General features: G+C 40.8%; 217 protein-coding genes, 1 tRNA gene, 1 pseudogene and 1 riboswitch (1 of these 220 cut by a window edge). Of the genes and pseudogenes, 137 read left to right on the top strand and 82 right to left on the bottom strand.

The features are described from left to right. The 3 genes and pseudogenes from L0951_RS02680 to L0951_RS02670 form a co-directional block, all read right to left on the bottom strand. Nucleotides 1-93: the start of a type II toxin-antitoxin system ParD family antitoxin gene (locus tag L0951_RS02680; RefSeq protein ID WP_234109306.1), read on the bottom strand. The gene continues 156 nt to the left of window position 1, outside the view; the window shows 93 of its 249 coding nt (coding positions 1-93); the start codon lies at nucleotides 91-93; the stop codon falls past the left edge of the window. Nucleotides 94-397: 304 nt separating this feature from the next. Beyond that, nucleotides 398-754: a type II toxin-antitoxin system HigA family antitoxin gene (locus L0951_RS02675; RefSeq protein WP_234109305.1), complete on the bottom strand. Its 357-nt coding sequence runs from the start codon at nucleotides 752-754 to the stop codon at nucleotides 398-400. Between the two features lie 4 nt (nucleotides 755-758). Then, a pseudogene (locus L0951_RS02670) lies at nucleotides 759-1,025 on the bottom strand (type II toxin-antitoxin system HigB family toxin); the annotation flags it as partial. 716 nt (nucleotides 1,026-1,741) lie between these two features. Between L0951_RS02670 and L0951_RS02665 the strand changes: the two are divergent. The 8 genes from L0951_RS02665 (at nucleotide 1,742) to L0951_RS02630 (ending at nucleotide 7,982) form a co-directional block, all read left to right on the top strand. Next, a complete protein-coding gene (locus tag L0951_RS02665; RefSeq protein WP_234109304.1) occupies nucleotides 1,742-2,875 on the top strand; it encodes an NAD(P)/FAD-dependent oxidoreductase in 1,134 nt (377 codons plus the stop codon). Nucleotides 2,876-2,880: 5 nt separating this feature from the next. Beyond that, complete coding sequence (locus tag L0951_RS02660) at nucleotides 2,881-3,591, top strand: methyltransferase domain-containing protein (protein ID WP_234109303.1); 711 nt, start codon at nucleotides 2,881-2,883, stop codon at nucleotides 3,589-3,591. Nucleotides 3,592-3,627: 36 nt separating this feature from the next. Continuing rightward, nucleotides 3,628-4,680 (top strand): type III polyketide synthase, encoded by a 1,053-nt coding sequence (locus L0951_RS02655; protein ID WP_234109302.1) that lies wholly within the window; start codon nucleotides 3,628-3,630, stop codon nucleotides 4,678-4,680. Then, entirely contained in the window at nucleotides 4,674-5,471 is a 798-nt protein-coding gene (locus L0951_RS02650) for an SDR family oxidoreductase (RefSeq protein ID WP_234109301.1), read from the top strand. Before L0951_RS02655 ends, L0951_RS02650 begins: the two co-directional genes overlap by 7 nt. Continuing rightward, nucleotides 5,471-5,905: a 3-hydroxyacyl-ACP dehydratase FabZ family protein gene (locus L0951_RS02645; protein ID WP_234109300.1), complete on the top strand. Its 435-nt coding sequence runs from the start codon at nucleotides 5,471-5,473 to the stop codon at nucleotides 5,903-5,905. The genes L0951_RS02650 and L0951_RS02645 overlap by 1 nt, the downstream gene beginning before the upstream one ends. A 1-nt stretch (nucleotide 5,906) precedes the next feature. Continuing rightward, on the top strand, nucleotides 5,907-7,181 hold the full coding sequence (locus L0951_RS02640; protein ID WP_234109299.1) for a beta-ketoacyl-[acyl-carrier-protein] synthase family protein: 1,275 nt from the start codon (nucleotides 5,907-5,909) through the stop codon (nucleotides 7,179-7,181). A gap of 18 nt (nucleotides 7,182-7,199) precedes the next feature. Next, nucleotides 7,200-7,454, top strand: coding sequence for an acyl carrier protein (locus tag L0951_RS02635; protein ID WP_234109298.1), 255 nt, complete (start codon nucleotides 7,200-7,202; stop codon nucleotides 7,452-7,454). A gap of 231 nt (nucleotides 7,455-7,685) precedes the next feature. Beyond that, on the top strand, nucleotides 7,686-7,982 hold the full coding sequence (locus L0951_RS02630; RefSeq protein ID WP_234109297.1) for a glycosyltransferase: 297 nt from the start codon (nucleotides 7,686-7,688) through the stop codon (nucleotides 7,980-7,982). A 405-nt stretch (nucleotides 7,983-8,387) separates the two neighbouring features. On the opposite strand, the gene L0951_RS02625 is transcribed toward L0951_RS02630, so the two are convergent. Beyond that, nucleotides 8,388-9,371, bottom strand: a complete 984-nt coding sequence (locus L0951_RS02625) for a lipoate--protein ligase (RefSeq protein WP_234109296.1) — start codon at nucleotides 9,369-9,371, stop codon at nucleotides 8,388-8,390. 418 nt (nucleotides 9,372-9,789) lie between these two features. On the opposite strand from L0951_RS02625, the gene L0951_RS02620 reads away from it, so the two are divergent. The 6 genes from L0951_RS02620 to L0951_RS02595 all read left to right on the top strand — a co-directional run bounded on the left by L0951_RS02620 (nucleotide 9,790) and on the right by L0951_RS02595 (nucleotide 13,637). Next, a complete protein-coding gene (locus tag L0951_RS02620; RefSeq protein ID WP_234109295.1) occupies nucleotides 9,790-10,422 on the top strand; it encodes a Crp/Fnr family transcriptional regulator in 633 nt (210 codons plus the stop codon). A gap of 137 nt (nucleotides 10,423-10,559) precedes the next feature. Further along, nucleotides 10,560-11,408, top strand: coding sequence for a DUF5777 family beta-barrel protein (locus L0951_RS02615; RefSeq protein WP_234109294.1), 849 nt, complete (start codon nucleotides 10,560-10,562; stop codon nucleotides 11,406-11,408). A 17-nt stretch (nucleotides 11,409-11,425) separates the two neighbouring features. Further along, nucleotides 11,426-11,782: a c-type cytochrome gene (locus L0951_RS02610; protein WP_234109293.1), complete on the top strand. Its 357-nt coding sequence runs from the start codon at nucleotides 11,426-11,428 to the stop codon at nucleotides 11,780-11,782. A 31-nt stretch (nucleotides 11,783-11,813) separates the two neighbouring features. Next, on the top strand, nucleotides 11,814-12,359 hold the full coding sequence (locus L0951_RS02605) for a YceI family protein (RefSeq protein WP_234109292.1): 546 nt from the start codon (nucleotides 11,814-11,816) through the stop codon (nucleotides 12,357-12,359). After that, a complete protein-coding gene (locus L0951_RS02600) occupies nucleotides 12,359-12,880 on the top strand; it encodes an ankyrin repeat domain-containing protein (RefSeq protein ID WP_234109291.1) in 522 nt (173 codons plus the stop codon). Before L0951_RS02605 ends, L0951_RS02600 begins: the two co-directional genes overlap by 1 nt. Nucleotide 12,881: 1 nt before the next feature. Continuing rightward, nucleotides 12,882-13,637, top strand: a complete 756-nt coding sequence (locus tag L0951_RS02595) for a T9SS type A sorting domain-containing protein (RefSeq protein ID WP_234109290.1) — start codon at nucleotides 12,882-12,884, stop codon at nucleotides 13,635-13,637. A gap of 865 nt (nucleotides 13,638-14,502) precedes the next feature. Here L0951_RS02595 and L0951_RS02590 read toward each other — a convergent pair. Further along, nucleotides 14,503-15,318: a purine-nucleoside phosphorylase gene (locus L0951_RS02590; RefSeq protein ID WP_234109289.1), complete on the bottom strand. Its 816-nt coding sequence runs from the start codon at nucleotides 15,316-15,318 to the stop codon at nucleotides 14,503-14,505. After that, complete coding sequence (lpxK, locus tag L0951_RS02585) at nucleotides 15,302-16,327, bottom strand: tetraacyldisaccharide 4'-kinase (protein ID WP_234109288.1); 1,026 nt, start codon at nucleotides 16,325-16,327, stop codon at nucleotides 15,302-15,304. The genes L0951_RS02590 and lpxK overlap by 17 nt, the downstream gene beginning before the upstream one ends. 175 nt (nucleotides 16,328-16,502) lie before the next feature. Between lpxK and L0951_RS02580 the strand changes: the two genes are divergently transcribed. The 3 genes from L0951_RS02580 (at nucleotide 16,503) to L0951_RS02570 (ending at nucleotide 18,675) form a co-directional block, all read left to right on the top strand. Next, nucleotides 16,503-17,486 (top strand): D-alanine--D-alanine ligase, encoded by a 984-nt coding sequence (locus L0951_RS02580; RefSeq protein WP_234109287.1) that lies wholly within the window; start codon nucleotides 16,503-16,505, stop codon nucleotides 17,484-17,486. Between the two features lie 84 nt (nucleotides 17,487-17,570). Continuing rightward, nucleotides 17,571-18,032: a pantetheine-phosphate adenylyltransferase gene (gene coaD, locus L0951_RS02575; protein ID WP_234109286.1), complete on the top strand. Its 462-nt coding sequence runs from the start codon at nucleotides 17,571-17,573 to the stop codon at nucleotides 18,030-18,032. Nucleotides 18,033-18,042: 10 nt separating this feature from the next. Further along, entirely contained in the window at nucleotides 18,043-18,675 is a 633-nt protein-coding gene (locus L0951_RS02570; RefSeq protein WP_234109338.1) for a trimeric intracellular cation channel family protein, read from the top strand. Between the two features lie 67 nt (nucleotides 18,676-18,742). Here the strand turns inward: L0951_RS02570 and L0951_RS02565 are convergent, their stop codons facing one another. Both L0951_RS02565 and L0951_RS02560 read right to left on the bottom strand, forming a co-directional pair. Continuing rightward, complete coding sequence (locus L0951_RS02565; RefSeq protein WP_234109285.1) at nucleotides 18,743-19,309, bottom strand: DUF2892 domain-containing protein; 567 nt, start codon at nucleotides 19,307-19,309, stop codon at nucleotides 18,743-18,745. A 192-nt stretch (nucleotides 19,310-19,501) separates the two neighbouring features. Next, on the bottom strand, nucleotides 19,502-19,990 hold the full coding sequence (locus L0951_RS02560) for a dihydrofolate reductase (protein ID WP_234109284.1): 489 nt from the start codon (nucleotides 19,988-19,990) through the stop codon (nucleotides 19,502-19,504). Nucleotides 19,991-20,068: 78 nt separating this feature from the next. Here L0951_RS02560 and L0951_RS02555 point away from each other — a divergent pair, with 78 nt between their 5' ends. From L0951_RS02555 to L0951_RS02545, 3 genes are all read left to right on the top strand, one after another. Then, a complete protein-coding gene (locus tag L0951_RS02555) occupies nucleotides 20,069-20,677 on the top strand; it encodes a LemA family protein (protein ID WP_234109283.1) in 609 nt (202 codons plus the stop codon). Next, a complete protein-coding gene (locus L0951_RS02550) occupies nucleotides 20,677-21,105 on the top strand; it encodes a TPM domain-containing protein (protein WP_234109282.1) in 429 nt (142 codons plus the stop codon). The genes L0951_RS02555 and L0951_RS02550 overlap by 1 nt, the downstream gene beginning before the upstream one ends. A gap of 72 nt (nucleotides 21,106-21,177) precedes the next feature. Then, nucleotides 21,178-21,981, top strand: coding sequence for a TPM domain-containing protein (locus tag L0951_RS02545; protein WP_262908423.1), 804 nt, complete (start codon nucleotides 21,178-21,180; stop codon nucleotides 21,979-21,981). Nucleotides 21,982-22,099: 118 nt separating this feature from the next. Here the strand turns inward: L0951_RS02545 and L0951_RS02540 are convergent, their stop codons facing one another. Continuing rightward, nucleotides 22,100-22,894 (bottom strand): head GIN domain-containing protein, encoded by a 795-nt coding sequence (locus L0951_RS02540; RefSeq protein ID WP_234109281.1) that lies wholly within the window; start codon nucleotides 22,892-22,894, stop codon nucleotides 22,100-22,102. 59 nt (nucleotides 22,895-22,953) lie between these two features. Here L0951_RS02540 and L0951_RS02535 point away from each other — a divergent pair, with 59 nt between their 5' ends. The 8 genes from L0951_RS02535 to L0951_RS02500 all read left to right on the top strand — a co-directional run bounded on the left by L0951_RS02535 (nucleotide 22,954) and on the right by L0951_RS02500 (nucleotide 30,343). Then, the gene (locus L0951_RS02535) at nucleotides 22,954-25,098 is read left to right on the top strand and encodes a M3 family metallopeptidase (protein ID WP_234109280.1); all 2,145 of its coding nucleotides are present in this window, start codon (nucleotides 22,954-22,956) and stop codon (nucleotides 25,096-25,098) included. 491 nt (nucleotides 25,099-25,589) lie between these two features. After that, nucleotides 25,590-26,795 (top strand): pyridoxal phosphate-dependent aminotransferase, encoded by a 1,206-nt coding sequence (locus tag L0951_RS02530; protein ID WP_234109279.1) that lies wholly within the window; start codon nucleotides 25,590-25,592, stop codon nucleotides 26,793-26,795. 122 nt (nucleotides 26,796-26,917) lie between these two features. After that, a complete protein-coding gene (murB, locus tag L0951_RS02525; protein WP_234109278.1) occupies nucleotides 26,918-27,967 on the top strand; it encodes a UDP-N-acetylmuramate dehydrogenase in 1,050 nt (349 codons plus the stop codon). 203 nt (nucleotides 27,968-28,170) lie between these two features. Beyond that, on the top strand, nucleotides 28,171-28,407 hold the full coding sequence (gene rpmB, locus L0951_RS02520; protein WP_048499659.1) for a 50S ribosomal protein L28: 237 nt from the start codon (nucleotides 28,171-28,173) through the stop codon (nucleotides 28,405-28,407). 6 nt (nucleotides 28,408-28,413) lie between these two features. Then, nucleotides 28,414-28,596: a 50S ribosomal protein L33 gene (gene rpmG, locus L0951_RS02515; RefSeq protein ID WP_048499660.1), complete on the top strand. Its 183-nt coding sequence runs from the start codon at nucleotides 28,414-28,416 to the stop codon at nucleotides 28,594-28,596. Nucleotides 28,597-28,615: 19 nt separating this feature from the next. Next, nucleotides 28,616-28,768, top strand: coding sequence for a DUF4295 domain-containing protein (locus tag L0951_RS02510; protein ID WP_234109277.1), 153 nt, complete (start codon nucleotides 28,616-28,618; stop codon nucleotides 28,766-28,768). Between the two features lie 183 nt (nucleotides 28,769-28,951). Then, on the top strand, nucleotides 28,952-29,908 hold the full coding sequence (gene ftsY / locus L0951_RS02505) for a signal recognition particle-docking protein FtsY (protein ID WP_234109276.1): 957 nt from the start codon (nucleotides 28,952-28,954) through the stop codon (nucleotides 29,906-29,908). A gap of 168 nt (nucleotides 29,909-30,076) precedes the next feature. Beyond that, nucleotides 30,077-30,343: a GlsB/YeaQ/YmgE family stress response membrane protein gene (locus L0951_RS02500; protein WP_234109275.1), complete on the top strand. Its 267-nt coding sequence runs from the start codon at nucleotides 30,077-30,079 to the stop codon at nucleotides 30,341-30,343. Nucleotides 30,344-30,417: 74 nt separating this feature from the next. On the opposite strand, the gene sppA is transcribed toward L0951_RS02500, so the two are convergent. After that, complete coding sequence (gene sppA, locus L0951_RS02495) at nucleotides 30,418-32,175, bottom strand: signal peptide peptidase SppA (protein ID WP_234109274.1); 1,758 nt, start codon at nucleotides 32,173-32,175, stop codon at nucleotides 30,418-30,420. Nucleotides 32,176-32,199: 24 nt separating this feature from the next. On the opposite strand from sppA, the gene folK reads away from it, so the two are divergent. The 5 genes from folK to fmt all read left to right on the top strand — a co-directional run bounded on the left by folK (nucleotide 32,200) and on the right by fmt (nucleotide 38,578). Next, nucleotides 32,200-32,622, top strand: coding sequence for a 2-amino-4-hydroxy-6-hydroxymethyldihydropteridine diphosphokinase (gene folK, locus L0951_RS02490; protein WP_234109273.1), 423 nt, complete (start codon nucleotides 32,200-32,202; stop codon nucleotides 32,620-32,622). Between the two features lie 10 nt (nucleotides 32,623-32,632). Then, entirely contained in the window at nucleotides 32,633-34,117 is a 1,485-nt protein-coding gene (locus L0951_RS02485; RefSeq protein ID WP_234109272.1) for an OmpA family protein, read from the top strand. 38 nt (nucleotides 34,118-34,155) lie between these two features. Then, on the top strand, nucleotides 34,156-35,619 hold the full coding sequence (locus L0951_RS02480; protein ID WP_234109271.1) for an OmpA family protein: 1,464 nt from the start codon (nucleotides 34,156-34,158) through the stop codon (nucleotides 35,617-35,619). Nucleotides 35,620-35,701: 82 nt separating this feature from the next. Further along, on the top strand, nucleotides 35,702-37,603 hold the full coding sequence (locus L0951_RS02475) for an ATP-dependent DNA helicase RecQ (RefSeq protein ID WP_234109336.1): 1,902 nt from the start codon (nucleotides 35,702-35,704) through the stop codon (nucleotides 37,601-37,603). A gap of 27 nt (nucleotides 37,604-37,630) precedes the next feature. Next, nucleotides 37,631-38,578, top strand: coding sequence for a methionyl-tRNA formyltransferase (gene fmt, locus L0951_RS02470; RefSeq protein ID WP_234109270.1), 948 nt, complete (start codon nucleotides 37,631-37,633; stop codon nucleotides 38,576-38,578). 9 nt (nucleotides 38,579-38,587) lie between these two features. Here fmt and L0951_RS02465 read toward each other — a convergent pair whose 3' ends face one another. Further along, a complete protein-coding gene (locus L0951_RS02465; protein WP_234109269.1) occupies nucleotides 38,588-40,924 on the bottom strand; it encodes a choice-of-anchor L domain-containing protein in 2,337 nt (778 codons plus the stop codon). 96 nt (nucleotides 40,925-41,020) lie between these two features. Continuing rightward, nucleotides 41,021-41,845, bottom strand: a complete 825-nt coding sequence (gene tsf / locus L0951_RS02460) for a translation elongation factor Ts (RefSeq protein WP_234109268.1) — start codon at nucleotides 41,843-41,845, stop codon at nucleotides 41,021-41,023. Between the two features lie 137 nt (nucleotides 41,846-41,982). Between tsf and L0951_RS02455 the strand changes: the two genes are divergently transcribed. Beyond that, nucleotides 41,983-42,564 (top strand): DUF6759 domain-containing protein, encoded by a 582-nt coding sequence (locus L0951_RS02455; RefSeq protein ID WP_234109267.1) that lies wholly within the window; start codon nucleotides 41,983-41,985, stop codon nucleotides 42,562-42,564. A gap of 23 nt (nucleotides 42,565-42,587) precedes the next feature. Here the strand turns inward: L0951_RS02455 and L0951_RS02450 are convergent, their stop codons facing one another. Genes L0951_RS02450 through L0951_RS02440 form a run of 3 tightly spaced genes read right to left on the bottom strand, consistent with a single transcriptional unit; the run spans nucleotide 42,588 to nucleotide 45,326 of the window. Further along, entirely contained in the window at nucleotides 42,588-43,289 is a 702-nt protein-coding gene (locus L0951_RS02450) for a tRNA1(Val) (adenine(37)-N6)-methyltransferase (RefSeq protein ID WP_234109266.1), read from the bottom strand. Continuing rightward, entirely contained in the window at nucleotides 43,286-44,743 is a 1,458-nt protein-coding gene (locus L0951_RS02445) for a sensor histidine kinase (protein ID WP_234109265.1), read from the bottom strand. The genes L0951_RS02450 and L0951_RS02445 overlap by 4 nt, the downstream gene beginning before the upstream one ends. Continuing rightward, nucleotides 44,730-45,326, bottom strand: a complete 597-nt coding sequence (locus tag L0951_RS02440; protein WP_234109264.1) for a riboflavin synthase — start codon at nucleotides 45,324-45,326, stop codon at nucleotides 44,730-44,732. Before L0951_RS02440 ends, L0951_RS02445 begins: the two co-directional genes overlap by 14 nt. Before the next feature lie 222 nt (nucleotides 45,327-45,548). Here L0951_RS02440 and pdxA point away from each other — a divergent pair, with 222 nt between their 5' ends. The 10 genes from pdxA (at nucleotide 45,549) to L0951_RS02390 (ending at nucleotide 55,859) form a co-directional block, all read left to right on the top strand. Then, entirely contained in the window at nucleotides 45,549-46,640 is a 1,092-nt protein-coding gene (gene pdxA, locus L0951_RS02435; protein WP_234109263.1) for a 4-hydroxythreonine-4-phosphate dehydrogenase PdxA, read from the top strand. A gap of 87 nt (nucleotides 46,641-46,727) precedes the next feature. Continuing rightward, a complete protein-coding gene (locus L0951_RS02430) occupies nucleotides 46,728-47,249 on the top strand; it encodes a YceD family protein (protein WP_234109262.1) in 522 nt (173 codons plus the stop codon). An 88-nt stretch (nucleotides 47,250-47,337) separates the two neighbouring features. Beyond that, complete coding sequence (rpmF, locus tag L0951_RS02425) at nucleotides 47,338-47,541, top strand: 50S ribosomal protein L32 (protein WP_048499676.1); 204 nt, start codon at nucleotides 47,338-47,340, stop codon at nucleotides 47,539-47,541. A gap of 125 nt (nucleotides 47,542-47,666) precedes the next feature. Then, nucleotides 47,667-48,149, top strand: a complete 483-nt coding sequence (accB, locus tag L0951_RS02420) for an acetyl-CoA carboxylase biotin carboxyl carrier protein (RefSeq protein WP_234109261.1) — start codon at nucleotides 47,667-47,669, stop codon at nucleotides 48,147-48,149. A 293-nt stretch (nucleotides 48,150-48,442) separates the two neighbouring features. Continuing rightward, nucleotides 48,443-49,795, top strand: coding sequence for an acetyl-CoA carboxylase biotin carboxylase subunit (accC, locus tag L0951_RS02415; protein WP_234109335.1), 1,353 nt, complete (start codon nucleotides 48,443-48,445; stop codon nucleotides 49,793-49,795). A 96-nt stretch (nucleotides 49,796-49,891) separates the two neighbouring features. Next, nucleotides 49,892-51,145 carry an ornithine--oxo-acid transaminase gene (rocD, locus tag L0951_RS02410; RefSeq protein WP_234109260.1) on the top strand — a complete coding sequence of 418 codons (1,254 nt, stop codon included), beginning with the start codon at nucleotides 49,892-49,894 and terminating at the stop codon, nucleotides 51,143-51,145. Further along, entirely contained in the window at nucleotides 51,146-51,913 is a 768-nt protein-coding gene (locus L0951_RS02405; protein ID WP_234109334.1) for a glycosyltransferase family 2 protein, read from the top strand. A gap of 99 nt (nucleotides 51,914-52,012) precedes the next feature. Next, nucleotides 52,013-52,966 (top strand): hypothetical protein, encoded by a 954-nt coding sequence (locus tag L0951_RS02400; RefSeq protein WP_234109259.1) that lies wholly within the window; start codon nucleotides 52,013-52,015, stop codon nucleotides 52,964-52,966. 2 nt (nucleotides 52,967-52,968) lie between these two features. Beyond that, nucleotides 52,969-54,996, top strand: coding sequence for a glycosyltransferase (locus L0951_RS02395; protein ID WP_234109258.1), 2,028 nt, complete (start codon nucleotides 52,969-52,971; stop codon nucleotides 54,994-54,996). Beyond that, nucleotides 54,993-55,859 carry a hypothetical protein gene (locus tag L0951_RS02390; RefSeq protein WP_234109257.1) on the top strand — a complete coding sequence of 289 codons (867 nt, stop codon included), beginning with the start codon at nucleotides 54,993-54,995 and terminating at the stop codon, nucleotides 55,857-55,859. The genes L0951_RS02395 and L0951_RS02390 overlap by 4 nt, the downstream gene beginning before the upstream one ends. Nucleotides 55,860-55,955: 96 nt before the next feature. On the opposite strand, the gene L0951_RS02385 is transcribed toward L0951_RS02390, so the two are convergent. Next, the gene (locus L0951_RS02385) at nucleotides 55,956-56,297 is read right to left on the bottom strand and encodes a phosphomannose isomerase type II C-terminal cupin domain (protein WP_234109256.1); all 342 of its coding nucleotides are present in this window, start codon (nucleotides 56,295-56,297) and stop codon (nucleotides 55,956-55,958) included. Nucleotides 56,298-56,493: 196 nt separating this feature from the next. Between L0951_RS02385 and gltX the strand changes: the two genes are divergently transcribed. Together gltX and L0951_RS02375 are read left to right on the top strand one after the other, a co-directional pair. Continuing rightward, nucleotides 56,494-58,005, top strand: coding sequence for a glutamate--tRNA ligase (gltX, locus tag L0951_RS02380; RefSeq protein ID WP_234109255.1), 1,512 nt, complete (start codon nucleotides 56,494-56,496; stop codon nucleotides 58,003-58,005). Nucleotides 58,006-58,052: 47 nt separating this feature from the next. After that, a complete protein-coding gene (locus tag L0951_RS02375) occupies nucleotides 58,053-59,009 on the top strand; it encodes an acetyl-CoA carboxylase carboxyltransferase subunit alpha (RefSeq protein ID WP_234109254.1) in 957 nt (318 codons plus the stop codon). A 229-nt stretch (nucleotides 59,010-59,238) separates the two neighbouring features. Here L0951_RS02375 and L0951_RS02370 read toward each other — a convergent pair whose 3' ends face one another. Further along, nucleotides 59,239-59,949, bottom strand: a complete 711-nt coding sequence (locus L0951_RS02370; RefSeq protein WP_234109253.1) for a cell division ATP-binding protein FtsE — start codon at nucleotides 59,947-59,949, stop codon at nucleotides 59,239-59,241. Between the two features lie 173 nt (nucleotides 59,950-60,122). Further along, nucleotides 60,123-60,281: a 50S ribosomal protein L34 gene (rpmH, locus tag L0951_RS02365; RefSeq protein WP_039365072.1), complete on the bottom strand. Its 159-nt coding sequence runs from the start codon at nucleotides 60,279-60,281 to the stop codon at nucleotides 60,123-60,125. 506 nt (nucleotides 60,282-60,787) lie between these two features. Here rpmH and L0951_RS02360 point away from each other — a divergent pair. After that, nucleotides 60,788-61,795: a DHH family phosphoesterase gene (locus L0951_RS02360; RefSeq protein WP_234109252.1), complete on the top strand. Its 1,008-nt coding sequence runs from the start codon at nucleotides 60,788-60,790 to the stop codon at nucleotides 61,793-61,795. A 7-nt stretch (nucleotides 61,796-61,802) separates the two neighbouring features. Here L0951_RS02360 and L0951_RS02355 read toward each other — a convergent pair whose 3' ends face one another. The 4 genes from L0951_RS02355 to L0951_RS02340 form a co-directional block, all read right to left on the bottom strand. Next, entirely contained in the window at nucleotides 61,803-62,585 is a 783-nt protein-coding gene (locus tag L0951_RS02355) for an alpha/beta fold hydrolase (RefSeq protein WP_234109251.1), read from the bottom strand. Nucleotides 62,586-62,603: 18 nt separating this feature from the next. Further along, complete coding sequence (locus L0951_RS02350; RefSeq protein WP_234109250.1) at nucleotides 62,604-63,107, bottom strand: hypothetical protein; 504 nt, start codon at nucleotides 63,105-63,107, stop codon at nucleotides 62,604-62,606. A gap of 81 nt (nucleotides 63,108-63,188) precedes the next feature. Beyond that, nucleotides 63,189-63,638, bottom strand: coding sequence for a D-aminoacyl-tRNA deacylase (dtd, locus tag L0951_RS02345; protein WP_234109249.1), 450 nt, complete (start codon nucleotides 63,636-63,638; stop codon nucleotides 63,189-63,191). 11 nt (nucleotides 63,639-63,649) lie between these two features. Next, entirely contained in the window at nucleotides 63,650-64,099 is a 450-nt protein-coding gene (locus tag L0951_RS02340; protein ID WP_234109248.1) for a hypothetical protein, read from the bottom strand. Between the two features lie 100 nt (nucleotides 64,100-64,199). Here L0951_RS02340 and greA point away from each other — a divergent pair, with 100 nt between their 5' ends. The 6 genes from greA to L0951_RS02310 all read left to right on the top strand — a co-directional run bounded on the left by greA (nucleotide 64,200) and on the right by L0951_RS02310 (nucleotide 70,176). Beyond that, nucleotides 64,200-64,670, top strand: a complete 471-nt coding sequence (greA, locus tag L0951_RS02335; protein WP_234109247.1) for a transcription elongation factor GreA — start codon at nucleotides 64,200-64,202, stop codon at nucleotides 64,668-64,670. Nucleotides 64,671-64,755: 85 nt separating this feature from the next. Beyond that, a complete protein-coding gene (locus L0951_RS02330) occupies nucleotides 64,756-65,145 on the top strand; it encodes an HIT family protein (RefSeq protein ID WP_234109246.1) in 390 nt (129 codons plus the stop codon). Between the two features lie 90 nt (nucleotides 65,146-65,235). Then, nucleotides 65,236-66,417 carry an ATP-dependent Clp protease ATP-binding subunit ClpX gene (gene clpX, locus L0951_RS02325; protein WP_234109245.1) on the top strand — a complete coding sequence of 394 codons (1,182 nt, stop codon included), beginning with the start codon at nucleotides 65,236-65,238 and terminating at the stop codon, nucleotides 66,415-66,417. Between the two features lie 88 nt (nucleotides 66,418-66,505). Then, nucleotides 66,506-68,488 (top strand): T9SS type A sorting domain-containing protein, encoded by a 1,983-nt coding sequence (locus L0951_RS02320; RefSeq protein ID WP_234109244.1) that lies wholly within the window; start codon nucleotides 66,506-66,508, stop codon nucleotides 68,486-68,488. Nucleotides 68,489-68,770: 282 nt separating this feature from the next. Next, entirely contained in the window at nucleotides 68,771-70,054 is a 1,284-nt protein-coding gene (locus tag L0951_RS02315; RefSeq protein WP_234109243.1) for a TlpA family protein disulfide reductase, read from the top strand. Nucleotides 70,055-70,102: 48 nt separating this feature from the next. Beyond that, nucleotides 70,103-70,176 (top strand) — tRNA-Met (locus L0951_RS02310). 279 nt (nucleotides 70,177-70,455) lie between these two features. Here L0951_RS02310 and L0951_RS02305 read toward each other — a convergent pair. The 4 genes from L0951_RS02305 to L0951_RS02290 form a co-directional block, all read right to left on the bottom strand. Then, nucleotides 70,456-71,445: a DUF3810 domain-containing protein gene (locus L0951_RS02305; protein ID WP_234109242.1), complete on the bottom strand. Its 990-nt coding sequence runs from the start codon at nucleotides 71,443-71,445 to the stop codon at nucleotides 70,456-70,458. A gap of 67 nt (nucleotides 71,446-71,512) precedes the next feature. Continuing rightward, nucleotides 71,513-72,961, bottom strand: coding sequence for an MFS transporter (locus tag L0951_RS02300; RefSeq protein WP_234109241.1), 1,449 nt, complete (start codon nucleotides 72,959-72,961; stop codon nucleotides 71,513-71,515). A 42-nt stretch (nucleotides 72,962-73,003) separates the two neighbouring features. Then, nucleotides 73,004-73,729: a lysophospholipid acyltransferase family protein gene (locus L0951_RS02295; RefSeq protein ID WP_234109240.1), complete on the bottom strand. Its 726-nt coding sequence runs from the start codon at nucleotides 73,727-73,729 to the stop codon at nucleotides 73,004-73,006. Nucleotides 73,730-73,800: 71 nt separating this feature from the next. Then, nucleotides 73,801-74,259 (bottom strand): GtrA family protein, encoded by a 459-nt coding sequence (locus L0951_RS02290; RefSeq protein WP_234109239.1) that lies wholly within the window; start codon nucleotides 74,257-74,259, stop codon nucleotides 73,801-73,803. 217 nt (nucleotides 74,260-74,476) lie between these two features. Between L0951_RS02290 and L0951_RS02285 the strand changes: the two genes are divergently transcribed. Both L0951_RS02285 and L0951_RS02280 read left to right on the top strand, forming a co-directional pair. Then, a complete protein-coding gene (locus L0951_RS02285; RefSeq protein WP_234109238.1) occupies nucleotides 74,477-74,728 on the top strand; it encodes a hypothetical protein in 252 nt (83 codons plus the stop codon). A gap of 91 nt (nucleotides 74,729-74,819) precedes the next feature. Then, nucleotides 74,820-76,244: a CCA tRNA nucleotidyltransferase gene (locus tag L0951_RS02280; RefSeq protein ID WP_234109237.1), complete on the top strand. Its 1,425-nt coding sequence runs from the start codon at nucleotides 74,820-74,822 to the stop codon at nucleotides 76,242-76,244. Between the two features lie 92 nt (nucleotides 76,245-76,336). Here the strand turns inward: L0951_RS02280 and L0951_RS02275 are convergent, their stop codons facing one another. The 3 genes from L0951_RS02275 to ppk1 all read right to left on the bottom strand — a co-directional run bounded on the left by L0951_RS02275 (nucleotide 76,337) and on the right by ppk1 (nucleotide 81,749). Continuing rightward, on the bottom strand, nucleotides 76,337-77,386 hold the full coding sequence (locus L0951_RS02275) for a hypothetical protein (RefSeq protein WP_234109236.1): 1,050 nt from the start codon (nucleotides 77,384-77,386) through the stop codon (nucleotides 76,337-76,339). Between the two features lie 9 nt (nucleotides 77,387-77,395). After that, nucleotides 77,396-79,225, bottom strand: coding sequence for a TonB-dependent receptor plug domain-containing protein (locus tag L0951_RS02270; RefSeq protein WP_234109235.1), 1,830 nt, complete (start codon nucleotides 79,223-79,225; stop codon nucleotides 77,396-77,398). Between the two features lie 49 nt (nucleotides 79,226-79,274). After that, nucleotides 79,275-79,436, bottom strand: a riboswitch (cobalamin riboswitch). A 255-nt stretch (nucleotides 79,437-79,691) separates the two neighbouring features. Further along, the gene (gene ppk1 / locus L0951_RS02265) at nucleotides 79,692-81,749 is read right to left on the bottom strand and encodes a polyphosphate kinase 1 (RefSeq protein WP_234109234.1); all 2,058 of its coding nucleotides are present in this window, start codon (nucleotides 81,747-81,749) and stop codon (nucleotides 79,692-79,694) included. A 206-nt stretch (nucleotides 81,750-81,955) separates the two neighbouring features. Between ppk1 and L0951_RS02260 the strand changes: the two genes are divergently transcribed. Then, on the top strand, nucleotides 81,956-82,513 hold the full coding sequence (locus L0951_RS02260) for a fasciclin domain-containing protein (protein ID WP_234109233.1): 558 nt from the start codon (nucleotides 81,956-81,958) through the stop codon (nucleotides 82,511-82,513). Nucleotides 82,514-82,638: 125 nt separating this feature from the next. On the opposite strand, the gene L0951_RS02255 is transcribed toward L0951_RS02260, so the two are convergent. The 9 genes from L0951_RS02255 to L0951_RS02215 all read right to left on the bottom strand — a co-directional run bounded on the left by L0951_RS02255 (nucleotide 82,639) and on the right by L0951_RS02215 (nucleotide 91,208). Further along, the gene (locus tag L0951_RS02255) at nucleotides 82,639-83,859 is read right to left on the bottom strand and encodes a hypothetical protein (protein ID WP_234109232.1); all 1,221 of its coding nucleotides are present in this window, start codon (nucleotides 83,857-83,859) and stop codon (nucleotides 82,639-82,641) included. Further along, entirely contained in the window at nucleotides 83,859-84,413 is a 555-nt protein-coding gene (locus tag L0951_RS02250) for a Crp/Fnr family transcriptional regulator (RefSeq protein ID WP_234109231.1), read from the bottom strand. Before L0951_RS02250 ends, L0951_RS02255 begins: the two co-directional genes overlap by 1 nt. 164 nt (nucleotides 84,414-84,577) lie before the next feature. Next, nucleotides 84,578-85,345, bottom strand: coding sequence for an ABC transporter permease subunit (locus tag L0951_RS02245; RefSeq protein ID WP_234109230.1), 768 nt, complete (start codon nucleotides 85,343-85,345; stop codon nucleotides 84,578-84,580). Continuing rightward, on the bottom strand, nucleotides 85,342-86,055 hold the full coding sequence (locus L0951_RS02240) for an ABC transporter ATP-binding protein (RefSeq protein ID WP_234109229.1): 714 nt from the start codon (nucleotides 86,053-86,055) through the stop codon (nucleotides 85,342-85,344). Before L0951_RS02240 ends, L0951_RS02245 begins: the two co-directional genes overlap by 4 nt. Nucleotides 86,056-86,234: 179 nt before the next feature. After that, nucleotides 86,235-87,461, bottom strand: coding sequence for a nitrous oxide reductase family maturation protein NosD (locus tag L0951_RS02235; protein ID WP_234109228.1), 1,227 nt, complete (start codon nucleotides 87,459-87,461; stop codon nucleotides 86,235-86,237). A gap of 6 nt (nucleotides 87,462-87,467) precedes the next feature. After that, the gene (locus L0951_RS02230; RefSeq protein ID WP_234109227.1) at nucleotides 87,468-87,878 is read right to left on the bottom strand and encodes a nitrous oxide reductase accessory protein NosL; all 411 of its coding nucleotides are present in this window, start codon (nucleotides 87,876-87,878) and stop codon (nucleotides 87,468-87,470) included. 61 nt (nucleotides 87,879-87,939) lie between these two features. After that, the gene (locus L0951_RS02225; RefSeq protein WP_234109226.1) at nucleotides 87,940-88,524 is read right to left on the bottom strand and encodes a hypothetical protein; all 585 of its coding nucleotides are present in this window, start codon (nucleotides 88,522-88,524) and stop codon (nucleotides 87,940-87,942) included. A gap of 134 nt (nucleotides 88,525-88,658) precedes the next feature. Further along, on the bottom strand, nucleotides 88,659-90,659 hold the full coding sequence (gene nosZ / locus L0951_RS02220) for a Sec-dependent nitrous-oxide reductase (protein WP_234109225.1): 2,001 nt from the start codon (nucleotides 90,657-90,659) through the stop codon (nucleotides 88,659-88,661). Nucleotides 90,660-90,707: 48 nt separating this feature from the next. Then, the gene (locus L0951_RS02215) at nucleotides 90,708-91,208 is read right to left on the bottom strand and encodes a c-type cytochrome (RefSeq protein WP_234109224.1); all 501 of its coding nucleotides are present in this window, start codon (nucleotides 91,206-91,208) and stop codon (nucleotides 90,708-90,710) included. A gap of 144 nt (nucleotides 91,209-91,352) precedes the next feature. Between L0951_RS02215 and L0951_RS02210 the strand changes: the two genes are divergently transcribed. The 21 genes from L0951_RS02210 to L0951_RS02110 all read left to right on the top strand — a co-directional run bounded on the left by L0951_RS02210 (nucleotide 91,353) and on the right by L0951_RS02110 (nucleotide 106,882). Continuing rightward, a complete protein-coding gene (locus L0951_RS02210; protein WP_410685772.1) occupies nucleotides 91,353-91,733 on the top strand; it encodes a c-type cytochrome in 381 nt (126 codons plus the stop codon). Between the two features lie 144 nt (nucleotides 91,734-91,877). Beyond that, complete coding sequence (dnaK, locus tag L0951_RS02205; RefSeq protein ID WP_234109223.1) at nucleotides 91,878-93,773, top strand: molecular chaperone DnaK; 1,896 nt, start codon at nucleotides 91,878-91,880, stop codon at nucleotides 93,771-93,773. A 225-nt stretch (nucleotides 93,774-93,998) separates the two neighbouring features. After that, the gene (locus L0951_RS02200; protein WP_234109222.1) at nucleotides 93,999-94,802 is read left to right on the top strand and encodes a helix-turn-helix domain-containing protein; all 804 of its coding nucleotides are present in this window, start codon (nucleotides 93,999-94,001) and stop codon (nucleotides 94,800-94,802) included. Nucleotides 94,803-95,139: 337 nt separating this feature from the next. Next, on the top strand, nucleotides 95,140-95,289 hold the full coding sequence (locus L0951_RS02195; RefSeq protein WP_234109221.1) for a hypothetical protein: 150 nt from the start codon (nucleotides 95,140-95,142) through the stop codon (nucleotides 95,287-95,289). 25 nt (nucleotides 95,290-95,314) lie between these two features. Next, a complete protein-coding gene (locus L0951_RS02190) occupies nucleotides 95,315-96,049 on the top strand; it encodes a hypothetical protein (RefSeq protein WP_234109220.1) in 735 nt (244 codons plus the stop codon). A 17-nt stretch (nucleotides 96,050-96,066) separates the two neighbouring features. Beyond that, nucleotides 96,067-96,303, top strand: a complete 237-nt coding sequence (locus L0951_RS02185; RefSeq protein WP_234109219.1) for a hypothetical protein — start codon at nucleotides 96,067-96,069, stop codon at nucleotides 96,301-96,303. 36 nt (nucleotides 96,304-96,339) lie between these two features. Further along, nucleotides 96,340-96,966, top strand: coding sequence for a hypothetical protein (locus L0951_RS02180; RefSeq protein ID WP_234109218.1), 627 nt, complete (start codon nucleotides 96,340-96,342; stop codon nucleotides 96,964-96,966). Between the two features lie 26 nt (nucleotides 96,967-96,992). Then, the gene (locus L0951_RS02175; protein ID WP_234109217.1) at nucleotides 96,993-97,532 is read left to right on the top strand and encodes a hypothetical protein; all 540 of its coding nucleotides are present in this window, start codon (nucleotides 96,993-96,995) and stop codon (nucleotides 97,530-97,532) included. Nucleotides 97,533-97,542: 10 nt separating this feature from the next. Next, nucleotides 97,543-98,262 (top strand): hypothetical protein, encoded by a 720-nt coding sequence (locus L0951_RS02170; RefSeq protein ID WP_234109216.1) that lies wholly within the window; start codon nucleotides 97,543-97,545, stop codon nucleotides 98,260-98,262. A 28-nt stretch (nucleotides 98,263-98,290) separates the two neighbouring features. Further along, the gene (locus L0951_RS02165; RefSeq protein ID WP_234109215.1) at nucleotides 98,291-98,830 is read left to right on the top strand and encodes a hypothetical protein; all 540 of its coding nucleotides are present in this window, start codon (nucleotides 98,291-98,293) and stop codon (nucleotides 98,828-98,830) included. Between the two features lie 12 nt (nucleotides 98,831-98,842). Next, complete coding sequence (locus tag L0951_RS02160) at nucleotides 98,843-99,382, top strand: hypothetical protein (protein ID WP_234109214.1); 540 nt, start codon at nucleotides 98,843-98,845, stop codon at nucleotides 99,380-99,382. Nucleotides 99,383-99,399: 17 nt separating this feature from the next. Then, entirely contained in the window at nucleotides 99,400-99,960 is a 561-nt protein-coding gene (locus L0951_RS02155; RefSeq protein ID WP_234109213.1) for a hypothetical protein, read from the top strand. A 34-nt stretch (nucleotides 99,961-99,994) separates the two neighbouring features. Then, complete coding sequence (locus L0951_RS02150) at nucleotides 99,995-100,861, top strand: tetratricopeptide repeat protein (RefSeq protein ID WP_234109212.1); 867 nt, start codon at nucleotides 99,995-99,997, stop codon at nucleotides 100,859-100,861. 11 nt (nucleotides 100,862-100,872) lie between these two features. Beyond that, complete coding sequence (locus tag L0951_RS02145) at nucleotides 100,873-101,517, top strand: hypothetical protein (RefSeq protein ID WP_234109211.1); 645 nt, start codon at nucleotides 100,873-100,875, stop codon at nucleotides 101,515-101,517. Nucleotides 101,518-101,524: 7 nt separating this feature from the next. Further along, nucleotides 101,525-101,938 (top strand): SMI1/KNR4 family protein, encoded by a 414-nt coding sequence (locus L0951_RS02140; protein WP_234109210.1) that lies wholly within the window; start codon nucleotides 101,525-101,527, stop codon nucleotides 101,936-101,938. 26 nt (nucleotides 101,939-101,964) lie between these two features. Then, nucleotides 101,965-102,660, top strand: a complete 696-nt coding sequence (locus L0951_RS02135; protein ID WP_234109209.1) for a hypothetical protein — start codon at nucleotides 101,965-101,967, stop codon at nucleotides 102,658-102,660. 40 nt (nucleotides 102,661-102,700) lie between these two features. Beyond that, a complete protein-coding gene (locus L0951_RS02130) occupies nucleotides 102,701-103,192 on the top strand; it encodes an ankyrin repeat domain-containing protein (protein WP_234109208.1) in 492 nt (163 codons plus the stop codon). A 66-nt stretch (nucleotides 103,193-103,258) separates the two neighbouring features. Continuing rightward, entirely contained in the window at nucleotides 103,259-104,089 is an 831-nt protein-coding gene (locus L0951_RS02125) for a hypothetical protein (RefSeq protein ID WP_234109207.1), read from the top strand. 3 nt (nucleotides 104,090-104,092) lie between these two features. Next, nucleotides 104,093-104,926 carry a hypothetical protein gene (locus L0951_RS02120; RefSeq protein WP_234109206.1) on the top strand — a complete coding sequence of 278 codons (834 nt, stop codon included), beginning with the start codon at nucleotides 104,093-104,095 and terminating at the stop codon, nucleotides 104,924-104,926. 17 nt (nucleotides 104,927-104,943) lie between these two features. Continuing rightward, entirely contained in the window at nucleotides 104,944-106,080 is a 1,137-nt protein-coding gene (locus L0951_RS02115) for a hypothetical protein (RefSeq protein WP_234109205.1), read from the top strand. Nucleotides 106,081-106,147: 67 nt separating this feature from the next. Continuing rightward, nucleotides 106,148-106,882, top strand: a complete 735-nt coding sequence (locus tag L0951_RS02110; RefSeq protein WP_234109204.1) for a hypothetical protein — start codon at nucleotides 106,148-106,150, stop codon at nucleotides 106,880-106,882. 433 nt (nucleotides 106,883-107,315) lie between these two features. On the opposite strand, the gene L0951_RS02105 is transcribed toward L0951_RS02110, so the two are convergent. The 13 genes from L0951_RS02105 to L0951_RS13675 form a co-directional block, all read right to left on the bottom strand. Then, nucleotides 107,316-107,840 carry a DUF4252 domain-containing protein gene (locus L0951_RS02105; RefSeq protein WP_234109203.1) on the bottom strand — a complete coding sequence of 175 codons (525 nt, stop codon included), beginning with the start codon at nucleotides 107,838-107,840 and terminating at the stop codon, nucleotides 107,316-107,318. Nucleotides 107,841-108,005: 165 nt separating this feature from the next. Then, on the bottom strand, nucleotides 108,006-109,268 hold the full coding sequence (locus L0951_RS02100) for a DUF4252 domain-containing protein (protein WP_234109202.1): 1,263 nt from the start codon (nucleotides 109,266-109,268) through the stop codon (nucleotides 108,006-108,008). 80 nt (nucleotides 109,269-109,348) lie between these two features. Continuing rightward, entirely contained in the window at nucleotides 109,349-109,999 is a 651-nt protein-coding gene (locus L0951_RS02095; RefSeq protein ID WP_234109201.1) for a hypothetical protein, read from the bottom strand. Between the two features lie 10 nt (nucleotides 110,000-110,009). Beyond that, nucleotides 110,010-110,522 (bottom strand): RNA polymerase sigma factor, encoded by a 513-nt coding sequence (locus tag L0951_RS02090; protein WP_234109200.1) that lies wholly within the window; start codon nucleotides 110,520-110,522, stop codon nucleotides 110,010-110,012. A gap of 116 nt (nucleotides 110,523-110,638) precedes the next feature. Beyond that, nucleotides 110,639-111,610, bottom strand: a complete 972-nt coding sequence (locus L0951_RS02085) for a tetratricopeptide repeat protein (RefSeq protein ID WP_234109199.1) — start codon at nucleotides 111,608-111,610, stop codon at nucleotides 110,639-110,641. 140 nt (nucleotides 111,611-111,750) lie between these two features. Beyond that, on the bottom strand, nucleotides 111,751-112,167 hold the full coding sequence (locus L0951_RS02080) for a PaaI family thioesterase (protein WP_234109198.1): 417 nt from the start codon (nucleotides 112,165-112,167) through the stop codon (nucleotides 111,751-111,753). Nucleotides 112,168-112,229: 62 nt separating this feature from the next. Further along, nucleotides 112,230-113,366: a 3-hydroxyacyl-CoA dehydrogenase NAD-binding domain-containing protein gene (locus L0951_RS02075; RefSeq protein WP_234109197.1), complete on the bottom strand. Its 1,137-nt coding sequence runs from the start codon at nucleotides 113,364-113,366 to the stop codon at nucleotides 112,230-112,232. Nucleotides 113,367-113,454: 88 nt separating this feature from the next. Continuing rightward, nucleotides 113,455-114,252, bottom strand: a complete 798-nt coding sequence (locus L0951_RS02070; RefSeq protein WP_234109196.1) for an enoyl-CoA hydratase-related protein — start codon at nucleotides 114,250-114,252, stop codon at nucleotides 113,455-113,457. 130 nt (nucleotides 114,253-114,382) lie between these two features. Continuing rightward, a complete protein-coding gene (gene paaD, locus L0951_RS02065; protein ID WP_262908420.1) occupies nucleotides 114,383-114,847 on the bottom strand; it encodes a 1,2-phenylacetyl-CoA epoxidase subunit PaaD in 465 nt (154 codons plus the stop codon). A gap of 107 nt (nucleotides 114,848-114,954) precedes the next feature. Beyond that, entirely contained in the window at nucleotides 114,955-115,704 is a 750-nt protein-coding gene (gene paaC, locus L0951_RS02060; protein WP_234109195.1) for a 1,2-phenylacetyl-CoA epoxidase subunit PaaC, read from the bottom strand. A gap of 77 nt (nucleotides 115,705-115,781) precedes the next feature. Then, nucleotides 115,782-116,063 (bottom strand): 1,2-phenylacetyl-CoA epoxidase subunit PaaB, encoded by a 282-nt coding sequence (gene paaB / locus L0951_RS02055; protein ID WP_234109194.1) that lies wholly within the window; start codon nucleotides 116,061-116,063, stop codon nucleotides 115,782-115,784. 38 nt (nucleotides 116,064-116,101) lie between these two features. Further along, on the bottom strand, nucleotides 116,102-117,349 hold the full coding sequence (gene hutI / locus L0951_RS02050; RefSeq protein WP_234109193.1) for an imidazolonepropionase: 1,248 nt from the start codon (nucleotides 117,347-117,349) through the stop codon (nucleotides 116,102-116,104). 18 nt (nucleotides 117,350-117,367) lie between these two features. Continuing rightward, nucleotides 117,368-117,496 carry a hypothetical protein gene (locus L0951_RS13675; protein WP_262908419.1) on the bottom strand — a complete coding sequence of 43 codons (129 nt, stop codon included), beginning with the start codon at nucleotides 117,494-117,496 and terminating at the stop codon, nucleotides 117,368-117,370. Nucleotides 117,497-117,650: 154 nt separating this feature from the next. Here L0951_RS13675 and ruvB point away from each other — a divergent pair, with 154 nt between their 5' ends. From ruvB to coaE, 4 genes are all read left to right on the top strand, one after another. Continuing rightward, nucleotides 117,651-118,673, top strand: a complete 1,023-nt coding sequence (gene ruvB / locus L0951_RS02045; protein ID WP_234109192.1) for a Holliday junction branch migration DNA helicase RuvB — start codon at nucleotides 117,651-117,653, stop codon at nucleotides 118,671-118,673. A gap of 51 nt (nucleotides 118,674-118,724) precedes the next feature. After that, on the top strand, nucleotides 118,725-119,333 hold the full coding sequence (locus tag L0951_RS02040; RefSeq protein WP_234109191.1) for an FMN-binding negative transcriptional regulator: 609 nt from the start codon (nucleotides 118,725-118,727) through the stop codon (nucleotides 119,331-119,333). A gap of 67 nt (nucleotides 119,334-119,400) precedes the next feature. Further along, nucleotides 119,401-120,267 (top strand): MBL fold metallo-hydrolase, encoded by an 867-nt coding sequence (locus tag L0951_RS02035; RefSeq protein ID WP_234109190.1) that lies wholly within the window; start codon nucleotides 119,401-119,403, stop codon nucleotides 120,265-120,267. Next, nucleotides 120,251-120,901, top strand: a complete 651-nt coding sequence (gene coaE, locus L0951_RS02030; RefSeq protein ID WP_234109189.1) for a dephospho-CoA kinase — start codon at nucleotides 120,251-120,253, stop codon at nucleotides 120,899-120,901. Before L0951_RS02035 ends, coaE begins: the two co-directional genes overlap by 17 nt. Before the next feature lie 66 nt (nucleotides 120,902-120,967). Here the strand turns inward: coaE and L0951_RS02025 are convergent, their stop codons facing one another. Then, nucleotides 120,968-126,700, bottom strand: a complete 5,733-nt coding sequence (locus L0951_RS02025) for a T9SS type B sorting domain-containing protein (RefSeq protein WP_234109188.1) — start codon at nucleotides 126,698-126,700, stop codon at nucleotides 120,968-120,970. Between the two features lie 433 nt (nucleotides 126,701-127,133). Here L0951_RS02025 and L0951_RS02020 point away from each other — a divergent pair, with 433 nt between their 5' ends. The 6 genes from L0951_RS02020 (at nucleotide 127,134) to L0951_RS01995 (ending at nucleotide 131,396) form a co-directional block, all read left to right on the top strand. Beyond that, complete coding sequence (locus L0951_RS02020; RefSeq protein ID WP_234109179.1) at nucleotides 127,134-127,706, top strand: 1-acyl-sn-glycerol-3-phosphate acyltransferase; 573 nt, start codon at nucleotides 127,134-127,136, stop codon at nucleotides 127,704-127,706. Nucleotides 127,707-127,824: 118 nt separating this feature from the next. Continuing rightward, a complete protein-coding gene (locus L0951_RS02015; protein ID WP_234109175.1) occupies nucleotides 127,825-128,253 on the top strand; it encodes a PaaI family thioesterase in 429 nt (142 codons plus the stop codon). A 60-nt stretch (nucleotides 128,254-128,313) separates the two neighbouring features. Continuing rightward, the gene (locus L0951_RS02010; protein WP_234109172.1) at nucleotides 128,314-129,297 is read left to right on the top strand and encodes a chorismate-binding protein; all 984 of its coding nucleotides are present in this window, start codon (nucleotides 128,314-128,316) and stop codon (nucleotides 129,295-129,297) included. Nucleotides 129,298-129,357: 60 nt separating this feature from the next. Then, complete coding sequence (locus L0951_RS02005; RefSeq protein WP_410685762.1) at nucleotides 129,358-129,741, top strand: VOC family protein; 384 nt, start codon at nucleotides 129,358-129,360, stop codon at nucleotides 129,739-129,741. Between the two features lie 53 nt (nucleotides 129,742-129,794). Further along, on the top strand, nucleotides 129,795-130,901 hold the full coding sequence (locus tag L0951_RS02000) for a 5-(carboxyamino)imidazole ribonucleotide synthase (RefSeq protein ID WP_234109170.1): 1,107 nt from the start codon (nucleotides 129,795-129,797) through the stop codon (nucleotides 130,899-130,901). A 63-nt stretch (nucleotides 130,902-130,964) separates the two neighbouring features. Next, nucleotides 130,965-131,396 carry a CBS domain-containing protein gene (locus L0951_RS01995; RefSeq protein ID WP_234109168.1) on the top strand — a complete coding sequence of 144 codons (432 nt, stop codon included), beginning with the start codon at nucleotides 130,965-130,967 and terminating at the stop codon, nucleotides 131,394-131,396. Nucleotides 131,397-131,438: 42 nt separating this feature from the next. On the opposite strand, the gene L0951_RS01990 is transcribed toward L0951_RS01995, so the two are convergent. Continuing rightward, nucleotides 131,439-132,338: a DMT family transporter gene (locus tag L0951_RS01990; RefSeq protein WP_234109165.1), complete on the bottom strand. Its 900-nt coding sequence runs from the start codon at nucleotides 132,336-132,338 to the stop codon at nucleotides 131,439-131,441. Between the two features lies 1 nt (nucleotide 132,339). Beyond that, nucleotides 132,340-133,551, bottom strand: coding sequence for an MFS transporter (locus tag L0951_RS01985; protein ID WP_234109164.1), 1,212 nt, complete (start codon nucleotides 133,549-133,551; stop codon nucleotides 132,340-132,342). A gap of 193 nt (nucleotides 133,552-133,744) precedes the next feature. On the opposite strand from L0951_RS01985, the gene purE reads away from it, so the two are divergent. Further along, complete coding sequence (gene purE, locus L0951_RS01980) at nucleotides 133,745-134,245, top strand: 5-(carboxyamino)imidazole ribonucleotide mutase (RefSeq protein ID WP_234109163.1); 501 nt, start codon at nucleotides 133,745-133,747, stop codon at nucleotides 134,243-134,245. Between the two features lie 53 nt (nucleotides 134,246-134,298). Here the strand turns inward: purE and fahA are convergent, their stop codons facing one another. From fahA to L0951_RS01955, 5 genes are all read right to left on the bottom strand, one after another. Then, nucleotides 134,299-135,546: a fumarylacetoacetase gene (gene fahA, locus L0951_RS01975; RefSeq protein ID WP_234109162.1), complete on the bottom strand. Its 1,248-nt coding sequence runs from the start codon at nucleotides 135,544-135,546 to the stop codon at nucleotides 134,299-134,301. 63 nt (nucleotides 135,547-135,609) lie between these two features. Continuing rightward, nucleotides 135,610-136,074 (bottom strand): hypothetical protein, encoded by a 465-nt coding sequence (locus L0951_RS01970; protein ID WP_317207187.1) that lies wholly within the window; start codon nucleotides 136,072-136,074, stop codon nucleotides 135,610-135,612. A gap of 72 nt (nucleotides 136,075-136,146) precedes the next feature. After that, nucleotides 136,147-137,277, bottom strand: a complete 1,131-nt coding sequence (gene hppD / locus L0951_RS01965; protein WP_234109161.1) for a 4-hydroxyphenylpyruvate dioxygenase — start codon at nucleotides 137,275-137,277, stop codon at nucleotides 136,147-136,149. A 116-nt stretch (nucleotides 137,278-137,393) separates the two neighbouring features. Continuing rightward, a complete protein-coding gene (locus L0951_RS01960; protein ID WP_234109160.1) occupies nucleotides 137,394-137,975 on the bottom strand; it encodes a Crp/Fnr family transcriptional regulator in 582 nt (193 codons plus the stop codon). 44 nt (nucleotides 137,976-138,019) lie between these two features. Beyond that, complete coding sequence (locus tag L0951_RS01955) at nucleotides 138,020-138,412, bottom strand: hypothetical protein (RefSeq protein WP_234109159.1); 393 nt, start codon at nucleotides 138,410-138,412, stop codon at nucleotides 138,020-138,022. A gap of 465 nt (nucleotides 138,413-138,877) precedes the next feature. Here L0951_RS01955 and L0951_RS01950 point away from each other — a divergent pair, with 465 nt between their 5' ends. Continuing rightward, the gene (locus tag L0951_RS01950) at nucleotides 138,878-139,018 is read left to right on the top strand and encodes a hypothetical protein (RefSeq protein WP_234109157.1); all 141 of its coding nucleotides are present in this window, start codon (nucleotides 138,878-138,880) and stop codon (nucleotides 139,016-139,018) included. A 52-nt stretch (nucleotides 139,019-139,070) separates the two neighbouring features. Here L0951_RS01950 and L0951_RS01945 read toward each other — a convergent pair whose 3' ends face one another. The 13 genes from L0951_RS01945 to L0951_RS01885 all read right to left on the bottom strand — a co-directional run bounded on the left by L0951_RS01945 (nucleotide 139,071) and on the right by L0951_RS01885 (nucleotide 151,436). Further along, nucleotides 139,071-139,514: a hypothetical protein gene (locus tag L0951_RS01945; protein WP_234109155.1), complete on the bottom strand. Its 444-nt coding sequence runs from the start codon at nucleotides 139,512-139,514 to the stop codon at nucleotides 139,071-139,073. A gap of 584 nt (nucleotides 139,515-140,098) precedes the next feature. Beyond that, nucleotides 140,099-140,524 (bottom strand): PIN domain-containing protein, encoded by a 426-nt coding sequence (locus L0951_RS01940; RefSeq protein WP_234109152.1) that lies wholly within the window; start codon nucleotides 140,522-140,524, stop codon nucleotides 140,099-140,101. A gap of 3 nt (nucleotides 140,525-140,527) precedes the next feature. Continuing rightward, nucleotides 140,528-140,776, bottom strand: coding sequence for a DUF6364 family protein (locus L0951_RS01935; RefSeq protein ID WP_234109150.1), 249 nt, complete (start codon nucleotides 140,774-140,776; stop codon nucleotides 140,528-140,530). A 478-nt stretch (nucleotides 140,777-141,254) separates the two neighbouring features. After that, nucleotides 141,255-142,535: an acetyl-CoA hydrolase/transferase family protein gene (locus L0951_RS01930; RefSeq protein WP_234109148.1), complete on the bottom strand. Its 1,281-nt coding sequence runs from the start codon at nucleotides 142,533-142,535 to the stop codon at nucleotides 141,255-141,257. 260 nt (nucleotides 142,536-142,795) lie between these two features. Further along, nucleotides 142,796-143,983, bottom strand: coding sequence for a homogentisate 1,2-dioxygenase (locus L0951_RS01925; RefSeq protein ID WP_234109146.1), 1,188 nt, complete (start codon nucleotides 143,981-143,983; stop codon nucleotides 142,796-142,798). 235 nt (nucleotides 143,984-144,218) lie between these two features. Next, entirely contained in the window at nucleotides 144,219-144,767 is a 549-nt protein-coding gene (locus L0951_RS01920) for a hypothetical protein (RefSeq protein WP_234109143.1), read from the bottom strand. Nucleotides 144,768-144,773: 6 nt separating this feature from the next. Further along, nucleotides 144,774-145,229 carry a hypothetical protein gene (locus L0951_RS01915; RefSeq protein WP_234109142.1) on the bottom strand — a complete coding sequence of 152 codons (456 nt, stop codon included), beginning with the start codon at nucleotides 145,227-145,229 and terminating at the stop codon, nucleotides 144,774-144,776. A gap of 19 nt (nucleotides 145,230-145,248) precedes the next feature. Further along, nucleotides 145,249-146,049 (bottom strand): lysophospholipid acyltransferase family protein, encoded by an 801-nt coding sequence (locus L0951_RS01910; RefSeq protein WP_234109141.1) that lies wholly within the window; start codon nucleotides 146,047-146,049, stop codon nucleotides 145,249-145,251. A 25-nt stretch (nucleotides 146,050-146,074) separates the two neighbouring features. Beyond that, nucleotides 146,075-146,704 (bottom strand): NUDIX hydrolase, encoded by a 630-nt coding sequence (locus L0951_RS01905; RefSeq protein ID WP_234109140.1) that lies wholly within the window; start codon nucleotides 146,702-146,704, stop codon nucleotides 146,075-146,077. A 216-nt stretch (nucleotides 146,705-146,920) separates the two neighbouring features. After that, on the bottom strand, nucleotides 146,921-148,393 hold the full coding sequence (locus tag L0951_RS01900; protein WP_234109139.1) for an alpha-amylase: 1,473 nt from the start codon (nucleotides 148,391-148,393) through the stop codon (nucleotides 146,921-146,923). Nucleotides 148,394-148,638: 245 nt separating this feature from the next. After that, nucleotides 148,639-149,316 carry a YceI family protein gene (locus tag L0951_RS01895; RefSeq protein ID WP_234109138.1) on the bottom strand — a complete coding sequence of 226 codons (678 nt, stop codon included), beginning with the start codon at nucleotides 149,314-149,316 and terminating at the stop codon, nucleotides 148,639-148,641. Between the two features lie 390 nt (nucleotides 149,317-149,706). Beyond that, nucleotides 149,707-150,789 (bottom strand): DNA polymerase IV, encoded by a 1,083-nt coding sequence (gene dinB / locus L0951_RS01890; protein WP_234109137.1) that lies wholly within the window; start codon nucleotides 150,787-150,789, stop codon nucleotides 149,707-149,709. 398 nt (nucleotides 150,790-151,187) lie between these two features. Then, on the bottom strand, nucleotides 151,188-151,436 hold the full coding sequence (locus L0951_RS01885) for a hypothetical protein (RefSeq protein WP_234109131.1): 249 nt from the start codon (nucleotides 151,434-151,436) through the stop codon (nucleotides 151,188-151,190). 611 nt (nucleotides 151,437-152,047) lie between these two features. Between L0951_RS01885 and L0951_RS01880 the strand changes: the two genes are divergently transcribed. Continuing rightward, nucleotides 152,048-158,377 carry a GEVED domain-containing protein gene (locus L0951_RS01880; RefSeq protein ID WP_234109130.1) on the top strand — a complete coding sequence of 2,110 codons (6,330 nt, stop codon included), beginning with the start codon at nucleotides 152,048-152,050 and terminating at the stop codon, nucleotides 158,375-158,377. A gap of 227 nt (nucleotides 158,378-158,604) precedes the next feature. Here the strand turns inward: L0951_RS01880 and L0951_RS01875 are convergent, their stop codons facing one another. After that, entirely contained in the window at nucleotides 158,605-160,203 is a 1,599-nt protein-coding gene (locus L0951_RS01875; protein WP_234109129.1) for a helix-turn-helix domain-containing protein, read from the bottom strand. A 556-nt stretch (nucleotides 160,204-160,759) separates the two neighbouring features. Here L0951_RS01875 and L0951_RS01870 point away from each other — a divergent pair. The 3 genes from L0951_RS01870 (at nucleotide 160,760) to L0951_RS01860 (ending at nucleotide 173,322) form a co-directional block, all read left to right on the top strand. Next, nucleotides 160,760-161,758 carry a T9SS type A sorting domain-containing protein gene (locus L0951_RS01870; protein ID WP_234109128.1) on the top strand — a complete coding sequence of 333 codons (999 nt, stop codon included), beginning with the start codon at nucleotides 160,760-160,762 and terminating at the stop codon, nucleotides 161,756-161,758. Nucleotides 161,759-161,921: 163 nt separating this feature from the next. Beyond that, nucleotides 161,922-166,760 (top strand): GEVED domain-containing protein, encoded by a 4,839-nt coding sequence (locus L0951_RS01865; RefSeq protein WP_234109127.1) that lies wholly within the window; start codon nucleotides 161,922-161,924, stop codon nucleotides 166,758-166,760. A 1,789-nt stretch (nucleotides 166,761-168,549) separates the two neighbouring features. Beyond that, nucleotides 168,550-173,322, top strand: a complete 4,773-nt coding sequence (locus tag L0951_RS01860; RefSeq protein WP_234109126.1) for a GEVED domain-containing protein — start codon at nucleotides 168,550-168,552, stop codon at nucleotides 173,320-173,322. 19 nt (nucleotides 173,323-173,341) lie between these two features. Here L0951_RS01860 and L0951_RS01855 read toward each other — a convergent pair whose 3' ends face one another. Then, nucleotides 173,342-173,542, bottom strand: coding sequence for a hypothetical protein (locus L0951_RS01855; RefSeq protein WP_234109122.1), 201 nt, complete (start codon nucleotides 173,540-173,542; stop codon nucleotides 173,342-173,344). A 1,272-nt stretch (nucleotides 173,543-174,814) separates the two neighbouring features. On the opposite strand from L0951_RS01855, the gene L0951_RS01850 reads away from it, so the two are divergent. The 34 genes from L0951_RS01850 to L0951_RS01685 all read left to right on the top strand — a co-directional run bounded on the left by L0951_RS01850 (nucleotide 174,815) and on the right by L0951_RS01685 (nucleotide 213,650). Next, complete coding sequence (locus tag L0951_RS01850) at nucleotides 174,815-177,331, top strand: T9SS type A sorting domain-containing protein (protein WP_234109121.1); 2,517 nt, start codon at nucleotides 174,815-174,817, stop codon at nucleotides 177,329-177,331. 408 nt (nucleotides 177,332-177,739) lie between these two features. Next, nucleotides 177,740-177,934: a hypothetical protein gene (locus tag L0951_RS01845; protein ID WP_234109119.1), complete on the top strand. Its 195-nt coding sequence runs from the start codon at nucleotides 177,740-177,742 to the stop codon at nucleotides 177,932-177,934. Nucleotides 177,935-177,984: 50 nt separating this feature from the next. Continuing rightward, on the top strand, nucleotides 177,985-182,808 hold the full coding sequence (locus L0951_RS01840) for a T9SS type A sorting domain-containing protein (RefSeq protein ID WP_234109117.1): 4,824 nt from the start codon (nucleotides 177,985-177,987) through the stop codon (nucleotides 182,806-182,808). Nucleotides 182,809-183,151: 343 nt separating this feature from the next. After that, nucleotides 183,152-183,442, top strand: a complete 291-nt coding sequence (locus L0951_RS01835; RefSeq protein ID WP_234109113.1) for a hypothetical protein — start codon at nucleotides 183,152-183,154, stop codon at nucleotides 183,440-183,442. Nucleotides 183,443-183,458: 16 nt separating this feature from the next. Beyond that, nucleotides 183,459-184,067, top strand: a complete 609-nt coding sequence (locus tag L0951_RS01830; protein ID WP_048499521.1) for a sugar transferase — start codon at nucleotides 183,459-183,461, stop codon at nucleotides 184,065-184,067. After that, entirely contained in the window at nucleotides 184,064-184,678 is a 615-nt protein-coding gene (locus L0951_RS01825; protein ID WP_234109110.1) for an acetyltransferase, read from the top strand. Before L0951_RS01830 ends, L0951_RS01825 begins: the two co-directional genes overlap by 4 nt. Continuing rightward, entirely contained in the window at nucleotides 184,659-185,807 is a 1,149-nt protein-coding gene (locus L0951_RS01820) for a DegT/DnrJ/EryC1/StrS family aminotransferase (protein ID WP_410685751.1), read from the top strand. The genes L0951_RS01825 and L0951_RS01820 overlap by 20 nt, the downstream gene beginning before the upstream one ends. A 111-nt stretch (nucleotides 185,808-185,918) precedes the next feature. Continuing rightward, nucleotides 185,919-187,856 carry a polysaccharide biosynthesis protein gene (locus tag L0951_RS01815; protein WP_234109108.1) on the top strand — a complete coding sequence of 646 codons (1,938 nt, stop codon included), beginning with the start codon at nucleotides 185,919-185,921 and terminating at the stop codon, nucleotides 187,854-187,856. 44 nt (nucleotides 187,857-187,900) lie between these two features. Beyond that, nucleotides 187,901-188,719: a polysaccharide biosynthesis/export family protein gene (locus L0951_RS01810; RefSeq protein WP_234109106.1), complete on the top strand. Its 819-nt coding sequence runs from the start codon at nucleotides 187,901-187,903 to the stop codon at nucleotides 188,717-188,719. 12 nt (nucleotides 188,720-188,731) lie between these two features. Further along, nucleotides 188,732-191,107, top strand: a complete 2,376-nt coding sequence (locus tag L0951_RS01805) for a GumC family protein (RefSeq protein WP_234109104.1) — start codon at nucleotides 188,732-188,734, stop codon at nucleotides 191,105-191,107. Between the two features lie 34 nt (nucleotides 191,108-191,141). After that, entirely contained in the window at nucleotides 191,142-191,312 is a 171-nt protein-coding gene (locus L0951_RS01800) for a hypothetical protein (RefSeq protein ID WP_234109100.1), read from the top strand. Nucleotides 191,313-191,350: 38 nt separating this feature from the next. Continuing rightward, a complete protein-coding gene (locus L0951_RS01795) occupies nucleotides 191,351-192,835 on the top strand; it encodes a lipid II flippase MurJ (RefSeq protein ID WP_234109099.1) in 1,485 nt (494 codons plus the stop codon). Between the two features lie 18 nt (nucleotides 192,836-192,853). After that, complete coding sequence (locus L0951_RS01790) at nucleotides 192,854-193,534, top strand: class I SAM-dependent methyltransferase (protein ID WP_234109091.1); 681 nt, start codon at nucleotides 192,854-192,856, stop codon at nucleotides 193,532-193,534. Further along, nucleotides 193,535-194,419, top strand: a complete 885-nt coding sequence (locus tag L0951_RS01785; protein ID WP_234109089.1) for a glycosyltransferase family 2 protein — start codon at nucleotides 193,535-193,537, stop codon at nucleotides 194,417-194,419. Nucleotides 194,420-194,450: 31 nt separating this feature from the next. Beyond that, complete coding sequence (locus L0951_RS01780; protein WP_234109087.1) at nucleotides 194,451-195,890, top strand: hypothetical protein; 1,440 nt, start codon at nucleotides 194,451-194,453, stop codon at nucleotides 195,888-195,890. Nucleotides 195,891-195,894: 4 nt separating this feature from the next. Then, nucleotides 195,895-197,295 carry a glycoside hydrolase family 55 protein gene (locus L0951_RS01775; RefSeq protein ID WP_234109085.1) on the top strand — a complete coding sequence of 467 codons (1,401 nt, stop codon included), beginning with the start codon at nucleotides 195,895-195,897 and terminating at the stop codon, nucleotides 197,293-197,295. After that, nucleotides 197,295-198,356, top strand: a complete 1,062-nt coding sequence (locus L0951_RS01770) for an EpsG family protein (RefSeq protein ID WP_234109084.1) — start codon at nucleotides 197,295-197,297, stop codon at nucleotides 198,354-198,356. The genes L0951_RS01775 and L0951_RS01770 overlap by 1 nt, the downstream gene beginning before the upstream one ends. Further along, nucleotides 198,356-199,357: a glycosyltransferase family 4 protein gene (locus L0951_RS01765; RefSeq protein ID WP_234109082.1), complete on the top strand. Its 1,002-nt coding sequence runs from the start codon at nucleotides 198,356-198,358 to the stop codon at nucleotides 199,355-199,357. The genes L0951_RS01770 and L0951_RS01765 overlap by 1 nt, the downstream gene beginning before the upstream one ends. Continuing rightward, nucleotides 199,344-200,345: a glycosyltransferase gene (locus tag L0951_RS01760; RefSeq protein ID WP_234109080.1), complete on the top strand. Its 1,002-nt coding sequence runs from the start codon at nucleotides 199,344-199,346 to the stop codon at nucleotides 200,343-200,345. Before L0951_RS01765 ends, L0951_RS01760 begins: the two co-directional genes overlap by 14 nt. Before the next feature lies 1 nt (nucleotide 200,346). Next, nucleotides 200,347-201,381, top strand: coding sequence for a polysaccharide biosynthesis protein (locus tag L0951_RS01755; protein ID WP_234109077.1), 1,035 nt, complete (start codon nucleotides 200,347-200,349; stop codon nucleotides 201,379-201,381). 26 nt (nucleotides 201,382-201,407) lie between these two features. Beyond that, nucleotides 201,408-201,821 carry a WxcM-like domain-containing protein gene (locus L0951_RS01750; RefSeq protein WP_234109075.1) on the top strand — a complete coding sequence of 138 codons (414 nt, stop codon included), beginning with the start codon at nucleotides 201,408-201,410 and terminating at the stop codon, nucleotides 201,819-201,821. Next, entirely contained in the window at nucleotides 201,818-202,936 is a 1,119-nt protein-coding gene (locus L0951_RS01745; RefSeq protein WP_234109073.1) for an NAD-dependent epimerase/dehydratase family protein, read from the top strand. The genes L0951_RS01750 and L0951_RS01745 overlap by 4 nt, the downstream gene beginning before the upstream one ends. 14 nt (nucleotides 202,937-202,950) lie before the next feature. After that, nucleotides 202,951-204,090 carry a non-hydrolyzing UDP-N-acetylglucosamine 2-epimerase gene (gene wecB / locus L0951_RS01740; protein WP_234109069.1) on the top strand — a complete coding sequence of 380 codons (1,140 nt, stop codon included), beginning with the start codon at nucleotides 202,951-202,953 and terminating at the stop codon, nucleotides 204,088-204,090. Continuing rightward, complete coding sequence (locus L0951_RS01735; RefSeq protein ID WP_234109068.1) at nucleotides 204,087-205,298, top strand: glycosyltransferase family 4 protein; 1,212 nt, start codon at nucleotides 204,087-204,089, stop codon at nucleotides 205,296-205,298. The genes wecB and L0951_RS01735 overlap by 4 nt, the downstream gene beginning before the upstream one ends. Next, on the top strand, nucleotides 205,298-205,654 hold the full coding sequence (locus L0951_RS01730) for a hypothetical protein (protein WP_234109067.1): 357 nt from the start codon (nucleotides 205,298-205,300) through the stop codon (nucleotides 205,652-205,654). The genes L0951_RS01735 and L0951_RS01730 overlap by 1 nt, the downstream gene beginning before the upstream one ends. A gap of 112 nt (nucleotides 205,655-205,766) precedes the next feature. After that, the gene (locus tag L0951_RS01725; RefSeq protein WP_234109066.1) at nucleotides 205,767-206,552 is read left to right on the top strand and encodes a formyltransferase family protein; all 786 of its coding nucleotides are present in this window, start codon (nucleotides 205,767-205,769) and stop codon (nucleotides 206,550-206,552) included. Between the two features lie 3 nt (nucleotides 206,553-206,555). Further along, nucleotides 206,556-207,791 (top strand): DegT/DnrJ/EryC1/StrS family aminotransferase, encoded by a 1,236-nt coding sequence (locus L0951_RS01720; RefSeq protein ID WP_234109065.1) that lies wholly within the window; start codon nucleotides 206,556-206,558, stop codon nucleotides 207,789-207,791. Continuing rightward, nucleotides 207,775-208,365: a sugar transferase gene (locus L0951_RS01715; RefSeq protein WP_234109064.1), complete on the top strand. Its 591-nt coding sequence runs from the start codon at nucleotides 207,775-207,777 to the stop codon at nucleotides 208,363-208,365. The genes L0951_RS01720 and L0951_RS01715 overlap by 17 nt, the downstream gene beginning before the upstream one ends. Nucleotides 208,366-208,367: 2 nt before the next feature. Beyond that, nucleotides 208,368-208,913 (top strand): dTDP-4-dehydrorhamnose 3,5-epimerase, encoded by a 546-nt coding sequence (gene rfbC / locus L0951_RS01710; protein ID WP_234109062.1) that lies wholly within the window; start codon nucleotides 208,368-208,370, stop codon nucleotides 208,911-208,913. Between the two features lie 49 nt (nucleotides 208,914-208,962). Then, nucleotides 208,963-210,042: a dTDP-glucose 4,6-dehydratase gene (gene rfbB, locus L0951_RS01705; protein ID WP_234109061.1), complete on the top strand. Its 1,080-nt coding sequence runs from the start codon at nucleotides 208,963-208,965 to the stop codon at nucleotides 210,040-210,042. Nucleotides 210,043-210,163: 121 nt separating this feature from the next. Next, nucleotides 210,164-210,550, top strand: a complete 387-nt coding sequence (locus tag L0951_RS01700) for a four helix bundle protein (protein WP_234109060.1) — start codon at nucleotides 210,164-210,166, stop codon at nucleotides 210,548-210,550. 92 nt (nucleotides 210,551-210,642) lie between these two features. Continuing rightward, nucleotides 210,643-211,500, top strand: a complete 858-nt coding sequence (gene rfbA, locus L0951_RS01695) for a glucose-1-phosphate thymidylyltransferase RfbA (protein WP_234109059.1) — start codon at nucleotides 210,643-210,645, stop codon at nucleotides 211,498-211,500. A 128-nt stretch (nucleotides 211,501-211,628) separates the two neighbouring features. After that, entirely contained in the window at nucleotides 211,629-212,930 is a 1,302-nt protein-coding gene (rimO, locus tag L0951_RS01690) for a 30S ribosomal protein S12 methylthiotransferase RimO (RefSeq protein WP_234109058.1), read from the top strand. Nucleotides 212,931-213,272: 342 nt separating this feature from the next. Then, nucleotides 213,273-213,650 carry a septal ring lytic transglycosylase RlpA family protein gene (locus L0951_RS01685; RefSeq protein ID WP_234109052.1) on the top strand — a complete coding sequence of 126 codons (378 nt, stop codon included), beginning with the start codon at nucleotides 213,273-213,275 and terminating at the stop codon, nucleotides 213,648-213,650. 73 nt (nucleotides 213,651-213,723) lie between these two features. Here the strand turns inward: L0951_RS01685 and L0951_RS01680 are convergent, their stop codons facing one another. Together L0951_RS01680 and L0951_RS01675 are read right to left on the bottom strand one after the other, a co-directional pair. Continuing rightward, nucleotides 213,724-214,308, bottom strand: coding sequence for a DUF3109 family protein (locus tag L0951_RS01680; protein ID WP_234109051.1), 585 nt, complete (start codon nucleotides 214,306-214,308; stop codon nucleotides 213,724-213,726). A 19-nt stretch (nucleotides 214,309-214,327) separates the two neighbouring features. Further along, entirely contained in the window at nucleotides 214,328-215,224 is an 897-nt protein-coding gene (locus tag L0951_RS01675; RefSeq protein WP_234109050.1) for a DUF6427 family protein, read from the bottom strand. Between the two features lie 42 nt (nucleotides 215,225-215,266). Here L0951_RS01675 and L0951_RS01670 point away from each other — a divergent pair, with 42 nt between their 5' ends. Next, on the top strand, nucleotides 215,267-215,500 hold the full coding sequence (locus L0951_RS01670; protein ID WP_234109048.1) for a hypothetical protein: 234 nt from the start codon (nucleotides 215,267-215,269) through the stop codon (nucleotides 215,498-215,500). A 105-nt stretch (nucleotides 215,501-215,605) separates the two neighbouring features. Here L0951_RS01670 and L0951_RS01665 read toward each other — a convergent pair whose 3' ends face one another. From L0951_RS01665 to L0951_RS01650, 4 genes are all read right to left on the bottom strand, one after another. Next, nucleotides 215,606-216,040, bottom strand: coding sequence for a universal stress protein (locus L0951_RS01665; protein WP_234109046.1), 435 nt, complete (start codon nucleotides 216,038-216,040; stop codon nucleotides 215,606-215,608). 61 nt (nucleotides 216,041-216,101) lie between these two features. Further along, the gene (locus tag L0951_RS01660; protein WP_234109044.1) at nucleotides 216,102-216,710 is read right to left on the bottom strand and encodes a fumarylacetoacetate hydrolase family protein; all 609 of its coding nucleotides are present in this window, start codon (nucleotides 216,708-216,710) and stop codon (nucleotides 216,102-216,104) included. Nucleotides 216,711-216,811: 101 nt separating this feature from the next. Continuing rightward, the gene (locus tag L0951_RS01655; protein ID WP_234109042.1) at nucleotides 216,812-217,576 is read right to left on the bottom strand and encodes a 3'-5' exonuclease; all 765 of its coding nucleotides are present in this window, start codon (nucleotides 217,574-217,576) and stop codon (nucleotides 216,812-216,814) included. A gap of 30 nt (nucleotides 217,577-217,606) precedes the next feature. Further along, the gene (locus L0951_RS01650) at nucleotides 217,607-218,320 is read right to left on the bottom strand and encodes a CDP-alcohol phosphatidyltransferase family protein (protein WP_234109328.1); all 714 of its coding nucleotides are present in this window, start codon (nucleotides 218,318-218,320) and stop codon (nucleotides 217,607-217,609) included. 184 nt (nucleotides 218,321-218,504) lie between these two features. On the opposite strand from L0951_RS01650, the gene L0951_RS01645 reads away from it, so the two are divergent. The 8 genes from L0951_RS01645 (at nucleotide 218,505) to L0951_RS01610 (ending at nucleotide 228,220) form a co-directional block, all read left to right on the top strand. Next, nucleotides 218,505-220,427 (top strand): LTA synthase family protein, encoded by a 1,923-nt coding sequence (locus tag L0951_RS01645; RefSeq protein ID WP_234109040.1) that lies wholly within the window; start codon nucleotides 218,505-218,507, stop codon nucleotides 220,425-220,427. 142 nt (nucleotides 220,428-220,569) lie between these two features. Continuing rightward, nucleotides 220,570-220,989, top strand: a complete 420-nt coding sequence (locus L0951_RS01640; RefSeq protein WP_234109038.1) for a DUF2147 domain-containing protein — start codon at nucleotides 220,570-220,572, stop codon at nucleotides 220,987-220,989. A 116-nt stretch (nucleotides 220,990-221,105) separates the two neighbouring features. Further along, nucleotides 221,106-222,089, top strand: coding sequence for a pyruvate dehydrogenase complex E1 component subunit beta (locus tag L0951_RS01635; protein ID WP_234109036.1), 984 nt, complete (start codon nucleotides 221,106-221,108; stop codon nucleotides 222,087-222,089). A 114-nt stretch (nucleotides 222,090-222,203) separates the two neighbouring features. Continuing rightward, nucleotides 222,204-224,195 carry a KUP/HAK/KT family potassium transporter gene (locus tag L0951_RS01630; protein WP_234109034.1) on the top strand — a complete coding sequence of 664 codons (1,992 nt, stop codon included), beginning with the start codon at nucleotides 222,204-222,206 and terminating at the stop codon, nucleotides 224,193-224,195. 130 nt (nucleotides 224,196-224,325) lie between these two features. After that, the gene (locus L0951_RS01625; RefSeq protein WP_234109031.1) at nucleotides 224,326-224,799 is read left to right on the top strand and encodes a Fur family transcriptional regulator; all 474 of its coding nucleotides are present in this window, start codon (nucleotides 224,326-224,328) and stop codon (nucleotides 224,797-224,799) included. Beyond that, nucleotides 224,799-226,535, top strand: a complete 1,737-nt coding sequence (locus L0951_RS01620; protein ID WP_234109029.1) for an OstA-like protein — start codon at nucleotides 224,799-224,801, stop codon at nucleotides 226,533-226,535. Before L0951_RS01625 ends, L0951_RS01620 begins: the two co-directional genes overlap by 1 nt. A gap of 159 nt (nucleotides 226,536-226,694) precedes the next feature. Further along, nucleotides 226,695-227,876, top strand: coding sequence for an aspartate aminotransferase family protein (locus L0951_RS01615; protein WP_234109028.1), 1,182 nt, complete (start codon nucleotides 226,695-226,697; stop codon nucleotides 227,874-227,876). Beyond that, complete coding sequence (locus L0951_RS01610) at nucleotides 227,873-228,220, top strand: arsenate reductase family protein (protein WP_234109026.1); 348 nt, start codon at nucleotides 227,873-227,875, stop codon at nucleotides 228,218-228,220. Before L0951_RS01615 ends, L0951_RS01610 begins: the two co-directional genes overlap by 4 nt. A gap of 129 nt (nucleotides 228,221-228,349) precedes the next feature. Here the strand turns inward: L0951_RS01610 and L0951_RS01605 are convergent, their stop codons facing one another. Further along, nucleotides 228,350-229,378, bottom strand: coding sequence for an asparaginase (locus L0951_RS01605; protein ID WP_234109024.1), 1,029 nt, complete (start codon nucleotides 229,376-229,378; stop codon nucleotides 228,350-228,352). A gap of 172 nt (nucleotides 229,379-229,550) precedes the next feature. Here L0951_RS01605 and L0951_RS01600 point away from each other — a divergent pair, with 172 nt between their 5' ends. Then, a complete protein-coding gene (locus L0951_RS01600) occupies nucleotides 229,551-230,213 on the top strand; it encodes a TrmH family RNA methyltransferase (RefSeq protein ID WP_234109022.1) in 663 nt (220 codons plus the stop codon). On the opposite strand, the gene L0951_RS01595 is transcribed toward L0951_RS01600, so the two are convergent. Then, nucleotides 230,210-230,551, bottom strand: coding sequence for a DUF488 domain-containing protein (locus L0951_RS01595; RefSeq protein ID WP_317207186.1), 342 nt, complete (start codon nucleotides 230,549-230,551; stop codon nucleotides 230,210-230,212). The genes L0951_RS01600 and L0951_RS01595 overlap by 4 nt on opposite strands. Nucleotides 230,552-230,686: the final 135 nt, after the last annotated feature.

Below are 230,686 nucleotides of genomic sequence, written 5' to 3'. Positions count from 1 at the left end.
TTCACTTGCAGAAGAAAATTTACCGCTTTTTATTTGAGAACTGATAAAATTATCAAAATAATCGCCTAATAATATTGATGTGTTTTTTGCCATGACAATTTGGTTTAATTTCTCAATTCAAAGGTACCAAGTTTTGGTATTTAATCCAAATTTATTCACACAATATTTTTAAATCAAGCTCTGCTAACGCTTCCAATTAATTTTGATAATCAGCTTGTTATGAAATAAGAATACTCATTAGTCCAACCAAATTAAGTGATTTGTTTTTGAGTGCTTTTTACCATTCCATATAAGAACCAATATTGGAGAAAAGCCACCGGAGCTTCCGTTCAAAGGGCTTTCATCTCGTGTCCAGCGGACAATGCAAAAGCTGAGTTATTGTAGTAGAAGTCCTGATTTAATAAGCTTGAATCAAAACTTCAGACGGAATATGTAGTTTTTCAGTTAACTTGCGGATCATTTCAAGCGATAATTTTCTCTTTCGATTTAAAATTTCACTCGCTCTACTTTTTAAACCAATTACTTCGGCTAAATCATTTTGAGAATAATTGAGCTGTTCCATCCTGAATTTTATTGCCTCAATTGGATCAGGAAGTTCAATGGAATAGTGTTCATTTTCATAATTCTCAATTAAAATTCCTAAAATTTCCAATTCATCTCCATCTTTCGTTCCTGGAGTTGCATCAAAAATCTTTTCAAGTCTTTCCAAAGCTTGATTGTAATCCTGTTCTGTTTTTATAGGTTTTAATTTCATCTTTTTAAATTCTATTTGCGTCTATTTTATCATATTCAGCATGGGTTGCAATAAATCTAATCCACATCATTTGATAATGAAAATTAATCTTTACAATTAATCTATAATTATTCCCTTTTATGTTAAAACAAACTCTGTTATCTTGTAAAATACTTGCGCTCGGATATTCAGTTTTCAGTTCATTCAGATTTTTCCACTTCGCATGATCCGCTTCTTGATACCACGATTTTAGTTGTTGTTCACAATCTGAATGTTTTTCCCAAAACTCACGCTATATGTTCTTTACAATAACTATCAATTCATAAGTATTTTTATAAATATAATAATTAATTCTTAATTTGGGAAAAATGAAATAATTTAATAAAGTTCTGTTGGTGAAGGATTTCTGCTCACTCCAAATATACGCAACTAATAAATTCCCCAAAATCTTGGTTTTCATTGATTGCCAAGCTTTTAATGAAAAACTATATTCGCGCATGATATATATCCTAATCTCTGGGTTATAAAAAATACGCAACTTACTTTCACCTCCGACTTATAAAATATTTCACCCGGAGAACATCATGCGAAAGAATTGATCCGGCTCGGTTTTCCCAATGAGTCCCCGCCGCGCATGGTCTTCCGGCTTTGCGTCACACTGGAGCAGGTCCCGGTTTCTAATGACATATCCTTCTTTCATGGCTTAGTTTTCATCATAGATAAAGTTTTTTTCGGATGGACACAAAGTCAGGAGATTTTGCGCCACCGGGTATTATAATTTTTGTTAAAATAAACGAAATGCAACTGTTGATGTTAAAAAAAGCCTATAATAAATAGTAGTTTTAGATGATTTTAATTTGGATATAAAGTCTGTTGGTTTTCAATCCAAAGTACAATCTTCAGCAATTAAAATACTGAACACGATCTTCCAATTTCGGCTAAGCAGGTTGAAAAAATGCAAAAAAAAAAAGAATTATCACCAAATTTTCAGTACTTTTAATTAAAAAAGTGAAAGATTCTGACCTGAATGCGGAACTCATCATAATTGGCGGAGGTTTAGCCGGTTTAACGAGCGCAATCCATCTATCTAAACTTGGGTTTCGCGTTCTCGTCATTGAAAAGAATGCTTATCCAAAACATAAAGTCTGCGGCGAATATGTTTCGAATGAAGTTCTGCCCTATCTGAACTGGCTGGATTTTGACCCGGAAAACTTAAGTCCTGCGCATATTGACTTCCTGCATTTTTCAACACAGTCAGGTGAATCGCTCAGGATTCAGCTGCCGCTTGGTGGTTTTGGAGTAAGCCGTTATGCACTGGATTATTCGCTGTATTTGAAGGCGATCTCTCAAAATTGTACTGTCCTGAAAGATCAGGTGAAAGAGGCTTGTTTCAAAGATGATATTTTCAGCGTTCATCTGGCTTCCGGAAAGACAGTTACTTCGTCCGTTGTTCTGGGTGCTTTCGGAAAGAGATCCACTTTAGATCAAAAAATGGAAAGAAAATTTTTCCATCAAAAGTCGCCCTGGCTGGCTGTGAAATCTCATTATAAAGGCGATTTCCCAAGCGATTTGGTTGGGCTGCATCATTTTAAAGGAGGTTACTGCGGCGTGTCAAAAGTAGAGCATGACCTCATCAATATTTGTTATCTTACTAATTTTGAATCATTTAAGGAATTTAAAAACATTGCAGAGTTTCAGGAAAAAGTGGTGTCGCAAAACCCTCATTTAAAAGCTATTCTGAACCATGCAGAAGCAGTCTCAGAAAAACCTTTGACGATCAGTCAAATTTCTTTTGCAGGCAAGAATACTGTTGAGAACCATGTGCTCATGATTGGCGATACGGCGGGACTGATTCATCCGCTCTGCGGAAACGGAATGGCCATGGCCATTCATAGTGCGAAATTGGCCTCAGAAGCCGTTTCTGATTTTCTGCGTAAGAAAACCTCCAGGGCAGTGATGGAAAGAACCTACCAGATACTTTGGGATCAGAACTTCAGGAAAAGGATGCTGTATGGCCGGTATTTGGGAAAGATCTTAGAACATGCCTCTTTGTCGGAAATTCTAACCAAAATGATTAAATTTATTCCTTCTATTTTGCCTTTCATCATCAAAAAAACACACGGGAAAGAAATTTTAATGTAATAACAATGGCTCCGGACACCACCTACAGAACAGATACCCCAGAAACCATGGATGATTTTTCGATGGATAACGCTGAACTGACGAAGGCACTGGATGATATTTCCCGGGTCAATCAGTTTTTGGGCGGAAACTCCGTCACTTTAAACGGGGTAAAATATTTACTGAAAAAGGTTCCAAAAGATGCTGAAATCACCATCATGGATTTTGGCTGCGGAAATGGTGAGATTCTTAGAATACTTTCGGAATATGGTGTTGCGAACGGCCTGAATTTTAAACTGATCGGCATGGATGCCAACCCAGCGACCATCCGATATGCGGAAATGTGTTCTGCCGGTTATGAGAATATCAGCTATCTGCCGGAAGATATTTTTCAGCACGGCTTCTTGAAATACAATGTTGATATAGCCCTGATAACGCTTACTTTGCATCACTTTAAAGATGATGAAATCATAAAAATACTGCGCGCCATATTTAATTGGACAACGAAAGGAATTGTTGTCAATGATCTGCAGCGCAGCTGGCTCCCCTACAGGCTTTTTCAGGCGATCATCTATGTATGCAGGCTGGATAAAATGACGGCAGAAGATGGACTGGTCTCAATTTTAAGAGGATTTAAAAAATCAGAACTTGTAAAATATTCTGCAGCATTAAATTTTAAAAAGTACCGGATTACCTGGAAATGGGCCTTCCGTTACCAGTGGATTATCGAAAAATAAAATCAAAACCGGGCGCTTCGTGCCCTGCCATATCCTATGAGTGTGAAAATAGTTTCAGTTGCCCGGCAAATTCCGAAATATTCCCGTACAACTGCAGAAATCTTACCGTTTTTGGATCAGTGGCTTTGCGGACAAGACCGCCGTTTTGTCCGTAAAGTGAAAAAGATTTTTGAAGGAGCCCAAGTGGATGAGCGGTATTCCATTATGGATCCGGAAGAAGTTTTCACTGCCACTTCGTTTGAAGATAAAAATGAGGTGTATGCCCGCGAAGTGGTCCTTCTTGGCGCACAGGTTTTGCAGAAAGCTCTGGACCAGGCCGGTTGGAATCCGCAATCTCTGGATTATATCATCACTGTCAGCTGCACAGGCATCATGATTCCTTCGCTCGATGCCTATCTGATCAATGAATTGAATCTGCGGCAGGATATCGTCCGTTTACCGGTAACCGAAATGGGCTGTGCTGCAGGCGTTTCCGCGATCATTTATGCCGGGAATTTCCTCCGGTCCTATCGGGGAAAGCGCGCTGCCGTCATCGCAGTAGAAAGCCCGACCGCTACCTTTCAACTGGAAGATTTTTCCATGGCGAATGTAGTAAGTGCCGCTATTTTCGGCGATGGTGCGGCCTGCGTGCTTCTGTCGTCTGATGAAGATGCGGATGGCCCAGAAATTCTTGCCGGAGAAATGTATCACTTCTATAACAACGAACACATGATGGGTTTTAAACTCACCAATTCAGGACTTCAAATGATCCTGGATATCGAAGTTCCGGATCTTATTGCAGAACATTTCCCTGCGGTGGTTCATTCTTTTTTGGCCAGACAAAATTTGGAAATCAAGGATATCAATCATTTTATTTTTCACCCCGGTGGGAAAAAGATTGTGCAGATGGTGGAGTCGCTCTTCGCCGAGGCCGGCAAAAATATCGATGCTACAAAAGAAATTTTGCGCCTTTACGGGAATATGTCAAGTGCCACCGTACTTTATGTTCTGGAAGAAATAATGAATCAAAAACCGCTGAAAGGCGAGAAAGGACTGATGCTGAGTTTCGGTCCCGGCTTTTCTGCACAAAGAGTTTTATTGCAATGGTAAGAAGGTTTGAAAATAAAAATCACTGGGCGCTGATTTTGGGCGGAAGTTCGGGTTTAGGCCTTGCGTCTGCAAAGAAGCTGGCATCCGAAGGGATGAATATCTGTGTGATTCACCGTAATTCCCGCACAGAAATGGAAACGATCAACAAAGAATTTTCTTTCATTAAGAATGAAAAGGTGGAGTTTTTAAGTCTGAATAAAGATGTCTTAAATCCTCAACATCAGCAGGAAATCATCACGGAGTTGAGAACAGCTTTAGGTTCTGTTGGAAAAATCCGGTGTCTGCTGCACAGCATTGCCAAGGGAAATTTAAAACCCATGACCGGACCTGAAACCGAAAGTCTGTCGGCAGATGATTTCAGTATTACGATTCACGCCATGGCAACCAGTTTATATGTCTGGACGAAACTGATCTTTAATGAAGATCTTTTTGCTGACGATGCACGAGTTCTTGCTTTTACGAGTGAAGGAAGCACAAAACCCATGATTCATTATGCCGCTGTTTCTGCTGCCAAAGCAGCTCTGGAAGTCATTTCGCGAAATATAGCGCTGGAATTTGCCCCTTTTGGGTTAAGATCGAACTGCATTCAGGCTGGAGTTACAGATACGAGATCATTACAGATGATTCCGGGCAGTGAAAGGCTTAAAGAATTTACCGTAAAACGCAATCCTTTCAAAAGATTAACTCAGGCTGAAGAAGTGGCGAATGTAGTGAGTTTATTGTGTCAGGATGAGGCTTCCTGGATTAATGGCTGTATCATTCCTGTGGATGGCGGCGAACATTTAAGGTGATGACTGCGGCAGAGATCATACAAAAATTACCCTATGACCGTCCATTTCTATTTGTGGATGAATTGATCAGGGTAGATGAAAATGGTGCGGCGGGCACTTTTACTTTTTCAGAAAATTTAGATTTTTATGAAGGACATTTTAAGCATCACCCGTTAACTCCAGGTGTTATTTTGACAGAGGTGATGGCGCAGATTGGATTGGTCTGTCTGGGAATTTATTTGAGTGGAGACCAACTTACTCCGGAGACATCATTTGGGTTAACGTCAACTGCCATTGAATTTCTGAAGCCGGTTTTTCCAAATGAAAAAGTCACCGTGATTTCTGAGAAAATCTACTTTCGCTTTCACAAACTGAAATGTAAAGTTAAGATGCTGAATGAGAAGGGCGAAACTGTTTGTGAAGGTACTATTGCCGGAATCATTAAAGCGAATTAAGATGTCAAGAAGAGTCGTAATCACTGGTTTAGGTGTCGTTGCTCCCAACGGAATCGGGCAGGACGAATTCCAAAGTGCATTAAAAGAAGGCCGCTCCGGAATCCGTTTTGATCAACAATTGGCTGACCTGCAATTTTCGTGTCAGGTCTCGGGAACTCCGCCCATTGTGACAGGAAACCTGGAACACTACTTTACGGATTTAGAACTGCGTAATTTCAAATCCACAGGAATTATGTATGGGGTGATTGCAGGTTTGGATGCCTGGAACGATGCCGGTTTAGAAATCACAGAAGGTCAGGATCCCGATTGGGACAGCGGCACTGTATTTGGCGCCGGAACTTCCGGAATCGAAAAATTCAGGGAGAGTATTTACAAGATTGACGCTTTGCAAACGCGCAAATTAGGAAGCACAGCGGTATCGCAAACCATGAACAGTGGCATCAGTGCTTATTTAGGAGGAAAACTGGGTTTGGGAAATCAGGTCACCACCAATTCGTCTGCATGTACCACGGGAACAGAAAGTATTTTAATGGCTTTCGACCGCATCAAATCGGGAAAAGCAAAACGCATGCTTGCCGGAAGTACGAGTGATTCGGGCGCTTATATCTGGGCGGGCTTCGATGCGATAAAAGTCTGTAATTTTAAAAGCAATGAGCGTCCTGAAGCAGCTTCCCGACCCATGAGTACATCTGCTGCAGGTTTCGTACCAGGTAGCGGCGCCGGAGCTTTGGTGCTGGAAGATCTGGAATCTGCACTTTCCCGAAATGCAAAAATCTATGCAGAGGTTCTGGGCGGAAACCTGAACAGCGGCGGCCAACGCGGCGGCGGAAGCATGACGGCACCCAATTCTGCAGCGGTTCAGAGATGTGTGCAGGATGCGATTGCGGAGGCACAGATTATGGCAGAAGAGATAGACTACATCAGCGGACATTTGACTGCAACTTCCAAAGACGGCACAGAAATCAAAAATTTAGCAGAGGCCCTGAACCGTTTCGGAAAAGATTTTCCTTTTATCAATTCCCTAAAAGCTTTAACCGGACACTGCCTTTCGGCCGCGGGAAGTATTGAGTCCGTTGCCACTGTTTTGCAGTTGGCTGGGCATTTTGTGGCGCCCAATATCAATTGCGAAGATTTGCACCCGGAAATTGTGGAGGTAATTGATTCTGCATGTGTTCCGCAAAGTCTTTTAGAGAAAAACATCAAAATTGCCGCTAAAGTAAGTTTTGGTTTTGGCGATGTGAACGGATGTATTATTTTTAAGAAATTCACTGAGTAAATATTTTATCTGACCCTTATGAACAGAGAAGCAAATCTTGCAAAACTGGCCGAGATTGTAAAACCTTACGTTAAAGATGCGCCGGCTTTAGAACAATTGACAGAAGACACGGATTTCATCAATGACTTAAATATCAATTCGGCCAATCTGGTTGACGTGATTCTGGATGTGGAAGAAGTTTTTGATATTGAAATCGATAACGAATCCATGGAGAAAATGCGTGACGTGAAATCTGCATTAGCGGTGATTGAACAAAAACTGGCTGAAAAATAAACTTAAGGATTTGTGGGATGGGTATCTTACTTCCACTGCGGATACTGGCGGGCGCAAAGGCGAGTCGCTACGGAAAACAATTCAATATCAATGCCAATATTTGAATCCTGTCTCATTGGTTGGTCGGATAAAGCGGTGAATTGAAAGTGCCATAAAAAACCCTGTCGGGGAATTGATAGAGAAAAGCCCATCCACAAGTATAAAATGGCAGCCTTGTGCAACTGAGAAAACATGAAATGCGACTGGAGATATCGAGGTGTTTTAGTATGTAATGCTCTGGTTTTCCCGAGCTACCGCGAAGGTTTCCCGAAAATGGTTTTGCAGGCAGGTGCCATGGGACTTCCTTCCATTGTCATCAATATCAATGGCTGCAGTGAAATCGTTACCGACGGAAAAAACGGTCTGATCATTCCACCAAAAGATGTGGAACAGCTGAAAGTTGCCATGGTAAAGATGATGGATGGTGAAATCTGGAAGGAACTTCAGCGGCATGCGCGTCCGGAAATCGCTGACAAATTCGCCCAGTAAAATGTCTGGCAAGCACTGTTGGAGGAATACAGAAGTTTTGGCAAGTAAGGGCTGTTTTTTACAATTATTTTGTGATTGCAGCAAAGTCAGAGGTAGTGAACAAACGGTTGAGCTTTTTACCACTGTGAAAAAAATGAGTTGACAGTCTTGGGCTTTATTTCCATTCATTGCACAAAACTTCGACAAGGGGATAAAGTTAAGTTGAATCTTTGGCGGTCAGATTACTAAGGAAATAAGGTCTCTTCGCGGATCCTTTGCAAGTTAAGAAAAACGTCTTTAAAAAGGTCAGTCGTCCATTCACTGTGCAGCAATTTGACAGCGCAATGATGCAAAGCTTCCTGAATTGAATTAACACGGTTTCGGCGGATTTCTATGACGATCGTTTTCCGGACGGATTGCCGAAAGCTACTTAAACACCTCTATCACTTCATCCACAGTCACCTTCCCGAAATATCCGGTGAGGTCCATGGTGGAGAGGAGGTTTCTCAGGTCTTCGATTTCGTGTTTTTGGCCGATCAGTTTGGATTCCAGTTCTTCCAAGGCTTTTTCGGCAAAGAAGTCGCCATAGATTTTTGCCTTCTCGATGAATCCCTTGTGCACATCCAGGTGTACTTCGATGTATCCGGCAGGAATCTTAATGGCTTTCTGGAAATTGTAGTTGGGTGAGAATCCGAAATTCCATTCCCAGGTTTGGTATTTTTCCGCTGCCAGTTTTTCGATTTCCACGATGTCTTCTTCGGTGAGGGTATATCGTTCAGAACCCGGATTGTTTTGGTGGATTTCTGCAGTCAGGTAATTTTTCAGATCTTCTGTGGAGGTCGTTTCTGGCAGGTAGTTGATGAGGTTGGTTACCCTCGATCGGTTGGATTTGGTGGCTTTATCGATGAATTTCAGGGGATTGGGGATCAGAGCTTCGGCCAAAACTTCCATTTCTGAATTCAGAAGGATGGTTCCGTGTTGGATCATTTTCCCTTTTCGGGCGAGTTTCGCATTGCCGCTGAATTTTTTATCCTCCACGAGCAGGTCGTTTCTGCCTTTCAAAACGGCCGGAACGCCGAGCCGGTTGAGCACGTTCAGCACGGGTTGGGTAAATTGTCTGAAATCTCCGAAATCATCATCACCCAGCACTTTGTGGAAAGAGAAGTTCAGATTCCCCAAATCATGATACACGGCACCGCCTCCAGACATTCTGCGCACCACTTTGATGTCTTTTTCCTTCACGTAATCCAGATTGATTTCGGCGAGGGTATTCTGGAATTTCCCGACTATGATGGAAGGCGCGTTCACATACAGCAAAAAGATCTCTTCGGTTGGGAATCTGCTGAGCAAATATTCTTCGGAAGCGATATTGAAATAGGCGTTGTTTGAAGGGGAATCTATTATCAGCATGCGTAATTTTTTGCAAATTTAGGGAAAAAGGTCATATGGAGGAACGCGAGGTCGGCTTCTTTAAAGGATACGCCGCCCAGGAATTAGGATGAAAACGCATCCTGTTCCGCAAGTAACAAAGTGGCAGCGCAAGAATCACCCTAATTTCCTCATTCCCGTTCATGCTGCAAAATTCGGATCAGGGAATAGTGTTACGCTGAGCCGGTGTTTACGATATGCCCTGAATTTCCGGAAACTAAGTTCCCATGTGAATTTATCATCGGAATAGGCATCAACAGCAGATTGGATTCTTCAAAATTGATTTTTTGGATTATTTCAATGATTTGGATAAAATGTTGCTGAATTTGTCCGAATATTTAGTTTGCTTTAACAGTATTTTATTGTATTTATAAAATTCTTATTTTTACAGGAAAATTATATGGACGGTTTTGCACAAATTTCTGAGAAGCTTGCATTCATAGGAGCTGATTTCTTATCAGAATTCGGAATTCATGCTGTGCAGAAGTCAGTCGATGCCAAGACTGAACTCATGCGGGTGGGGCAAAATGTGAAGTATATTCCGATTGTGGCAAGCGGACTCATTAAAGTTTACGGACTCGTTGATGAGAAGGAGTTTCTTTATTATTATGTGCGTGCAGGACAAAGCTGCATTATGACTTTTTCAAGTATTTTCGATGATCAGCAAAGCAAGGTCTTTGCGGTTTCCGAGGAGGCGTCGGAAATTATCTTATTACCTGTGACTTCGGTTCGAAAATGGCTGAATCAATATCCGGAATTCAACCATTTCTTTTACCGGCAGTATGAACTAAGATACAGTGCCCTGATTGAAATGCTGAACCAGGCCATTTTTCACCGGCTCGACAAAAGAATTCTGGAATATCTGAACAACAGGATGACTCTTTTGGCAAAAGATGAACTGAGAATTTCGCATAAGGAAATTGCAAATGATGTGGGTACCGCCCGGGAAGTGGTAAGCAGAATCCTGAAAAAATTTGAGAATGAGGGCGTCATTACCCAAACGTCTTCTGTGATCAAATTCAGGAGGTTGTGACTTTAGTCACCGGTTATTTGGTTCCAAGATGTTATTTTTGATTCGCCACATGCGTAAATCACCCGGTTTTTGAAGGAGGAAATGACGTAATGTTCTTCTTTCCGTTAATGATGGTGGTTTTATAAAAGTCACAACTTATGATTTTCAAAAGCAGCATCTTGTTTTTTTCTTTTTGCTTCGGTCATTTTTTGACGGCGCAGAACAATGACCTGTTAAAAGAGATTGATACCGTCAAAGCCGCTGAAATTTACCAGCCAAGTTTCAAAGCGCTGCAAATCGTGACCGGTCAGTCCACCAAAATGCCTTCCAGGAAAGAGTTTTATCTTGATATTTCTCACCGTTTCGGTGACGTGAGCGAAGGATTCAAAAATTTTTTCGGGTTAGATCATGCCACCACGAAGTTGGGTGTGGTTTATGGTTTGACAGATGGGATCTCGTTCAGCGCCTCGCGGCATACTTATCAAAAAACCTTTGAGTTTGGGGTGAAGTACCGGATTCTGAAACAACTGGGGAACTCGCCTTTTGATGTGGTGGGATACCACGTGGGCGCCATTAATTCAGAACTCAGCACCGATCAGTATCCTGACCTTCGTTTTAACGACCGGCTTGCCTATTTTTCGCAATTGCTTATTTCGCGGAGGTTCTCCGAGAATTTCAGCTTGCAGCTTTCGCCGAGTTTTGTGCATAAAAACCTTATTGATCCGGTGATTGAGAATAAAAATCTGTTTTCTACGGGAATTGGTGGCAGGTACAAAGTTTCCAGGAGAATTTCCCTGAATGCAGAATATTTTCTGAATTTTGATGACAAAAAATTCTATAAAAATCCGCTGTCGGTAGGAATGGATATCGATACGGGAGGTCATGTATTTCAACTGGTTTTTACTAATTCACAACCCAATACGGAAACAGGATACCTCACCAATGCGACAGGTGATTGGGCTAAAGGACATTTCTTTTTTGGGTTTAATCTCTATAGGGTCTTCTAAAAAACTTTGCTAGTAAAATGAGAAATGCCGTAAAAATAATATTCGTTACCATCATTTTTTCAGTGACCAGCTGTGACACGAGGACTTATGATGAAATCTCACCAAAGGTGGTCATCCCACCGAAAGTCACCTATAATCAGGATGTGAAACAAATCATAATAAGCAACTGTGTAACTTGCCATTCTGCGGTGGGTGCTGCAAATTTCTACCCGCTCACCGATTACAGCCTGGTGAAAAATGCCATTGACAATATTTTGGATCGGGTTCAAAAACCTGCCGGAGATCCTGGGAAAATGCCTCAGGGAGGAAGTTTGTCCACAACCAATATCGATATCCTGAAAAAGTGGAAAGCAGATGGCCTCCTGGAACAGTAGCGATAAAAAAACATGATAAAAGAGCAATAAAATGAAACAGAAAATCATCACCCTATTGTGCATTTTGATGGCAGGTTCTGCTTTTTCGCAGAAATATCTGACTAAGTCCGGGACGGTGCATTTTGAAGCGAATGTTCCTCTTTTTGAAGACGTGGACGCCAAACATGGATCCACAGTAGCGGTCTTGAATTCCGACAGCGGTGATCTGGCGGTGATTTCCACGGTAAAGGATTTCCGGTTCAAAGTGGCTTTAATGGAAGAACATTTTAATGAGAATTACGCCGAATCGGCAAAATTCCCGAAGACCACCTTTGTGGGAAAGATTTTAAATTTCAATAAAGAAGATTTGTCGGCGACGCCAAAAAGCTATACCATCAGCGGTGTGCACCATTTTCATGGAGCCGATAGGAATGTAACGTCAGTGGCTTCTATTTTCACCAAAGATGGAAAAATCATTATTTCCGGAAAATTTATTGCAAGACCGGCTGATTATCAGGTGAAAATACCGAAAATGGTCATGAGAAAAATCGCTGAGCAAGTCAATGTGGATTATCAATTTGAACTCGCTAAACAATAATGAAGACGTTTGCACTACTTTTTTGCTTGGTTTTTACCACACTGATTTTCGCACAGCAGAAAACCGTATTTGAGATTGCCAGAACTGGAACTGTGGAAGAAATGAATACACTTTTTCAGCAAGATCCCAAGGTCATCAATTCAGTGGATGCGATGTCTTTTTCGCCGTTAATTTTAGCGTGTTACCGCGGCAATTCCGAGGTTGCCCGATTTTTAATGGATAATGGGGCAGACGTCAATTATTTAAGTGATGAAGGCACGGCACTGGCCGCGATATGCATTAATTTCAACCAAGACTTGCTAAAGCTTCTGCTGAAGCACGGTGCTGATCCCAACATCGCAGATGCCAACGGAACCACTCCATTGATCTGGGCCGTAAAGCGTGGAAATGAATCGCTGACCAAAACTTTGCTGCAAGCCAAGGCAGATAAAAATCACAAAGATCAATTGGGAATGACGGCTTTTGAATACGCCATCCAATCACAAAAAGAAAATATCATCAACCTATTTAAAATTTATTAATATGAAATTGAAAACTTTATTTCTTGGAGCGGTCCTGATGGTTGCCATCTCGCTTAAGGGCCAATTTTCTTCTGGAACGGTTTCATTGGGAACCACCGGAATGACCGTAAAGATTGACACAGATCCTACATTCCTAACGCTCACACTCAATGGTGCAAGCGGCAGTTTTATGGGGATAGGTGCGGGCGCAGATGGAATGGCGCTGGGTGCTGATGGATTTATCTACAACTCTTCAGCGAGCAGAGATTATACCTTTCAGGGAGTTGGGGTGACGCCGGTAGCAGATGCCCAACAGGATTGGACAATCATGTCTGACGTGGTGACTGGTTCAGTGAGAACTGTGGTTGCCAAAAGAACGCTTGCAGGCGGTCCCGGCGATGTGTTGGTGCCTAATGCCGCTGGAATATTGGAAATTTTCTACGCAAAAGGAAGTACTTTGACCCTTGCCCAACACACCAGCAACAACCGGGGTTATGCCACGTTGGTCATGAGTCCTATTTTGGCAGTGGGAGAATCAGGAAATGTGGAAAAATCGTTTAGTATTTTTCCAGTACCTGCCAAAGATGTGATTAACTTTAAGAACGGGGAACAAATCAAATCGGTTACCATTTTGGATCAGTCTGGTAAGATTGTGATTTCAGAAGCTGCAATGGTGAATGGTCAGGTGGCTATTTCTAAACTTCAGCCGGGTATTTACTTTGTGGAAGTGAAAGATAAATCAGGTAATACTTCTTACCAGAAAATGATCAAGAACTAGACTTTCTATTTGATAGATTATGCGAACACCCCGGAGAATTCCTGGGTGTTTTTCTTAATGGGAAGCTCTAGTGCGTTGGGCGAATATACACCTGTGTAAAACAAAACATTCCGCAACCTTTTAAGGTTTTGATAAGGGAATAAGGTTGAAATACATCTGGGTCTGCGAAATTACTAAGGGAATAAGGTTTTTGGTTTTTGGGAAATTCGTCAACCTTCCACCAGCATTGGTAATGTCAACCTTATTCCCTTAGTAACCATCCATTAGCAAAGTGAAAGTCAACCTTTTTCCTTTTAGTATGTGGCGATGCAAGAATCGACCTTATTCCGTTAGTAACTAAACGCATTCAGAAAGCGCACAAAACCTTATTTCCTTAGTAACCATCCATTAGCAAAGTGAAAGTCAATCTTTTTCCTTTTAGTGAGTGGCGATGCAAGAATCGACCTTATTCCGTTAGTAACTAAACGCATTCAGAAAGCGCACAAAACCTTATTTCCTTAGTAACCATCCACTAGCATGGCGAAATTCAACCTTATTCCCTTAGTAACCATCTGTCAACATAGCGAAAGTGAACCTTATTCCCTTATTCCAGCATTTCGATAAGGGAATAAGGTTAAGATGAGTCTGGGTATGCTAAATTACTAATGGAATAAGGTTCTTTATCAGCTCATTTAAATCTTTTCTCCATGAGCTAAAGGCAAAACTAATATTGAAAAATCTGATGGTGAATTTTGAAAAGACACCGATGAAATTTAGATAAAACTCTTAAAATTAAGAATGGATTTTTGTTGCGAATTTGCGACTGTCCTGCTCAAGGAAAATGAAGTTCCGAAGTTTAAACTGCGAACCGCGTATCCCGAAAATCCTAAGAATAATTCTTCACCAAACCTTTCACCACACGAATTACATTCGGCATTGCTTTATTGGCTGCCTCCAGAACTTCGTCATGAGAAACGGTGAATGCGATGTCGGGCCCGCCAACATCGGTGATGATGGAGATTCCGAAACAGTTCATTCCCTGGTGTTTTGCCACGATGACTTCCGGAACGGTGCTCATTCCCACCGCATCGCCCCCAATTGCACGAATCATGCCGTATTCGGCAGGGGTTTCGAAAGTAGGTCCCTGTAATGCGACATAGACGCCTTTGTGAACGGAAATATTGTTTTCTTTGGCGAAATTTTCGGCAACTTCCAGCATTTTTTTGTGATAAGGTTCGCTCATATCTACAAATCTCGGTCCGAACTCGTCGATGTTTTTGCCCCGAAGCGGATGTTCCGGCATCATATTGATATGGTCGGAAATCAGCATGATATCGGCAACCCGGAAGTTTGGATTCACGCCGCCGGATGCATTAGAAACAATGAGGTTTTTGATGCCCAAAAGATGAAATACCCGGAATGGAAAAACCACAGTCTGGATATCGTGTCCTTCATAATAGTGGAATCTTCCGCTCAGCATCAAAACTTTTTTGCCTTCCAAGATTCCGTAAATCAGTTTTCCGCCGTGTCCCACAACAGTAGTTTGCGGAAAGTTAGGGATTTCGGTGTAGTCCAAAATACAGAGGGGTTCCACTTCGTCCTTCAGTTTTCCCAATCCGGAACCTAAAACAATGGCGAAATCGGGGGTTTCTTTGATGATATTTTTGATGAAACTGGCGGTTTCCTTAATGCTTTCTAACATAATCCAAAACGATTTGGTTGAACTCTTCCCTTTTGTCTATGTTTACATTGATCGGCCAATAATAAACAAGATCACGAAGGTAGTCAAAAGTTTTCAGTCGAACATAGTCTTTTTCGGTCGTCAAAATCAATCTGTATTCGCCCAATTTTTTGTATTCCTTCAAAATATTCTGGATATCCTGATCGCTGAAATTATGATGGTCTTTGAATTTCAAATGTTTCACCCGCTGAGAAAACCTGGAAAGATGATCTATCAGCGGTTTCGGATTGGCAATTCCGGTGATGAGCAAAATATCGTAATACCCGAGATTATTATCGGGCAAAGATTTGTCATGGGAGTACACATTCTCGTCATAACCAATGCTGGAGAAGAAGACCTTTTGATCATGTTGTGGCTTAATCCTCGATATATAGTATTGTTTTTTTTCGTCGGTCAAGTTATCTGGACATTTTGAAACCATGATGATTTGTGCGCGCTTTTTGCCGGAACGGCTTTCCCTTAAATCTCCGGCAGGAAGCAGGAAATCCCTAAAATAGGGATCGTTGTAATCGGTCATTAGAATATTGAAACCGGGATTGATGGCGCGGTGCTGGTAGGCATCATCCAAAATCAGGACATCCAGATCCATATCGGCGATGATTTTTTTTGCTCCCGGAACTCTTTCCTCGGAAACGCCGATGACGAAACGGTTTCTGAATCTTTCAAAGAGCTGCATTGCTTCGTCGCCCACGGTTTTGTAGTTGCTGTCGTAATTCGTGATTCCGTAACCTTTCGTGACTCTTCCGTAACCTCTGGAAAGCACGCCGGTTCGGAAATGTCTGGATAGAAGGTCGGCGAGGTACATCACCATAGGGGATTTACCGCTTCCGCCCACGGAAAGATTCCCGACATTGATGATCGGCGTCTTGAATTTTGTAGAACTAAAAATTCCCCAGCTATAAAAGGTGTTCCGGATTGCCGTCACCAAATGATAAACAAGAGAAAAAGGGTAGAGATACCATCTTTTCATCAGAAAATGTGCATTTTATGAGGTCACATTCAACCTTGTGGTTTCATGGGGTGCAAAAATAAGCATTTTTGGGTGGATATTAAAAGTTGATTTCAACGTATTTGGATAAATTAAATCTGCAACGGACTGTTGTTTCACAACAAATTGTTTAATTTTGCTCTATATAGAAAAAACAATGAACAAGAAAAACGTAGCCGTGGTGATGGGCGGTTATTCCGATGAATACAAGGTTTCCCTGAAAAGCGGGCAACTCATTTATGATTCACTCGACCGGGATTTGTACCATGTCTATAAAGTGGTGATCCTGAAGGATGAGTGGTATTTTTTGGATGACCGGGGTGAAAAATCACCCATCAACAAAGCCGATTTCTCTGTCCATCTGAGTAGCGGATTTGATGTGAAGTTTGATGTTTGTTTCAACATCATCCACGGAAAACCGGGTGAGAATGGCGAGCTTCAGGCATATTGGGATACGATCGGCCAAAAGTACACCGGCTGCAATTTTTATCAAAGTGCTTTGACTTTCAACAAAAAAGATACCCTTGCTGTTTTGGCGAAATATGGAATTCCTTCCGCAAAGAGCATTTATTTAAGGAAAGGAGAAAATATTGACGAAGATCAAATCATACAGGAATTAGGTTTGCCACTGTTTGTAAAACCCAATCAGAGCGGATCTTCATTGGGAATTTCTAAAGTTAAGGAGCAAGCTGAACTAAGCAAAGCCCTGGATTTCGCTTTTGCAGAAGATGACCAGATCCTGATCGAAAGCTTCCTGAACGGAATGGAAGTTTCAGTGGGAGTGGTTGATTTTAATGGCGAAACCATTGTTTTGGGAATCACCGAAATCGTTCCTCATAAAGAATTCTTCGATTACGAGGCAAAATACGAAGGTGCTTCCGAAGAAATTACTCCGGCAAGAATCGATGAGGAAACCCGAATCAAAGTGGAAGAAATGGCTAAAAGAGCTTATGATTCCTTAGGGATGAGTGGCTTTTCACGAAGTGAGTTCATTATTATGAATGGCGTTCCTTTCATGCTGGAAATGAACACCAATCCTGGATTTTCACCGGCATCCATCCTTCCTCAGCAAGCAAAAATCTATGGGATTTCCATCAAGGATTTGTGCGGAAATGAAGTGGAGAAAGCCCTTCGGAAATAATTAACAGTAAATGATTTCAGGAACCCAACCTGAAGCTTCAGACTTTAAACCCACCTGTCGGCAGACAGACCTGAAACAGAATTTATGAGAATCGCCGTTTTTCCAGGATCATTTGATCCGATCACTTTAGGACATTATGATATCGTGGAGAGAGCCTATCCGCTCTTTGATAAAATCATCATTGCCATCGGGCAAAATTCGCAGAAGAAGTACATGTTTTCTCTGGCGCAAAGAATGGAGTTCATCAGAAAAACTTTTAAGGATTTCCCGAATATCGAAGTGGACCATTTCGAGGGATTGACCATCGATTATTGCCGGAGCAAAAATGTGAATTTCATTCTGCGGGGTCTAAGAAATCCGGCAGATTTCGAGTTTGAGAAAGCTATTGCGCAGACCAATCGTGAGCTGACCAGGGAAAACAAGATTGAAACGATATTCCTTCTTACTTCGTCCGGAAAATCATTTATCAGCAGCAGTATTGTTAGGGAAATCATCAGTTTCAGAGGTAATTATGAACTTTTAGTACCAGACGCGGTTCGCGTTTAATAATTTGGATATTCATCAAAACTTCAACCTTCTTATAGAAATACTCGGAACGATTTCGTTTGCGATGTCTGGCGCTTTTGCCGCAATGCAAAAACGTTTTGACCCGTTTGGAGTTTTGATTATTTCATTTGTCACTGCAGTGGGCGGCGGAACGGTAAGAGATTTACTGCTCGATGTTCCCGTTTTCTGGATGCGCGATATGGTAATGTGTTCGGTAATCTTTATTACCTGCATCATCGCGATGATTTTTAAGTCGCTGGAAAGCAGATTCCGAGTAACGTTATTTCTGTTCGACAGTTTCGGTTTGGGACTTTTCACCATTGTAGGAATCCAAAAGGGGATGAATGCCGATTTACACCCGGTTATCTGCATTACTTTGGGAACGATCACGGGTTGTTTCGGGGGCATTATCCGGGATATCTTGCTGAACAGGATTCCGTTGATTTTCAGGAAAGAAATTTATGCCACCGCGAGCATTATTGGTGGAACCATATTTCTGTTTTTGGTGTACAATACCCGTCTTTCGTACACTTTTGTGCAGATTTCAACTATTTTGCTGATTGTGCTGATCAGAACATTAGCCGTAAAATACCATTGGCAGATGCCTAAGTTTTATGGGGTTGACAACAGCTCGGAAATGTAAAGCATTTGATTTCTTTGCAAACATCCAATTTGTCCTATGATCCATAGGATTCATTAATTACATCGCTCTAAAAGAATTTTCCTCTCTGCCGCATATTCGGATTGTGCATGTGTTTCTGCATGGATGGCATTTTCAGCTGGTCTCTCAGCATTTTGATCTGGTCGGTCATCATTCCGGCGGTGTCTAATCTTTTGGCTTCTTCCAAAAGTTTTTGGGCCTCCTGCTTTCTTCCTTTCTGCAAAGCTCCTGCTGCGATGTTCAAAGTGGCCATTGCGCGGTCATGCTTCATGTTGAGTCCGTAATCCAGAGCTTTTCGCATTAAGGGTTCCACCTGGTGCGGATGTTCCTGTGCCAATGTAAGACCCTGCAGATAATGGAAATATCCGTATTGCGATTTATGGAGTTGGGATTCAAAATTGGTGATTTTTGAAAGCCATTTTGATGTTTTTGGGACATTCTGTTTCCTTAAAAACCAAAACGCCAAAAGGATAAATTCATTCTTAAAAAACAGCAAGACCGGAATTGCGGAAAGGATGACCACCACGATTCCCCAGCCAATATTTCTGTTAGACATCAGGTAAATTCCTGCAGCAATCATGAGCGCTGCAATCACGAATTTTATGTATTTGTTCATTGTTGAAAATTAATGGTGCAAAAGTAAGGAAATTGTGGATTTGGTGCAATCCCGTATTCTCCTGATGAAAGTATTGCGGTTGGTGCAATGGTTGCAATTGGTTCCGGGTGCCTTTTAACGAATGAAATTGTCTTTTATGTATTGAACTTCGGTGCCTTTACAGTATTCAAAAATTGCAGATGGTTTTGTCTTTTACTTTACTTTTTCATAAGTCTGAAAACAAAAATCAAAATTATTCTTCTCATCCTTTTCGTGGCAAACTTCACCGGTTTTTTTCCAGATTTTTTCGTCAATTTCGGGGAAAAAGGTATCTGCGTCGATGGTGGTCTTTATTTCGGTGACTTCCAGTTTGTCTGCGATGTCCATGGTTTGTTCAAAAATGTTTCCGCCCCCAATGATGAAGATGTCCTCGTCAATTTTTTGGGCGAATTTCAGAGCTTCCTTCAAGCTTCCCACGATCAGGATTCCTTCCTCGAACCAGTCCTTTTTTCTGGAGACCACGATGTTTGTCCGGTTGGGAAGCGGTTTTCCGATGCTTTCAAATGTTTTTCTTCCCATGATGATCGGGTGGTTTGAAGTAATTTCCTTGAAATGTTTTAAGTCTTTTGGGAGATGCCACGGTAACAGATTATCAATACCAATCTCACGATTCAGCCCCATTGCCACCACTAATGTTATCATTTTTTAAGAAATTTTTACAAATTTAGCACATAATTTGTATATTTGGGTGTCGAATAATTAACATTAAAGATAAAAACTATGAGAAACAGAGGTTGCATGAGCGCCGGAACGATTGGGATTGCTCTTCTCGTGATTGCCGCTATATTATTTTTCTGGGGTAAAAATGGGTACAATAATTTCGTGACCAAGGATCAAAATGTGAACACGAAATGGTCTAATGTGGAAACCGTTTACCAAAAGCGTGCGAACCTGATTCCAAACTTGGAAAGAACCGTCAAGGCTTATTCCCAATTCGAGCAGGAAACATTAACCAAAGTGATTGAAGCTAGGTCTAAAGCTACTTCGATTACTGTGGATCCCACCAATATGACCGAAGCAGATTTGGCAAAATTCCAGGCTGCACAAGGTGAGTTAAGTGGTGCATTAAGCCGATTGATGGCAGTGGTGGAACAATACCCAAACCTGAAGGCGGATCAGCAATACATCAATTTCCAGAGGGAATATACCGCGATTGAAAACAGCATCCGAAGCGAAACCGTTTATTACAATGAGGCCGCACAGGATTATAATACTGCGATCAAGACTTTCCCAAACAATATTCTGGCGAATTTCACCAACTTTAAAGAAAAACCCTATTTCAAAGCAGACGCAGGTGCACAGAAAGCGCCCGAAGTTTTCACCAATTAATGAATGCATTCCTCACAGATACTGAAATGGCTTCCCTGGTGGAAGCCATTCAAACAGCAGAAGATTGCTCCACTGGAGAAATCCGGATCCATATTGATTCCAATACCGAAGGAAATAATGCGGAAATAGCTTTTGCGGTTTTCAAAAGACTTTGTAAAGATCAGACTGCCGAAAAAAATGCAGTGCTCTTCCACGTGAATTTTGAAAGACAGTATCTTACCATCATAGGTGACGAGGGGATCCACAAAAAAGTCCACCAAAACTTCTGGGACAGAATGCATGACGAAGTTACTTCTCAGTTTTCAAAAAAGAAATATTTCGAAGGCCTGAAAAATGCGGTTCTGCAAACCGGCGAAGAACTCAAAAAACATTTCCCGATTACCGGTGAAAACCCAAACGAATTGCCTAATGAAATTACGTTCTCCTGATTTAGATGATAGAGGAAAGTTCATGGAGGATAGACTTGCGAGCGTTTACTAACTGAAATATTTCGACCAAAATTGAAACAAATCCTTACCTATAAAAATTTTTTCGCCTTACTGTTTCTTGGTCTGAACCTCATTGTTTCTGCCCAGAAAATTCCTGCGAAACCTGCAGTTCTTTATCCCGTTTACGATGAGGTCGGACTTTTATCCCAAACAGAAAAAGCCGCTCTTAACCAGAAGCTTATTAAGTTTTCGGATTCCACTTCCACTGAAATCGAGGTGATCATCATTCCCACCACCGGCGGCGAAGATGTGAATTACCTCGCTACCATGTACGGTCAAAAGTGGGGAATCGGGCAAAAAGGTGTGGACAATGGAATCGTTTTCCTGATCGCAACAGAAGACCACACCATGTCCATCCAGCAGGGAAGAGCGGTGGAGCAATATCTTACCGCATCAGTTGCCGGACAAATTCTGGACTATATCGTAACGCCCAATTTCAAGCAGGGACTTTGGTATGAAGGAATCAACCGCGGAACTTCGGCATTGATGGACGCGGTACAGGGAAAATTCAAACCGATTGTCAAAGACACTAATTCTGATGAGGGTTTAAGTGCGTTTCAAATATTGATTATTTGCTTTTTTGTCTTTCTCCTTATCAGTATATTTTTCAGGAATCACGGTGGTGGCGGTGGAAATAATGATGATGACGATGAAATGCTTTCCCGACGGGGACGAAGAACCTATCCAGGCGGATTCTTTCCATTCCCGGGAAGTTTTGGCGGTGGTGGATTTGGTGGCGGTTCCGGCGGTGGCGGATTTGGCGGATTCGGTGGCGGCGGAAGTTTTGGCGGGGGCGGTGCTTCTGGAGGTTGGTGATGTGTGCAGTAATTGGTGAAAAGTACGATTTTTATAAATAAAGACGCTGATTCAAGCCGAATCAGCGTCTTTATGATCAATGTTATTACGGAAAAAAAGTGGATCAAAAATCCTCCAACTAATTAATTCTCACACTTCCGCCGCTGCTCTCGCTTTTACTCAAAACATTCACCGCACCCTTTCTCAAAATCACGATATCTCCCGATGAACTTGCCGCAGCTTTTAAGCTGTTGGAAACAGACAAACTCACATCACCACTGCTTGATGCCTGAGTATCCGCATTTTCAGCAATGAGGTTTTTCGCATTGATTGTTCCGGAAGAAGATGCACGAAGATTGGCGCTTTTAGCCTTACCCGAAATAATCACCTCGCCTGAAGAACTCACCCCCGATTTCAGATTTACGGCCCAGATTTTACCGGAGAAAGTTCCCGAACTTGAAACATCGATGGACATTTCGTTGGCTTCCAGATCACCTTTCACGGTTCCGGAACTGGAAACTTCAATATCGGTTCTGTCTTGGGTAAATTTATCTTTAACGATGATGTCTGCGGAAGAACTCGCCTTTAAAACAGAAAAATCTTTGGCATAAATTCTGGCAGTCACATTTCTGCTTGAAATATTGATTCCCTGCTTGAAATGAATGTAGAGTTTTCCGCCATTATTTTCAACAAGAATATCCTCCATAAGGTCTGATGGTGCAGAAATGACGACTTTCTCCTGATTTGCTTTGAAGACTTCCGCACGGATGGACTGGGCGACTTTGATCTCATCGAAATCCATTTTATATTCCTTTTCGGTCAATGGTCCTTTTCCTTCTTTTGGAACAATGTTTAAAGGAAATCCGCCATCAGACTTGATGTTGCAGGAAAAGAGTGAGAGCGTGCAAATAGCAATTAGAGGTAGTGTTTTCATTGGGTTCATTTTTTAATTTGGTTAAAATTAATACCTTTACATTCAATAACAATCCAAAAATGAAAAATATTACATCCGTTTTATTAATTTCTTCGCTGGCTTTCAATTCCAGTTGTACCACAATGACCAAACCAGAAACTTCAAACACAGAAATCCCGGTTCCGGATGCATCTTTAGCGAATAATCCGTTTATGAAGAAAAGCACGCTTCAATACCAGGCGCCGGAATTTGACAAAATTAGGGACGAACATTTCAAACCCGCTTTCGACTTCGGTTTAAAACAGCAAATCGCTGAGCTGGAGCAGATTGCGAACAGCAAATCGATGGCTACATTCGAAAATACGATTGTTGCCATTGAAAACAGCGGCGAAGTCCTAAAAAGGGCACAAATAGTGTTTTTTAATTTGACCGGTTCCAATACTAATCCTACATTGCAGAAACTGGAAGAGGAATATGCCCCGATTTTTGCCGCGCAATCCGATAAGATTTATCTGAATGACAAAATCTATCAGCGCGTAAAAGCTATCGACTTCAGTAAACTGCAAGGTGAAGACAAACGCCTCGCCGAATATTATCTGCAAAATTTTGAAATTGCGGGAGCTAACCTTTCTGCTGAGGATAAAGAAAAAGTGAAGAAGCTGAATGAGGAATTGGCAACTTTGGCTACTCAATATTCTGCTAAGCTTTTGGAAGCCAGAAAAAATGGCGCTTTAATTGTGAATAATGCGACTGAGCTCGACGGACTTTCTGCGGATGAAATCGCTGCCGCCGCCGCCGATGCGGAGAAAGCGGGACATCAGGGAAAATATCTTCTCGCACTGCAGAACACCACCCAGCAACCATTGCTTCAAAACCTGAAAAACCGAGCCACGAGGGAAAAACTTTTTAAGGCATCTTGGTACCGTGCGGAAAAAGGTAATGCAGACGATACCAGAAGCATCCTGGAAAAGCAGGCAAAATTGAGAATGGAAAAAGCCCACGTTCAGGGAAAAAAATCTTTCGCTGAGTGGAAACTTCAAGACCAAATGGCGAAAAATCCCGAAAATGCAATGAACCTTTTGGCGCAATTGGCTAAACCGGGAGTGGAAGCCGCAACTAAAGAAAGAGATGAAATTCAGGCACTTATTGACCAACAAAAAGGAGGTTTCACCGTGGAACCTTGGGACTGGAATTTCTACGCGGAACAGGTGAGAAAGGCAAAATATGATTTGGACGAAAACCAGATCAAGCCGTATTTTGAAGTGAAAACCGTTTTAGAGAAAGGCGTTTTCTATGCGGCTGAAAAATTTTATGGAATCACATTTAAAGAAAGAAAAGACCTGCCTGTTTACCATCCGGATGTGATGACTTACGAAGTTTTTGATCGTGATGGAAAATCTTTGGCGATTTACTACCTGGATTTCTATACCCGAAGCAACAAAAGCGGTGGAGCGTGGATGAGCAATTTTGTGGAGCAGTCTCATCTTTTGGGTCAAAAACCGGTGATTGTGAATGTGTTTAATTACCAAAAGCCGGCTGAAGGAAAACCTTCACTGATTTCCTATGATGATGTTTCCACGATGTTCCACGAATTCGGGCATACTTTGCACGGTCTTTTTGCCAACCAAAAATATATTTCCATTTCAGGAACCAATACGCCGAGGGATTTCGTGGAGTTCCCTTCCCAGATCAACGAGTTCTTTGCCTTAGAACCTGCAGTTTTGAAAAATTACGCACTCCATTACCAAACCAAACAACCGATGCCGCAAACTTTGGTGGACAAGATCAAAAAGGCGGCGACTTTCAACCAAGGTTATTCTACCACGGAACTTGTTTCTGCGGCAACTTTGGATATGAACTGGCATTCGGTAACCGACGCATCGCAGTTTAAGCCGACTCTGGAATTCGAGAAAAATGTACTGAATAAGTATGGTTTCACTTTAGGTGCGGTTCCGCCGAGATACCATTCGCCGTACTTCGCGCACATTTGGGGCGGAGGTTATTCCGCAGGTTATTACGCTTATATGTGGAGCGACATGTTGAACGCAGATGCATGGGACTGGATTTCCAAAAATGGTGGAATGACCAGAGAAAACGGTGACCGTTTCAGAAAATATATTTTGTCCGTTGGGAATTCTGTGGATTTGAACCAGGCGTTTAGGGATTTCACGGGGAGAACGCCGAGTATTGATCCGCTTCTGAAGATTAAAGGATTTATCAAATAATTGTATGTGTTTGGTTAGTGGGATCGTTTAAGGACGGCTTTTTACAAAATTCTCCCATATTTCATCAGTAAAAAGTTCACTCACTGAATCTTTAAAATAACATACTTTTATTGACGCCGCGCAGGAAACTGTGCGGTGTTTTATTTGCATGATGCTGCAGAATCATATTCCCTTGTTGTCCTTTTTTATGAATGGTTATGGATTTTTGGTGATCAGGAGATCATGGATGTAGAGGTGATGAAACTCTATTTTCATGACTTTTTTAGTTGAGTCACACTTAGCGAATATTTTCCTGTTACTGAGGGGATAAGGAGGCTTTTTTCTTTCAGAATAAGCGGCTCAGAACTTTTAGCCCGGATTGAGCGGGTCTGTTTGAGCTCTCCCGATCGAAGATCGGGAAGCGAGCCGTGAAAGCCGGTTGGAATTTTCGGAGAAGCGGAAATGGTGATGCTCCATAAAAAAAGTAGTATTTTTGTGAAAATTTTAAATTCATGCCGAAAATATCCAAACGTGCCCAAAATATGCCGGCTTCTCCGGTTCGAAAATTAGTTCCGTATGCCATTCAGGCAAAGCAGAAAGGGATCAAAGTATATCACCTGAATATTGGTCAACCCGACATTGAAACGCCGAAAACCGCTCTGGATGCCGTGAAAAACAATCATTTAAAGATTTACGAATACGCGCTTTCTGAAGGAAATCTGGAGTACCGCGAAGCGTTGCAGGATTACTACCACCGTTTGGGATTCACGGATTTGACGACCAAAGATTTTATTGTGACCAACGGAGGTTCGGAAGCGCTTAATTTTGCGATTTCTACTTTGTGCGATGATGGTGACGAGGTGATTATTCCGGAACCCTATTATGCGAACTACAATGGTTTTGCGCATACTTTCAATGTGAATGTGGTGGCAGTTCCGTCCTCAATCGACACGGGATTTGCACTTCCGCCAATGGAAGAGTTCGAGAAAAAAATCACTGATAAAACCAGGGCGATCATCATCTGTAATCCGGGAAATCCGACCGGCTACCTTTACACGAGGGAAGAGCTGGGAAAACTGGCGCAGATCGCTTTGAAACACGATATTGTGATTATCTCAGATGAAGTGTACCGCGAATATGTGTACGACGGAAAACATCAGATTTCGATGCTTGAATTTAGCGAGTTGAAAGACCACTGCATCATCATTGATTCTGAATCTAAAAGGTATTCGATGTGTGGTGCAAGAATCGGTTTCATGATCACGCGCTCGAAAGAAATCCACGATGCGGCGATGCTTTTTGCACAGGCGAGACTGAGTCCGGTTTTGTTAGGACAAATTGCGGCGGCTGCAGCACACCACAACGATACCGAATATATTTTAAAAGTTCGTGAGGAATATACGAAGCGGAGAAACCTCCTGGTGGACTTGCTGAACGGAATTCCGGGCGTGATTTGCCCGAAACCGAAAGGAGCTTTTTATTGCGGTGTGGAACTTCCGATCGACGATTCGGATAAGTTTGCGCAATGGCTTCTGGAAAGTTATTCAAATAAGGGTGAAACGATTATGGTGGCACCGATGAGTGGATTTTACAGCAATCCGGAATTGGGCAAAAAACAAGTCCGTATCGCATATGTTTTAAAGGAAGACGATTTGAGACGAAGTGCGGAATTGCTGGAAGATGCGCTGAAAAAATATAAGGTGGAGTTTAATCTCTAGCCAGTTTTATAGGGCTGTAAATAGCTAATTAATTTTGTATTCGTAGCAGTTTTTTGACCCTCATGAATGTGTGTTTAAAAAAAATAATGATTGCACGTCTTTCCTCTCTTTTCTCATTTTAGATGACCATCCAAGAAAACTATTCTCTAAAAAGCCACAACACTTTCGGCGTTGATGTTACTGCAAAATATTTTGTGGAAGTTAACTCCAATGATGAACTTGTTGAGGTTTTGAAATATTATAATACGCTCCACCCGATATCGGTCGGGACGTCGAACTCTGCAATTTCCAAGCTTTTCCTCGGTGGAGGAAGCAATGTTCTTTTCACGAAAGATTTCGATGGTTTGGTGATCCAATTGAATGTAAAGGGGATTTCGGAAAAAGTTTTAAACGAAAACGAAGTTTTGGTCACTGCACATGCAGGAGAAAACTGGCATGAATTTGTTCAGTTTTGCCTAAATAAAGACTATGGCGGATTGGAGAACTTATCACTGATTCCGGGAAATGTGGGGACTTCGCCGATGCAGAATATCGGTGCGTACGGAACTGAAATTAAAGACACTTTTGTGTCATGCAAAGTTTTGAATCTGGAAACGTTGGAGAACGAGGAATTTGACCATGAAAAATGCAGCTTCGGATACAGGGACTCCATTTTTAAGCAGGAAGGAAGAGGGAAATATGTGATTTTGGACGTAACTTTTAAACTCACCACAAAAAACCACGCCATCAAGACCGAATACGGCGCCATCAAAAATGAACTGGAAAAGATGGGAATTGTGAATCCCACGATTCAGGATGTTTCGCAAGCCGTCATCCATATTCGTGAAAGCAAATTGCCCGACCCGAAAGTCATCGGAAATGCGGGAAGTTTCTTTAAAAACCCTACGATTCCTTTGATTCAATTTTTGGAAGTGCAGAAAATATATCCAGAAATGCCGCATTATCCAAGTGGCGATTTGGTAAAAGTTCCGGCAGGTTGGCTCATCGAGCAGTGTGGGTGGAAGGGAAGACGGATCGGGAACGTGGCTTCGCATGAGCTTCAGGCACTGGTGATTGTGAATAAGACCGGGAATGCAACCGGGAAAGAGATTTTTGATTTTTCTTCGATGATTATTGAATCAGTGAAAGAAAAATTCGGGATCGAATTAGAAAGAGAGGTGAATATAATTTAGGACGGATGAGATTCACAGTCTTTTACGTTGAAAATCTAAATTGATTAGTGATAACCGGGTTTTTGGCCTTGATTTTCTTGCGCTTTCGGACCTCGGTTGTGCCACTTTTAGAAAAAAAAATTTCAAAAAGATTTGTCTATGCAAAATTTTCTAACTACTTTTGCACTCTCAAATATTTAGTAGTAATAATAGAACATCGGGATATGTCAAGAATTTGCCAAATAACAGGAAAGCGTGCAATGGTAGGAAACAATGTTTCTCACGCTAATAACAAGACGAAGCGTCGTTTTGAGATTAACCTATTGGAGAAGAAATTTTACCTTCCAGAGCAGGAAAAATCTGTAACTTTGAAAGTTTCTGCACACGGATTGAGAATCATCAATAGAATTGGGATTGAGGAAGCGTTGGAAAGAGCAACAAGAAACGGATTTATTAAATAAGAAATCATGGCAAAAAAAGGAAATAGAGTTCAGGTGATCCTGGAGTGCACAGAGCACAAGGAATCCGGTATGGCAGGAATGTCCAGATACATCACTACAAAAAATAAGAAGAACACTACTGAGAGATTGGAGTTGAAAAAATTCAACCCTGTTTTGAAGAAATATACTGTTCATAAAGAAATCAAGTAATTTTTTAAAGTTATAAGAAATGGCAAAGAAAGTAGTAGCGTCACTAAAGGACGGGTCTTCTAAGAAAATGACCAAAGTGATCAAAATGGTGAAGTCACAGAAATCTGGGGCCTACGTTTTTGAAGAAAAAGTAATGAACGCAGACGAAGTGGATGCTTATTTGAAGAAATAATTTCCATTCGCTGACAGATATAAAACTATCCTTTTGGGATAGTTTTTTTTATGGCAATCGCATACCCCTATATGTTTTTAGTTTTTTATACGGGTGCCTTTTTATTACCTTTGATGAAAATTTACAGTTTTGGAGACGAAACTGACATTATATTTTCTGAAAATTTTTAACTGTAATTAATATATGTCCTGGTTCAAAAAAATATTTAACAAAGAGGAAAAAGAAACGCTTGACCAAGGTTTGGAAAAATCCAGGCAGGGTTTTTTCGAGAAAATTTCTAAGGCCGTAGTCGGTAAATCAAAAGTTGATGAAGATGTGCTGGATGATTTGGAAGAGATCCTTATAGCTTCTGATGTAGGTGCTTCCACGACGATCAAGATCATCGAAAGGATTGAAAACCGGGTTGCGAGGGACAAATTCGTGGGAACTGACGAACTGGACCAAATCTTGCGCGAAGAAATTTCAGGTCTTCTTTTGGAAAATCCACATGCAGGAACCGGAAATATAGATGAAAGCAAAAAGCCTTATGTCATCATGGTGGTCGGTGTAAATGGTGTTGGAAAAACCACTACGATCGGTAAACTGGCACACCAATTTAAATCTGAGGGAAAATCAGTTGTTTTAGGCGCTGCCGATACCTTCCGAGCCGCTGCAGTGGATCAGCTCGTGATTTGGAGCGAAAGGGTAGGCGTTCCAATTGTGAAGCAGAATATGGGGAGCGATCCCGCTTCTGTAGCGTTTGACACTGTTCAAAGTGCGGTGGCCAATCATGCAGATGTGGTGATCATCGATACCGCTGGAAGACTGCACAACAAAGTGAATCTGATGAACGAGCTCACCAAAATCAAAAGAGTGATGCAGAAAGTGATTCCAGACGCACCACACGAAATTCTTTTGGTTCTGGATGGAAGTACCGGACAAAACGCATTCGAACAAGCGAAACAGTTTACGGCTGCCACCGAAGTGAATGCTTTGGCGGTGACTAAACTAGACGGAACCGCAAAAGGAGGAGTGGTGATCGGGATTTCAGACCAGTTCCAGATTCCGGTCAAATACATCGGTGTTGGTGAAAAAATGACTGACCTGCAACTCTTCAATGGAGCCGAGTTCGTGGATTCTTTTTTCAAGAAGAGAAATTAATTGCTTGACCATTAAATATTTAATTGTACTTTTACCATGATGAAAGTTTGCGATCCGTGGGAAAAATAATGCATTGGTAAGAAATTGATTCCCGCTTTGGTCTTATGTTTGATGAAAATATTAAAGAGATACCAAATTCACTAAATATTAACATTAAAATTTAAAACTATGTGGGACATTATTGTATGGGTTGTTTTCGGAGTTGTTGCCGGCGCAATCGCTAAATGGATTATGCCGGGTACGCAAGGCGGCGGTTTTCTAATCACTTCCATCCTCGGAATCATTGGTGCGATGATTGGCGGTTTTATTGGGAATGCTCTTTTTGGAAAGGGAGTGTCCAACCAAATCTTCAGTTTTTATTCGATGGGAATGGCTGTTTTAGGGGCATTAATTGTCCTGTGGATTTACGGAAAGGCAACCGCCAAACGTGATTAATTAAAAATCTTAACAAATCAATAATCCCGGCTCATATGGAGTCGGGATTATTTTTGCTCTTAAAGTATATCCTGTCAGAATTTCACTTGGTACGGCATTTCCATCATCACTCCATTCTGCATTTTGGGATCGGTGAGCTGCTGGAAAACCTTGTAATTCTGGGTGCCGATTTTACTCTTAATCAGCCTTGCAGAGAGGTCTTCGCCTTCCATATTTTTGAAAATCTGCTCCCACGCACTTATTTTTTTAGGATAAGTAGCTACATTATAGTCCTTTAGGTTTGCTTTTTGTGCTGCAAAACGGATCGCATCATTTAAACTGCCAAGCTCGTCCACCAAACCGATTTGTTTTGCCCGGGTTCCGCTCCATACTCTTCCGCCACCGATTTCATCAATCTGTTCAAAGGATTTTTTCCGGTTTTTGGTCACGAAGTATACAAATCTTTTATAGGTTTCTTCTACGCTTTTGGTCATGATGTTTACTGTTCCCGGGGACATTCCGTTTAGCACCGAAACCATGTTGGAATTGGCGTTGGTGGAGACTTCATCTGCCCGGATTCCATTTCTGGCTGCAAGTTCTTTTACATGGGCAAAAACTCCGAAAACACCAATCGATCCGGTGATGGTATTCGGCTCTGAGTAAATTTTATCTGCGCCCATCGCGACATAATAACCTCCTGAAGCTGCATAATCCCCGAAAGAAATAATCAGAGGCTTTTTCTTTTTCAGCTGTTCGAGTTCAAATAATATTTCATCGGATGCATTTGCGCTTCCTCCCGGAGAATTGACGCGGAAAACCACGGCTTTCACCTTGTCGTTTTCCGCAAGTTTCTTGATATCTCTCACGAATTTTTCCGCGTGCACATCTTCATAGCCATCTCCATTATAAATTGCACCAGATGCATATAAGACAGCGACTTGATTGTCTTTTTTCGTCAGGTCTTCGTGGTAAGAATCAATGTATTTCGAAAAGGTGATTTTGTGGAGTTTATCTTTTTCTGATAATTTTAATTTGGATTTGATCAAATTGTCATATTCAGTTTTCTGCAAGAGCTTGTCAACCAGTTTGTTTTTCAGGCTTAAATCAGGGATGATTGCATAGAGACTATCCACCGCGATGCGAAATTGTGCAGAATCAATTTTTCTGGACCGGTATATTTTTGTGGAAGTCTGTCCCCAGATGTCGTTCAGCAAAGTAGAGAGTTGCTCCCTGTTCTCTGGTGAGATTTCGTTTCTCATGTAGGGTTCCACTGCCGCCTTGAATTTTCCGTGTCGAATGACCTGAATGCCAATGCCATATTTATCTGCAAAATTTTTGAAGAACGGAACTTCTGTTGACATGCCACGCAGCTCAATTCCTCCGGAAGGATTCAGGAAATATTGATCGGCTACAGAGCCCAAATAATAGGCTCCCTGTGACACCACATTTCCGTATGCATATACAAATTTCCCACTTTTCTTAAAGTCTTCCAAAGCAGCACGCACATCGTCAAGCTGGGTGATTCCTGCCTTGATTCCATCGGTTTCAATGCTGATTCCCATGATTTTATCGTCGGTTTTCGCTTTTTTTATGGCTTCTAACATATCGTAAATCAACACATTGCTTTGCTGTTTTTGATTGAGTGAAAACATGCCGTCCTGGTCTTCAGTTGGGCTATCGATGATGTTGGTGTTAAAGTCCAGCGTAAGTACTGAGTTTTTCCTCACCGAGGATTTACTGCTATCGCCGATGGCGCTGGAAACCACCATAAAAGCAATAAAAATAAAAAACAGAGCAATTACCACCATAATTGCCACTATATTTGCCAGTACGTATTTAAGAAAATTTTTCATAAATTTAATTGGTTTTTAATCAATATGTCGCAACATTTGGTAACTTTGTTACTGGGGAGCAACCTCGGTGACCGAAAAAAGAACTTAGAGACTGCCATTCAATTAATTGAGAAGGAAATCGGTCCCATTGAGAAGAGAACGGAATTTCTAAGTACTGAGCCTGTTGGATTTGTTAGTAACAATATTTTTTGTAATATTGCATTACATATAAAAACACAATTTTCACCGGTCGAGCTCTTGAATCTTCTGAAAAATATTGAACATTTAATGGGAAGGAAAGAGGACACATTAATTTCTAAAGAATACTCAGACAGGGTGATTGATATAGATATTGTTCTTTTTGGTAATTTCCATTTTTATTCGGAGAGATTGCAGATACCGCATACGAGGCATTTTCATGAACGTGAGTTTTCAAGAAGGTTGTTAGATGAGTTGACACAACATTAAAAACAATAATATGAAATTAAATTTATTAATAGCTCTAGTTTTGCCCATTGCTTTCTTTGCGCAAAGTAATAGGAACGCTGCTAATAACTCGGATTATCCGAATGCCTTTACTTCAGGTTCTGCAAAAGTACATCCCTTTAATAATTCATCCAGATTTTTTCGTGATTGGGCGATTTCTCTTGGTGGAGGTGGAGCATTCTTGCAATCCGCTGATGTGAATTCTTTCTACGATGGCAAAGTCAATTTCGGTTGGAATGGCTATATCAGTCTGGACAAGCAAATCAGCCATACTTTCGGTATGAGCTTGCAGTATCAAATGGGAAAAACAAATCAAAAGGCACTTCTTCCTGGCGAAGCAGGAGTGAAGGCCGGTGTTGCTACTGCGTGGACAAAATATCACCAGATTTCTTTACTTGGTGATATTAATTTTTCTAACCTCCTTAGAAGAGTAGATAATCACTCCCCTTACCGATGGGCATTGCACGGATATGCGGGGGTCGGTTTTCAGGGATTTAATACGTTATTGCTTGATAATGATATGTCCAGATGGAATGATAACCCCAGAAGAATTCCTATTGAAATAGACCAAAAGTTGGGACTTGACAGTTTCTTTTATCAGGTGGGAACGGGTGTGAAGTATAATGCATCTAAATTAGTAGACATTGAAGCGCGTGCCATGTATATCATCACAGGAGATGATTCATTTGACGGAGGTGGTCACGGCTTTGATGCAATACCAAGATATAATCAGCTTACCACTGGTCATTCAGATAATTTTTTCACGGTAAACTTAGGGGTAACCTTCAAATTAGGGAAACAGGAAACCCATTTAACATGGTGGGATCCATTGCAAAATGCAAATAGCAGGATAAAATTGCTTGAGGATACACAAACAGATTTTGTGGTTTGTGAAAAAGGTGATCAAGATAATGACGGGGTTTGCGATGATTGGGACAGGCAGCTAGATACACCTTTGGGAGCCAGAGTTGATGGAGCAGGTGTAGCATTGGACATGGATTTAGATGGTGTAATTGACCTTTATGATAAGTGTGTAACCGTTCCGGGACCTGTAGAAAACAATGGCTGCCCAGTCGTTTCCGCAGCGGCTCCTGCTTCTAATCAGTCAGCGATTGACCAGATCAACAAACATTTTGAAGGGATCCGGTTTGAGTTGAACAGTGACAAAATTAGAACCAAGTCACTCAGTAACTTAGATCAAGCCGCAGAAATTATCAAAGGTTTAGGCAGCAATAATCAATTCATGGTGATTGGAGCTACCGATGCAAGAGGTTCTGCTGAGATCAATCAAAGACTTTCTCAGAGAAGAGCTGATGCGGTAGTTAAATATCTTGAATCAAAAGGAGTGAGCCCATCAGTTTTAACTGCTGAAGGGCGGGGTAAGACGGATCTAAAATATCCTGAATGTGATCCAGCTACAAAATGTCCTGAGTGGAAAAATGAAGCGAATAGGAGGGTTTATTTCACTCAAAAATGAAGACTTCATCATTAATTAACAAATAAAACATAAATAATATGAAACTAGATTTAAAAATGATAGCATTGGCACTGGTCATTCCTGTCGCCGCTTTTGCACAAGACTCTGTTTCAGTTCCTTCTGGCAAATATCCGAATGCCTATACTTCTGGTTCGGCAAATGTGTCACCATTTACCCAGGAATCCAAGAGGTTTAATGATTGGGCAATTTCCGCCGGAGTTGGAGTTCCACTGATGCAGTCGTCTGACCTTACTTCCATTAAAGGATTTGGAGCAGGAAAAAATTTGTTTGGTTGGTCTGCCTATTTAAGTGTAGACAAAGCCATCACCCATGCTTTTGGTTTGAAACTTCAATATGATAAAGGGGAGAGCAGACAAGGTTTTGTGAATACAAAAGACCATGTTGCCACCACGGAAGGTGCGGGTGCAAGAACTCAATATGATGCCATCTCATTGTTAGGAGATATCAACTTCTCCAATCTATTGAGAAGAGTTGATAATCATTCCCCATTCCGCTGGGCGCTGCATGGTTATGCAGGTGTGGGTTCACTTGCTTATAGAGCGTACAGACAAGATCCCGGTCCGGTTTACAACCAGTCTCTCATCACCGAAGTCAAACCGTTTAAGCTCGGAAGTTTATTTGCCCAAGCCGGTGCAGGTTTGAAGTACCGTGCAACCAAATCATTAGATATTGAAACCAGAATGATGTATTTGGTTTCTGGCGATGATACTTTTGACGGAGCAGGCGGCGCTACTTACAATGGAAAAGTTAATGACAACCCCTCTGATAATTTGATTAATATTACCCTCGGAGCAACATTAAATTTGGGCAAACACGAGTCTCACCTGTTCTGGCATGACCCGTTGCAAGAGATCTACTATAAATTAGATGTGCTGGCCGACAAAAATGTGGATGTGGAGGTATGCAAAAAAGGAGATGCCGATAATGATGGTGTTTGCGATGACTGGGACAGACAGCTCGACACGCCAGCTGGAGCAAGAGTTGACGGTGCCGGTGTTGCACTGGACACAGATTTGGATGGTGTCATTGACCTTTATGACAAATGCGTTACTGTTCCCGGACCGGTAGAAAATAACGGTTGTCCTTACTCCAACGCCAATTCTGGAAATACTTCCTCCACAGTTACGGACAACACCTCAGTGCTGCAAGGAATTGAGTTTGATTTAGATTCAGACAAAATTCTTCCATCCAATACACCTATCCTAAATAATGCTGTAAATTATATCAATTCCAGCGCAGGATCCTACCGGGTAATTGGTGCTACGGACACCAGAGCTTCTGAAGCATATAACCAAAAGCTTTCCGAAAGAAGAGCAAACAGCGTTAAAAACTACTTGATTCAAAATGGTGTGAACTCCGATAAATTGGAGGCCATTGGTCACGGTAAAAAAGATCTTAAATATCCGGAATGTAACCCTGCAACCAAATGCCCTGAATGGAAAAACAGAGCAAACCGCAGAGTTTATTTCGAGGCCAAATAATTTTCAGGCCATCTCAATTCAAAAGTCACGCTTGCCGTGGCTTTTTTTTGTATCTGGAAATTTCTTTTCCTATTTTTACCTGATGATTTCGACTGAAGATTTTGCCCATTTGAAATACGATACCCTGAAACATTTTTGGGGTTATGATTCTTTTCGGGATATGCAGGAACAGATCATAGATTCCGTGATCTTGCAGAAAGATGCACTCGCATTGCTTCCCACAGGTGGTGGGAAATCTCTTTGCTACCAATTGCCGGCGCTCATCCAGGAAGGAACCTGCCTCGTAATTTCACCACTTTTAGCTTTGATGAAAGATCAGGTTGCACAACTCAAAATGCGCGGAATCGAAGCAGAGTATCTCTCTTCCGAACTGGATGAGTTTGATGCGGAAATCATTTTCAACCGATGCAAGGATGGGCTTACCAAATTACTTTATGTATCGCCCGAAAGGCTAAACAACCGTTTTTTCCTGGAAAACATAGAAGAGATCCAACTCTCCTTCATCGCCGTGGATGAGGCACACTGCATTTCGGAATGGGGGCAGGATTTTCGTCCCAGTTACCAGAAAATCAAAAACTTCAGGGAGCGGTTTAAAAATATCCAGTGTCTTGCATTGACTGCCACTGCTACCCGCAAAGTTCTGAAGGAAATCACTGACAAACTCAATCTCCGAAACCCCGGAATTTTCCAGAAAAGTTTTGAAAGATCAAATATCCATATCATCTGCGAGAAAATCGCGGATAAATATGAAAGGGTTTTGCAACTGATGAGGTACAACCGCTCATCGGGAATCATCTATGTTAGAACCCGGAAAGATGCAGAAGAACTGACTAAATTCCTGCAGCGAAACCAAATCCAAAACGTAGACTATTTTCATGCTGGTTTAGCATTCAAAGAGAAAAACGCCAGGCAAAACAATTGGCTGCAAAGAAATGACCATGTACTGATTTGCACTAATGCATTCGGAATGGGAATCGACAAAGAAAATGTTCGTTTGATTGTTCATTTCTCTCCACCGCAATCCGTGGAAAATTATTATCAGGAAATCGGAAGAGCCGGCCGAGATGGCGGGGAATCCTATGCATTTCTTTTTTGGAATGACCAGGAGCTGATGAATTTTGATGAACAACTGAAAAATCTAATTCCTTCGAAATCTGAATTTGTAAAGATCGTTTCCTTCATTTATTCCACATTTCAAATTGCGGATCACGAACTTCCGGAAAAGACGTTTCAGCTTCACATTCAGCATATCCAGAATTTCACGAAATCCTCTTTGGGAAAAATTCGGAATGTGCTGAACTTTATGCATCAGCAAGAGCTGATTTTCTATAATAATAATAAGGCGCTTTCTTCGCTGGAAATAAAGGTGAAAGCGGAAGAATTAGATTTACTTTCAAAAAACGATGGGTATTTCACTGAGCTGCTCTTTCGAAACTTGCCGGGACTGACCTCGCATAAGGTCATGTTTAGCGAACTGGGTTTGAGCAGAAAAATTGGGACCGATCCTTTTTTGTTGAAAGAAAAAATCAAGGAATTACAAAAAAAGGATTACCTGGAATACATTGACGGCGCATTGTCAAGCATCAAATTCCTTCAAGGTCGTGATGAACGTGCAATCACCGGAAAATATTGGAACCTCTTTCACCAAATTCAAAAAAACAAGCTCACGAAATGGGAGGAAATGAAATTTTTTGTAACCAATTCGGACCACTGCAAAATGAAGATGATCCTTTCCTATTTTGGTGAAAAAAATCCAAAGAATTGCGGAAAATGTTCCTATTGCGAAAAACAAAAAGATAGTATTTTTGGGCGGAATATTTCCAGTGAAATCTTGAACGCACTTCAGGAAAAACCATACAATGTTGATGAGCTCACCATTAAACTTAATTATTTCGAAAGAGATAATATTCTGGAAAATTTGATTTACCTGCTGGATTCTGGAAAGGTAAAAATGCTCAATTTCAGAACTTATTCTTTGGCTTAAATAATTAGCACTTATTAATTTTTTTACATGAAACCTTTAAGAGTTATATTTTTCGGAACCCCCGAGTTTGCAAAAACTTCACTTCGTGCAATTCATGAATCACAACATCAGGTAGTGGGAGTGGTCACCGTGGCAGACAAAGCAAGTGGTCGCGGACAAAAAATTCACGAATCGCCGGTAAAGGTTTTCGCCGCGGAGCATCACCTTCCCGTTTTGCAGCCGGAGAAATTAAGAAATCCAGAGTTTCTGGAACAAATCCGCAATTTGAACGCAGATGTTTTTGTGGTAGTTGCTTTTAGGATGATGCCTAAAGTACTTTTTGAAATGCCGAAACTGGGAACTTTCAATCTTCACGCCTCTTTGCTTCCGGATTATCGCGGTGCGGCACCGATCAATTATGCGGTGATTAATGGCGAAAAGAAATCCGGCGCCACCACTTTCTTCATTAATGAAAAAATAGATGAAGGAAATATTTTGCTTCAGGAAGAGATTGAAATTTACCCCAATGAAAATGCAGGCGAGCTCCATGACCGATTGATGGAAATGGGTGCGAAACTCGTGGTGAAAACCTTGGATGGACTCGCAGAAAACTCCATTCAGGAAAAACCGCAGCCCATCTCGGAACATCCAAAGAACGCTTTCAAAATATTTAAAGAAGACACCAAAATTGACTGGAATCAAAATTCGGAAAACATTCACAATTTTATCCGTGGAATGGCGCCATATCCATGTTCTTTCACGGTGCTAAACATAGGGAATGAAGTGAAGTCTTTGAAGATATATCGCGGAAATTTTGAAAAATCAGTTCATGAACATACTCCGGGAACTTTAGAAATCAATAAAAATCAGTTCAAAATTTTCACCAGGGATGGATTCTATTTGCCGACCGAAGTGCAATTGGAAGGAAAGAAAAGGATGAATATAAAAGATTTCCTAAATGGTTTCCGCGATTTTGAGAATATTTCAATCGCATAATACAATTAATTAATCCCGATTTTTCACCAGGATCCAACCTTGATAAGTGACCGGTGCATTGGTGTCTGGTTCTATCCAACTCAGAATATACCAGTAAGTTCCGGTAGAAACTGCTCTTCCATTGGTTTTTCCATCCCAAATGAATTGGTTGGCGTCAGAGGAAAAAACCGTTGTCCCAAATCGGTTGTAAATTTGGATTTTCACCTCTTTTTTTAAACTTAGATCTGAATAATCCAGAACATCATTGAAGCCATCAGCATTGGGTGTGATGACATTGATTAGGTTGATCACCAGAAATTCCTTCGTTACACTTCCGCAGTTTTGCGAGTCTTTTACATAAACTGTATGTTTTCCGCGCGGAACATTATAAAAAGTATTGGATGACGTGAAATCCACATTGTTCAAAGAATAAGAATAAGGCGGAACTCCTCCTACGACATACACTGTTGCGGTACTTCCCAAAACATCAATGTGGGTAATTTGCGGAAGTTCAGATGCGGTGACTTTTACATTTTGGCGATAAACGCAGCCATTGAAATAAAGATCCACCCAATAATCACCCATTCCTACATTATTGATACTTGAAGCATTGGTTCCGCTGATTCCGGTGCTCCAACTGTAGAAGTCAAAACCTGTTCCTGCATCAAGCGTCGTCGTAGAACTGGGACAAACGGATTTATCCTCAAGCACAGTTGATTTTTTTGGTTTCTTGATGTTGATGGTAATTTCTGCCACATTTGGACAATCCGTTCCTTCAAATCTAATCCCAAAAGTGGTGGTAGAGCTTAAAGTTTGATTTGCAGAAATGGAAGTTCCGGGAACTCCAGCTTTTGCTTCCGCCAGAGAATGGTAGTACGTGATGTTTAATGAAGAATCCGCTGTAAATTCGCTTTTGTAATTATTCAAATTAATGGAAACGCCCTGAAAATTATCATCGCAGATTGGCGCTGTGGAATAAATTGGTTTCAGCAATGGGATTTTGTTCCCCAATTTCAGTGTGAAATTCCCAACCGATGCCGGACAACCATAAGTGGTTTCCACAAAAAGATAAACTGTGGTGGTTCCTGTCAAAAGCCAACCATCTGCCAATGGAGTTCCGGTTCCGGCCGCATTGAGATAATATTTTGGGATAAATGCGCTGTTGAAATTTGAAATCAATTGCGGCGAAAGTTGCGAAAAATTAATTGGCGCACCGCCCGTCAATTGGTTGTCGCAAAATGTGAATACTTTGTTCGGAACGATTACCGGTTTTTGTGAAATTTCTACTTTTATGGAACCTTTCAATTCGCAACCACCCAAATCGATTTCCACCTGATATGTTCCTGCGTTTGCTGCAGCCCCAAAAACGTTTAGTTTGGCGTTGGTTGCTCCGGGAATGATGGCTCCATCTTTAAACCATTTGTAGGAAGTAGCTGCAGCTGTGGTTGCATCCAGCGTTTTGGTGGTTCCCTCGCAGATCGGATTATTGGTGGAGATCAGCAAATCTGGTCCCAAATCTTTTTTCCCCACGAAGCTTCCGGCTTTCAGAAATACTGCGGAATCGTGACTGGTGTTGATGTTGTCGGCAATAACCAGTTTAATGTGATAAGTTTTGCCGGGAATGACATCTGCTTTTGCAGTGAGCACTTTGGTTTGCCCATCGAAAATCGTGGGCGACATATTCGCCGGCACCATAGGTGGCAAATTGTATTGGCCGAAATATTCCGCATTACTTGGCGAACAATAGGTGTTGTCGCGGACGGTTCGTGATGAAACGGGATCCAGATTTCCGGTGGTTTTATTTAAAACGGTAGCAATATTTTGGTAGGTAGAAGTTCCAGCTTCTTTAATCAAAAATGCAAAGGCATCCGAATAATTACATCCACTTTTTTGGTATTCCTCCGAAAGAAACATGTATTCAAAGCTGATTCCTGTGGAATTCAGGGATACAAAATCAAACTCCAGTGCAGTGGCGTTCCAGGAAGGTTTAGCAACCGGAACCGCGATTTCCAGATCCTGATCACCCAACCAGGAACTGTTTCCGTCAGAGAGTACTCCATTATTTGGACCCACTGAATTAAATGCGCCACCTGTGCTCAGAATTACCCCTTCATCAATATCAAAAGGCAAAGTTCCTTTTTTAAAATAGCCATAACTGAAGGGATTGGTTCCGTAATCCTGCCATCCGCTCACCGTGACATTGGAAACCGAAATACAGCCTGCGTTTTGCGGGCCAATCAGCACGTTGCGAACCAGATCATCTGCAGTTTTTGAACTTACCGTAATATATTGTTGCGCTTTTCCATGAAAAATAGAAAGAAATACGATGAGAATCGAGGTAAGCCGAAAAGGTAATTTTGCGTACATGCTTTTTTTGCGGACTGCAAATTTACTTTAAAATATAGACACAAAAAAAATCTCCCCCAATAAATAGAAGAGATTTTAATCATATTTTAAAGTGAATTAAGCCAGACTTGTTCTCACAAATCCTACCACTTTCAATTCGCTGTTCACTGATTTCACATAGTCTGCTACAGAGATGTTGTGGTCTTTGATGAACTGTTGGTGAACCAAAGTGTTGTCTTTGTAGAATCGCTGCATTTTTCCTTTCAAGATGTTCTCGATGATGTTTGCAGGTTTTCCTTCTTTGGTCAACAATTCTCTTTCGATATCCAATTCTCTGTCAATGGTTTCTTGGGAAACTTGAGTTTCATCCAAAGCGATTGGGTTCATAGCGGCAATCTGCATTGCTACTGCGTGTGCAGCATCAGAAGCTCCCTCCACGTTTGCAGATAAAGAAGCGATGGCAGCAATTTTGTTTCCAGCGTGGATGTAAGCTCCTAAGAAAGGTCCTTCGATTCTTTCGAAAGAACCGATTTCAATTTTCTCACCGATTACTCCGGTTTGCTCGATCAATTTGTCAGCAACAGTCATTCCGTGGAAATCAGAAGCCAGGAATTCGTCTTTTGATGCATACATCATAGCTTGTTCTGCAAGTTCGTGTGCCAATTCCACAAAAGCGTCATTTTTCGCCACAAAGTCAGTTTCACAGTTCAAGGCGATGATTCCACCGATGGTTCTGTCTTCGTTCACTTTCGCGATTACTGCGCCTTCGTGAGATTCTCTGTCTGCTCTGTTTGCGGCAACTTTCTGACCTTTTTTTCTAAGGATTTCGATGGCTTTGTCGAAGTCTCCTTCAGCTTCAACCAATGCTTTTTTGCAGTCCATCATTCCAGCTCCGGTAATGTTTCTTAATTTAGCTACATCTGCAGCAACCACTGTATACATATTGTTCCTTTTTTTTTAAAAAAATTGTTTATTTTAGTGACGAATTTCGAGTTGCAAAGATAATAAAATTCATGCAAACTAAAAAGAAGAAATCTCCGTTATTATTAAAATTTAAAATCCTATAAATCATATCCTTAATGAAGAAAATTGTTTATCTATTGCTGTGTTTTATGTCTTTTTTCGTGTATTCGCAGTCGAAATATACCGAAGCGCAGGTAGAAAAAAGCAGTGATCCACAGGTAATTGCCAATTTCATTAAATACAATCCCGATCATCCAAGAACTCCGGCATTTAAGCAGAAACTTTTTGCATTGATCAACAATGAAAAAACGCCCACCCAAGCTTCAAATGCGGCAAAACCCACGGTGGCGCCGATTAACACGAAAAAATTGGAAAACGTTGTAAACCGTGATGTTGCGAAAACCGGCGAGGTGAGCGCGAAACACAAAAAAACTGCCGAATTGCTGAACCACCTCTTCAATTCTGATCCGAATAGTAAAACGGCCTATGTTTCGATCACCAATAAATCAAACTGCAACCTGATTGTAAAGATCAGCGGGAAGCAATTCTACAACCTTGATGTTCCGGCCAATAATCAAAATTATATTCTGGTCGATAAAGGGAATTACACCATCACCACCATGGTTTGTGACGCGAAATACACCTCTGTTAAAAATATTTCTAAAGATGTGGTAATCACTTTGAATGCTCCGAAGTAAAATAAATAATAACTTGGTTTCTGTTAATCGGTCGTTTTGAAAAGATGAAATGCTCTGGTGAGTTCCAGGTATTCTTCGCTATAAACTCTCGGAAATTTTTCAATAATAAAGTCTGTTTCAATCACTTTAACTGGAACAAGGGCAAATTCCAGTATCACCCTTTTAGGTGGAGCGTCCTTTATTCCTGCAATGTTTATTTTTCGCTGAAGAAAGAGGTTGTTTTCATGACAAATCTTCTGAAAATGTGCAGATTCTTGAAATGGAATAATCACGCTTAAAATGCCATTCTTTGAAAGTAAATTTTTCGATTTTTCAATCAGACTGTTGAAATCGAGTGTTTTCTTTTGTCTCGCCAAAATATCTTTTACTGAATCATTTTCAGCAAAATAGGGCGGATTTGAAACAATTAAATCAAATTTTTGTTCAGTTTGCCATTCCTTAAAATTTTCATGAAAAACTTCAAGTCGTTTGGAAAATGGACAGTTCTGAAAATTCTCTCCCGCAAGTCTTGCCGCATTTTCATCGATATCGATCGCTGAAATTTTTGCGGTGGGATTTCTTTGCGCCATCATCATCGAAATCAGTCCGGTTCCTGTCCCTACTTCCAAAACAGAATCTGCATTTCCCACAGCACAAAATGCGCCCAGCAAAACGCCGTCTGTTCCCACCCTGAAAACGGCCTTGCTTTGGTTTACAGTAAATTTTTGGAAACGAAAAGGTTTCATGGAAGGTTGTTTGGCAAAGAAATCGTGAAATACGAGCCTTTTCCAATTTCGGAATTCACCGTAATGACTCCTTTGTAATCTTCCACCATTTTCCTCACCATGGTCAAACCGAGTCCGGTACCGCTGGATTTCGAGGTGAAATTCGGTTCGAAAATCCGGTCGTACATATCTTCTGGGATTCCTTTTCCTTTATCCTGCACGGTGATGAAAACCCGTTTCTGTCTTTGCTCCACATCCACATTGATGATGTTTTCCCGGTGATCATCCTTCGCCTGACTTGCGTTTGCGACAAGGTTTGTGATGATTCTTGAAAGGTAGATTTTGTCCATTTCAACCAAGATTGATTCTTTGTTGGTGTGAAAGTAGATTTTTTCATCACTAAAAATATTCAGATTTCTCTTGATTTCTTCGTTGATGTCGAAGATTTCATTGTGTTTCTGCGGCAGTTGTGCAAATTGTGAAAAGGCGTTTGCCACTGTAGCTACCAAATCAATTTGTTCCACGATGGTTTTGCTCATTTTTTTCACTTTTTCCTGAATGTTCGGATCTGTGGGGTCAAATTTTCTTTCGAAGTTTTGGATCGTGAGTTTCATTGGGGTTAGCGGATTTTTCACTTCATGCGCAACCTGTTTTGCCATTTCGCGCCATGCTTCCTCTTTTTCCTTGAAACTCAGCCGTTCTTTTTGCTCCTTGATTTGCAGAATCAGTTTGTTATAAGCTTTTACCAATTGGTTCAGCTCGTCGTTTTGGTAATATCTTATCGGTGGTGTATCATCTTCCAAAAGATTTACCCGGTTCAGCATTTCTGAAAACTTGGTGATCGCCTTTGTCAAGTTGTTTGAAATGATCCAACTGAGCCAAATCCCAAAAGCCACGATGAAAAGATTCACCAATATAATGTAGTTCAAATACTTGTTGAACACCGTGGAGTAAACTCCTTCATTGTGGTAATAGGGGAAATAGACAATGGCAATGGGTTCCAGCATATTGTTTTTCAGGATCATGTAGGATGAAGTAACATTGGCCTCGGTTTTTGGGTCATAATGCTGAAAATCTACGCGTTTATCGTTTTTCAACACCATATTCACGATATTCAGGTTGATCTTTTTTTGTTGGATCAGGTTGATATCTTTGTTTGAAATAAGAAAATTTCCGTTGAGATCGTAAATGATGATGTCTTGATTATTGATATCCGCAATCTCAAAAATGGCGCTGGATAAAATCTTTGGCAAATCATTGGTTCCCACAGAAGTGTGAGAGACTGCGTAATCCAGAGCCGACATTAGTGATTCTGCTTTTTTTTGCAGATCTGTTCTGCTTTGTTCCGCAGTGTTACTTTTAATAATATAGTAGGACAATAATGAAGACCCGGTGATGCTCATCACGCAGATTAACAGAAATCCCCAGAAAACCTTGTTCCTTAAACTGTATCCTTTGTATTTAGTGAACGGCATTTATTTTCATCAGTTTTGATACGTATTTACCAATAATGTCGAATTCCAGATTCACCGTGTCCCCTTTTTTCAGCGTTTTCATATTGGTGAATTCCCAGGTGTAGGGAATGATCGCCACCGAAAAACGTCCCGAACTGCTTTCGGCAACGGTCAGAGAAATTCCATTCACCGTAATCGAACCTTGGGGAACGGTCACAAATTCATCGGTTTCATCATATTTAATGGTGATGAAAAAACTTCCATCCAAATTTTTAATGTTTTCTACAGTTCCCGTTTTATCCACATGTCCCTGAACAATGTGGCCATCAAGTCTTCCATCAAATTTCAAACATCGTTCCAAATTCACTTCGGTTCCCAATTCCCATTTTCCCAGATTCGTTTTTTCTAAAGTTTCATTGATGGCGGTGACTTTGTACTGGTCGCCGGAAACTTCCACCACAGTGAGGCAACATCCATTGTGGGCCAGACTTTGGTCAATTTTCAGTTCGTGGGTAAATCCACAAGACAAAATGAAATCGATATTGGATTCATTTCGCACAATTTTTTCAACAGTTCCGGTAGATTCTATAATTCCTGTAAACATATTTTTCAAAAGCCAAATTAAAGGTTAACAGTGCCAAATTTTAAAAGTGGGGGTAAAGAACGAAAATAAAGTACGTTTCACGAAATGGTTTCCCGAATCAATAAATCCCCCAATCACCACATCGCCAAATCACAACATCATCAAATTCCTTAATTTCCTAATTCCTTATCCCTTAATTTTTTCTACATTTGTAAAATTCAATTAATGATCAAAGATACAATAATGAGCGCAAAGCAACATAAAATAAAAGTCGGAATTTCGGTAGGTGACTTCAATGGAATTGGTCCTGAAATCATTATGAAAGCCTTAAAAGAAAAGTCCGTCACCGATTTTTTTACTCCGGTTATTTTTGGTTCTGGGAAGTTGTTTACCTACCAAAAAAATATTTTCAAATTTCAGCACACGTTTAATTATATCACCGAACCGTCTTTTGCGCAAGGCGATAAAATCAACATGGTGAATCTGTGGAAAGATAATGTGAACGTGGACTTGGGAAAACCCACGGAGGAATCTACCAAAATGGCAATCGACTCCCTGGAAGCAGCAACCGATGCATTGATGAAAGGCGAGGTGGATGTTCTGGTCACCGCACCGATCAATAAGGAAGAAATGATGAAGCAGGGTTTCAGACATGCCGGTCACACCGGATTTCTTGAAGAAAAATTCGGCAAAAAAGGGTTGATGTTTTTGGTGACCAATGATTTGAAAGTGGCTGTTTCCACGCACCATATCCCTGTTTCTCAAATTTCAGAAAATATTTCTAAAGAGAAAATCAAGAAGCAGATCAAATTATTGAATCAAACCCTCATTGAAGATTTTTGTATTCAAAGACCGAAAATCGCAGTTCTCGGATTAAATCCGCATGCCGGAGACGGTGGCGCAATCGGAAATGAGGAAATAGAGATCATCGAACCCGCAATCCGCGAACTCTTTGATAACGGAATTTTGGCTTTCGGGCCGTTTCCTGCGGATAGTTTTTTTCAACCAGAAAAATACAAAAATTTCGATGCGGTTTTGGCGATGTACCACGACCAGGGATTGGCGCCGTTTAAAACTTTGGCTTATGAAGAAGGCGTGAATTACACGGCGGGACTTCCGTTCATCAGAACTTCTCCCGATCATGGTGTTGCCTATGATATTGCGGGACAGGGAATTGCAGACGAGCGGAGTTTCTCCGAAGCCATTTTTGCGGCCATAAAAATCTTTAAAAACCGATCAGAGTACCGAGATTTAATGGAAAACCGCATGAAACCAAGAAAGTCGGTTGCCGGAAACGGAGTCGATGAGGATTTGCCGCAGGAGGAGAACAGTTGACCCCTTCATTAGCGCAAAGATTCAAAATATTGTTTAATAATATATTTGGAGTTTCAAAAAAAATGCATATTTTTGCACACTCATTTTATGGACAAGTTTAGAAACTACGACGTAGTGTTTTCGGGACTGAAAAACGGGAAACACGAGTTCAGATTTGAGATAGATAAAGAGTTCTTTCAACTTTTCGATACTGAACAGGAATTTACAGAACCCAAAATTACCGCAGATGTTTTGATGGATAAACATAGCACATTTTTGGAATTTTGGATTAAAACTTCCGGAACGGTGAAATTGGTTTGCGATATTTCTAATGAAAATTTTGAGTATCCGTTTGAAAACGAAATCAAGGTTCTGGTCAAATTCGGAGAAGAATATGATGACAGCGAAGAAGATGTGATTACCATTCCAACTTCCGATCATTCATTCAACGTGGCACAGCTGATTTATGAAGATGTAATGTTGAGCATTCCGATGAAGAAAATTTCTCCCAACCTTTCAGAGCAAGATCTGGAAGTCTTGAAAAAGTTCAGCACTCCTGAAAAAAAAGAAGAAGAACCCGAAAGCGATCCGAGATGGGATGCTTTAAAAAAATTGAAAGATAAAAATTAACATAATTTAAAATGATGAGAATTGAGCAATCAAAAACTCATCGCTCCTGTCTGCAGACAGGAAGGCATCAAATTAAAAGTATAAGAAAATGGCACATCCAAAGAGAAGACAATCGTCAACAAGAAGAGATAAGAGAAGAACCCACTACAAAGCGGAGGTTCCTCAATTGGCAAAAGATGCAACTTCTGGCGAAATGCACCTTTATCACAGAGCTCACTGGAGCGAAGGAAAACTATACTACAGAGGAAAAGTAGTAATGGAAAAAGCAGTAGAATCTACAGAAGAGAACTAATCGGAAAACTCCGAAAACCTCTATTTTCATACAAAAACCACTCGATTTTTTCAATTTCGAGTGGTTTTTTGTTGTTTTTTGTTGTTTTTTAGTATCTTTGGCATATAAAATAAACACCCAAAATAATGGACATCAAAGACATCCAAAATCTCATTAAATTTGTTTCTAAAGCAGAAGTTTCAGAAGTAAAGTACAAAACAAAAGATTTTGAAATTACCATCAAAACCCCACTTGCAGGTAGTGAAGTAAGTTACATGCAACAACCGCAAATGTTTCATGCTGCGCCACAGCCAATGCCAGTTGCCGCCGCTCCAGCTGCTGCTCCAGCTGCTGTACCAGCTGCTGAGTCTTCATCTGATGACAGCAAGTTCGTTACCATCAAATCACCAATGATCGGAACTTTCTACAGAAAACCTGCTCCGGACAAAGACGTTTTCGTAAACGTGGGCGATGAAGTTTCTGCAGGAAAAGTGGTCTGCGTCATCGAAGCAATGAAACTTTTCAACCAAATTGAGTCAGAAGTCTCCGGAAAAATCGTGAAAATCCTGGTGGATGACGCGACTCCTGTGGAATATGACCAACCGCTATTTTTAGTGGATCCATCTTAATTATGATTGATGAATGATGATTGATGAGTGATCTGATTTCGCTCACAATCACCAATCAATTTGTATTTGACCATGATTTTCTTCCTTGCAAAGTGAAATGCCTTTGCTTATGAATTAGTCCGAAGGAAAGCAGCATATTTTTCAAAAAAAATTTGCGTATTTGCGTATGAAAATCCAGTCAATTATCTTGCATATAAAGTTTATTAAATATAAGTGTTGAATGTTTTCATCAACTTCAAACCTTAAACGTCAAATCTACCTGTCGGCAGACAGGCTTCAAACAAAAAATGAAGATGTTTAAAAAAATATTAATAGCCAACCGTGGCGAAATTGCAATGCGGATTCTCCGTACCTGCAAGGAAATGGGAATCAAGACCGTTGCAGTTTATTCCACTGCGGACAAAGACAGCCTTCATGTGCGTTTTGCGGATGAAGCGGTTTGCATTGGACCTGCCCCAAGTAAAGATTCCTATCTCAAAATTCCAAACATCATAGCCGCGGCGGAAATTACCAACGCAGACGCGATACATCCTGGTTACGGATTTTTGTCCGAAAATTCCAATTTCTCGCGAATCTGCCAGAAAAATAATATCAAATTCATTGGTGCAACCCCCGAACAAATCGACAGGATGGGTGATAAAGCCAATGCGAAAGCCACGATGAAGGAAGCGGGAGTTCCTTGTGTTCCCGGTTCCGAAGGTCTGATTGATTCCTATGAAGACGCTGTGCGAATTGCGGCTGAAATCGGTTATCCCGTAATGATCAAAGCTACTGCAGGTGGTGGTGGAAAAGGGATGCGCCGAGTCTGGAACGAAACGGAACTCAAGGAGCACTGGGAATCTGCAATTCAGGAAGCGGTTGCCGCATTTGGTAATGGTGGAATGTATATGGAAAAACTCATTTTGGAACCGCGGCATATTGAAATTCAAATTGCCGGTGACCAATATGGAAAAGCTTGCCACCTCTCCGAAAGAGATTGCTCCGTGCAAAGAAGAAATCAAAAGCTTACCGAAGAAACCCCTTCACCGTTTATGACCAACGAACTAAGGGAGAAAATGGGAAATGCTGCAGTGAGAGCCGCTGAATATATCGGTTATGAAGGTGTTGGAACCATAGAGTTTTTAGTGGATAAAAACCGTGATTTTTATTTTATGGAAATGAACACAAGAATCCAGGTGGAGCACCCAATTACAGAGCAAGTAATTGATTATGATCTGATCAGAGAGCAGATTCTTCTGGCAGCAGGAACACCGATTTCGGGAGTAAATCATTATCCGAAACTTCATTCAATTGAATGTAGGATTAATGCCGAGGATCCTTTCAATGATTTCCGCCCAAGTCCGGGGAAAATTACTGAGCTTAATATTCCGGGCGGTCACGGAATCCGTGTGGATACCCATGTGTATTCTGGATACACTATTCCATCCAATTATGACTCGATGATTGCAAAACTCATTACCACTGCGCAAACCAGAGAAGAGGCCATCGCAAAAATGAGACGTGCTCTGGAAGAATTCTATGTAGAGGGTGTGAAAACCACGATTCCGTTTCACCGACAATTGATGGACAATGAGGATTACCTCGCAGGAAACTACACCACGAAATTTATGGATGATTTTGTGATGGATAAGAAATATGAGAATTAAATTTCTTTAAAAGTATCACTGAAACTGCCTATTTTGGGCAGTTTCTTGTTTTAATGGAATTCAATAATTATCTTTAAATTTGTAAAAAGAAAAAATATGTCAACAGCAACTCAAACAAAAAATTCACAATACTTTATTGACCTGGAAAACGAGCACGGTGCCCACAATTATCATCCACTTCCGGTGGTTTTGGATAAAGGTGAAGGTGTTTATGTTTGGGATGTGGAAGGAAAAAAATATTATGATTTTCTTTCGGCTTATTCTGCAGTAAACCAAGGTCATTCACATCCGAAGATTGTGGATGCGTTGATGAATCAGGCCCAAAAATTAGCGCTTACCTCCCGTGCATTTTACAATTCGAAATTAGGGGAGTACGAAAAGAAGGTCACCCAACTTTTCGGTTTCGATAAAGTTTTGCCCATGAACTCCGGAGCAGAAGCTGTGGAAACCGCAGTAAAGCTCGCCAGAAAATGGAGTTACGAAGTAAAAGGAATCAAAGGGGGAAACGCAAAAATCATTGTTTGTGAAAACAACTTCCACGGAAGAACCACCACCATTGTTTCTTTTTCCAACGACCCCGATGCGCACAATAATTACGGACCTTTCACTCCGGGATTTATAAAGATTCCTTATAATGATTTGGCGGCTTTGGAACAGGTTCTGAAAGAAGATGCATCAGATATTGCTGCATTTTTGGTGGAGCCGATCCAGGGAGAAGCCGGAGTTTACGTTCCGGATGAAGGTTTCCTCAAAGGAGCTTCGGAACTGTGCAAAAAATACAATGTTCTTTTCATCGCAGATGAAGTTCAGACTGGGATTGCAAGAACCGGGAAACTCATCGCGTGTCATCATGAAGACGTGCAACCCGATATTTTGATTTTGGGAAAAGCACTTTCCGGAGGAATGTATCCTGTTTCAGCGGTTTTTGCCAATAATCATATCATGAACGTGATTCATCCCGGACAACACGGTTCAACTTTTGGTGGAAATCCTTTAGCTTGTGCCGTTGCAATGGCTGCTTTGGATGTTGTTGAGGAAGAAAATCTTTCGGAAAGAGCCGAAAAATTAGGTCAGATTTTCAGAAATGAAATGAAGAAATTGATTGAAAAGACAGACTTAATAGCAAATGTTCGTGGAAAAGGATTGTTAAACGCAATCATCATCAACGATTCCCAACATTCACCAACTGCATGGAATCTTTGTTTAGATTTAATGAAAAACGGATTGCTCGCCAAACCAACCCACGGAAACATCATTCGTCTTGCGCCGCCTTTGGTGATTACCGAAGAGCAGCTGATGGAATGTGTAGCGATGATCGAGAAAACGGTTTTGGAATTTAAGAAAGGATAAATTTTGGAACTGAAAGAAAAAGTAAGCGGCGCGATCATTACCTTTAATGAAGGAAAAAACATTCAGGAAGTTCTTGGATGTTTTGACTTTTGTGATGAAATAATCGTGGTAGATTCTTTCAGTACGGATCAAACCATTGAGTTGGCATTACAAAATCCTAAAGTGAAAGTCATTCAAAACAAATTTGAAGATTTCACCAAACAGAGAAATCTAGCGATTGATTCCACGAAAAACGACTGGATTCTTTTTTTGGATGGTGATGAACGGATTACCCCCAAACTTCGGGAGGAAATTATTTCCGAGCTCAATTCATCAGACCAGAAAGATGCTTACTATTTTTACCGAAAATTCTTTTTTGCGGGAAAGCCAATTCATTTTTCAGGAACTCAAACCGACAAAAATTTCAGATTGTTTAGAAAAAGCAAATGCAGATACATGGGCGAGAAGAAGGTTCATGAAACCTTGGAGGTAAAGGGAAGTATAGGCATCTTAAAGAACAGACTCCTTCATTACTCGGTTTCAAGTTACGATTCCTATCGGGAGAAAATGCTGCACTATGGCGAGCTGAAAGGAATTGAACTCTTTGAAAAAGGAAAAAAATTCAGTACTTTAACACAATATTTGAAGACCGCTTTTAAGTTTTTGAAGACCTATATTTTGCGGTTGGGGATTTTGGATGGAAAAGAGGGATTTCAACTTGCCATTTTACAGACTTTAAGTGTGTTCGAAACCTATAATTCTTTGAAAAAAGCAGAAAAAAAACTGTAATTTTGCGATATCAATGCAGAAAACCTTGCTTTTTTTGAATAAGGGAAAAGATATGGTTCAAAGGTTGTAGGAAAAAGATCTGAATAATTATATTAGTACATGAAGATTTGCGTCATTAGTTTTGATTTTTGGAATTACGATGAACATATTGTCGCGGAATTGAGGCGGAAAGGTATTGATGCAAATCATATCAACATCGGTGCGTATCAGCACAAGAATTTCCCTGCGAGAGTTCAGAACACGATTTCTAAGATTGTTTTGAAACGCAACCTCAAGAATGAATATCGGCAGGAAATGATTCTGGATCAACTGAAAAAATTAGGAAAACAGGATCAGATTCTGGTGATCAATCCCGAACTCATCGAAAGGAAATACCACGAAGTCATCAAGGAATACAGCAGGAAATACATCGCTTACCTTTATGACAGTCTGGCTCGCTGCCCCGCGGAGCATCTTTTCGATTTATTTGACGAGATTTTCAGCTTTGACAAAAATGATGCGGAACGGTATCATTTTCAGCAGATTACCAATTATAATTATCTTCCGGAAGCCGAGCTGAATAAGAATCCAATGTTCGATATGGTTTATGTTGCATCGTACGACAAAAGGATTCAGACCTTATTCAAACTCACAAAGATTTTGGAAGAATTAGGTTTGAGTTATTATGCCAAAATTGTCGGCAAAAAAGCATGGAAAGAACATTTAAATGTTGATAGCCGGAGAACGGTTTTCTTTACCAGACGACGACTCGCTCATCGCGACGTTCCAGGCTTTTATGAGGGAGGTAAGGTTTTGCTCGACCTCATCCGCGATAATCAATCTGGATTAAGTTTCAGGTTTTTTGAAGCGATGGCTCTTAAGAAAAAAATCATAACAGATAACGAAACGGTGAAAGAATACGATTTTTATAATCCAAACAACATCTTAGTGTTGAATGACGACCTATCCAACGTGGAAAAATCTTTTTTTGAAGGTGATTACGAAGAATTGGATGCCGGTATTTATAAAAAATATACCCTAGAAAATTGGGTAAAAACCGTTTTTGATTTGTAATTATGGAACTTTGGCGGGAAACCAAATATTTTTTTCGAAGATTTGCCCGAATCAAAAAACTGGAAAAATCCTTTGAGATTTCTACTTCAGTGGATTCCGCAAAGAATGAATTGTCATTCCCTGTTTTCAACAATCCTTTGATTAGTATCATTATTCCTTATTTTAATCAGGAGAATTACACATGGAATTGCTTGAAGTCCATTCACGAAAATCTTCCAAACGCAAGTTTCGAGATTATTCTGGTCAATGATAATAGTACGGAACAGCCTGATTTTTCAATGGCGAGCAACGTCAGAATTATCAATAATGAAGAAAATTTGGGTTTTCTGCGAAGCGTTAATGTGGCAATACAGCAGGCAAAAGGTCAATTCGTTTATTTGCTCAATAATGATACCGTTGTACGAAAAGGATTTTTGGATGAACTGCTTTTCGTTTTTGATAACTTTGAAAATGTGGGTGCTGTAGGTTCCATGCTCCTCAATGCGGATGGAAGTTTGCAGGAAGCTGGCTCTGTTTTTATGAAGGACTGCAGAATTTGGCAAGTCGTTGGGAAAAAGAAATCCTACTATCCAGAATTCAATTACATTTATAAGGTAGATTATTGTTCCGGATGCAGTTTGATGTTCCGAAAATACAGCGATAATGGCAAACTTAATCTCTTCGACGAAGAATTTGCACCCGCCTATTTTGAAGAAACGGATCTTTGTTTCCGGTTAAAATATGAGCAAGGAAAGGATGTTTATTTTACTCCATTTTCAAAAGTGATCCATTTCAATGGGGTGTCGTACAATTCAAATATTGCCTTCACAGCGAAAAAACAGGAACTTTTTGAAAGAAATTTGACTATTTTCAAAAGAAAATGGCAAAAGCAGATTGATGCAATTAAAGCTGAGAAAACACAATCCAGAATTCTGGAAATTAATGAAAATAAAAGCATTGTTTTCTATAATGGCGTGGTTCCCGAGCATGACACCAATTCTGGCGAACTGCGTTTAACTGAAATCGTGAAAGCTTACAAAAGAAAAAATTATTTCGTTTGTATTATTGCCCCAAAAAACAAAATCGACAACCCATATAACGAGTATTTTCAGCGATTAGGAGTCTGCGTTTACTATGAACATCAGAAAACCGATGATAGAAAAAAATTCCTAAAAAGACTCCGTCTTCAGAGCCCAATCAGCTGGTTCTATGCGGTAAAAATGTTTTTGAAAAATTATCAAAGGGCACTTTCCGCAAATCCTGATTCAAAGCTTATTTATGACATGGTGGATATTCACCATTTACGATATCAGCGTGCAATTAAATTGGAACCCAAACGCTTTTCTCATAAAAAAAATTATCGGAAGTATCTCCGGCAAGAAAAATTTGCAGCGAAAAAAGCCAACCTTGTTGTAACGATTTCTGATGACGAAAAAGCATATATGCGGAATTTTGTGGGCGGTGACCAAATGATTACGATTTCGAATATTCACTACATCAAGAAGAATTTACAAGAAGTGCCGTCATTTGACGGTAGAAATGGAATTCTTTTCGTGGGCTCTGTTCATCCGCCAAATATAGATGCGGTCAATTTTTTGGTTAATGAAATTATGCCACTGGTTTGGCAGATTGATGATACCATTAAAGTTCATATTGTGGGAAATGTGAATCAGGTTATGTCAGAAATCAGCCATCCAAACGTCTTTTTTCACGGTTTTATTTCGGATATGGATCCTTTTCTTTTAGAAAGTCGATTAATGGTAGCGCCACTTCGATATGGAGCAGGAGTAAAGGGAAAAATTGGACAGGCTTTCGAATATTTTTTGCCTGTGGTTACCACATCGATTGGTGCGGAAGGAATGGGTCTCGAAAATGGAGTGAATGCATTAATTGCAGATGAAAAGCACGATTTTGCGGGTAAGATTATGGAACTTTACCAAAATAGGGAGCTCTGGAAGGAAATCCAGGCAAATTCAGAAAGAAGCCTTTCTCTTTTTTCACTGGAAATGCTTGAACAAAAAATTGAATTAATTGAACATCTAAAGCAATGATTAAAGTCGGTTTCTTGCTATCCTACGATTACCAATATATTTTCACTGCACTCGACGAAATTTATCAAGAAGCAGATTTGATAGTAATGTCTTATGATGTTGACCGTAAAACATGGGCAGGAAATTATGTGGAAATTCCAGAAAGTTTTTTTGATGAGGTAAGGAAATATGATGTTGCAAATAAGATTAAGTTTTATGGCGACCATTTTTTTGTTCCAGGCCATACCGCGATGGAACTGGAAACAAGGCAGAGAAACATGATGGCGAAAGTGATGGGGAAAGGCGGATGGCACATTCAAATCGATAGCGATGAGTATGCTTACGATTTTAAGAAGTTGGTTTATTTTCTTCGTAAAAACTCTTTTTTATTGCGCAACCCCACTAAAACACCTGCAACTTTTCTTGTGAATTTTGTTACACAATTTAAAAGGGACAATGATGGGTTTTACGTGATCACACCCTATCGCGAAGCATGTTACCTCGTGACGAATACTCCTGAGTACGTGAAAGCCAGAGTGACCAATTCTGACAAAAATTACTTTCTCAATTATAATCTCATCCATCAATCGTGGGCTAGAAGCGAAGAGGAAATTTTACAGAAAATCAAAAATTGGGGACATAAAGATGACTTCAAGGTGGATGATTTCTTTGAGAAATGGAAAAATCTAAGTAAGGAGAACTTTCATCTTTATTCCGATTTTCACCCCCTCGATGGAAAAAGTTGGAGTAGAATAGAGTTTGTAGGGTCTAGTAATATTCAAGAATTTATCGAGGTGTTTCAAGAAGAACATCCACAAATGGAAATATTTAATCCATGGAGCAGAACTAAAAGACTCAAATTATTCCTTAAAAGTTTATTTTGAACTTGGCACGCAATGCTGTTCAAATAAATTGAAGATTCCAAAAGAGATCCTAAAATGCAGATGGCATGCGCGTTTTTGCACCGAAAGAATCATATTCTATCTCGAATAATCATCCTCCAACCGCACAATGTCATCCTCGCCAAAATAAGTTCCGGTCTGAACCTCGATGAACACTACCGGTTTTTCTGTGAGATTCATAATCCGGTGTTTCGCTCCCTGTGGAATGAAAATGCTTTCGCCATAGGTCAATGCAATTTCCTCATCATCCAAAACAACGGTGGCGTTTCCTTCAATGATGGTCCACTGCTCCTGCCTTTGGTGGTGATATTGGTAAGAAAGTCGTTGACCGGGATTTACCTCAATCCTCTTTAGCTTGTAATGCGGTTCATCCGCCAAAACAAAGTACTTTCCCCATGGTCTTTCGCCAACTTCTAACATAAAAATGATTATTTTGTGCAAAACTAATGATAATTTTAATATATGCAGTTTCGAAAATAAATTTATTTGTTTTCTGCGATCTTAAACAATGATAATTAAAGAAAAGACGATGGTGCACCAGCGAAGAAACTACACCCATTTGCACCAGAAAAGCAAAGTTTTTCCCTAAATTTGCAGCTTAATATTTACGGAAAAAATGAGCAAAGTAAGAGTGCGTTTTGCACCGAGTCCAACCGGACCACTGCATTTGGGGGGAGTAAGAACAGCCTTGTATGATTACCTTTTCGCCAAGAATCAGGGCGGAGATTTCATACTAAGGATTGAGGATACCGACACGGCGAGATATGTGGAAGGTGCAGAAGATTACATCATGGAAGCATTGGAATGGTGCGGAATCATCCCTGATGAAAGTCCGAAACATGGCGGAAAATACGGTCCTTACCGGCAATCTGAAAGAAGAGCCATCTATGATCAATATTTGGCGGAAATCCTGAAAACCGATTTTGCTTATCTTGCGTTCGATACTCCTGAAGAGTTGGATGAAATCCGAAAAGAGTTTGAACAAAACGGTGACGTTTTCGCCTATAATTATATCACAAGAAACCGGCTGAAAAACTCTTTGACTTTATCTGAAAAAGAAGTTCAAAAGTTGATTGATGACAAAGTTCCCTATGTGGTGCGCTTCAAAATGCCCATTGACCGGATTTTGAACCTGGAAGACATTATCCGCGGAAAATTCTCCGTAAATACGAACACTTTAGACGATAAAGTTCTGGTGAAAAACGACGGGATGCCGACTTACCATTTCGCCAATATCATCGATGACCATGAAATGGAAATCTCGCACGTGATCCGCGGCGAGGAATGGCTGCCTTCGCTTGGTCTCCATTATTTGCTGTATGAAGCGATGGGTTGGGAAAGACCGCAATTTGCCCATTTGTCCTTAATTCTAAAACCGGAAGGGAAAGGAAAACTTTCAAAAAGAGATGGTGACAAATTCGGATTCCCGGTTTTCCCATTAAATTTTAAAGATCCGGAAACGGGTCATATTTCAAAAGGTTATCGTGAAGAAGGATATCTTCCTGATGCATTCATCAACATGGTTGCACTTCTGGGTTGGAGCCCCGCAGATGACCGCGAAATTCTGACATTGGAGGAAATGGCGAAAGAATTTGATTTGCACAAGGTCCACAAAGCCGGTGCAAGATTCAGCAAAGAAAAAGCAGAGTGGTTTAACCATGAATACCTGAAATTGAAATCCAACGAGGAGGTTTTAACATTATTAAAAAATGTGAAAGGAATTAACCTTGGAAATTCAGATGATGCTAAGTTGTTGAAAATCATTTCATTAATGAAAGAACGGGCAACTTTCGTAAAAGACATTTATAACGATGGGAAATTCTTCTTCGAGCAACCAACTTCCTACGATGAAAAGGCAGTGAAGAAAGCGTGGAATGCGGAAATTGCCGAAATATTGAAAGAACTGGCCATCCAAATGCCATCTTGGGATCTGGGACATGAGGTCTTGAAACAGCACATCCAAGATTTCGCCGAATCCAAATCGCTCGGTATGGGAAAGGTGATGATGCCTTTGAGATTAAGTCTAGTCGGAGAACTGAAGGGTCCCGATGTTCCCGATATTCTAGAAATTCTTGGAAAAGAGGAAAGCATCGCGAGAATAAATAATGCGGTAAATAACATCAATTGATTTTCTATTATTTTCACTAAATTTGACAGATTATTTTAAACCAAAATATGGAATATTTAAGTTTTGAACTTCCGATAAAAGAGCTGATGGATCAATACCAAACCTGTTCGCTGGTAGGTGAAGAAAGTGGGGTAGATGTGAAGCTCGCCTGTTCGCAAATTGAGGATAAAATCATTGAGAAAAAGAAAGAAATCTACGGAAATCTTTCGCCTTGGCAAAGGGTGCAGCTCTCGCGTCATCCAGACCGTCCATATGCATTGGATTTCATCAAAGGAATTACAGATAAAGACAGTTTCCTGGAACTCCATGGCGACCGAAATTTTGCTGATGATCCGGCAATGGTCGGAGGTTTGGCAAAGATTGACGGCAAATCCGTGATGATTATCGGGACTCAAAAAGGGAGAACAACCAAGGAAAGACAACTCCGAAGATTTGGGATGAGCAATCCCGAAGGATATAGAAAAGCACTTCGTTTGATGAAGCTTGCTGAGAAATTCGGTATTCCGGTCATCTCATTGATCGATACTCCGGGAGCATATCCTGGATTGGAAGCAGAAGAGAGAGGTCAAGGTGAAGCCATCGCAAGAAATATCTTTGAAATGACGATGCTTAAAACTCCTATTTTTGTGTATATCATTGGTGAAGGTGCGAGTGGAGGTGCATTGGGAATCGGCGTGGGAAACAAAGTTTATATGCTTGAAAACACTTGGTACACTGTAATCGCACCGGAAAGTTGTTCATCAATCCTTTGGAGAAACTGGGATCATAAGGAAGATGCGGCAAACGCATTGAAATTAACTCCACAAGATGCATTAAAGGAAAAATTCATCGATGGAATCATCGAGGAACCACTTGGCGGAGCGCATTATGAACCACAAGTTGCTTATGATCACCTGAAAACTTCTATCCTTCAAAACATCAAGGCGTTCTCTAAATTCACAGGAAAAGAACTGGAAACACAGAGACAGGATAAGTTTATCGCCATGGGTCAATTCAAAGGATAAAATTTACTCGGGGGAATTACCCGATAATTTCCGGATCATGATTAAAAATAAGATCCAACACAATCAATTTCCAAATTTTGTAAACTTAGGTCAACAAAAAAAGAAGTGATGATTTTGTTGGATCTTTTTCAAATAGCGGGTTTTCGTGAAGACGAATCAAAAAATACGGTTGACTAAAAGCTTCAGTTTGGGTGTGATGACCAGTCGGTACGTCCAGTAAACCGAGTAATTATTCAAAGAGTTCAGCGGTATCCAAGACGGAAACTTTTCCATCCTCACAGCGAATGGCTTCGCCCGGGAAATTCTGAATCATGTGGTAATCGTGTGTAGCCATCACTACCGCTGAGTTATTTTCAAAAGCAACTTGTTTCAGCAAGGTCATGATCTCATTGGAGGTTTCAGGATCTAGGTTTCCTGTGGGTTCATCCGCCAAAATTAATTCTGGATGATTGAGAAGAGCCCGTGCAATGGCAACCCTTTGTTGTTCGCCGCCCGAAAGTTCGTGAGGCATTTTATGCTTTTTGGATTTCATTCCTACACTTCCTAGAACCTCGTTGATGCGTTCTTCCATTTTTCCTTTGTCAGTCCAACCTGTTGCAGCCAGGACGAATTTCAGGTTTTTTTCAACGGTGCGGTCAGTCAGAAGTTGAAAATCCTGGAAAACGATTCCCAGTTTCCTTCTTAGATTGGGAATATCTGAGGGTCTCAGTTTTTCCAGATCAAATCCTGCCACATTTCCTTGACCCGCACTGAGCGGAATGTGTCCGTAAAGTGTTTTCAATAGGGAGCTTTTTCCGGAACCGGTTTTTCCGATCAGGTAGCAAAACCTTCCCCGTTTGATGTTGAGATTAACTTCGTTGAGAACCGTGAAATTTTTCTGGGCGATTTTCGCGTTTTTAAGGTGAATGACGTTCAAACCGTCCTGTGAGGAATGTGGCATATCTTTATGAATGATTCCCTAATTCTTGGGATTAATGGTTGATAAGTAATAAGTAAACTTCATTCAAAAGTAGCAAAAACTTTCATTTTTAGCTAAACTTTAGCAAATTTTAACAACAAAAAATGCTTGGAAATGTACTTTCCAAGCATGTTTTTGTATGATAATTCCGGAGATTATCTCTTAGCGCGTGCTGCACTTACAGTTAAACTCTTTCTGCCTTTTGCTCTTCTTGCAGCCAAAACTCTCCTTCCGTTCGGCGTGGACATTCTTTCACGGAAACCGTGCTTGTTTCTTCTTTTTCGTTCTGATGGTTGGAATGTTCTCTTGCTCATTGCTAATATTTTTAGTAAAAACTATTTCTTATTTTTCAGATTGCAAAGATAGTAAAGTTTTTATTTTCTGCAAATTAAATTTTGGAATTTTGTGGTGGAAGTGAATTGAGTCGGTTTAAAAAGATGATGAAAAAGAAATCAGATTTTAAGCCTTTTTCCAAAAGCGGGATTCTTGAAAGTACTTTTGGCCGGTTTGATCAAGAAAGAAGTTGATGCAGCCATTAAGAATGACTCTGGAAGTATTCAGGAAAAAAAGATAAAATAATTCGCTATTGCAAATTTATATTACAAAATTTCAACAGACGCTGAAAGAAGTTCATCATCTTATTCCTTCGAAAAAGTTAAATAACTTTTTCCTGTATATTTAGGTTGAAATTATGCAAAAATTTGAATTATTTCAATCAATTCGGATTGATGCGATCATGAGTTTTTGCGAAGAAGATTATCCTAAGAGAAAGCCTATTGGTATAAAACAAATAGTATATTTGCCATTCAAAATATTTTGCATGTTCCACTCTTCAGAAATTTCAGAAATAAAAAAACTTTTAAGCCCCTCTCACAAAATTGTGATTATCACCCATTATAATCCTGATGGAGATGCGATTGGTTCGAGTTTGGGTCTGAAACATTTCTTAAAACAAAAAGGGCTTGAAGCCGATGTGGTTGTTCCCAATGATTTTCCGAAATTTCTAAAATGGATGCCGGAAGCCAAAAAAATCACCATCGCAGAATATAAGAGAAAACAGGCGGGGGAATTAATTTACTATGCTGATGTTATTTTTATTCTTGATTTTAATGCGTCTCACCGCAGTGGAAATTTGGTTGGACCGTGGATTGAGAAAGCAAAGGCAAAGAAAATACTGATCGACCATCACCAACAACCGGAAGATTTTGATTTTGTTTATTCAGACACGGCGCTTCCGGCAACTTCGCAGATGATTTATCACTTCGCCGAGGCATTGGGTGAGGAAAACCTCGTCAATCAGGATATTGCAGAATGTCTTTACACGGGAATTATGACCGATACCGGAGGTTTCCGCTTTCGTTCCACTTCTGCCACCACGCACAGAATTATCGCTAAATTAATAGAAAAAGGTGCAGATCCGGCGATGATTACTTCTAACACATGGGATACCAACACCGTTTCCAGGCTTCATTTGTTGTCTTTGATTCTAAGCCGAATCGAGGTGGTGAAAGAGGGCAAAGTCGCTATTTTATGGCTAAAAAGGGAAGAGTTAAAGGAATTCGGTTTCCAAAAAGGTGATACTGAAGGTTTCGTGAATTATGGTCTAAGTATCATGGGAACACAGGTTTCCGCATTTTTCATGGAGGATTTGTACGAGGATTTTATCAAGATTTCTTTCCGCTCAAAAGCAGATGTGGATGTGAACCAGTTTTCCAGAAAATACTTCAATGGAGGGGGGCACATCAATGCTGCGGGGGGAAAATACTTCAAAACCATTGAAGCTACCATCGAGGATTTTAAAGAAAAAATTGAGGCAGAAGATTTGTAGGCGTTCATCAGAAAACCAAATTCTTCGGCAGATTATGCAATAACTCGGTGTTGATGATTTCTGCGCAAATTGTAGGTTTTTCCAGCTGTCCATTATGGCCGCAATCTAAGAGGTAGGATTTAATATTGGTTTTATCCGGAAGATTTTTGATGGTCACTTCTGTTTTCACGGCATGGTCATGTTTTCCTGCAATCACCAGGATTTTGCCTTCAAAATTGCTCAATACATGGGATTTGTCGGTTCGCTCGATCATTCCTTTCACAGCTGCCAAAACACCTTCTGGTTTTGTGGAAAGTGCGATTTCTTTGGCCAATTCTATCTTCCCCTCCAAAATATCTTTTTCATTTTCGTTAAAGAGATTTGGGATTGCAGCATTGACATAATGTGGAAAAGCATCTTTGATCACTTTGAAACTCTTTCGCCGCTGCTCTTTTTTTTCGTCATCATCCGCAAAATAGGTGGAGAAAAATAAGGTCAGAGATTTTAAGGTTTCAGGAAATTTATCGGCAAAAGCAAGGGCAGTGTAACCTCCCATGGAATGTCCCAGTATATGGAATTTCTCTAGTTTTAATTTGTCGGTAACTTTTGTGATTTCATCGGCGTTCAGTTCCATGGTGTGAATTTCTCCATAAATTTTCGACAGGCCGTGTCCCGGCAAATCAATCCTGATGATGGTGAAATCCTTGGAAAGCCTTTGCTCCATCTCTTCCCACACCATAATATTTTCCATAAAACCATGGAGTAAAACGAGCTTTTCATGTCCGTTTCCGGAAATTACATAGTTCAGCATGTTTTCAAAATTAGGAAGTTAAAAATAAATGTCAATATACTCCACAAATCCTTCCCCATTTACCTTGTTTTGCAGCCTCCAGAAATTTCCTTTTCCTTCATCCATAAAGGTGGTTCTTCTTGCCCGGACAAATTTTTTTCCATTGATGACTTGGGAGATCCTGCCTTCAAAATTCAAATGTTTCTCTGAAACCCTGTTGATCACTCCGGATAGAGAGACCTTGTTCTTTCCTGCAACCGCTTTTCCCACTACATCGTATTGGTCCCGTCCCACTTTTATGAAATTGACGTTTCCATTAAAAGTCACGAAATCATCCGTAAACTTCAAGGTTTTTTTTCCGGTTAGATCTCCGAAAATATTTTTTTGATTGGCGATGCTTATGCTGTCGTTGTATCTGGTTCTCGCCACATTGATGGAATCTCTAATCTTGGTGTTTTTAATGTTTTCCGAGGAAATTCCGGTGGCACTCTCTGAACAGGAAACCGCAAGCAGTAGAGAAATGAGAAGGAAATTTCTATTCATAGGAGCTGTTTTTTTTCAAAATTAAAAATAAAATTAAGAATAAAATTAAAAAAAAACAATTTCCGGTGAGAAACCATTTGTTTAAAGTTTTGTCTTGGAATCCATGATGATGGTGACGGGACCGTCATTCACCAGAGAAACTTTCATGTCAGCACCGAAAATGCCGCTTTCGGTTTTGAGTCCGGATTTAGAAATTTCAGTTTTAAAATATTCAAAAAGCGGAATTGCTTTTTCCGGTTTTGCGGCTTTGATGAAAGATGGACGGTTTCCTTTTTTGTAATCCGCGATCAACGTGAACTGACTGATGCAAAGGATTGCTCCGGAAATATCCTGAATGGAGCGGTTGAGTTTGCCTTCGTCATCACCAAAAACTCTTAAGTTCAAAATTTTTTGGACCAGCCAATCGGCGTCTGCTTTATCATCTTCCTCATCAATTCCGATGAGGAGCAAAAAACCGTGGTCGATTTCGCCAACTATTTTGCAGTCCACTTTCACATGAGCTTTAGAAACTCTTTGAATTACAGTTTTCACCAAATAAGATTTTAATTGAATATAGATAAGATCCCGGAATTAGAATCAAAATTATACCGGTAGGTTTTTGGCGGTATTTGCGCAATTTTGGTGGGTTCGCCGGTGATCAGAATCCATTCTGCACCATCTTTCGGGCAAATGACTTTTATGCTGTTCTGCACATTCAGTGTGGTGTTCTGTTCCGGACAAATATGTGGAGCATTCCGGTCGTAAATTTTAAAGCCATTTGTGGTTCGCACTACGATTAATCCGCGCGTTCCACATTGCTGCTCGTTCACATAGATCCAGCCTCCTACATTTTGCAGGTCAAAGTATGCAGGATAATTCAGATTTAAAACCACGTTGATAGGAGCGTTTGGAAAACAGTTCACCGTCTCATTGCGCTCGCTGCAGGAATTGATGATTAATATGCTGAAAATGAATATTATTGGCAAAAAAAAATACAGCGTTCTTCTTTTCATTTTAAAATAATTTATATCTTTGTAAAACAAAACCACATAGAAAACATTGTCCGGCAAATGTCGGATTATTTTTTTATACTAACGATAAAGTAGAAAAATTATGGCAAGTTATGTAACCCAGGAAGGTTTGAATAAAATGAAAGTTGAATTGGAGCAACTGGAAACCATTGAAAGACCAAGAATTACTCAGCAAATCGCAGAAGCAAGAGATAAAGGAGACCTGTCTGAAAATGCGGAATATGATGCGGCGAAGGAGGCTCAAGGAATGTTGGAAATGAAGATTTCTAAACTGAAAGACATGATCGTGAATTCAAAAGTGATCAATGAAAGCCTGCTAGATACTTCAAAAGTGTCTATATTAACCACCGTAAGATTAAAGAATAACGGCACCAAAAAGGAACAGGTTTTTACTTTGGTTCCTGATAATGAAAGTGATTTGAAATCAGGGAAAATATCAGTGAATACGCCCATAGCAAAAGGATTACTTGGAAAAGCAGTAGGCGAAACGGCAGAAGTACTTTTGCCAAATGGGAACCAACTTTCCTTTGAAGTCTTGGAGATCTCCCTTTAATGAAAATTTTGTGGGAAGCCATCTTCTGTGGAACTGTTTTTGCTGATTAAATTTGCGAATTATCTCATTCAAAAAAAATTAAATCATGAGTTCCATTTTTACGAAAATAATCAGCGGCGAAATTCCTTCGTACAAAATTGCTGAGGATGACAATTTCCTTGCTTTTTTAGACATCATGCCCATTGCCAAAGGACACACTCTGGTAATTCCCAAAAAAGAAGTTGACCTCATATTCGATATGGAAAGTGAGGATTTCAAGGAACTTTGGGGGTTTGCCCAAAGTGTGGCGAAGAAATTGGGTAAAACATATCCCCAACAGAGGATCGCTTCGGCGGTAGTGGGACTGGAGGTTCCGCATGCCCATATCCATCTGATTCCGATTAACAAGATGGAAGACATGAATTTCAAAAATGTCCGCTTGAAACTAACGGAGGATGAATACCTTGAAATTCGAGATGCGATCAGGAACGCTTAACTTTAATATGACTTTTGCCAGTTTTCGAAATGAACTGGAATCTATCGATGAGTGATCTTTAATCCTCATTGTTCTATAATTGTACAATTTATGAATTCAAACCAATGCTCTTTCTGCGGAAGGAAAAGAAATGAAGTGAAAATGCTGGTTTCCGGAAATAACGGGTTTATTTGCGAGAACTGCATTGAGCAGGCGCACGTTATCGTGAAAGACAGTATGACAAAGAATGGTTTTTCGCCTGCCGATAAAATCGAAGACCTTAAAAAACCAAAAGAAATCAAAAAATTCCTTGATCAGTACGTGATCGGACAGGACCAGGCGAAAAAGCAGCTTTCTATCGCCGTTTATAATCATTACAAAAGATTGCTCCACGCGAAAAATGAAAATAAGGAAGTGGAAATAGAGAAGTCCAACATCATCATGATTGGGGAGACTGGAACCGGGAAAACGCTTCTTGCAAAAACCATTGCCAAGGAATTAAACGTGCCTTTCTGTATAGTGGATGCCACCATTTTAACGGAGGCCGGATACGTGGGTGAAGATGTGGAAAGTATTCTTTCTCGGCTTTTGATGGTTGCCGATTATGATGTGGAAAAAGCCGAAAAGGGAATCGTATTTATTGATGAAATAGACAAAATTGCCAGAAAATCAGATAATCCGAGCATTACTCGGGATGTCTCCGGAGAAGGGGTGCAACAAGGTCTATTGAAGCTGCTGGAAGGAAGCATAGTGAATGTTCCGCCGCAAGGAGGAAGGAAGCATCCGGATCAAAAATACATCCAGGTAGACACGAAAAATATACTTTTTATTGCTGGAGGCGCATTTGACGGCATCAAAGAAATCATTGAAAGAAGATTGAATAAGCAGGCAATTGGCTTTAGTTCGGAGAAACTTAATAAAGCTGAAGAGGAAGACTATATTTTGAGTCAGATCAATGCAATTGATTTACGGAAATTCGGTCTCATCCCTGAGCTTTTGGGTAGATTCCCAATTGTGACGTATTTGGACAGGCTTACCAAGGAAACCATGATCCGGATTATGAAGGAGCCTAAAAACTCTATCGTCAACCAATTTGTGGAATTATTCAAAATGGATGGAGTGAAGTTGAAGTTTACGGATCAATCAATTGAGAAGATCGTGGAGGAAACTATGGAAAAAGGACTTGGAGCGAGGGGGCTACGTGGCACCACGGAGAAGGTGTTGGAAGACTACATGTTTGACATCGCTGCAAGGAAAGAAATTGTGCTGTCTGACGACAATATTAAATTGTGAGATTTCACTCAAATATATAATTAATTCAAAAAATATTGAATATCTTTGCGTATGATTCTGACCTCAAAAAACACAAAAACAAAACATAATGAAAAGAAATTTATTAATCGGGGGTATGCTGGTTGCGTATTTTACGCTTCCTGCGCAGATGACCACCACACCGAAAGTTCTTAGCCATGTTGATGGAGGGGCTGTACTATATGTAGGCAAAAATGCATTGCTTTATAATGGTGGAGGATTGCAGGTGAAAGACACAGGTGTCTTAGAAAACCATGGAAATGTAATGGTTGTAGCATCAGATGCTATAAACGATGTATTACGAACTTTGGACGGGACTAGTGATAAACTTGAAGGATCCACTTCCGGAGGAACAATTATGAATGCCTTAAATGAACCGGCCGCTTACTCCACTTGGAATGCCAATAGTTCAGCCGCAACACCAGCTTATACTTACGGGCAATTCTATATTAAGGGAATCAATCAGGCCAATATCAAGGGCATCGTTGATCAGCAATTTCGCTCTCCAAATCATGGAGCTTATCAGCAATTTTCGGTACCGTTTTATGGAAAAACCGCGTCCACTTTGAGCGCTGAACTTGGAAAAGTGTTTAATACCCAAAGATGGTCGCAGAATGAAATTCTGGTTTGGAATAACGACAATATTGTATTCGATAACCTTCCGAGTATTTCCACCGTTTTAGGTAGTGCGACCTATGTTCCGTACTCTTACTATATCTTGGGCGGTAAGAATTTAGATGTTGCTTCCCAAACCAGAACAGTCAAAGGAGTTCCAGTATCAGATGTTACTTATTTTTCACGTACACTGTCAGGTGCAGGTGCGGGCGTGAATTATGGAGCAAACGGAAACGCAATCAACCAATACAACGAAAAATATAACACTTACCTCGGAGATTCTTTTGCATATTCTAGGGGTAACGTATGGGATGGTACCGATTATGGAAAAAACATGTATTTTTTCGCTAATCAGTACCTCACAAATTTAGATTTATCTAATCTGAACGTTAATACGGATCCGGATTATGTTCCCAATATCAATGGTATTCGTCTTGAACCCACCAATGTTCAGTATCATCCAAATGTTGGCGGAAGCATCGTTGGGTTTAAGTTTGTGACTAATGTAAATGGTGTTTGGACGGGCGATACAGATTACTTGATGATTCGTCCAATGGGCACGTTCATGATCAAGCTTTTGAATAACTCCGTTACTCCCACTATCAATCTCTCTAATCTCAGAAGATTTAATTATTATTCCAGGAATACCGGAACGCCTTATTCCGTAATTGCCAATCGAGGAGCCGTTAATGGAACAGTGAAAGAATTGGCAATAATTGGTCTGAACGCAAACGGAGGAGAAGTTGCAAGAACTTACTATGTAGTATATCCGAACGGAGTTACCGGACATTCCAGCAACACGAAGGCGCAGGTTACTGCGGGTTCCACCAATTTGTTGGGTACTTACGAAGAGGATCCTATAAATGGTGGTTATGATAATAATTACACCTCATCTTACTGGCTTTATATCAATGAAGCTAATGAGGACAATTTCAAAGGAAAAAACATTAAACTGGTGAAATATTCCGGTGATATTGTTTCATACAAAATGCAGATTAAGGAAAATGGGGAATTGATTCCTGATGGTGAGCATTTGTTGTCGACTAATGACGGTTTCTATTTTAAAGGTGTTGATGGGGTGACGCAGCCGGTAAATCAGAATATGATTTTGGCTGCGGGAGGTGCTTCTACACAGGCTTATGACGTTTATTACGGACTTCCTTCAGGTGTTCTGGCCAATGGTCAGGCAACGGTTCCTTCGAGGACTGTAATTGCTTATAATCCTGGTATAGATCATTATGTAGTGATTTTTGATCCGAACTGGAAGAAAGCAGATATCCAGGTTTTTGATATGAGCGGCAAGCTTATGCTTTCTGAGCGTGGAATTTCAACATCCATGAATTACACGATTAACCTTGTGAAGAGTCTGAATAATGTGTATCTGGTGAAAATAATTTCTGACAAAGGAGAAATTGTACAGGGTAAGATTATCAAATAAAAAACTCGAATTATGAAACTATCAAATAAACTGATATTATTAGCTTGCTCAGTAATTAATTTTTCACTGTATGCAGAAGATCCACCACCACCAGATGGAGGCGACACGGGAACGCCTGGTGTTCCTGCATCTCCAATAGATCTTTATCTATATGTCTTAGTCATCGCAGCAATAATCTTAACTTTCTATTTTATTAGGAAGTCAAAGAGACAAATCGCTTGAGATTATCTATAATCAAAATATACTCACTGAAATCTCAGTGAGTTTTTTTATATTTACTCCATGAAAAAAATATTTGGAATATTGAGCTTAGCAGCCATTTGTTCGGTGCAGGCGCAGTTTAAGATATCTATTGAGGTGCCTGGTGATTTTGCGCCTAGGGAAGTTTATCTTTATACTTTAAATGGATCTAAAGATATATTGAGCACAAAAGAATTGCGAAAAGGAAACATCTGGCAGATTGCATATCCGAAATCCTATCAGGGAATGATGAAGCTGTATTTTCCTGAAAATGGCACGTCGCTCAATTTTATTTCAGAAAACAAGGATGTCATGCTAAAATTTGAAGCCGCCAAGAACAAAATTTCAAAGATTGAATATCTCGATGAAAGCAATTCGCTGATGAATAAATTGCAAGATATCCAGCAAAAAAAAGAATACATTCTACCGGCACTTTATCAAATCAAAGAGTATTACAAAGACGGACAACCATTTGGAAAATCGCTTGACGAAGAAATCCAAAGACTCTCGACTAGTAACGGAGATTTAAGCAAATTTCCTTTCGTGCAGTACTACAATACGAATTACAACCGATTTGTAGAAAAATCTGCGACCAAAAAACCTCTGACACACGAAGAAATTGTGCACTTTTTAGCCAACTCAGATGAAAAGCTGGAGTCCTCCTCTTTATTACGCCCTGTCCTTGTGGCTTATTTAAATATCGGACCCAATACCAATATCACCAATGACATTGATAAGCTTTTAACCGCAGTCAACACCGAGACACCGCGCGGACAAACCATTTTGTCTGAACTGATTGAATTGTTTGATGCCTACGATATGCAGGATCTGAAGACCAAATATCTTACCGAAGCCAAAAATCTTAAATGTACCATTAACCAAAGGTTGTCAGGAACCATTTCAGCGAATGTCAATACAGAGGTGGGTGCAAAATTTCCAGATTATAAGTTTAACCGCGCAACGAATAGCACCGCAAAATCGGTTTACGACTTAAAGGCAGAAAAGAAGATCATCGTATTTTGGTCATCGACATGTTCTCATTGCGAAGCTGAACTGCCAAAAATTATCGAAAAATATAATCAGATAAAAGGTCAAAAAGCCGAAGTGATCGCATTTTCATTAGACGTTGAAAAGGAAGCTTATGAAAATAAGGTAAAGAATTTACCATGGGTTAATGATACGGAACTCCGTGGCTGGTACAGCAGTTTTGTAGATACCTATAATGTTCATGCAACACCAACCTATTTCGTGCTGGATTCGAACAATAAGATCATAGCAAAACCTGATCATGTGGCAGATTTGCTAAAGTTTTTAAACTTGAATTAATTTTTGCCACATCACAAAATATTTTTATCTTTGCACCACTCAAAACCAGGCGAGGTAGCTCAGATGGTTAGAGCGCAGGATTCATAACCCTGAGGTCACGGGTTCAATTCCCGTCTTCGCTACAAATCCCAACAACAGTTGGGATTTTTCATTTGCATGAATTTCATTGCCGAACAAACATTAGTAAAAATTCAAAAAAATATAGGGATTATGCTGTAAATTCACAACAAATCCATTAAATTGAGTAGGGATGTGGATATTTTTAAAATAAATATTTTGCTATTTGAAAATTTTGTAGTAATTTTACCGCGCCTTAAATATGACACTCGTCTGTTTTGGGGCAATAAATTTTTTTTCATCATTTGTGTTTTTAGAATCGTACTGCAAAGTACGGTTCTTTTTTATTGCTGATCGGGAGAGTATTCGTACTGAATCAGAAGGTTTACGAAATAGGAATAGGTGACACTTCCGTCTTGCTGATTGGATTTGAGAAACAGATCGTTAGTGATCCCAAATAAAGAATCCAGAATTCCTGCATGATTTTTGATAAACGCTTTCTCGGCGTTCCGGTCCCGTTTCATGCCAGGAGAATAAGCGCTCAAGACCTGCTTCACAAATGCAGGATTCTTTTCTGCCAAAGCATTCAAAAGTGATTTGAGAACAAAATACTCAGTGCTGTATCTTAAGTCCGAATTCCCCGACTCTTTCCCGATGAGGTATCCTACAAAATTTGCTTCCTGTTCCCGGGCAAAACCCAGTTGGTGGGAACTTTCATGAGCCAATGTAAAAGGGAGAAATATGGAGGGAAGTTCCGCATTAATCTGCGCTTCCGCAGAAAATGGATTATAATATCCGAAGATCCCAGTATAGCTCATGATTCCTCTAAACAAGCTTGGTTTAAAGGAATTGATGGCGGTCGATTTTTGGGAACCGATTATTTTGGGCAGATGTTTTTGCCTTCTCAGGATTTCGGTTTCTACTTCTTTAAAATTTTCAATTTCAAATACTCCTCTCCCATCCTCGCTGACCAATTCTCTGGTTTTCCGGCAACGATCCAAGTAAATCAAAGCTAATTCCTTCGTCTGTTTTGCGGTGACTACTCCTTTGGGAAGTTTTTCGCGGATCGGGTGCTGAAAGTACATCATTCCCCAAAAAAGCTGGTAGATGAAATAGAAGGAATTTATGGCCACAAAAAGCCAAATCAAAGATTTGTTTCGGGACACTTTGCGAATCGTGTTAATCAATATGAAGCCTAGAAAAATGAAGACCACGATGTAAAAAACATCTCCCACAGAGAAAGGTATCCGCGCGAATAGCTGCTGATGAAATCTTTTCTTAAGTTCAAAGAATCTTGCGAAAAGCTCTACCGCAAAACCTATTTTGGAAAGCATGAAAAACAAAAGAATTTGGGCAAGTAAAAAACCTGCCCAAAAACGCTTTGTTTGATATTTATTTTTCTTAGTGTTCACCTTCTTTTTGAAGTTTGTCCAAATCAATTCCCTGAGCTTTTAGAATCCCACTTACCCGAATAGCATAGAAAGCAAGATAGGCAAAGCAGAGAACACCCACGATATAGCTTAAATGAATATTTGTGGCATCGGCAAGAGCTCCTTGGATCCAAGAAATAATGCCTCCTCCCATAATCATCATAATTAAAAATCCAGAACCTTGGTTGGTGTGCTTCCCCAAGCCGTTGATCGCCAAAGCAAAAATACAGGGCCACAAAGTGGAACAGAATAAGCCGACACTGGTAAAGGCATAAACCGATGTCATGCCGGTGGTCAACATTCCTATCCCCAATGCTATAATTCCCATCATGGAAAAGATCAAAAGCATTCTCGCCGGATTTCCTTTGCTCAAAATGTCACAGATAATCATCACGAAAATGATCGTTCCATAAATGTAAAAATGGGACAGATCATGTTGTGCAATAGCATTGACCAAAAGGAAAACTCCAAATGCAAGGTAAGGTGCCAAAAACCTGAGGACTTTTTTAATTCCTGCATTGAAATCGAATGCTTCCACTGCACCGGTCCATCGACCAATCATTAGTGATGCCCAGTATAGCGAAATATAGGGCGCAATATCCTTGGTTTGAAAACCTAATGATTTTTCCATATAGGCTGGAAGATTACTTGCGGTGGAAACCTCTACACCTACATACACAAAAATAGCGATCATCCCCATGACAAGCTGCGGATATTGTAGCGCAGAAGTACGGTGTTCACCGGGAATATCATCGTCTGTATTTTCAGTAATTGTTGGTGTGATTTGTGGAAGTGATGAAAATTTTAATAGTATGGCCACCAAAATAAAAGCGCCTCCCAGAACCAGGTAGGGAATTTTCACGGATTCAATGCTGGCTTCAGTATTGGAAGCGGTTGCAGAACCGAAAATAGCAAAAGCTACTATTAATGGACCTATCGTTGTTCCCAAATTATTGATTCCTCCCGCCATCGTCAAACGTTGTGAGCCAGTTTCAGTTGGACCAATTTCAATAGCCAAGGGATTTGCAACGATTTGCTGCAAAGAAAACCCTAGTCCCACAGTGAAAAGACCTGAAATCATTAAAGTAAATGAACCCATATTTGCAGCCGGATAAAATAAAAGTGTTCCCGCTGCGGAAATCAGAAGTCCAGTTATCAAACCGTTTTTATAACCGATTTTGTTGATCAGGTCCTGTTTGATTGCTTTCGAAATAAACATATAAATCAGTGAACCAACTGTGTAGGCCACATAGAAAGCAACCGCTACATACTGGCTCTGACTTTGGGTCAGATTGAAAGCTTTCTTGAAAACCGGGATCAAAATGTCGTTACTCGCAGCAACAAAACCCCAAAAGAAAAACACAGTTACCAATGGCACGAACTGCCCCCAATTGGTCTGCTTAGAATAATTTGTAGACATCTATTAAAATTTGTTAAAAACAAATATAATTAATTTAAGTTCTCAAACCGGGTTTTCCAAGACTTTTTTTATTTCCTGGTAAGCCACTGTTTTCAATTCCGGTGCTGAATTGGTTGGTTCTAAAATATCACTGAAGTAAACCCGCACTTTTCCGGGGTGTCCTTTGGAATTGTCAAATGGGAACATTTCTTTTAAACCCACAAATGTGAAAATTGCAACTGGGACCTTATGTTTCGAGGAAAGGATAAATGCGCCGTCTTTGAAACTGTCCAGAAGAATCGTGGTGTCGTCCGGAACTCCTCCTTCCGGAAAAATCACGATGCTCTGTCCTTCCTTCATTCTTTCTGCACATCTGCGGTACACTTCTGCCCGGCTTTTTGCAGAACTTCGGTCCACCATCACGCAAATTCTCTTATAGATTGTTCCAAAAATAGGAATTTTTACCAGTTCTTTCTTCCCCACATAGCAAAGAGGGTGATTTGGCATCAAAAGGCAGGGCAGCATCACATCCATCAGCGAAGTATGGTTGGAAATAAAAACATACTGGCGGTCTTTTTCGATTTTTTTTGTGGTCAGCTTAATCAATTCATAACGAAAACCCATTCCAAAAAACATCCCAAAACACCAGACTCGGATGAATTTATAGGCATATTTATAATGTTCCTTTCGAACCGATAAAATCAGCACGGGAATTCCCAGAGTAAGCGTAAGAACTGTTCCCAGCAGAATCATCCAGCCGCGCCAAAGGTAATTGAGGAGTCTTGTCATAATTTTTTATTGATTGCAATCCTTTTCAGTACCTGAGAAGTCCAATTATCACAGATAATGAGTTGACCTTTTTATCCATTAAAGATCACTCTCTTTTTTACAGAATAATTTAAAATAGAAACCAAAAGGATGGCAGAAATTTTACTCAGTATCTCCTGGCTGAAGACAAAGAAACCGGCATCAAAATGATCTGTGAATACAAACCTAAAGAAAATTTGGAAGAAAGACAAACTGAGGATCGTGGAAAAAAATGAGACAAACATGAAATAAGCGAATTCTTTCTTTTTGGAATGTTTGCCACGCTCGAACACAAACCAGATGCTTAGAAAATAATTGGTTAAAATGCCGCAAGTCGTCGAAAAAACATTACTTAATGGAAAGTGAATCCCATGAAAATTGGTTTCTGATGTAATAATTTGGGGAAGGTAAACGCTGAAAATCTTAAATGAGCCTATCTCCACAATCGCGCTTAAACCGCCGGCAATGATGAATAGCAAGATCTGTCGCTGTCTGAGGAGAAGTGTTCTCATATTTTGTTACTGAATGCAAATTTAAAACTATTGTTAAACAATTAAAACTATTGTTAAAATATTTTTTTGTTTCGATTTAATATCTAAATTTATTCTTTCAAACGAGGAAATTTTACCTGATAAATTTTCATTTTCAATGTGTTGTGAGATTGACTTTTATCTTGAAGACCTACTTTTAAGTTGATAACATTTGTCCACAACGGTGAAAAAAAATACCATGAAAACCCCAAACGCTTACCGAAAGTTCAGACCAGATCAAAAAAAAATCGAAGAACTAGAAAAAAACAGCCCGCGTTTCAAACGAATCTATTCCGAATACGAACTGATGTCTGAAGAATTATGGAATCTGGAAAACAGTGATGCCTCAAATATTCCGGACGATTTCCTGGAGGCGGTGAAGTTACAGACCGAATATCTGGAAGACGAAATCCATGATTGGTTGCTAGATGATCATCCGGCATCAAATTAACTGCCGAAAACCAAATCTCAAAAACTCATAGCAATATGGGTTTTTCTTTTTTGGCTATCTTTGCACATTCTTAAAATCAGCTTTTATCACGATGCAAATCAATCTTAAACAGAATAAAAACCTTAAGCTTTTCAAACTCATTTCCCAGGTGGCAGAAGTGAATAATCAGTCGGTTTTTATTGTCGGCGGTTATGTCCGGGATTTGCTGATGAAGCGTAAAGCACCTACCGATATCGATTTCGTGACCGAAGGAAACGGAATGGATCTCGCAAAAAAAACTGCTGCAGAAATCGATCCCCAGCTGAAAGTTTCCATTTTTAAAACCTACGGAACTGCAATGTTTAAGCACAGCGGACTCGATTTGGAATTTGTCGGAGCAAGAAAAGAAAGTTATTCTGAAGATTCCCGAAAACCTTCTGTGGAAACCGGAACTCTGGAAGATGACCAAAAACGCAGGGATTTCACCATCAACGCGATGGCGATTTCTCTGAATAAGAAAGATTTCGGTGCGTTGATTGATCCTTTTGGCGGACTGATAGATATTCAGAATGAAATCATCCGGACTCCGATGGAACCTTCGCAAACTTACTCAGATGATCCTTTGCGGATGATGCGTGCGATTCGTTTTGCCTCGACCTTGAATTTCAAGATTGAAGAAAATTCTTTAAACGCCATTAAAAATGAATCTGAAAGGATCAGAATTGTTTCGATGGAAAGAATCATGGTGGAATTCAACAAGATTATGCTATCGGAAAAACCATCAGTGGGGTTGAAGCTGATGGAGCAAACCGGACTTTTACCTTTAATCATCCCCGAACTGACGGCCTTGAAAGGAATCGAGGAAGTGGAAGGTCAAACACACAAAGACAATTTTTGGCACACCTTGGAAGTGGTGGATAATATTGCCAAAAATACCGATAAACTGTGGCTTCGCTGGGCGGCATTGCTTCACGACATCGGAAAAGCACCCACAAAAAAGTTCGACCAAAAAAACGGCTGGACTTTCCACGGACACGAGTTTTTAGGCTCGAAAATGGTGAAGAATCTTTTTCAGCGTTTAAAACTCCCACTCGGAACGGATATGAAATATGTCCAGAAATTGGTGAAACTTTCATCCAGACCCATTGCGCTGATTGATGATGGTACCTCGGATTCCGCATTGCGAAGGCTTCTGTTTGATTCCGGAGAAGATTTGGAAGATTTGTTCACCTTATGCAAAGCAGATATCACGACTAAGAATTCCTCCAAACAGGAGAAATTCAGGAAAAATTTTGAATATGTTGCCCAAAAGATAAAGGAGGTGGAAGAAAAGGATCAGGTCCGGAATTTTCAGCCGCCCATTTCTGGAGAGGAAATCATGGAAATGTTCAAAATCAGGCCTGGTCGAGAAATCGGCATCCTGAAGGAAAAAGTGAAGGAAGCTATTTTGGAGGGTGAAATCGCCAATGACAAAGATGATGCTAGAATGTTTGTGATTAAAGAAGCGGAAACGCTCGGACTGAAAATCCGGCATTAATAGGAAGCCAAGAAAATCCTTAAACGGCACATATAGCAAAAACCCTTTCAAACCAATGGTTCGGAAGGGTTTTTTCATGAAATATTTTGATTTTAGTTTTTGTAGAAACCGTTGGTTGAAATCCCTGTAGTGATCGTTTTCATTAAAGTTCCGGAAAGATTGTAGATTCTCACTTTGCTATTCCCACTGAAATTCGGGTCAGAGACAAATACTTTAGAATCAATGATATTGAATCCGTAAATAAAACTTGTGTCAACATCAAAAAGAGGAGTAGCGTTGCTGCCATCAAGTCGGTAAACTTTCTTCCCGGCCGTCACGAAATAAACCTGACCTCCATCTACCGCTAATTTTTCTCCATTCGGAATGTCAAACACTTCCTGTTGGGTAAATGCACCGGTTTTTGAATTGATTTTGTAAAGGTAAGTATAAACGGCATCCGAACTTAGAACATACGTTGAAGTCTGATCAGAAACCAGATCTCTGATGATTGCGGTATCGTTCAGCATAATGGTTTTGTCCACCGTGTTGGTTGCCGGATTGATTCTGGAAATCGTGTGTCCGGTCGCAATTTCATTATAGTTGCTGTCATAGGTCAAACCATCGGTCTGCACATAGATAAATCCATCAGATGAGGTGATTTTCTCGGCATAATTTGGGAAATCTATACTTTTTACAAATGCATTTGCATGGTCATAAATATTCACCTTTTTCACGGTGCTGAAATTGTTGTTGGTCACATATGTGTTGTTCGCGGAGAATGCCATGTATCTTGCCTGTTCCAGATTGCTGGTGATCGATCCGGTTTTCTTGAAGGTATGTCTGTTCACGATCTCAATTTTATTTGGCACATTCAGCACCAAATAGGCCAAATCGCCTTTGAAGCCAACCGATTGAAGAACATTTCCTAAAATTGCATTGGAGTTGTTGGTCCCGAAAATATTTTCTTCCTGTATGCCTAAGTCATTGGAAAGATAAGTCACCGTGGAAGTCGGCGTAGAAAAACCGCCTTCATTGGTGATCAGGATTCCGTTTTCATATTTCCCCAGTGAAACCGGTGGTGGAATTGGGTCGTCTTTTCTGCATGAAAGGTTGAACAATAAGGTTCCTGCAAGAAACAGCGTTGAGAGTTTTGAAAATTTCATTTTTAGGGTTTAAAAGTTGATTAATAAATTGGCGCTGTAATTCCTTTTTGGCAAAGGATAAAAAGCGGTTGTTTCATAAATTTGGTCAAAGATATTGTTGACTTTAAAACCGAACTGATAATGTTTGAAAAAAGTCAGATTCAATCCGGCATTGGCTACGAAATAAGGTTTTAAAGCAGCTAAAACACTTTCATCGGAAGTGGTGAAAGTCATTCCATTGTACATTCCCTGCACGAAAATTTCCGAGAAATCGTAGCGGTAACTTGCATTGGCAAAGAATTTATGTTTCGGAACGTACATCAGGAAACGGTCAGTTTCCAAATCCTTTGAATGGGTGAAAACATAACCTGCGGAAAGAGTCGCATGGTTTTTCCCAAAACTTTTCTCGAAATCCAGCTGCGATTCCAAACCGTAAGATTCCACTTTTTCGGTGTTAATGGGCGACCAAATTCCCGAAGATGTCGGCAACCAGCGAATCATATTTTCGATCCGTATATAATAAGGTGTAATGTTCAGTTTGAAATTTTTGTATTGGAAACGGTTTCCCAGTTCTGCCTGATGAGAAATTTCAGGTTTTAAGTCCAAATTTCCGCCCGGTTTCCAATAAAGGTCGTTGAAAGTAGGGTATCTGAAATTTCTGGAAGTGTTGAAAGTCAGCGCATACCAATCGGCAAACTGAATCTTTCCCGAAAAAGAAAACAAAAACGGCGCTTCAATTTTCTCCACGAATTCCTTTTTCGTACCGGCTTCAAAATACCATTTTTCCGCAGGATTCCAACGAAGCAAAGCCGCGACAGAACCAGCATTTCGGGAAATATTCTGAATTCCGGAAAGAAAACCTTCCGCTTTGTTCAGTTGATATTCGGTGATGATGTTGAAATTGAATTTTTCGTTGAGGGAATAATTCAAATCATTTTTGGCGATGTAGTTTTTCCCCATTCCACCGCTGCTTTTGGGTAGGTCTATATTTTGGAAATAGCCGAATTCTTCTTCCAAATAAGCCAGCCTCAAGATATTCTGGATTTTTTCGCCTTTAAAATTCCAACTCACCAAACTTCTGAAATTGTTGGAAAGATATTTCGTTTTCGTGGAAAATTCCGAGAAAATCGGGTAGTGCTGATTTCCTCCGTATAACTGACTTTGCCAAAAAACCGTATTTTGCTCATCGATTTTATAACCGATACCTAAATTGAAATTTTCGTTGTGGTATTGTCCGTTTTGATTCAGATAATTCTTTTCGGGGACCTCATAATTATTTTCGCTTTCGGAATAATTGGCGGTCAATTTCACACTCAGTTTTTCATTGCTGAAAGATGATTTTACAAAGGTATTGTACGTTTCAAACGAACCATATTCAAAAAAAACGGAATTCTTCAAACCACGGTTAAAACTTAATTCGTTGTTCAAGTGAATCGTTCCTCCAATAGCCGAACTGCCGTAAATCACACTTCCGCCGCCGGATTTTATTTCGAGATGGTCATAGCCGAGAAGGTTGAGATTATTGATATCGCCTTGTCCAAGAAACTGTGAATTCACATTGATCCCGTTCCAAACGAACGCGGTTTGCTGTGCCGTGGTTCCGCGAAAAGACGGCGCAGAAACCATTCCGCGGCCATTTTCTTTGATATAAACCGGCGATTGAAACCGGAGTACTTCGGAGAGATTAGTAGAATTCTTCAGTAAATCTTCTTCTTTTAAAGTCGAAATTTTCTGGATTTTTTTTGCATTACCGATTTGGTTATCAAAGATAAAAACGGTATCGATGATTTTTTCCTGTGCGGAAATCGGAAACGAAAACAGCAGAAATAATGCTGAAAAAAAAGGTAAGTTTTTGAACATTTTCAGGGCTTTTCCTCCGAAAGCAGTTTTTTGGGTTGAGCTTTCAGTAAGGTCTCCTGACTTTCACATTTCTGCGCCTTCTCTTCATGATCTTGAAAATGGCTTCTTTGCAGAAACTTTTTGCGGAATTAAGGCACTGTTAATGATTACTTAATCCTCCGTGATTTACAGTTGCGGGGACAGTTCGCGGATTTCACGCGATTCCCTTTTCTGAAAGTAGGGCGAAGTTAGGGAATTTTGGGGAGGTGGGCAAATTTGGGTAATTTAGTTTTTGCAAATGAAACTGGTCTTTCTTATTGGGTGCCTTCAGCAGATTTTTTAAAGCATAATTTTAGCAGCAGTTCATTTTAAATTCTGTTCGCAAATCTATGTTTTACTTTTGAGATTTTGTCCTTAAAAAGTTCATTAATTTCCTCGTTTTTCGTTTTTTTTCTCAATATTCTTGGACAAGCAATAAGTCATGTCTCTACTTTGATTTCAAATACTTATACGTCTCAATCTGCGACCGCACTTCGGTTTTTCCGTTATCCACATATTTGTTGCTCATCTTTTTGTCCAGAATTCTGGCTTTTACGTTGTCATTTAACTGGATTTCCAGAATGTCCTTGATTTCTTTTTTCAAATTTTTCTGATTGATTTTTGCGGCGGCTTCAATTCGGTAATCGAGATTTCTGGTCATCCAGTCGGCGGATGAAATGTAGATGTCTTCACTGCCTTTGTTGTAGAAATACATCACTCTCGCGTGTTCCAAATATTCATCCACAATGCTGATTGCCTGGATTTTTTGTTTAAATTCCTTTTGGTTCACGGCGCAATAAATTCCTCGAACAATCATTTTCACCACTACTCCGGCTTTTGCGGCATCGTAAAGTTTGGTAATCAGATTCCGATCGCTTACTGAATTGACTTTGATAATCATTTCCGCTTTCCTCCCTGCTTTGGCTTCCTCTATTTCTTTGTCGATGTGCCACAGGATTTTTTCCCTCATAAATTGCGGACAAATCAAAAGATTTTTACAGGTTTTCAAAACAGGAATAATATCGTCTTTGGGCTTTCTCAACACATGGAAAACTTTATTGATATCCGCCATGATTCCTCTGTCTGCGGTCATCAGCAAATGGTCGCCGTAAATTTTGGCTGTTTTTTCGTTGAAGTTTCCGGTGCTTACAAATCCGTACTGAATCGTTTTGCTGTGGACTCTTTTCTTAATGACGCAGAGTTTCGCATGAACTTTTCTGTTTGGAATTCCCACCAGTACTTTCACCCCTTCCTGTTCCAGAATTTCTTTCCATTCCAGGTTGCTTTCTTCATCAAATCTTGCCCGAAGTTCGAGCATCACCGTCACTTCTTTTCCGTTTCGAACCGCATTAATCAAAGCATTCACGATCTTGGAATTACTTGCCAATCGGTATGCTGTGATTTGAATAGACTTCACATCCGGATCCATCGCCGCTTCCCGCATCAGGTCAATGACGGGAGTGTAAGTGTGATAAGGAAAAGTAAGCAGTACATCTTTTTTCTGGATCACATCGGTTACTCTTTTTCCTACAAATTCCGGGTGGTCGAAGGAGTTTCTTTCCTCCGGTTTTTTGTAAGCTTTGAATACATCCGGAAAGTCCATGAAATGCCTGAAATTATGGATTTTTCCTCCGGGAATGATGCTGTCTTTTTTGCTGAGATTTAATTTCCGGATCAGGAATTCCAGCAATGCTTTGTCCATTTCCTTGTCGAAAACAAAACGGGTTGGTTTTCCTTTTCTTCGGGATTTGATGCCTTTTTCAATTTTTTCGGCCAAAGTCGTCTTGATGTCATTGTCTAAATCGAATTCCGCATCTTTAGTTACTTTGAAACAGTTGGCTTCAAAATCATCATATCCAAAATACGAGAAAATATGGGGTAAATTGAACGTGATGACGTCTTCCAGAAGCATCACGTTTTTTTCATCTTTATCTTCAGACGGAAGCAGCACAAATCTGCCGATAATCCGTGATGGAATCTCAATGATGGCGAATTTGCTTTCGTACTGCCATTCTTTTTTCCGCATTGCGATTCCCAAGTAGAGTGATTTGTCACGTAAATAAGGCATCGGAACGTTATTGTGAAGCAAAATTGGAATCACGTTGCTTTCTACCACTTCATCGAAATATTTCCTGACGAATATTTTTTGTTCCGGACTTAGGTTTTTTGCACTTTTAATAAAGATTTTCTGTTCCGCCATCTCCAGCTGGATTTTCTTCCATGTTTTGTCAAAATCCTGCTGCTGTTTGATGACGATTTCGTTGATGTTTTGCAGAATTTTTGACGGCGGCTGGTAAAAAGATTCGGTGATGAATTTATCCTTGAAGTCCATCGCGCGTTTCAATCCGGCTACACGTACCCTGAAAAACTCATCCAAATTATTGGAGAAGATGCCCAAAAAGCGGATTCTGAGGTGGAGCGGCACGTTTTCGTCCATTGCTTCCTGCAAAACTCTTTCATTAAAGGCAAGCCACGTGATATCTCTCGGATTATATTGATTCGGCATTTTCGGGATGAATATGATTTCTCAAAAATAGAGATTTCAGCGAAAATGTCAATGTGTAAGGAGGAAATTTAATATCGGAAATTTCATGAAGACCATATCTTTGTTGGTATTGGTGATAAATATCACGTAATCAATCCCTTATTATATGACCATGGTCATATTGGCTAATCGTTAATTGTGACTAATTTTAACAAAAAATTAAACAGATGAAAAGGTCAATTCTAATTTTAAGTGTAGTAGGATTTGCTTTGCTTTCCTGCAAGAAAAATGAATCAGCGGCAACTGAAAACTCAGCATCTGCAACTACTGAAACCGTGGGACACGGACAGGAAGGAGTGCAGGACGAGGAATCCAATCCAAACATCGTGCAGCTTGCAGCAAAAAATCCCGATCTTTCCACTTTGGTGAAAGCGGTTCAAACTGCAGGATTAACTACGTCTTTGAGCAACGCGGGTCCTTTCACGGTGTTCGCACCAGTTAATGCGGCTTTCGACAAATTACCGAAAGGTACGGTGGAAGACTTGCTGAAACCTGAAAACAATGGCAAACTCACCGATATTTTGGGGCATCATACTTATGTAGGAGTGATCAAGGAAGATCAAATGAGTGACGGACAAAATCTGGGAATGGTTGACGGTAAAAATATCACCATTAAAATGGTTGACGGCAAACCTACCATCAACGGAAAAGCACATATTTTGGCAACTGTTCCAGCTTCTAACGGTATCGTTTACGCAATTGACGAAGTGGTAGTTCCGGAATAAAGAATGTAATAGTTTATTAAATTTAATGATTGAAAGCGGTTTCGGGTTTTCCTGAAACTGCTTTTTTGTGGATTACTGAAAAGCCTGCTGGACTCAACTGCCACTTTCAAAAAGTGTGGGTCGCTTTAGATCTGATTTTCGGATTTGAATCTTAGATTCACAAAAATCACCAACAAAGCAACCATCATCAGTAGCGAAATATAAAACAAGGCATGATTGGCGTAAGGAACCGCATTATAAGTGATTGAAAAAACACCCATTAAGCCAAGTACCGCCTCGTTTAAAAATATACCAAGAAGCAGTAGTTTAAGTCCCAATGAAAGAGGTTTGGTATTGCTGAAAAGACGGGTCGCCAAGATTTGATTGATCAAGAACATGGCAATGCACATGAGTAAAACCAAGTGCAGATATGCGATGACAATATTTCTGAATCCGAAAGCGAACTGATTCACTGCAGGAATATTGGAACCGAGCTGCAATGCAATCTTCACTGCGAATGCGAATCCCGCAAAAAGCAGGATAAAGCGCTGCATGGGTAACCAGTTTGCTGAGATTTGGGTCCAGCTTTTCTTGACAAAGGCAAATAGCATGATCGCGCCAATTGTTTGCCCGATAGTGGCAATAGCGATTAATGTGAAAACATAAATTGGCATTTTGAACCAAAGAATAGAAAGCCCAAAACCAATTAGACAGCCCATAAACATTAACCAAAACAGCAATTTATTCTTCTTTTCAGAGATGGAGGAACCGATTTCCTTCAGCGAATAGAGCAGCAATCCAATGCAGGAAAAAATAAAGAATCCATTGTATTGGAAATGCAGATAATAATATTCCGAAGCCAAAAACATATTCTGGGTCGTGCTATTTGTTGCACTCATATAGCCTAAATTGAATACACCGAGCGAAGAAATCACCGCAAAAAATAAGCCCGCCAGAAACCACGGTTTTGACTGGTCTTGAATCTTTAGGGAATCTGCATAAAAAAGAAAGGCAAAAACAAAACTGACGAGCAGCGCAGTGGTGGAAAAAAACACCGATACCGAAAAGTATCCGCCATAAATGAAAGCGGCCAACATTCCGAAAGAGGAAATAATATTGGCGGTGAGGAGCGCTTTGTATTTGGTCAGTTTCAGATCAGGATTCATCTTACTCAGATAAATGACCACCAAAACATAAATCGCATTGGTAATCCAGGCATAAAATGCAAAGTGGGAATGCGCTTCCTGTAAATGCTTCTGGTCTAAGAATGGAAATGAATAAACAATTTTATAGCGCATAATCACGCCCAAAACTGCTGCCAAGAAAAAATTGAATACCGAAAATTTTAGCCAGAAAGCTTTGTTCATCAGAATAAGATTTTATGATTGATAAGTTCGATTTTATTCTCCCGTTCCATTTTTTTCACAGTACGGATCACGGTTTCAATCGCTAAACCGGTAGAGTTTGCCATTTCCTTTCGGGTCACCTCGATGATGCTTTTTTCGGTGAGTTCCAGGTTGTGGCTTCTTTTGTAGTTTTTCAGGAAATTCAGAATTCTTTCGTTGGGGTTTTGATGCACGATAGATTTCAGTTTCATGGTTTTGTTGTAGGCTTTTCTCGCTATCTCCATCGTGAATTTGAACATCATATCTGGATTTTCGGACATAAATTGATTAAAATGTTCAGTGCTGAATCTGAAAATCTCCGCGGTGTCACTGATGATTACAGAATTGGCGGGATACCTTTCGCCTAATAAAAACGGGGGTTCACCCAGGAATTTGAAATTAGAAACCTTTTCAATAAGGAACTCTTTACCTTCAGAATCGGTATTGTAAATCTTGATCTCTCCGTTCGTTAAAAAATATAGATTCAAAGCTTTTTCATCTTCGCGGAAAAGGGTGTCTTTCCTTTTCAAAAGCATTCGCGGAATCTTATTTTTCAACAGAATCTCTCGAGAAAACATATTTTTTAATTTGATCAAATATAGGAAAAAAAATAAACATCGACCGGTGACATAAGTCAGAAAAAAGCGCACAAGAGGTTAGATCATCCGGTAAAGATGCTCTTCAAATTTCATAACAATCGCTATAAATCCTTTTTGTTGAATTTAATCAAGGAGAGTAAAAAAGGAATAATCGCCCAAACCGCCATCACGACCAATGAAATTCCCATTCCGCCGCCGGATCCGAAAACCTGTTTAAATATTGCCCCGGAAGCACCGAGCATCGCCGAAACATCAAGCTGAAGCAACACGAAGATCCTGGCCAAACCAATCGGGTTTAGTCCCGCCAATGTCGCCATAATTCCTTCAATTGGGTAATCTGCAAACTGGAACATGAGAACCAACAGAATACCGTCATAAATTATCGCAAAGAAAATCCATAGAAAAATGGAGATTCCGATTCCTTTCGCCTTGTCCCGACTTGAAATCGCGGAAAGCATGGCAAAAGAAGTGAAAATAATGGACAGAAAAATACCGATAATAATTAAGGAAAATCCTGTCTCAATCGATGAATACAGAACAATAGGAATTCCGCAGCCGATCAGAAAAGCAAAAACCAGTGCTGTGGAAAGTCCCAGGAAAATATTGAACCAGACTTTGGTTCTGGGAACCGGCTGGCTCAAAAGCAACTCCACAAACTGACTGCTGTTGTACACGTAAATCGTAGAAAATATGATACTTACCAATGGAACCACGAGCAAAACCACATTCAGCAAACTCAAAGTCGCTTTGGTGTAATTGCTTTCCAGCCCAAGAACCGACCATGAAAGGATGAACAGCAGAACCGTGTAAAACAGGATGATTTTGTTTTTCAAAATATCAAAAAGGATAAAGCGCGCTATCTTGTTCATTTCTTCATTTCTTTTAAAATACTTACAATCGATTCTGAGATTTTCCCGGAATTGGTCTGTTTCAGGAGATCTTCCACGGATTGGTGCACCAAAACTTTTCCCTCGTTCATGAAGATGACTTCGCTCACGATTTCGTCTAATTCACTTAATAGATGTGAAGTGATCAGAATTAATTTGCCCCTATTTTTTTCTTTGATTATTTTCTTTTTCAGGATTTCTGAAGCGAGCGGATCAAGTCCAGCGGTAGGTTCATCCAAGATGATGATTTTCGGGTCAAACATAAACGCCAAAACCGCGCTCACTTTTTGGGTGGTTCCGCCGGAAAGGTTTCCCATTTTCTTGTCGAATATTTTTTCCAGCTCGAAAGCTTCCAGAAGTTCGTTGTCCAAATGTTCTTCCGCGAGTTTTCGGGTATCTTTAATCATTTGGATGGTGTGTCCGATGGTCATATTTTCCGGATACCGCCCGATTTGCGGCATATAACCGATATCTTTTCGGTACAGATAATGGTCCTTCACACTTTTTTCATTCACCAGAATATCGCCTTCTTCCACCACGTTTAAACCTAGAATGCATTTGATCATCGTCGTTTTTCCGCAACCGTTCGGACCGATGAGCGCAATGGAATGACCGTCCTGCAAATCAAGGGTCACATCCTTCACCGCGGTGAATTTCCCGAATTTTTTGGTGAGAGCCTGTATTGTAATCATAATTATTATTTAGCAGCACAAATTTCGGACTACTTTCTTCCGACTTCGCATTATTTTATTTTTGTGAAATAGCTCCTTAAAACTTCGGATTTGCTGTTTCCGTTTATATCTGAAGGGCGATCTTCAAAAATCAATTGTGCGTATTCTCTTTATTTTTTTTCTATAAAAATTTCTCCGGATTAAAATTTTACTTTTCTCATTAAAGGTTGCTCATCCACGAAGGTTTCCGGAGTAAGACTGGGAATCACTTTTTCAGTCTTGTCTAATAAATCCACGATGAATGTTTTGAACAAAAGCATCACGGACGGATTTTTTTCAACCAAATAAGAATAGAGACTCAACGGATGAAACGCAATGTCGCCGATTCCGTCCCTGTTTAAATCATAACCTTCATACTTGTCCCAATAATTATTTCTGAAATCATTCATTACCATCGTTCCGTTGGTGCTCACGTCAAAAGTGTTGTTGATGAAATTATTTCTTCGCACCCGGTTTTCCATGCAGTTGGCGTTGATTTTCATTCCCCACCCATTGTTTTGGAAATCGTTTTGGTAAAAGTCGATTTTTGTGGCACCGTCTAAAAATATCGCCACGGTATTGCTTTGGAAAACATTGTGTTTGATTTTGCTGAATGAGATATCCTTCAGTAATAAACCATAACTTCCATCGCCCCAGTTGTTGATGAATTTGTTTCCCATCATTCCTACGTTATTGCTGTACATCACGGCAACTCCCGCATTATTATTGTCGAAAATATTGGAAACATAAACATTGTCATTAGAAAACATGAAATGAAGTCCATAACGCAGATTCTTGACCGAATCATTGCGGTAAATGTATGATTGCACTACTTTTTCCAGGTAGATCCCATCTTTATGTCCGGAAATATAGTTGTTCTTAATCCAAAGTTCTTTGCTCACCCACGCATGGATTCCGTCACCGACTCCTTCCTGGGATTTGGAACGACTGGTGGTGATTCTATTATTCTGGATCAGGCATCGGTAACCTCGCTGAATATATATTCCGAAATAATTATTCTCAAAAATATTATTTTCAATCGTGGAAAAATGACTGTCGTACAAACGGATTGCGCCAATATTCTCCACTTCGTCTTCCCCGGAATTAATGATTTTGAAGCCTTTTAGAACGATGTGGTTCGAGCGAAAGGAGAGGATTTCATACTTGAATTCGCCATCCAGTACCGGTCTTCCGAAACCGATGAGGGTCAAAGGTTTGGTGATGCTGATGTTGCCTTCTTTGTAGATGCCGCTTTCCACCAAAATACTGTCGCCACTTTTTGATGAGGCGACAGCGCTTTTAATGGTTTTGTAGGTTTCATTTTTCCCGACTTTCAGCACGTTTGAAAACAGAAATACCGGAAAAAACAGAAACAGAAATCTAAACATTTTTTGCTATTTCGTTAAACTTGCACCGAGTTTTGCGGCTGCCTTTTCAGCATCTGCTTTATTTTTGAAAGCCTGTGTGTTGCCACCCATCGGCGATTTGATGGTTCCGCCTTTGATGAGTGTTGCATGTTTTTTTTCCAAAAACTGATCAGTGGGAAAATCTATGACGTAGGTTTTAGCATTTTTAGCTTTGTCTGGATTGGAACCTTCATACATATTCATGCAGTTGATGTCGTCAAATTTATAGACTTTTCCTTTCTCGGTGATCAGTTCGGTGGCATACTTAATCTCGGTAATCGTCATTTTGCAGTTATCACACTGGTCGCTTCCCAAAAGGAAATCTTTCGGTCCAGACTGTTGGCAGGACATAAATGCCAGTATAGATCCTGCGGCAATTAGAAATGGTTTTGCTTTCATAAGTTTTTAATTTTAGGTATTTAAATAATGGTAAAACTTCGGTTAGTTAGACTTTTGCAAATCATGCATTTTTCCTTTTTCTGAATTCTAAATATGCTAAGATAACCAAAATTCCTGCAACGGCGAACATAATGATTCCGCCTATATCGGGGAAGGAATAGGCGCCAAAGTTCAGAAGTTGTTTAAATCCGATTAATGGAGGTTGGTAAGACATTCCTGGAACCACGATTGCCGCGTTGGGATCCAAATTGTGTCCGTAATTGTATTCCCAAGCCCAGAAATCTACCATAAATGCAAGCCCAAAAATCAGAAAAAAGAGAGTAGTCAGATAAAGCCAAATCTTTTTATTGAGAAAAGCGGCGATGAAGCAAAGCACGCCAAAAAATCCCAATGCATAGGGTAAAACTTTAAATTCCCAAAAATCTTTCTGATGAATGGTCTTCATGCCGATGTAGTGATTCAGACCATTGATGATTTGATAATCACCGGTGATTTTGTGGGACCATAAAAACATTGCCAGTCCTTCAGGATATTGCGGTGCTTGCAGATAAATCGCCCATAATGGGACAAATATGGAAACGAACAGACCTAGTCCGCAAATGATTAAAAAGATGCGTGACCATTTGGATAATGAGGGATTTTTCATTTGATAATGATATTGGATAAAGGATAGTAAATTTCGTGATTTTTGAATCGTTTTAATGTGACTTGAATCACAACATGATAACTATCAGCAAAAGAAAAAAGGGCAGTGAAAACCGCCCTTTAAATTGATCTGTGTTATTTGGTTTCACCTTCTTTCACAGGACCTACAGCATTGTCCTTCTTATTATTCAGGGAATAAATGAGCGGAGTGTTGCTTCCTGCAGGTGATACTCTCACATAACCCTGCATTTCCTGGTGCAGCGCGGAGCAGAAGTCTGTACAGTACATTGGGTACATTCCCGGCTTCTTAGGAACCCATTTCAGCGTACAGGTTTCACCCGGCATGATTAAGAGTTCAGCGTTTTCATTTCCTTTGATGGCAAATCCGTGTGGAACATCCCAGTCTTGCTCCAAATTGGTGACGTGGAAGTAAACTTCGTCTCCAACCCGGATTCCCTCGATGTTATCCGGTGCGAAGTGCGAGCGGATGGAGGTCATGTAAACATGAACTTTGTTTCCTTCTCTCACTACTTTGCTTTCTGCTTCACCTTTGGTCACATATGGGTTTTTATTGTCTGCAATTTTGAAGAACTTCACCTGATTTTTTGATAATAATTCTCCAGGACAAGCTTGTGCGTAATGCGGTTCACCAAAAGTTGGAAAATCCAGCAGCAGTTTCATTTTATCACCACTGATGTCAAAAAGCTGTGCAGACTGAGCCAATTCTGGACCTGTTGGCAAATACCTGTCTTTGGTAATTTTGTTGTATGCAACCAAATATTTCCCGAAAGGTTTTTTACTGTCTCCACCAGGAATCATCAAGTGACCCACTGAGTAGAAAGTTGGCTGTCTATCCAAAACTTTCAGAGATTTAATGTCCCATTTTACCACTTCAGATGAAACGAACATGGAAGTGTAACCGTTTCCTTTTCCGTCAAATTCTGTGTGAAGTGGACCTAAACCTGGTTTTTGAACCTCGCCGTGAAGAGCTGCTTCATATTTAATTACATGAACTCCGTCATAATCAGATGCGAAAGCTTTATCCGCGATTGCTTTTTGGATTTTGTCGAAGCTGAATACTGGAATCAGAGCTGCCAGTTTTCCGGAAGCCACAATGTATTCACCGGTTGGATCCACGTCGCATCCGTGTGGGGATTTCGGGCAAGGAATCAGGTACATGGCTTCTTTCATGTCATCAATAGAAAGTACGGTAACTTCTTTCTTCATCGTTGAAGTTGCAGTGTGGGTGCTTTCATCGAATTTGTTGTGGGCATATTCGGTTTGCACTTTTCTGCCTTTTCCAGCTTTCACCAACTCGGCTGCTTTCACCCAATTCACTGCCAAAATGAAATCTTTGTCATTTTGGGACGCGTTTACTTCAAGAAGGGTGTTGGCTTTTTCAGAGTTATAGCAAGAGAAAAAGAACCAATCGTGGGATTTACCTTTACCTGCGTGAGAAAGGTCGAAGTTAATTCCTGGAGCTTCAATCTGGAAAGAGAGATCCATATCTCCACTGTCTTTGTTAATTCCAATGAACGACAAAACTCCTTTGAAGTTTTCTTTCATGGTATTAATCGGAACGTCTCCGTTTTTGTCATCGGTTGGCACCGCGAAACGGGTTCCTGCCACCACATATTCCGTGTTTTCTGTCAAGAATGGTGAGGAGTGGTTCCCTGCAGAGTTGGGCAATTCCAATATTTCAACAGTCTTGAATGTTTTCAGATCCAATCTTGCCACTCTGGGCGTGTTGTTGGCGTTTGCAAACAGCCATCTTCCATCCACTTCGCCATTGGTTTGAGACAGTGAAAGGTGGTGTTGGTCATCCCAGGGAATGAATCCATGAGAGGTTTGTAGCATCGGCTTGGTTTCTTCACTGTAACCATAACCGTTTTCCGGGTTCTGCGAAAAGACAGGAAGTACTTTTAGCAATCTTCCGCTTGGCAAACCGTAAACGTTTACCTGTCCATTGAAGCCACCGCTGACGAAGTTGTAAAACTCGTCATATTTTCCGGGAGCAACATAAACTTTCTCGGCAGCATCGCCACTTACAGCGTTCTCCGTTCCCTTTGGTTTACAGCCTGTCATCATCAAAATTGACATAAGGGCAGACCATCCAAAAAATTTTAGACTTTTCATATGAAATTGATTTACTGGATTTTTTCTTTTTTCTGCGTAAGAAAAGAATTACTTCGCTCCGTCGATTTCTCTCATGTATTCGAGAACTTCTCTGGCATCTTTTTCATTCAAACCTTGGTTCGGCATTCTCACCAAACAAAGTTCTAGTTGTTTTTGTAATTCTGGATCCACGTCGATCATTGGATCTGGATTGGAGATGAAGTTCATAATCCACTCAGGAGTTTGTCTTTTGGTAACTCCTTTCCAACCTGGTCCTACCAATTTTTCTTCGGTTGGTTTGTGGCAAGATGTACATTTAACTTCTGCGATCTTCTTTCCTGCAGCAGCCATCGCTGGATCAAATTTACTCACGTCCACGTTTTCGTGTGGGCCGAGTCCTCTTTTTGGATCATAAGTTGCGGGATCAACTGCAGCTTGAGTTGCAGGTGCTTCTGTGGCAGCAGCGCCCTCAGAAGAAGCAGTTGGGATGGAATCACTTTTTTTGTCCCCTCCGCAAGAGAAGAGTGCGAATGCGAATGCAGCTAATGCAAGTGTTTTTAAAGATTTCATATTTTAATAATTTAATGGTTCAAAAATACAAGTTTTGGTTCTAGGCTAATATGATTGCGGTCATATAAAGAGTATGACTTTTGTCGTGCATTTTATATTCGATTATTTTTAATAAATTTGCGGAGTATAAATATTGATAAAGATATGAATAAATTTTTGATTCTAGGGGGACTTTTTATGATTGTTTCTTGCACCAAGAACGTTGATACTGAAAAAGAAAGCAATGTAATGATGGAAGAACCTTCTCCCACTACGGGAGATGCCGCTTCTGGAAAGCATGAAGGTTTGGCGCTGATCGAAGGTGCAGACTGCTTGACTTGCCATAAAATAGATACCAAAGTGGTTGGTCCTTCTTATCAAGATGTTGCGAACAAATATACGGATGCGGATATTGATATGCTCGCACAAAAAATCATCGACGGTGGAAAAGGAAACTGGGGCGAAATCCCAATGACTCCGCACGCAGGCATGAGCAAAGAGACTGCAAAAAAAATGGTTGAATACATTCTTACCTTGAAGAAATAAATTTTCCTTTTTTAGATACCAACGCCATACATTCTTGTTTGGCGTTTTTTTTTGTTTTCTTATGTCAATTTGTCACAAAAATTCAGTCGGCATAAAATTGGAGAAAGCCATTGCAAATATTAATAATTAAAAAATATAGACAATATGAGCAAAATAATTGGAATTGACTTAGGTACAACCAACTCTTGCGTTGCCGTGATGGAGGGAAAAGACCCTGTTGTAATTCCTAACGCTGAAGGGAAAAGAACCACGCCCTCTGTTGTAGCTTTCACGAAAGACGGTGAAAGACTGGTGGGGGATCCGGCTAAAAGACAAGCGGTAACCAACCCGCACAATACCGTATATTCTATCAAGAGATTTATCGGTACCCATTTTAAGGATGATGCAAAAGAAGTGTCAAGAGTTCCATATACTGTGGTTTCTGGACCAAACGATACGGTAAAGGTAAAAATTGAAGACCGAGAATATACTCCGCAGGAAATTTCAGCGATGATTCTTCAGAAGATGAAGAAGACTGCGGAAGATTATTTGGGTCAGGAAGTTACCAGAGCGGTAATCACCGTTCCGGCATACTTCAACGATTCACAGAGACAATCTACAAAAGAAGCAGGCGAAATTGCCGGCCTGAAAGTGGAAAGAATCATCAACGAGCCTACTGCAGCTGCTTTGGCTTATGGTTTGGATAAAAATCACAAAGACCAAAAGATTGCTGTTTACGATTTAGGTGGTGGTACTTTCGATATCTCTATCCTGGATTTGGGAGACGGAGTTTTTGAGGTATTATCTACAAACGGAGACACCCATTTGGGAGGTGACGATTTTGACGACGTCATCATCAACTGGTTGGTTGACGAATTCAAAACGGAAGAAGGAGTTGACCTGAAAGTGGACCCGATCGCACTTCAAAGATTGAAAGAAGCCGCTGAAAAAGCAAAAATCGAGCTTTCTGCTGCGTCACAGACTGAAATCAACCTTCCATATATCACCGCAACCGCAACAGGTCCAAAACACCTGGTGAAAACTTTGACCAGAGCAAAATTTGAACAGCTCGCCGAAGATCTGGTAAAAAGATCCATGGAGCCTTGTAAAAAAGCGTTATCTGATGCAGGATTGCAAACTTCTGATATTGATGAGGTAATTTTGGTTGGAGGTTCTACCAGAATTCCGATCATCCAGGAACAGGTGGAAAAATTCTTCGGCAAAAAACCATCAAAAGGAGTAAATCCAGATGAGGTGGTAGCGGTGGGTGCTGCAATCCAAGGAGGAGTGTTGACCGGTGATGTAAAAGATGTACTTCTTTTAGATGTGACTCCGCTTTCACTGGGTATTGAAACCATGGGTTCGGTTTTCACCAAACTTATTGATGCAAATACCACCATTCCAACCAAAAAATCTGAGGTGTTCTCTACCGCAAGTGACAATCAGCCTGCAGTTTCCATCAGAGTCGGGCAAGGTGAAAGACCGATGTTTAACGACAACAAGGAAATCGGAAGATTTGATTTGACCGATATTCCACCCGCACCGAGAGGCGTTCCACAAATTGAGGTGACCTTTGACATAGATGCAAACGGTATCCTGAGCGTTTCCGCTAAAGATAAAGGAACCGGAAAAGAGCAATCGATCAAGATCCAGGCAAGTTCCGGGCTTTCTGACGCCGAAATCGAAAGAATGAAACGTGAAGCTGAAGAGAATGCTTCCGCAGATGCCAAGAAAAAAGAAGAAGTTGAATTATTCAACAAAGCTGACGGCTTGATTTTCCAGACTGAAAAACAGCTGAAAGAGTTCGGCGACAAACTTTCTGCTGACAAAAAAGCAGCGATTGAATCTGCTGTTGCAGAATTGAAAACCGCTTTCGAAGCTAAAGATTCCGAATCTGTGAAAACCAAAACAGAAGCATTAGACGCAGCTTGGATGGCGGCTTCCGAAGAGCTTTATGCAGCCGGACAGCAAGCCCAAGGTGCTGATGCAGGTCAGCAAAATCCAGGTGGAAATGCAGGTGCAGAAGATGTGCAGGATGCAGATTTCGAAGAAGTGAAGTAATCATTGATTTTCATCTGTAAGTGATATTATCAAATCGCTGTAAATAATTAGTTTACAGCGATTTTTTATTTTTGGTATTTTTTTTCCGTTTCGGTTTTGATGGGTTTTTATTTTTTTTTAAATGCCTATATGGTACTTCCGGTCCCCATTGTTTTTTCCGAAATAAATACTGAAATTTGACCATTCTGATTTTCAAAACATCTATTTCGAATCTCGCCTATGCACATGGTATTTTATAGAACCCGAAACAAAATCCTGCAAAAATACCTGGAAGGATACTATTTTTTGGATGAAGATGCGAATTTAAACACCATTCGATACAAAACCTTTCCAAACAATTACAGCATAGTGTCGGTTTCGCGCAATGCAGAGGCATATTATGACCGCGGGAAAATAATTATCACTGCTTCTGCTGTTCAAAGGATGAACACCGATATTTTCCTAAGATATACAGAACCCATCGAAGTAGTTTACGAAAAAGCAATTGATGAAATTACCTTCTATTTTAAACCTCTTGGCTTACATCATTTCATATCCGAGTCCAATTTTAGCTTGGTTCAAAAAAGGTTGATGAACTTTTCCATCTTTCCAGATTTCAATAAAAAAATGTTTGAAATATTTGATTTGAATGATCGGGAAGAGCAGATTGAAGCTATGGAGAATTATTGGTTGTCAAAATTAAAGGAAAAGGATTTTCGTTTGATGGAAAAACTTCTATTTGAAATAGAGACCAGTGATTTAAAAATCGACGAAATAGCCCGAAAATTTCAATTTTCCCGCCAGTATATCAATAGATTATTTCTGAAACACATAGGGAAGTCGCCTACTGAATATCGCAAAATACATCGTTTTAGGAATGTCATCAAACAGATAAGCGAGGTTAAAAATCTGAAAGAAGTCACGCTCGATAATCTTTTTTACGACCAATCCCACTTCAACAAAGACTTTAAAGGGTTCACCAAAAGTTCGCCATCTTCCTTTTTTAAAAATGTAGATACCCAAAAAGAAAATGTCTGGCTTTTTATTTAGCTGGTTTACATTTTTACAACAATTTTTTGTTCCTGTTCTTTATTTTTGTCATTCAACTCTATTTTTGGACTAGGGTTGAGGTAATTATGTATTTTATATTGAAAATTTGATAAAAAGGAACATTAGAAAATAACAGCACTTTTATGTCATGAAAAAATCAGCATTGATCATCATCGCTTTGTTGAGCATCCTATTTGCCCATGCGCAAACCATTGAATCCAGTAGTCGTTAAAGCATCGGAAAAGTAAAAAATATCTCGCGAAGTTCATTTTAGAATATCCGCCTATTACGAGTAGTGAAAGATCCCGCATATTGAAATAGAAACTGCATTAAAAATATGGAAACAATAAAAAATTTCATCACCCAATTTCTGCAAGCAGAAGCCAAGGCAAGCGACGCTTTGGTAAAACCGAATTTAGAAGACTACAACAAGAAACTCGAAATAATGAACGCTTTATGCCACCTATGCACGACAAAGACGGAATGAAACATTACGAAATGGATATTTAAAAATGAAAACAACAACATTTTTACTCTTTCTTCTGCAATTATTATTTCTTTCCTGCATCGGGCAAAAGAACAAAAACACCTATACCCAGAAATTAGAATATGCATTGAAAGGACCTGTAAAAAAGGTAACAACCTGTATTCAGTCAGCAGAAAATGGAAAAATCCCCACAGATACCATTAATTATGCAGGAAAAACATCGATGACTTTTGACCGATTGGGTAATATGTTGGTGATGCATCGCCTCTGGAAAGCTGACACCACCGGAAAAAGCAAAAGAAGAAAAACCGAGTTTACCATGCAGTTTTCAGGACAAGGAAAAGATATTTCTTTTAAAGATTCCTATCGTTTGGAAGATGGCGACCTGGAGGAAACCGGCGGCGGCACTTATGTTTGGTCAGACGATTATCACTATACCATTGTGCCCTCAAGAGAAAGTTCTTACAGAAATGTTGTTGCCCTCGACAAAGAGTACAGACTGCTCAATACTGCTTTTATGGAAAATGACAGTCTCCAGACCATTGAAGAACTCGAATTTATTTACAAAAACAATAAGCTACAAGAAAGAAAAAGCAAAATAACGGAAAACAAAGATGGAAAAACGGAAGTGTCTTATAGAATTCAGGTAGTACAGCAATCGGATCAATATGGAAATCCAACGCTGATTTATGGATACAGCGACATGGACAAACAAAAAATAACAGAAGTTCTTTACAAAGAATATCAATACTACGAATAGAAAACAGTTATTTTAAAATGAATGCCAAAAAACTAGTAGAAAAAAAGGACTGGAATTATTATGTTTATCAAGATGGTAATATAATTCTATTATCTGTCCCCATTCCGAAACCGGCACCAGGTTTTGATGTTCTTTATACTTTGACCGAAGCTGAAAAAGAAAACTATTTAAGGATAGGAATTGAAGCCCTTGAAAACAGGATAGAAGATATGAAAATAAACTTTTCAAATTATAAAATGAATTCCTGGAGATAAGAAAATGATAACAAAATAGAAAACTCAAAATGCATCATGATTTTTGCCATATACGATTTTACACGTTTTAAAAACGAATTACCCGATTTTAATTTAAGATTATTATTAAATATCGAGGATTTAAACAATACTATTTTTGACGAAGTGTTTGCTGTACTTACACCACCGCAGCAAGAGCAATATATTCTTTTTAAAGCATCTGAAGAAGCCAAAGAATACAGAGAAAAGCGAAACGCAGAACTACCTTATGTCGATTTTAGTAGTTTGCCCGAGACTTTTGACGATGATTTATTACAAAAAATCATGGTATATCAAAAAGACGGAGCAGTAAGAAGGGCGGTTTATGATGCCTTATCAGAAGATCACAAAGGTCAGATGGCGCGATTTGACGCAAAGATACGTGAAGAAGAAAAGGCCAGAAGTCGTGCCTTAATGACAGACGAGGAAAAAAGAAAAGAACAGGAATGGTGGGATAATTATAATGCGGATCCCACCCCACGTTTTTTCGGGAACATGGGAGAACCCGATACTGTTACCGGTTATATTTTAAAATATGGTTTTAATCCCATAACGCGTGAGCCGGAAACTATTGAAAGTTTTGAAAAAAAGTATACCATCGATCCTAAAACAGGAGACCCAATACCGAGAGAAAACAAAGAATAATTCAATAATACAAATCAGTTAAATAAATGAAAACTATAAAAACATTCATAGAAAACTTTCTACAAGCAGAAGCCGAAACAACATTTTTGATGAGACAACCCAATCTTGAAAATTATAACAATGCGCTTGAAAAAATGAATGCTTATTGTGTGGAATCTTTACAGAATAAATTTGGGCTAATTCCACTTACTGAATTGGATGAACCTGAATATTATGAAAAATGGAGTGCGAAAAAACACCCAAATCCAAGGCATATCTATAAAATTTCTCAGTATCAAAACGAAACATATAACGATGTTTATGTGGTTTATGTTTCAGAAAAGAATCCTGATGATGAGATTTTTCAATATGGATGGAGTCTTTTCGTTACTTCGCTAAAAGATGAATTAAAAATCATTCGCAATTATTCTTTAGGAGATGCCATGCGTGTAAAAGATAAGTTTGAAGTAGGGCAGGGTGTAACGGATATTTCATTCAAAACGTTGAAGAAGCCAATTTCTATCGAACGCTATCAGAAACCAGAAGATGACGATGATGCCATGGAACATTATGAAATGGACGTTTAATAAAAAAATTATGAAAAGAATTATATCCCTATTTCTTCTCCTTCAACTGTTTGTTTCCTGCAACGGACTGAATAATAAATCGGTCTATTCCCAGAAATCAGAATCCGGGCTGAATGGCTCTGTAAAGAGAGTAACCAAATACATCTGTCCGGTAAAAAACGACAAAATTCCCACAGATACCACGCATTACACCGCAAGAATAACCACAACCTATGATAGAGAAGGCAATTTTCTAACAGAAAATAATTTTTACAATTTAGAACCTAAAATTACGGAATACTTAACCACTTATTCCGGAAAAGGGAAAAACCGAACCTATGTTCAAAAATCCATACAAGGGGATTTGGTTGCAGATGGCAGTTACAAATACGTTTGGTTGGATGATTACCATTTTAAAGTTGTTCCTTCTGATACCGGCAATACTTCAGGTTTTGTAATAGAATCCAGATTAGACAAAGATTTCAGAATAATCAAATCTATTTATAAGATGAGAGATACAATCCGATTAACCGATGAATTTGAATATGTCATAAAGAACAATAAAGTGCAAGAAACAATACATAAAAGAATGGTGGATGAGGGCGATAACAAGCGGATTATAAATCAAGTAATTGTATCGCAGGAATTTGACCAACAAGGGAATCCTACTTTGATTTATATCTACAGTCGTCCCGACAAACAACAGTTACAAAACGTAACCTTCATGATATATGAATATTACGAAGACTGAAAAAAATAAAATTACAATTAATAAAAATATGGAAATAATAAAAATATTCGTAGAAAACTTTCTACAAGCAGAAGCTACAGCAAGTGAAGCATTCGTAAAGCCAAATCTGGAGGATTACAACCAAAAGTTGGAACAGATGAACAGCTTTTGTGTAACTGAATTGCAAAACAATTTCGGAATGATTCCACTCACAGAATTATGGGATGCTGATTTATACGAAGAATGGCAAGATGCGCCTGCTATAAATCCGAGAGATATTTATAAAATAAGTCATTATGCGGATGAAAAATATGGTGATGTATATGTGGTTTATACTTCCTTAAGTAATCCGGACGGCATTATTTTCCTATATGGAGAATGTTTGTTTATTGCCAACATCAACAATGAATTTAAAATCATCAAGAGGTATGTTTTTGGAGATGAAACGCTGAAAAAAAGAAACTTTGAAAATGGTTTAGGTCTTGCAGATATTTCTTTCAAAACCCTGCAAAATCCAATCGCAATAGAACGCTATATGCCACCTACACACGACAAAGACGGAATGGAGCATTACGAAAAGGATATTTAATCAAAAAAAATTATGGAGGCAATAAAAAATTTTATCATCCAATTTCTACAAGCAGAAGTGATAGCAACAGAAGCATCTGTAAAACCAGATTTAGAAGACTACAACAACAAACTTGAAATGATGAACAGCTTTTGTGTGTCTGAACTACACAATAAGTTTGGAATGATACCACTTACAGATTTAGAAAGCGATGAATTCTACGAACGTTATAAAAATAAAAAGTCAAGAAATCCAAGACTCATCTATAAAATTTCGCAGTATGAGGATGAAAATTATGGAGATGTTTATATAGCCTATATTTCAGGGAAGAATCCAAACGAAATGTTTTTTCTGTATGGAGAATGTGTGTTTATAAACACAATAAACAGAGAACTGAAAATCGTAAAAAACTACACATTTGGAGATGATATGCTTCTTAAAAAGAAATTTGAAACACCACAAGGATTACCCGATATTTCTTTTGAAACTTTAAAAAAGCCTGTCGCTATCGAACGTTATCAAAAACCCGAAGATGACGATGATGCAATGGAACATTACGAAATGGATATTTAATCAAAAAAATAAAAACCATGAAAGACATCAAACAATTTATAGAGCAGTTTATTCAGGCTGAAAATCAATTCACAAAAATGAAATATGATATTCTTGTAAGTGATGACGATTGTCAGGCTCAGGCAGAAAAATACAACAGTTTTTTCCATTCCAATAATGCTCCCAACGATAGAAGAACAGGTAGAGAATTTAAGAATGAAGAAAAAAAGGCATTTTCCATTACCAACAAAGAACGTGCAATTCCCCGCAGCTTTTTCCAAATCAAACATTACGAAAATTCTGTTTTGGGAGATGCCTTGAAGCGTATCGTTACAGGGACAGATATATATGCTTGCTATTTGAGCTATCCTTCAAAAGGCGGACGGGATTTGTATTTCTCTTCTATTTTTTATGTAGCCCAAACCAACGAAGGACAAAAAATCATTTATTATAAAGGCTTTAATTCCGATACAGGAATTTGGTATCATCCGGTGGATTTGGACACGGTAACAGTCTTCAACGAAGGGAAACTGATTGAAGTTGAAAAATACAAGGCTCCCGAAGAAGAAACAAGTTTAGCAGATTATAATAAAGAATAATATTTAAAAATAAGCCTTTATAAGTTACCTCAAAATGAAGTATATAATTTTATGGATAGCACTGCAAAGCTGTTGTGTCACTTTTGGACAAACAGCAACGGAATATTATGAACGAGGAACATCAGAAGAAGCAAAAAGCAATTTTGAAGCTGCTATAAAAGAATACAGCAAAGCAATCGAAATCGATGCTGCATATACAGATGCTTATTATCTTCGGGCAAAATTGTATTATGACACCAATCAATATCAATCGGCATTAGCGGATTTGGATAAAGCCATTTCGTTACAGCCGGTTCCCGAATTTCATCTCGCATTGGTTGAGTTGCGGGGAGAAATTTATCTGAAAATAAATGACAAGGAAAATGCCTGTCGAGATTTTATTCAAGCCAGTAAATTAGGCGGAGATATAGATGATGAGTATCTGGAATCTTGTGGATATCACCGGATAAAAAAAGAAGCCGTTTACGTGGATTTACCGGATAAAAAAAACTGGAAAATAAAGGAACAGTCTTTTTCGGTTGAAGATAACCAATATCTCATTTTGCTGATTAACGAAAAAACAGAGGAACTTTTAAAGCTTATTTCAACCTTAGACACAAAAAACAACGATTTGGAACAAATGATGAACAATATCTATAGTAATTTAAAAGGCAAATCGGAAGAAACCAAAATAAGTTTATTCGAAAAAGACCTACATGCAAAAGAACCTTGGATGATGTATTCCATAGAAAATATGATAAACGAAACAGATAATCGTAAAGAAACACAGGTTCGGCTTTTAATTCAAGGCGAAAATTGCCTGCATTCTTGTGTGATTTCCGTTCAAAATAATGTACTCACAGAAAAGAAAAAAGAAGAACTGATACGGTTTTTCAAAACCGCAAAAATAATTTACCGTTAAAAAACAATAGTATGGCACAACCATTTACAGATTCGATATACGAAGCACTCATCATCGCAAACGAGGAGTTTAAAACCATTGAAGAGCTTCAAAGCAATGGCAATCCCACTTTCAAAGAGGAATCACCGGAATTAAGTCGTTTGGATTCCGTTCATCCGGGCATCGAACATTATTTTAGAAAACTCAACAACGGTTGGTCTAAAAGCTGGAAAAAAGAGAAAAATGGCAATATTGGAGGGAATATTCAATTAGCTGAACTTCGACATTTACTAACGGGAGCAAACGGAAATGGTATTTACTTCAATGAAGATTTACCGCAAGATGCAGACATTCGTTTCTTTCATCCATTGGATTTCCCTACTCCTGAAACCTATGTCGGTTTTATCATCAAGCCCGATACAATTTACAAATCAGTTTATTATCTGTCGGGAGATAACGAATTGAGCAACCTCGATTTGGATTTCCAAGGCTATACCGAAATGGCTTTTGAAGCACGTGTATTCAACTATTGGCAACGTGTTTTATTGGAATATATGAACGGAAGCAGTTCAGCAATTACAGAAACCTTCAAAGCTGAAATGCCGCAGATCTTCCCGGATTGGAGTTGGGAAGATTTCATAGCAAAATTTGAAAGTTTAAGAATTTCTAAAAAATAAACATACAATGGAACTATTTGTCACCGAAAACCCGCCCATCACACTCAGCGACATACAGGAATTTGAGACCGCTATAAGATTATCCCTGCCCGAAGATTACAAATCCCATCTGCTGAAGTATAACGGAGCCACAACGGAAAGTATCTATATGTATTTTGGTGAGCCGGACGATGGCATCAACTTCTTCTACTTTCTTCCCTTGAAGTATGGCGATTCCTTGCATGTAGAAATAGTAGATTATTTACCGGAAAAACACCTTTTCATAGGATGTACCCAAACCGGGAACCTCGCTATGTCGCTTAATGACGAGGACTACGGACATATTTATGTCTATTATTCAGAAGGAGAACTCACTTGGCTGGCTCCCTCTTTTACCGCGTTTGTATCCGGTTTGATTGATTATACTGATGAGATGGAGTAGACAAAAACAATTAAAAAAATAAAACAATGATAACAGAACAATATTTACAGTGTTTAAAGGAATTGGAAAGCAATCCGAATATAGAATTCGTAGATTTTCAAACGACTAAAGAGCTTGCTAACTTTTCTGAAGAAATGCTGAGATTTAATCAAGAAGACATTCTTGAAATGGGTGAAGTAAAACTCAGTGATGATGATATGGAATACTTCAAATTTGCATCCATATCAATTAGCTGGAAAAGTTTGTTGGGAAAACCAGGAATTATCTTAAAAGGCGGTTTTGTATTTAATGGTATTACCGATGCAATGCTTTTTCCAATTGATTATTTTGATAATGCTAAAAATATAAACCCGAATGAAGATCGTTCCGAAAAATTAAGATGGTTCGACCGTTTACCGATAGGAGTAGATGACAGTATGCGTGGTTGTTTTATCACAGAAGCAGGAGATTTTCCACCACCAATTGCTTTTTGTAATGCAGGAGCAGATTGGTACATCAAACTGGAGTTTGATTACTACAACTATATGGAGTTGTTATTTCAAAACTACGGTTTCAAAGGATGGCAGTATTTCTATATGGATATTGTAAAAGAAATCCCCAATCTGGATGAGGTGTTAGACGATATGCGTGTAGCGGTAAAAACCTTACCCTTATTATTTCCCGATAAAGATTGGTCGTATCATCAACAACGATATGATGAAGTAGTGGAGAAAATGAAATAAAAAATAGAGGCATTATAAAATTAAATAAGAATTAATCGCTATGAATCAAGAACTAAAAAAATTAAAATATACAATTCAAGACCAAGAGGATCAACAAAGTACAATCGAAATTTTGAAAAATTATGATATCGAAATTGATCTTGATGGAGGAACACCTTTACATCATGCCATTATTAATAATAAAAATGTAGTTGTTACATATCTGATTCATAATGGTGCAAATGTAAATGCACTTTATGAAGGCGATTATACTCCGTTAATGTCTGCTATTGATAGAAAAAATAATGAAATGGTAAAATTATTTCTGGAGCATGGTGCCAATGTTCGTCTTGTAGATAAACATGGCAATGGAGCATTGTGGAAAGCCGTATTCTGGAATAATTTAGAAATCGTAAAGCTATTGGTAAACGCAGGAGCAGATCCGTTTAAAGAAGTAAAAGACGGATGGAGCATTTATGATGGCGCAAAACACATTGGCGTAAGCGAAATAGTTGATTTTTTTGATAGTGTGCGAGAAGGTTTTGAAAAATAAGCGTATCGTCAACAACGATATGATGAAGTAGTGGAGAAAATGAAATAAATTTTAGAAGCAAAAATTATGTTAGAAAAATTTGAACAATGCATCAATGAATTAAAGGAAAATGCGCTGGTAAATGTAAGGGAAGAAAATACGGCAAAGAACAGGAGATTACTTCCATTTCGTGATTACAAGGAGAATTTTGATGAAGTGTATGCAGCACTAAAAGTAAATGTTCCCGAAGCAGATTATCAATACGAAGATTTAGGAGCGTTAAGTTTAGATTGGGATGCGGTTACTGACCAACCCGATGAAGAATATCTTTGGGGAGGTTTTAAAATATTGGGTCTTTTGGAATCCCTTGGATTGCATTCCCATTTTTGGGATATCTACAACAACGACAATCGCTTTTGGAGCAACAACCCGCAACCCGAAGCTGAAGCTGTGTGGAAAGATTTTTTACCAAAGCTTAATTATTTTCAAAAATCAGGGCACGGCGATGATGGAACATTTGGTTGTATTTTGAGAGAAGAAGGCATTTATCCTTGTCCTGTTTACTTCTACGATTCAGGCATTTGGTTTAAAATGGATTTGAGTTTGGAAGAATATTACAATACAATGATTGACTGCAAAGCCGTATATTATTGGCAGTATTTTTATATCGCCACCGAAGAAATTGTACAAAAATTGGGCAATTTCAAACCGGTATTTATAGAATATGATGAAAAGTATTTAGAAGGTCCGCATCCGTTTGGAGATAAATTCCGTGACGGAATATTTACCTATTCTGCAGAAGGTGTTTTGCACCAAATGAAAAACATCATCAAGCGTTTGCCGAAACTTTTCCCTGATATGGATTTAACCTATTTCAAAGAAAAATGTGATGCGCTGGAAAAAGCATTGAAACAATAACAAATGGAACTATTAGAAAAAATTGAGCAATTCATTAATGAATTAAAAAACAATCCTCATATTTCTGTAAATGAGGAAAGTGTAGCTGATAACAGGGAATTATTGGAATACTGTAACAAAAAGAAAAACTTTGAAAAGGTTTTTGAAAAAACAAAAATACGTGTGTCCGAAGAAGATTGGAAATATGAAGATTTAGGAGCTTTATCTCTTGATTGGGATGCTACTACCAACGAACCAGATGAAGAATATTTTTGGGGAGGTTTTCAGTTGCAAAATTTTTCAGCTGCATTATCGTCACGTTCCAATTTTTGGAATCGTTATAACAGCCAGCGTTTTTGGAAAAACAATCCACAACCCGAAGCAGAAGCCATTTGGGAAACATTTTTACCCAAACTCAATTACATCAATGGTTCTGGTCACGGCAGCGATGGAACATTTGGTTGCATTTTGAGAGAAGAGGGCATTTATCCTTGTCCTGTTTATTTCTACGATTCAGGAATTTGGTTTAAAATGAACTTGGAAATGAAAGAATACTACGAAAAAATGCTTGAATGCAAAGCGGTTTATTACTGGCAATATTTTTATGTAGCAACCGAAGAAATTGTACAAAAATTGGGCAATTTCAAACCAGTATTTATAGAATATGATGAAAAGTATTTAGAAGGTCCGCATCCGTTTGGAGATAAATTCCGTGACGGAACTTTTACCTATTCCGCAGAAGGAGTGTTGCACCAAATGAAAAACATCATCAAGCGTTTTCCGAAACTTTTCCCTGATATGGATTTAACCTATTTCAAAGAAAAATGTGATGCATTGGAAAATGCTTTAAAACAATAATTTCAAATCATAAACAAATGAAAATAAACAACATACACCAAGACCTGAAAGAATTGTATAAAGCAAAAGCTTCGGTAAAGTCCATATTCGGAGCCGTATTCGAGCATGAAGATGAAATCAAGCGTTGTATGAACATCTTCCGTTCAGGATTTTGGTCAGTTGCTCCGTTTGCATTTGAGACTTATGAAACGTATGGAATCCAGCTTCAACCCAATAAATCGCTGAAAGAATCCAACGCAGTTTTAGGAGATGAGAATGGTTTTATGACGACTTCCAATAACCTTTCGGGGTTTATTCCATTTGGACAGTTGGAAATGCTAAGAAATCCAAAATTTATTAAATACATTTTGGATGACTGTAACTTATTGGAGGAACTTTCATTGGCATTCAGAGAATACACAGACAATTTAGATTCACTGAATTTCTTAAAAGAATACCTGCGCCATCCTGAAAAAATAGCCCTGCTCAAAAATCCTTCTGAAAAGTACAGTAAAGTGTATCTTGATTTCTGGAATCACTACAACAATACACCCGAGCAGCACGCATTTTCAACCCTAATGCAAAAAATGGAAGCGGACCCATCATATTTACCTGAATTCGAAGCCAAAGATTACGGAACCTGGAATACACGTGCTTACCATGCAATGGCGCAAAGAGCCTATTCCAAAATAGATGTCGATAAGGTGGTTCAATTTGAAAATTACAATTTTGAAAGCATCATACAACCACATGGCTTCGATTCTGTAGCATATTCTTTCGATATCTTGCCAAGTGCCATAATGGCTACAAATGCTTTAAGCGGAATCATTGCACTTTTTGACTCCAATCCTGATTTGAATTTTAATTATTCACCACAAATAGCAAAACATCCTTTGTTCAGCGCAACAGAACATCTCCGAATAAACAAAAAGACCTACGACGGAACCGAACACATCAAAGCAGCGAAAATAATAGACGAAGAACTGAACAATCCGGTTTTGGCATGGAATGCGTTGGTAACAGCAGGTTACTGGAGCGGAGTTAACTATAAAGAACCCAATATGGAAGCGTGGCAAGCCGCTATTGATTTAGCAAAAAAACACAACTGGACAGCAATTCACGAAATCCTGACTGACCAACTGGCTTTCTACGATTTTTATAAGAATAAAATTTGAAACCACATTTAGAGCCTGATTTGGAGGCATTCGGAATAAAATATTAAGTAATAAAAGCAAAATTAAAATGACAGATATCTATAACTTATTTTATGAGAAAATGTGCTATGAGCAAATATTTCATAGTGATTCTTTAAAATGCGGAGGATTAGTTACCGGGGGAAAAGACGAAAAGCAACTATTTTTAAACGAAGCAGAGCAACATAAAATATCACTTTTCCCTGCCTTAATAGAATTTTATACACAGGCAAAATATGCACGTCTAAATTGGAGAATTGTAGATGAAAAATCAAGAAACGGGAAAGAACGGGAAGCTGTTTTCAAAGAAGATTCTTGGATAAAAGAAAATTATTTAGACAAAGGCTATAGCTGGGAAGCTGTAAAAATTTTACTAAGCGGAAACCTGAATATTTCCGAACTCAAAAACATACTCGATATTGACGATTTGAAAGCTACGGGAATCTATCAGGTTGCAGAAAAACTCGGAATGAAAGGCGGTGATCTGCGCCCGATAGATTTCAACGAATATGCCGTTGCCTGTATGAAAGTAGAAGATGGAAAGCTCATCGACAACATTTATCTGTACACAGGATTCGGAGGGTTGCCGGAAGCATTGCACAATATGAACGTAACCTTTGAGCAGTATTTAGAACTGGCCTACAAAGCCAAATGTTTTGACTATTGGAATCTCATTTATTGCCTGAAAGACAAAGTGCCGAACCAGGAACTGATGCGGCGATTTTTTCCGGTCATTTTCCCGCATTTAGAACCTGATTTGGCAGATTTTGGGATAAAATATTAAACAATAAGAATACTATTCAGACAACTCAAAATCGTATAAATCATTCCCTGAAATCGATTAAAACCTTAAATAAATAAAGTTGCTGGAAAAGACAGGCATTATTACAATTATGAGGCAGAGGATACCCTTGAATGATCCATTCCCATTCCGCAGCCAACTCCGGGATTTGATATTTTTTATACTTTGACCGAAGCTGAAAAAGAACACTATTTAAGGATAGGAATCAAATCCCTTGAAGAACGGATAGAAAACATGCGGACCAACTTTTCCACTTTTAAGGTGTTTCCTTGCAAATAACCCTACTGTTATTTGATTTGTAATGAGCCAAAAGTCTAATAATATGCAGGTTTTAGATCATAATTTTTCGAAGTGAACCCCAAAAAAATGACCGCCTTGTACTGCGGTCATCAAAACAATTAAATTAATTGGAGTGTTATTTCGAAACAAGTTTTTTCATGTCATTCTTTTCAGAGAAATTAATCACCCGTGAGAGGTCTTCCGCGGTGAATTTGCCGCGCACATCCACGTAAACCAGTTTAGATCCGGAAGCCACGGTGATCAATAGGTTACGGATTTCCTCACCTTTCTGTTTCGCCTGGAAATTGATGGTTTCCTTTTCTTTCTTAATGGTCATCCATTCCTCATAATTATTTTTGGTGAGGTATTTCGCAAAATCTGAGACCATTTCGTTATTTCCGTTTTCCACGGTCATTACTTTGAGTTTACTGATTTTCTTGACGATCGCGATGATTTCTTCGCTTTCGCCATCTTCACGCAAGGCTTTCTTCACAAAGGGTTTCGCAAGCCAGAGCGGAACATTAATGCTCACAAACCTGGCGTCTTTGTAATCATAATAAGGATTGTCAAAGAATCCTATATTCGGACTTTTGGAAACGATGCAGGATTGCAGGCTGAAAATCAGGATTAGAGGCAGACAGAATGATATAATTCTTTTCATAGTTTTGCTAAGATTTTATTTTTAGCACATTAGTCATATCGGTTTTCACTGCTCAAATTTTGTCGTATTTAAAACCTATTGTTGGAAGCGTCTTGATATTTATCCTTCCGTCCTTTTTAGAATCAGGCGTATTACCCGTATGACTAATGCGTGAACAAGTCTGTTTTAATTAATTGGTTTTGTGGAGCCACCGCTGTTGTTGGATGACGAAAAGTTATTCGGTTTCCCTGCGTATCGCACACTTCCGCCGGAAGAGGTTGTGGAGGAAAGGTTTTCTGTAGCATTCACTTTTACATTTCCTGCGGAAGACGCATTTGCAGAAACGGTTTTCGACGCGAGGTTTTGCGCATTGCAGCTTGCCGCACTCGAAACCTGAAAGGTAGCGGAGTCGCTTTTTCCGGTAATTGAGGACGATGAACCACTTGTTCCGGTGAAGGAAAATGCTTTGGTTTCCACCTTCAGTTTCAGGGTTGCACCGGATTCCACATTGGTCGTGATTTTATTCCCGTTTAATTCTGCGTTGATCGCACTTCCCGATTCGGCATTCACGGTGAAAGCATCTTCATTAATCCCATTTAAAGTTGAAAGTGATGCGCCGGATTTGGTGGATATGCTTTTCAGGTTCGGCGCTTCCACATTCACGAAAAGCTTTTTGAAGCGGATGTTTCTGTTTCCGTCTGTTTTTAGATAAATCTTTAAAATCCCGTTTTCTACATTGGTTATGAGGTATTGCGCCTTATCGGAATCCACATCCACCGTCACGGATTGGTTGTTTGATTGGGTAAAGTTCACCTTAATTCCTGAAGAAACTTCAATTCCGCTGAACTTTCCTACATTTCTCACCTGTGTTATTCCGGCAGGACTAATGCTTTCGGTAGTAACTGTGGTTCTTTGTGAGAATTTTTCAGTTTCGCTGATCAGTTTGTTCACATCATCCATTGAGATTTTTCCATCGAGCATCATCAGAACTGTGTTGTCTTCGGAATTGATGCTCAAGATCAGGTCGTCCAGGTTTCCGTTGGTCGCATCAGAAGAGAGGAATTTTATTTTGCTGTCTTTGCTGTTGACGGTGATCAACTCCTCATATTTCAGATTTTTAATGGAATTGGTAATATCGTTTTTCAGGTTTTGGAAGTTCATCAAAGGCTTTTGGTTGTCTCCTTCCAGACCTTTTGGGGAAGTCGGTTTTTCCACGATCAGGATTTTTAACCCGTTGATTTTTGCCAAAAGTGGTTTGATCTGCTGAAGTTCGGCATCGTCGATATTCAGTTTACCGAGCATGCTGAACATCGGTTTTGCAATCTTGATGGAAGTAACACCGGCAGATTCCTGGTATTTCTCGAACAATTGGTCTAGTTTATCTTTCTGCGCATTCACAATGAAGAAATGCGAAAAGAAAATGGCGAATATGATTAGGATTTTTTGCATGATGTTTGGTTTTCTATTTTTTTAGAGTCGAATAGAGCCGAAGCGGCAATCAACTCCGATTTTTGTTATATCATTTATTTTTATTCATTCATGAAATTCGGAATCGCTTCCGTTTTCGCCACCGTTTTTGAAACGTTTTCAGACAGGATCCTGAATGAATATTTGGTCAGATCGATGGCTTCTTTTTCACTTTCAATCCTTTGTCCGTTGATGATCACGTAATTGGATTGATATTCTGGTGTTGCAGATTTTTTGGGTGCAGATTTTTGGGGTGTGGAAACATAATGCTGCCGAACCTGTTTTTTCAGCCGGCCTCTTCTAGGCAGGATTTTGTCCATGATTTCATCATCGCTGGTTACTGTTGCCGAATCTGTGATGATGCTGTCTCGATCGATTTTCAGCGAATCCGTGGTGTGCACTGCCACGATTTCTTCGCCGTTTCCGAAATCCGGTTTCTGTTTCAGGATTTCATTTTTCACAATTTCGTCTTGTTCAGTGATCGATTTTTTATGGAATTCATTAAAGAAAACTCCCAGCGAAGCAAGCAGTACTACACTTGCCGCCACCATGTACAGTTTCGGAAAAGACGCGCTTTTCTTCTCTGAAATGATCTGGATCGGTATTTCTTTTTCAGTCTCTCTCAAGAAATCCCCGAAATCCCAGTTCATTTTCTCGGTTTTCAATTCCTTGAAAATTTCACTGTATTTTTCATTGGATTTTTCATTTTTCATGGCCATGCATTTATAAATTATCGATCATTCTGTTTTCAAAATCCATGAGGTTCTGGATTTGTTCCTTAATTTTGGTTCTCGCCCTCATCAGGTTAACCCGCACTGCATTCTGCTCCATTTCCAGGATTTCAGCAATTTCAGCAACTTCATATTCCTCCACATCTTTCAGGTGAATCACGGCTTTCTGTTTTTCGGGAAGCCCGTTGATGAAGCTGATAATCTGTTCCTTCAGATTGTTGGTCTCAATCTGGTAAAGCTCACTTCGGTGCAATTGGAAATCTGCAAAACCCATTTTCACGTCGTGGTGCTTCAGCCGGTTCAGGCACTCGTTTTTCACCGATTTCAGTGCATAGGATTTAAGGTTTCCGAATTGGGCCAGTTCTTCTTTTTTCTGCCAAAACTTCATCATCAGATCCTGCACTACATCTTCCGCTTCGTCACTGCTCATCACGAATCTTTTCGCAAAACGGTACATCTCATCCTTGAGGCAAAATACCGTGTCTTTGAATGTTTCGTGAGTCATAGTTTCGTTTCTGATAGTAAGACAACGAAGGTCGGAAATTTATTACATGGAAATAAAAAAAACTTCAATTGGGGTTGAAGTTTTTGTGTCTGTAAAAGAGAAATTTATATCGGATCTTATTTTATACAATAAGCGTCATATAGTTTGGTGCCAGCAGTTTGTTCTAAATCTTTTAGTCTTTTCAATGTGGAACACATATTTTCTTTATCCTTCAAGAAAGAATAAATCGAGACAATATTATATAATGCATCGACTTTTGCTGGATTAAGTTCGAACCCTTTATTGAAGTTTTCAATCGCCTGCGGATATTTTTTGTCTTTAAGATATGCAATCGCTTTTTCAAATTTTTCTCGCGCTTTTTCAAGGTCTTCTAATTTTGGACCGTAAACTTTTGGAATATCACTCACGTCATCCATGAAATAATACATCTCCACCCTTGAAAAGATCCCAGTTGCAGATTTTTCTTCCATGCTTTCAAAGACTAATGGAATTATTATTTTGCTAAAAGAATTAAAATTAGTGAGATCCCAATTATCAAAACTGTTTTCTACAGCGTTTTTGAGTATGAGGAACTTTTTGTCATTTTCGAATTTTTTGTTGTCGATTTGGAATTCAACTTTTTTCAACTTTGGACTTATTAGTATGTTTCCTTTAGCAGTAAATCTTGGAAATGATGATGTTAATAATTTTTTTTCGATTTCGGAATTATAAGATCTTCTTACAGTTGGAGTGAAGTTCGGGGTTGCAATCAAAACTGAATCATTCTGATGTTTTTCGATATTGTCTTTCAGTATTTTTGATGATTTTACAAACCAAATTTTTTGTATTTTATCTTTTTCGGTTTTACCTTTAATGCTTTCATAAACAATTAAGGAATCACTGGTAATTTTATCGATCATATAGCCCGAATCAGGAGAATTCACCAAAAGATTATTGTTCAACGTATAATCTACACAATTATTTGGTTCTGAACTCAAGGGATAATTTCGAAAACATAATTTTGAGCTTGTGATCTTCCAACCATAATATTTCTCTCTGACGTACCCTTCATTCAAATCTTTGCTTCCGTCAAGCGTTCTCATTTTCACTTTCGTCCAATCTCCAACAATTTCCTGCGAAGTGATCTGGGATTTAATGCTAATGAAAACTAAAAAGAAAATCAATGTATATTTCTCCTTCATAATCTGGTACAAAAAATTTTTCAAAAAATATTAAATTAAGAATTACTTTACAACTCCGTCACTTTCTTATCGATCTTATACACCGTTCCCCGAAAAGTCGCTACCAGAACTTTGTGTTGGTTGGTGATGGAAATGTCATAAACGCCGGTTTTCCGGGTATCGGAAATCAGAATGCTTTCAGCGGTCAAAGTGTCGCCTAATCTCACCGCTTTCGTGAAATTCATGATGCAGTTCAGCGCCACGGAAGCGTCATTCGTGTTATTGCTCGAAAAAGCCAACGCCGAATCGGCGAGCGAAAAAGTAACGCCGCCGTGAACGGTTTTCAGTCCGTTGATCATTTCTTTTTTCACCGGCATTTCGATGAGGCAGTATTTTTCGCGTACTTCGATGAGTTTGATTCCCATCCATTGCGAGAAATGGTCTTGATTGAGCATGTATTGGGCGAGTTCGAAGGGGGTCTTCATGAGTGGTTTAGTAATTGTGTTGGGAGTTTTTTTGAGTGTAAACTTTCAGAGAATTCGATTTATTAATTCTCCATTCCTCTAAGCAGCGGACTTTGGCGATACCTTTCCTCCTGATATTCCTCGTACAATTTCTGCAGCGTTTCCGAAATTTTTCCGTAGCCGATTTCAAATCCCCACGCCAATAATCCTTTCGGATAATTCACGCCTTTTTGCATCGCCAGTTCGAGGTCTTCGTCATTCGCGATTCCCAACCTTTTTGCTTCCACCGCTTCGTTGATGAGCATGGAAATAATCCGGTCAAAAATGGTTTGGTACAGTTCGCCGTCTTTTTCGGGAGTTGGTTTTTCAGCATTTTCGGAATAATCATAAAACCCTTTTCCGGTTTTTCTTCCCAGGAGTTTTGCTTCCGCCATTCTTTGTTGGAGTAGGGAAGGTTTGTATTTCGGGTCGTAGAAATAATCGGTGTAAACGGTTTTCGTAACGGAAAAATTCACATCAATTCCAATCAAATCCATCAGTTCAAAAGGTCCCATCCTGAAATTTCCCAAAGTCCGCATCGCATCGTCGATCTGTTCCGGAGTGGCTATGTTTTCTTCGGCGATTCTCAAAGCTTCGCCATAAAATGGTCGCGCAATTCGGTTCACGATAAATCCGGGAACATCTTTGGCAATCACGGGAATTTTTCCCCAACTTTCCATTAAAGAATAAATTTTCCTCGCCAGTTTTTTTTCGGTTAAAAGTCCTGGAATGATCTCCACCAAAGGCATCAGTGGAGCCGGATTGAAAAAGTGGATTCCAATAAAACGTTCCGGATTCTTCAGTTCCGAAGAAAGGGAAGTAATCGAAATAGAAGAAGTATTGCTGGAAATAATACATTGGTCAGAAACGATTTCTTCCAGATTCTGAAAAACTTTTGTTTTGATTTCTTTGTTTTCAATGATGGCTTCAATCACCAAATCACAATCTATAAAATCAGAAAGTTCGGTGCAGCATTTTATTCTGCTGAAAATCATTCTACTTTTCTCAAGGGAAATTTTCTGTTTTCCGACCAATTGATCTAAAGTTTTTTGCAAATTCAGCAACGCTTTTTCAGTTTGAGTTGAATTGGCGTCAAACAAAAAAACATCGCAACCGGAAGTTGCCGCAACTTGCGCAATTCCGATGCCCATCGTTCCGGAGCCGATGATTCCTACTACCATAATTTAACACTATATTTTATGTCAAAGTAACCATTTCAATGCATAAATTATGGATCAATCAATACATTGGTTCATGGTCACATTAATTTTATCTTCCTTTATATTCGGGCTTCCTCTTTTCCAAAAATGCAGTTACTCCCTCCATGAAATCTTCTGATTCTGCAGCTTCCTGCTGCAATATTCCTTCGATATCAAGCTGTTTACTTAAACTGTTTTCATAAGATTCGTTGAATGCTTTTTTGGTAAGCGCAATTGCTTTTGTGGGCAAATTAGAGATTTGTTCCAAAATTCCCATGGCATTCACCATGAAATTTTCATCTTCAAAAACATCGGCAATTAATCCCAAATTTTTAGCTTCTACCGCTGATATTTTTTTTCCGGTAAACGCCAGATAATTCGCCTGCTGTCTTCCCAAAAGCTTCGGCAGCCAATAGGTTCCGCCGGTGTCTGGAATTAAGCCAATATTTACAAATGCCTGCGAAAAATAAGAGGATTCCTTGGCCAATGCAAGATCACAGATCAGCGCCAACATTGCGCCTGCTCCCACTGCAGGACCATTGACTAATGAAACAACCGGTTTTCTGCAATTTGCAATTTCCTTTACCAAAGGATTATAATAATCGATCACCATCCTCTGGATCACGCGCTCCTCATCAGGATCGCTGAAAGACATGGCATCTTTTAAATTCTGTCCAGAGCAGAAAGCTTTTCCACGACCGGAAATCGCAAGACTTCGGATGTTCTCGTTTCTGCTTCCATCATGAACAAAGCTTCGAAGTTCGGAAAGTAAAGTTTTATTTAAACTGTTATACGTTTTTTCGTCATTCAGATAAGCGATTTGCAATTTCCCGTCAAAATGGGATTCTATCTCGAGTTGGGTGTACATAATATTGATGTGGTAGTTTGATACTGTGTTAATGCGGACTTTAACAAATATAAAGTTTTAATGCTATTTAAAATAAAAACTGTTATGTTCAGAATAGTGTTGGTTCCCATCTTCAAATCATCTCATCACCTTAGTGACATTTAAAATAATCAAAAGGCTCCAAACAGTTGTTGCACTGATAAGTTGCTTTGCATAAAGTGGAACCAAACCTGCTGATTTCGCGGGTGTTTTCTGATCCGCATCTCGGACATTTTTTCGGCACGTTCAAATGGTTTTCATTCGCACCTTTTTCTGGTGGTGTGATGCCATAGTCCCGAAGTTTTTCCCGTGCTTCATCGTTCATCCAATCGGTGGTCCAAACCGGGGAAATTTTCGTGATCACTTTTGCGGAAATTCCATTTTCTCTAAAAAGCTTAATGATGTCTTCCTCAATATTAAACATAGCCGGACAAGCCGAATAAGTAGGCGTGATCACGATTTCCGCCTCATTTTCCGAAATCATTTTCGCGTCCCGCACAATTCCCAATTCCACAATATTGATAACGGGAATTTCGGGATCAGGAATTTGGGAAAGGAGTTCTAAGAGATGATTCAAAATGATAGGGAAACTGGGTTAAATTGAGAATGTGTTTATGTGCTGATTTGAAAATGGATCCATTTGAGCATTTTCATTTTCAAATCAGCACATTGTTCAATTACTTTTTACCAAACACAATCCGGATAAGTCCGCTGCATATACTGCAATTCGCAAAGGATATATCCGAAATATTCCGTGTGGTAACCGGTTCGGGAGCCTTTCTGCATAAACTCGCTTTCGGGAATGGCAATTCCGAAATCGGCGAAATCTTTGGCAACTACTTTTTTCCAATCTTCGTACAAAATTTTGGAGTCAGGAGCAATGTCAAGTTTCACCAAATCTTCTTCACCGGCGGTTTCCGCGAAAATTCCAGCGGTGTATTCCCAAAGATTTTCCACTGCATTTTGGAGCCGGGTTTCACTTTCTTCGGTTCCGCCCGCAAACATTTTAACCCAAGTCGAAGCATGGGTATAATGGTATTTTACTTCTTTCAACGATTTTTCGGCGATGGCAGCAATTTGCTCATCGCTGCTTTTCATTAATTCGGTATAAAGAATTTTTTGGTAAACAGCGAAGAAATAAACTTTCAGAATGGTGTTCGCATAATCGCCGTTCGGAAGTTCGGAAAGTTGGCAATTCAGATATTCTTTTTCCAATCGCAGGAAGGCCAAATCGTCTTCGGTTTTTCCCAGATTCTGTACTTTGGCGGCGTATTTGAAAAGGTTGTTGCTTTGTCCCAAATAATCCAGCGCGATATTCGTTAATGCGATGTCTTCTTCCAGATAAGGTCCTTTTCCGCAGAGTTCGCCCAACCTTTGACCAAAAATCAAAGTGTCATCGGCGAGTTTTAAAAGGTAGTTGTATAATGGGTTCATTGATTTGAGATAAGAGATTAGGAGCGTGGAGCATAGAGACCTTCTCGGGTTTCTTGTCTCATCGTCTCGGGTCTGTTCTACATGTTTTTCACATCATTCGGAATCTCATAGAAAGTCGGATGGCGGTATAGTTTATCGTCGGCTGGATCAAAGAACGCTTCTTTATCCACACCTTCAGAAGTCACCACATATTTACTCGGAACTACCCAGATTGAGGTTCCTTCCATTCTTCTGGTATAAACGTCTCTTGCGTTTTGCAGCGCCATTTCTGCGGTTGCTGCCTGCACTGTTCCTGCGTGTTTGTGTGAAAGTCCCGGCTTTGTTTGGATGAAAACTTCCCACATCTCTAAGTTGCTCATTGTGCTAATTTTTATGGTTTTAAAGATAAATCTTTTTTTTAAATTTTTTCTCCTTCAATATAAACTGATTCGGCTTTTAAGCTTCCCTGCTGATAAAGAATGTTTTGGAAATTATCGGTTTTAAAAGTCACAAAATCTGCTCTCTTGCCTTTTTCCAATTTTCCGCGGTCTTCTAAATTGAGTGCAAAAGCCGAACGGAATGTAATTCCGGCCAAAACTTCCGCCGTGGAAAGTTTCTCAAAAGTAGCCAAAATAGAAGCCTGCGTAATGAGATTTCCCATCGGTGCAGAACCGGGATTCCAGTCAGAAGCGATGGCTAAAATACCGCCTTTGTCCAGGATTTTTCTAGCCGGAGTAAACTTTTCGCCCAAACCTAAACTTGCTCCCGGAAGTGCAGTTGCAACCGTTTCCGATTTCGCTAAATATTCAATGTCTTCATCAATAGTTGCTTCCAAATGGTCAGCGGATTTTGCACCCACCTCCACGGCAATTCTCGAACTTCCGGGCGTGAATTGATCGGCGTGAACGGTGATTTCAAATCCCAGATTTCTTGCCTTGAACAAAAACGCTTTACTTTCTTCCGGCTGAAATGCAGATTTTTCAATGAAGATATCTACTCGTTTGGCCAGGTTTTCTTCTTTGACTTTGGGTAATATTTCTGTTAAGATATAATCCAGATATTCCTTCGAAGTTCCTTCAAAATCTCTTGGTTTCAAATGTGCGGAAAGACAGGTTGCAACCAAAGTCGCTTTTGTTAGCGATTGCGCTTTTTGGATGGTGCGAAGCATTTTCAGTTCGTTTTCAAGATCCAGACCGTAACCGGATTTTATTTCAATCGTGGTAATTCCTTGGGAAAGCAGGAAATTAATTCTTTCCAAAGTCGTTTTCAATAACTCTTCCACGGAAGCATTTCGGGTATGTTGAACCGAGCTCCAAATTCCGCCGCCACTTTCTGCTATTTCGAGATAGGTTTTGCCGGAGTTTCGCATGGCAAAATCATTCGCACGGTTTCCACCAAAAACGATGTGGGTGTGCGAATCGGTGAAAGCGGGAACAGCGATTTGGGTATCACTGATGAACTCTAATCGAGATTCCTCATTCGGCGCATTGCCATTTTCCAAAAGTTTGGTTTTCAATTCTTCATAATTTCCCACCTCCACGATTTTCCCGTCTTCAGTTAAAATCCCTCCATTTTTGATGATTTCTAACTGGTCGTCTGTAAGTTTTCCTCTTAATGGAAGTTGGGCTAAAGTGACGATTTGTGCAAAAGGTCCTGTGAGTTTCATGAGTGTAAAAATAAGGAATTAAAACCATTCGTTATTTTCTGATCCATTGTTTTGATTAAGGAAAAGCAACGCCCCGAAAAGTGAGCCGGAATGGTTGTTGATGTCGGTTTTCTCTAATCCGGAAATATAGTTGTGTGGCAGGAACAAACTTTTATTCCAATCTACCGGTTCCAGATTTTACTGATGCAACATAATCAGTGCAAAAGGGTTTCGTCACCGATTTTTCTTTAGAAATGAAGCCGGATTTTTCACCATTCCGTAAAAAATTCATTACCTTTGAGACTATTCAAAATCATACTTGATGCCCGATTTTTTACATGCCGATAAGGAGAACTATTCCCATGAGGAATTAATGCAGGAAGAGAAAATCCGTCCGCAGAGTTTTGCGGATTTTGCCGGACAAAGGAAAACTTTGGACAATCTGGAAGTTTTCGTCGCAGCGGCGAAAAATCGTGGCGGAGCTTTGGATCACGTCCTGTTGCACGGTCCTCCCGGACTGGGAAAAACGACTCTGGCGCATATCATCGCAAACGAACTCGGCGTGAACTGCAAGATTACTTCGGGTCCCGTTTTGGACAAACCCGGAAGTTTGGCCGGATTGCTCACGAATTTAGAAGAAAATGATGTGCTTTTTATCGATGAAATCCACCGTTTGTCACCGATTGTGGAAGAATATCTGTATTCGGCAATGGAGGATTACAAAATCGACATCATGCTGGAAACCGGTCCGAATGCGCGCAGTGTTCAGATTGGTTTAAATCCTTTTACTTTAGTGGGAGCAACCACCAGAAGCGGAATGTTGACCAAACCGATGCTTGCACGATTCGGAATTCAAAGTCGTTTAGAGTATTACACGGTGGAACTTTTGGGAATGATTATCGAAAGAAGTGCAAGAGTTTTGGGCGTGAAAATCTACGAAGACGCTGCCCTGGAAATTGCCAGAAGAAGTCGCGGAACGCCGAGAATTGCCAATGCTTTACTAAGAAGAGTCCGTGATTTTGCGGAGATTAAAGGAAACGGCGAGATTGAAATCGGAATCACCAAATTTGCCCTGAACTCTTTAAATGTAGATGAATTTGGTTTGGACGACATGGATAATAAAATAATGCGGGTGATGATCGAAAACTTCCGGGGAAAACCGGTCGGGATTTCGGCACTCGCCACTTCGATTGGTGAAAATCCGGAAACGCTGGAGGAAGTTTATGAACCGTTTTTGATTCAGGAAGGATTCATCATCAGAACGCCGAGAGGAAGAGAAGTGACGGAGAAAGCGTACCGACATTTGGGGATTTCCAGAGCGAAAAATCCGGGGGAACTTTTTTAGCAATATCTCTAAAATTTCAACCGTTCTTAATCTTTATTATTAAGCATAAAAATGTTTATACCCAAAATATACAGAAGCGAAGATGAATCATTGATGAAGAAAATCATTGATGAGAACGGTTTTGCATTGTTGATCTCGAACAAGGAAAAACTGTTTGCAACCCACTCCGTATTTTTGCCCAACAAAAATGAAAATGGCTTTTTCCTGGAAACCCATATTTCAAAAGCCAATTTTCAGGCAAAAGTTTTGCAAGATGGCGATGAGGTTCTGTGTGATTTTCTGGGATCGAATTGCTATATTTCTTCCAGTTGGTACAACCATAAAAATGTTTCGACCTGGAATTATGAGGCGGTTCAAGTTACCGGGAAAATAAAAATAATGACGGATGACGAACTTTATGACCACCTGACACGGATGACCTTTAAATATGAAAAGCCGCAAAAATGTCCGTTTTTCGTGGAAAATATGGGTGAAAATTTTGTGAAAAATGAAATGAAGGGCGCATTTGGAATCAAGATAATTCCAACCGAGATCTCCATAGCAAACAAACTCTCACAGAACCGGAACGCGGAAGATAAGAAGCGGATTATCGAAAATCTTCAGGAGATTGGCGATGCCGGTTCGCTGCAGATTGCTGAAAAAATGCTCAACCTTAAATAGTGTTTTTCAGCGTTGTCAGTGCTTAAATCGCTGACAACGCTAACAATGCTGACAAAATAAATATCATATGAAACTCTATCCCATACAATGTGGAAAATTTAAACTCGACGGTGGCGCCATGTTCGGTGTAGTGCCGAAATCACTATGGCAAAAGACCAATCCCGCAGATGCAAATAACCTTATAGAACTCGGAACCCGCTCGCTTTTGGTGGAAGACGGCAAAAAACTCATCCTCATCGATTGTGGATTGGGAAACAAGCAGGACGAGAAATTCTTTGGCCACTATTCGCTTTGGGGCGATGATTCGCTGGATAAAAATCTGAAGAAATATGGTTTTGTGCGGGAGGATATTACCGATGTTTTCCTCACGCATCTTCATTTCGACCACTGCGGTGGAGCAATTGAGTGGAATGATGACCGAACCGGTTACAGATCTGCCTTTAAGAATGCACATTTCTGGACGAATGAAAACCACTGGAAATGGGCCACTGAACCGAATGCAAGAGAGAAAGCCAGTTTTCTGAAGGAAAATATTCTGCCGATGCAGGAAAGTGGACAACTCAATTTTTTGCCCATTCCCCAAAATGGTAATTACGGCTTTGCGCCGGATTTGAAAATGGATGTGATTTTCGTGGACGGACACACCGAGAAACAAATGCTTCCGGTAATCCAATATCAGGAAAAAACAGTTGTCTTTGCAGCGGATTTGATTCCCACCGTGGGACATATTCCGCAGGTTTACGTGATGGGTTATGATACCCGACCACTTTTGACCATGGACGAAAAAGCGAAATTCCTGAAACAGTGTATTGATAACGAATACCTGCTTTTCTTCGAACATGATGCACACCACGAACTTTGCTCATTAAAAATGACCGAAAAGGGAGTTCGGTTGGATGAAGCTTATACCATGAACGATGTTTTCGGATATTAACCAGCAGCCGGCGGAAAATGCCGAACCCTTGCCGACCCATAAAGTGATCGGATTGACCGGCGGAATTGGTTCGGGAAAATCCACAGTGGCGAAATTCATCGGGGAAATGGGTTTTCCCGTGTATTCCTCTGATGTGCGCGCAAAAGAAATCGTGAATGAAGATGAACTTTTAATGAAGGGAATCATTGAACTTTTAGGCGAAAAAGCATACGATGAAAACGGTCTGTATGACCGGAAGTATGTTTCCGAAATCGTTTTCAATAATGAAGAACTTTTATTGAAATTAAACGGAATGATTCATCCCGCAGTGAAATTTGATTTCGAGAAATGGGTAGCTAGACAAGCTACAGAATTTGTTTTTAAGGAAACGGCGCTGCTTTTCGAACTGAATTTAAATGAAAGTTGTTTCAAATCGATTCTGGTCACAGCTGATGACAATTGCCGTATCAAAAGGGTAATGGATCGCGACGGAAAAACCTACCGTGAGGTCAAAAACGTGATGCATCACCAAATGCCGGAAAAAGACAAGATCAAAAAAGCCGATTTTGTGATTTTTAATAATGAGGGAATTACCGAACTGAAGACAGAAACGGAAAATATAATCCACGAATTATTGGCATTGGGCAAATCTTAAAACCCCTTGAAAAAATAAAAAAGACCCCTGAACTCCGATTAGAGTTCAGGGGTTTTTGTGAACAGGTTATTCCCGGTTTTTCACCAGAACCCAACCTGTGTATTCGGAAAGTGAGTTCATGCCCGGTTCAATCCAGTGCATCACTACCCAATAACTTCCGGTAGGAACAGGTTTGCCGTTTGCGGTTCCGTTCCACGTGAATCGGTTTGTTTTGTCACCTGCAAAAATCAGTTTTCCGTATCGGTCATAAATCTGCATGAAAGGTTCTTCTTTTTTCAACATGCCGGAATAATTCAAAAAGTCATTGAATCCATCGCCATTCGGTGTGATCACGTTGTAAGGCTCGAATACATAGATGTCTGCAGTGACCGGAGCACAATTATCTGCGGAGATTACAAAGATGGTGTGGTCGCCACCTTTCACGTTGTAGAAGACATTTGATGACTGATAGTTTCCACCATCAATCGCATACTGATATGGAGGGTTTCCGCCGGTAACCTGCACAGTGACCGTACTTCCCTTGATTTCAACTCCCGTGATTACCGGAAGTGCAACCGCAGTTACCTTCACGTGTTGTCGGTACACACAGGTTCCCGTTTTCAGATCTACCCAGTAATTTCCAACCGGAACAGTGATGGATGAAGAAGTTTCGCCGGTACTCCACAAATAACCGTCGAAACCTGGACCCGCGTCGAGTACCGTAGTTGCTTCGGGGCAAATCTTTGCGTCTTGCAGTGTGGTGGAAACATTCGGTGATTTAAACAAGAGGTGTAAAGTGCCGATCATATCGCAGAATCCTGTTTTCGAGAATCTTAAATAGAAGGTCTTGTCGCCACTGATCGTTTGCGTTGCAGTAACCGGATTGGTTTCGTTTTGCGCGTCTTGCAGCGTGGCATAATATTTTGCGGTAACCGCTGCATCTGTGGTGAACTCTGATTTGTATGATGCGAGATTAACATTTTCGGAACCGTTCAAATCATTGTCGCAAACCGTAACCGTATATGCGGTGGTAATCAAAGGAATATTTGGTCCAAATTTAAAATCCAGCTGTTTCCATTCCGGTGGACAGTACGGTGAATTTGCCCTTACCCAAATGGTGGTATCCGTGGAATAACTCCATGTTGATGGATTTGGAATGTAATTGCTGTTTCCCGCAACTGCATCTGGCAAACTTAAGTAATAATGAACCGTAAACAGCGAAGCATTGGTGATAATCGAATTCGTTACCGTATCTAAATTCACTGGAATCACTCCATCGAAGTTATCGTCACAACTGGTAAAATTGTATCCGTTCAGTTTCCAAACCGGTTTCGGAGATTCTGTAATGGTAATGGTTTTCGTGAATACGCATCCGGAAGCATTGGTGAATGAAATGGTATAAACACCGGCGTTCAAGGTTGCAGTATTGGTCGTAGAAATTACAGTTGTTCCTTTTTTCCAAGACCAAGCGGTGTAAGTTGTTTCCGCATTTAATGTGATGGAACTTCCCTGACAAATGGTGTATGCATTAAGTAAAGCTGTAGGTGTGGACTGTTTGAAGATGACATCCAGTTTTCCGATGGCGTCACAGAATCCGGTTTTCTTAAATCTGTAGTAGAAAGTGGTATTTCCGGTGATGGTCTGTGTTGCGGAGATATTCGGGGTGTTTGCCTGTGCATTGGCCAAAGTGGTGAAAAACCTCACCGTAGCTGAAGCATCCGTGGTAAAGAGATTTCTGTAATTTCCGAGGTTGATGTTTTCGGAATTGTTTAAATCATTATCGCAAACAATGACTGAATCGGCATTGGTCAGCAAAGTAAGATCGGTTCCAAAAGTGAAATTCAGTGGATACCATTCTCCTGGACAATATTGGGATTCTGCCCTCACATAAATCGTGATATTTGAATTGTAGCTCCAGGTGGCAGGATTTGGGATAAAGTTGTTGTTTCCTGCAGCGGCATCTGCTGCATTCAAATAATATCGAACCGTGAACAAAGGCGCGTTGGTAATAATTTGCGGCGTAATCAAATTCAGATTCACCGGAATAATTCCATCGAAATTGTCATCACAATTCACCCCGTTAAACGCCGGAAGATTCCAAACCGGTTTCGGCGATTCAGTGATGGTAATCGTTTTGGTGAAAATACATCCGGAAGCATTCGTAAATGCAATGGTGTAAACTCCGCCGGTCAGCGTTGCAGTATTGGTCGTAGAAATTACAGTTGTTCCTTTTTTCCAAGACCAAGCGGTGTAAGTTGTTTCCGCATTTAATGTGATGGAACTTCCCTGACAAATGGTGTAGGCATCAAGTAAAGCTGTAGGTGTGGACTGTTTGAAGATGACATCCAGTTTTCCGATGGCGTCACAGAATCCGACTTTCTTAAATCTGTAGTAGAAAGTGGTATTTCCGGTGATGGTCTGTGTTGCGGAGATATTCGGGGTGTTTGCCTGTGCATTGGCCAAAGTGGTGAAAAACCTCACCGTAGCTGAAGCATCCGTGGTAAAGAGATTTCTGTAATTTCCGAGGTTGATGTTTTCGGAATTGTTTAAATCATTATCGCAAACAATGACTGAATCGGCATTGGTCAGCAAAGTAAGATCGGTTCCAAAAGTGAAATTCAGTGGATACCATTCTCCTGGACAATATTGGGATTCTGCCCTCACATAAATAGTGATATTTGAATTGTAGCTCCAGGTGGCAGGATTTGGGATAAAGTTGTTGTTTCCTGCAGCGGCATCTGCTGCATTCAAATAATATCGAACCGTGAACAAAGGCGCGTTGGTAATAATTTGCGGCGTAATCAAATTCAGATTCACCGGAATAACTCCATCAAAATTGTCATCACAATTCGCCCCGTTAAACGCCGGAAGATTCCAAACCGGTTTCGGGGTTTCAGTTACGGTCACTGTCTGTTGATAGGTACATCCTTCCGAATTGGTAAAGTTCACGGTATAGGTTCCTGCACCAGCAGTAATGGTTTGGGATGTGGCACCGGTACTCCATAGAATTCCGGTATATCCTGGTCCTATATTTAGAACGGTTGTTCCTCCCTGACAAACTGTAACAGTGGGTGGAAGTGTTGGCGAAGGTGTACCCGTCTTGAATGAAATATTCAGCACTCCGATTTCATCACAGAACCCTGCTTTAGAAAACCGGTAATAAAAAGTAGTATTGCCGGTAATTGTTTGTGCAGCAGAAATTACCGCGGTATTGTTTTGCGCATCTGCAAGCGAGGCGAAGAATTTCACGGAAACTGAAGTATCTGTGGTGAAATTGGTGATATAATTGTTGAGGTTAATGTTTTCGGTATTATCCAAACCAACGTCGCATACGCCTTCATTCACAGGATTGGTAATGCTCACTTTGGGTCCGATGTTGAGCATGACCTGCATGACTACCGGTCCACAAACACTCGGAGAGACCACTCTTACCCAAACCGAATTGGTTGTTGGCGAGAAACTGTGAATCCCTGTGATGTTATTGGTGCCGCCTGCATTTGCAAAAGCCTGCGTGGTGTAATATAAAGTATTGAATGCGGTTGCATTTTGCACGATGACCGGCGTGACTGTGCTTAAATCCACTTTGTATACCCCATCAATGATTCCGTCAAGGTCTTCGTCGCAATGGATTTTGGTGTAAAGCGATGGATTCACTAAGGGAGGGGCCGTGATTTTGAGTTCAATTTTAGCGGTGTTTGTGCAGCCAAAAGCATTGGTCAGTTTTACATATACAAATCCCGGTGCGGAGGTGTAGCTTGTCCATTGTGCTGCCGGAATAGGGTTCGTCAATGCCGCATCGGTGAAATATGCCTTAGTTGCAGAAGTATCCGGAGTCACCGCTGCCGAAGTCAGGTTGAAAACGGCTGTGCCGGTTGCAGAGCATGCGTTGAGAACCTGGTCGTAATGCTCAATCTGGTGCAGATTGACAGTCGCTTGCGCTACTTCTGTATCCGGAAACGTTCCGTTCCCCTTAAATGAATATTGAAAGGTGTCAGTTCCGGTGGCGTTGACGTTGGCGACGTAGGTAATTGCCCCAGTCGTGTTATTTACCGTGGCAGTTCCTTTGCTAGGCGGCGTTTCGATCTTTACCGAAGCCGGAATTAAAGCTTGGGTGCTTAATGCAAAACCTGGATTGATTACCGTGGTGTCGCAAATATCGTATTCATAATTGGTATAGGAGGTACAGTTGTAGAATTTGAAATCTGCGGTTTGTATTTCCGGACAAGAACCTTCCTGAATTTTCACCGCATATATTCCCGCCTGCGTTGGGCTGTAATTAAAGGTATTGTTAATTCCCGGAGCTGGGCTGTAGGTGCCGTCTGCATTTTTGATGAGCCAAAGGTAAGAACTGAATCCTTCCGTTACCGAAAGTGTTACTCCCGGTAAGCAATTCCCACTAGTTTTGATAATGGCCGGAATAAAAGAAAATCCTGCGAAATAACCGCCATAACCAACAGCGTCATTTCCTGCTGAGATTCCTGCGGTGACTGCACGAGTAGAGAAAATAGCAACATTACCAGAAATGCCTGGAAACGAGTAGGTCACCCAATTGCTGTTTCCGGATATATTATACGGACCATTTGCTGCAGTAATGGGGAGTGAAACGCCATTCCGCTTAACATCAATGGTGGCTCCTTTTTCGGTAATGATATTCAATTTTGTGGGAACATTAAGTACTCCGCCTGGATTACCGTTTGAGACAAAGTAATTTTCGTCGATTTTCCCTATTTCATCAATTTTTTTCGGGAGATAGCAGCTTAATGGCGGAATGTAGTTAAATCCACCGGTAGCAACCTCAGAAGTGCCTCCGTCGCCAGCCAACAGCTGATATACGTATGCGTTTTTGCTGGTGCGGACATACATATTATAATGAGTCCCACCTTGTAGGATGTAGGCTGTGTTGTCCGTCAAATAAAATTGACCGGCATTCAAAGTGGCAACCGCAATTGGATTTCCGTTGACGAAAACCTGTGTTCCATCTTCATGTGCCACCACCATTGCCTTTTCCATATTGTTGTTAATATTTCCATTACCTTTCATGAGCACAAAGTCAGTTCCCAAACGGTCCACTGGCACGCCCTGGTCCATCAAAATGTCAGAAGAACTGCTGTAGTTTCCGGCATATTGTCCGTTAAAATTTCCGTTGGCAATAACCACGGGTTTGGAAGCTGTAATCTTGGCTCCGATGAATCCCTGGTAATTTTGACTGTATGTTCCAAGGCCGTCGATAATATAGGATTGCCCCTTGTTTAATGTAAAAGTGATTTGGGTTCTCGGCACATTATCAGAAAAAACGACACTGGGCTGGAAACCTGTCACCGTAACAGAAGTACCGTCCTCGGTTGCCATTACGCTCGTCATGAAATTAAGAATGCTGTTGTACACCGTTATTGGAGCCATTACTGCCCTGAATTCTGTGCCTTTTCCTGCTGTCCCTTTTGATGTTTGAATTTCGCCGTGATTGTTAACCGAAAATCTGAAACTCGCGAAAAATGGCTTGTCGCCATTTAAATAATAACCCATCGCCACCGGTTTGAACAAACTCGACTGACTGGTGGTAATGATTTGACTTCTCTGTGCATTTGAAATGATGTGTCTTGCTGGATTGTTTTTACTGATCATATAACTTGCGATCACAGCATTATTGAAGTAAACATCTACTTTGAATGGAGTAGTTTCACTGGTTGACATGTAAATGGATTGGTTCTGTGAGCCATTACCCACTCGGTCCACCATCGGCGCAAACCAGTGCTCGCGGTCAAGCTGTGCGTTTGAGAAAAAGTAAAACAGAGAAAATAAAAGGAGTAGTAGTTTTTTCATTCTGATATTAAAATTCTTCACAAATGTAATATTTTATTGATAAATCGTAAAGAATATTAACAATTTATTGTCATGTAGTAATTAGTGGCTAAACCGCGATTTAATCATGGTTCCACGTTTTTTCTGGTTTTGGTCTTGGTCTTTTTTTCAAGCTATGGAAGGTGTGGGTGATTTTTTAAGGTGATTTCCGGAAAACTTTAAAGAAAATTTAACATTCAAAATTCGGTCTCCTGTCTTAAAAAGTATAATTTCGTGTTGCAGTTTTATCAGATCATTTTTTTTGTCTTAAAACTTTATAGTCATGGTACAGTTTGTCATAGAAATCGCAGTGAAAATCATAGATTTCATCAGCAGTTTATTTTAGTTAGCATATTAATTCAATATATTTGTAGGGTATAATCAATTCGGTTTGGTTATGCCTTTTTTATGGACTATGAAAAAAATACTTGCAAAACTCATCCTGAAAATTATCGGATGGAAAGTGGTTCTACAGGGCGATGTAGATAATCTGAACCGGTGTATCCTTGTTGTAGCGCCGCATACACACAATAGCGAATACCTTTTGGGGAATCTTGCCTATTGGTCGTTGGGAAAACCCTTAAAAGTGATCATTAAAGATGCCCATACCAAAGCTTGGTACGGTGGCATTGTGAAAGCAATTGGCGGCATTGGAATTGACCGCTCCCAGAAAAATGACCTTGTGAATTTCGTGGCAAAGCAATTCGAAAAAGAAGATTTTAGCTTGGTCATCACGCCGGAAGGAACCAGAAGCTGGGTCCCAAAATGGCGAAAAGGATTTTATCACATGGCTTTAGCAGCTAAAGTGCCGATTGTGCTTGCAGCTGGTGATTTCAAACGAAAAGTCATCAATCTTGGTTACCTCATCCCTTATGAAAAAATCGCATCCGAAACTTATGAGGAATTAATGAAGGAAATCCAAGATTATTACGTGAAATTCGATGTTCAGCCGAAAATTCCTGAAAACTGGAATCCTTCGATCTATTGATAATTAATTATGAAACTCGCATCGCTTATTTTCTTGAACAGGGATTGAAGTGATCAGTCAACCAACACGATCGTCTAAGGACTAGTCACGAATTTGTCCACAAATCATACAAAAACCAATGAATTTTAACAATAAAGAACAGATTTTAGATCGACTCAATAATTGGGGGAAAGAAAACATGGCGAAATTTCTGGACATCATTTTCACGGATGTTACGGAAGAATCTTTAACCGCGACCATGCCTGTAACTCCCAAAGTTCACCAACCCTACGGAATTCTGCACGGCGGTGCAAGCTGCGTTTTGGCGGAAACTTTGGGTTCCTGTCTTTCGGTTCTGCATGTGGATACCGAAAAAGTGGTCCCGGTAGGAACCAATATTAACTCCAATCACCTTCGGAGTAAGAAGGAAGGAACTGTGACGGGAACCGCACGTTTCATCCGCAAAGGCAACACAATGCATGTTTCGGAAATCGAGATTCGTGACGAGAAGGGAAAGCTCATCAATCACACCACGATGACGAACAATATCATACCGAAACCCGAGTAAAGGTGACGGAGGTTTACCGTGTAGTGCAGTTATCCTAAGAAAAGCAAGTATAAAATCAAAATGATTTATTTCCGGTTTCCATTTTCAGAATCCATTTGTACCCTGAACGAAAAATCCGGGCAAGAATCCGTTTCTTTCGTTTCTTTTGACGAAAGTGATACGCTTGAATTCAAGGGAAAAATAGAGAACATTTCACTGGAAGCTTTCAGGGAAAAACCTGTTTTTTCAGATTCCCTGAAAGCGGAACTTTTGGATTTTAAGGAAGAAAGTTCATCCGAATATCAAGAAAAATTGGAACAGGTCATCCGGTTTATCAAAGAACACCAACTTTCAAAACTGGTGATTTCAAGGCGGAAACTGATCAGTTTTGAAGTGGAAAAAATAAACCTTTCCGAAACTTTTCTCAACTTGTGTGCCTCTTATCCAAACGCCTTCGTCTATTTTTTTGTCAAGGATACAAAATGCTGGATGGGAGCTTTCTCTGAGCTTTTAGGTAAATTCCAGCCATCCACTTCTGAATTTGAAACCATGAGTTTGGCGGGAACCCTTCCCAACGAAGAAACCTGGACTGAAAAAGAAATCGAAGAACAAAAACCGGTCACCGATTTCATTAAAAATATTGTTGGAAGGTATTCCGAAAATGTGGAACAATCAGCCACTTATGACCATGTTTCCGGGAATATCAAACATCTTCGAACAGATTTTAAGGCAAAAATAAAACCCGAAAATCTTGACGAAATCATCTCTGAACTTCATCCAACTCCCGCCGTTTGCGGAATTCCCAAGGATTTCTGCAAAATGGCAATTGAGCGTTTTGAGCAACACCCGAGGAATTTTTATGCAGGTCATATCAAGGTGGAAACCCCCGAAAACGTGCAATATTTCGTAAATTTGCGCTGTGCTGAGTTTTTTTCAAATGCGGCTCTGATTTATGTCGGTGGCGGAATCACGGCAGAAAGTTCACCGGAAAAAGAGTGGCGTGAAACCGAACTGAAGTCCGAAGCGATTCTGAAAAATCTCCGGTGCGAGCAGCGGAATGACTGATTCCTTATTTGGAATGAGTTATGAAGCCATTATTAGTTCTTAATTCTTCTTTATTAATAAATGGAATTGAAGATTCATCATATCGCAATCATCTGCTCCCGGTACGAAGTGTCGAAAAAATTCTACACCGATATTTTAGGCTTAAAAATTCTACGTGAAGTGTACCGGAATGAAAGGGATTCCTGGAAACTCGATTTGGGAATTGGCGAACACTATGTGATTGAACTTTTTTCCTTTCCAAATCCTCCGAAAAGACCATCCGGACCAGAAAGTTGCGGTTTAAGACATTTGGCTTTTTCAGTGGAAAGTGTGGAAGAAAAGAGAAGCGAATTCATGCAAAAAGGTTTGGAGTGTGAAGAAATCCGGACAGATGAATTCACCGGCAAGAAATTTTTCTTCACCAATGATCCGGATGATTTGCCTTTGGAATTTTATGAACAATAGCAAAGGGAGAGGTCATAACCTGTTCAAATCAAAATAATCAAAACAAAAAATACATGAAAATCGGAATCCTCGGCGGCGGACAGCTCGGAAGAATGCTCATTCAAAACGCATTGAACTATGACGACGAATGGTTTACCATAGATCCGTCAGAAGATGCACCGTGTGCCGGAATCTCAGATTTCACCCAGGGAAATTTCAATGAATATGATCAGGTTTTCGATTTCGGAAAAGGCAAGGATGTGGTGTCCATCGAGATTGAGCATGTGAATGTGGATGCGCTTTTGGAATTGCAGAAATGTGGCATCAAGGTCATCCCAAGTCCTGAAATTATTGAAACCATCCAGCAAAAAATCCTTCAGAAGGAATTCTACAAAAAACACGGGATTCCAAGTCCTGACTTTCAAATTATTCAAAACAAATCAGAGTGCAGTTTTCCTTTGCCTTTCGTGCAGAAAATGAATACAGGTGGGTATGATGGAAAAGGAGTGCAGGTGATTAAAACCAAAGAAGATTTGGCAAAATTATGGAACGTTCCGTCGGTTTTGGAGAATTTGGTGGATATTGAAAAGGAACTCTCAATCATCGTGGCTAAAAATGAAAACGGAGAAACCAAAACCTTTCCCGTCACCGAAATGGTTGCTGATCCGAAACTGAATTTACTCGATTTTAATATCTGTCCGGCAGATATTTCGAATGATGTTCAGGATCAAATCCACAAAATTGCCGGTCAGTTCATCCAAGCCGCAGATTCTCCGGGACTTTTCGCAATAGAATTATTCCTGGACAAAGCGGGAAAAGTTTGGGTGAATGAAACCGCACCGCGACTCCACAATTCCGGACACCAAACCCAGGAAGGAAACGCCAATTCGCAGTTTGAACAGTTTTATCGGGTGCTGAAAAATCTTCCGCTTGCAGATACAGAAGCAACGTGTTTTTCCGGAATGTTGAATCTGGTGGGCGAAGAGAATTTTCGCGGGAAGGTGAAGTATGAAGGAATAGACGAAGTCTTAAAACTCCCGAAAACCTATGTCCACCTTTACGGAAAAACCGAGACCAAACCTGGCCGAAAAATGGGACACATCAATGTTTTGGCGGATTCCCGGGAAGCACTTTTGGAGAAGCTTATCCACATAAAATCTTTGGTGAAGGTGATTTCGTAGGATTGTTCCTGGATTTTTTCATTTAAAAATTTGTAGTAACTTTAACGTACAAATATTTTTGCCATGAGTAACGTTGCTACAATTTTCGCCCGAAAAGGAGGCTTCAATCACCTCACGATTGAGCCGGAACAAACTGTTTTAGAAGCACTTCGGATGATGGCCGACAAAAATGTGGGCTCCATCGTGGTGCAGGATTCCACGGGTTACCTTGGAATTTTTACCGAGAGAAATTATTCCCGAAACGTCATCCTTAAAAACCGCCATTCCCATGACACGAAAGTAAAGGACGTGATGACCACCGATTTACCGCAACTCAAATTGCTGGATTCTCTGGAGTTCTGCATGAAAACAATGTCCGATTGCAATGTGCAATATCTTCCCGTTACAGATGAGGGAAAAATGCTCGGAGTGATTTCCATCAAAGACCTGATTCGCGAGCAAGTTCATCAGCAGAAGGATTTGGTGAAGTATTTGCAGAATTATATCCAAGGATAGTTTTGATTTGGAAAGCCCGTCTGTCGGTCAGCTCGCCAATCTTCACCCTTTCCTGAACATCTCTTTTTTATAGTTCGTCATAAAAACGCCTAAAATAATCATCACCGTGGAAGCGAGGAATTCTGCGGAAATTTTCTCGTTCAGAACAAGCCATCCCAGGAAAATTGCAATAATCGTATTTATATATGAAAGCAATGATATTTGCGTCGGCGAGACTTTTTTCAAGGCATAGTGAAATGCAAAATAGGCGGCAACCGAGCCAAAAATTCCGAGATAGACCATTGCGGCAAAACTTTTCAAAGTCCACTGAGAAACGATGATTTCCTTTGAAAATAAAAAGCCGAAAATAATTTGGATTATTGCGGCCACTGAAAACTGGTAAAATAAATTCAGGGAGATGTTCTGATGTTGAAGGTTGAGTTTCTTGGTGAAAATGGAACCTAAAGACCAACCCACCACTCCAATGAAAATGGCAACCAGTCCCCAAAGGTAATTCGGGTTTGCCAAATCATGAAGTCCGTCTTTAAAGATTAAGACAATTCCGCCGAAACCTAAAATAATCCCCAAAAGCGAGCGGAACGTAAATTTTTCGAGACCGATAAATATGCTTCCGATAAAAATCATGATGGGTGACGACGCCGTAATCAGCGAAGCCAAACTGCTGCTGATATGTTCCTCAGCAACGGTGGTCATTCCATTGGCCACAATGAGCATCAGCATTGAAAAAAGAATCTGAATTCTAAAATTTTTCCAGCCGATCCACTTTAATTCCTTGTTGTAGAGAAGAATCAGCAATAATAAAACCGCTGCTACCAACTGCCGGATTCCGGCAACAAACCAGGGCGGAATGCTCTCCACCGCGATTCGGATTCCCAAAAATGTGGTTCCCCAAACAATCCCTACCGTGAGTATTGCGAAAATGAGCTTTAAATCCTTAAACATTTTAGAAATCCAATTTTTGTCGGTTTGAAAGGGATTTGATTCCAATCGCCGAAATAATACACAGCAAAATTAAGACGATCCATAAGGTGTTATATCCAAAATGATCCGCCACGAAAGCGCCTCCTGCAGGAGCAATAATGCCCGAAAGCGACCAGGTAAAAGTATAAGCCGATGCGTAACTCGCACGATTTTCTTCACCGGCTCTCAATACAACAAAGGTGTTGATAAACGGCAAAGCAAGCATTTCGCTCAAGGTAATGAAAATAATGGCAACCACTGCTGAAACCACCACGGAAACCAGTGGAAACAGGAATAAGGCAAATCCGATTGCGGCAATGAAGATTCCCGCATAAATGTAGATAATTTCCTTTTTCCGGGTTTGCAGGTGCTGTACCAAAACCATTTCGAAAATCGCAATCAGGATGCCGTTCAGCCCCAAAATACTTCCTGCCAAGGATTCGTCAATATGCTGAATGTCTTTCCAGAAAACCGGTACCAGTTTGAAAACCACCAAAAAACACGATATGTAGATCAAAATCAGGAACAAAAACTTTATATAAAGGGTGTCTTTCCATGGGGATTTTGCTTTTTGGGTGAGTTTTTCAGTGACACTTTTTTTATGGAAATTGATTTTTGGAAGGAGGAACAGGATCAAAATCCCCACCATGATATTGGTAACTCCCTCCACGAAAAATAAAAGATGGTAATCCATTGCCGCCAGAATTCCGCCCACCGCAGTTCCCAATCCCATTCCAAGATTGACCGCAAAACGGTTCAGCGAATAAGACTTGGTAATCATTTCGGGTTTTGCATAATAGGCAATTGCCGTGAAGTTTGCCGGCCGAAACGCTTCACTGACCAATCCTATGAGCACTGCAAAAACGCAGAGCAAATTGAAATTCGTGATCTGTCCGAAGAAAATAAACAGAATTCCGGTGGATAGACTCATGAGAATCTGCACGGATCGAAATCCCATTTTCTTCATCATAAAAGCACTCGACAAAGAACCCAAAACTGCCCCCACTCCGAAAAGCGTAATCACCAAACCTGCATCAGCAAGACTTCGCCCGAAGATTTTGGTCACGTAAACACTCATGAAAACCGCTGCCATGGTTCCCATTCTGTTGATGAGCATCACCAAAGAAAGCATCCAGCTTTCCCTGCTCAATCCGCTGAAAGCAGTGTGGTAAGTTTTGAGAATTTTATGGAGCATAAACGAGTCGTGGAGGTTCAGAAAATATTTGCAAATGTAGATTTTATGGGAGGATTGGACAATGATGTGCCCTAAATAATTTCGATGGTCAAGGCTGATTTGCAAAATAAAATGCAATACCCCAAAATTTCATTAACTTTAAACCTTGAAATTTTAAGTACAACAGTCCACGGACAGGCTTTAAACTAAAACTATGGTCGGAATAATTATGGGCAGCCAAAGTGATTTGGCAATCATGCAACAGGCAGCGGATTTTTTGAACGCTCTGGAAATTCCTTATGAACTGACGGTTGTTTCCGCACACCGCACTCCGGAAAGGATGTTCGATTATGCGAAATCCGCAAAAAACCGTGGTTTGAAAGTCATCATTGCAGGCGCAGGAGGAGCGGCACATCTCCCGGGAATGGTGGCGAGCTGCACCACTTTGCCGGTAATTGGCGTTCCGATCCTTTCCTCAAATTCTATTGACGGATGGGATTCTGTGCTGTCGATTTTGCAGATGCCTTCCGGAATTCCGGTAGCAACTGTAGCGTTGAACGGTGCTGCCAATGCCGGAATTTTAGCGGCCAAAATTCTCGGAACTTCAGATGAAGGGATTTCCAAAAAGTTGGATATTTATCAAAACTCATTAAAGGAGAAAGTTTTGGGAACGGTAGATGAAATCAGGAAAAACCATCCCAATCATTATGACTGAAAAAACCGCAATCTTGGAGAAAGGTTGCGATTTTTATTAAGGGGTAAAGCCGATTAATTGGCCGGCAAGATTTTACCCCTCACTTCGCCGAAACCAACACGGATTCCGTCTTTTTCAGCGAAACCACGCATGATCACCGTATCGTTGTCTTCAATGAATTTTCGTTCGGAACCATCGCTCAGTTTCAAAGGATTTTGTCCGCGCCAGGTGAGTTCGAGCATCGATCCGAAAGAATTTGGATCTTTCCCGGAAATGGTCCCCGAAGCGTACATGTCGCCCACTTCCACATTGCAGCCATTCACGGTATGATGCGCCAATTGCTGAGTCATATTCCAATACATTTCCCTGAAATTGGATTTGCAGATGAGGTTTTCTTCGCCGTTTTCGGGTTGAATGGAAACCTCCAAACTGATGTCGAAATTTTGGTCGCCGTTAAATTTAAGGTAGTCCAAGACTTCCGGTTCCTGCTTTGGTGATGCGGTTCTGAAAGGGTTTAATGCTTCCAAAGTCACTACCCAAGGAGAAACCGAACTGCCAAAGTTTTTGCCTAAAAATGGTCCGAGCGGAACATATTCCCAGCTTTGGATATCTCTTGCAGACCAGTCATTAAACAAAACCATTCCGAAAATGGCATCTTCTGCATCTGCAGTGGAAATGGTTTCGCCCATTTCGGTATTTTTGTTGACGATGAACGCCATTTCCAGTTCGAAATCCAGCTGCTTTGACGGGCCGAAAACCGGTGAATCAGCTCCTGGTGGTTTCATCTGACCTTTCGGCCGAATAATATCTGTCCCGGAAATCACGATGGAAGAAGCCCTTCCGTGATAACCCACCGGAAGATGCCGCCAGTTTGGAAGGAGCGCATTTTCTGGGTCACGGAACATTTTTCCCACATTGGTTGCATGCTCGATGCTGCTGTAAAAATCGGTGTAATTCGGCACATGCACCGGCATCATCATTTTGACCTGTTCTAGTTCAAAGAAACAATCTGACATCGTTTTTTCGTCATTGGCCAGTTTGGAATCTTCACCTAAAATCTGCTGCAGCTTCAGCCGCACAGCGTTTGTGACCGGTTTTCCGAGTTCGATGAATTCGTTTAGGGTGTATGCTTCAAACACGTTTTCGTCCAGACCTTCAATGTCATCGAAAAATCCGTAATCGTACAGCGTGGCCAAATCAATGACCAAATCGCCGATTCTGGTGCAGCACGCAATGTAGTCTTTGTTAAAAACCGCTACACCAAAGGGAATATTATGGATTGAAAAATCAGAATTTTGGGGATAATCTACAAATGATTTCATAGGATGGGTTCCAGGTCTTCCATCGCTTATCGCATAAGCCGGAGACCCGGGTTATTGAAAAATTTATTTTTTGTTAAAGGCACTTTCCTCGATCCATCGTTCTTTGGAATTGACATCGATCAGATAGAGTATTTTTTTCTGTTGGGTTAGAAGCAAGGTTTTGGTAATCGGAATCGGGATTTTCTCACCTTCCAATTGATCGGATCTCAAGGAAATAACATTGTGTTTTGAGCGCACCACATCGCCGGAAAAAACGTTGGAAGTGCTTTCGCCATTGGATTTGTCATCAAACATTTCCACAAAGGTGGATTTGTTTCCTTTGATGATGATGAAGTTCCTTTCGGTATGATCCGGGAAATCTTTGATCAGCACAAATTTCGAATCATCGATATTCACATTTTGAAGATTCCTGTTAATGCCATGTTTTTCTTCAAGCCGGTCAAGTATTGCGTTCAAATTCCCATATTGTGCCTTTATACCGATAAAGGCCACCAATAGAATTAATGCAAGAATTTCCCTTTTTATCACTATTTTTCTTCTTTAGACAAATTGGTTTGTTTTCCTAGTTTCTCTTTTTTTTGAACTTCTTTTTTTGAACTGTTAAAGGTTTCCTCTCTTCGCCTGCTCTCTTTCCAAAGCCTCGAAAAGTGCCTTGAAATTTCCTGCCCCGAAACTTTGTGCGCCGTGTCTTTCAATGATTTCATAGAAAAGGGTAGGTCGGTCTTCAACCGGTTTGGTGAAGATTTGAAGCAGATAGCCCTCTTCATCATGATCGATGAGGATTCCCAGATCCTGAAGTTTTTTCAGATCTTCATCGATGTGGCCCACTCTTTCAGGAACCATTTCATAATAAGCTTCAGGCGGAGCGGACAAAAATTCCACACCTCTCGCTTTCAGCTCAGTGACAGTCCTGATGATGTCTTTGGTTGCGACCGCGATATGCTGAACGCCCTCTTCTTCATAGAAATCCAGATATTCTTCCACCTGGGATTTTTTCTTTCCTTCGGCTGGTTCGTTGATCGGGAATTTGGCATATCCGTTTCCGTTACTCATTACTTTTGACATTAAGGCAGAATATTCGGTGTTGATCTGTTTGTCATCAAAACTTAAAATATTGACGAATCCCATGACCTCTTCATACCATTTCACGACCGGCAACATTCTGTCCCAACCTACATTTCCTACACAGTGATCCACATATAAAAGTCCGACATCAGACGGATTATAGTCGCTTTCCCATTTTTCATAGCCCGGCATAAATGCTCCGGTGTAATTTTTTCTTTCGATGAACATGTGCACCGTTTCACCATAGGTATAAATTCCGGACATCCGCACTTCGCCAAATTCATCGCTGATGGTTTTGGGTTCCATATAAGGTTTTCCGCCCCGTTTCACGGTTTCTTCAAATGCAGAATAGGCGTCATCAACCCAAAGAGCGAGCACTTTTACTCCGTCACCATGTTTTTTCTGGTGCTCACAAATGGGGGAATCCGATTTTAACCCTGAAGTGAGGACCAAACGGATTTTTCCCTGCTGTACCACATAAGATGCACGATCTCTAACTCCTGTTTCAGGACCTGCATAAGCTACCGACTGGAAGCCAAAAGCGGTTTTGTAAAAATGGGCGGCTTGCTTTGCATTTCCCACATAAAATTCGATATAGTCTGTGCCGTTGATCGGTAAGAAATTCTCTGCCTGAGCGATTTTTTCAGCAAAAGTAAGTGTTGACATTTTTCTTTTTTTGGGTTAAATTTTTGATGTGCCAATATACGAATTTTTGCTTAAAAGTGATAGGAATCACGTACGCACAAGTTTCCGGACTGAAGCCGAAATGGGACTGTCTGTATTTAATCCTTCAGGATTTTTTTACAGCGGGAATAGGTTTCCGGCGTAATTTGGAGATAAGAAGCGATCACTTTATCAGTCAATCTGGATGCTAATCCGGGATTTTCCGCAAGAAAAATCTCCACTTTTTGCTGCGGCGAATAGGAAGTCAAAAATTCAATCCTTTTGATCTGGAAATTCTGGAAATGCTCCAGGATTTGGGTGTAGATGTTTTTTGCATGGTCTGATCCGGCCATCAATTTCTGGAAATTTTCATAGGTGATGCTATAAGTTTCGGTATTTTCCAGCGCCTGTATGTTTGCCGGACTCGCTATTTTTCCGGAAAAACTCACCAGAATGGTGCAGAACTCATTTTCTTTGACGATGAGCCGGGTAAATTCCGAGCCATTGGAATTGATGTGGAACGTACGAAGAATCCCTTGGTGAATGAAGTACAATTTCTGGCAAATTTCTCCGGCATGGAGCAGGATTTCATTTTTCTTAAAGCTTTCCTTTTGGAAATATTTTTCAAGAAGCGGGTGCTGTTCCTTTAACCAGTTAAAGTTTTTTTCGGCAAAATCTTCCAGCGATTCAAAGTGGTTCATTCATCAGAAATTGGTGAATAAAGTTAAAGTAAAATTCTGGATTACTAAAAAGAAATACCGATTCCGGCAGTAGGATAGTACTTTTGGCCGATGACGGCATTTCCCATTTGAGGTGAAAGGGTAACCGATTTCCGTTTATTGCTATGCGATGAAATATAAAAAGGAACTGAAGCCAGAGCTGTTGCTGTTCCCAATGTGGCAATTCCAATGCCAGTCAAAGTGGTTGATGATGGCAGCCATCCTTTTTGGTCGTCACTGAAGGCAATAATCAATCCTGTGACCAACAGAGTGCCGCCGGTAATTGAAATTACATTTGCCGTTTTTTTCTGGCGGATTGATTTTTCCAGATATTGGTTGGGGGTTTGGGTATTATTTGATTCCTGGCCAGCAAATATTCCAGAAACCGGCAACAGAAAAATAAGCAGGATTGTTTTCATATTTACATTTTCTACAAAACTAAAGTTAAAAACCCAGATAAATCTTGACTGGAATCAAGAACATGAAAAATCCCGAAAAAAGATCCCCGGCTGCTGCGCGAATCTTTGATTTCGGCAGCGAAGGAGCCTGCTAATAAGGAGTTGTCTGATTTTCCCATCATGTTAATTTTTTGAAATTTTTAGCAGTATGAAGGTACGGAAGAACAGGAAAGGATCCTTTTTATTTTCCGCAATTTTCCGTTTGGGGTACTGAAAATGTATTTTTCTATATCCTTTCTATATCCTTTGTATATCCTTTGGAGTGCCTATTCAGTGCCACTACAGCACCTAACGGGCAATAAAACGCCTGTGGGAGGGCTTTTTTGAGGTGGATGCAAAAAAGGTGCAAAAACGCATTAAAAATGGGTGAAAAGGCGGTGGGTTATTTTTCGGGGAGTGGCTATTTTTGGTCATAAAACGAATAATATGAAAACACCACTAAAAATCAGCATGCAACAGATTGAGCAATGGATGGCCAAACTCCTGAAACCCGCGCTGCTGCACCGAATCTTTGATTTCTTGAGGCAGGGGGGGAAGCTACCGGAGGTTCCGTTCAACGGGCTTTAATTTTTTTCCTTTCAGACAAAACGAAAGTTTAGTTATTAGCAGAAGTGCTATTTTATTTCCATTCATCAAGTCGGGTAATGTTTTTTAGTGAACCACCAAACATTCCCATATGTCCTTTTGAATTCATATTAAATTTTCCAACAATGATTACATATTTTTTGTTATACTTTTTCAAGTCTTTCTTTTTTTCAAGTTCGTCATTGAATGAAACCCACATTCCATTTCTTGATGATCCATTTTCATAGTCTTCTTTGTGAAAATATATTGCATTTCCTTCAAATTCTAGGTTTAAATATCCAATAATTTGTACGGTTTTGTTATGATACTTTTCAGGAGTTACAATTAATCTTAACATTGAAATGTCGTAATCTTCAAATTTTACTATTTCAGTAAACTCTTCGTCTTCATTTTTGTTCTGTTTATCTTTAATTTTAGAGTTTTGAGTACAACTAATTGAAAAGAATAATAAGAATAGAATTAGTAAACAATTTTTCATAAAAAAGTAATTTGATGGGATGTTGGTTTAGCATTCTGACTAACTTTAAATTTAAATATTGATAATCAAAATAGTTATATGTTTTGATTATTTGATTATCCAAAATAGTAAAAATTTCTTCGTTAGCGGCTAAAAACAACTCCGTTTTCGAGCAGGGGAATTGGTGCTAACGGTTGGATATTTATGCAGGTGGGGATTATGATAACTAGATTTTGTAAATATAACAAAAAGAACAACTAGCGAAAATCTTCATGGTGTAAACTTCAACCCCGCTAATAGAAATATCTTGTTGAACTAAACTTCCGGTAGCTTTTCCCATTCACCATTTCATTAACTTTGTTTATATTAACCATTAAAAACCCATAAAATGGCTACAAAAAAAATCTACTGAGGATTTAAGAACGGACAAATTTCTCAATCGTGCTTCAAGCGAAGTTAAAAGTTTTGCCGAACTCCTGCAACGCTTCGAAAGAAATATTTCCATTCTGGGCAGGAGCAAAAGCACCTTCGGCTTTCATTTTTTTTGCCTTTCAGACAAAACGACCCGAGGCGCAGCCGAACAGAGCGAAGCTGAAACTTAGTAATTAACGGCTGGCATTCCTCATTATTAAATAATGATCAGGCGTCATAACTCCTAAAGAACTGTTCTTGTAATCTTTTGTATTTCGCGTGATTATAATATCAATTTCTTTATTTAGTTCCGCTGAATAATTTTGTAAAGCATCTTCAAAATCTTTGAACTCGGAGTTTAATGCTTGTAATATTGAATCTTTATTGATTGCTAGAATTTCTGTAATCGAAACCAGCATTCTTAATTTCTCTATTACTTTTTCGTGTTTTGCAGTCTGTCTTAGCAAATAATAGACATTGCTAATAATTACCGGAGTGACAAATCCTATAATTTCTTTAGACTCGCAAAGAGATAAAATTTTTGCTGCGTTTTCTGAAAATGGCTCTCTGTCAAAAAAGAAATCAAGAATTACATCTGTATCAATTAGAATTTTAGCCATGGATTATAAATATTTTTCAGATAATCTTTTTACTAAATCCTTTTTGTAATCACTGTTTTTTGGAGCATTGAATGATCCTTTTAATGATTTTACGATAGGAGTCAATTGAATATCATTTTCTGCATTGTCTTTTGCCAATGCTTTTAAATAATTTTCAATTAAATCAGACAAACTGCGTTCCTTTTCCTTGGCATATTTTTTTGCCTTTTCAATAACAGATTTTTCGATTGTTAATGTTAGCTTTGTATTCATAATGCACGGGCTTTTTAGGTTAAACTTACACGTGCAAAGTTAAGAAGTTTTTTTTGATACGTGTACATTTGTTTTTCAACGCACGTGTTGTTTTTGCTTGCCGTTTACGAAAAAGTATTGGCGAAGTATGGGCTGGATTTAACTGAAAGTTCAATTCATCCAGAATTAAATGCCGTTTATTACAGTGATTATATAGCATCCCAACTCTTTGACCGCACTGTTGTTCAGAATATGGAGATCTTTTATCCTCCGCAGCTGCCGGCAGAGATTATTTTTTTCATGCAGCTTTTAGGTTGATTAAGCATTAAAAAATGTCCACTTTCTGCCATCATTCAATTGATGAAGTGAATGGTACAGGTTTTTATGAGAAAAAATAAGGCATTATTGGCGTATCCTGCTTTTAATGCCTTACTTCCCTAATCAGGATTTTCAGTGTTGACTGAGTTTCTACCGATTTCAGGATCAATTAATTCTATATTTAAAGCGCGCATTTGAATCTTTCGAAAGCTGCAATATCCAGCATTTCGCGGTCATCAGGATGTGAAATTTCGATGAGTGCTTTCGCTCTTTCGCGGAGACTTTTTCCGTAGAGGTTTGTGGTTCCATACTCGGTGCAGACGTAGTGAATGTGACCTCTGGTGGTCACCACTCCGGCTCCCTGTTTCAGGTAGGGAACGATTCTCGGAATGCCTTTATTGGTTCGGGAAGAGATGGCCATAATGGGTTTTCCTCCTTCTGAAAGTGCCGCACCACGCATGAAATCCATTTGTCCGCCAATTCCGGAAAACTGGTACGTTCCGATGGAATCTGCACAGACCTGTCCCGTCAAATCAATTTCGATGGCGGAATTGATGGCGTGCATTTTTTTGTTTTTCATAATATTGATCGGGAAGTTCACATGCTGCACATCCATGAATGCGATCGAAGGATTATTGTCCACGAAATCATACAGTTTTTTGGTTCCGAAACAGAAACTGGTGATTGTTCTGTTGAGGTGGGTTCCTTTAAATTTGTTGTTCACCACGTCGTTCAGGATCAAATCCACGATTCCGTCGCTCAGCATTTCGGTATGTACACCCAGGTTTTTGTGATTGCCCAAACATTTCAAAACCGCATCGGGAATGGTCCCGATTCCCATTTGCAGGGTGGCTTCGTCATCCACGATTTCTGCAACATTTTTTCCAATCTGCATTTCGATGTCGGTTACTTTTGCACCGTAATCCAGGGTCATCAGTTCTTCATCATTCCACACCATTTTATCGATGCGGCTGTAGTGGATCATTCCGTCGCCATGTACCCGCGGCATTTTTGGATTGACGATTGCGATGATTTTCTTGGCGTGATCCACCGCTGCTCTGGCTACATCCACTGAAGTTCCCAAAGTACAGTAACCGTGATTATCCGGTGGCGAAACCGTCACCATCGCCACATCCAATGGAAGCATTCCGTTCTTGAACAGTGTGGGGATTTCACTTAAGAAAATCGGCACAAAATCTCCCCGTTCAGAATTCACTGCTTCGCGGACCGGTGTGGAAGTAAAGAGGGATTTAATGAAAAAGCTGTCTTTATATTCGGGTTTTGCAATGGCTACATTTCCTTGCTGGGTGATGGAGACCAGTTCTACATTTCGCAGTTCCGGAGCCCTTTTTGCCAATTCATCATAAAAAAGATTCGGGGTACAGGCACTTCCATGTCCAAAAATCCGGTCACCGCTTTTAATCACTGAAACGGCTTCTTCGGCACTTACATAATTGATCATCCTTAATTTTTTTGTGAGTTAAGATCTGTTACTATTTCTTTTCAAAAATACATTTTTCCGGCACAATCTGAAAGATGAATTTTATCAATGAAAAAAGGAATTGAATCGGGAAATAAGAGATACTGGATTCGAAATGGCATTGATGAATATCTGATTCACCACTTAATATTAATTACACTCAAACGTAATTTACTGTGCAACAATAACACCTTAAAGAAATTTAACCTTCCAGTTTCGGGCTTCGCAGTTCGCACTTCCGCTTATTCCTGGCTTCGGTCATCCAGGTGGTTTTCCGGAGCTTCCAGCCAGGAAAGGTAATAGGAGTCATCTTCCACCTTCATGGCTTCCTCTGTAATCTGGAATGGCCGGAACGGATCCACCATCACAGCGTATTCATCGGTGAATTTTTTACCGATACTTCTTTCCATCGCACCGGGATGCGGTCCGTGGACAATTCCTCTCGGGTGAAGTGTGAAATCCATCAAGTCGATATGGTTCCTGCTCATGAAGTCCCCTTCGGTATAGAATAAAACTTCGTCGGAATCAATGTTTGAGTGGTTATATGGAGCCGGAACAGCAAGCGGATGATAATCATACATTCTGGCCACAAATGAACAGACCACGAAGTTGTGTCCTTCGAAATTCTGGTGAATTGGCGGCGGAAGATGAACTCTGCCCGTAATCGGTTCATAGTTTTTGATGTTGAATTTGTAGGGGTAAAAGAATCCATCCCAACCCACCACATCGAAAGGATGTGTTGCATAAACAAAATCCCAGATTTGGTCTTCTTTTTTCACCTTTATCAGGAAATCACCGGTTTCGTCTTTTGGTTCCACAAAGGTTGGTGCCACCATATCTCTTTCGCAGAAAGGGGAATGTTCCAGAAGTTGACCGAATTCGTTGCGGTATCTTTTCGGGGTGTAGATGGGAGAATGGGATTCCAGTACCAGAAAAACGTTATTTTCCTGATCCAGTTGCATCTGATAAATCGTTCCCCGTGGAATAATCAGGTAATCCCCTTTGGAAAATTCAAGGTTTCCAAGGAATGTTTTCAGGGTTCCGCTGCCTTCGTGTACAAAAAGAAGTTCGTCGCAGTCGCCGTTTTTATAAAAATATTCGGTTGACTTTCTCGGTTTTGAAATTCCCATTTTTAGGTCGCCATTCACCATCAGGATTTTTCTGCTGTCAATATAGTCGTCTTCCGGCGTCACGTTCATTCCTTTGAACATCCTCGGTTTTACATTTTTTTGAATGGCAATTTTTGGGGCCACATCTCTGGGTTCACTCACCGATTTGATCTGTGTGGGTCGGTGGATGTGGTAGAGCAGTGATGAAATTCCGTGAAAACCTTCGGTCCCAAAAAGCTGTTCGTAATAGAACCTGCCTGCTTCGGATTTAAAAATAGTGTGTCTTTTTGGCGGGATTTTCCCCAATTTGTGGTAAGTCATCTTTGCTTTTTTCTTAAAGGTAAATGTACAATTTTTAAAACGAAACCAAAATCACTGTGACCAATTGAGTTAAAAAATGTGTTTTTTTTTAGGATTTTATTATCACGGATAGGTCAGAACTCGATGCAGAAAACTGCACCGCGCACTTGTAAGCTGGAAAACGCTTTGACTGTATTGCCAAATGTGCGTAACCATAAGATTTATCTTAGGTTAGGGAACAGAACTCTGATGAGATTTATCCGAAAATCCCCATCACCGGCTCATAGAATCCTTCCTCCATCACCCCGAATTGCTGGACGAGAAGTTTGAGCCCGTTCAGTTGGTTGATGAGGTTTTCACTGCTTGTGTTGATGGGAATCGGACCAATTTCCGTATCGAGGAGAGCTGTGCCGTTTTCGGATTTGAAATCTGCTTTTTCGAAAGGAAGTTTTCGGAAATAATGAAGTGCTGAACCAACGGTGTCTGCCATGAACTGCGGGAAAATTAAGACTCCTCCTGCCACGATATTTTTCATCAATTCGCGAACGTCCTCTTTTGAGATTTCGTCGGTAATTAATGCGATATTGGGCTGAAACAGGGAAGCTTCCTGTAAATCTGAAGTTTGAAACAAGATAAAATCCTGGTCGTGGGTCCGGCTTTCCTCCGCCGAAAAATAATCTGCTTTTTTCCCATTAAAATCAAGAATTTCTAACAAAAACTTTGAAATTTCGGGTAAGGTGCTGTACACCAGAACCCGGGTTTTGTTTTCTGAGTAATTGATCAGTTCTGTAAGTTCGGTAATCATCAGATTTTATTTTGTTTCCGGTATATTTACCTTGGAGTCAATGAGTTTTCTAAAAGCACTGTTGATGTGGTCCCATTTTTTCTGATCGCCTTCCACGATGAGTGAGGCGTCGGTTTTTCGGCCGGCGTTGTTTCCTTTTTTCACGCTGATACTGACTGAGATATGGTCGTAGATTTTTTTCAAATCCTCCCGGATCCTCCGGAAATCATTTTCGGTAAGCGCAGTTTCTATGGCTTTGATCTCATCATCAGAAACCTTGAATTCTTTCCTGATGTTTTTTCCCTGACCTTCAAATGAATAAAAACCATTGTTTCCTTTGATCAGAAAATTTTCGTAAATCGGTGCATAGCCGCCACTTCGGGCGTAGCTGTAATCAAAATCGGAATAATTTTTTTGGGAATTACAAGAAAAAAACAGTGCAAAAACCCAGACGGAAACCCATACCAGCGATAATTTTTTCATATCCTATTTTTTTAGTTCGTTAAGTTGTTTTTTCTCCTGATTTTTGTGCCTTCAGTTCCTGTTCGTAAACGTGTAATACGTTGAATTCCTCAGTTTGCTCTATGGCGACCATGATCTTGTGGAGGATGGTTTGCGCATCGTCATGATCGTAGTCAATTTCCAGGGGTTTTTTGAATTCCATGGTTGGACACACTCCGGTCACTTTTACCCTCAAACCTTTCTTGTCAAAAGCTCTTCTAAAACCGTTTATTTTAATGGGGACCACGATTGGTCTTTGATTTTTCACCAGTTTGGCGGTTCCTTTTCTTCCCTGGGCAAAAGCGGCAGTGGTTCCCTGCGGAAAAGTAATCACCCAGCCATTGTCCAGCGCTTTCATGATGTTTTCCACCTCATTCAGATCCACCATTCGGTTCACGTTTTTTCCTTCTGCGCGCCAGGTTCGCTTCACCGTCACTGCTCCCGCCAATTTGAAGATTTTGGTCATGAGTCCTTTGTTCATGGTCTCTTCCGCTGCCACATAATAGAAGTCAACTTTCGGATTGAGCAGGTAAACCGGATTTTTGATGGTGTTCAGGTAGCCATTATTCACGGCGCAAAAAGCGTGGTACATTGCGGCTACATCGGCGAAGTAAGTTTGGTGGTTGGACACGAAAAGCACGTTCGAATCCGGCAAATCCACCAGATATTCTGTTCCGCTGATTTTTAATTTGTTGAAGCCGTTGAATCTGCGGTATGAAATGATTCCCAAAATGAAAATGATGGCTCTTTTTAGGAAATAAAGATGCCCAAAAGCGTCTGTGAAAATGTTTTTCTTCGCCATTATCTGTGAAACATAATCTGCGAAATTACAAATTTTTCAGCAATGTGCTGAACTCGCTCAAAATCATGGAGGTGGCTCCCCAGATCAAATAATTGTTGAAATTGATGACCGGAACTTTCACTCCTCTGGAGCTGGGAAGTACCATCATTTCTGGTTTTTCAATTAAATTCAGAAGCGAAGAAACCGGCAGTTCGATCAGTTCCACCGCTTCGGTTTCCTGCAAAATAAATTGCGGATTTTTTTTGGTGTAGGAAATGAAAGGTCTCACGTAAAAATTACTGGGCGGAATATAAATGGGCGACAATTCACGGATGATCCTCACGTAATGTTCCTCGATTCCCATTTCTTCTGAGGTTTCCCTTTTTGCAGTCGCAGCGAAATCCAGGTCGTGTTCTTCTTTTTTTCCTCCGGGCAGCGAGATTTGTCCGCTGTGCCGGTCGTTTTCATTGGTGCTTCGCACGATGAGCGGAAACCACCATTCATTGTCTTTTAAATAAAGCAAAATATTCACTGCGGCAAATTTCGGATTTCTGGTCAAAATCTCTTCGTAGCTGTACAGCGGTCGATAAGGCGGCGAATAAACGGCGTGTGCATTTTCGCCCTCCAATTTTGCCTGCTGTATGTTCTGTAATAAGTTCCTTCCGAAAAATTCCATAATACAAATTTACTGAAACCGTTGCTGAAAGTGTTTTAAAGGAAAGTTAAAGTTTGGATTTATATGCGGAGACCCTCATGAAAATCAGGTACCGCTGTTATCGTTTGGGTAAGGACCAACTTGGTTTTGTCGGCCTCACAAAGGTGCGTATCTCAGTGGTTTGCCACAGGCTAAAGCTTATGGTTATACCTGGATTGTACTCAGTACGGTAATTTTTTATTCGGGAATCCAAACGCTCACATTCCCTGCCGGAACCGGGAAATTTCCCCATCCATTTTCATCGATGGTGACTTTTTCTTCAAATCTTCCGAGGAGGTCGTAGAAGGTTTGCCCGGAATAGGGTCTGCCCATTTCCATGGGTTTTTCATAGGAGTCTCTGTTGCTGATGACCACGGCGCAGCCTTTGTTAGTGCCGTCGCCTTCGCGGATCCAGCCGAGACAGTTGGCGTCTTCGAAATAATCCCGCTGAACTCCATAGGCGTTTTCTTTCCTTGCCTTTAATAATTGCTCTATTCCGTCCACTTTATCCATGATGATTTCGTGGTCATTGCCATCTTTGCCTTTGTCGCGGTAGCTTGCGCCGAACAAATCGGGATAAAAAATGCAGGGATAACCGCTTTCTCTCAGCAAAATCAGGGCATAAGCAATCGGTTTGAACCATGGTTCCACCACGGATTCCAACTGCTGCAAAGGCTGTGTGTCATGATTGGCCACCACGGTTACGGAATGTTCAGGATCTGCCCCGGTGAGGGTTTGGTCAAAGATTTTCCTCAAATCATATGCTGCACCCTGTTTGGAGGCAAAATGAAAATTCTGCTGGAGTGAGGCATCGAAAAGCGACATGGTTCCTTCCGTTTCTTCTATGTATTTTTGAAGCAGATGGAGATGTCCAGGTGCCCAATATTCGCCAACCGCAAAAATATTTGTCCCGGTATTGGCACGTAAAAGCTGGAGCCATTCTTTGTAAAATTCCGGCGACTGATGTTTCACGGCATCCAGGCGAACACCATCAAAACCGACCTGTTCATGGTACCATTTCCCCCAGTAATTAAGTTCTTCCCGCACAGAGGGATTTCTGTGGTCAATGTCATTGTACATCAAATAGGCATAATTTCCTTTTTCATCAGAAATCAGTTCTTCCCAGTCGTCACCGTAATCATTGATGATTTTGTAGATGCCTTTTTCCTCACCTTCGGCAAAATCTACCGCCGAAAAGCAGGTGAAGTTCCATTCAAAATCCGAATAGTGTTTTCCGCGGCCCGGAAAAGTAAATTTGGTGTAGCTCTCTATTTCAAAAACATCGGAAACCACTTCGTTTCGATCATGCTCATCCACTTTTTTGACCTGGAAAGTTTCTTTTTCGTCGCCTCCAGCTTTGTGATTCAGCACGATATCCACAACAGTCTGGATGCCTTTCTGCCTTAAAGTTTGAATAACGTCGAGATATTGCTCTTTTGTACCATATTTGGTGGGAATGGTTCCTTTTTGGTCAAATTCCCCTAAGTCGAACAGGTCATACGGGTCATAACCCACCGAATAACCTCCACCTGCACCCTTATATGCGGGCGGAAACCAAACCGCGCTGATTCCCAGTTCTCTGAGCCATTCGGAACTGGCTTTAATGTGATTGTAGAGACTGCCGTTTCCTTCGGAGTACCAGTGGAAACTTTGAAGTAAAGTTGGATTCATGCTTTTCTGGATGCAAAAAATGAACCTTTCCGAAAACGCCTTTGTTTTAGACTTTAATTTTAAGATGGCGAAACTGCGGTTTTGGGTAGGATGAAAACAATTTGTTAAAACCGGTACGGGTTTCAGAATGGGGAAAGCAGATTTTTAAACGGGAGTCGGCCACCGTTTGATCTTAAAAGTGAATCAAAAAAATCACCCCAAAAACTGAATTTTGAGGTGATTTTTATTTGAGGTGACGGAGCGGATTATTTCTTTGCCACGATGTTCAGATCCATATCTACATCCTGTGAAATCATCCAGTCTTTTGGGTCACCTTCAGTTCCGTAAGCCAATCCCCAATCTTGTCTGTTGATGGTGAATTTGGAAACCAGGCTGATTTGGCTGTCGGTTACTTCCACTTTCGCAGGGAAAGTCACGTTTACGGTTTTGTCTTTGATGGTCAGGTTTCCGCTTACCAATTTGTTGGCACCTTCCACGTTGCTTTTCGGAGCATCTGCTGCCAAATCTTCTACTTTAGTGATGTCGAATTTCACGGTAGGGTATTTTTCTGCATCAAAGAAGTCTGCACTTTTCAAGTGTGCATCCAGATCGGCTGCTGTTTTTCCTTCTGTGGTTTTTGGATCTACCGAAGCAAGGTCTGTTTTGATAGACTGTACTTCAGAAGTAAGCGTTCCTGCGATGAGGTTTCCGTTTTCTGCACTCAGTTCACCGGTGGTGAGTGCAATACCGAATCTTGGGTTGAGTCCACCTTTGTGGTATCCTGTCCATTTGATGGTGCTGCTTTCGGAATTTACTATAAAGTTTTCACCTTGTTGAGAGGCTACTTCCTGTACTTCGGTAGTAGTTGCGGTGTCGGTTTTTGATTCTTTACAAGATACTGCAAACATTACGGCTGCAAGCGCCAGAACTGATAATTTTTTCATTGCTGATTTTTTTTTAAAAATTTTATGGCGCAAAAATAGGGGCAATGTTTGGAGTGCAAATTGATGTATGATAAGAAAAGAGGGTAGATAACTTTTGGAATGTTTTTGATGAAGTGCGCGGTTCAGTTCTGATAAAAATGAAGACACTTTAGTGATCTTGATTTCATGAACTACTCATGAACTATCCATGAAGTATCCATGAAGCATCCATGAAGCATCCATTAGGTGTCCTTCCATATTTCTTACTGAGGGAATAAGGTTGACTTTGTTTGAGTTTTATCTTAGCTAAAAAGATTTTGATGGGTCATGAGTTTGAAGAAGATCGACCAGGGGAAAAAGGTTGGCGAAATTTTCATTTCCAGGAATATGTACACAAAACAGTCTTTCCGATCAATAAAAATCTTCAAAGGGGATCCGCAGCTGCACCGAAACCTGTTTGGTTTCGCCGGTGTTGAGGTTGGAAAGCGACAAACCCAGTAAACGCACCGGTTTGTCGAATGGGCGGAGTTCCCAGAGTTTTTGGGCGGTTTCAAAGAAATCCTGGGCGTTTTCGTAATAGACGTCCTGGGTTTTGCTGCGGGTGAACAGCGAGAAGTCCTTGTACCGGATTTTTAGGGTCAATGATTTCCCCTTGATTTCTTTCCGGTTCAGGCGGCCTTCCAAATCTTCACTGATGGCAAGTAACTGCCTGAAAACTGATTCCTCGTCCAGAAGGTTTTCCCAATACGTTTCTTCCACCGCCACGCTTTTCTGGATTCGGTGCGGTTTTACTTCGCTGTGGTGGATTCCGCGCACCACGTTGTAATAATAAATTCCTGATTTTCCGAACAGTGTGGTGAGCTGTTCCAGGGTTTTCTGTTTCAGGTCTTTTCCTGTGAAAATATGCAGTTCGTGCATTTTGTTGGCGGTCACTTTCCCGATTCCGTAGAATTTTTCAATGGGGTGTTCTTCCATAAATTGCGGAATCTGGGTGGGATGGATGGTTTTCTGACCGTTGGGTTTGTGGTAATCGGAGGCGACTTTCGCCAAAAATTTGTTCACGGAAATTCCCGCCGAAGCGGTCAATCCGGTCTCCTCGAAGATTCTTTTGCGGATTTCCCGGGCGATTTCATTGGCCGATTCCATCTGTTTTTTGTTTTCCGTCACGTCCAGATAAGCTTCGTCCAGAGAGAGCGGTTCCACCAAGTCCGTGTATTCGTAAAATATATTCCGGATTTGTTGGGAGATTTCCTTGTACCGCTGAAATCTTGGTTTCACCACGATCAGGTGCGGGCATTTTTCCAGGGCCAATCTTCCGGGCATTGCAGAGCGTATTCCGTATTTCCTTGCTTCATAACTTGCTGCTGCCACCACGCCATATTTCCCGCCTCCCACACAGACTGGTTTCCCGCGCAGCTCTGGATTGTCGTGCTGCTCCACGGAGGCGTAGAAGGCGTCCATGTCCACGTGGATGATTTTGCGGGTTGATTGCATGGGGCAAATTTCGGAAAAATATCGGGAAAGGGAGATGCTGCGAATGCACGGATTCCGTTGTTTCTGACCATCACATCCTTATCTATGTGCCAAAAAAAAATCAGTTCCGCTGACGAAGCTTTGTGAATTTGCGATTATCCGGAATAAAAAACTGATGATTCTGCTGTTGAACTTTTGCAAATTCTGTTGCTGAATCATCAGTTAAAGTTTCTACTTCTGTTTTCGCTTCCAGTACCGATTTTTAAGTTAAAGTCGAAAAATGGCACCTTTCGGTTTCATCTTACTTCTTCGACAAATCGGTGAACACTTTCTGCTCCAACGCGATTTTTTGTTTCCTTTCCTTTCTTTTCCGGATTTCAGAGTTCCACTTTGCGGTTTCTTTGCTGTTTCCGGACCGTTTAAAGACTTTTGTTTCCGATCTCTGTATAAGAACTTTTAAATCTTCGCTTTCTTCCTTTTTTTCGGGATTTCACCATGCGGTCTCCATCTCTGAAAATCAGTCTGAAAGTTGGGATACTTTTAGTCTGTGCATTTTTTTTGGCTGGGTTTGGTCTTCCTTCGTTTCGTTCCGGTTTTTCGGCGACCTTCTTTCGAAATTCGCCTCCATTCTGAAAGTCTGTGATCCGGTTTTGGAACCCGGCCTCCATTTGAGTTAAAACTTTTCACCTTTCGGCTGCCGGTTTGTACCTCTGCAACGTTGACTTGATTGTGAAGTAAAATTGGGGAGATCCCATCAAAAAAGCAAATCATTTGCGATTATTTTATCAACTGTTTCCAAATGGGTTTTAAAGAGTGCATGCGGATTAAAAATCTCATTATCAGGGGTTTTATCTTACTTATCTACAAATCCACAAAGTGATGCCTTCTATGGCGTTCCACATTTTGGGGCAAAATCTTGCCATAACGCCCGGAAAAAAGAGGATAGCAGTATTAACTTTTTATTAAAAACGGATTTTTTTCGAAAAACCTGGAGCACTTTTTTCTGATGGGGTCAATTTTTGGGAAATGCTTTGTTGGTGGATGAAGCGATCGATGTTCCAATTGCAAAGAACTGAAATTGGTTGTTTTTGGTAAAAACCATCAATTTAACATAATGTAAATAAAGCAAATTAAATGAATATTGGTTATTGAATTCCTTAACATGCAAGGGCATTTGGTTAAATAAATATTAAATTTTCATTAAATGATTATAAAATAAGTAATCTGTTTTTATAATGGATGGAAAAAAAATGTAGATTTGTTGCCTAAATATTTGGTTATGAAGACAAAATTATTTTCGTTTTATAAAATCACATTTTTATTGATATGCTTTTTTAGTGATATCGTTTGTGGACAAATTAGTTTTCAAAATTATGGAACAGTAGGAGGAACCCATACTTCTCAAACATCTTCGACAACATTTATTCCGAATCCAAGCTCAGGTACTACTTTAGCAAGAGGTGGAGCTACTGCGCCAAATGCTCCTGTTAATTTAAGTATTACTTCAAATCCTTTAGGCACTTCCGGAGCTTTTGTGAAAGCTGCAGCATCTTCAACTGCAAGTGTCACTAAATTTTCACCAATTGTGGGATATGGTGGAGGGACTGAGTTTTATACAAAATTCAAAGTCCTTTTTGGGGATTCAAATTCTACTAATTCTGCTAAATCTGGAGTTTGGTCCTTTTATCAAGGAAATGGTACCATGTATTCAGATAATGCAGACTTTACAGGTAGTATGGTATTTACGGGCCTTAGATTTACTTTTACTAATATGGGTACGGTTACCCTACAGAATCGGAACGGGAAAAATTGGAATACTAATGGATTGTCTGAAACGACATTTAGTCAAGGCATGGTTTATACGATCGAGATAGTCGGTAATAATAGAAATGTAGGAATACTAAATTATAATTATAATGGTCTTTCAAGCACTGTTGCAATTAATTCATTTGATTTGTATATAAATGGGGTGTTAGTTGGTGATGATTTGGCAAAAGCTGAACTTGCTAATAACAGCAATATAGTCAGTACTACTTTTATTGGAAATTCAAGTACAAACAATGAATCCTATCTTTATAATGATGATGTGGAAGTTTATTTTCCGGTACCTATGGATATTGGAACGCTGCCAGCTCACACCATCTCAACCGGAACCATCACAGGTTCAACATTCTGTGCAGGTGATTCAGTTTCCGTCCCTTTTACCAGCAGCGGAACATTCAATTCCGGAAATGTGTATGCTGCTGAGCTTTCCAACGCGACCGGTAGTTTTGCCGCTCCTGTGAATATTGGAACCCTTTCATCCGCTGCAAATTCCGGAACGATTAACGCCGCAATTCCAATAGGAACTGCCGCAGGAAACGGTTACCGAATCCGGGTGACAGCAAGTGATCCTACCGTCATTGGAAGCAACAACGGAGCAAATTTGACAGTAAATGTTTCCACTTCACCCACAGTCACTAGTGCTGCAGCTTCACTAATTACGTCCAGTTCAGCAACTCTTAATGGTAATGTGACCGGGTTGGGAAGCTGTTCAGCCCTTGCCCAGGAGAAAGGTTTTGTATATGCTTTAAATGCGGTGAACGCTAATCCAACCGTCGGCGGAACCGGGGTCACAAAAGTTGCAGTGGCCACCGCGCCTCCTGCGATCACTACAGGTGCCTATAACGCTCCTCTTTCGGGACTGTCTTCCAGTACCACCTATTCCTACAAGTCCTATGCATATGATGGCGCCAACTATTTTTATGGTGCGGTTCAGAATTTTGTCACTTTATGTGGGACGCCCACCCCGTCCGGATCTGTCACTGCTGCTAAAAGCTGTGGAAGCACTGCTCTGGTTTATAATTTTGCTGCCGGCGAACCTGCTGCGGGAGTTATCTACTATTGGCAAACCACGACTAATGGGACTTCGATGACGAATCCTGTGATTCCATCCATCGCCGACCCATTAAAATCTAATCCTTATGTGGTGACGACTGCTCAAAATTATTATATCCGGGGTTATGATGGCAACTGCTGGGGAACACAGATTTCTTCGCCTATTACTGTGGATACCATGCCTTCAATTACTACACAGCCAAGTGATCAAACCGTTCAGGACGGAAGTACCGCAACATTTAATGTGGGTACTTCCAGCTCGCCTATTCCGAATAAACAGTGGCAAGCCTACGACACTGCAAGTTCAACGTGGGTAAATGTAGGTACGAATTCCGTTAATTTGACGACCCCTGCAACAACGCTTGCGGACGAAGGAAAACAATACCGGGTAATAGTTTACAATGGAACGTGCCAGGTGATTTCTAATACCGTAACATTGCACGTTATCAATAAAAGACCCAATAATGCATCAACTTTGAAGAGCTGTATCGGAAACAATCAGCTCACTCTTTCCTGGACGGCACCAACGACTGGAGCTACTGTTACCGGCTATATCGTTTTTGCCCTTCCAGGGGCGGTGGTTCCATCGGAACCAGACACTTCTGCGGGAAATGCTTCAGGTTATATTGCTGATTCAGCTTATAATTTAGCTACTACTTACGGTACTTCAGGAAATTTAGGCAAAGCCGTTTACAAAGGTAGCGGAACTTCCGCCACGGTTACCGGATTGACGACAGGTCAGCAATATACGTTCAAAGTGGTGGCTTATAATGGGGAAACCCAAACCGGATGGGCGAATGGAATCAATATCCCGGGATCATGGAATCAGCAATATACGGTAAAAGTACCGGAAGTTGCTAATCCTGCAGCATCGGTGGCGCCCACTTCTTCGGTGGTTTCGTGGAATGTGGTCCCTGCATCGGTCGGCTGCTATGAATACATGGTGGTGGCAAGCCAGGGTTCTGTAACCCTTGTTCCTTCAGGAGATGGCTCCGCTTATAATGCCTTAACTGCTTTTGCAGGAAATAATCAGGTGGTCTATAAAGGAACAGGGAATACAGTGACGGTCACCGGACTGACAGAAGGAATCCAGTACTGCTACAAAATATTTGTAAGGGAGGTCAACAGTAACCAGTGGAGTTCAGGAGTGCAAGTCTGTAAAACTACAGGGTTGTCCTATTGTTCCTCAACAGCCAATGTTGCGACCGATGATGAAACAGGTATTACCAACGTTAAATTCAATACGATTGACAATACATCCTCAGGAAATCCTGCGTACACGGATTTCACAGCGATTTCCACCGATGTTATTATCGGGGAGGTATATGACCTCAGTGTAAAAGTAAATACTTTGGGATATCAAACCTATACCAAGGCTTGGATAGATTGGAACCGCAACGGGTCGTTTGAAAGTGGTGAAGTTTATGATTTGGGTGATGCCTATGAAGGACTTGATCAAGCTACGGCATTCTCGCCGCTGGCAATTACCATTCCAATTAACGCTGCCGTGGGACTAACCAGAATGAGGATTGCTACGCAGTATTTTTATGATGATACCGATATTATATTAACCCCATGTCAAACCGGATATGAATACGGTGAAGTGGAGGATTATACGCTCAATATCATTCGTGCCGCCGGTCCGGAAATTAATGTAAAAGGAAACTTGCTCAGTATCCCGTCCGGATCTACCAGTGTGATGGGATTAAATAATACGCTTTTTCTCAACACTTCCTTGGGGGAAAGTACAGCCGAAAAGGATTTTACTGTTGAAAACCTCGGGCTTTCACCACTTCTGCTTACCGGAACTCCTGCAGTGAAGCTGGAAGGGGACAATCCTTCGGATTTCACAGTGACGCTGCAGCCGGCTGCATCTGTTGCGGCTAACGGCAGTTCCGGATTTAAGATCAAATTTAATCCTACCACAGCCGGCGTTTTAAGGGCAACCGTAAGCATCAGCAATAATGACGTCACCGGGAACGAAAACCCTTATACCTTTGTCATTCAGGGAACAGGAACCTGTTCTTCGGTCCCTTCGCTTACGCTGTTTCCAACATCCGGACCGGCCAATACCGTAGTGAGCATTACTTCGACTCCTACGGATGATCTTACCGGCGCCACGGTAAAATACAATGGCGTGGCGCTTAATACCAATCCCATTTCGCCGACTCAAATGGAAGTGACCATTCCGGCCGGTGCCGAAAACGGAAACCTGGTCGTTCGTTTGGCTACGGGATGTATTTTTACCCAGCCTTTCACTGTGATTACTAAAGAATTCTTCGGGTGTGAAGCGGCTTCCGGAACATTGGCGACCGACCTGATCCTTTACGAAGTTTATGATGAAAAAGTTGGAAGTGGAGGTTATATCTCCATATTTAACGGAACAGCTTCCGCGAAAAATCTTGCCAATTATGAGATTTACCGGGCACCGTCTTCCACGGAACTATTGGCAAAATACACTAATGGGCTTTCCGGAAATATTTTGCCGGGTGAACTGAAAATCATTCGTGTTGCCGGAGCCAATAAGTGTTCATCACCGGCATCAACAGGAAATGGGACGATCATGTCAGGATTTAACGACGATGACAAATTTCAGTTGACCAATGCGAGCGGCACTACGGTTTATGATGAAGTGCAAGCTCCAAATTATGTGGGTTATTATCTGAAAAGAGGGGCGGGTAAACTGGGTAATCATCCCACTTACACCGCTTCTTCCTGGACCGTAACGCCGGTATCGTCAACGGATTGCCTGCCGGGAGGAGTGGCGCCGGCTCTGCCTGCCGGGAATCCGCCACAGATTACTGCGCAGCCACAACCGCCACTGTCCTGCAAAGCGAAGTTCTCGGTTACGGCGACCGAAGGGTTTCCGGGAGGGAAAATGCTTGCTTATCGATGGTATATGCTCTCTCCGGGAACCAATGTATGGAATCCGGTAACCGACAATGCCCAAATCCAGGGTGCAAATACTTCCGAATTGTCTATCTTGTCCGGAGCCGGACTGAATGACTATCAATTTTATTGTCAGGTTCGCGAAGATGGAGCAACCTGTTACACGGCATCCAATTCAATTCAGTTTAAAGATGTGGACACTACCTGGAACGGGACTTTCTGGACCAAGGGTGCACCTAATCAGAAATCCAGGGTGATTATCGCCGCGGATTATGATACGGCACTTCACGGAAGCTTCGAAGCCTGCACGGTGACTTTGAATGCAAATTATAATCTGAATATCAGAGCCAATGACTATGTTGCATCAAATTATGAGGTGATTAATCTCGGCAGTCAGGATCATTTCGTGGTACAGTCTGAAGGGAACTTAATCCAGGTGAATGATAACGCCGCGAACTCCGGCAGCATCACGGTGAAAAGAAACATCAATGTCTCTTCCGACCGGAAACAGTACAACTTTCTGATCTCGCCTGTGGTGGGAGCCAACCTGAAGACCAATATTTACCGGGACGGTTCCGGCAACCCGGTGAGTTCGCCGAGTGTGCAATACTATATGGAGAGTACTAACTATTTCGGTGAATCTTCCGGCGCATACATTGCGGGAAGGGGATTGGCGGTGAAAGAGCCGCTGACGGGCAATGGTCCTTTCTACGCGGTCTTTGCCGGACCTCCGGCCAATGGAGAGATTTCCATCAATGCGGTCAACTCCGCACCGGGAGTCACCACTCCGGGAACTACGATGCGCGGCCACAACCTGATCGGGAATCCGTATCCTTCAAACCTCGACCTTCTGACCTTCTATAACACGAACGGTGGTGAAGCCGGCAACCTGAGCTCCACCTTCCGGTTCTGGGACAATTATAAAAATACGACCTACAGCCAGATGGGATCTAATTACAGCGGAAACTCCTATGCGAGCTATAATGTGAAGTCCGCCACCGGCACCGCGGCAACATCGGACGCGGGTGCTTCCGGGGCGAGCAAAAAGATTCCGGGAAGATATGTTAAGGTAGGACAGGGCTTTTTTGCCCGGATTGTCGGCGTGCCTTCCAAAACCCTGAAATTCTATAATAATTCGCGCTCCAAAGAATTTGAGGATGATGCGTTCTTCGGCAGGGGAGGTTCGGCAATGGACCGGTACTGGCTGAAGATGATTACTCCGGGGCAGCTGGCGGTACAGATGGCGGTGGTGTATTTCGGGGGGGGCAGCAACGGGTTCGGTCAGGATGACTCCTTTTCCTCGGGCGGATCTGATGAGCTGTACAGTGTGACTGATGGACTGAAAATCGGCATCAACGGCAGGAGTCCATTTGCGGTGAGCGACAGGGTTCCGCTGGGAAGCAGGCATTACGAGTCCGGAAGCTACACGATCGCCATCGACCAGGCGGAAGGCATCTTCGCCAACGGCCAGAACATCTACCTGAAAGACAACCAGACCGGCACGGTGGCCAACCTGAGCGAGGGAAGCTACAACTTCTCGGCCGGTGCGGGCGAAACCACGGGAAGGTTTGAAATCATCTATGAACCTCAGACTATTCTGGCAACCGACGGAAAAGTGAAAGAAAACCTGCAGGTGTATAGGGACGGCACCGACTTTGTGGTGAAGGCATCGGACACAAAGATCACCATGATCGAGGTGTTTGACGGTGCGGGAAGGCTGATCCTGAACCTCCGTCCGAACAGTACCAAAGCTGTTATCGACGGAAACCTTCTGAGCAACGGCATGTACATGCTGAAGATTCACCACGGCGAACAGGTCAACACCAGGAAAATCCTGAAGTGAGAAACCTGAAATCAACAACTATAAATTAGCCGGATGAAAGTCCGGTTTTTTTTTGTGATTTTTTCATGGTCGTCTGACCGAAGCTGTGAAGTGAACATCAAAATATCAGGCGCTCAACCGTACTGATGAGGGGCTTTCTCTGGGTTATTTTGGAAAGTCGGCAGAAGTTCATTGCCTCATTTGCGGTAAATTTGCAGAATACAGTAAATAGGTCGGTACTGTCCACCTTACTGCGAACTGTTTTTTTTGCTGAAATATTTAATGAATTCAGACGGGGATACTCCCACATTGGCTTTAAAAACTGTTGCAAATTTCGAATGTGAAGAAAAACCGCTTTCTTCTGCCAGTACATTAATCTTATATTGTCGGTAAGTGGGATCTTCACTTATTTTCTGAACAATGTATTCAATTCTCAGGTCGTTGATATATCTGTTGAAGTCTTTCTGCTTGTGCTTTTTAATAAGGTAAGACAGGTACTTGGTGTTGGTTTCAATGATTGTGGCCACATAGGAGAGTGAGACTTTGCGTTCCAAATAGAGCTGCTCCTCTTCGAAGGTATGCAGTTTCTCCAGTAGTTTTTCTTCCGCATCGCGTGGCATTATTGCAATATCTTCCTCTTTGTGAATTGCTTTATCGAGCTGGTGTTCAAGTACCGGATCTGCCTTGGTTTGGCTCTGCCTGTCTTTCAGGTTTTTCAGGAGTTTTTCAATTTTTTGGATCTGCAGCTGCTTTTTTCTTTTATAGTAAAGAAAGTAGGAAATGCCACCTACCACGAGTACCAGACTAAGCAGCAAGTAGGTAAAATTTCGCCTTTCGATAAGGTGTAGGAATTCCTGTTCCTGTTTAGAAACGGTACTGCTCAAAACCTTTCGGTCAATTTTAGAAATGCTGTCATTGAGCGACGTGAATAGATCAAAGTATTTTCTTGATTTTTCGGTGTCCTGAAGCTCCAGGTAAGATTTGGAAAGTGTTTCAAAGAGCCCTTTCCTCAACTGGGGAAAACTTGCTTTTTTCTCCATGCTCAGTCCGTACTCTGCATATTTCACTGCTTTACGGTACTCTTTAAGACTGTAATAAAAAGAGCCAAGTTCGTTGATCAGTACCACCTTTTCCACGAGCGGCACGGGTTTTTCCTGATGGATATGCAGCGCCCTCAAGTAATAATCGCCTGCTTTCTTTTGGTCATCTGCCTTGAAATATTCGTTGGCAAGGATAATATAAGCATAGGCGATCAGGCTGTATTTTTTGGAAATATAGTCCTTTTCGTACTCGTTGATTTTTTTGGCTTCCTTTATACTTTTGCTGAGGGTGGCATACACCGAATCCCATTGGGCTTCGCTCTTGATGGCATGGGTTGCAAGGTTACCGTAGATAACGCTCAACGCATAATGCTTTCCGTCTCCCGGTGCAATCTTTTCGGCACATTTTAATGCCAGTTCATATTCCTCGTCTGCTTTTTTCATTAATCCAAGTTCGGAATAGGCGCAACCCTTCATCCGGTATATCTGAGACATTTTGCCATAATCCTTTACTTCTTCTGCTGCCTTCAGGTAATCTTCACTGAGATTGATGACTTTATTGTAATCTGAACTGTTGAAATAAACAATGGCCAAAGCGTTTCCTACCCTTGCGATGGCAGAACTGTATCCGATTTTTTTGCTGTTGATGCCGATTTCATTTAATATAGGAATCGCTTTTTCAGGATGGTCAGAGGTCACATAATGCAGTGCCGTATCAAACTGTCTGTTGATCGTTTCCTTCGTGATGCTTTGCTGCGCAAAAAAAATGCTGCTCCACAAAACACACAGAAATCCCCATCCATTCATTTTTCGGAAAAGAATGGTTTTACCGGAAAAAGGTGAATTTCTTCTATATGATTGATGAACTATATTTTGAATATTCAATGCAATGTTTTTAAAATTATCAATAATTCAAATATAAACTTTTATTGTTAACCAAGTGATGGGGATACAAAAAAACAGCAGATAAATCAAATTTATAGAATTTTTTGGCTCAGTTTTCCCGGAGAAAGAACCTGATCATTGGGGTCGGATGGATATGTAGGGCGATATATGCGGTCGCAGAAGGGTGCTAAAAGAAAAATTTAAAACACTGATTATGAAAGACATACTCTTTCCTTTCTTTCTATATTACCGAAAATGGATAGACATTATCTTTAACATATCGTTAAATCTTGATTTATTTGCGATGAATTTTTTACCGAGCTTATTATTGGCCAGCTTTTAAAATTTTACTCCAAATCATGGTGCGAGTTCAATATTCCGAAGTAAGAAATTTTTAGATGAAGATCTCTGAACCGACATTTTTTTGTTGATCGGGAGATGTCTGAACATAACTCCATTACTAAAAATTACTTAAAATATGATTCAACTATCTACGCTCAAAAAAGTCACCGTTTATTTTTCCATCCTGGCTTCCACTTCGTTGGTTGCTCAGCAGCAGATTATTTATCAGCAGAATTTTGATGGAAATAACGGCGTTTTCACCAATACCATTGTTTCTCAAACCACCCCGGTCAACGGTTGGTTAACCAGTTCTACCGCGGCGCAGTATGGCGGTGTGTACAGGCATTTGTGGAATTTTTCAGATGTAGCGAGCGGTGGTAACGCTAATGTGCTTCCTATCTCCGGCAGGTCTTTAGGAATGGGCTTTTACAATGGAAATAGTCCCAATGTTGCCAATCAGCATTTCCGGACTTGGGATGGAACGCCTCCCACAGACCAGACCTTTTTCACCACAAGATGGGCGCATGTAGGTATTTCTACGGTGGGGTATGAAAATATTACCGTGGAGTTTAAGTGGAGATGTACTGGCGAAGTTTTTAACGGTACCGTGTATGACTATGGAACTGTGAATACTTCGATTGATGGTGGAGCAACCTGGGCAATGGATCAGAGTGCGGGGCAAGCCGGGACAACCAGTCAAAGCGGTACCTTTTCGGGAGGACTTTATTTTGGAAATGCAGGGGTGCAAACAGCGACTCTGACTTTGCCGGCAAGCCGAAGTAACCAGGCGAATTTTCGACTGGCTTTCCGCATGGTTGTAGATGAAGGATACGGTACAGGAGGTGGATTCATCATTGATGATATCATTGTTCGTGGTACCGCGCTTTCCATGGCGACTTCAGAGCAGGATAAAAACTCAATTAAAGTTTATCAAGATCATTCTGAATTCGTAGTTTCTTCGAACAGCACAGATATTACTTCAGTTGAAGTTTATGACATGAGCGGAAGAATGGTAAGCACCAGGAATTCAAAGTCCAAAGAAGTCCGTATTGCTGCAGATTCCCTTGCAAAAGGTGCCTATATCCTGAGAATCTATACCCGGAATGGGGTGGAAGTGCGCAGGATTTTGAAATAAGTTCAATTCATTTTCAGCATATTGTCTGGTTTTTTTCACAAAGAAATCAGCCAGTTGTTTTAAACTTTTAGCCTTTTTTGCTCCGTAAAAGTAGGCGGGAGAAGATATGCTTCTTTTTGACCGCACTGGCATTTGCATTTTTTAATGCCCCAAATTTTTTAGAATGATGAAAAAAAAAATAGTACACCCATTTCGCAGGAAAGAGGTCACCTTACCTTGGCGCTACCTCCTGCTGTTCCTGCTGCTCTTCGCTTTCTTTTCGCATGCACAGCTCAGAAGAAATAATCAGAATACCCCCGGCAAACCGTCCCTGGTACAGGCTGGAAAAGTAAATGAGGTCCCCGAAGCGGCGTCCATCCATGCCGGGTCTCAGGATGAGCGTTCACCACTGGAGGAGATGCGTGGGAAACCTGAGGAACTGTCCAAACGCGACGCTTTCGCAAAACATTTTAAAAATGCTGATGGAAGCTACACTGCGGTTATCGGTTCAGGTCCCATCCACTACAAAAAAGACGGAAGATGGGAAGATATTGATACCAAGGTGCAGAAAGATTCCTATGGCGGTTACGGCTATTCCAACAAAGCAAACCTGATGGAATCCTATTTCGGAGCCACTTCTTCTAAGGGGATCATGTCTAAAACCAAGGAAGGTGAAATCCGGGAATTTCTGAATACGAGAATGTATTGGGAAGTCAACGGCGCGGAAGTTCAACCGGTAACCTCGGCTGATGTGGCGGCGAGAATAGAGGGCGACAAGGTGTACTATGATCATTTGTTTGGAAAGATTTCTGCGGAGTTTACCGTAAAATCAGGACAAAGAAAACTGAATTATATTATTCCTGATAAGAACTCTTTGGGTGAAATTGTCCATAATGCTGAGTACCTGGTTTTTGCTGAGGAATTTGAAATATCTGAAAATTTCAAAATTGTTGAAGGATTGCAACAATATAACAAACTGAAAAAAGAATATGAAAAAATTTCTGGAATTTTTGTAGTTGACAGGAAAGGTCAGGTCATATACAGTTACAGTGCGCCTGCAATTATTGAAGGTTATAATCCAAATGTAATTGGTCTGCCAGCACGAATGAATCCAGAAATAAGTTTCAGTCAAGAAGGAAACTCCGTCACTTTCTATACGAAAGTGAAGGTTTCATGGTTAAACAGCGAAAGTAGAGTCTATCCTATAGCAATTGATCCTACTGTGTCGGCATATCCATTCAATACTAACTTTTCCTCAGGACAGACATACAGTACGGGTGGAGGCAGCGGGAATATGGCAGCTGGTTATTCTGGTGGTTGGTACAGAGGCTGGGCAACTTTTAATTTAACCTCGTTGCCTTCGTTATCAGGTGTCACCGATGCAAGAATTTCTTTGTACATAAATAGCAAAGGGGGGACCCACGGCAGTAATGGAACATCTAACATCAACATCGGCCATACTGCATTTGATCTTTCCCGATTAATTTGGGTCAATAATTATACAACTCTTTATAATGCAATTACCGCCAGTACTAACAGTACGGGTGCATACAATTATATTCCAAACGTAAATGCCGGCGCTTACACTACTGTGGATTTAAAGCCTGGATCAAATACTTTGGCTTTGGATGAAATTGAAAAGAAATCGGGAAATGATACAGCTTTCTTTGCTGTCAGTTTTAGTCCTTCCTGGGGTACAGGTACTACTCAGAGATATTATGTTATAGCAGGATATACAGAGGTGAATAAGCCCTATTTAACGATCACATATACAGCAGAAGACAAGTATAAGCATGCAGCATACCAATATGCGAACGCTGCAGCGATTGGTGATGTTGGTTATGTTCAAATTGGTAATGTTAATATAGGAAGCATTAATAATACTACTGCCATAACAAACTACGCGTCGAATGCTTCCGTTATTTTTCGGAATACTCCCACAGGTTACAATAAATATAACCTGAGCACAGATGTGACTCCGGGCAATTCCTATGCATTAAAAGTCACCTATCGAGATTTAGGTTCCCCGTACAATTCAGGAAAAATTGCTGCATGGGTTGATTGGAATGATGATGGCGACTTTGCAGATGCTGACGAGTTCATTGGCATATCTCCTAATGCGACTTCTGGAAATCAGATTCTAAATTTTACTGTTTCGGTGCCCAGTTCAACAAATTCTGGTCCAAAAAGATTAAGAATTCGCTCTGTATTATGGGATGATCAGTTAAATGACTCTGATTATGATAAGACTTTTGAATATGGAGAAACGGAAGATTATACGCTTAATGTGTTGGTTACATGCACCACAGTAGGTTGGGCCAATCTCCATAATCCCCAAAACGGCAATCTGTGTCTGGGGAGTCCGTTTACCGCCTATGGTCAGATTTATATTGCCGGTGTTACCGAAGCGGCTGGCGCGGGAGCAGGAATCGAGGCTCAGTTCGGTTACAGCACCTCCGACAGCAATCCTTCGGGAGCGGGGTGGACCTGGCAAAATGCTTCATTCAGCAGTCAGCAGGGAAATAATGATGAATTCAAATACGATTTTACGCCATCCGTGGCGGGAACTTATTATTATACTTTCCGCTACCGCAGTGGACCGACCTGTCCGTGGTCTTACGGTGGTTATCATTCCGGAGGCGGCGGATTCTGGGACGACACCGTTAACGTCAGCGGACTGCTTACGGTGGATGTGGCTGCTGTGGCAGGAACTGCTGCTTCCGCGGTAACCGGAAGCATTTGCAAGGGAAATTCTGTCACCCTTTCGCTGGAAGATTACACAGGAAATGTTCATTGGCAAAGCTCTTCAGACGGGGTCGCTTTTACGGATATTGCAGGAGCTGAGTCTGCCGGCTATACGACGGAGAACCTGCTGAGCAAAACATTTTTCCGCGCAAGAGTGAAGAGTGGTGCTTGTGAAGATCAGTATTCCAATGTACTCAGTTTTGATATTGATCTGCCCGCTTCATTTGCCAACCTCCAATGGCCAGGAAGCGCAAGCTCCTGCGCAAATATGCTTTACACGGTCTATGGCAGGGTATTTATTGGGGGAAAAACAGATCAGGCTGCGCAGTCATCGGGACTTTCTGCAGAGTTTGGCTGGAGCACCGTCAATTCCCATCCTGAATCCTGGGTGAACTGGCAGCCGGCACTGTACAACGGGAAAGTGGATGCTGGCGACGGGCAACTGCATAATGAAGAATATAAGTTTGACTTTATGCCTCCTTCCAGCGGAACTTATTACTACACCTTCCGCTATAAAAACGGCACATGCGATTATGTTTACGGGGGTTTCGCCAATGATTCAAATGTTAATCACGGTGGCATCTGGGATGGAATCCTTCACCGGAGCGGCGAATTAATTGTGGGACAAAATACCGTTTGGAACGGAAGCAGCTGGAGTATAGTGCCTGGTTCTGCTGATTATCTCTCAGCTGAAATACAGGGGAATTACTCCACTTCCGGAGCAGGTTTAAATGTGTGTGCTCTTTCGGTTACCAATCATTCGGTGCTGAACATCAAGGCAGGAAGTCCTGTGACGGTGCGGAACCAAATCAAGGTGGATCCGGGAAGCGATATCGTGGTGGAAAGCGATGCCAATCTGATCCAGATCAACGATGATCCGAATCCGGAAAACTCCGGCAGCATCACGGTAAAAAGAAACATCAATGTCTCTTCCGACCGGAAACAGTATAACTTTCTGATCTCGCCTGTGGTGGGAGCCAACCTGAAGACCAATATTTACCGGGACGGTTCCGGCAACCCGGTGAGTTCGCCGAGTGTGCAATACTATATAGAGAGTACTAACTATTTCGGTGAATCTTCCGGCGCATACATTGCGGGAAGGGGATTGGCGGTGAAAGAGCCGCTGACGGGCAATGGCCCTTTCTACGCGGTCTTTGCCGGACCTCCGGCCAATGGAGAGATTTCCATCAATGCGGTCAACTCCGCACCGGGAGTCACTACTCCGGGAACCACGATGCGCGGCCACAACCTGATCGGGAATCCGTATCCTTCAAACCTCGACCTTCTGACCTTCTATAACACGAACGGTGGTGAAGCCGGCAACCTGAACTCCACCTTCCGGTTCTGGGACAATTATAAAAATACGACCTACAGCCAGATGGGATCTAATTACAGCGGAAACTCCTATGCGAGCTATAATGTGAAGTCCGCCACCGGCACCGCGGCAACATCGGACGCGGGTGCTTCCGGGGCGAGCAAAAAGATTCCGGGAAGATATGTTAAAGTAGGACAGGGCTTTTTTGCCCGGATTGTCGGCGTGCCTTCCAAAACCCTGAAATTCTATAATAATTCGCGCTCCAAAGAATTTGAGGATGACGCATTCTTCGGCAGGGGAGGTTCGGCAATGGACCGGTACTGGCTGAAGATGGTTACTCCGGGGCAACTGGCGGTACAGATGGCGGTGGTGTATTTCGGGGGCGGCAGCAACGGGTTCGGTCCGGATGACTCCTTTTCCTCGGGCGGATCTGATGAGCTGTACAGTGTGACTGATGGACTGAAAATCGGCATCAACGGCAGGAGTCCATTTGCGGTGAGCGACAGGGTTCCGCTGGGAAGCAGGCATTACGAGTCCGGAAGCTACACAATAGCCATCGACCAGGCGGAGGGCATCTTCGCCAACGGCCAGAACATCTACCTGAAAGACAACCAGACCGGCACGGTGGCCAACCTGAGCGAGGGAAGCTACAACTTCTCGGCCGGTGCGGGCGAAACCACGGGAAGGTTTGAAATCATCTATGAACCTCAGACTATTCTGGCAACCGACGGAAAAGTGAAAGAAAACCTGCAGGTGTATAGGGACGGCACCGACTTTGTGGTGAAGGCATCGGACACAAAGATCACCATGATCGAGGTGTTTGACGGTGCGGGAAGGCTGATCCTGAACCTCCGTCCGAACAGTACCAAAGCTGTTATCGACGGAAACCCTCTGAGCAACGGCATGTACCTGCTGAAGATTCACCACGGCGAACAGGTCACCACCAGGAAAATCCTGAAGTGAGAAACCTGAAATCAACACCTATAAATTAGCCGGATGAATGTCCGGCTTTTTTTTGTGAACCGGTTCTTTAGAGGTCATGCGCTTCCGGGAGTTTTTAAATCCTCCTTCACCTGAAGCTGGAATGGGACCGTTCTTGTGATGATTGTTTTCTGGGTGTTCCGGAAAATCAGTATTCCTGTATCATCCGGCGGAAGGCGGTAAAACCTGGGTGTTACAGGGATACTATTTAGATTTCATCGGGTAAGAAGGGGTATTTAAAGGTGAAAATGCTGAGGTTTCAAAATAGGTGTTTTCACTGTTTTTTTCATTTTGGACAAAAATAAACAATGAAAACCGGGATATTTAATGTATTTTTGAAGCGAAAAGCACAAATGATGAAAAATTATTGCGATTCTTCATTGCAGTACACGAACTTTTCTCGCGTCAGAGAAATGGTTTGAAGACTTTAACAGAATTTTTGATGCCCGTTTTTGTTACTGTTTTTTCTAATCTCTTCAGGGCAGAAAAGGGGGTGCCTTAGGTCAAAAAGACCGCTGGTAATTCCCCGGGAGTTAATACAGCAGCCGCTTGGAAAATGTTCTTTGGAACGTTCCGGGTGGCTGCGTCTCCAAAATCAGGTCAATCCGCTGCTTATCATTGCGCCGAATTTTCTGCTGAAAACGAATTTTTTCTGTTCTTTCATTGTTCAGTTGACTGTTTGATCCGTATTTTCCAATACATGAAAGAGACCGGCGATATCTTTTTTTACACCCACGGACCACGAAATGAGGTTTGAACTCCTGAAGCCGGTTCACTGCTCACTTCCGTTCCACTTTGCCGTTTCGTTCCGTACCTTATTCCTCCCGGCTCCCTTCCTGTTCTGAACTTTTTCCGTACTCCGGTCCATCAGAGGATAACCGGCGGAAGAACATGCTGGTTATGGTTTGGCAATGCTGGAATACGCCATCCTGTTTCACCGGATCTTTTTTTAACTGCTGAATCCGGCGACAGGGATCGATTTGGAATTTGAATACTGTCATACGCCGTCCCTATAAACAGGACTGAAAGGGGCTCACCAAAGAGTCGAAATTTGCTCTGAACGGACCCTGCTTTCGGGCGGCTCATAACAGATTTTTACTTCAGCGGATCACCAGATGCGGGTGAAAATTTTTCCTGATGCTCATCAGATTTAGCCGGCTGGTAAACTGTAGGCTCCCGACCGCCTGTTTCATTTTTGACTCTGACTTCAAACATATGCAATCCGGAATAGTGAATTTTTAACCAATTCCAGGTTTCTCCCAATTATTCTTAAAAGTAAATGATGAGTCCAAATGGGGTACCGATAGATCACTGATCGGTCTGCACTGAATGACTTTTCTATTTTTCTGAGGCTGCCCCGGCCAATATTTCTCCGGGAAAAGCCGGGAGTCCTTTTGCGGCGTATCCTGATCAGATTTAATTTTGGGGTGATCAGCAGATTAGTATTGTGATGACTGAAGTCCGTTATGTTTATCGATTTTCTATCATAATTTCATGAATTGATGATTTTTGCATAATTTTTGCAGGGTCATGGTGCAGTCAAGGTAACCTTGATTGTTTTTTTTTGTTGCTGTTTTTGTTAAAATTTTATTAATTTATTGCTGGTTTCGTTAAGCTTTTTTGGATATTAAACTAATTATTCTATTTTTACCTATTGTTAATCATTATGTTAAGTTTGATTCCTGGTTTTGGCAGCTGTTTTTCAAATTATGAAATTTTCAAGAAAGGAGATTAATTTTTTAAAAAAGTACAATTACTAAAACTATAATACGTGGCAAAAAAATTTATCTGTTCAAAGTTTAGCGCTTTAGTTTTTTCGATTTTGCTTTTCTGCGCATGTGGATGGGGCTTTGGGCAAGCTCCAGTCACTGACAACACGTCTGGATCTGATAAAACCTTTACCGTACCGGCTGGTGTCACCCACATCAATATAGCCGCTTGGGGCGGAGGTGGAGGCGGAGGTGGAGCAAGTAACAACAGGACAGGTGGGAATGGCGGCGGCGGCGGTGGTGCCGCTTCCGGCCAGTATGCGGTTTCTGCCGGAAATACTTTCACCTACGATGTTGGATCCGGAGGTGCAGGAGGTGCTGCAAATGGTGGTAAAGGTGGTAATGGATCTTTGTCTTCAATAACTTCTTCTTTACCGGTCTTAAGCCTTATTGGAAATCCAGGTTTGGGTGGTTTAGGAAATAGGGGGACAATAGTAAGTGGAGTCAGTAGCACAGGTGGTTCTGCATCTGGCGGTACAACTAATGCTGCTGGATCTAATGGTTTAAGGGCCGGTAATAATGGTCCTTCTGGTGCAGGTGGAAATTCCGGTACAGGATTTTCGCAATTGGGTACGGGTGGTGTAGCGGTATCAAGTGAAAGCTCAGGCAATCCCGGCCTAGTGCCAGGTGGCGGTGGTAGCGGTGGTTATCGAAATAACAATAATAATATGCCAGGTGGTGCCGGTGCAAACGGTCGGGTCATGTTTGATTTTATTTCCGTTTCATCCGTAACTCCTTCATCCGTCTGTGTGGGTTCCACCATTACCATTACCGGCAATTACTTCTCTGCTTCGGGAACTCCAACCGTCACCATCAATGGTACTGCCTGTACTTCAGTAACGGTAGTCAATGCAACAACCATTACTGCCGTAGTTGCCGCAGGAACTACATCCGGAGTGGTGGAAATCAATAATAACTTAAGAAGGAATAATGGCCACAGCATTACGATAAATCCTGCGCCGTCGATTACTTTGCAACCGACCGCAGTTTCCATCTGTACGAACGCAACCGGGACCTTCAAAGTCACTGCTACGGGTGCCACCACGTACCAGTGGATGAGAAACGGGGTGAATTTATCCAATGATGCAACCTATAGCGGGGTAAATACGCCAACGCTCACGATCACATACCCTGCTGCCGCAATTGCCGGTAATTTTTCTGTGGCAGTGGGGAACGGAACCTGTTCCACTAGTTCTTCCTCGGCGGTTTTAACCGTAATCCCGGTTCCGGTGCCAGCGGTTTCGCCGGTGCCGGCTAACGGAGCATTTGGGGTTTGTTATGCGGGAACTGGTGCGGTTAACGCTATTTCCTGGGGTGCGGTAGCGGGTGCTACTTCCTACGACGTGTATTTCGGGGCAGGAAGTCTGCCCGCAACGGTGACCGCTACTAATGTGACTGCCAACAGTTACGCTACCGGAGCACTGCTTCCCAACACTACGTACTATTGGCGGGTGGTTGCCAAGAATGGCTGTGGAACAGCCGGTTCAGCCACCTTCACCTTTACCACTTCGGATATTCCGTGTGTCTGTACTGCGGATATTGGTACTGCTGATCCCTCAATAGCTTATATAAAAATGGTGAGTTTCCGCGGTGCCCTCAATCAGGCCGTAATCGATAATCCTTCTACATATTCTACTGTAACTCCCGGTTATCAGGATTTTTCCAACCTGACACCACGCCCGGTGCAGGCACAGGGAAATGGTTTGAATGTTTTTATTGATACCTATAATAGTAATAGTGATAAAAAAGCTTCCTTTGTAAAAGTATGGGTGGACTGGAACAGAAACGGGGATTTCACGGATACCGGTGAAAATATTTTTAATGTAACCACGGGATTTGTTTCCACCACCATCGGTATTGCGATTCCCCCAACTACTCCCCCGGGCAATTACCGGATGAGGATCAGGATCAAAGATGCAGATGCGACTATTAATCCTTGTAAAACCATCAATAATTTTGGGGAAACTGAGGATTATATTTTCACCGTGATTGCCAATTGCTCTGCCATTGTCACCTCCACCACGGATGGTTCACGATGCGGAACCGGACCGGTGACGGTAAGTGCAGTGGCCGTCGGAAGTCCCACTGAGTTCAGGTGGTATGCCGCACCAATCGGGGGCAGTCCCATTGGCACCACCGCTACCGGAACCTGGAGCACTCCTTCCATAACTTCCACCACTACTTATTATGTAGCCGCATTCAATGGCTGCGAATCATTGGTGAGGATCCCGGTGAAAGCCATCATCAAACAGACGCCGGATATTACTTTTACGCCGGGGTCTGCAGTGGCATGCGGTGATTCCTCCATCATCGCCATCAGTGCCGCAGGAGATAAGGAAGTGGACTATTTTATCGACGAAAAATTTGAAGGCGGCGGACTGGGCGTGTTTACCAATCAAAATATTTTGAGTACTGCTAATAATGCCTTTACCATGTGGCAGAACAGGACCAGTGTGTTTGTTCCTGGCGGGTCAGTATGGTTTCCTGCGATTGCATCCGGGGTTGCAGGCAGTAAATTTGTGATGGCTACTTCAGATTTGAAGGACGTAAATGTGGAAAATGCCCTGGTTTCGCCCGTGATCAATACGACCAACTACAGTAACCTGACCTTCAGATTCAGGGTGTATTTTTCCAAATATAGAAATACTCTTGACGACGATTTTGTGAGCATAGAAGCTTCTACCGACGGGGGCGCCAGCTATACTGAAATAAAAAGAATATATGAAAGTATTGGGCAGGGGAATGATTTTGCTACGGTCACCATTCCTCCGGCAGAACTGGCGGCTTATGAAAATAAACCTTCAGTAAGGATCCGGATCAGATACAAATGTAATTGGGGGGATGGAGTCGCTGTGGACGATGTGGAGTTTTTTGGCGAAAGACCGCTTCAGCCTTCCTTTGTCTGGACGGGTACGCCGGTGGATATCTACTCTGATGCGGCAGCTACCATCCCCTATGCCAACCAGCCGATCTCCAGAATCTACATCAAGCCAAGTCTGGCACAGCTGGAAGCCAATAAGTCTTTTGTGCTGTCCGCAACCGCCACTTTGGTCAACGGATGTTCGGCGGTAGGAAATATTACGGTCAACAACAATAACAACATCTCCAGTGTTGCCTCTGCAGACTGGGCTACGGCTACCGCATGGCTGCCAGGCAAAACGCTGCCGGACATCACCAAATGCGTGATCGTGAAAACACCGGTAACCATTAAAGGGAATGCTCATTTTGAGGCATTTAATGTGCTTGTCCTGCCCAGCGGTATCTTAAATATCAATGACGATCCCACCAAAACCGCATCACTGAGAATACAGGAGGAGTTGACCAACAGGGGACCGGCCACTGCAGTAAATGTGAACAGCGGAGGAAACTTAATCCAGATCAATGATAACGCAGCGAACTCCGGCAGCATCACGGTGAAAAGAAACATCAATGTCTCTTCCGGCCGGAAGCAGTACAATTTTCTGATCTCGCCTGTGGTGGGAGCCAACCTGAAGACCACTATTTACCGGGACGGCTCCGGCAACCCGGTGAGTTCGCCGAGCGTGCAATACTATATAGAGAGTACTAACTATTTCGGGGAATCTTCCGGCGCATACATTGCGGGAAGAGGATTGGCAGTGAAAGAGCCGCTTACGGGCAATGGTCCTTTCTACGCGGTCTTTGAAGGGCCTCCGGTGAATGGGCAGGTTTCCATCAATGCGGTCAACTCTGCACCGGGAGTCACCACTCCGGGAACCACGATGCGCGGACACAACCTGATCGGAAACCCTTATCCCTCGAATCTCGATCTTAAGGCCTTCTACACCGGCAATGCCGCTGATGGCCATTTGAGCTCCACCTTCCGTTTCTGGGACAACATCGGAAACACCACCTATGCCCAAATGGGATCGAATTATTCAGGTAATGCCTACGCGACCTATAATGCAGTCAACGCTACAGGGACAGCAGCTGCAACTTCTGATACTGCCCCAAGTGGAAAAATTCCGGGACAATATGTTTCCGTGGGACAGTCATTTGTAGCAACAATAATCAATACTTCTTCTAAAACACTGACTTTCAAAAATAATCTGCGTGTGAAAGAATTTGAAAATAACCCGTTCTTCGGCAGGGGAGGTTCGGCAATGGATCGGTACTGGCTGAAGATGGTTACTCCGGGGCAGCTGGCGGTACAGATGGCGGTGGTGTATTTCGCGGGCGGCAGCAACGGGTTCGGTCCGGATGACTCCTTTTCCTCGGGCGGATCTGATGAGCTGTACAGTGTGACTGATGGCCTGAAAATCGGCATCAACGGCAGGAGTCCATTTGCGGTGAGCGACAGGGTTCCGCTGGGAAGCAGGCATTACGAGTCCGGAAGCTACACGATTGCCATCGACCAGGCGGAAGGCATATTCGCCAACGGCCAGAACATTTACCTGAAAGACAACCAGACCGGCACGGTGGTCAACCTGAGCGAGGGCAGCTATACCTTCTCGGCCGGTGCGGGCGAAACCACGGGAAGGTTTGAGATCATCTATGAACCTCAGACTATTCTGGCAACCGATGGAAAAGTGAAAGAAAGCCTGCAGGTATATAGGGACGGTACCGACTTTGTGGTGAAATCCCAAAGTCAGGAAATCACAGGTCTGGAGGTATATGACAGTGCCGGAAGAATGATTCTGAAAACAGCACCAAATTCTATGAAAGCCACCATCGATTCATCGGTCATGGTAAACGGGGTTTATGTGCTGAAGATTGACCGGCACGGACAAGTCACAACCAAAAAAGTGATCAAATAGATCATTAAAATCCTATTCTTTAAAGACCCGGGAAATTTTTCCCCGGGTCTTTTTTCTTTTGTCGATGGACTTCAGTCTGCGTAGAAAGGGGATGGAGCATTCTGGTCAGTTTCTTCTGTTCCACATGGTGATTTGCTGTGGCGTCCCAAGTTTTTCCGGTGATTGGAGATTTTGATTTGTTGTTGATCAGTGGGTAGGTTAATGTGCCATTCAAAGTCATGAGCTTTTGGGAAATTCATATTGTTCTATACAGGAAAGTCCTTTAAATCAGACCCGATTAATTTTATAGAGGGAAGAAACTATGGCGTCTTAAAAAGTGTTTAAGTTGAAAAGGTACAATATATGCGTTCTTGCTGTTCACAGAGTTCACCGGAAAATTGTCCACTTGAGCACCAGAAAACATTCCGTATTGTCAATCCTGGAAAATAGGGATAAAATCAAGATATTAATGATGAACCCCGGAACCGGATCACAAATAAGCACCGCTTTTTCAGTGTGTTAACCGCTTTTAGAACACGGACGTATCGGCGGATGAATCGCCATAATCCGTAAATGTCAGTGGGAAGAAAAAGGTTCAAGACATTGGGGTTTCAAGGCTGGCTCCTCCCACCCCTAAGAATAGCCCCTTGCAGTTTATGCCGACTTTACCCGCCGGTTATTCGGTAAACCCCTATGAGACATTGCCCGCTTCAGGTACTTACGATCCCGCCAATACTTTGCGAAAACCCCGCAAAACGGGGCTGCGAAAATGATCATGGGCACCAAATGTCTTTGGAACAACCAAATTTCTAAAGTTTTCACCGCCAGTTGAAACAGGCTTCAAAGCCGGTTTGCATGTGCACAACCTGTTGTGCATTTAGCGATAATTCATAACGCTTTGATTTTTTTTAACCTTTGTATATCATCAACCGGCGAAAGCGCCTTAGTTGATTTCAAAAACACGGGGGATTAGTCTGTCCTTGCGTGGAAAAAAACGCAGGGACAAACAATTTATATAAATTTTATGATACTTAAAAGCACCTGTTGCAGACCAGACAAGGGCGCTTCCGCTTATTGTTTCCAGACAGAGTTCTCAATGCACAGCATGCAGAAGTTGATATTTTTCTCTAAGTTTTGTAGGAAGCATAAATTTTTTTTTGTTTTTGGAAAGGGTGTTTTCACCCTTTTTAATGAATCGGCTTAAATAATTAATGAAAGGTGCAGAATATTAGCGTAAATTTGTATTGATACAAATGAAATAAGATTATTTTTAAGTTTAAATAAAATAGCTTATGAAGAAAAAAATACATCAACAACATCAGAAGTTTGCCGGATCTACGGTGGTGAAGTTGAACCTTCCATTTTCCTAAACCAAGTTCAGTGCATTAATTTTAGGTTTCACAGTCCCTGCTGAAAAAGGGATTTGAAACAGCGGTGATCTGCCTTATCGTTTCGGTGGGGATTTTTCACCAATAAATACCTGTCCATTATAATTATCTAAAAACACAAAATAATGAAAACAATTCTGCTTTTTATTTCGTTCTTAATCGGGATCAACTGTTTCGCTGCAGTTCCCGCTTATACCATTGCCAAATTTACTTCCAGCGGTTCCGGCAATTGGGAAAATCCTGCAAGCTGGATGGTGAGTTACGATGCGGGTGTACCGCAGGTTTCCACTGAAATTCCGGGTGCATCCGGTCACACTGGTGTTTCCGTGGAAATACAGTGTGGACATACGGTTGAGATTAAGTCTGCCCTAAATAAAGGAACTAAGTATTTTACCATTGAAAATTTAACGGTGCAAGGGGTTTTGAGTCTGACGAATCAGGGGAACCTGCCCACTACGGAATTTAGATCTGCCGGTAATTTTTTACTGTTGATTGATGGTGGAGCATTGTTTATTGCAGATAAATTGACCTTAAAGCTGCCCACCAATACCATTATTTCAATTACTGAGAGTGCGGGCGGCAGTTCATGCCGGGGATCCTATAATCTGGGATTCAACGGAAACTGCCAGGGAAACGGAAATACCACCTTATTAATAGGTGATATTGTGTACAAATGTAGAGATTTTCCGGTCATTAACGCTAATGGGGGTACTGCCATCGGTGCATTGGCAGGCGCAGTTCCATCCATCGTGTGCTATTATGACAGTGAAACGATCCCTGAAATTGTAGTGAGCTATATGAATTACACGGGTGGCTTCGCCAATGTGAAATATAATTTACAGTTAACGAGCAAGCCTCCTTTAAGTACTGTAGCTTTGAGTACCGGCGATGTGAAGTTTTCTTCCCTGCAACGAACGATTTCTTTAAATCAGATTTTGGATAAACCGGGTGACTATGTTTTCACCCTGAAAGTGACTTTGATCAATGATCCGACAAAAACCAATACGGGCTATGTTACCATCAAAAAAGGAGACGAAAGTATATTTTCTGCCGGTTCCTGGGATGTCAATAAAGGAGTACCCAGCTTATTCAACGGACTCTCTGCGGTGATCAATGATAACTACAATACCGGTGTTTTCGGTTCGATTGATGCGTGTGCCTGCACGGTGACTTCGGGAAAAACCCTTACCGTGGCTCCGGGTACTTATGTGAAATTGCTTGGCAGAATAGATAATAGCCATGGCGGAACGGTGGTGGTAAAAGACAGTGCGAACCTTATTCAGGTTTATGACAAGGTACTCAATATCGGAAACATAAAAGTAGAGAAGGGGTTTATTTTTTCCGCCGGAAGACAGCAGTATAATTTGGTTTCCTCACCGGTGATCGGGGGTAATCTGAAAAGCATTTATCCCGGAAACCCCATCGCGGCTTATTTCAATGAAGCCACGGATTTTTTCTATAATTCAACAGGGGTAAATATTCAGGGAAGAGGATTGGCGCTAAAAGAACCTTCTGCTTCTGCAGTGCCTGCCGGAACAGTAGCTGCTTCATTTGTGGGGGTGCCTTTTAACGGGACTTTAAATTTTCCTATATCGTACAGCAATGCCCAGCGCGGTTATAATTTAATAGGTAATCCATACCCTTCCAACATAGATCTGCTGGCCTTCTACAAGACCAATGTCGATTTGATCAGTTCCACCTTCAGTTTTTGGGACAACAGGGGAAATACCCTTTTCGAACAACAAGGTTCCCAATACAACGGCGAACACTATGCCCTTTTCAATGCAAGCAACGGGACTTCCACAGCAGCACATACACCGGGATATCCTTCAAGACCGCCATCACGATTTGTAAGACCCGCGCAGGGATTTATGATAAAAGCTTTGAGCACGGGCACCGTGATATTCCGTAATGAATCCATGCGGGTGGATAATCCTGCCACTCCTCAATACTTCGGAAAAGGCGGAAAAATTGTAAATGGCGCCATGGATCGCTATTGGCTTGGATTAACGACTCCTTCGGGCGTGCAATATTCGGCGGCGGTGGTTTATTATCAGGGTGGTTCACTGCAGGTGGGTCAGGACGATTCCAAAGCGGTTGACAGTTCAGAGAATGTTTATACCATGGCCGGAGCAGAAAAAATCGCCATTCATGGCCGTCCGTTATTTGACAGTAAGGATGTTCTTCCATTGGGGTACAGTGCGTCTGCTGCCGGAAACTACACCTTATCACTTCAGGATTCAGAAGGGGTTTTTGCCAACGGGCAAAACATCTATCTCATCGATAAGCAAACCGGAATTCAGACCGACCTTTCTCAGGGCAGCTATGCGTTTTCAAGCAGGCCGGGAGAATTTACCAACCGTTTCGAGTTGGTATATGTGCCAAAAATAATATTGGCGACCCATGCCGTACAGCAGAGTGATGTGATGGTTTACCGCGAAGGAAATGATTTTGTGGTGCAGACTCCGGCGCAAAAAATGACCGAGCTGCAAGTATATGATGGGGTGGGAAGAATGGTCTTCAGGATCCTGCCCAACAGTATCAAGGCTACTATCGATGCCTCATCATTAACCAATGGGGTTTATTTCTTAAAGATTGTGCAGGAAGGAGGCGCGATGACCATGAGGAAAGTGCTGAAATAAACTGAAATTTCAATCAAATGAACAGAGGCTGTCCGGAAAAAGGGCAGCCTTTTTTTGGGAAGATCAAGGAGGAAAGAGAAAAATATCGGGCAAAAAGGCGCATTTTTTGAGCCTATTTTCGATTGATTTAACATATTACTGACATTTTTGTGATTTTATTTTGGGAAGCAGAGATATACAACTTTTTATCTGTAAAAAAATATGGTAAAAGATAATGTAACGTATTTGATTTATTTTAATTAAATATATATTAATAGAGGAATATTTTTTGATTTGATTAAAAAAAGGTGTAATCACCTTTTTTCTGCTTCTGTACAAAAAAAGTTTGCATCGTGTTTGTCAGCGGGTTATATTTGCAGCAAAAAAAAATACCGAAACACAAAATGAAAAAAATTTACGCTTACCAAAGTGGCGGGTATTCTGCTGTATTTGCACGGCATGCTGTCTGCACTGGCTCCTTTCCCTTTTTTCTTATCACCAGTTTACGGTATGCAGTTCACTAAACTGCATTATGACTGTCATGTGGTTTACAGACTGCACCGACTTTTAACGCCGAAATTATTAAAAATGCTTTCCTTAACAGATGATACGGAAGGTGTTTAGTGGTATGGGTCACTTCAAAACCTACATTCCTTCTTTTGAAAAACACAAATATGAAAAATTTTCACACTGGATTAGAAAAGTACTGCCTTGTGCTGTTTGTCTTGATTTCTTCTTTTGCTATCGGGCAAACCAATACTTGGAAAGGAGGTTCCGGAAACGGAACCCAAAAAAATGATTGGAATAGACCGGCAAACTGGAGTTTGAATAAGCTTCCCACTGCAACAACAGACGTTGTAATACCGGGGGGTGTTGCCAATATGCCAAGTATTGCCGCCAACACAAGTGCAGTTGCAAATAACCTAACCATCAATGCGGGTGCAACTTTAACCACTGCTGATAGCAGTACCAGCTTATTGAATATAAAAGGAAATTTTACAAATAACGGTACGCTGAACGCAGGTGCTGCGTCTTTAGTGACCTTCGATGGAAATATTGCTTCTTTGATTGGAGGTTCTTCGAAGAGTAGTTTTGGTAACCTTGCCATTAACAAAACAGCATCATCGGTAACCAGCAGTGCTAAAACTTTTGCAGTAAATGGTAACCTTACCGTTACTCAAGGGAATTTAATTTTAGCAGCAACGGATACGGATTACACCGTCGGAAAAAACCTTACCGTGGCTGCTGCGGGGACGCTGACTCATAACGTTGCATGGAATGCTTACTCAAAATTATTGCTGGTGAGTGGAAATGTGGATATTTCCGGCGCTTATTCTTACAGCGGAGCCTATACCGGTGCGGAAGGTCCACGTGCCCATTTACAGATGAATGGACCCGGCACGACGATCAGAACAGGAAGCACGGCATTAAGTATCTTAACAATTGCCAATGCCAGCGGTATTATATCAGCAAACGGTACCTTAACGGTAAACGATAACTTTTGGGCACCCTATAATCAGGCCGGAACATTCCAGACAGCAGGCAACACGGTAAATGCAAAGGGTGCAGTGCTCGCTGCCGGAGGAACTTTGGATATTAACGGCGGAACCTTAAATGTAACGAATGGTTTGTATGTGGGTTACGGCGCGGTTAACGGAACAGCAAAGCTAAGTGCAGGGACATTAAATACTGATTTTATAAATGTCGGGGTCGCTGGTCAAGCAGGAATCAATACTTTTAATCATTCCGGAGGAACGGCAAACATTGGCAATCTTAATATAGACGGAACGGCAACAAATACGTACCTCTGTACGGGTTCGCCTACTATCAATATTTCGGGGACGTGGACGAACAATAAGACTTTTACGGCTGCAAACAGTACCGTTAATTTTACCGGTACTGCTGCTCAAGCACTTAATGGAACTCTGTCAGGAACGACAGGGAGATTTTACAATCTAACTTTTGATGGTGGGGGAGCTACGTTAAGTTCACCGATTGAGATTTCGAATAAACTTTCCATGACTAATGGGATCTTAAATACGGGAACCAATGTTGTGAGTCTTACAAATACCTCAAACACTGCCGCCAACGCGGGAAATGTGACTTCATTTGTTAGCGGTCCGGTTAAGTGGTCAATGTCTGGTACAGCTAATACGTCCTACGTTTTTCCGGTGGGAAAAGGAACTACTTATTTGCCTTTTGTTTTGGCGAATGTGTCAGCACCAACAGGAACTACTCCATCCGCGCAAGCAGAAGCATTCGACACTAACTGCGGAGGGACTGCAGATCTTTCAACTACCGGAACACTAAGCACAACAGAATATTGGTCCCTTGTTACGACAGGAACTTTCACCAACAGCTCTGTTTCTTTATCCCGACCAACAAACATAGCACCATTTGATGTTATTGGAGGCAGTGGGGCTAAAGCAGGTGCTTATACTTCTTTGCTTGGAACAGTGGGGTCGAATGGAATAACAAACTCATCAAGTATTGGAGCTAACCGCTTTTTTGTTTTTGCCGGAAAGAAACAGAAAATTGTAACCGGAACCGTGGTGTCGCCCAATTGCGCTGGCTCATCGGTTTCAGTGCCTTTCACAATTGAAGGAATTTTCAACTCTGGAAATGTTTTTACCGCACAATTATCTAATTCCACAGGAAGCTTTGCTTCGCCAACAAATATAGGTTCGTTAACTCAGACAACCGCAGGAACAATTTCAGCCACTATTCCGGCCGGAACTCCTGCAGGAAGCGGTTACCGGATCCGCGTAGTGAGCAGTAATCCTAATGTTGTGGGAACTGATAACGGTGCAAATATAACCCTATCTGATAAGCCAGCAATTGCAGTAATCGCAGCGCCAGCAGCAATATGCGCCGGAGGATCCCTGAATCCGGCCACGCCTACAGTTACCGCAAACGGTTCAGCAGTTACTGCTCAAGGCTGGCAACTGGAAACCGGAGTTGGCAGCGGGGTATTCGCCGATCTGACCGTTCCTTATGCTGTTACATTTGCAGACAATGGTAAAAAGCTTCAATATCATGCGACGAACGGTTGCGGGACTACCACGAGCAACCTGATAACACTGACCGTGAATGACAAGCCAACAGTTTCTGCAATCGCAGTGCCAACAGCATTATGTGCCGGAGGATCCCTGAATCCGGCCACGCCTACAGTTACCGCAAACGGTTCAGCAGTTACTGCTCAAGGCTGGCAACTGGAAACCGGAGTTGGCAGCGGGGTATTTGCCAACCTGACCGTTCCTTATGCTGTTACATTTGCAGACCATGGTAAAAAGCTTCAATATCATGCGACGAACGGTTGCGGGACTACCACGAGCAATCAGGTTACACTGACCGTGAATGACAAGCCAACAGTTTCTGCAATCGCAGCACCAACCGCTTTATGTGCCGGAGGATCCCTGAATCCGGCCACGCCTGCAGTTACGGCAAACGGTTCAGCAGTTACTGCTCAAGGCTGGCAACTGGAAACCGGAGTTGGCAGCGGGGTATTCGCCAATCTGACCGTTCCTTATGCTGTTACATTTGCAGACCATGGTAAAAAGCTTCAATATTATGTGACGAACGGTTGCGGGACTACCATCAGTAATTCAGTTACTGTTACGGTCAGCGCTTTACCCACCGCTTCCGTGACAGGCAATAACCAAATCTGCAAAAATGCCGATGCGGTATTTATACTGACAGGAACAGCAGGCGCAACGGTCACTTACAATATCAATGGCATCAATCAAACTACGGTGGTATTGGACAGTAGCGGCAAAGCAACGGTAACAGTTTTGTCGGCTGCCGTAAATCAAACACTGAATATTGTATCCGTCTCCAACGGAACCTGTACTAATTCAGCGGGCTCCTCGGCAACGGTAGCGGTAGGGGAGGATTCTGTATATACCGGAACTGTTCCCACCGGTTCGTGGACTAAAGGTCGTCCCGACGGAAACGGTCTAAATGCAGTGATTGCAGGAAATTACAACACGTCTGACGGGAATATCAAAGCATGCAGCTGTACTGTGCTGAGTGGCGGTTCCCTGACAGTAAGTGCCAATCATTTTCTGGAAGTCGAAAATGGCGTTACGAATAACGGTGACCTTACCATAGAGTCTGACGGTAACCTGATCCAGGTGAATGACAATGCGGTAAACCAAGGGAATGTAATAGTGAAAAGGGCGTTTACTTTTTCGCCGGAAAGAAAGCAGTACAATTACGTTTCCTCACCGGTTGCCGGAGGTAATCTCAAAACTATTTATGCGGGATCACCAGAAGCTGTTTACCACTCGGAAGCGACCAATATGTTTTATGCCTCAAGCGGAGCCAATATCCAGGGTCGTGCGCTTGCGCTGAAAGAACCTTCTACCGCAGCGGTGTCTGGTCCGACGGTGACTGCCAGTTTTGTAGGTGTTCCGTTTAACGGAATTCTCAAGTATCCGCTTGCGTACACTACCGCCAATCCTACCGTAAATCATGGTTACAATTTGGTCGGGAATCCCTATCCCTCGGATCTTGATATTGATGCGCTTTATGACGACAATAACTCCAAAATAGACCCTACTTATTCTTTCTGGGACAATAGGGGGAATACCATATTTGTCCAACAGGGATCAGCTTATCTTGGAGTCAGTTATGCGAGATATAATGCGGTGAGCGGTACAGGAGTGGGTGCCGCAACATCAAATGGCTATATTCCGGTACGTGTTCCTAATCAGTTCGTAAAAGTGGGTTCCGGATTTATGATCCGTGCAAAAAGTACGGCCAACGGGGCGACTTTGGATTTCAAAAATGCCTACCGTTCGGATAACAATTCAGGTCCCGGATTTTTTGGAAAGAGCAGCACCAAAGACCGTTACTGGCTTAAACTCAATACGCCTGGCGGAATTCAACTCATGACGGCAGTAGTGTATTTTCCAACCGGTAATAATGATTTTTCGCTGGATGACAGTGTAACATCCAACAGTTCCGATGATATTTACACCTTCGCAGTCCAAACCGCGGTGGCTATTAACGGGCGGGCGCCGTTTTCGCAGTCAGACCGTGTGATGGTAGGAGTGAATAGCTTTACATCCGGAAATTATACCATTTCACTGGGTGATCAGGAAGGAGTTTTTGCAAGCGGTCAAAATGTTTACCTGAAAGACCACCTCACCGGCATCGTCACCAATCTGAGTGAGGGCAGCTATACCTTTTCCATCACTGCAGGTCAGAGTACGGGCAGATTTGAGTTGATGTATGAACCGGGAGCGGTCTTGGCAACTGAAGGCGCTGTCAAAGATGAACTGATGGTGTACAAAGATGGGCAGGACTTTGTGGTGGCAGCAAAAGCCAATAAGATCACCGGTCTGGAAGTGTATGACCTTCTGGGAAGGATGATTTATAAGGATGCCCCTCAGAAAACCAAGGCAATCATTGATTCCTCAGTGATGACCACAGGAGTCTATATTTTTAGAATTGATCAGGGTGGAAAAATCACCACCAGGAAGGTAATCAAGTAAAATTACACAATCAAAGGGCGTCTCCATGATTTTTGCCGGAATAGGAAAGGCAAAGATTTTGGGGGCGCTTTTTCTTTAACATTTTATGGTGAATCTGGAGCGATTTGTGTCTGCCGGTACCGTTCAAAGTCCTGTTTTTTTTACCAAATTGATAAGTTTCCCGGCCTTTTTCAGATATTTATTTCGGATATCACAATCTTGCTTAAGGCTTTATTAATTCGAGCGTGCGTTTGACCAGACCGTTTATATTCTCTGAATTTCATGGGTTGCTAAAAATTATTTAACAATAAATAATTTTCTAAACCGTTTGTTTTAACATATATTTGTAAAAATTTTTTTTTGAATGAAAAGACTGCTTTTATTAATTTGCTTAGTTTTCGGGCTGAGTGCTTTTGCACAATTGGATGCCGACAATCCCTTTAAGCAATCAGAAAACGGCTCCACCGGTGTAGCCGGGAAAGCGGGGACAGGCAACGAAAATGAATATACCGGACCGGAAACTGCAAATAACGAGGGGAATCCGGGAGGTCCACAGCCGATTGATGATTATGTTCCGCTTCTTGTTTTGGCTGGCGTTGGAATCATTGCCTATGTTTCTTATAACAAGCGTTTAAAAGCGACTCATTTAAAATAAATCAGCTTTTCTTTAGATGTACGAACAGTTTACCAAACCGATACTGGATTACAGCATTGCATTAGTAATGTTTCTTTTGCTTAGCCCGGTGATCCTGCTGGTTAGTATTTTGTTGGCAATAAGTCATAGAGGCAACCCTTTTTTCCTGCAGGAAAGACCTGGAAAAGACGGCAAAATATTTCAGATCATCAAGTTCAAAACCATGCGGGATCTGACTGATGTCAACGGCAAACAGCTCTCTGATTATGAAAGACTGACCCTTATGGGAAAGATAGTAAGAAAAACATCACTGGATGAAATACCGCAATTGCTCAATGTGCTGAAGGGTGAAATGAGCCTGGTAGGACCCAGACCACTGCTGCCGGAATATTGGACGCTGTACAGCGAAGAGCAGCGCAGAAGACATGATGTGAAACCCGGCATTACTGGATGGGCACAGATCAATGGCCGGAATGCCCTTTCCTGGGAAGAAAAATTCCGGTATGACCTGGAATATGTGGATAAAATTTCACCCCGAATGGATGCGAAAATTGTGTTGGTGACTTTGGAAAAGGTAGTGAAAAGACATGGAGTAAACGCCAATAATTATATGACGATGGAAGCGTTTAAAGGAAATGTAGCATGATACTATATGGAGCAAGAGGTCAGGCAAAAGTAATCTATGACCTCATCTTATCAAACAATCATCTGTTGGAATATTTGGTAGATGACCATCCGCCTGAAGATTTCCCTCACCATCTTCCGGTGTATCAACCCTCCAAAGAGCTGCTCCAGAATCAGGATGTGATTATTGCCATTGGCGATAATAAGATCAGGGAAAGAATCTACCATCAGATCAGCGGACTTTGCCGTTTCAAGACCCTGCGACACCACAGTGCCTATGTATCGAGGTTCACGGAACTGGGCGAAGGAACGGTCATCATGCCGATGGTGTGCATCAATGCGGAAGTGAAGATTGGGAAACACTGCATCATCAATACGGCATCGGTGATTGAACATGAATGTGTTATTGAAGATTTTGTTCATATTTCTCCAAAAGCATCGCTTGCGGGGAATATTTTGGTCAAAAAAGGGGCACACGTAGGTTTGGGAGCGAATATTATCCAAGGTGTCACGATCGGGGAACATGCAGTGATAGGAGCAGGTGCAGTGGTCCTGGGTGATGTGCCGGATCATGCAGTAGTAGTGGGTAATCCCGCAAAAATTATTAGAATTAATGATGCTGAACAACGATAAAAAAATCTGGCTTTCGTCCCCGCATATGGGTGGATCGGAGTTAAAATACATTCAGCAGGCGTTTGACGAAAACTGGATCGCACCCCTGGGACCCAATGTCCATGGATTTGAACAGGATCTGGAGGATTTTTTACAGTCAGACTGTCATGTGGCCGTACTGAGTTCCGGTACTGCAGCGCTACACCTCGCACTGATCATGATGGGCGTGGAAAAAGGCGATTATGTGGTCTGCCAGTCCCTTACCTTTTCGGCATCCGCCAATCCCATCGTCTACACCGGGGCTATCCCGCTTTTTGTGGACAGTGAAAGAGAGACCTGGAATCTTTGTCCTGTTGCTGTGGAAGAAGCTATTGAATTTGGAATCTCCCGAGGTAAAAAACCCAAAGCCATCATCGCAGTTTCGCTCTATGGGATGCCTTATAAAGTGGAAGAGATCAGAGCAATTTCCAAAAAATACGATATTCCCATCATTGAAGACAGCGCCGAATCGTTGGGAAGTGCATACAAAGATCAGAAATGCGGAACTTTCGGAGATATGGCAGTGATCAGTTTTAACGGAAATAAAATCATCACCACCTCCGGTGGAGGCGCCCTCATCACAAAAGATATAGCATTTAAGAAGAAGGCGGTATTTCTTTCCACGCAGGCAAAAGATGATGCCCCACATTACGAACATACCCATATTGGCTACAATTATCGCATGAGCAATGTGTGTGCAGGAATCGGCAGAGGACAGATGGAAGTCTTGGAAGACCGCATTGCAAAAAGGAGGGCAAACCACCGGTTTTACGTGGATATTTTCAGTGAACTGCCGGAAATCGAAGTACATACCGAACCCCATTCCGATTACTTTTCAAACCACTGGCTCACTGCTATTTGCTTAAAACCCAATTCAAAAGTGAGCACCGAAACAATCCGTATGAATTTTTTGGAACAGAATATCGAAACAAGACCCATCTGGAAACCCATGCATCTACAACCCGTTTTCAGAGATTTGCCTTACTTCGGGGGCAAAGTGGCGCAGGAGTTATTTGAGCAAGGGCTTTGTCTTCCTTCCGGATCCAATTTGACTGAAGAAGACCGTGCCGAAATCGGAAAGGTAATTCACAAACTTTTCCAGATTTCATAAATTATTGAACTTCGTTGTTAATAATTTGTATTTTTGTCATCCTTCGAAATTCACAAAGCGCATGATTAAATTTTATTACCTGGCAGATCTGAACCTAAAAATTAAACTGAAATGAGTCTCCGCAGAAGTATCAGAAAAAAAATGTATGGCGGCGATAATTTCATGAATATATCAGACATCCGCTACCTTCCGAGATGGGTCATTCTGTTGATCGACATCTTGTTTGTCTGTGCAGCAATCACTTTTGGCAAATACCTCATTGAAAAACTCAGTTTTGGGACTGAAAAGATTTTCTATGACGATACACAGATGTACCTGATTATTGCCTCAGTGAGTGTTTTTTTTATGTTTGTTTTCAAAACCTATGCGGGAATCATCAGACATTCCACATTCATTGACCTTTTCAAGCTTTTCCTTTCCACGTTTTGCACTACTGTGGTTTTGGGCGCGGTCAGCTTTTCTTACTATCTGCTCACCGGGAAAAGGATGATTTACATGTCCATTCCGTTTTTGGCCATTTTCTTTGCCACCTCATTTATGATGCTTTTCCTTTTCCGGCTTTTTGTGAAAGAATTTTTTCAGATTGTGAGGGAATTCCGAAGGAGCACATTGAGGAAAAGGATTTTGGTACTTGGAATTGATGAGCAGTCTGTTGCGGTGGCCCGTGCCATAGTGGAGAATCCGACACTGCCATATCATGTGGTGGGATTTCTCACGCAGCGCCATGACTCCCGGCGTGCCAATTTGCTTGGTAAACCTATTTACAGCAAAGAAAAAATCGAGAATAATACCAAGGAAGATCTGATCATAGATGGCGTCTTGTTGGTTAAAGAAATCATGACCAAAGAGGAAATGAACTCCTGGGTCAATTTGTTTCTGGAAAAGGATCTTCAGGTTTTTAAAGCGCCCTTACTCCAAAAAGTCCGCAGTGCTGACATGGGGGGCAGTATTCAGAATCTGCAGATCGAGGACCTGCTTAACCGCAAACCGATCCGGATTGAAAATGAAGAGGTGAGAAAACGCCATTACGGCAAGAATATTCTGATCACTGGGGGAGCAGGCTCTATCGGGAGCGAAATCATGAGACAGGTGGCACAGTTTTCACCCGCCCTGATCGTGGTTGTGGACCAGGCAGAAACTCCCCTCTATGAAGTGGAGCTGGAACTGAGGAGCAAATTCCCGGGAATTCCCTTCAAATTTATTCTGGGCGACATCAGCAACAAACACGCCATTGAACCTATTTTTAAAAAATACGAGTTCTCCATGGTATATCACGCTGCTGCCTACAAACATGTGCCCCTTATTGAGGAAAATCCTAGGGAAGCAGTGCTGGTCAACATTTTAGGCACCAGAAATTTGGCTACGCTTGCCAGCCAGTACAAAGTCAACCGTTTTGTGATGATCTCCACCGACAAGGCGGTAAACCCTACCAATGTGATGGGTGCATCCAAGCGGGTGGCAGAACTTTTCGTGCAGGCACTACAAAATAAAGAGGGCAACACAACAAAATTCATAACTACCCGTTTTGGAAATGTGCTGGGTTCAAACGGTTCGGTCATTCCGCACTTCAAAAAACAGATTGAGGCGGGAGGACCGCTCACCATCACGCATCCGGAAATTGTGAGGTATTTCATGACGATTCCCGAAGCATGCGATCTGGTGCTTCAGGCTGGAACCATGGGGAATGGCGGCGAGATCTTCGTATTTGATATGGGTGAACCGGTGAAGATTTTGGATTTAGCCGTCAGAATGATCAAACTTTCGGGACTGGAACCCCACACCGATATCAAAATCATTTATACAGGACTTCGGCCGGGTGAAAAACTCTATGAGGAACTTCTGAGTGATGGTGCGAAGACCATGCCTACGCCGAATGAAAAGATCATGGTCTCGAAAGACCCGATTATGGATTTTGAAGAAATAGACCAATTCACGAGAGGGATTACCCGAGCCTCGTTAAGACGGGAAAAAATCGAGGTGGTGCAGCTTTTGAAAACCATTGTTCCGGAATTCAAGAGCAACAATTCTATCTATGAAGTTTTGGACTAGCCGTGTAGAATTGTATATTTGCAAGAATTTTTTTAAAATAAAAAATGAATAAAAACTTACTATTAATCACATTTTGCTCACTTTTTTTATTGGCTGCCTGCAAAACGAAGGAGAAAGCCAGCAATCTCAATTACATGCAGAATGCTGAGCAGATCGCCACAGAAGTTGCCTCTCAAAACAAGGTTTCTACAATTCAAATTGGTGACCAGCTGGTGATTATGGTCACGGCAAAGGATATGGCAGTGGTGAAACCTTTTAATCAAAATTTTTCTTCTGGTGATCAGGCTAATTATTCTGCCGGTAATAACAATACCCCTCAACAAGGACAAACCCAGGTTTCTGGACCAACCTATATAGTGGACGCATCTGGCGATATTGACTTTCCGGTTTTGGGTAAACTAAATACTACAGGAAAGACTATCTCGGTCTTCAAAGAAGAACTGAGCGATCGCTTGAAAAATTACATTATTAATCCCACTGTGAGCATACGACTAACCAATTATAAAATAACTGTTCTAGGTGAAGTGAATAAGCCTGGACAATACGTAATTCCTGATGGAAAGGCTACTTTGCTCAATGCTCTCGGATTAGCTGGTGATTTGACGATGTACGGAAAAAGAGATGATATTCTATTGGTCAGAAATGTCAATGGAGAAACCACTAAAACCAGGATTAATTTGCTTGACGCTAATTTTATCAATTCTCCTTACTATGAATTGAAGCAAAACGATGTGATTTATATTTCATCCAATGAAACCAAAGAAAAGACTGCAAGACTTGATCCCAATACCAGTACCTATATTGCGATCGCAGGTACTATAATAGGTTTAGCAGGGATTTTTATTACGATTTTCAAAAAATAAGCGAATATATAAATGGATAAGAGTTTCTCGAAAAAAGAAGACAACAGGAATGATGTTGATATCAATGAAATAATCAAGCCTTATTTGAAAAAATGGTGGTGGTTTATCCTAAGTGTTTTGCTTTGTGTTGCTTATGGTTATTACATCCTTAAGAAATCTCCGGAGATCTATAATGTACAATCCACTATTTTGATCAAAGATGCCAGAAAAGCACCGTCTGTAGAAATGGGCGCACTATCTCAGTTAGGTGGATTCGGGAATTCCGGTGCAAATAGCGTTGAAAATGAAATTGAAATCCTGAAGTCAAAAAAATTAATGGCGGATGTGGTGGACGAGCTTGGATTGCAGGCAAACCTCGTGGAGAAAGTGGGTCTGCGAAAAAACATTCTCTACGGCAAAAGTTCGCCAGTATTAATAAAGGTCATCAATGAAAAAATCGCCCCAAAAAACTTCAAAGGCCCGATCATTTTGAAAGTTTCTGGTGATAAACTGGAATTTACAGGAGAAGGTCTATCAAAACCTATTATTTCGACTTTTACTAAGACAGTAAGCTTACCCTATGCAAATTTGATCTTTTTAAAAAATCCTGAGTTTGACCCACCTAAAGACAGGGAAATCGGCGAGTTGGAAATAGATTATATGTCAAAATCTGATGCTATCAATGCTTTTCAATTCGGAACCAATGTAAGTTTGGTGGATAAAGACGGAACCGTGGTGGCCTTATCAATGAACTACCCTAATGTTGCAAAAGCGAAGGACATTATCAACAAATTAGTAGAGGTTTACAATAGCGATGCTATCACAGACAAAAACGCCGAGTCCAAGAAGACTAGAGATTTTATTGAAGAAAGAGTAGGAATTATCGCAACTGAGCTGGGTGCAGTGGAAGATCAAAAAGAGCAATTTAAAAGAGCAAATAAAATTACTGATATTCCAACTGAGGCACAGGTAAGCTATACGGGTTCCGAGCAAACAAGAGGCAGGTTATTGGAAACAGAAACTCAAATAGCTTTGACAGAAGATTTGCTTAATTATGTGAACAAATTGGGTAATAACCAAACCATGCCTGCTTCTGTAGGATTAGGAAACCCTCTTGCAGCTGCCAGCATAAATGGTTATAACGAACTTGTACTTCAAAGAAATCGATTACTAGAAAGTGCTACTCCACAAAACCCAATTGTCAGTGATCTTAGCAAACAAATTCAAGTGATGCGCGCTTCAGTGGCAGATGCGATCCAAAAACAGCGCGTCTCTCTTCAAGCTATGGCAAATCAAATTCAAGGACAGCAAAATGTTTTTACTACGCGGGTGAGCAAAATTCCGGCGCAGGAAAAATTGTTTCGCAGTATCGAAAGACAGCAACAGATCAAAGAAAGTTTATATCTTTTATTATTACAAAAAAGGGAAGAGGCCGCCATCTCATTGGCAATCACCTCACCGAAAGCCAGAATTATTGATTATGCGTTTTCATCACCAGCACCGGTTGCCCCAAAGAAATCACTTATTATGGGCGTAGCATTTTTAATTGGCCTTCTGATCCCTATGGGGTTGATTTATGTCAAAGAATTATTTAACAATAAAGTTCGATCAAAAGATGACCTGCAAAAATATACCCATGCTCCAATCTTAGGAGAAATTCCTTCATTGCAAAGAGGGTCAAATGAGGTGGTGGAATTGAATGACCTATCGCCGATGGCCGAAGCATTTAGAATTCTCAATACCAATATAGCCTATATGTTACCGAAAAAGAACGGAGGAAAAGTGATTTTCGTGACTTCCACTACGAAAGGCGAAGGGAAAACTTTCGTTTCGGTTAACCTTGCTTTGACGATGGCTACAAGTAAAATAAAAGTCATCATTATTGGTGCTGATATCAGAAATCCACAGCTTCAAAGATTCAATCCAGCCAGAAAAGGTATTGCGGGACTATCTGAATTCCTCCACGATGAAAGTTCCACAGCAGAAAAATACATTCAGCAGTCCATCTTTAATCCGCATCTTGATGTGCTTTATTCTGGAAGTATCCCGCCAAATCCAACGGAATTGCTTTCCAACGGGAGGTACGAGTTACTCATCAATACACTAAGGGAAAAGTATGACTATATTGTGGTGGATACGGCTCCATTGATGTTGGTTACCGATACGTTCCTCACTTCAGAGTTAGCGGATGCAACGGTGTATGTGGTAAGATCTGGGTACACAGAAAATTCCTTAATCGAATTTGGCAACCACCAAATGGAGGAAGAGAAAATCAAAAATCCAGGTTTCGTTTTGAATGATGTGAGCAAAGAGTATTTCGGCTATGGAAATAAATACGGGTATGGTTATGCAGCAGATGACCGTAACTTTTTGCAAAAAATGCGCGACAAGATTTTATTTAGGGCATAAATGCAACGGAGAAAACTGAATTAAAATACGAAGAATGCTTGTTGTTTTGGGAGGAGTAGTGATGAATTTTGATCCAGCGGAAACCACCTGGATAAATCCTGACAAAAGCTTTGCATTCGGAAAGGTAAAGGCTTGTATTCTTTTTCAAATACTTGCAGATTATGATGAGAACGATGTGTTAAGGATGTGTTATGATTTTAACTGAAGTTAATTTTGAGAAAAAAAGCGAGCATATTATTTCTTTTGAAATCGCTCAAAATACCTGTTTATATAGTAAATCTATCCTTAACTGCAAAGTATTTCGGGGTTTCTATTGAGCGGGATTCATGGATTTTGGCCTTTAGCGCAATGATTTTGATAGACACTGCATTATGGGGACCAATCAACGAAACATTCCGTGCGAAATTTATCTTCATCAAAGAAAAAGAGGGTGAAAAGATTGCACTGCGGAAAACGCGGTCACTCCTTTTCTTCGTTATTCTTTTTTCATTTCTGATTTCTTTTGTTATGATGAAGTTTCCGGAGCTTCTTTCTGTGGTTATTGCCCCAAAATATTCAGCAGATGAGCTATCAGTCCTCAATGAAATCATCGTTTATACCACCAGTGTATTGCTGGTAAACCAATTGATGCAAATCGGAATCAGCGTGCTCAATGCCTATGATTCTTTCTACATTCCAGAAATTTCAGGCTTTATCACATCGCTACTTACTTTGGTACTGATTATTTGGCTAGCTCCAATTATCGGTATTTATTCTCTATTAATCGCTTATCTTATTGGAGCTATTATTTTGATTTTGTTTTTAGTATTGCATTTAAGAAAGCAGGGAGTTGCCATTTTTGATGATTTCTTCAATTTCAGATTCAAAGATTTTGAGGAGTTTTTTCTTTTTTCTTTACCAATGTTTGCTCCTTTATTTCTATACCAGATCAATACATTTATCGAAAAAGCCCTTTCATCGACCTTAGGAGTTGGGCTCGTCTCTGTTTTGGATTATGGGAGAAAAATACCAGAGCTGTTTCTTACTGTTTTTGTGAGTATAATTACTGCACTTCTTTTGCCATCACTTTCCAGGCATTACATCCGAGGAGAGATGGAGGAATTTCAAATCTCTTTTACCCATATTTTTAATATCGGAATTTTATTCATGACTTTGCTGATGGGAACCATGTTTGTGGGAGGAGATGTGATCATTCGTTTTTTGTATGATAAAGGACAAATTTCTGATCAAATGCTTGGACAAATCCTGAATTTGTCCCAGTTTTATGTCGTAGCTTTATTGGGTTCTTTTGTTCAGATTATTTTCGGAATCTCCCTGATCGCCACTGATCAAAATAAGTTAATGGGAATTATTGTTGCAGGTGGTCAAGTTCTGATGATTGTGGTGAATTTTGTTTTCCTGAACCATTTAGAGATCTATGTTTTTCCCGCTTCGCTTTTTGTCATCAATTTGATCATTGGGATAGTAATTTATAGAATCATAAAGTTTGAAAAGATTTTGATTGGAAAATCATTCCTGAAATACTCTTTATTTTTTCTGCTTAATGTTGCTGTGGCGTATTTCATCGGTAGCAAAATGTTTTTATTAGAAAATAAATTGCTTAATTCAATTTTGCTATATTTAATCTTTATTACGGTTTTGATCGGGGAGTTATTTATTTTTAAAATTGAAGAAAGAAAAGTGCTTGTTCAGGGGATATCATATATAAAAAAAAATCAAAAATCATAAAATTAAAAGATTTTAAATATGGAAAACACTTTCGAGATTTTCAGTAAGAATTATGAGGATAAACCTGATGTCTACTATGGTAACACACGGCCTGAAGTGGAGGAGCTCATCCCTGTTCACTGTAAAACTTTTCTAGATGTAGGCTGTAGTGACGGATCATTTGGGGCGCATTTGAAATCTAAGCGACATGATGCAGTGGTTTGGGGAATAGAACCGCATGAACGCTTTGCAAAAAAAGCGGAATCTGTTCTTGACAGGTCAATTAACAGTTTCTACACTGCGGAATTGCCGGAAATTCAGAATAAAACTTTCGACTGCATTTCATTCAATGATGTACTGGAACACCTTTTTGATCCTAAACAAGCCTTAGAAATATCTAAGAATTTTCTCTCCGACGATGGTGTTGTGGTAGCATCCATCCCAAGTGTTTTGTTTTTCCATGTTTTTTTTGAACAGATTATTCTGAAAAAGGAATGGCAATATACCGACGGAGGAACTTTGGATGAGACCCACGTACGGTTTTTCACTAGGAAAAGTATCCAAAGATTGTTTGAAGAAACAGGCTATGAAATCATTAAACTGGTTGGTATCAATAAAACGCGCAGTAAGAAATTCCTGCTTCTGAATCTTGCTACATTCGGTTATTTTAATGATTGGAAATTCATGCAGTTTGCAGTGGTGGCAAAAAAGAAAAAATAGATGGAAGTTTCAATTATTATCGTTAATTTCAAAACTCCACAGCTCACAAAGAATTGTATTGATTCCATAAAGAAGTTTACCAGCGGAATTGATTATGAGATTATTTTGGTCGATAATAATTCAGGAGATGGCTCTGAAGAAATTTTTAAGAAAATCGAAGACATAACCTATATACAGGCGACTGAAAATTTAGGTTTTGGCAGAGCTAATAATTTGGGATTGAAATCAGCCGCCGGCGAGTTAATATTATTCCTGAATTCGGACACGGTACTCTTGGAGAACTCTGTAAAGAAAATGTTTGATTTTTTTCGGCATCATGAAGATAAGTTAGGAATTGGGAGTTTAGGATTAACGCTCATTGACCGTAATAAAGAAATGATTCATTCCGCCGGAGATTTGCCAACTGCAGTAAATTTGCTAAGTTCGTACTTTCAAAACTTTTTTATAAAGGATTTTCACAAGAGAAAAAACGTAAAAGAAGTGTCTGAATATCGATCCGAAATAGCAGAAGTAGGTTATGTGACCGGAGCAGATTTAATGGTGCGAAAAGAGGTCTTTGAATCCATTGAAAATTTTGATCCAGATTTTTTCATGTATTACGAAGACGCTTTAGTCGGTCACCGATTAAGACAAATTGGCAAAAAGAATTATATCTGCAATTGCTCGCAAATTGTGCATCTGGAAGGAGAAAGCTTTAAGACGCCAAATCTCACGAAAAGGATTATGGTTGAAAAAAGTATGTTTATTTATGTGAAGAAAACCTCCGGAAAATTTGGTTATTTTCTCTTTAGAATGATTTTTATGTTGATAAATTTCCCCATTTTGATTTTGAAATTTTGGAGAACAGGTTCATGGCGATATTTGAAGCATTTGATTAGTTTTTGAAGAAATCTGTTTTTGTTGTATATGTTGAAATATGAAATTTAAATTAGGAAGAAAGTCATATCTGTTGCTGACAATTGGCGGTTGGTTCATATTTATAGGATTCGCGATTTGGAAGATTGACGAAGTGAAAACCCGTCCCATTATTCCGGAATTAATCGTCAGTGCATTTCTAGTTCAGTTATCGGTGATGAACTTCATCCGGAATTGGTATAAGAGGCAGCGGCCAACATTGCTCGATTGGTTTCGTCTATCCACGTTCCTGGCGGTGGTTTATTCATATTTTAAATTAATTGACAAGTTTGATGGCAAGATTGAGTGGGCATACGGAAGCCAATATTTCGACAGGTTTTATATTTTGCCTTCGCTATTGGTGGTTTTATGTGGTTTGTCAACTCTTTTTATTTCCGAGAATATTCTTCGATTTATCATAAAAAAGCGAGAAAGTATTAGGAATTTTTCTAATACAACATACGAAATTAGGAGCAAAACAGTTTTTTACCCGATCGTATTTATTGTTCTTGGGATTCAGGCTTATTTATTAATTTCTGGAAAGGTCGGTTACGGTGCAGAAGCCGAAGATGCTACCGGAGCTTTTTCATTTGTACAACAGATATTCTTGAGTTTGTCGACGTTTATTTTTTCTGCATTGACCATTTATAAATATTCTATGAATGAAAAAAATAGGACGTTGAACTTTACTTTTTATTTCTATTTTGCGTGTCAAATTATACTTGGTTTACTGTCGGGAATGAAAGGGAATGTTATTTATACCTTTGTTATAGTACTAATTCCTTTTCTCTTTAGCGGAAGAATTGTTCCCAAAAAATATGTTATCATGGCAATTATTCCTGCGCTTTTACTTTATCCTTTGATGGATAATTACAGGGATACCTTGCGAGATTTTCCAAAGCTGTCCAAAGAAAAATCATTTGGATTGGCACTTGGAAAAACTTTCGGAACGGAGCTTACAAGTAATATTTCTGCCGGCGGAGATAAATACTCCAGTAGAATGGAAATGTTTCCCGCATTACTTACCTCCATTGAGCTAGAACCCAAATGGAAGGAATATAAAGATATGACCAGATATATCTACATTCCAGTATCTTTTTTTCCCAGGGTCATAATTCCTGGCAAACCAATAGCAGATACCGGAGAGAAGTTAAATTATATGATTTCAGGATTAACGGGTAGCTCTCAAACTCCAACAACTTTTGGATGGGCTTATCTGGAAGGCGGGTACACGTATGTTGTTCTCTCTTTTCTTATTTTCTCGCTCTTCATTTGCTTTCTTGAATTCAAAATTGGGTCAGATAGCCTTTTAGGACTATTAATATATATCAGTTTGATTATTACTTTGTTTGTCGTGGAACATGATATTTATTTTATAATAAGCAAAATTTTGCAGAACCTGGTCGTTTATTATTTTTTTTATAAATTGCTGTTCCGGGAAAAGCCAAAAGTGAATACCTAAAATTATGAAATCAATACTATTATTGTTCATTGCGATACCTTTTGTAGGACTAGCACAAAATTCAGATGTAATAAGCGTCACAGACCGAAATTCAAAAGAATCTGTAAGCTTTCGAAAGGTAACTACTTCTGATGAAGGCAAAATGATTGATGATCAGCAGGTGGACGATGTAATCTATAAAAAAATCAATAACAATTTTTATAAGCGGGTTATCCCACAAAATATTATTAACGTGACTTGGTTTGGTAATACTTCAGACGCCATTCAAAAGGCAGTAGATTTTGCTTCAGTTAACCTTGGGCCATGGAGAAGGGCAAAATATTCAATTTACCTTCCCGAGGGAACTTATGTCATCGATAAACCTATAAAAATCACGAATGTAGAAGGAATACACATCTACGGTGGAGGTATTGGGACTTTGTTGGAAATCAAAGAAAATACAAAGATTTCGTCGGTTTTTGAGCTAAATGGTACAGCATATGGGGTTTATGAAAACTTCTATTTCGGTGGTGCACCAGGTTCTTCCTGTGATAATTTTATTTACATTTATTGGGGAGATAAGAAAAGCGATGTGCAACCGGTGGGTTATCCGAAAAGAAGTTCAACACAAAATTCTTTTACCAATATTCGCAATATTTCTGGTCGATTTAAAGATGCAGTCCGAATTGACGGACATAATCAAAATGATATGTCAATGTGGTACAACTGCTCGTTTAACGGTAACTGGACTCCTAAGGAAACGGATTTTTTTCGGTCAGCATTTAATCTTGGAGATGGAAAAGCTGGAAACAACCTGATTCACAATTTTCAAAATTCCTACATCGTTGGTGTAAAGAATGCGTTTATTTTCGGAGGAGTAGGCGGCTCAATTACAGGAGGTGGCGCATCAAATGTTGATACCTATATTGTTCGAAATAATCCGAATGAAACATTGCTCGTTTCCGGGGTCAGATTGGAAGGAACAAGCAGGATTTATCGAAACGAGGGGTATCTCAATGGAATTCATGAATATCCGGATAATGTGACATTCCAAAACCTATGGTATTCTGCATCGGGTTCCCAATATGATTATTTCGATTCAGCTGCAGATGGAATCTTGATTTTTCATGGCGGCGGTACTTTAAACATCATCGGAAGTACCTTTACCTATTTTCCTAAAGATAAGAAAATGCGGATTAAGCTTTCCGGTGCCATGAACAATAATTTTCACAATGCCTTAAATATTATTGGTAGCAATATTCCGGAGAAATTCGAAAATCTCTTTATTGTCGATTTATGGGCTCGCGCCTCTGTAAATGTTATAGGAAGCAATGAGACTGCGGATGGTGGAATGAAGATGGGCAATCATGTACACCAGTGGATGAAGGACTTTAATTACAAATCTACATTTCTGCCAATCAAGTAATGATTATTCTTCTTTTTGCCTTATTGGCATTTTCTTTTCTTTTGGAAGCATTCAATTTTAAGTTTAAAAATTGGTGCTTTGCGTTTTTGCTGATCTTGCTTATCACCGTTGAAGCTATTAAAAACCATAGTGGAATTGATTTCACGTACGGATACGATCATTATTACGCCGCAATGCAGGGCGATACCGACAGCAGTTACGAGTATGTCTATAAATTAATGGTGAATTTTTTTTCTGCTTTGAAATTGCCTTATCCCGGATTTTTGCTGATTTATTTTTCACTGGTTTATCTGCTTTATTATCTGGCTTTGTCCAAATTCACCGAATACAAAAATACCGCGCTTTTATTCTTATTCTGCATCACGATCGGACTGATGGGCAGCAATAGACAAATTTTGGCACTCTCGATTGGAATGTTCGCATCTGCCTATTTTCTTCCGCGGCAAAAAATCTATTTTGCTCTGTCTATTCTACTGGCCATTTTCATCCATCAGTCTGCATTTTTTCTTCTGCCATTTATATTATTGAACAAACGGGTTGACCTCAAAATTTATAGTTATTTATTGGTTTTTGCATTTTTCATGCAAATTTTCCATTTCAGCAAACCGGTGCTCAATTTTCTTATATTCAATTTTGCCCCGAACATCACAACAAAGAAAGCCATCATTTACGATGCAATTCCTAGCAGCGAATTTTCAGTCGTTGGGTTTTCGCTCGGTGTGGTCAGAAGATTACTTCCGCTCATCTTGATGTTGGTTTTTGAAAAAGAATTGAGGTCAAATCTAAAGTTTGATTTCGTGTTCAATGTTCTTTTCTTGTCGTTGTTCACCTACATTCTGATGTATCAGGACCTGGAGTACATCGCCTCCAGGATTGGCGTGTATTATCTCGTGTTTGAGGCGGTGCTTTATTCCTGGTTTGTTCCGATCATCATGCGCCACAAAAAGAAATATTTATTGATTTCTCTCTATTTATTTTTTTGTGGTTTTCTTATTTATAAAAACACCCATTATTTCCCTGAACTTTTCTTTCCATTTAGAACACTTTATTTTACTTTTTAATGAAGATTCACTATCTTTTCAGACAGTTTCATGCACATCAAATCAGTATCGAAAAAGTTTTCGATACCATTTCGCAGCAGATGAAAATAGAGGGAATAGAGGGTAGGAAAATAGCAAATCCCTACCCATTTACAATTTTCGGATTACTCTGTGCAATTCTTTTTTTTAGGAAGAATCAAGCAGATATCAATCATGTCACTGGAGATATTCACTGGTCAGTTTTGGGTCTAGATCCTAAAAGAACGGTGCTGACTATCCACGATTTGGTTGGATTGCGCTATTTGAGCGGTATCAGAAAGAAAATTTATTATTTTCTATGGTTTTATTTTCCTGTCAAAAAATCAAGGTATATCACCGTGGTTTCTGAAAAAACCAAAAATGAAATTATTGAATTGCTTCCGGATGCCGCACAGAAAATCACCGTGATTCCTAATCCACTGACCAGCGAAGTGGCTCCGTTAATCCTTGAAAAAGACAACCTTAAACCCCATGTATTAGTTGTGGGTACAAGAGCAAACAAGAATGTGGACAGAATTATTGAGGCGATTGCCAACCTAGATATTTCTCTGACCATCGTGGGTGAACTTTCAGATAATCAAAAGAACGAATTGGCCAGAAGAAAAATAAGATACGAGAACCAAGTCCAAATTTCCGATCAAGTTCTGAATGAATGCTATGATCAGGCGGATATTTTATGCTTTCCATCATTATATGAAGGATTTGGATTGCCAATTCTCGAAGCGCAAGCACATAATTGCGCAGTAATCACTTCCAATATTTCCCCAATGAGGGAACTGGCTTCTGATTCTGCTCTGCTGGTAAATCCAGAATCTTCTGCCCAAATCAAGGAAGCTGTTGAAAAAATTATTAAAAATCCTGAATTGAAAAAGAAATTGATTTTGCAAGGTAGAGAAAATATTAAAAAATACAGTATGGAAAATATTACCAAGCAATATATCCAATTATACCATAAAATAGTGAAAGAAAATGATCCTAATTGACGCGCTATATGTCAATGGTGGCGGAGGAAAAGTACTGCTCGATTATTTGATTACCGAGTTGGGAAGTCGGGATGTTGAGGTTCTGATTCTTATGGATAAAAGAATAGAGAGCGACCCATTTTATGCCGGGTTGAAAAATAGAGTGATCTTCATGGAAGCGGGTTTGAGAAATAGGAAAGAATTTTATAAAGCCCGTGAAAATGAGTTTAATGCTGTTCTTTGTTTCGGCAATCTGCCGCCTTTACGGAAGATGAATGCTAAAGTTTATACTTATTTTCATCAGCTGCTTTATTTGAAAATACCGGAAAATTTTTCACTGAAAAACAAATTTCTCTATAATTTAAAGGCTTTGATTTTAAGGACTTTGAGGAAGAATACCGATTTCTGGCTAGTTCAATCTGATTTGATAAAGAGCCAGTTTCAAAAGAAATACAAAGTTTCAAATGTGAAGGTGTTGCCATTTTATCCTCCTTTAAAAAATGAGGGAGAAACAATAAGAATTAAAAACGCCTATCTCTACGTAAGCAATGCAACACCTCACAAAAACCATAAAAACCTGATCGACGCATTCTGTCAATTTTTCGACCAAAAACAAACAGGAAAGCTGATCTTGACGGTTTCTGAAAATTATCCTGAAACTGTGGAACTCATTAACCAGAAAATCGGGCAGGGATATCCCATTGAAAATATTGGTTTTGTAAATAGAGATCAACTGGCAAAAGTTTATCGGAGTGCTGAATTTTTGATCTTTCCTTCCTTGGCAGAAAGCTTCGGTTTGGGTTTAGTAGAAGCAATAAACCTTGGCTGTAGGGTGATCGCGGCCGATCTTCCTTATACCCATGCAGTTTGTGAACCAAGCTTAACCTTTAATCCGCTCCAAGTGGAATCCATCGTTGAGGCATTATTATTATCTTTGCACAAAGACGTGAAACCTGCCGTAAATAAGGTTCCAAATCAAATAGATGAATTAATAGCGTTATTACAATAATATGCAAATAAAAGATAAAACCCTCCTCATCACCGGTGGAACCGGATCTTTCGGTACTGCTGTGCTCAACCGTTTCTTACATACAGACCATTTCAGGGAAATCCGAATCTTTTCCCGGGATGAAAAGAAACAGGATGACATGAGAAACCTCTACAAAAATGATAAAATAAAATACTATATTGGCGATGTGCGGGATTACAACGGAGTGGAACCCGCCACAAGAGGAGTAGATTATATTTTTCATGCAGCAGCTTTAAAACAGGTGCCGTCATGTGAATTTTTTCCAATGCAGGCCGTGAAAACCAATGTGGAGGGAACCTCAAACGTCATCCGTGCAGCAGGAACCAACAAAGTGAAAAAAGTGATCTGCCTGAGCACAGATAAAGCAGCTTATCCGATCAATGCCATGGGAATCTCTAAAGCAATGATGGAAAAAGTAGCGGTTGCAGAATCCCGAAATCTTACTGATACCGTGGTTTGTTTAACTCGTTACGGAAATGTAATGGCATCTCGCGGTTCTGTAATTCCTTTGTTTTTAAGTCAAATCCAAAAAGGAGAACCCATTACCATCACCGATCCTCAGATGTCGAGATTTTTTATGTCTTTGGAAGATGCGGTAGATTTGGTTTTATTTGCATTTGAAAATGGAAATCCGGGGGACTTATTCGTGAACAAAGCTCCCGCAGGAAGTATAGGGGATTTGGCGCAGGCTTTAATTGAGCTGACCGGCAAAGAAGTTCCGATCAAGATTATTGGAACCCGCCATGGTGAAAAATTATATGAAACTCTTTGTACAAGGGAGGAAATGCTGAATGCAGAAGATATGGGCCAATTCTACAGAATTCCGGCGGATAACCGTGATTTAAATTATGCCAAATATTTTTCAGAAGGAACCGAGGATATCTCCAAAGTGGAAGATTATCATTCACACAACACGCATCAGCAGGGAGTGGAAGGCCTGAAAAAACTTATTTCCAAACTGCCTCTGATCAGAAAAGAAATTTTTGGGGAAGACGTGTTGCAATATCCATATTAAGATAGTCGAGCATAAAAACTATGGGTATGTTGCTGAATGGCAGTTTCCACCAGGACGAAAGAGGCATTATTACTTTTAATAATGATTTTAATCCTTCGGAGGTCAAAAGGATTTATACGATTGAAAACTTTTCAACAGATTTCGTCCGGGGTTGGCAAGGACATCAGATAGAGCAGCGTTGGTTCGCATGTGTTGCCGGTGAATTTGAGATTTCTGTGATAAAGATCGATGATTTTGAGAATCCTTCAAAAGATTTAATGATCTTGAAATATATTTTGCAGGATAAAGCGCTAACTTTCCTGCATGTTCCTGCTGGTTGCGTCACCGCAATCCAGGCAAAGAAAGACGACAGCAAACTTTTGGTTTTAGCAGATTATGGTTTCGGAGAAATTCAGGATGAATACCGTTTCCCATTGGATTACTTTAAAAATAACTTATGATAAAAATAGGAATTACCGGGCAGAATGGATTTGTTGGCTCAAGTCTGTATAACACCTTGGGTCTGTTTCCAGAGGAATTTCAAAGGATTGATTTCCATAAAGAATTTTTTGAAAATTCCGGTCAAATGGATGATTTCGTGAAGCAGTGTGATGTCATTGTACACCTGGCTGCCATGAACCGTCATCCGGATCCCGAAGTGATTTATGAAAACAATATGGGTCTGGTTAAAAAATTGACCGATTCATTGGAAAGAACCGGTTCAACGGCACATGTTCTTTTCTCTTCCTCTTCACAGGAAGAACGGGATAACCTTTATGGAAAATCCAAGAAAGAAGGCAGGGAATTATTGGCAAAATGGGCAAAAAGCAATGGCGGAAAATTTGGCGGAATGATTATTCCCAATGTTTTCGGTCCATTCGGGCAACCCAATTATAATTCTTTCATCGCTACTTTTTGCCATAAACTGACTCACGGAGAAAATCCTGTGATTGACCATGATGGAGAAGTGAAGCTGATTTATGTGGGAGACCTGGTTCAGGAAATAATCAGGCAAATCAGAACTGGCGAAACCAATGAAGAATATTCGGTTCCTCACAAAATAACCATAAAAGTATCCGAAGTCCTTTCAAAACTGGAGAACTTCAAAAAACTCTATTTCGATGGAGGCGAAATCCCGGAACTGAAAACTGATTTTGATTACCAGCTGTTCAACACGTTCAGATGTTATTTTGACTTAAAAAATCATTATCCCGTTAAATTCACCCAGCACACCGATCCGCGTGGAGCTTTTGTGGAAGTGATCCGTTTGGGAATTGGCGGGCAATGTTCTTTCTCCACCACCGTTCCGGGAATTACCCGGGGAAATCATTTCCATACCAGAAAAATTGAAAGATTTGCAGTAATCAAAGGAAAAGCGCTGATTCAGCTCAGAAAAATAGATACCGATGAAGTTCTTGATTATTATCTTGATGGAGCCGAACCGGCTTATGTAGATATGCCAATCTGGTACACCCACAATATCAAAAATATCGGCGAAGAGGATCTGTACACCATTTTTTGGATCAATGAGCCCTACAATCCTGAAGATGCAGATACTTATTTTGTAGAAGTTTAAATCTTAGAGAAAAAATGAAAAAACTCAAAGTGATGACGGTCGTCGGAACCCGTCCCGAAATTATTAGATTAGCGCGCGTTCTTACCGCACTCGATCATTCCGAAGCCGTGGAACATGTCATTGTTCATACCGGCCAAAATTATGATTATGAGCTCAACCAAATTTTTTTTGAAGATTTAGGTCTGAGAAAACCGGACTATTTTTTGGACGCTGCAGGAAAAACCGCAACAGAAACCGTTGGAAATATTTTAATTAAAATCGATCCGCTTTTGGAAGAATTAAAACCGGATGCATTTTTGGTTTTAGGCGACACCAACTCTTGTCTTTGCGCGATTCCCGCCAAGAAAAGACAAATCCCCATTTTCCACATGGAGGCCGGAAACCGCTGCTTCGATCAAAGAGTTCCCGAAGAAACCAACCGTAAAATTGTAGATCACACCGCAGATATTAATTTGACGTACAGCGATATCGCCAGAGAATATCTTTTAAGGGAAGGACTTCCGGCAGACAGAATCATCAAAACCGGTTCGCCAATGTTTGAGGTGCTGAATCATTATCTACCGGGAATTGAAAAGTCCGATGTCCTTTCACGATTGAATTTAGAAGAAGGAAAATATTTCGTCATCAGTTCACATCGTGAAGAAAACATCAATTCCGAAAAGAATTTTTACGGTTTGATGAAAAGTTTAAATACGATTGCCGAAAAATATGGTTACCAGATCATCGTTTCCACGCATCCGCGGACACGTAATATGATTGACAAAAAGCAAATCCAGATGCGTCCTGAAATCCAATTTCTAAAACCGCTCGGGTTTTTGGATTACAACGCGCTTCAAATGAGGAGCTTCGCAGTTCTTTCAGATTCCGGAACGATTTCAGAGGAATCATCGATCCTCAACTTTAGAGCATTGAATATTCGCGAAGCCCATGAAAGACCTGAAGCAATGGAAGAAGCAAGCGTAATGATGGTGGGACTTTCGTCGGAAAGAATCTTACAGGGACTTGCACAGCTTCAGCAACAAAAAACCGGCGCTGAAAGAAACTACAGAAGAGTTTCCGACTATTCCATGCCGAATGTTTCGGAAAAAGTTGTACGGATCATTTTGAGTTATACAGATTATGTGAACCGTGTGGTTTGGAGTAAAAATTTATGAGCAATAATTTTTTCTATATCGCCCAGTTTTTTACACCGGAACCTTACCTAAAAGATATTACATTTATTAAAAAAATTAAGGACAAAGGTTGGAACCCCATTGTCATCACCGGTTTTCCCAATTATCCCAAAGGTAAAATCTATGAAGGATATCAAAACCGGCTTTTTTCCGAAGAAAGGATGGATGGCATTCAGGTGATTCGGGTTTTTACTTACGCAGATCATAGTTTGAGCAGCATCAAGAGGACTCTGAATTATTTTGTGTTCGGAATTTTCGCTTCATTCGCAATTCTAAAATATGGCCGAAGAGACAGCTTTTACTACATTTTGCAGTCTTCACCTTTTGTGGTCTTTTGTGCATGGATGGTGAATTTATTCAAGCCAAACTCCAAAACGCTTTTGGATATTCAGGACGTTTTCCCTGAAAACATTAGGGTTTCCGGATTCATCAAGTCGAAAAGGATCATTCATTTGTTGGATTTTTTGCTGGATCGCTTCTATTACAAAGCGTTTGATCTGTTTGTTACGGTTTCAGAAAGTTTTAGAAAAATCGTGACCCATAAGAATATTTCGCCCGACCGGATACTGACCCTTTATAATTGGTCAATGGTGGAAAAAGCTCCAGATCAGCAAAAAGAAGAGTACCGATTTCAAACCGATGGTTTTAATATTGTGTACGCCGGAAATATTGGGGTGCATCAGGGTTTGTCAAAATTAGCAGTGGGAATGAGCTCTATTGTGCAAAAAAATCCCAATATCTTCTTTCATTTTTTTGGCGACGGGACTGATTTTGAAAAATTGAAAGCAGCGACGGCTGGAAACTCAAATGTGATTTTGCATGGCCGGGTGTCAAGCACTGAAATTTGCAAATATTTGGATGGTGCGGATATTTTGTTTTTGCACCTCATCAAAGATCCTATTTATGAATGCATTATTCCGTCAAAATTGCAGACCTATATCGAAGTGGGAAAACCAATTTTGGCGGGCATTGAAGGTGAGCCGAGAGCTTTTATTACCGATCACCAAATTGGTGAAGCATTTAACTCGGAAGACCAGGAGGATTTTGAGAAAGCGGTATTACGGATAATTGACTATTCACAAGAGGAAATCACCGAAATTTGCCAAAGAAGTTTAATTTTGTATCAGAGTCAGTTTTCACGCCAGGCGGGTGCTGACCGCGTTGATCAATTCATCAGAAAACATAGCTAATGAATGTTAGTGTTGCCACCAAAAAAGATATCGATTCCATTGTTGAAGTGCATTTGGAAAGCTTCCCTTCTTTTTTTCTGACGAGTTTAGGGAAACCTTTTTTTAAGACCTTTTACAAGGCATTTCTAAAGAATCCGGCAATTCTGCTGGTCTTGGAAGATGAAGGCACCGTTAAAGGTTTCGCGGCGGGAAGCAGAGACAACCGTTCATTCTTCCCTAAACTTTTGAAAAATAATTGGGTGGAGTTTGCGCAGGCCGGAATGAAAATATTGTTGACCAATCCGGCAGCTTTGAAAAGAATGGCGTCAAATGCAGGTAAATCTGAAAAAAATAATCTTATTTTTGCAAAGCCATAAAAAAGGATTTTTAATTTTAGAAAATATTGTTGTGGCCTACATTCTACATCATTCGAGTTGGAATAAGGAACTTCGAATGAATGAATAATAATTATTGCTCATATAGAATTTAATGAAGATGCAAGGAACTCCGAAAAAAATTGTTTTATTGGTAAATGATAGTTACTTTTCTTATTTATTGGCGAAAGATTTAATTGATAAGCATCATTCGGAAATTGATAAAATTGTTTTTTCAAAAGCTATTAAGAATTCAAGAGAAAAAATTTTTGATATTTTCAAGAAAGCGTCCCTGCGTTTTTTTGTGTATCGTGTGTTCGTTTTTTTTCTAACGAATTTTTTTTACCGAAAACATACCGTAGGATATTTGGCAAAAAAATATAAAATCTGCGTTACAAATATCGAGAAGCTTAAAGATTTTGATTTTGAAGGAAAAATGTACGATATTGGCTTCGCTTTTAATTTTGATATCATTATTAATGAAGGGTTTTTGAGGAAAATTAAGAAAGGTGTTTTTAATATTCATGCATCTAAATTACCTCTAGATAAGGGCATCTCGCCTGTTTTATGGGCATTTGCGAGGGGAGATAAGGAAATTTGGTCCACCATTTATAAGATTGATAAGGGCATCGACACAGGTGATATTTTCAGACAGTTCAGAATTGATGTACAGGAAAATGACAGTGCTTTTTCCCTTTATGAAAGAGTTTGTCAAATCAGTGGAAAAGAATTGGAGCAAAGTTTTTCTGAATTAATCAATGAACCTACTTTACAAAAGCCCAAAGAAATAAATTTTGAATCTTATTTTTCATGGCCTGATAAGAATTTTGAAAAAATGTTAATTGCAAATAAACGTAAGTTGTTTAAATTTATGGATTTATGGATATCAAAAAAGAACTAAAATATGAAAATCCCTTTCTCACCTCCTTACATTGACGATGATGTGATCTCCGAAGTGGTGGACACGCTTCAGTCTGGATGGATCACAACCGGCCCGAAAGTAAAGGCGCTGGAAGGAGAAGTATGCGAACTGACTGGCATTTCCAATGCATTGTGTGTCAACTCGTGGACTTCCGGAGCGATCCTGATCATGAAGTGGTTTGGAATCAAGGAAGGGGATGAGGTGATTATTCCGGCATATACCTACAGCGCAACCGCTTTGGCCGTTCTTCATTGTGGCGGAACGCCCGTGATGGTAGATGTGAAAGACGACTTCACCGTGGATCCGGAAAAAATAAGGGCGGCAATCACCGACAAAACAAAGGTGATCATGCCGGTAGATATCGCAGGGCTTCCTTGTGATTACGACCCAATCAATGAACTTATTCATGCGGAAGAGATCAGGAAATTATTTCATCCTACTTCTGAAAATCAGAAAAAATTGGGGCGGATTCTGGTGCTTTCAGATGCGGCACACTCTATCGGTGCAACTTATGGCGGAAAACCAACCGGAGTTTTAACGGATATCACCATTTTCTCTTTCCACGCCGTAAAAAACATCACTTCTGCAGAAGGTGGCGCGATCTGCATCAATCTTCCAGAACCTTTTGACAATGCCGAAGAATACAAAACGATGCGTCTTTGGACTTTGAATGGTCAGACTAAAGATGCCTTCACCAAATCGCAGGGCGGAGGAAGCAGCTGGAAATACGATATTGTCTTTCAAGGCCTGAAAGTGAATATGCCCGATGTTTGCGCGGCAATTGCTTTAGCTCAAATCAGAAATTATAAAACGGAACTGCTTCCAGAAAGAAAAAGGGTTGCCGAACGATATCATGAATTCTTCAGCAAAAAGAAATGGGCGCAGTTGCCGGTCATTGAAGATGCTAAAAGAAAAGCATGTGATCATCTTTATGCGCTGAGAATCAATGGAATTACTGAGGGGCAGAGAGATGCGATGATGGTTTCGATTGCTGAAGATGGGGTTTCTGTGAACGTGCACTTTATTCCAATGCCGATGCTGACTTTATTTAAGGATTTAGGTTATAAAATTGCGGATTATCCGGTAGCATATGATAATTTTTCGCGCGAAATTTCACTGCCGATCTATCCGCAGTTAACGGACGAGCAAATTGATTTCATCTGTCAAACCATTGAGAGCGCCTACGAGAAAATTTTGGTCAATGAAGCGGCTGTTTGATATTGTTTTTTCTTGTTTTGGCATCCTGATCCTTTCGCCATTTTTCATCATTATTTCCATCATGATTTTGCTGGACAGCAAAGGGGGAATTCTTTACAAACAGGAGCGTACTGGAAAAGGAGGTCAAATTTTCAGGGTCTTAAAATTCCGGACCATGCGACCGGATTCCTTTGCCAAAGGAGCACTCACTGTTGGGAGTCGGGATCCCAGAATTACCAACGTTGGATATTACTTAAGGAAATATAAGCTTGATGAACTTCCACAGCTATTCAACGTATTATTTGGTGAGATGTCATTTGTGGGACCTCGGCCGGAAGTCAAGAAATATACCGATCTGTATAATGAAGAGCAGAAAAAAGTCTTATCTGTAGTTCCGGGAATTACCGATTATGCCTCGATCAAATTTCGAAATGAAAATGATTTGCTCTCCGCAAGTGAGAATCCCGAAAAATTATACATCGAGGAAATAATGCCTGAAAAGCTTGAGTTGAACCTGAAATATATTGGCGATCATAATGTCTTCAAGGACATCAAGATTATTTTTGACACTTTTTATACCATAATCAAACACTGAGCATGATAATCAAACCAACTCCTCTCAAAGACTGCTATATCATAGAACCCACCCTGTTCGAAGACGAGCGCGGATATTTCTACGAAAAATTTAACGAAAAAAAATTCGAAGAACTCACCGGATTGAATGGTCATTTCGTTCAGGATAATATCTCTAAATCTTCATACGGAGTTTTGCGGGGCATCCATTTACAGAAAGGCGACCACGCACAGGCAAAACTGGTTTCTTGTTTGGAGGGGAAGGTTTTTGATGTTGCAGTAGATTTAAGAAAAGATTCACCAACTTTCGGCAAATGGTTCGGAGCTGAGCTTTCAAGCGAAAATAAATTTCAGTTTTACATTCCCAGAGGCTTTGGACACGGATTTTCTGTCTTATCAGAAACTGCGGTTTTCGCCTATAAATGCGACAATTATTACAATCAAGAATCAGAAGGCGGAGTGTTATGGAACGATCCGGAACTCCAAATCGACTGGAAACTACCCGCAGAAGCAGTTATCCTTTCCGAAAAAGATAAAAACCTCCCGAAATTCAGCGAAAGAAACTTTTAGTGCTAATCTGACTAAACCACTCATTCATTTCAATAATCAACCACTCAAAATGAACTCAATCATCATAACCGGCGGCGCCGGATTCATCGGATCTCACGTCGTTCGCGAATTTGTGAAGAACCTTCCGCATACCAAAATCATCAATTTGGATGCGTTGACCTACGCCGGAAATCTAGAAAATTTGAAAGATATCGAAAACGAGTCAAATTACGTTTTCGAGAAAGCAGATATCACAAAAACGGAAGAGCTCAGAAAGGTCTTTGAAAAATACAACCCTGATGCAATTGTCCATTTAGCTGCAGAATCTCATGTGGACCGAAGCATCACCGATCCCAATGCATTTATCAATACCAATGTAAACGGAACCGCCAATTTGTTGAATTTGGCAAAAGAATTCTGGACTTTGAATCCCGATCATCAGCATGGGAATTTTCCGGATGAAAAAAGAAAAAATCTTTTCTACCATGTTTCTACTGACGAAGTTTATGGTGCATTGGGAGAAACCGGATTCTTCACCGAAGAAACTCCTTATGACCCAAAATCACCATATTCCGCTTCAAAAGCGGCTTCTGATCATTTGGTAAGAGCGTATGGGAATACGTATGGAATGCCTTTTATCATTTCAAACTGCTCCAACAATTACGGTCCGAACCATTTTCCGGAAAAATTGATTCCGCTTTGCATCCACAATATCTTGAACGAAAAACCGCTTCCAATCTATGGCGACGGAAAATATACGAGAGATTGGCTTTATGTCATCGACCATGCAAAAGCAATCTTCCAGATTTTCCATGAAGCAAAAACCGGCGAAACCTACAATATCGGCGGCTGGAACGAATGGCAGAACATCAACTTGGTGAAAGAACTCATCAGGCAAGTGGATGAAAAAACCGGAAAACCTGCAGGATATTCTGAAAAACTGATCACTTTCGTGAAAGACAGACCGGGACACGACAAACGCTACGCCATCGACGCTACAAAACTGGCAAACGATTTAGGTTGGAAACCTTCAGTCACTTTCGAGGAAGGACTAGGAAAAACAATCGATTGGTTCTTGGAAAACAAAGAATGGCTGGAACATGTAACTTCGGGCGATTATCAAAAGTATTACAATAAACAGTATAATTAAGGAATTGAGCAGGGAGTAATTGAGTCTGGAGGGAATGAGTTGGGAGGGAATCAGTTGGTGGGTTTAAAAAACTTAAGAAATAGTTTTATTTTAAGTATTTTTGAGAATAAAATTATATACCATGGGTTATGTCAGATTTCACAAAGATTTGATAGTTTATCAAAAGTCATTTAATGCTGCGATGGAGATTTATTATCTCTCAAGAAAATTCCCTAAAGAAGAAACATATTCGCTAACAGATCAAATTCGCAGATCTTCTAGGTCGGTTTGTGCCAATTTGACTGAAGCATGGCGAAAAAGAAGATATGAAAAATTATTTGTCAATAAATTAACTGATTCGGATGGTGAAGCTGGTGAAACTCAAAACTGGTTAGATTTTGCTTTTGCTTGCGAATATATTGATGAACAAACTTATGCCAAATTATATAAAGAATATGATGAAATACTCGCCATTTTAGTATCAATGGTTAATGATTCTAAGAAATGGACTTTCAATCCAAAACTTTAATTCAAAATTACCCCACTCAATTACTCAATTACTCAATAACTCAATTACTCAATAATTCAAAAACTCCTCACTAAATCACTCAAATACTAATTATGAAGGGTATAATATTAGCCGGCGGCTCCGGAACCAGACTTTATCCACTCACCATCGCTGTCAGCAAACAACTCATGCCGGTTTATGACAAACCCATGATTTATTATCCACTTTCCACGCTGCTTTTGGCGGGAATTAATGAAATTTTGATCATTACCACGCCGCACGATCAGGAGGCGTTTAAAAAGCTTTTGGGAGACGGTTCGCAAATCGGCTGCAGATTCGAATATAAAGTACAGCCAAGTCCGGATGGATTGGCTCAGGCTTTTATTTTGGGCGAAGAATTCATCGGGGATGATTCCGTGGCCTTGGTTTTGGGTGACAATATTTTCTACGGAACCGGACTGGCAAAATTGCTGGAAAGTAAGACCAATGTGGAAGGAGGCTGCGTTTTTGCCTATTCCGTAACTGATCCGGAACGATATGGAGTGGTGGCATTCGATGAAAACAATAAAGCAATTTCTATTGAGGAAAAACCGGAGCATCCGAAATCAAACTATGCGGTTCCCGGACTTTATTTCTATGATAATTCCGTGGTGGAAATCGCGAAAAATCTGGAACCTTCACCAAGAGGCGAGCTGGAGATCACGGATGTCAACCGAATTTATTTGGAAAAAGGAAAATTGGAAGTTGGCGTGATGTCACGCGGAACAGCCTGGCTGGATACCGGAACGTTTGACTCGCTGCATGAAGCGTCTCAGTTTGTAAGTGTTTTGGAAAAAAGACAGGGTTTTAAGATTTCCTGCATCGAAGAAATCGCCTATAAAAAAGGATTCATCAATAAGGAACAGTTACTGAAATCCGCTGAAAAATACGGAAAATCTGGCTATGGTGAATATCTGAAATCGCTTATTTAAGTAGTTTTCACTCCAGTAAAAAGACTTCAAACCAGGAATTGAAGTCTTTTTTTATTGCTAAATTTGCACCCTTAAAAGTTATTGGTTTTGAATTGTTTTAAACCAACTGAACTAATTGAACAAAGATTATGAGAACAAAATCCACCGGAAGAAAAAAAATCAATATTGTCACTTTGGGATGCTCTAAAAATGTAGTGGATTCAGAAGTATTGATGGGGCAGTTGAAAGCCAACGGCAAAGAAGTCGTACACGAAGAGCGCGGCGATGTCGTGGTGATCAACACCTGCGGATTTATCGACAATGCCAAACAGGAAAGTATTGATACGATCCTGGATTTTGTAGAGGCAAAAAATCGCGGCGAAGTAGAGAAAGTCTTTGTTACAGGATGTCTTTCTGAAAGATATAAACCCGATTTGGAAAGAGAGATCCCCGATGTGGATCAATATTTCGGAACCCGGGATTTGCCGCTTTTGCTCAAACAGCTTGGAGCAGATTACAAACACGAACTGGTAGGGGAAAGGTTGACAACCACTCCGCAACATTATGCGTATTTGAAAATCTCGGAAGGTTGTGACCGACCCTGTTCTTTTTGCGCCATTCCTTTAATGAGGGGAGGAAATATCTCGAAACCGATTGAAGAATTAGTGATTGAAACTCAAAAATTAGCCCGCAAAGGCGTGAAAGAACTGATTCTTATCGCTCAGGATCTGACTTATTACGGACTTGATCTCTATAAAAAGAGGGCGCTCGCTGATTTGTTGAAGGAATTGGTAAAAGTGGAAGGAATTGAGTGGATCAGACTGCATTATGCTTTCCCAACCGGATTTCCCGAAGACGTTTTAGAAATCATTAAAAATGAAAAGAAAGTCTGCAACTATATTGATATTCCTTTGCAGCATATCAACTCCAATATTTTGAAGGCCATGAAGCGCGGAACTTCACATGAAAAAACCAATGCACTTCTTACTAAGTTCCGGGAAATGGTTCCGGACATGGCGATCAGAACAACTCTGATTTGCGGTTTTCCGGGAGAATCGGAAGAGGATTTCCAGGAAATGAAGGACTGGGTTCGAGTGCAGAGATTTGACAGGTTGGGCTGTTTCACGTATTCACATGAGGAAAACACCACTGCTTACGAACTGCATGACGATGTTCCACAGGAAATAAAAGAGAAAAGGGTAGAGGAAATCATGGAATTGCAGTCCCAGATTTCTTGGGAGAAAAACCAGGAAAAAATCGGCAAAGTGTTCCGATGCATTTTCGACAGAAAAGAAGGAAATTATTTCGTGGGAAGAACAGAATTTGATTCACCGGATGTGGATAATACTGTTTTGGTCTCGGCGGAAAACACCTATATTTCCGTGGGAGATTTTGCAGATGTGAAAATTACCTCCGCCGAAGAATTTGATTTATACGGAGAATTGGTTTAGCAAATCAGCAAAAACAGGACGAATTTTTATCAAAAACTTATCCGAAAAGAACAATAGAACCTTCAATATTTTTGAGGGTTTTATTTTTTACTAATGATTTGTTGATCAATATGTTATCGTTTGTTTCGGGTGATTATTAGGGGTTAATTAGTTAAAATCATTAACGTTTATCAATGCTTTTTAACGTTTTTTAACAAACCTTGTGAATTCCCATGAATAAAGGAACGAGAAAGATTGTTAACAAAATTTTAAGAATTTGTTAAGAGACTTTAACCGGCGGACTGTTGCGGGTTTTAAATTCAGGATAAATTTGCAGAGTCAAAACCCATAAAATAATTCAAAATGGTGAAAAGAGTAACTCTCGTAATCATAATGATGATTTCAACACTTGGTTTATTCTCTTTCAAGAATAATGCCACAGATGCTAAAAAAACAAGTTTTGCATCGTACTACCACGATAAGTTTAATGGTAGAAAAACAGCAAGCGGAGAGATTTTCAGCAACTCGAAACTTACCGCCGCTCACAGAACGCTTCCTTTTGGTACGGAAATTAAAGTTACCAACCTGAGAAACGGAAAAAGTGTAATAGTAGAAATTAACGACCGCGGTCCTTTCAATTCTTCCAGAGCACTAGACCTTTCCAAAGCAGCGTTCAATTCAATTGGGAACCACGTCCGTGGAGTAATGCCGGTTGAGTATGAAATTGTCGAAAACGATTAACTTTTACGAACTTAAATGACAAAGCCGATTCATGCGAGTCGGCTTTTTTTATTCTGGGATGGTTCAAGTGCTTTTACGAACCAAATTCTTTTTTCCATTCTTCTGCGGCGTTGCACAAATCTTGGTAGAATTCTTCGCCATATTTTCTGATTAATGGTGTTTTCAGGAATTTATAGACCGGAACCTCCAACTCTTTTCCCAGAGCGCAAGCATCGCTGCAAATGGACCATTCGTGGTAATTCAAAGCCGTGAAAGTGGAATATTCGTTCACCCGGATCGGATAGAGGTGACAGGATATCGGTTTTTGCCAATCCACTGCACCGTCTTCGTAAGCTTTTTCAATGCCGCATTTGGTAATGCCTTTTTCATCGAAAATCACATAGGCACATTCGTTTCCATTCACCATCGGCGTCACGTAATCTCCGTCTAGTGGATCAATCGTCCAGGTTCCCTGCTCTTCAATGGCTTTAACCCCTTCCGGGCGGAGATAAGGTTTCACTTTCTGGAAAATCCGATCAAGAATTTCGGTTTCGGATTTATCCAGCGGTGCACCCACATCGCCTTCTACACAACATGCTCCCTTGCATTTGCTGAGGTTGCACACGAATTCTTCTGAAAAAATATCTTCTGAAATTAATTTATTATCCAATTGAATCATTACCGTTTATAATTTATAGTTAGAAATAATTGGTGAGTTTGAAAATCACCAAGCAAAAAATAATCACCCAGAGTCCCAATTCACGCATCCAATATTTAGGTAAAAATCTCAACATTCTGCTGAGCATGATGGAAGCTGGAAGCGCCAGTAAGAGCAGATATTCATAATGCTTTCCCATATAAAGAACAATCGTGGCCAATTGGGCCAGTGTGAAAACCAAGAGAAAGGAATATTTGAATTTGCTGCTTGGACTTTTCAGGTTAAAGTGGTTGAAATGGTCTATGACGGCATAGATCATCATCAAAGCGATGGGTGAAAGCCAAAGCAGCTTAGAGAAATCTTGAGTCGGTTTAAAGTCATAGAAGGGAAAATAGGCGGGATTCCAGGAGTTTAATCCTAAAAAATAGGCGATCGAAAAGTAGGAACCTGCAATTAAGAACATCCCAAAAAGCAGTCTGAAAAAATGAAGACCAATCCGGTCCGAAGTTCCGATAATGTGCAGAATCACGAAAAGTACCATCGGCCAGGTTGTAGGAAGAAAGATGAAATTGATGGCAAGGAAAGCGCCCACCAATAGATACGCATTTTTCCGCACAGACATTTCGGTATTGGTCAAAAGCAGAAGAATGATCGAGTTGGTGAAAAGTGCCACTGAAATCCCAATGTCCAGATCTCCCGGATAAAATGCAAAAACAAATGCCGTATATAGAAAAAGTGGGAGATGGCTTTGATAGTTGAGCGCGATTGTATTAAAACAAAAATATCCCAATGCAACGCCTGCAAAAGTAATTACCGCAGAAATAAAATAGAAGGTGCTGAAATTCAGAATATTAAAGCTGATCACGATCAAAAGTAAAATCCCAATGTAAACTGGAACTGAAAAAATATTGCTTTCCTTTGAAAGTAATCGGAACATTTTTTATAAATTTGTGCAAAGTTAATTTAAAAAAGGAAAATAATGACGTCTTTCTGGCTCCACTTAAGTGATTTGTTTAAATGGTCGTACCGTTTTTTTGATTTTGCGGGAAACTTCATGAACTGGATTCTGTTCATCATCGCATCTGTAATGTTCTGTTATTGGTGCTATGTATTGGTAGCTACCTTAGGCGGTGACAAGGACAAAGCATATCACTCACCAACGGAGGGAAAGCATCCTTATTACGATCCAAACATTATGAAAAAAGGAGAATAAATAATTGATACCTATATTTATTATAAAAATCCCGAAACGCATGAGGTTTCGGGATTTTGTATGTTTTTACTTTCCTGTTTGCCGGGCAATATTTCAGCTGACCGTTTAAAAAATCGGAACCACCAACACCGGAATCGGGGATCTTTTCGTTAATTCCTTGGTCAGACTTCCCACGAAAACATCATACATATTGCTTCTTCCGTGTGAACCCATCACGATGTAGCCGGCATTTTTCGCCTTGGCGTATTCCAAAATAATGTCGCCCGCAATGCCCTGTTTCAAGAGGTGTTCACATTCCACACCATGCGCCAGGATTTTTTGTTCGATGTTGTTTAAGCGAAGAAGCTCTTCCTTGATTTCGTTTTGTTCCACTTCGGGGAAATACTGGAAACCCATATCACCGATCGCAAAACCGATATCGGCCGGAGCAACATGAATCAGGCAGATTTTTCCGTTGGTTTCCTTCGCAAATTTCAGTGCACCTTCAATCAGTTTGTCAGTAGCGTCTGAAAAATCTATGGGCAAAATAATATTGAGCATGACTTTAATTTTTGTTGCTTAAAGTTACAAATATTTTGGGATATGGGAAAATATTTGGTGATTACTGAATCCTTAAATCCAATATTTTGCGGTCTTCCAGATAAGCCTCTAAAATATCGTTTTCAGAGACTTTTCCCACACCTTTCGGTGTTCCGGTGAAAATTAGGTCACCTGTTCTCAAGGTAAAATACTGTGAAACGAAAGCGATGATTTTTTCAGGCCGGAAGAGCATCATCGAAGTGTTGCCATCCTGTACGCGCTCTTTATTTTTAAGTAAGGAAAAGTGGAGGTTTTTCAGATCAAAATCTTCCTTTTTAAAGAATTCCGAAATCACTGCAGAACCATCGAAACCTTTTGCCAGTTCCCACGGAAGTCCTTTCTCTTTTAATTTCGATTGTACATCGCGCGCCGTGAAATCAATTCCCAAACCGATTTCTTCATAGTGTTTTCCTGCATTTTCTTCCTGGATGTATTTCCCGCCTTTTGAAATTTTTACGACCACTTCCAATTCATAATGAATATCGTCAGAAAATTCAGGAATATAAAAATCAGAACCTTTCTTCAGAACCGCAGTATCAGGTTTCATGAAGATGACCGGATTTTCCGGAATTTCGTTTCCGAGTTCTTTGGCATGTTCGGCGTAATTCCGGCCGATGCAGATAATTTTCATTTTATAATCTAATAATTTAACAAGGTAAAAATGCAGCAATATGTTGAGATACTTCAAACGCAAATGCAGTTGCTGCGCACGTTTGCATCCATTGCAACCACTCAGAATTTACTCCTCAATTGTATTCCGGTCAACACTTTTTTAGTATAGAGTGGAAAGTCCGCCGCCTGAATCCAGCCATAATATCCCAAATCCTTTTGGAACACGTCTTTTACCCGTTGTCCTTTATATTTTCCAAAATTGAAGATTTCTTTGCCATCCCCATCAAAACCGATAAATCCGGCCAGATCCGCGAATTTATTCTGCTGTGAAATCTCACTCAAACCTGCTATTTCATTCGGCAAATCTTCATAATGAGCAACCTGCGCATCCAGAACTTCAAACGTTGCCATCACATCTGCTTCTGCTGAATGGGCGTTTTCCAGCGTTTTGCCGCAATAAAACTGATAGGCAGCGCTCAGATTTCTAGGTTCCATTTTGTGGAAAATCGTTTGTGCATCCACCAATTTGAATTTGCTTAAATCAAAATCGATTCCCGCGCGCAAAAGTTCTTCCACCAAAAGAGGCACATCAAACCGGTTGGAATTGAATCCCCCCAAATCAGCCCCAGAAAGCATCTCCATGATTTTGGACGCAATTTCCTTGAATTTCGGGGCCTCTTTCACATCTTCATCATAAATTCCGTGGATGGCACTCGCGTCTGCTGGAATAGACCTTTCAGGATTCACGAGCCAGGTCCTGCTTTCACGCGACGCATCCGGATTCACTTTTAGGATGCAGATTTCCACAATGCGGTCTTTTCCGACAGTGATTCCGGTGGTTTCCAGATCGAAGATGCAGAGTGGCTTATGTAGTTTTAGATTCATAAAATAAGAATGATGGAGGAAACGAAATATTTATTTCAATTGCTTTTGGAAAACCAGTGAGATCAAAATATAGAAGATCATCGTCAGTGGAATTCCGGAGATTCCGAAGAAACTCAAAATCAATACTCCACCGATGACCAAAGCGATTTTCGGATAATTGTCTTCCAGCTTCATCGATTTGAATTTCATGGAAATCATCTTGATAGGCGAAATGAGCAACCAGCACAAAAGAATTGTCAGAATTAGCAGAAATCCGGGACTTTCAAACAAAATGGAAAAACTTTTATGTTCCATGAAAGCGTAATACAGTCCAAAAATCAAAATAGTGTTGGAAGGGGTATTCAGACCTTTAAAATAATACTTTTGCTCTTCATCCAAATTGAAAATGGCCAATCTCAAACACGAAAAAAGAGTGATGAACAGTCCCAGATATTTTAGTTCAAAAGGCAGATTGATTCCTAAAATTTCACTTCCGAACATTTCCAGCGCCTTAAACATGGCAATTCCCGGGAGAAGTCCAAAACTCACCATATCCGCCAATGAATCCAGCTGTACCCCAAGTTCTGAATTGGATTTCATTGCTCTCGCTACAAATCCGTCAAAAAAATCCAGGATGAGCGACAGGAGAATGCAGAGTGCAGTAACCTGATAGTCCCCGTTAATTAAGTGGATGACCCCAATGCTGCCCGAAAAAAGATTTGCTAAGGTAAAGGCATTTGCCAAATTGTTCTTAATGAAGTTCATGAAGGCAAAAGTAATCATTTTTTAGATGCGATCTGCTTTCTGTAATTAGCTTTCAGCGATAAAAAAAGGAAAAATGATCAAGCTGCAAACCATTGCAACCTACCCCAATTGCATCAATGTACACCAATACCTGATAAATCTGAAATTAATGTAAATTTGCAAAATTCTTTTTGAAAAAAAATTAATGAAGGATATTAGATTACAGGAAATTATCACACTTGCTTACCGGATTTTTTTGGCGTTCTTTTTTTATCAGATCGTTCGCTTTTTATTCTGGTTCTTTAATAAAGATCTGATAAAAATAGATTCTTTCTCAGATTATCTTAGCTTGGCATACCACGGGACGGCATTTGATTCCACTGGGATTCTTTATGTGAACTCATTGTTTATTCTGCTGAGTTTGCTGCCGATCCTGATCAACACGAAAAAATATTACCAGAAATTTCTGTTCTGGCTGTATTTTATCATGAACGGAATTGCTTATGGAATGAATTTCGGGGACTTTGTGTATTACAAATTTTCACAGGCCCGTCTCACTACCGCCGCGCTGCATGTGGCAAAGCATGAAAATAATTTAGGGAAGGTATTTATTGCCTCTGTTTTTGAGCATCCTTTCGTGATTTTTTGGTTTGTTGTTTTAATGTTTTCCTGGACTTATTTATATAAAAAGGTGAAGGTTCGGGAGATGAAGCCGCAAAACAGGTGGATATATTTCAGCTCCTCCATCGTCACTTTGTGTATTACTGCGGTTTTGGTGGTGGGTGGAATTCGTGGTGATTTCAAACATTCAACACGCCCCATCAATTTGGTGGACGCCAACAGATTTGTGAAAAATCCTATGCAGGCCAATGTGGTTTTGAACAGTACATTCTCGTTCTTCAGAACCATTGACACCAATAATTTTGAGGAGGTTCATTTTGTGGATGATCAATTTATCCATGACAACATCCATCCCTATAAAATTTATCTAAGGGAAAATGTGGAGCCGAAACCAAATATTGTGATTTTCATTCTTGAAAGTTTTGCGAAAGAATATTCCGGTGCATTTAATAAAAACACTAAAATTAAGGACTTCGTTTCCTATACTCCGTTTTTTGACAGCTTGGCGACCAAGAGTCTGATCGCGACCAACGCTTTTGCCAACGGAAGGCAGTCGATTCACGGAATGAGTTCTGTTTTGGCGGGAATACCGAGTTTGACCGATGCTTTTACCGGTTCACCCTACGCCAACCAGAAAATTCAGTCCATCGTTTCAGTGACCAATGAACTGGGTTATGACACCTCATTTTTTCATGGTGCTCCGAATGGCTCGATGGGTTTTTTAGGATTTGGAAATATTTTGGGGTTCAAACATTACTACGGAAAAACAGAATATAATAATGATGCGGATTTCGACGGGATCTGGGGAATTTGGGACGAACCGTTTTTCCAGTATTTCGCCAGAACTTTGGACCGGAAAAAGTCACCTTTCATGGCAACCATGTTCTCTGTCTCCTCTCACCATCCGTTTAAAATACCTGAAAAATACAGGGGAAAATTCCGGAAAGGACCGCTTGAAATCCACGAACCGATTGGTTATACCGATTATTCATTAAAGAAATTTTTTGAAACTGCCGAAAAAATGCCGTGGTACAGCAATACGATTTTTGTTTTTGTGGCGGATCACACCAATCAGGTCGCCTACCCCGAATACGAAAAGGCCATGAATCGTTACGCGGTTCCAATTTTGTTCTTCTCGCCCAATCCGAAATACAACCTGCATGGCGAAATCACCGAACCAGCCCAGCAAATGGATATTTATCCCACATTGGCAGACTTGATCGGATACAACAAACCCATCCGCAGCTGGGGCAGAAGTTTGGTTTCAGCAGATAAAAATTATATGGTAGTTAATTCCGATTCCATTCAGAATCAGTTTATGATAGGAAACTATATCTATCGTTTTGATGGTAAAGAAGTGAGCGGAATTTATGATATTGCCGACAGGAATCTGGAGAAGAACCTTATGGAAAAAGTAAACAGTCCCGAAATAAAAAAGGGAATTCTACTCTGCAAAGCTTGGTATCAGGATTATATGGACCGGGTGATCAACAGGAAATTGGATTAGGTTAATGATATTTGCAAACTGATGATTAATCCTCAGAAAATTCCATAACTCATTGATAAGTTATGATGCGAATAACGAAAAATTTGCTGTTTAACTTTTTTTATTTACTTTTATCCAATCAAAGATTTAAAATAATATTGAAATGAAAAAAATAATTTTCGCTTTTGTTGCCTTGTTTTTCGCAACATTATCGTATGCACAAATTGAAGGTAAATGGAAAACCATCGACGATGAAACCGGACAGGCAAAATCGATAGTGGAAATCCAGAAAAGAGCTAATGGCCAGTATTACGGAAAAGTAGTGCAGCTGCTTATCAAGCCGGCAGATCCAAACTGCTCTCTCTGCAAAGATGACCGCAAAGGTAAGCCGGTATTGGGAATGGAAATCATCCGCGACCTGAAGAAAGATGGCAGCGAATTCAGTGGTGGCACTATCACAGATCCTAAAACAGGAAAGACTTACAAATGCATCATCAAAAGAGATGGTGATAAACTGGATGTGAGAGGTTACATCGGATTCTCGCTGATCGGTCGCACTCAGACTTGGCACAAAGTGGATTAACAGTTCATCAGTAAATATGACAAAAAGCAACTCTTTCGGGTTGCTTTTTTGTGATTCTAAACTCGAATAATCCCGAAAAAAGCCGTACTTTTGTACTTTAATTTTTTCAACTGATTATGGCAGAATATACTTTTCGAGAAGTGATTGCGCAGGCAATGAGCGAGGAAATGCGTAAAGACGGATCAATTTATCTAATGGGCGAGGAAGTTGCCGAATACAACGGCGCTTATAAAGCGTCCAAAGGAATGTTGGACGAATTCGGCCCAAAAAGGGTAATCGATACTCCCATTGCGGAGCTAGGTTTCTCCGGGATCGCAGTGGGTTCCGCAATGAATGGGAACCGGCCTATTGTGGAATTCATGACTTTCAATTTTTCACTGGTAGGAATTGATCAAATCATCAACAATGCTGCAAAAATCCGCCAAATGAGCGGCGGTCAGTGGAACTGCCCGATCGTTTTCCGTGGACCAACTGCTTCTGCAGGTCAACTGGGTGCAACGCACTCCCAAGCTTTGGAATCCTGGTATGCCAACTGCCCGGGATTGAAAGTAGTGGTTCCATCAAATCCTTATGATGCAAAAGGATTGTTGAAAACAGCGATTCAAGATAATGATCCTGTGATCTTCATGGAGTCCGAGCAAATGTATGGCGACAAAATGGAAATTCCAGAGGAAGAATATTATATCCCACTCGGAAAAGCTGACATTAAAAAAGAAGGAAAAGACGTGACTTTGGTTTCTTTCGGAAAAATCATGAAACTGGCCATTCAGGCCGCTGAAGATTTGGAAAAAGAAGGCATTTCAGTAGAAGTTGTGGATTTAAGAACGGTCCGTCCATTGGATTATGACACGATTCTGAACTCCGTGAAAAAAACAAACCGTTTGGTGATTTTGGAAGAAGCCTGGCCTTTTGCAAGTGTCGCTTCGGAAATCACTTATATGGTGCAGCAAAAAGCGTTCGATTATCTGGATGCGCCGATCAAGAGAATTACCACTCCGGACGCACCCGCTCCGTACTCCGCAGCACTTTTTGCAGAATGGTTCCCAAAACTGGAAAAAGTAAAAGCGGAACTGAAGAAAGCCATGTACATCAAAGCATAAATCGAAAACTCCTGAAAAGGAGTTTTTTTTTTTGTTTCCAGCCTGAAATTTTCCGGATCAAAAATCGTCCACAATTTTTTTTAATCTAAATTTGCACCTTTAAATACACTGTCAATGACTGAAGTTGTAGAAGGTGGTCATCATTTTGATACCAAGAAGCTCACTGCAATAGGTGTGCTGGTTTCTCTGGGAGTAGTTTTTGGGGATATCGGAACATCCCCACTCTATGTGATGAAGGCGATTGTGAACGCATTCAAAGGAGGCACCGCAATGCCTTTCGACGAATATATCGAAGGAGCACTCTCTTGCATCATCTGGACATTGACGATGCAGACCACGATCAAATACGTGATCATCGCATTAAGAGCCGATAACAAAGGCGAAGGTGGAATTCTTTCGCTTTACTCCTTAGTGAAAAGGCTGAAACGGAGATGGCTCTATTTAATTGCGATTCTTGGTGCAGCAACCCTGGTTGCGGACAGTGTGATCACGCCTTCTCTTACCGTGATGTCCGCGGTGGAAGGACTCAAGATTTTCAGCCCCAAAACTCCTGTGGTTGCGATTACTTTGGTGATTTTAGCCATAATCTTCATCGTTCAACAATTCGGAACATCCTCTATAGGGAAGTTTTTCGGACCGGTGATGGTGGTCTGGTTTATGGTAATCGGTGGTTTTGGAGCGATGCATATCTTTGACCATGTAGAAATTTTAAAGGCCTTCAATCCTTATTATGCTTACAACCTGATTAGCCATTCGCCAAGCGCGATAGTGATTATGGGCGCGGTTTTTCTATGTGTGACAGGTGCTGAAGCTTTGTATTCAGATTTAGGTCACTGCGGTAAGCAAAATATCCGCGTAAGTTGGATTTATGTCAAAGTAATGCTGATTCTTAATTATCTGGGACAGGGAGCATGGCTCCTGGACAATCCAAACAAAGTGGCGGAAGGAATCAACCCCATTTTTGGAATCATGCCGGAATGGGCAATCTTACCGGCAGTAATTCTGGCAACCGCAGCCGCAATTATTGCCAGTCAATCTGTGATTACAGGTGCATTCACCATGTTTTCTGAAGCCATGTCGGTTACTTTCTGGCCGAATCAGCAAATCGATTATCCATCCGGGATTAAAGGACAAATGTATATTCCCAGAATCAACTGGGGATTGATGTTGATGTGTTTTATGGTGGTGATTTTCTTTAAAAAATCAGAGGCAATGGAAGCAGCGTATGGCTTGACGATTACCATAACGATGTTAATGACCACAATTCTGCTGTTTTTCTGGTTGGGCAGAATCAAACGGTTCAAATATTTTGCGATTCTTTTCATTATCATTCAACTTTCCATTGAATTCGGATTTTTCTATGCAAATGTGCAGAAGATTTTCGATGGAGGTTGGCTGACTTTGGTTCTGGGCGGATTCATCGCAGTGTGCATGTATGCTTGGTACAACGGAAGATTGATCAAAGCCAAGTTCATCAAGTTTGCAAAACTGGATGATTATGTTTCCATTATCAAGGAGCTGAAACTGGATGAAACCATTCCCAAATACGCCACGAATCTCGCTTTTTTGAGCAGGGCCAAGAAAGAAGACGAAATCGAAACCAAGATCATCTATTCCATCCTACGGAAGCAGCCGAAAAGGGCGGATCACTATTTCATCCTGAACATCATCAACCAGGAAGATCCATATACCTTTAAGTACAATATCGACGAGATTATGCCCGGAACAATTTATCGGGTGAATTTCCTACTGGGTTTTAAGGTGGACCGAAGAATCAATGATTATTTCGACCAGGTTTTGCAAGATATGATGGATGAAGGCACCATCCCGTCCAGAAGTCCGCATCCGTCTCTGAGGGCACACAATGTGCCGCCGGATTTGAAATATGTCATTATCGACAATACCTACATCAACGATACTTTACTGACGGTGAAGGAAAAAATCACGCTCAATATCTATAATTTCGTGAAGTATATCGGAAGTGATGACTTCAAAGCGTGGGGAGTTTCGCCGCACAATGTGGTGGTTGAATCGGCACCGCTTATGGACCAGAAACTGATTACCAAAAAAATCCAGCAGGTGGAGTTCAAGCCATATCAAAACTGAATCTGAATTGTTTTAAATCTGATCCAATTCAGTCAGCTTTATATTTTCCCGTACTTACTTCTGCAGTGGTGAAAACCGCCGGAATTCCTGGTTCGGACTTTTTTTGATAAATTTGCCTATATTTAATTTCATGGATCCTAAACAAAAAGAACTTAATCTAACTACGATTAAGGAAGTTTTAAGGCAATATCTTCACGAGAAAAATTTCAGGAATACCCCCGAAAGATATACTATTTTGGAAGAAATCTACAATATGGACCACCACTTTAATGTGGATGATCTCTACATTTTGATGATGCAGAAAAAATACCACGTCTCCAAAGCGACGATTTATAATACTATTGAAATTTTCCTGGACGCCGGATTGATCAGAAAACACCAGTTTGGGGAAAAAACACTGACTTCCTCCTCTTACGAAAAATCATATTTTGATAAGCAGCACGATCATTTGGTGATCTACAAAAAAGATTCGGACAAAGAAATCCAGGAAATTATTGAATTTTGTGATCCCCGAATTCAGGGAATTAAAGACGCAATTGAAAATGCCTTTGGCGTAAATATTGATTCCCACTCACTTTATTTCTACGGAACCAAAAAGGATTAATGAAAAATTTTTTCGCCTTATTTTTATTGATTGGGTTTAATGTTTTTGCGCAGATTACCACTCAGCCGAAAGATGTTCTGGTAAAGGATCCGTATTTCAATACTGCACAGAATCAACCTCAAGGTGAAAAAGTGCGCCTGATCCATTCTGATTTTTTTCAGAAAACTCCGGATAAGTATGGCGGAAATCCGTTTTTTTCAGGGAATGTGCAGTTTGAGCATCAAGGTTCACTTCTTTCTGCGGATGAGGTGATTTTTTATGAGGCGCAAAACTTCGTAAAAGCCATAGGAAACGTGAAACTGCAAAACGCAGACGGTTCTGTGATCACTTCCGGTGAAATGGAATATGATGGAAATACCCAGAAAGGTATTGCCAAAAAAAATGTGGTACTGACCGATCCCACGCAAACCATAAAGACCGAAACCATGTATTACGACAGGGTTTCAAATACAGCCTATTTCAATACGGGGGGAACCATTTCCGATGCCACCAATACCATGTACACCAAATCGGCTACTTATGATTTAAGTACAAAAATGATCGATTTTACCGGAAATGTGAAAATCAATAACCCTGATTATACCGTGGAAGGAACCAACATCAAACAAAATCAAAATACCAATACGGCAGATTTTTTTGGACCTACCACCATTACCAACAAGAAAAATCCTGCCAATTTGATCTACACCGAAAGGGGTTCCTATAATATGAACTCCAAAGAGGTTTACTTAAAGAAAAATTCCAGGATTCATTATAACGGGAAAATTCTGACCGGAGACGACATGTATTTCAATCAGATCACCGGGTTTGGGAAAGCAAAAGGAAACGTGACCCTGCGCGATCCGAAAGAAAATCGCTATATGAAAGGAGGTTACGGCGAAATCTATGAAAAGAAAGATTCCGCAATGATGACCGAAAAACCTTACGCCGTAAAAATTCTGGAAAAAGATTCCATGTATTTTTCAGCTCAAAAGCTGATTAGCTACCAGAAAAGCGATGAGAAAGATCCATTGAAGAAGAAGAGCTTCCTCAGAGCGTACCGAAAAGCCAGAATGTTTAAGTCCAATATCCAGATTCGGGCGGATTCTCTGAGTTTTAATGAAACCGACGGAATCATGCACCTTTTCGGAAGTCCAATTGCTTGGAGCGGTGAGAAACAGGTGACCGGAGATAAAATCGAAGCCTATTTTGATACCGAAAAGGAATTCATCGATTCACTGAAAGTGATCGGAAATGCATTTGCCATCAGCAAGGCGGACTCCCTGAATTTGAAAGACGAATTCAACCAGGTGAAAGGAAAACTGATGACCGTTTACTACGACAAAAACGAGATAAAACTGGCAAAAGTCATCGGAAATGCACAGGCAATTACCTATGCAGATGACCAAAACGAGAAAACTAAGGAAGTGGAAAGAATTGGCGTTGCACTTTCAACTTGCGGAACCATCGAGGCAGAATTTGAGGACCGGAAAGTTCAGATCATTTCCTGCAACATCGGGGCCAATACCGATGTCTATCCGATGAGTAAAATTTCCCGGGAAAAAAGGTTCTTCCCGGATTTCAACTGGAACACCAGAGACCGGCTCCGAAAGTGGCAAGACATCTTCATCGACACACCGCAATACGAAGAAATAAAATACGAATCCGACGACAAACTCTACGATGCCGCCCAGAAAGCGATCAACGACGCGAAAGCCAAAGAAGAAGCGAAGAAACCGAAAAGAGTCCGGAAGTGATTTTTTACGGAGTACGTTTGTTCGTCACTTTTTTGAATTCAATGGCTGAAGTGCACAAATTTCAATTTGGCCGAAAATTTCCGTTGGAGTTCAATCTGTGCAGCATAAACTTAAGACTTGCATCCGGATCCACAGGAACCACCTTTTTAAATCATTATCATGAAAACAGATTTCTTTAAATACCAAGCTCAGACCACTACTTTCGCCGCGGGTTTTGAAGTGGAAAAAGCCGAAGGCAGTTATATTTACGGAACCGATGGGAAAAAACACCTCGATTTCGTGGCAGGAGTTTCTGCAAATACTTTGGGACATTCCCACCCAAAGATTGTTGAAGCCATAAAAACTCAGGCTGAAAAATACCTGCATGTAATGGTTTACGGTGAATATGCCCAGGAAATGCCGGTGAAACTCTGCAAACTCTTGGCAGATTCCACACCCGAACCGCTTCAAGTGACTTATCTCGTGAACTCCGGTGCAGAAGCGATTGACGGAAGTCTGAAACTTGCAAAAAGATATACCGGCAGAGAGGAAATTATTTCCTTCAAAAATTCTTACCACGGAAATACGCACGGCGCTTTGTCGGTTTCCGGAAACGAATACCACAAAAGGGAATTTCGTCCACTTTTGCCTTTAGTGGATTTTATTGAATTTAATGACGAGAAAGATTTAACCAAAATTACCGAAAAAACGGCGTGTGTTCTGATGGAAACCATTCAGGGTGCAGCAGGATTTCTTGTCCCGCAAGATGGTTATCTGAAAAAGCTAAAAAAGAGATGTGAAGAAGTGGGGGCTTTACTGATCCTGGATGAAATTCAACCCGGATTTGGCAGAACCGGAAAGTTGTTTGCATTTGAACATTACGGAGTGGTCCCCGATATTTTGGTAATGGGGAAAGGAATGGGAGGCGGAGTTCCGGTGGGAGCTTTTATGAGTTCCAAAGAAATTATGGACTCGCTTTCTCATTCGCCGAAACTGGGACACATCACTACTTTTGGGGGAAATCCGCTGATTGCGGCTGCGAGCTATGCCACTTTGAAAGAGGTTCTGGAAAGCGGTTTGATGAACGAAATTGAGGAAAAGGAAAAACTGTTCCGCGAACTCTTGGTACATCCAAAAATTAAGAATATCAATGGACGGGGGTTAATGTTGGCCGTGAACCTCGGAACTCCGGAATTTACCTTGGATGTCGCGAAACGTTGCATGGAAAAGGGATTGATTGTTTTCTGGCAGTTGTACCGAAATGAATACCTCAGGATTTCGCCGCCCTTAACAATTTCTATAAACGAAATCAGGGAAGGATGCCAAATTATTTTGGACGTTTTAAACGAGACTGAAAAATGAAAAAAGTCTTCTACCTAAAATCCTGCAACACTTGCCAAAAAATCCTGAAACAATTTGATTTGCGGGATTGGCAACTTCGTGAAATAAAATCCGATCCGGTTAAGGAAGAGGAGCTTGTGGAAATGTATCGGTTGGCAAAATCGTATGAAGCGCTTTTCAGCAGAAGATCTACCCAGATCAAATCCCGCGGAATCGATTTGAAGTCTTTAAGCGAAAAGGATTTTAAGGAACTCCTTCTGGATCATTACACTTTTCTGAAAAGACCGGTTTTCTTGACAGAAGATGAGATTTTTATTGGAAATGATCAAGGCAATGTGGAAGCTTTGAGGAACTTTTTGGGTTAATGTAAACTAAACTGTGTTACAGTTTAAAACATCGGGTAAAAGCCTTTGAGCCCTGTTTTTTTATTGAAAATAACTCTTTGCTGGCGAAACCCACCGAATAAAACGCATCGGAAGTAACGGGCTTGATTTCTAAATCTCAAACTTCTCCGTAATTTCGCCACAAAGATCCTTCACGAACAATTCTGCGAAGGTTTCGGTATATTTTGGATTATCCAAGAGGTGCATCGCTTTGGTAATCGCACTTTCAGCCGTGATATCATGTCCGCTGACCGCTCCGATTTCCCTGAAAATATTGGAATTCGAATATTTGCCAAAACTGATTCCTCCCGAAATACACTGCGAAACCACCACGATATCCGTCCCGCGTTTCCGAAGAAGTTTCAGCGTTTTCCTGGTTTTTTCCGCACTGAAAATCGTTCCCGAACCAAAAACCTGCAAAATCAAAACCTTCATATTGGGGATTTCTGCGAAATGTTCCAGATGCATCCCCGGGAAAATCCGCCAAAATAAAACATCCTGCGAAACATGGTCGTCCACTTCAAATGATACTCCGGGTTTTGGACGGTGTAAAAAATCCTTTTCTATATTCAAATGAACTCCGGATTGCCCCAAAACCGGATAATTCGGCGATCGGTACGCATCAAAAAACTCTGCAGAATACTTCAAGGTGCGGTTTCCACGCAGCAGCTTGTACTCAAAATAAACAGCAACTTCCTGAATCACCGCCTCATCATTTTCATACAGACTCGCATAATATAGGCTGGTCAGCAAATTCTCCTTCGCATCGGTCCGCAAATCCCCGATGGGAAGTTGGGAACCCGTCAAAATCACAGGCTTCCGCAAATTTTTCAGCATGAAACTCAGCGCAGAGGCGGTGTAAGACATCGTATCTGTTCCGTGCAGAATCAGAAAACCATCGTATTTATCGTAATTTTTCCCGATATAATTCGCGATAAGTTTCCATTCATTCGGTCCCATATCTGATGAATCGAGCGGATTCTTGAATGGATGAACTGAAACTTCGCACTCAAGAGGCTTCATTTCTGGAATCTTCTTAAAAATATTCCCAAAATCAAACGCCTGAAGACTTCCGGTTTCGTAATTTTTTTCCATCCCGATCGTTCCGCCGGTGTAGATCAGTAGCACTTTTCGTTTCATGAACCCAAATTTAAACCTTTTAATAGAATTGTAAAAATGTTTTTGGTGGGGTGCCTTTATCTGTCTTCAGCTCCCACCTCAAAGCTTCAGGACGTTGCGCTTAGTCCGGCGCGTAGATGAGGAATACTTCTGGGAGGTTTACTGCAAACAAAAATTACGCTAATTTTGAAAAATGAAAGACCACGAAACCTTCCAATACCTAAAACAATTCCTTACTTCTGAAAGAATACAGAAAATCGAACATTTTGCTCAGGAAAGTTCAGATTTCGTTTTGCCTGTAATGGAAGACGTTTACCAATACCGAAATGCCGCCGCAATCGTTCGTTCGGTGGAAGCTTGCGGTTTTCACAAGATTGTTGCCATGGAGAACCAAAACGTTTTCCATCCAAATCTTAGGGTAACCAAAGGTGCAGAAACCTGGGTAGAGGTAGAAAAATTGCCACATCATTTGGATTCGCTGAAGGAGATCAGAAACCGCGGGTATAAAATCGTGGCGGTTTCTCCCGAAAAAAATGCCAGGTTGCTCCCGGAATATGAAATTACCGAGCCGCTCGCATTGGTTTTCGGAACTGAACTGGAAGGCGTTTCGGAAGAAATCCTGGATTTCGCCAACGAAACTCTGGCGATTCCGATGTACGGATTCACCAAGAGCTTTAATGTTTCTGTGGCGGCGGCGATCTGCTTTTATGAACTGAAGCAGAAACTCCTCAGATCAAATATCGACTACAAACTTTCAGAAGAAAAACTCCTGAAAATGAAAATTCGCTGGGCAGTGAACTCCATCAGAAGCGGTGAGGAAATTCTGAAAAAGTATCTTTTGGAATCAAATAATTAACCTAGTTCTTTTTCGATAAACCCTTTCAAAACAGGTAGCGCACTCACCGCAATCTCTTTTGCGGAAGTGAGCATGGTTATGGTTTGATGCGATTTAATTTCCTGCAAGAAATCTGGAAAATCGGGATTCTCTTTCAATTCCGCCAGATATTTTTTGCTGAATTCTTTAAAATCAATCTCCTTTCCGTGATAGGCTTTACGCAGTTCGGTGGAAGGTGAAATTTCCTTTGCCCACCAGTCAATATGGGCATCTTCCTTGCGGATTCCTCTCGGCCAGAGTCGGTCCGCCAAAATCCGTAAACCATCAGATTTATCGGCATCTTCGTAGGTTCGTTTCATTAATATGTTCATTGGGTTTATTTTCACTAAAGTTATTAAAAAACAGACGATTTTTTTTGATTTTAGCAATATCTTTTCAGTGGATATCGGGTCTTGACTAGCCCTGACCGAACGGCATGTTTGAGCTCTTTTTTG

The organism is Chryseobacterium sp. R2A-55 (assembly GCF_021401085.1).
Taxonomy (GTDB): Bacteria; Bacteroidota; Bacteroidia; order Flavobacteriales; family Weeksellaceae; genus Kaistella.
This window is presented reverse-complemented; position numbering and strand designations above follow the sequence as displayed.

Coding starts and splice junctions, on each gene's coding strand:
- L0951_RS02315 (WP_234109243.1), top strand. CDS start 68,771: ATGAAAAAAATATTTGGAATATTGAGCTTAGCAGCCATTTGTTCGGTG.
- L0951_RS02540 (WP_234109281.1), bottom strand. CDS start 22,894: ATGAAAACACTACCTCTAATTGCTATTTGCACGCTCTCACTCTTTTCC.
- L0951_RS01720 (WP_234109065.1), top strand. CDS start 206,556: ATGAAAATCCCTTTCTCACCTCCTTACATTGACGATGATGTGATCTCC.
- L0951_RS01955 (WP_234109159.1), bottom strand. CDS start 138,412: ATGAAAACAATCCTGCTTATTTTTCTGTTGCCGGTTTCTGGAATATTT.
- fmt (WP_234109270.1), top strand. CDS start 37,631: ATGAAACCTTTAAGAGTTATATTTTTCGGAACCCCCGAGTTTGCAAAA.
- L0951_RS01840 (WP_234109117.1), top strand. CDS start 177,985: ATGAAAAATTTTCACACTGGATTAGAAAAGTACTGCCTTGTGCTGTTT.
- sppA (WP_234109274.1), bottom strand. CDS start 32,175: ATGAAAAATTTTCTTAAATACGTACTGGCAAATATAGTGGCAATTATG.
- L0951_RS01715 (WP_234109064.1), top strand. CDS start 207,775: ATGAAGCGGCTGTTTGATATTGTTTTTTCTTGTTTTGGCATCCTGATC.
- L0951_RS02290 (WP_234109239.1), bottom strand. CDS start 74,259: ATGAGAACACTTCTCCTCAGACAGCGACAGATCTTGCTATTCATCATT.
- L0951_RS02370 (WP_234109253.1), bottom strand. CDS start 59,949: ATGCCACATTCCTCACAGGACGGTTTGAACGTCATTCACCTTAAAAAC.
- rpmH (WP_039365072.1), bottom strand. CDS start 60,281: ATGAGCAAGAGAACATTCCAACCATCAGAACGAAAAAGAAGAAACAAG.
- L0951_RS02465 (WP_234109269.1), bottom strand. CDS start 40,924: ATGTACGCAAAATTACCTTTTCGGCTTACCTCGATTCTCATCGTATTT.
- L0951_RS02350 (WP_234109250.1), bottom strand. CDS start 63,107: ATGAATAGAAATTTCCTTCTCATTTCTCTACTGCTTGCGGTTTCCTGT.
- L0951_RS02190 (WP_234109220.1), top strand. CDS start 95,315: ATGAAAACAACAACATTTTTACTCTTTCTTCTGCAATTATTATTTCTT.
- L0951_RS02500 (WP_234109275.1), top strand. CDS start 30,077: ATGTGGGACATTATTGTATGGGTTGTTTTCGGAGTTGTTGCCGGCGCA.
- L0951_RS02360 (WP_234109252.1), top strand. CDS start 60,788: ATGTTCCACTCTTCAGAAATTTCAGAAATAAAAAAACTTTTAAGCCCC.
- L0951_RS02135 (WP_234109209.1), top strand. CDS start 101,965: ATGATAACAGAACAATATTTACAGTGTTTAAAGGAATTGGAAAGCAAT.
- L0951_RS01675 (WP_234109050.1), bottom strand. CDS start 215,224: ATGTTCCGATTACTTTCAAAGGAAAGCAATATTTTTTCAGTTCCAGTT.
- L0951_RS02550 (WP_234109282.1), top strand. CDS start 20,677: ATGAATGCATTCCTCACAGATACTGAAATGGCTTCCCTGGTGGAAGCC.
- L0951_RS02535 (WP_234109280.1), top strand. CDS start 22,954: ATGAAAAATATTACATCCGTTTTATTAATTTCTTCGCTGGCTTTCAAT.
- rpmB (WP_048499659.1), top strand. CDS start 28,171: ATGTCAAGAATTTGCCAAATAACAGGAAAGCGTGCAATGGTAGGAAAC.
- L0951_RS01660 (WP_234109044.1), bottom strand. CDS start 216,710: ATGAAAATTATCTGCATCGGCCGGAATTACGCCGAACATGCCAAAGAA.
- L0951_RS02270 (WP_234109235.1), bottom strand. CDS start 79,225: ATGTTCAAAAACTTACCTTTTTTTTCAGCATTATTTCTGCTGTTTTCG.
- L0951_RS01730 (WP_234109067.1), top strand. CDS start 205,298: ATGAATGTTAGTGTTGCCACCAAAAAAGATATCGATTCCATTGTTGAA.
- L0951_RS01680 (WP_234109051.1), bottom strand. CDS start 214,308: ATGATTCAATTGGATAATAAATTAATTTCAGAAGATATTTTTTCAGAA.
- L0951_RS02605 (WP_234109292.1), top strand. CDS start 11,814: ATGAAACAGAAAATCATCACCCTATTGTGCATTTTGATGGCAGGTTCT.
- L0951_RS02250 (WP_234109231.1), bottom strand. CDS start 84,413: ATGCTTTTGAAAAGGAAAGACACCCTTTTCCGCGAAGATGAAAAAGCT.
- L0951_RS02040 (WP_234109191.1), top strand. CDS start 118,725: ATGTTTATACCCAAAATATACAGAAGCGAAGATGAATCATTGATGAAG.
- L0951_RS02340 (WP_234109248.1), bottom strand. CDS start 64,099: ATGAAAAGAAGAACGCTGTATTTTTTTTTGCCAATAATATTCATTTTC.
- L0951_RS01930 (WP_234109148.1), bottom strand. CDS start 142,535: ATGATCAATTATGTAAGTGCCGAAGAAGCCGTTTCAGTGATTAAAAGC.
- L0951_RS01920 (WP_234109143.1), bottom strand. CDS start 144,767: ATGATTACCGAACTTACAGAACTGATCAATTACTCAGAAAACAAAACC.
- L0951_RS02035 (WP_234109190.1), top strand. CDS start 119,401: ATGAAACTCTATCCCATACAATGTGGAAAATTTAAACTCGACGGTGGC.
- paaB (WP_234109194.1), bottom strand. CDS start 116,063: ATGAGCAACTTAGAGATGTGGGAAGTTTTCATCCAAACAAAGCCGGGA.
- L0951_RS02555 (WP_234109283.1), top strand. CDS start 20,069: ATGAGAAACAGAGGTTGCATGAGCGCCGGAACGATTGGGATTGCTCTT.
- L0951_RS01805 (WP_234109104.1), top strand. CDS start 188,732: ATGGATAAGAGTTTCTCGAAAAAAGAAGACAACAGGAATGATGTTGAT.
- rpmF (WP_048499676.1), top strand. CDS start 47,338: ATGGCACATCCAAAGAGAAGACAATCGTCAACAAGAAGAGATAAGAGA.
- L0951_RS02180 (WP_234109218.1), top strand. CDS start 96,340: ATGATTTTTGCCATATACGATTTTACACGTTTTAAAAACGAATTACCC.
- L0951_RS02200 (WP_234109222.1), top strand. CDS start 93,999: ATGGTATTTTATAGAACCCGAAACAAAATCCTGCAAAAATACCTGGAA.
- L0951_RS01835 (WP_234109113.1), top strand. CDS start 183,152: ATGAAAAGACTGCTTTTATTAATTTGCTTAGTTTTCGGGCTGAGTGCT.
- L0951_RS01605 (WP_234109024.1), bottom strand. CDS start 229,378: ATGAAACGAAAAGTGCTACTGATCTACACCGGCGGAACGATCGGGATG.
- accC (WP_234109335.1), top strand. CDS start 48,443: ATGTTTAAAAAAATATTAATAGCCAACCGTGGCGAAATTGCAATGCGG.
- L0951_RS01790 (WP_234109091.1), top strand. CDS start 192,854: ATGGAAAACACTTTCGAGATTTTCAGTAAGAATTATGAGGATAAACCT.
- L0951_RS02145 (WP_234109211.1), top strand. CDS start 100,873: ATGGCACAACCATTTACAGATTCGATATACGAAGCACTCATCATCGCA.
- L0951_RS02070 (WP_234109196.1), bottom strand. CDS start 114,252: ATGTACACCCAACTCGAGATAGAATCCCATTTTGACGGGAAATTGCAA.
- L0951_RS02600 (WP_234109291.1), top strand. CDS start 12,359: ATGAAGACGTTTGCACTACTTTTTTGCTTGGTTTTTACCACACTGATT.
- L0951_RS02245 (WP_234109230.1), bottom strand. CDS start 85,345: ATGAACAAGATAGCGCGCTTTATCCTTTTTGATATTTTGAAAAACAAA.
- L0951_RS01765 (WP_234109082.1), top strand. CDS start 198,356: ATGAAGATTCACTATCTTTTCAGACAGTTTCATGCACATCAAATCAGT.
- dnaK (WP_234109223.1), top strand. CDS start 91,878: ATGAGCAAAATAATTGGAATTGACTTAGGTACAACCAACTCTTGCGTT.
- L0951_RS02240 (WP_234109229.1), bottom strand. CDS start 86,055: ATGATTACAATACAGGCTCTCACCAAAAAATTCGGGAAATTCACCGCG.
- L0951_RS02105 (WP_234109203.1), bottom strand. CDS start 107,840: ATGAAAAGAATTATATCATTCTGTCTGCCTCTAATCCTGATTTTCAGC.
- nosZ (WP_234109225.1), bottom strand. CDS start 90,659: ATGAAAAGTCTAAAATTTTTTGGATGGTCTGCCCTTATGTCAATTTTG.
- L0951_RS02115 (WP_234109205.1), top strand. CDS start 104,944: ATGAAAATAAACAACATACACCAAGACCTGAAAGAATTGTATAAAGCA.
- clpX (WP_234109245.1), top strand. CDS start 65,236: ATGAATTCAAACCAATGCTCTTTCTGCGGAAGGAAAAGAAATGAAGTG.
- L0951_RS02155 (WP_234109213.1), top strand. CDS start 99,400: ATGAAAGACATCAAACAATTTATAGAGCAGTTTATTCAGGCTGAAAAT.
- L0951_RS02120 (WP_234109206.1), top strand. CDS start 104,093: ATGGAACTATTAGAAAAAATTGAGCAATTCATTAATGAATTAAAAAAC.
- L0951_RS02645 (WP_234109300.1), top strand. CDS start 5,471: ATGACTGCGGCAGAGATCATACAAAAATTACCCTATGACCGTCCATTT.
- L0951_RS01815 (WP_234109108.1), top strand. CDS start 185,919: ATGAGTCTCCGCAGAAGTATCAGAAAAAAAATGTATGGCGGCGATAAT.
- L0951_RS02130 (WP_234109208.1), top strand. CDS start 102,701: ATGAATCAAGAACTAAAAAAATTAAAATATACAATTCAAGACCAAGAG.
- L0951_RS02075 (WP_234109197.1), bottom strand. CDS start 113,366: ATGGTAGTAGGAATCATCGGCTCCGGAACGATGGGCATCGGAATTGCG.
- L0951_RS01810 (WP_234109106.1), top strand. CDS start 187,901: ATGAATAAAAACTTACTATTAATCACATTTTGCTCACTTTTTTTATTG.
- L0951_RS02450 (WP_234109266.1), bottom strand. CDS start 43,289: ATGAAACCTTTTCGTTTCCAAAAATTTACTGTAAACCAAAGCAAGGCC.
- L0951_RS02140 (WP_234109210.1), top strand. CDS start 101,525: ATGGAACTATTTGTCACCGAAAACCCGCCCATCACACTCAGCGACATA.
- L0951_RS02430 (WP_234109262.1), top strand. CDS start 46,728: ATGGACAAGTTTAGAAACTACGACGTAGTGTTTTCGGGACTGAAAAAC.
- tsf (WP_234109268.1), bottom strand. CDS start 41,845: ATGTATACAGTGGTTGCTGCAGATGTAGCTAAATTAAGAAACATTACC.
- L0951_RS01925 (WP_234109146.1), bottom strand. CDS start 143,983: ATGACTTACCACAAATTGGGGAAAATCCCGCCAAAAAGACACACTATT.
- L0951_RS02655 (WP_234109302.1), top strand. CDS start 3,628: ATGAGTGTGAAAATAGTTTCAGTTGCCCGGCAAATTCCGAAATATTCC.
- L0951_RS01825 (WP_234109110.1), top strand. CDS start 184,064: ATGATACTATATGGAGCAAGAGGTCAGGCAAAAGTAATCTATGACCTC.
- L0951_RS01985 (WP_234109164.1), bottom strand. CDS start 133,551: ATGCTCCATAAAATTCTCAAAACTTACCACACTGCTTTCAGCGGATTG.
- L0951_RS02440 (WP_234109264.1), bottom strand. CDS start 45,326: ATGTTTACAGGAATTATAGAATCTACCGGAACTGTTGAAAAAATTGTG.
- L0951_RS01645 (WP_234109040.1), top strand. CDS start 218,505: ATGAAGGATATTAGATTACAGGAAATTATCACACTTGCTTACCGGATT.
- L0951_RS02100 (WP_234109202.1), bottom strand. CDS start 109,268: ATGCAAAAAATCCTAATCATATTCGCCATTTTCTTTTCGCATTTCTTC.
- rimO (WP_234109058.1), top strand. CDS start 211,629: ATGAGAACAAAATCCACCGGAAGAAAAAAAATCAATATTGTCACTTTG.
- coaD (WP_234109286.1), top strand. CDS start 17,571: ATGAGAATCGCCGTTTTTCCAGGATCATTTGATCCGATCACTTTAGGA.
- L0951_RS02305 (WP_234109242.1), bottom strand. CDS start 71,445: ATGCTTTCCAAAATAGGTTTTGCGGTAGAGCTTTTCGCAAGATTCTTT.
- L0951_RS02610 (WP_234109293.1), top strand. CDS start 11,426: ATGAGAAATGCCGTAAAAATAATATTCGTTACCATCATTTTTTCAGTG.
- L0951_RS02255 (WP_234109232.1), bottom strand. CDS start 83,859: ATGAACAAAGCTTTCTGGCTAAAATTTTCGGTATTCAATTTTTTCTTG.
- dinB (WP_234109137.1), bottom strand. CDS start 150,789: ATGCAATCAACCCGCAAAATCATCCACGTGGACATGGACGCCTTCTAC.
- L0951_RS01935 (WP_234109150.1), bottom strand. CDS start 140,776: ATGAATACAAAGCTAACATTAACAATCGAAAAATCTGTTATTGAAAAG.
- L0951_RS02510 (WP_234109277.1), top strand. CDS start 28,616: ATGGCAAAGAAAGTAGTAGCGTCACTAAAGGACGGGTCTTCTAAGAAA.
- L0951_RS01945 (WP_234109155.1), bottom strand. CDS start 139,514: ATGAAAAATTGTTTACTAATTCTATTCTTATTATTCTTTTCAATTAGT.
- L0951_RS01735 (WP_234109068.1), top strand. CDS start 204,087: ATGAGCAATAATTTTTTCTATATCGCCCAGTTTTTTACACCGGAACCT.
- L0951_RS01755 (WP_234109077.1), top strand. CDS start 200,347: ATGCAAATAAAAGATAAAACCCTCCTCATCACCGGTGGAACCGGATCT.
- L0951_RS01915 (WP_234109142.1), bottom strand. CDS start 145,229: ATGAAAAAATTATCGCTGGTATGGGTTTCCGTCTGGGTTTTTGCACTG.
- L0951_RS02630 (WP_234109297.1), top strand. CDS start 7,686: ATGAAATGCGACTGGAGATATCGAGGTGTTTTAGTATGTAATGCTCTG.
- L0951_RS02160 (WP_234109214.1), top strand. CDS start 98,843: ATGGAGGCAATAAAAAATTTTATCATCCAATTTCTACAAGCAGAAGTG.
- hutI (WP_234109193.1), bottom strand. CDS start 117,349: ATGAAACTCACAGGACCTTTTGCACAAATCGTCACTTTAGCCCAACTT.
- L0951_RS01960 (WP_234109160.1), bottom strand. CDS start 137,975: ATGAACCACTTTGAATCGCTGGAAGATTTTGCCGAAAAAAACTTTAAC.
- gltX (WP_234109255.1), top strand. CDS start 56,494: ATGAGCAAAGTAAGAGTGCGTTTTGCACCGAGTCCAACCGGACCACTG.
- L0951_RS01905 (WP_234109140.1), bottom strand. CDS start 146,704: ATGGAATTTTTCGGAAGGAACTTATTACAGAACATACAGCAGGCAAAA.
- accB (WP_234109261.1), top strand. CDS start 47,667: ATGGACATCAAAGACATCCAAAATCTCATTAAATTTGTTTCTAAAGCA.
- L0951_RS02020 (WP_234109179.1), top strand. CDS start 127,134: ATGAAAAAAATACTTGCAAAACTCATCCTGAAAATTATCGGATGGAAA.
- L0951_RS01685 (WP_234109052.1), top strand. CDS start 213,273: ATGGTGAAAAGAGTAACTCTCGTAATCATAATGATGATTTCAACACTT.
- L0951_RS02480 (WP_234109271.1), top strand. CDS start 34,156: ATGAAACTAGATTTAAAAATGATAGCATTGGCACTGGTCATTCCTGTC.
- pdxA (WP_234109263.1), top strand. CDS start 45,549: ATGAGCGCAAAGCAACATAAAATAAAAGTCGGAATTTCGGTAGGTGAC.
- L0951_RS02210 (WP_410685772.1), top strand. CDS start 91,353: ATGAATAAATTTTTGATTCTAGGGGGACTTTTTATGATTGTTTCTTGC.
- greA (WP_234109247.1), top strand. CDS start 64,200: ATGGCAAGTTATGTAACCCAGGAAGGTTTGAATAAAATGAAAGTTGAA.
- L0951_RS02090 (WP_234109200.1), bottom strand. CDS start 110,522: ATGACTCACGAAACATTCAAAGACACGGTATTTTGCCTCAAGGATGAG.
- L0951_RS01870 (WP_234109128.1), top strand. CDS start 160,760: ATGATTCAACTATCTACGCTCAAAAAAGTCACCGTTTATTTTTCCATC.
- ftsY (WP_234109276.1), top strand. CDS start 28,952: ATGTCCTGGTTCAAAAAAATATTTAACAAAGAGGAAAAAGAAACGCTT.
- L0951_RS02000 (WP_234109170.1), top strand. CDS start 129,795: ATGAAAATCGGAATCCTCGGCGGCGGACAGCTCGGAAGAATGCTCATT.
- L0951_RS02445 (WP_234109265.1), bottom strand. CDS start 44,743: ATGCCGTTCACTAAATACAAAGGATACAGTTTAAGGAACAAGGTTTTC.
- L0951_RS01595 (WP_317207186.1), bottom strand. CDS start 230,551: ATGAAACGAACCTACGAAGATGCCGATAAATCTGATGGTTTACGGATT.
- L0951_RS02395 (WP_234109258.1), top strand. CDS start 52,969: ATGGAACTTTGGCGGGAAACCAAATATTTTTTTCGAAGATTTGCCCGA.
- L0951_RS02235 (WP_234109228.1), bottom strand. CDS start 87,461: ATGTTTAGATTTCTGTTTCTGTTTTTTCCGGTATTTCTGTTTTCAAAC.
- L0951_RS02320 (WP_234109244.1), top strand. CDS start 66,506: ATGAAAAGAAATTTATTAATCGGGGGTATGCTGGTTGCGTATTTTACG.
- L0951_RS02650 (WP_234109301.1), top strand. CDS start 4,674: ATGGTAAGAAGGTTTGAAAATAAAAATCACTGGGCGCTGATTTTGGGC.
- L0951_RS02565 (WP_234109285.1), bottom strand. CDS start 19,309: ATGAACAAATACATAAAATTCGTGATTGCAGCGCTCATGATTGCTGCA.
- L0951_RS01750 (WP_234109075.1), top strand. CDS start 201,408: ATGTTGCTGAATGGCAGTTTCCACCAGGACGAAAGAGGCATTATTACT.
- L0951_RS02390 (WP_234109257.1), top strand. CDS start 54,993: ATGATTAAAGTCGGTTTCTTGCTATCCTACGATTACCAATATATTTTC.
- L0951_RS01700 (WP_234109060.1), top strand. CDS start 210,164: ATGGGTTATGTCAGATTTCACAAAGATTTGATAGTTTATCAAAAGTCA.
- L0951_RS02615 (WP_234109294.1), top strand. CDS start 10,560: ATGATTTTCAAAAGCAGCATCTTGTTTTTTTCTTTTTGCTTCGGTCAT.
- L0951_RS01635 (WP_234109036.1), top strand. CDS start 221,106: ATGGCAGAATATACTTTTCGAGAAGTGATTGCGCAGGCAATGAGCGAG.
- rocD (WP_234109260.1), top strand. CDS start 49,892: ATGTCAACAGCAACTCAAACAAAAAATTCACAATACTTTATTGACCTG.
- L0951_RS02675 (WP_234109305.1), bottom strand. CDS start 754: ATGAAATTAAAACCTATAAAAACAGAACAGGATTACAATCAAGCTTTG.
- L0951_RS02300 (WP_234109241.1), bottom strand. CDS start 72,961: ATGTCTACAAATTATTCTAAGCAGACCAATTGGGGGCAGTTCGTGCCA.
- L0951_RS01670 (WP_234109048.1), top strand. CDS start 215,267: ATGACGTCTTTCTGGCTCCACTTAAGTGATTTGTTTAAATGGTCGTAC.
- L0951_RS02635 (WP_234109298.1), top strand. CDS start 7,200: ATGAACAGAGAAGCAAATCTTGCAAAACTGGCCGAGATTGTAAAACCT.
- L0951_RS02275 (WP_234109236.1), bottom strand. CDS start 77,386: ATGAAATTTTCAAAACTCTCAACGCTGTTTCTTGCAGGAACCTTATTG.
- L0951_RS02475 (WP_234109336.1), top strand. CDS start 35,702: ATGATTTCGACTGAAGATTTTGCCCATTTGAAATACGATACCCTGAAA.
- L0951_RS01855 (WP_234109122.1), bottom strand. CDS start 173,542: ATGACTTTGAATGGCACATTAACCTACCCACTGATCAACAACAAATCA.
- folK (WP_234109273.1), top strand. CDS start 32,200: ATGTCGCAACATTTGGTAACTTTGTTACTGGGGAGCAACCTCGGTGAC.
- L0951_RS01850 (WP_234109121.1), top strand. CDS start 174,815: ATGAAAACAATTCTGCTTTTTATTTCGTTCTTAATCGGGATCAACTGT.
- L0951_RS01665 (WP_234109046.1), bottom strand. CDS start 216,040: ATGCTCAATATTATTTTGCCCATAGATTTTTCAGACGCTACTGACAAA.
- L0951_RS02330 (WP_234109246.1), top strand. CDS start 64,756: ATGAGTTCCATTTTTACGAAAATAATCAGCGGCGAAATTCCTTCGTAC.
- L0951_RS02530 (WP_234109279.1), top strand. CDS start 25,590: ATGCCGAAAATATCCAAACGTGCCCAAAATATGCCGGCTTCTCCGGTT.
- L0951_RS01745 (WP_234109073.1), top strand. CDS start 201,818: ATGATAAAAATAGGAATTACCGGGCAGAATGGATTTGTTGGCTCAAGT.
- L0951_RS01770 (WP_234109084.1), top strand. CDS start 197,295: ATGATTATTCTTCTTTTTGCCTTATTGGCATTTTCTTTTCTTTTGGAA.
- L0951_RS01995 (WP_234109168.1), top strand. CDS start 130,965: ATGAGTAACGTTGCTACAATTTTCGCCCGAAAAGGAGGCTTCAATCAC.
- L0951_RS02620 (WP_234109295.1), top strand. CDS start 9,790: ATGGACGGTTTTGCACAAATTTCTGAGAAGCTTGCATTCATAGGAGCT.
- L0951_RS02560 (WP_234109284.1), bottom strand. CDS start 19,990: ATGATAACATTAGTGGTGGCAATGGGGCTGAATCGTGAGATTGGTATT.
- L0951_RS01780 (WP_234109087.1), top strand. CDS start 194,451: ATGAAATTTAAATTAGGAAGAAAGTCATATCTGTTGCTGACAATTGGC.
- L0951_RS01895 (WP_234109138.1), bottom strand. CDS start 149,316: ATGAAAAAATTATCAGTTCTGGCGCTTGCAGCCGTAATGTTTGCAGTA.
- L0951_RS01620 (WP_234109029.1), top strand. CDS start 224,799: ATGAAAAATTTTTTCGCCTTATTTTTATTGATTGGGTTTAATGTTTTT.
- L0951_RS02010 (WP_234109172.1), top strand. CDS start 128,314: ATGATTTATTTCCGGTTTCCATTTTCAGAATCCATTTGTACCCTGAAC.
- L0951_RS02385 (WP_234109256.1), bottom strand. CDS start 56,297: ATGTTAGAAGTTGGCGAAAGACCATGGGGAAAGTACTTTGTTTTGGCG.
- L0951_RS01830 (WP_048499521.1), top strand. CDS start 183,459: ATGTACGAACAGTTTACCAAACCGATACTGGATTACAGCATTGCATTA.
- L0951_RS02025 (WP_234109188.1), bottom strand. CDS start 126,700: ATGAAAAAACTACTACTCCTTTTATTTTCTCTGTTTTACTTTTTCTCA.
- L0951_RS02005 (WP_410685762.1), top strand. CDS start 129,358: ATGGAATTGAAGATTCATCATATCGCAATCATCTGCTCCCGGTACGAA.
- L0951_RS02625 (WP_234109296.1), bottom strand. CDS start 9,371: ATGCTGATAATAGATTCCCCTTCAAACAACGCCTATTTCAATATCGCT.
- L0951_RS02640 (WP_234109299.1), top strand. CDS start 5,907: ATGTCAAGAAGAGTCGTAATCACTGGTTTAGGTGTCGTTGCTCCCAAC.
- murB (WP_234109278.1), top strand. CDS start 26,918: ATGACCATCCAAGAAAACTATTCTCTAAAAAGCCACAACACTTTCGGC.
- L0951_RS01625 (WP_234109031.1), top strand. CDS start 224,326: ATGGATCCTAAACAAAAAGAACTTAATCTAACTACGATTAAGGAAGTT.
- L0951_RS01655 (WP_234109042.1), bottom strand. CDS start 217,576: ATGAATCTAAAACTACATAAGCCACTCTGCATCTTCGATCTGGAAACC.
- L0951_RS02150 (WP_234109212.1), top strand. CDS start 99,995: ATGAAGTATATAATTTTATGGATAGCACTGCAAAGCTGTTGTGTCACT.
- L0951_RS02595 (WP_234109290.1), top strand. CDS start 12,882: ATGAAATTGAAAACTTTATTTCTTGGAGCGGTCCTGATGGTTGCCATC.
- purE (WP_234109163.1), top strand. CDS start 133,745: ATGGTCGGAATAATTATGGGCAGCCAAAGTGATTTGGCAATCATGCAA.
- L0951_RS02095 (WP_234109201.1), bottom strand. CDS start 109,999: ATGAAAAATGAAAAATCCAATGAAAAATACAGTGAAATTTTCAAGGAA.
- L0951_RS01725 (WP_234109066.1), top strand. CDS start 205,767: ATGAAGATGCAAGGAACTCCGAAAAAAATTGTTTTATTGGTAAATGAT.
- L0951_RS02590 (WP_234109289.1), bottom strand. CDS start 15,318: ATGTTAGAAAGCATTAAGGAAACCGCCAGTTTCATCAAAAATATCATC.
- L0951_RS01865 (WP_234109127.1), top strand. CDS start 161,922: ATGATGAAAAAAAAAATAGTACACCCATTTCGCAGGAAAGAGGTCACC.
- L0951_RS01950 (WP_234109157.1), top strand. CDS start 138,878: ATGAAAACACCACTAAAAATCAGCATGCAACAGATTGAGCAATGGATG.
- L0951_RS01600 (WP_234109022.1), top strand. CDS start 229,551: ATGAAAGACCACGAAACCTTCCAATACCTAAAACAATTCCTTACTTCT.
- L0951_RS01885 (WP_234109131.1), bottom strand. CDS start 151,436: ATGGAGGCCGGGTTCCAAAACCGGATCACAGACTTTCAGAATGGAGGC.
- L0951_RS01785 (WP_234109089.1), top strand. CDS start 193,535: ATGGAAGTTTCAATTATTATCGTTAATTTCAAAACTCCACAGCTCACA.
- L0951_RS02485 (WP_234109272.1), top strand. CDS start 32,633: ATGAAATTAAATTTATTAATAGCTCTAGTTTTGCCCATTGCTTTCTTT.
- L0951_RS02400 (WP_234109259.1), top strand. CDS start 52,013: ATGAAGATTTGCGTCATTAGTTTTGATTTTTGGAATTACGATGAACAT.
- L0951_RS01820 (WP_410685751.1), top strand. CDS start 184,659: ATGATGCTGAACAACGATAAAAAAATCTGGCTTTCGTCCCCGCATATG.
- rfbC (WP_234109062.1), top strand. CDS start 208,368: ATGATAATCAAACCAACTCCTCTCAAAGACTGCTATATCATAGAACCC.
- L0951_RS02225 (WP_234109226.1), bottom strand. CDS start 88,524: ATGAAAAATCCCTCATTATCCAAATGGTCACGCATCTTTTTAATCATT.
- L0951_RS02280 (WP_234109237.1), top strand. CDS start 74,820: ATGCAAATCAATCTTAAACAGAATAAAAACCTTAAGCTTTTCAAACTC.
- rfbB (WP_234109061.1), top strand. CDS start 208,963: ATGAACTCAATCATCATAACCGGCGGCGCCGGATTCATCGGATCTCAC.
- L0951_RS02015 (WP_234109175.1), top strand. CDS start 127,825: ATGAATTTTAACAATAAAGAACAGATTTTAGATCGACTCAATAATTGG.
- L0951_RS02215 (WP_234109224.1), bottom strand. CDS start 91,208: ATGAAATCTTTAAAAACACTTGCATTAGCTGCATTCGCATTCGCACTC.
- L0951_RS01775 (WP_234109085.1), top strand. CDS start 195,895: ATGAAATCAATACTATTATTGTTCATTGCGATACCTTTTGTAGGACTA.
- L0951_RS01940 (WP_234109152.1), bottom strand. CDS start 140,524: ATGGCTAAAATTCTAATTGATACAGATGTAATTCTTGATTTCTTTTTT.
- ruvB (WP_234109192.1), top strand. CDS start 117,651: ATGCCCGATTTTTTACATGCCGATAAGGAGAACTATTCCCATGAGGAA.
- L0951_RS01900 (WP_234109139.1), bottom strand. CDS start 148,393: ATGAATCCAACTTTACTTCAAAGTTTCCACTGGTACTCCGAAGGAAAC.
- L0951_RS02455 (WP_234109267.1), top strand. CDS start 41,983: ATGAAGAAAATTGTTTATCTATTGCTGTGTTTTATGTCTTTTTTCGTG.
- L0951_RS01910 (WP_234109141.1), bottom strand. CDS start 146,049: ATGGCGAAGAAAAACATTTTCACAGACGCTTTTGGGCATCTTTATTTC.
- L0951_RS02110 (WP_234109204.1), top strand. CDS start 106,148: ATGACAGATATCTATAACTTATTTTATGAGAAAATGTGCTATGAGCAA.
- L0951_RS02080 (WP_234109198.1), bottom strand. CDS start 112,167: ATGAAGACCCCCTTCGAACTCGCCCAATACATGCTCAATCAAGACCAT.
- paaC (WP_234109195.1), bottom strand. CDS start 115,704: ATGAACCCATTATACAACTACCTTTTAAAACTCGCCGATGACACTTTG.
- L0951_RS02185 (WP_234109219.1), top strand. CDS start 96,067: ATGAATGCCAAAAAACTAGTAGAAAAAAAGGACTGGAATTATTATGTT.
- L0951_RS01615 (WP_234109028.1), top strand. CDS start 226,695: ATGAAAACAGATTTCTTTAAATACCAAGCTCAGACCACTACTTTCGCC.
- L0951_RS02230 (WP_234109227.1), bottom strand. CDS start 87,878: ATGAAAGCAAAACCATTTCTAATTGCCGCAGGATCTATACTGGCATTT.
- L0951_RS01610 (WP_234109026.1), top strand. CDS start 227,873: ATGAAAAAAGTCTTCTACCTAAAATCCTGCAACACTTGCCAAAAAATC.
- L0951_RS01875 (WP_234109129.1), bottom strand. CDS start 160,203: ATGAATGGATGGGGATTTCTGTGTGTTTTGTGGAGCAGCATTTTTTTT.
- L0951_RS02375 (WP_234109254.1), top strand. CDS start 58,053: ATGGAATATTTAAGTTTTGAACTTCCGATAAAAGAGCTGATGGATCAA.
- L0951_RS01990 (WP_234109165.1), bottom strand. CDS start 132,338: ATGTTTAAGGATTTAAAGCTCATTTTCGCAATACTCACGGTAGGGATT.
- L0951_RS02660 (WP_234109303.1), top strand. CDS start 2,881: ATGGCTCCGGACACCACCTACAGAACAGATACCCCAGAAACCATGGAT.
- lpxK (WP_234109288.1), bottom strand. CDS start 16,327: ATGAAAAGATGGTATCTCTACCCTTTTTCTCTTGTTTATCATTTGGTG.
- L0951_RS02295 (WP_234109240.1), bottom strand. CDS start 73,729: ATGACAAGACTCCTCAATTACCTTTGGCGCGGCTGGATGATTCTGCTG.
- L0951_RS01640 (WP_234109038.1), top strand. CDS start 220,570: ATGAAAAAAATAATTTTCGCTTTTGTTGCCTTGTTTTTCGCAACATTA.
- coaE (WP_234109189.1), top strand. CDS start 120,251: ATGTTTTCGGATATTAACCAGCAGCCGGCGGAAAATGCCGAACCCTTG.
- rfbA (WP_234109059.1), top strand. CDS start 210,643: ATGAAGGGTATAATATTAGCCGGCGGCTCCGGAACCAGACTTTATCCA.
- L0951_RS02170 (WP_234109216.1), top strand. CDS start 97,543: ATGAAAAGAATTATATCCCTATTTCTTCTCCTTCAACTGTTTGTTTCC.
- ppk1 (WP_234109234.1), bottom strand. CDS start 81,749: ATGCCGAATCAATATAATCCGAGAGATATCACGTGGCTTGCCTTTAAT.
- L0951_RS02285 (WP_234109238.1), top strand. CDS start 74,477: ATGAAAACCCCAAACGCTTACCGAAAGTTCAGACCAGATCAAAAAAAA.
- rpmG (WP_048499660.1), top strand. CDS start 28,414: ATGGCAAAAAAAGGAAATAGAGTTCAGGTGATCCTGGAGTGCACAGAG.
- L0951_RS02125 (WP_234109207.1), top strand. CDS start 103,259: ATGTTAGAAAAATTTGAACAATGCATCAATGAATTAAAGGAAAATGCG.
- fahA (WP_234109162.1), bottom strand. CDS start 135,546: ATGAAATCATTTGTAGATTATCCCCAAAATTCTGATTTTTCAATCCAT.
- L0951_RS01630 (WP_234109034.1), top strand. CDS start 222,204: ATGACTGAAGTTGTAGAAGGTGGTCATCATTTTGATACCAAGAAGCTC.
- L0951_RS02260 (WP_234109233.1), top strand. CDS start 81,956: ATGAAAAGGTCAATTCTAATTTTAAGTGTAGTAGGATTTGCTTTGCTT.
- L0951_RS01800 (WP_234109100.1), top strand. CDS start 191,142: ATGCTTGTTGTTTTGGGAGGAGTAGTGATGAATTTTGATCCAGCGGAA.
- L0951_RS01650 (WP_234109328.1), bottom strand. CDS start 218,320: ATGAACTTCATTAAGAACAATTTGGCAAATGCCTTTACCTTAGCAAAT.
- L0951_RS01760 (WP_234109080.1), top strand. CDS start 199,344: ATGATCCTAATTGACGCGCTATATGTCAATGGTGGCGGAGGAAAAGTA.
- L0951_RS02355 (WP_234109251.1), bottom strand. CDS start 62,585: ATGCTGAACTATGTAATTTCCGGAAACGGACATGAAAAGCTCGTTTTA.
- L0951_RS02175 (WP_234109217.1), top strand. CDS start 96,993: ATGAAAACTATAAAAACATTCATAGAAAACTTTCTACAAGCAGAAGCC.
- L0951_RS02195 (WP_234109221.1), top strand. CDS start 95,140: ATGGAAACAATAAAAAATTTCATCACCCAATTTCTGCAAGCAGAAGCC.
- L0951_RS02165 (WP_234109215.1), top strand. CDS start 98,291: ATGGAAATAATAAAAATATTCGTAGAAAACTTTCTACAAGCAGAAGCT.
- L0951_RS01880 (WP_234109130.1), top strand. CDS start 152,048: ATGAAGACAAAATTATTTTCGTTTTATAAAATCACATTTTTATTGATA.
- L0951_RS02580 (WP_234109287.1), top strand. CDS start 16,503: ATGAACAAGAAAAACGTAGCCGTGGTGATGGGCGGTTATTCCGATGAA.
- wecB (WP_234109069.1), top strand. CDS start 202,951: ATGAAAAAACTCAAAGTGATGACGGTCGTCGGAACCCGTCCCGAAATT.
- hppD (WP_234109161.1), bottom strand. CDS start 137,277: ATGTCAACACTTACTTTTGCTGAAAAAATCGCTCAGGCAGAGAATTTC.